This is a genomic window from Clostridium sp. Ade.TY, assembly GCF_000498355.1.
Lineage (GTDB): Bacteria > Bacillota > Clostridia > Clostridiales > Clostridiaceae > Clostridium.
In genome coordinates, this window is record NZ_AVSV01000029.1 from 57,672 (window position 1) to 245,097 (window position 187,426).

The following is a 187,426-nucleotide window of genomic DNA, read 5'->3' on the forward strand; positions in this document are numbered from 1 at the left end:
CAAGTGCTGGACCAACCATTATTCCAAGTGCAACTGCTGCTCCAGATATTCCAACTGCTCTTCCTCTTCCACCTTTTGAAAAAGCGTCTGTTATTATACCAAGACTATTTGCCATAGTTATTGATGCTCCAATACCTTGGAAAACTCTTGATGCAACAAGTAAAGGTAATGTATGTGATAATCCACAAAGTAATGATCCTAAAGTAAATAAAAATATTCCACCTTTAAAAGTATTACATTTACCTTTTACATCCCCAAATCTTCCTCCAAGTAATATTAAACATGAAATTGCTATAAGATAACTTGTAACAATCCATTGAACAGAAGCCATAGTTACACCTAAGTCTTCAGATATCATAGGAAGTGCCACGTTGACTATACTACTATCTAAACAGTTCATAAAAGTTACTGTTACTACGCATATAAGTATTTTCCATCTATTGTCATGTAGAGCATTGTACGTGTTATTTTCCATTTTAATTCATCCTTTCTCATCTTTTGTTTAATTATTTTAAAACCATGAGAATAATTATAATACAAATAATCAAGTAATTTCATAAGGCAAATTTTGCTTTAATACATAATTAAATCAAACTAAATTCTTTATACTTAAATATACTCTATATTACTAATTAAAAATACAAACATTATTTATACAGATATAAAAATAAAAATAGAGTACCTTTAAACTTTATTTAAAGGTACTCCATTTTTTATGTTAATATGATGTTCAACCAAAATTTAAAATTATGATTGATGTACTACTTCTAAAACTTCTTCCTCTTCTTCTACAATAACTTTTTCTTGTTTTCTTTTATTGTATACTAATTTGTAAAGTACTACACCACAAATTAATCCAGCAGCACATAATACTATCATTGATATAAATATTAACTTATATCCTGCAAGTCCTGGATGTTTATCAAGTAATCCACCATAATATGAATTTATAAACATATCTGGAACATATCCAATAAATGAAACTATCCCTGCTGCAATACCAGTATATTCTCTTGGTACTCTAACTTCATCAAGTGGTGCGAAGAATACCCCTTTCATTCCAAGTAAAACTATTGATAATACTAACATGTTTATTAATACTAATACTACAAATGAAGGTTTTCCTGGTATTATTACATAAATTCCTGTAAATATAATTGATAATACAAATCCTATTATCATAAACTTAATTGTTGATTTCATCTTATCTGCAATTACACCAGCAATTGGTGGTGCAAATGCCATTATTACATAACTTCTAATTATTCCAATAAATGCTCCAACTGCTACTGACATTTTAAATACATCTGTAACAAATGGTGTTAAGAATGCAAGTCCTGAAAATGCTGCATATGTTGTAAATACTAAAGCTGCTGCAAGCCATACTTCTGGCATTTTTATAACTTTTTTAATACCATGCATTATTGCGCCCCTAGCCTCTTTGTCTTTTTCTTGTTCTTCTTCTGAATCATCTAATAAGAAATAAGCTGCTATACCAATAACTATAAGAGTAACTGAGTAGAAAATTATTATTGATCTTATTCCAAATACACCTTCACCAAGTTTTGCAAGCATTCCAAGTGCTATGAAAGATACTACTGTAGAAGCAACTCCTCTACCACCTTCTAAAAATCCAAACAATTTACCTTGTTCTGAGCTATCTCCAAGCATTCTAACTGCTTTAACCATTGTTGGCCAAAATGTAAATACAGTTGTTATTGCCCATGCCCCGTTTATAATCAAGCATACAGTATAGGAAGGAATTGTTGCATACCAAAAACCTAATGCACCAGTTGCAATTAATGAAAATGGTACTAATATTTTATAAGAAAACTTATCTGCTATAATTCCGCCTGGTATGTATAATAAGAAATTAACTATTCCATACATACTTGTTAAGAAACCCATTTGAAAGTTTGTTAAATGAAAAGCTTGTTGCATTGGTATGTAAAAAACTTCTCTTAAATATGGTAGTCTATAAATTACTCCTCCACCAGCACATAGAACTAAAAGAGTAATCCACTTTTTCACATTATTATTTTTCATTTGTTCCTCATCCCCTTTTTTAGTCTGTCAAAATTATTACCACAGTTTTACAAACGTTTACTCTAAATACCAATTTAAAGTAAAGTGAATTTAAAACACACTATAATAACTCGTTTAATATGTTACAGTAATCTGTTATTATCATATCTACATTTAAATCAATCATTTTTTGCATATCTTCTTTTTTATCTACTGTATAAACATTAACTTGTAAAAGGTTATCATGTGCCTTTTCTACAATTTCTTTTGTTATACTGTTGAATTCTGGATGAAGTGCATTAGCTCCTACCATTTGACCATAGTTATATGGTTCGTATATACAATCCCAGTAAAGTAGTCCTGTTTTTATTTTTCTATTTAATCTTATACATTTTCTTATTGAATAGTGATCGAATGAAGAAACTATTATTCTATCTTCCATTCCATACTTTTCTATCATTTCATAAAGCTTTTCTTCAATACCTTCATAATGAATTATACTATTTTTAATTTCTATATTTATAAATTTATCATTAGTCTTCATGAAATCTAAAAATTCTTCAAGTGTTGGAATTTTAAGTCCTTTAAATTCTTCTCCAAATTTAATTCCTGCATCTAAAGTTCTTAATTCTTCAAGTGTAAAATCTTTTATAAATCCTGAACCATTAGTTGTTCTATCAACTTCTTCATCATGACATACAACTAACTTGTTATCTCTTGTTAAATGTACATCCATTTCAATTCCATCACATCCAGCTTCTATAGCTTTTTCAAAAGCTAACATTGTGTTCTCTGGATATAATCCACTTAATCCTCTGTGTGCTATATTTAATGTCTTTCCCATAAGTATTTCCTCCTATACTTTACCTTTATGCTTATATATTTGAAGTTTAATAGCTTCCATATCTGCTTTATATTTTAGGATATGTTAAATATAAATATTTAATTAAACCCAAAACTATATATTTTAAAAATTATACATTTTCTACATCGCAAGATATTATATTACCTATGCCACACAATTCCTTGCTTATATTTGATGTAGTATTATTAGTTTTCGTCTTTAATACAAATTCTAAAATATAAATACTTTTATCACTTTCCTTAATCTTATCTGTTTTCAATCTTGAAATTGTATAATCTTCTTTAGCTAATGTATCCATAAGCTTCTTATCTGGTGTACTTGATAACTTTAAAGTTATATCAAAAGCCTTACAGCAATGTAATCTGTTAATCTTCTGAAGTACTTGAAGAACTATAAGTACCATAATGCTTGAAAAAATTCCAACTAAGTACATTCCTGCACCAACTGAAAGTCCTATTGCCGCAGTTGTCCATATTCCTGCTGCTGTAGTTAATCCCTTAACTATTTTCTTTTCTAAAAATATGGTTCCAGCACCTAGAAAACTTACTCCACTAACTACTTGAGATGCTATTCTACTTGGATCTAATTTTACTGACTGCAAAGCAAGTAAATCATAAAATCCATATTTTGAAACTATCATGAATAAAGCACTTCCAATTCCAACTAAAAAGTGGGTTCTAAAACCTGCTTCTTTAGAATTCATTTCTCTTTCAAAACCAATAGCACCAGCTAAAATACCAGCTAATATTAGCCTTAAAAAAATTTTTAATACATCTTGAATTAACATTTTTCTCTCCTTAAATTATTGTTCCTAAAAATAAATAAAGTCCCACCTAAAATTATTTAAAAATTTTAAGTAGAACCTCTCTAAAACTCTCTCTGTCTAACTCACTCTTTTTAATGTACAAATTGGATAACTTCTTCACAATTCAAATTGTATCACCCATTGAAAACATTTTCAAAAATAAATTTTTATCTATTTATTTAAAATTTATCTTATATTATTTATTTTTATCATGATTTTTTAATTATTTTTAATAATTATTAAAAATATATTGGTATTTTATGTTTAATTTTGTATTTTAAATACATATTTTATAATTTTATTTAGTCTCATTTTATTTAGTTAATAAAATATTTGGATAATTTATGCAATATTACTTCATCTATCGTAGTAATTGTGGTATTATATAATTACTACGACAGATAAAGTAATTTTATTTTGCTAAAGAAGGAGGTTTTATTATTTGATTAGTAGCGATGTTATGCGTGGATATAATGACACTATTATTTTAAATATACTTTTAGATGGTGATTCATATGGTTATGAAATTTCAAAAAAAATCCGTGCTATAACAAATGATAAATACATTATAAAAGAAACAACTTTATACTCAGCCTTTACTAGACTTGAAAAAAAAGGACTAATTATTTCTTTTCAAGGTAATGAAACATTTGGTAAGAAACGAACTTATTATAAAATCACTGATAAAGGAATATCTTACTATAAAGAAAAATGTAAAGAATGGATTTTAACTAAAGAAGTTGTGAATAAATTTATAAGGGAGATTGATTAATTATGGAAACTATAAAAAATTATTTAGATAATATGTTTAAAGCATTACCTAAAACTTCTGAACTTTCAAAACTTAAAAGTGATCTTTTATGTAATATGGAAGATAAATATAATGATTTAAAAGCTTCAGGTAAATCTGAAAATGAAGCAATAGGAATTGTTATATCTGAATTTGGAAATATTGATGAAATTATTGAAGAACTTGATATAAAAATAAATTCTGATGATAATTTTAATAATACTAATAATATAAATAATGATTCTAAGTTTAATATTATTACATTAGAGGACTGTACTGAATTTTTAAAAGAAAAGAAAAAAGCTTCACGCCTTGTAGGTATAGGGGTTTTCCTTTGTATTATAAGTGGTGCATTTTCAGCATTAATTTCTGGGCTTTTTGAAAAAAATCTTAGTTTAGTCGGTACTATGTCAATAGCTCCAGTTTTTGTTTTAGTAGTTATTGCAATTGGTTTATTTATATATGCAAATAGTAGACTTCAAAAATATGATTTCATTAAAAATGGTAAATTTAATTTATCAAATGAAACAGAAAATTATATAGATTCAGAATATAAAACTTTAAAAAATAATTCTACTAGAGCAAAAATTATATCAATATCTTTATTTGTTATATCTCCTTTATGTGTTATTATTGCTGAAACAATAAGTGAAACTTTTGAAAATACTTTTGGACCTTTCTTTTTATTGCTTTTAGTTGCTATAGGTGTATTTATTTTAATTAATGTAAGTGGAACAATTGATGGATGTAAAATGCTTCTTAAAATTAATGATTATAGCATTAAATCTCGTAAAAAAAATAAAACTATTAGTGCTGTTTCATCAATAGTTTGGCCTATTGCAGTGTGTATCTTCTTATTTTCAGGCTTCGTTTTTGATCTTTGGCATATTGCTTGGATAGTATTCCCTATAACAGTTTTACTCTTTGCTGCATTTTCAGGCGCTTATAATATCATTAAAGATAAATAAAATTAAATATAAAAATAATGCATAATATTTTTACTATGCATTATTTTTTCTATTTTTAAATCTTTTAATGATTTTATCTTTACCCTTACCTTTATAAATCTTATATACATTAATTTTTATCATTTATTATATTAATTATAACATCAAAGGAAATAGTTTTTGAATATTTATTTATATATATTAATTTAGTTACATTAAGAATAATTTAATTACAAAAAGTAATAGTTAGTAGTTTAAAGCTTATCTACTAACTATTACTTTTAATTATATATATTTATTTTAAATCTATCCATCTTTACTGTATTTAAATTATTTTTATTAAATAAAACTTAGTTTTCGCACATTAAATTGCAATTGCTCCAATTAATCATCTTTTCCATAATAGGTAGTAATGCTAGTCCTGAATCGCTTAAATAATATGTAGATTCAACCGTATTATTAATTGTCTTTTTTTCATTAATTATAATATTATTATTAATTAATAAATCTAATTGTTGTATAAGCATCTTCTTACTGCAACCTTTAATATTTCTAAGTAGCTCTCCAAATCTTATTCTTTCTTCTTGCATACTCCAAATTATTTCTGCAACCCACTTTTTCCCTAATATATTTGATAAAGCTTCAACAGGACAATCATATATCATTTCATCTACACTATACATTAAACTACCTCCAATAGAAATATAATCTAGCTATTGTTTTTTATAATTATACTATAAAGATTAACTATATTAATATATTTACTTTATAAAATTCAAAATATATTTTCACTTTATATTAATGAAAATAAATCATTTAATGCTTCGCTCATAGTAGGATGAGTAAATATATTATCTCTTAAAAATGTGTAGTCTTCATCTGCTTTCATAACTGTACTTACTATATTTATTACTTCACTTGATTCTGGTGATAATAATGTAACTCCAAGTATTTTATTTGTTTTAGCATCAACAACAGCTTTCATCATTCCTTCAACTTCTTCTATAACTCTAGCTCTTGGAATATTTGCCACTTGAAGTTTAGCTACTTTAACTTCATACCCTTTCTCTATAGCTTCTTTTTCAGTTAATCCAACTCTTGATAAACTTGGATCTATAAATACTGAATATGGAACTTCTCCTCTATTATCAGTTGTTCTTTTACCTTCACCAAATAAATTATCTTTTATAATTCTAAAGTCATCTAATGAAATATAAGTAAATTGTAATCCACCAGTAACATCGCCAATAGCCCATATATTTTCTACATTTGTTTGTAATCTATTATTTACAGCTATTGCACCTCTCTCTGTAACATTTACTCCTGCATTTTCTAACTTTAATCCTTCTGTGTTAGGCTTTCTTCCAATTGCAACTAAAACTGCATCTCCATAAATACTTAGTTCCTCGTTACTTAATTTATTTACATAAGATACTTTAACATCTTCGCCCTGTTCCTCAAATGATCTTACACTTGAATTTAAAACAAATGAAACTCCCTTTTTCTCTAATATTTCTTTTACACTATTAGAAATCTCTTCATCTTCTCTGCCTGCAATTTTTGAAAAGGCTTCTATTACTGTTACCTTTGAACCAAAGCTTGCATATATTGATGCAAATTCAAGACCAATATACCCTCCACCTACTATTATTAAATGTTTAGGTAACTTTTCTAAATCCATTATTGTAGTACTTGTGTATATTTTATTAATATCATTTATTCCTTTAATATTAGGAATTACAGTAGTTGCACCTGTATTAATAAATATTTTTTCCCCTTCTAAAATAATACTCCCATCTTTTCCTTTAACTTCAACTTCTTTATTTGATACAAATGAAGCTACGCCATTATAAATATCAACATTTTTATTATCATTTAACATATTAAAATTTTTATTTCTTAACATAGCTGTTAACTCTTTTTTATAATTTATAGCCTTTTTATATTCCTCTGCCTTTTCTTCAAAAGTATTTAAATTTTTATATGAAGCAATTTTTGCTCTATTAACTAATGCCTTTGTTGGAATACATCCAATATTTATGCAAGTTCCTCCATACATTTTATCTGACTTTTCAATTAAAGCTACTTTCTTTCCTATCTTTCCTAAATATTCTGCAAGTGTTTTACCACCTTTTCCAAATCCAATTATTATAGCATCATATTTTTTCATAAGCTATTTAGTAAGAGAATATTATTTTTATTATTAAAAGTTATATCAAAGTTTTATAATTTTAAAAATAACTTTTAATATAATAAAAATATACTTTATATACTCTCTCACTAAAACCTCCTTTCTTAATTTATACTCTTAAGTCTCTAGTAGGTTATTATGTATTTTATTAATTACATTAAACTTAATATTTACTTTATAGTTTTTTCTATAAACTCTATTAATAATTCTTTTGGTAAAAAGCCTGTTCTTGTATCAACTTCTTCTCCATTTTTAAATACTTTTATTGTTGGTATATTTTTAACTCCATATTCTTCAGTAATATTTTTATTTTCATCTATATTTACTTTAACTATTTTTACATTTTCAAGTTCAACATCTACTTCATCTAATACTGGAGCTAACATTTTACATGGTCCACACCAATTTGCAAAAAAATCAACAACAACTATCCCATTGTCTTTTAATACTTCACTTTTAAATTCATTTTCATTTATATGTTTTACCATCTTTCATTCCTCCAATTTCTTAACTTGGCTTAATTCTATCAGGCATAATTTAATTGAACAATTAGGCACTTTTTAGTTACCAGTAAAAAAGACTTATTCCTGAATTATCTTTCAAGAATAAGTCTTTATTGTTTTTAATTTGAATCTATATTTATTTCAATATAACACTCTATAAATAAATTAATGTTCTTTATTTCTTCCTAATCATTAATTTATAATTATCATCTAAAGTTAAATTGAACTGCTACTATATATTTTATAAACAATCCTATATCAACTAAATATATTATAATTGATATAAAAACAGCTGGTATTACAGTTATTACACATAAAATATTAATTAAAAATAATATTATTTTATTAGTATTTATATATTGGCTTTTTATATTTCTAATACTCACTACTAAAGCCCAAATAAATATAATTATTCCTATAATCATTATTAAGTTAATTAAAAAAATTTCATTTTTATTATTGCTATTAAATAAAAGAGCAGAAGCCAAAATAAGAAAAGTTATAATATTAACTAAATACATTCCAGCTAAAAAATAATCTAGCTTAACTTTATAGCTTATACAAACTCTTATAGCAAATAAAAAAACTAAAACTACTAATATTAAAATTTTAATCATCCCCCACCATATATTTTTTATTAACCCCTTAAAATATTAAAACCCACATTTTATAATCCTATATAAATAAATTATAATAAAATTTCCAATATTTGTATATAAACTTTTTGAATTACGCCCTCAATCAATTTAAAACATATAATTCCTTTTATTGTTTTTTAATACAACTTTATACTATAATTATTTTGTATAGAGGTTTAAAATTTAAAAAGTTAGAGGGTATATGAGATGTTTGAAAAATTTTATGAAGATTTATTAGAAAAAGTTAATTGTGGAAACCAAGCTGTAATGCTTACATATTTAAATTCAAGTGATTCTACATATGGTTCCATAGAAAAAAAGTTAGTTTTAACTTATGATGATATAAATAAAAAATCTATAAGTTTAGATGATTCTATTTATGAAAAGATTAATGAAGCACTTTCAACTGGAAAAGTAACTTCTATTTCTCTTTCAGAAAACAAACTTTTATTAATTGAACCATTCTTCCCAAAACCAAGATTAATAGTTTTTGGTGGTGGTCATGTGGCCAAGCCTTTAGTGGAGTTTGCATCTAGGATAGGTTTTGCTATAACTGTTATAGATGACAGACCTTCCTTTGCCAATTCAGTTCGTTTTCCTAATGCTGAAAACGTTATTTGTGAAAGCTTTGAAAAATCATTTAACCTTATTGAATTTAGAAAATCTGATTTTGTAGTTATAATAACTAGAGGACATAAGCATGATGGATTAGTACTTAGAAAAGTATTAAATTATGATCTTAGTTATATTGGAATGATTGGCTCTAAACGTAGAGTAAAAGGTATGATGGATGAATTAATTGAAGAAGGTTTTTCAAAAGAAAAATTAGATAAAGTTAACTCTCCTATTGGTCTTGATATTGGCGCAATTACACCTGATGAAATAGCTATTTCAATTGTTTCTGAGCTTATTATGTTTAAAAATAAAAATATTTTAACTGTAAATTCTAAAAAATTCTCTTATCCTGATTTTGATAAAGAAGTCTTTTTAGAAATATGTAAAAATGAAAATAATCCAAAAGCTATTATAACTATTATATCTTCAAAAGGTTCAGTTCCAAGAAAAGCTGGTGCTAAAATGATATATAAATTTGATGGAAGCACTTTAGGAAGTATAGGTGGAGGTTGTAGTGAAGCTTCTGTATTATCTAAAGCTAGAAATATTATGTTAAATAAAGGCTTCTTAATTGAACGTGTTGATATGACAGGTGACGTAGCAGAATCAATGGGAATGGTCTGTGGCGGAATTATGGATGTTATTATTGAATCCTTTTAAAAAAGTGGACAGTATAATTTACTCTTGATAAATTATACTGTCATTTTTACTTTATATATAACAAATTTATATTCATTCATCTATAAGTATTTGTATCTGACAACTATAATAATCTGTATCAAAGAAATCATTAAATAAATCAATTTCTATATAACTTTTCATCTTTATATTATTTTCCTTAATATAATTATTCAGCTTAATTAAACATTCTTTTTCATTATCTTTACTATAAGCTAAAGTTAAGTATTTTCCCTCTTCCAAAACTTTAATATTATCATCTTTAAAAATCTCATTATTAAAAAATTCTAAATCATCATCAATTGTATTAAATACATATTTAGACTTTAAATTCTCATTTTCTAAAACTCCATCTTTTGAATTTAAACTATAAATTATTCCTCTCTCCATAGAAACTTTTAACCTTTTATTTTTAATAATTTTATCCAAATCAGAATAATAAATAAGCTCCTTTAGACTTCCTGCTTCCTTGCATGGAGTTATAACTACATAACGCTTTTTAAAATATTTTACTTTTATATCAGTATTATTTAATAATTGTTTTGAATAGCTTACAACCGAATCCAATCTATTTATATTATCAATTACTTCTTCCTTTTTCTTTATATTTTCTTCTGCTTCTAACTTCTTTTTATTTAAAAATAAAATTAACTCATCAGTATTACAATTTTCAAATATTTCTTGAAGTTCCTTTATACTTGTTCCTAAAGTTCTACACCCTTTTATAATATCAATATGAATAAATTGATCAATTGAATAATACCTATACCCTGAATCTTTATCTATATATTTTGGTATAAGTATTCCAATTTTATGATAATATCTTAATGCCTTTATTGTAATATCTTTAATTTTTGAAACTTCACCAATTGAAAATAGCTTTTCCATAAATCTCACCCCTTTATAAGTTTTATATTGTAATTTAGTTTAAGCTTATGTCAATTTTTAATATAGAATAAAACACTTTTAAAATTAAACAATATAAATACTATATTAAAACTCAATTAAAATATAAATTTATTTTAATTTACTTATTGACTCTCCCCTTAGAGTATACATTACTATCATTATAAAGTATTTAAAGTACTAAATATAATAATAATTTATAAAAAGGGGTTTGTTATTATGAGCAAAATAATTTATAGAAGTTTAGCTAAAGAAGATTATAATACTGTAGAAAAAATGATTTGTGATGCTTTTGGTTTTAGAAAATTTATTAAAGATGAAAAACTTTTAAATTCATTATTAACTCTTTATCTTCAAAGCTGTATATTAGAAAGTTCCTTTTGTAAGGTTGCTGTAAAAGATGGTACTGTTGTTGGGATTATTTTAGGAAATAGCAAGGCTGAGAAAAACGCTTTAAGAAAACCTCACAATAGTTTTAAATTTATTTCTAACGGACTTAAACTTGTTTTTACTAACAAGAAAAATAGAAAAGCACTTAAAGATTTTATGAAAATTCAAGATGCATATAATGAAATTATTAAAGGTAAAAAAGATAATTTTGAAGGTTCTATACAACTATTTATTGTCTCAAAAGAGTGCAGAGGATTTGGCGTTGGTAAAACTCTTTTGAATTATTTATTTGATTACATGAATACTGTAAATGTTAAGTCTTTGTATTTGTATACTGATGACAGATGTAATTATGGATTTTATGATAGTCAAAATTTTAAGCGTATAAATGAAAAATCTATTTCTTTTGATTCAGTAAATGCAAAGCTTGATGTATTTTTATATAGTTATAGTTTTTAACATTTTATAAATATCCTGTTTTTAAATATAATGTATAATAATTACATTAATTTTTAAAAGGGGGTTTTCTAATGAAAAATCAAAAAATGACAATAGTGTTAAGTTGTTGTCTGATAATTTTGACCCTTATGAGAATTTTTTTACCACCAAAGATTTTCTCTTTATCTTTTATATTTCTTCCTTTTGTTATAATAATATTAGGTTTAATATTTTGTAAAGATAAAAAATAAATTATATTTATAATACAAAAAGCTTAAGTATTTTAACTTAAGCTTTTTTATTCCAGTAATCTGCTTTGTTTTGTCCCAAATTTTCAATTTTATTTACTGACCTCTTTAATTTATTGAAGATAAATATAACATCTCTTTTCTATTTGTTGTTTATATTTAAATATATTCATGAAAATAAAGACAATAAACTAACTTACTGCCTTTATCTAATATTAATATATAACTCTATAAATTTTCTTTTATTTTAATTATTTCTTCTTCAGTAAGTCCTGTGGATTTAGATATTATTTCAATTTCTATATTTGAACATAATAAATTTTTAGCTATTTTACTTTTAGCTTTCAATTCTCCTTTTTCTTCTGCATTTTCTAATGCTGATATTTCATCATAAATAGCCTTTTCTCTCATGTTATATCTTTCTCTTTCTTTGCTATCCATACTTAGTCTATATAACTCTGTCTTTGCTTGTTTTATTGCTTCATCACTTAATTCTAACTGTCTTACTGTATTACTTTCAGGTTCTATTAAAAACTCTAACCATCTTTCTAATGCATCCATTTTTTCTATATCTTCTACTTCTTCTTTATTTCCTATTTCATTAAACTTAGGTAATTCTATAAAATGTATTTCTTGAAGATCTGTTAACTCTTCATTTGTTGTTACTTCTTTTAACCTATATGTATTATGATATTTTTCATTATCTAAATATTTAAAGTTTAATATATTTATACATACAGTTCTTTCTAATATTTTATAATTTTCTCTATTTTGTATTTGCTCTGAATACATCCTGCTCCAATAATATAAAGTTCTTTGAATCATATTATATTCATTTTTAACTTGAATTTCTATATTTATATGCTCTTTATTATTTGTTGTTGCTTTTATATATAATCTACTAAACTTACTTTCTATATATTCTTTATCTATATCATTATTTTTTATTTCAACTTCTTTTATAGGGCTTATTGGTTTTATTACTGCATTTAAAAAATTTATTAATATTAGTTTATTTTTTTCTTCCCCAAAAATCTTTTTAAAAATAAAATCAATTTGTGGATTTAATAAGGTTCTATATATCATTTGAATTATTCCTCTATTTTCTTTTGTTCTGAAATGTATTTTACTTCTACTATTGGTTCGTAACTCTTATTCATAATTAAATCAATTCTAATATTCTTATCCAGAATATCAATTTTAGTTATATATTTTCTTTTATCTATCTTATTAATATAATCACTTCTCATATATAAGGATTTAATATATTGCAACTTGGAAAAAATATCTGTAATCTAATAATAAAATTCATTATTACTTCTTACTCCAAATATATTAACACATATTAATATGTCATTTTCAATATTTCTTCTAAATTTCAAATTTCATCTGTATAACGCCGTTTCTATAATTCCTTTATAGAGACTATATTATTTTCTTCTGTATTTTTAATATACTATAATTAATACTTACTTGAAAATTTATCCTTAATTTGATTAATTATCTATAAATACGCTATAATTTATATATATAAATTTAATTAAGAGGTTAATAATATGAATGATACTAATTTAAGAAAAATATGGTTTATAACCAGACCCGAAAGAGATCCTTCATTTCATGAAGAAGCAATAAAAGCGTTATCTACAGCCACTAATAATTTTACTACTAAATGGTCAAGTAATAGACAACTTCATAAAAATTACGAACAAGCTTTAATAGATATTGGTATTAAAAGAAACTCTATTAGTAAAGATGGTTCTGGTGGAAGAACATGGGCTGCCTTATTAAAAACATTTGCTTATTGTTATACTTCCAATAACGGACTTTTAATTCCTACAAAAGTTACTATTGAAATATTAAAGGGTAATAATATATTTAAAAATATAAAAAAACAAATTCTAACTTTACAAATTCCTAATTCCTATTTTCTTGAGAGTGGATTTAAACCTAAATTTGATTCAAATTTTGCAATATTACCTGTAAGATTTTTAATAAAATTATGTGCTAGCTCTAAACTAGAATATCATCTAACAAAAGAAGAAATTACTTTTATTGTTATGACAGCTCAACGCGATAATGAATTAGAAAGCATAATATCAAAAGTACAAGCATTTCGAAATATGTCTTTAGAAGAAAAGAATACCTATAAAACTATGATTTCAAATAAATATGACCATAGAGAACGTTCGGATAGCGCAGCTAGAAATTTTTATACTGCTCATTCAGATGTAGCTCACACATTTATGCTTATAGCTGAATATACTGGATTGGTTCAATATAATAGAGGTATCAACGCTAAAATATATATACCCTTATGCAATATTTCAAATGTTATTTCTGATTTAGAATATTATGATACACGCTATCCATTTAATAATAGATACTTATTTTCATTAGAAAGAATGGCCGAAGTTAATGGATTAGATATTAATTCTTATAAAGCTAGCAGATATGGTAATATAAAGCCAGCTACAAACTCAGATAAAAAATTAAAAAAAGTAGAAAAGTTACTAAATAAATATCCAAATCCATCATCTTTGTCTAATAATAAAATTATAGAAATACTATCATCGTCTTTTTCTATTTGCGAATCAAAAAGGCTATCTGAATACATTATCTCTAATCCAATTATAGAAAACTTAGATGAAAACTTTATAAATGGCGTACTAAATGAACCAAATAATTTAGAGTTTGAAAAAAAGATTGGTAGAATATTAGATCAACTAGGCTTTGAAGTATCAATGCATCCTAAAGTTGATGGTGAAAGAACTGAGATAGATATATTATTAAAATACAATGGTAATCTTTGTGGTATAATTGATGCTAAAAATTATAAAGAAAAATTTACGCTATCATCATCACTATCATCTCACATGATATCTGAGTATATACCTAACTATATTAATTATGATAACCATAATTTAAAGTTTTTTGGCTATGTTACATGCAACGATATTGGTGGTATATCTAATCTTTCAAAAATATCTACTAAATCATCTAATGGGGAAATACTTGGCATAATGATTAATGCTAAAACTCTATTAGCACTTTTAGATTATTGTATAGATAATAATCTTCCACAGCAAAATAGAGTAAATTTATTTTTGAAATTAATTGATAATAGTGGCTATACTTCTTTTACTCAAATATCTGACAAATTATAAAGGACATTACTTATGTAATGTCCCTTATATCATCAATATTCCATTTAGCCGGTACTGAATCATATTCTATACCTGCAAAAGTATTCATAATTGCCCTAATAATAATACTTGCTCCCATTGGAGGAACTGCCATCCCTATTTGTTTTCTTATGTCTTCTTTACCACCTTCAAATACATAACTATCTGGAAATGTTTGAAGTCTTGCTCTTTCTCTGTTAGTTAATGCTCTTGGAACATCATAATGATACATATGTGTACCTCCACCTCCACTTCCTGTTACAGTGTAAGCTGGTAAATCTGGATGTAATCTCTTGTAAATATTACTTAATTTAGCACCATTTACATTTAGTCTTAACTCCTCTGGTATTCCTTCATACCATGCATTTTCACCTGGTGGAATAAACTCCAATCTTCTAACAGTACTTGCTGGATGTTTTGTAAATTCATTATTGTATAAGGCATCTTCAACATTACCTTCTAAATCATAATTCCCATACTCAAATACCTCCCTAGAAGTTTTATAATCCTCTCTTCTAGGAGTTGTTGGTGCTGGAACATTAAATGTTAATCCTAAATCCCTTCTTATTCCTACTATTATTATTCTATGTCTAGCCTGTGGAACACCATATTCTTCAAACTTATAGTAATGAGGAACTATGTTATATCCCCCATATTCATTAATATTCTCATCTGATAAGTCTCTTAATATTTTAATAAATGCATTTCCCTCATTAGCATTACTTAATCCGCCAACATTTTCTGCTAGAAACCATTGTGGACTATGATGCCTTAGAACACTCACCCCATAAGTATATAATGGACCAAATTCTCCATTAAATCCTTTTTTTTCACCTACATTACTAAAATCATTACAAGGAAATCCAAATGTAAATGCATCAATAGGAGGTAATAACTCTACATTTAATTCTCTTACATCCTTACATATTATTGAAGCATTGCCTTGTAATACATTATTTTCATCATCTGTTATTATTTCTTCTGTAGATTCACATATATTTCTTGCAAAAGTTCTACATGCTGAGTAATCATAATCATTTGCCCAAACATGCTGTACTCCATACTCTTCTCCATTTTCCATAAAAGAAGCCATTTTTGCACCTAATGCTAATCCTCCTGGACCACAGAACAATTCTCCTTTTCTAAAAATCATAATATTAATCACCTCCTTAAACGATTATATCACATGCGTCAAAATATTGCTGCAATTTTAACAATGTTTTTCGTATTATTTTATTTATATCTTACACATTGATTTTTAAAATTATTCCTTAAATTCATATATTTACTTTTTATGTTATTAGTTATATTATTTAATTATAATTAAATAAAGAAAGGATGATATTTATTATGGCAACTACTGGTGATTTTTTTACTGTTGACTTACATGATGTGCATTTAAATTGGGGAACTGTTAGTAGAGATGGTTCTAGAAATAGACATCCTGATGAAGTATATATACCCATAACAATGGATACAGCTATGCGTTTAAACTTACTTAATAATTGTACTGAATTTAATGTACATGGACAAGATTTTACTGTTAAAGCTACTGGTACTCAAGGTACTAATGGTATATACGGGAAAAATTTAACTAGTGCTAATGGATTAAGACATCTTGGTAGATATTTGAAAGGGCATTTAAATGCTATTCCTGGTAATACAGTTAGAGTTGAATGGCTATCAGATACAGAGGTTGAAATAACATTAGTTTAGGATATTGACGAGGTTATATGAACCTCGTCAACTTACAATTTTAATAATAACATCATTTACTTGTAATAGAATTCACTATTATTAATTCTATTAACTTCATTCCATTCTTCAAAAATATATCAAATGAGCAATTAATTATCAATTTAATATTCACGCTTAAAACTTTACCACTAGTTTAATATAATCAATACAAATAGAGTTCTATTACTATCTAATTCCTATAATTTAACACTAATCAAAAAACAAAAGTAACTACATAAAATTACTTCTTTTACAAAAAGCTTATATACCTAATCCTTAAAGTCCCAAACTATCTATTCCTAAATGATTTTTACAAAACTCCAAATTATCAAATTCCTTTTCCTTAATATACTTTAGCATATCTATTAAATAATCTTTATGGTGTCCAAGTCCCTTTGAAAACAGTTGAATAAACTTAACAACATTTTCTTTTGAATCAGTTCCATTTTTTAAATACATACCAACTAAATAAAATCTTATAAGTGAATATCTCATTAAAAGCATAATATATCCATCAAACATTGAATCATTTTCTGAAAATGGGAACATATAATTATAAATAAAATTAACTATATAATTTTCAAAAATATAGCTATTTTTATCTAAAAACTCTTTATTATAATCTTCAAAAACTTTTATATAATCTTTAGAATACTTACTTAAGTTATCTTCTTCATTAAGTTTAAAAGATTTAATTATATCTTCTGTATGCTCTTTAAATAACTTACTATCTACATCTCTAAAGTTCTTAAAAAACTTCATTACCTTTTGGAAAAAATCCAAAGATATAATATAGCTCATATTATCTTTTCCATAATAATCATTCATTTTATTTATATCATAATTATTTATAAATTGTTTTACACCTTTAAAATTATAAGAAACCTCTTCCTCTAATGAACTTATAAATTCACCTAATATGTAAAGTCTTTCATTTATATCAAATTTTCTATTTTGAATTATTTTTATGCTTAAATCTCTTATTTCTTTAAAATATTTTACTGGTGAATTATTAAATATTTTATCACCTGTATTAACTTCACTTGATATTATATGTTTGCCTAAAACCTCTTCTGACTCTGAAAACTTAATTCCATCTTCTCTTAATAAAAGTATTCTTGCAGCTTCTGGACAAGATACATCAAGTGACATTTCATAAATTCCATCTATTTTATTTAATATTCTTGGAAAAGATGTACAAACATTTGAAAGATATTCTTCTCCTAAATTTGATTGAATTACACAATAATTTTTTTCATCTAAAAATGGACATCTCTTATCTTTTTTTAATTTTACCTGTCCGTAGTCTACATCATCACTTGTTTTATATTCATTATTGTGTACATTTTTTTGGAACATTCTCTTCATTTCCTGATCTTTAACTTTATAATATTGTCTAAAAGTTATTTTATCTATATCTATATTCCATCCAATGCAACAACTATCTTCACATGCACCACCTATACATTTAAATTCTTCTAAATAGGTTGGATATCTCTTTTTTATATTTGTTCCCATCTTTTTACTTCCTCTACACTCTAAAATTTTTCTATTTATATTTTACATAAATTTTATAAAAATAAAAATAATACACGTTTAAAAATCATAAATTAATCTATCTTTCTCTCATAAACTTATTATTTAATTATACATCAACAATTTTATTTTCATAATAAAGTATTTTTTAAAACTAAAAGAGTTGTATCAAAATCGAAATTTTTAAGTAGAATTATATAAAAACTGAATAAAATAAATAATATAAGAAAAATATATTCTAACCTTCTTATTATTTTTTTGCACAATATTTGTAATATTTTTAAAGTATAAGTTAAATGAAAGAAGGCTGTCTATTTTGAGACAGCCCCTTAATTATTTAATATTAATATTTAAATCTAAAATTTTTTGTAATATAAATTAAAATATATTTATATACTTTATGTTCCACAATAAGTTTTATAATTACAATTTACCTTTTCTTGTAACTTAGCATAATATTCTTGTTCTTTAGTATGTGCATATGGATTTTTTAAAGCTTTCATTAAATTATCCATTACACTATAATCCCCATTTTCTGTTGCTGCCTTTAGTGCTTCTTCAACTCTATAATTACGTGGAATTACTGCTGGATTATTATTTTTCATAAGATTAATTACTTCTTCCTTAGAATTATCTTGTCTCTTTAATCTATCTTTCCACAATTTATAAAAGTTTTTAAACTCTTCTTTAGTAAAAATATCCTCTTCTACTTTATCAAATGTTAATGCTATAAAAGTGTTAGTATAATCAGCTTTGTATTTATACATTATACTTAAAAGATAATCTATTAAAGTTTCATCTTCCTCTTCTTTAGTAAAAAGTCCAAGTTTTTTTCTCATACCATCAAGCCAAAATTCCTTATAAATATTTGGATATTTTGAAATTACATCCTGAGCTATATTGATAGCTTCTTCTTTATTTGGATGAATAAGTGGTAGTAAGCTTTCAGCAAATCTTGCAAGATTCCATCCTCCAATGTTTGGTTGATTTCCATAAGCATATCTTCCAGATACATCTATTGAACTAAATACTGTCTCTGGATTATAAATATCCATAAAAGCACAAGGGCCATAATCTATTGTTTCTCCACTAATTGTCATATTATCAGTATTCATAACACCATGAATAAATCCAACTAACTGCCACTTAGAAATAAGTTTTGCTTGTTTTTTTATAACTTCTTCTAATAAATAAACATAAGAATTTTCTTTATTTAATCCTTCTTTAAAATGTCTATTTAAAGTATAATCTGCTAAATCTTTAAGCTCTTTAACTGTTCCAAAATTAGAAATATACTGAAATGTTCCAACACGAATATGACTTTTTGCTACTCTTGTTAAAATAGCCCCTTCTAAGTATTCTTCACGAACTATTTTTTCTCCAGTTGTAACTACTGCTAAGCTACGAGTTGTTTGGATGTTAAGCCCAGCCATTGCTTCACTTATAATATATTCTCTAAGCATTGGACCAAGAGTCGCCTTTCCATCTCCACCTCTTGAATAAGGTGTTCTTCCTGCTCCTTTAAGCTGAATATCAAACCTTTCACCATCAGGTGTTATATGCTCTCCAATTAAAACTGCTCTTCCATCCCCTAACATAGTAAAATGTCCAAATTGATGTCCAGCATAAGCTTGAGCAATAGGTGTTGACCCTTTTATATTTTCATTCCCTGACAATATATTTAATCCATAATCACTTTTTAAAATATCAGTATTTAATCCTAACTCCTCTGATATCTTATCATTAAATATAACTAACTTAGGCTTAGGTACATGACTTGGGTTTTGTATAGTAAAAAACTTATTTTTAAGTTTTAAATAACTATTTTCTATATTAAAACCTGTATTTTCTATATTCATAAATTATTTTTAGTCCCAAGTATTAGTATAACTAACTCGTTACTAAATCCTCCCTCCTTTCATATTATAAGATTTTAACCTTATAATATGTTTAATAAATTTATCATCAGTTCACCATATATGAATATTAATTTTCTTATATGATTAATGGACTGATTGTAATTTTTATCTTTTAATAATAATTATCTTTTATCTTTATACTTATAATACATTATTATGTGCAATAATCAATATAATCTTTCTATTTTATTAAAATTAAAGTGCATAATAATATTTAATAAATTTATGTTAAATATATTTTTTGATTTGAATCATATTAAATGTTTCATAAATTAATTATTATTAACTCATACAAAACAGACTTAACAAATTAGGAGTTGATTTTTTATGAAACAATTAAAATTAGAACAAAAATTAGGAGATATAGTTGCTGAATATCCAGGTGCTGCAAGAAAATTTAATGAATATGGAATAGATTACTGCTGCCATGGAAATAGAACTTTAGTTGAAGCTTTAAGCGATATAGATATAAATGATAATGAATTTATTAAATCACTAAACAATGATTATAATGAGTTTTTAAATTCTAATGAAATATATGTAGATTGGAGAAAAGAAGATCCAAGAGATTTAATAAATCATATAGTTGAAACACATCACAACTTTACATTTAATATTTTAAAAGAATTAGATGAATTAATATTAAAAATAACAAGAGTACATTATAATCATGCTCCTGAACAATTATTAGTTATTCATAAATTATTTGGAGAATTAAAATTAGAGCTTGAAGAACATTTAATTAAAGAGGAAAATGAATTGTTCCCAAGAATAGCTGAATATGTAGAAACTAAAGATTTAAAAACTAGAGATAAAATCTTTGAATACATTGGAATAATTGAAAGTGAACATAGAGGGGCAGGTCATATATTACAAGACCTTTATAGAGAAACTAACGGATACAAATTACCTGAATGGGCATGTACGACTTTCAAATTAGTTTATATGAAGCTTCAAGAACTTGAAAAAGATTTATATGTTCATATTCATAAGGAAAATAGTATTTTATTTAAAATGATTTAGTATATAAATAAAAAGTGATAGCTTTAAAACTATCACTTTTTTCCTTAATTAACTTCTTTTTTTATATATTTACTTATTTATATATTTTGTTTTACTCCAATTTAAAATAAATTCAGTTAACTCTTCCTTATTTTCTTCAAGTTGCTTTACTCTATTAACATTAGCCCCTGAAGGATGTGGAAATCCTTTAAGAATTTGATTTTTATTTATTATTCCATCATCTTCTAATTTAACTAAAACTTCTTCTACTGCTCTTCCAAGAGGTATTAATAATATATTTTCAAAATTATTTAAACTCTTTAATTCATTTATAAAGTTATCATAAACATATTTCATTAAAAACTCACTTTTAATTAATTTCGGAGTATGACCTGAATAATTTTGTTTTTTTACAAAAACAGAATAAGGAATCAAAGATACTGTATGTAATAAATAATCTTTTTCATAAAATAACTCTTCTGTACTATTTATATTTAAAGCTTTATTAAGTTCTATTTCATCTAACATTTTAATTATATTTTTTCTTAAAGAACCACTAAATCTGCCTGCTACTTTGCATTTATATTGAATTTCTTCTATATTATCTGTTATTTCTAGTTCTTTTCTAGCCTCAGCTATTGCTGTACTCATTTGTTGAAATCCTGGGGTTATCCCAATTATAAATACTTTTGCTTTTTCATTCATGTACTCATTATGTGGAGCGTAATATATTTCTATATTATCTTCTTTTTCTATTAAAAAATCCTTAGTTAAAAGTTTCTCTTTTGTATACTTATTTTTTAAAGGCAACTTTTTTATTATATCTATATAATCGTACAATGTTTTCTTCATAAAAATCATCTCCAAGTTAATTATTAAAATAAAACTTTATAATATATCTTCTAAAGTAAATTTACTCATTTCCTTAACAAATTCATTTAAAGATTTTGATATAATCCCTTTTAACTTACAATCCTCTTTCATTAGTGGACATATATCACTATTTCCCATACAAGCAACTAAATTCAAATTTTCTTCTGTTAAAATTAATATATTTCCTAAATTTATTTCTTTTGGCTCAAGACCTAACTTAAGTCCACCATTTCTTCCTTTTAGAGATATTATATATTCTGTCTTTGCAAGTTTATTAACTATTTTCTTTAAATGATGTTTTGGTATATTAAGTTCATTTGCCATTTCATCTACTACAGAATTTTTATCTTTATTTTTTGCTAAATATATTAACATTCTAAAAGCATAATCTGTAAACTTTGATAACTGCATTTTTTCTCTCCTTTAGTATTAAATCTAATTAAAATTATAACAAAATTAACATACAAAATAAAATATGCATTTTACTTGCACATTTTATTTTATTATGCTATATTTATTTCATAAAGTAATTGATAATAATTATCCTTGGATAATAGGTGTCGAAAGGGAGATTTTTATATGTTAGATCAACAAACAATAAATATAATTAAAAGTACAGTTCCTTCATTAAAGGAACATGGATTAGAAATTACTACAACTTTTTATAAAAATATGTTTGAAAATAATCCAGAAGTTAAACCATTATTTAATATGGATAGACAAAAATCAGGTAAACAACCAAAAGCTTTAGCTATGACTATTTTAGCTGCAGCTGAAAATATAGATAACTTAGAAGTTTTACTTCCAGTAGTACAAAAGATTGGAGAAAAACATTGTAATGCTAATATTAAAAAAGAACATTATCCAATAGTTGGAGAAAATCTTTTAAGGGCAATTAAAGATGTTTTAGGAGATACTGCAACAGCTGAAGTATTAGAAGCTTGGGGACAAGCCTATGGAGTTATTGCAAAAATATTTATAGATGTAGAAAAAGATATATACGCTAATAAAAATTAATCCAAATTTATAAATTTAAAAAGCATTTTTATAAACTAATAATACTAAAAAGCTAAGAGAGTATAAACCTATAAATTTACCTTTTACTATCATTTCTCTCTTAGCTTTTATTTTTTATAAAAAAGTAATATTACTTCTAAATTTAAATTCTTTTTATTTATAAAACTTCTAATATTTCTTTTAATTAAATTATTTTATTATTTAAAATAATTTATTCCTATAGCATCTCTAACTTCAGTTAATGTATTACTTGCTATACCTCTAGCCTTTTCACTACCATCTTTTAAAATGCTATAAACATAATCAATATTTTTTTCATACTCTCTTCTTCTCTCTCTTATTGGTCTTAACTTCTCTTGCATAACTTCATTTAAATATTTTTTTATTTTAACATCGCCAAGTCCACCTTTTTCATAATGGCTTTTCATATTTTCTAATGTTATTTTATCTTCACAAAAAGCATCTAAGTATGTAAATACTGGATTATCTTTAACATTACCTGGATCTTCTACTCTTATATGATTTGGGTCTGTATACATAGACATTATTTTTTTCTTTATAGTATCTTCATCATCAGATAAATATATTGCATTATTTAAAGATTTACCCATTTTAACATTTCCATCTATACCAGGTAATCTACCTAAGCCTTTCTTAGGAAGTACAGCCCTTGGTTCAAGTAAAATCTCCTTGTTATATGTCTGATTAAATGTTCTAACTATTTCTCTTGTCTGTTCAATCATAGGTAATTGATCTTCTCCAACTGGAACAACAGTTGCTTTAAATGCTGTTATATCTGCAGCTTGGCTTACTGGATAAATTAAAAATCCTGCTGGAATACTCATATTGAAATTTTTATCTTTTATTTCATTTTTAACTGTTGGATTTCTCTCAAGTCTTGAAACAGTAACTAAATTTAAATAATGCATAGTTAATTCATTTAATTCTGGTATTTGTGATTGTACAAATATAGTTGATTTTTTTGGATCTATTCCAACTGATAAATAATCAAGAGCTACTTCAATTAAACTATTTCTTATTTTTTCTGGATTTCTAGCATTATCTGTTAATGCTTGTTGGTCTGCAATCATTATATAAGTATCATATTTTCCGCATTCTTGTAATTGTACTCTGTTAGTTAAAGACCCAACATAATGTCCTATATGAAGTTTTCCTGTTGGTCTGTCCCCTGTTAATATTATTTCTTTACTCATTAATTCCATCTCCTTAAATATATTTTTTAAATTAAGCTATATTAGAAAAATCTTTACTTTAATATATAATTTTAATTTAAGCTATGTTTTAAGTTATTTTAAATTTTTATCTAGACTTTAAAATATAACTTTAAATTAAAAAAGTTTTATAAAATAAAAAAACTCCGTCCTAAAAAAATAGGACGAAGATAATATCCGTGTTGCCACCTAAATTGTATAGATTAAAATTCAAACTATACCACTCAATTTCAAGTACTAACATACTCTATCTGCTATAAGGTGCAGCCTACCACTCTGATACTTTTTTATTTTTAAAAATATATTAAAATAAAATTTCTCTTTGTTCCTCAAAGGTCCATTCACTAAATCTATTCTTGCTATGATTCCACCATCCAAAGCTCTCTTTATTGAACCTAAATTTAGTTACTACTCCTTATCAAAGGATTTTATTAAATTAAATTATATTTTTATTATAAATCAAAATTTTAAATTTTTCTTTATAAAATATAATATTTTACAATTTACTTAATAAAAAATTTGTAATTATATTATTTAATACACATCTTTACTTTAATTATATATTATCTCTAACAACCCTACATGGATTACCATATGCAATCTTATTTGATGGAATATCTTTTGTTACAACACTTCCAGCACCTATTACAACATTATCACCAATAGTTATTCCAGGCATAATAATTGTACCCCCACCAATCCATACATTATTTCCAATAACAACAGGAGCTGTAATAGTCTTGCAAAACTCAAAAGAACCATCAGCTTTTGTTTCTCCAAATCTATCCTTTGCATTTGTTGGATGAAAAGCAGTATATATTTGAACATTTGGAGCTATTAATGCATTATCACCTATTATGATTTTATTATCATCCAAAAAAGTGCAATTCATATTTACTTCGCAATTATCCCCAAAATATATATTATTACCATAATCAACATAAAAAGGTTGCGTAATCCAAAGATTTTCCCCTCTACCACCTAGTAAATTATTAAGTATACTATCTTTTTTATCTTTATCCTCTGATAAGAAATTATTATACTCTCTAATTAAGTTTTTTGCCTTATGCCATTGTGTAATTAACTCCTCATCTCCACAATCATAAAGCTGACCTGATAACATCTTTTCTCTTTCAGTCATAATATTTTCCCTCTCTAACTTTATATTTTTTCTAAAATTAATTCTGTAATCCCCAATAACCCATAATTACTTTCATTATGAACAAACATAATATTAGACTTAATATTAAACTGTTTTTCATATTCATTTATTATTTTATCTTTAAGGCTATACCTTAACTTTTCTCCACTTAATACAACTGTTTTAGGATTTAATAAACTAGATATTATTTTTAATACTTTTACTATAGCATCAATATATTTTTTATCGTTATAATTTCCAAGTACTATTTCATTTAAATAAGAATCATCAATAGGAATTACTCCAACTTCACCTGCAAACCCATTATATCCCTTATAAACTTTACCGTTTATTACAATTCCAGCACCTACTCCTAAGTCTGTAAAACTTAAATAAATCATATTTGCACTTTCTTTATTATTCTTATAGTATCCAATAGCAACAGCATTTAAGTCATTTTCTAATATACATGGAATATTATATTTTGTTTTTATCTGCTCTTTTAAACAAATCTCTCTCCAATCATTTACACATAATCCATTAATATATCCTTTATCCGTAACAATACCAGGTACATTAATTCCTATATATTTAATATTATTATAATTATTAAAAATTATATCAAATGTGTTAAATATTCCTTCGTTATCATCCTTTGATTTTATATCACTACTATTCTCTTCAAGAATTTCACCAATAATATTTACTACTCTATAATGTATCTTTTTATCCTCAATTGTAGCCGCAATTATACAATTTTTATTTGCATTTATCTTATACCTTTCAGCTCTTCGTCCACCACTTGAATTATCTAATCCAACACTAACTATTTCTTCATTCTCTATAAGTTCATTTAAAATATTCCTTACAGTTGTATGACTAATTTTAGTAGCTTCTACAATATCTGCTCTTGTAACTGATTCTTTTGATTTTATGCATTTAATTATTAGTGATTTATTAATTTCTTTTAATGTTGCTGGTTTTCCTAATATATTATTCATTTATATTCCAAGTACCTCCAATAAATCTTTTGGTTCATTTAAATCATAATCTGCTTGTATTCCATTAATATCAGTAGCTCCCCATAATGCAAAGGCAAAATCCATACCTGAAACTTTACTTGCTTTATAATCAGCAATAGTATCGCCAACATATATAGCTTCTTCAGGTTTTATATTTAATAATTCAATTGCTTTTAATAATGGCTCTGGATGTGGCTTATGCTTCTCTGTATCTTCTTCTAAAACAACACTTTTCATATATTTTTGTAATCCTGTTTTTAAAAAATCTATTTCATATTGATCCTTTGTTTTAGAGCTAGATATACCACATAAAACTCCATTTTCATATATACGTTTTATTACTTCTTCAAATCCATCATATAACTTTGCACCATTTTCATATTCATTAACATACTTAACCCACTTTGAATATGATTTTTCAATATCAGCAAATCCTAATAATTCTAATGTCTTTTTCCCAGGATAAGCTCTATAAACTAATAAATCATCATATGATATTTCTTTGTTTAGTTCTTCTTTAATTAATCTTTGCAAAGGGATAATATTCATTTCCTCTGTATCTAACATTGTCCCATCTAAATCAAAAATTATTCCTTTATACTTTTTCATTTTAATATTCTCCATCCTTCCCTATACTTTTGTTATAAACTTTTAAAAGTTTATAACAAAAGTATACCATGGAATAAAATCTCCCTAAAGCAAATATCCTTAAAATATTTTATAAAATTTAAAATTCATATTTTTAAATATATATTTTTATGAAATATATATTTTTTAAGTTATGCTATAATATTTATTATAGTTAACTACTAAATTAAACCAAGGAGGCAATTTACTTTGAGTACAGCTTTTGAAAAACAATATAAAATAAATGCTTTTGATGTTGATACTGAACATAATTGCAAATTTTCAACCTTAGTTGATTATTTATGGGATGTTGTTATAGCTCAATCTGACTATTTAGGAGAAACTAAAGAAGGCTTTGTACACAATCAATGTGTTTGGGTTCTTTTAAAGTATGATATGAAAATATACGAATATCCTAAATTTAGAGATATTATAACTGTTGATACTAAAGTTTTAGGAACAAAAAAATTCTATGGTTACAGAAAAAATACTATAAAAAATTCTGATGGAAAAATTATAGGAGAAGTTACTTCAACTGCTATATTAATAGATTTTGAAAAGAGACGTCCTATGAAAATATCAAAGGATCAATGTGAAGTTTATGGCATAGAAGGTGAATTAAAAGAAGTTCCACCTTTAGATGATATCAAAGAAGTTATAAATGAAGATTTTATAAAAGAATATCCAATTAGATATAGTGATATAGATTCTAATGGTCATGTAAATAATGTTAGATATATGGAAATGGCTATGGATACTTTACCAAGACATATTTTAAATGATTATAACTTATTTAATATCAAAGTTTTATTTAAAAAAGAAACAACTGATGGGGACACTTTACATATTTCATCCCAAATAATTAATGATGAAGATAGTGAAATTACAACTGTTCATACTATTACAAGCAATAATACAGGTAAGTTACTTACTAAAGTACAATTTGTATGGAAAAAGAAATAATATTTTAAATTTATAATTTAATAAGTTATATAAAAATATTTATTTATAAGGATATGATTTACTAAATTATATAAAAAAAATTAGTCCATTTTTAAAATATAATTATTTATATTTAAGCTTTTTTACATAAAATAACCAGTAGAATTCAATATTTCTACTGGTTTTATTGTTAAACTGTATTTTTCATAATTAGTCTACTATAAATTTTATAAACTAACTTTTATTGAGTTTTCCATTTATTCAACTCCTTAAAAATACTATGACTTTATTTTAGGGTGAAATAGTTAAAAAATTTATAAAAAACCCTTACGAAATCTCAAGTTTTTTATAGAAAAATACATAGAAAATATTCCTCTTATGTAAAGGCAATATAAACTATTTATTTAAAAATTTATTTTTTAGAAATATATTTATTTCCTTCAATATAAAATCTCCACGGAAAATCTATAGCTTCCTCTGCATAATCAATGCCTATTCTTTTAGTTTCTACTATATTAAAATCTTTAAATCCATCATCAATTAAATACAGACTTCCTTTTTCATAAAGCTTAGTTTCATTTAAATCTCTTTCTATAGATAAAGCTTTGCATAACTTCCCTGGACCATTTGTAAGAGCTAATTTTTGTGCCTTTGTAAGTTCTTCATAACTTTTATTAAATCTATTATTAGAAATATAGTCTATTTCACTTAAAGGCTCTAATGCCCTAATTAACACAGCCTCTGCTTCCTCTTTTATTCCTGTAACTACATTTAAGCAATTATACATACCATATATGAGATAAATATAAGCTACTCCACCTTCTAAATAAAGAGTTTCTGTTCTTTTAGTTCTTCTTCCATTGTAAGCATGGCAAGCTTTATCCCCTTTTCCAATATAAGCTTCTGTTTCAACAATTCTTGACTTTATTACTTTTCCATCAATTTCTCTAACTAAAACTTTTCCAAGTAAATCTTTTGCTAAATATAATGCGTCTTTTTGAAAATAATCTTTATCTAACAACATAATAATTCTCCTATTTAAATATATAAATTTATTATTGGATAATTTACTATACCTATACATACATATAACTTATGTTTATCTTTATTATAAAACTTTATTGTATTTATAATAATAAATTTAAAAAATTTTAAAATCCACTATTAAATTAATACTGAACTAATTAAAATGATAAACAAACTCTTTCAGAATAATATAAATGGTTTCTTTATCATAAATATTAATTTATTTTCCATAAACTATAATGTTTTGAAATGTACATTTCTCTTTTTCATTATTTCTATATGTATGATTTATATTTGCTGAAAATCTTATACTACTTCCTTTTTTAAGTTCTACTTTTTCACCTTCAAATTCCATCTCCAAAGTACCTTCTGTTACAATTATATATTCTTCCACAAAATCATCATGCTTAGGTGATGAATGTACACAATCTTCTTCTAAATCTATAGTTAATATTTCAAAATTATTTTTTGTGTCAAAAGGGAAAATAGTATATATCTTCATCTTATTATCTTCTTCCAAAATTGGTTGTATATCATAACAATTTATAACTTCATAATTTACAGACTTATTTTCCATAAAGAATGAAAATGGAATTTTTAATCCTGTTGCTATTTTCCATAAAGTTGATACTGTAGGGTTAGACTTTCCACGTTCAATTTGACCTATCATAGCTTTACTTACTCCAGTTAAGCTTGCTACATCATCAAGGCTTAAATTTCTTTTCTTTCTTATACTTTTTAAATTTTCTCCAATAATAAAGTTTAAATTTTCCATAGTTCCTCCTCGTGTAATATATTACACTTTTGTATCATTTATTGTCCAAAAACTTTTTATATTATATAATACTATTATACAATATATTGTACATATTAATCGTATTTTAAAAGGAGACTTTATAATGAAAAAGGCTTTAACCTATGGTATCTTAGCTTCTGTATTTTTTTCCTTTACCTTTGTTCTAAATAAAAGTATGAATATCTCAGGTGGAAATTGGATGTGGAGCGCATCGTTAAGATACATATTTATGTTACCAATTCTTTTATTAATTGTTCTTAAAAACAATAGACTTAATGTTATATTTAACTCAATAAAAAGGAATCCAAAGTATTGGATTTTATGGAGTACAGTTGGATTTGGTTTATTTTATGCTCCATTAACCTTCGCCTCTAACTATGGTGAATCATGGCTTGTTGCTGGTTGCTGGCAAATAACAATTGTTGCTGGAATACTTTTAACACCAATATTTAAAAGTAAATTACCACTTAAAAATTTATTTTTATCATTATTTATTCTTTTTGGTGTATTTTTAATTCAATATGAACATGCTAAAAATATAAATATTACTCAAGCACTTTTATCGATTATCCCTATTTTAATTGCAGCTTTTTCTTATCCTTTAGGAAACAGAAAAATGATGATGCTTTGCGAGGATGATTTAAGTACTACTGAAAGAGTTTTTGGAATGACTCTTTGTAGCCTTCCATTTTGGTTAATACTCTCTCTTGTCGCTTATAAAAATGTTGGACTTCCAAGTACTAATCAAATGTTCCAATCATTTTCTGTTGCTATTTTCTCTGGAGTTATTGCAACTATACTTTTCTTTAAAGCTACAAATATGGTTAAACATAATTTTAATCAGTTAGCTGTTATTGAAGCAACTCAATCCGCTGAAGTTTTATTTACTATAATAGGTGAAGTTATTATTTTAAATGGTGCTATTCCATCTTTTAATGGATTAATTGGACTAGCCTTAATAATTCTTGGAATGATTTTAAATAGTCTTATATCTTAAAATAAAATCTAAAATTTAAGGGAACTAAAAAAGTTCCCTTATTTTAACAAATAGTACTTTACATTATTAAGTACTATATCTTATAATATAATTATACTTAATAATATAAAGTACTTTATTAAATAAATTATTAAATATTTGTTTTACTATAAAACTAACTGATTATTTTAAATTAATATAAAAGTTTTATAAAATAAGCATTTACTTAAATTATATTTATTTTTAAAAGGTGGTGATATTATATGGAATTTGATAAGGAGGTATTAAAAGGATACATAGATTCAATTGTTTTATCAGTATTATATGATGAAGATATGTATGGATATTTAATACTTAAAAAGATTAAAGAAATATCAAAAGATGAATTTGAAATAAAAGAAGCCACTCTTTATGTTTCATTAAAAAGATTAGAAAAACGTGGGTATTTAAAGGGTTATTGGAATGATAATTCAGGTACTGGTGGTGGAAGACGTCGCTACTACTCTATAACTTCTGAAGGGAAAGAAGTATTCAATAAAAATTCAAGGGAGTGGAATGTTTTAAAAGAAGTTATAAGTAACTTTATGAGGGGGAAATAAGTATGGGAAGAATTGAAAAATATATTGATAAAATATATAGTGGGGTCAATGAAAGTGATGAAGAAACTAAGATTCTAAAAGAAGAAATGAAACTTCATTTATATGATAAAGTTAAAGATTTAATGGAGGAAGGCTTAACTGAAGAAGATAGTATAACTGTTGCACTTGAAACTTTTGGTGATGAAGTAAGTGTTTCTAAGGATGTTAAATCAATAGTTAAAAATCAAAAAAAGTATACAAATATTTTAATTAGAATAAGTATAATACTATTTATTGTTGGATCATTATTTAAAGTTTCTGCATTCTTTGCCGAAAATAAATTTATAGATGATTTTAATAAAACTAGAGAAACAACATCAAGCGATGTTTTAAATGGAATTTTAGATGTGTTAAATAAAGCTGAGATTACAGAACAAGACAAAAAAGGCTTTGATAGTATTTTAAATGACTATAATAATAAATATGAAAATGGACTTTATAGCATTACAATTTTAAAAGATAATATACCTTTATATGAATTTAATAGAGAAGTATCACCTGATCTTATAAAAAATGACTTATCAGGAATGACTAGTAAGGGACACAATTGGACTGTACACTACAAACAAACTGATTATGATTCATATAGAAACTCTATTATAACAAGTCAAATTTTTAGTATCTCTGATATATCAAATTCACTACACTTTATATTAAATAATATTGGATTTTTGTTTATATCACTATCATGGATACTTACTGTAATGTACTATACTCAAAAATCTATACTTAATAATTCACTGGATAAAAAGAAAATAATTTTATTATCAATTGAAACTATAATTATTTTTGCTACATTTGTTTCTGATAAAGATATAATGATGCCAACTGTTTTATTATTTATTATTTTAAATTATTTTGCACCTAAAGTACTAAGTAAATATTTCAATAAAAGTCTTTCTTTTGTTTAAGTAAATTTCTCTATGTTTTTGAATAGTATTTTTTGAATAAAAAACCAGTAGAATTTTTTCTACTGGTTTTATTACATATCTTATATTAATCTCTATTTTTATTGATTATTATACTTTTCATTTATTTCACTAAAAAATAAATTCATAAATTTATTTTTTAAATCAACCATTTCTTGAATTCTTTCATTAAATATATTTTCTGATTCCTCAAACGGTTCTATTAATCTTCCTAAATATTCTTCTACACTTTCACAGCTAGTTATTCTTATAAAATCATATACGCTCTCTATAAGCTCTGTAACATATTTAACTGCTGAACGTGAATAAAGATTATGAACTCTAAAATTCCCATTTTCTAAAACATAAAAGTTTTTCTTTTGCTTACTATAAATTATAAAATCACTTATATCAATTTCATCTAATAAGTTATCAAATTCTGATATAAAAATATCCAAATTATATTCTTCTAATGAATAATATTCTTCAGGTGTATCCCTCTCCACTTTTAAAATATTTTCTAAGCCTTTAAGAGTAGATTTTACTATTACTCCACCATCTTTTATAAATTTCATGTCAGAAGCATCATATTTTCTAACATTATCTTTAAATGTTTTATTTAGATATTCATCTACATCATCAACAACTTTAAACTCAATTTTATATTTTGGATATAAATTTAAGTCTATATTATTAGAGTTTGAAATAAGTTTTAATGTTACGTTACCATCTGTAGTTTTTATTATATTATAAACCTTTGCTTGACTCTTTAAATTATTGGAAAAATCATTATATATTTCATTTAAATCTTCTAATATTCTTATATATTCATCATATTTAAATGGTTCATTGGATAAATTTAAATAATATTTAATATCATTTTCTACCATCTATAATTCATCTCCTATATTAAAAATAACGTTTTCTTATCTATAATTATAATTAAACTTATCCTTTAAATATTGTTTTTTACCTAAATTTTATATATATTTCATAATTATATAACACTTAATAAGATGCGTTAATAAACTTAAAATTATTTACATCAAATAAACCTCTATCTGTTATTTTAAGTTCTGGAATTACTGGCAATGCTAAAAATGATAAAGTTAAAAATGGATTAAAATCAATTTCTGGAGCTATTTCTAAAACTGACTTATGAATATTATCAAGGTCTTCTAAAAGATAGTTTGTATCTCTTAATGTAATTATTCCACCAAACTCAAGCTGAACAGAATTTAAGACTTTATTATTTTTTGTAACAACAATTCCCCCACCAATTCTTTTAAGTTCATTAACAGCAAGAATCATATCATTATCATTAGTTCCTGTAACAATAATATTATGAGAATCATGTGCTACTGACGTTGCTATTGCACCCTCTTTAATTTTAAGTCCATTTATAATACCAAGACCTACTTCTCCACTCCCTTTATGTCTTTCAATAACTGCAACTTTTAACAAATCATCCTTTGTGCTACTTATAAATTCCTCTTTATTTTCTAAATCTTCCACTTTTATTTTTAAATGATTACTCTCTAATCTATTTTTTATAAGCCCTATAACATTTATATATTGTTTATTCTTTAAATCAATTTTCAAATTATCTAAAGTAATTTCTTTAAAATTAATACTATTTTTGATACTTATGGTTTTCTTAAGTTTATTCTCTTTATAGATAAGCTCATTATCTTTAACAACAAGCTTTCCATTTTTGTATACAGAATTTATAAGGAAACTCTCTAAATTATCTAATATTATAAAATCTGCAACATATCCTGGTGCTATTGCCCCTTTATTATTTAATCCATAACATTCAGCTGTATTTAATGTTGCCATTTGTATTGCTGTTTCTTTCTTAACTCCATAATCTATTGCCATTTTTATTGATTTATCTATACTTCCATTTTTGATTAAATCATCAATATGCTTATCATCTGTGCAGAAACATAATCTTCTTGTATTATATATATTAACTGAAGCTAGTAATTCTTTTAAATTTTTTGCTACAGTTCCTTCCCTCATAAGGACATACATTCCTCTTCTTAATCTATCTATAACTTCCTTTGTTGTATGACATTCGTGATCTGTTTTTATATTGCAAACTCTATAACTATTTATCATCTCCTCATTAAAACCTGCACAATGCCCGTCAATAATTAAATTTCTATTTTTAGTTTCTAAAACTTTGTTTAACATTTTATCATCACAATTAAAAACTGCAGGTCCATTCATAACTTCAGCAAGTCCAAGTACATATTTATTTTGATATAAATCTTTTAAATCTTCTGCTTCTATTCTTGCTCCTGAATCTTCAAAATCTGTTGATGGAACACAAGATGATATCATAAAATAAAAATCTAAAGGCAAACCAAAGCTTAAATCCATCATAACCTTTATGCCTTCTACTCCAAGTACATTTGCTATTTCATGAGGGTCTGTTACTATTGATGTTATTCCATGTTTTAAAGCTTCCTTATAATATTCATTTGGAGTAATTAAGGAAGATTCTATATGAGCATGTCCATCAATAAGTCCTGGAACTATATACTTTGAAGTTCCATCTATTTCTTCTTTTCCACTATACTCTCCAAGTCCAATAATATAACCATCTCTTATTGCAACATCACATGTAAATATATCACTTTGAAATACATCAATTACATTTACATTTTTAATTACTAAATCACTTAATTCTTTCTTGGTTGAGCTCCTAATTTGATTTTTTAAACTTTCCTTTTTCATCATTAACTCTCCCTTCAAAGGTAATAAATTTTAAGTTACGCCTATATTAGTAAAGATTAGTTTATATATTATTTTGCTATGCTTTAAGTAAATTTTTATTTTTAGATAAACATATATACTTATATTAATTTTACAAAATATTGCCGTAATAAGTCTTGAAATTTTACTTAACAAATTAAGTTTTAACAAAAACTTTCCAATCTTTACATAAATAAACTAAACGATAACTTAAATATAATAATTTCTATAAATACTTCTTATTACTATATATAAAAAGAAGCCTTGTAAATTATACAAAGCTTTTTTAAAATTGTTAAAGTTTTTAAATATTTATATTATATATTTCTATTTTATAAATATGTTTCTATAAAATTCCCAACATATTTTCTCATTTCTAAAGCTATCCGTCCACTCTGATTGTTTATCAATTTAATTTAAATATTTATCGATAAACGATAAATTTTTATTGATTTTATTTAATTCACATGATATTATACAAACATAATAAAAACAAAGGAGAATTTTATATGAAAAAAATTAATTACTTTTTACCATTTATTCTAAGTGCTTTTTGCTTTATTTCTTTCAATATTATAGGATCCACTGTAGATTCTAATGGATTTGTTCATGAACCATTTTTCTTAGTTCCTATTGGATTTGCTTTTTTCTTTATAGGATTAATTTCATTAATAGTAAAAGGCTCAATAACTTTTATAAAAAAATCTAAATATTAATATTAAAATAAAAAAGAATTGTAACTTTAAAACAAAGTTACAATTCTTCTTAATATTAAATATTATCTTTTACTATATTTTAAAATGGTGATTCCATCTTCTATAATACATTCTTTAAGATCAAGATCTATTTTAGGATTATCTTTCAAAAATAAAGGTCTACCTTTTCCAAGTATAGTTGGTATTATTCCTATTATATATTCATCTATAATATTAGCTTTAATAAAGTTATCTAAAAGAATACCTCCCCCAAATAAAAATATATCTTTACCTTCTTTTTCCCTTTCTTCTAAAACTGCCTTACATATATCTCCATTTATAAAATGTATATTATCATAGTTTTCTAACTTTTTTGATGTTGCTATAAAAACTTTTTTATTTTCATAGTCTTTATGAAAATTTTGATCATAACATTTCTTTCCCATAACTACAACACTTACATTATCTAAAAACTTATTAAAATCATATTTATTTTTTGTGTTTAACTTACTGTTACCATCTCCAACAATCCAGTCAAAACCACCATCTTCATCTGCAATATATCCATCAATACTCATTGCTAAATTAAAAATTATTTTTCTTTTCATTTATTTTCCCTCATAAAATTTATTTAATATATTTTATTTTTTAAATTTATTCATTCCTAAATATATTAATTCAGATAATAATTTACTTAAATCAAAGCTTTATATTTATCTTTAATCCTTCTTCTAACTTACTTTCAGCATTAATTTCCCCATTATGTGCTTTAATAATGTCATAAACTATTGCCATTCCAAGCCCTGAACCTTCTATCTTTTTATTTGTATTTGTTCCTCTATAATATCTTTTAAATATATTTATAAGATCATCTTCTGATACACCTCTACCATTATCTTCTACGAAAATTTCTACACAATCATTTACTTTTTTAATATTTATATTAACTTTTACATCACTATTATTATGAACAAAAGCATTTATTATAAGATTTACAAATACTCTCTTTATTAGATGTTCATCTAAGTTTAGTAATATTTTTTCCTCTGAATAAGTAAACTTTATATTTCTATAACTATATTTCTCATCATTTATAATGTCTATTATTACATGTCTAATTAAAGATACAATGTTTACTTTCTTCTTATTTAAAACTAAAGTATTATTTTTAAGTCTTGTTGATAAATTTAAATCTTCAACTAAAGTTTTTATATACTCACTTTTTCTTATTATAGTGTTACAACATTTTTTTCTAGTATTGTCATCAATATAATATTCAGTATCACCCATTATTTCTGCATTGCCAATAATTGAAGTAAGAGGTGTCTTTATATCATGAGAAATATTTGAAATCCATTCTTCTCTCATATTTTCAAGTTTTTCTCTTTCTTTCTCATTGCTTTGAAGCTTATATTCTAGTTGATTTAAGCAATTTTCAACTTCATAATACATTCCAAGCTTTATTTTATTTTTTGAATAAGTTCCATTAGATAAATCTACTATTTTACACACAATTCTACTTATAGGCTTTGTTATTTTTAAAGTATATAAGAAACTTATTACAATAAGTAAAATTACATTCATTATAATTAAACTTGGAAATTTATGAGCCTTTTCAATTAAGGCTACATCATAAGAATAATTTACCCTTTTTACTTTGTTAGTATCTAAAAATAAAAGATAAGTATAATTTTTATTATTTAAAATTTTATCATCCAAAAATAAAGTATTACTTTTATTATTAAAACTATCTATAAGTTGTTTATTAGAATAACTTTTTAATGTATTACTTGGTTTATTATAACTATAAACTTCATCATTATTTTCGTTTAAAATTTGAAGTCCTATATTATTTTCCTTTAACCAATTAATACCTTCTCTATTTACTTTTATATTTTTATCCTTTGATAAATACAAGTAATCTTTAAAGTTTGATATCATCTCTTCTGGATGATAGTTATATAATGCACCTTCTTTATAAATACTATTTCTAATAAAAATCATATTTATAAGTACAATAACAGAGCATGCAAGAAGAAAAGATATAAGATAATGAAAAATAAGTTTTTTCCTCATTTAATTATTCTCCATTCATTATAAACTTATATCCTAATCCAATTATCGTTGTTATATATTTGGGCTTTGATGGATTATCTTCAATTTTCATTCTAAGCTTTCTTATATGAACTGTAATTGTATTGTCAAACCCAAAAAAGTTTTCTCCCCAAACTTCATTACAAATCATTTCTTTACTTATTATTCTATTTGGATTATTAATTAAATATTTAAGTAACTTTAATTCTTTAGCTGTAAATTCTAAAACTTTTCCACCCTTATATACTTCACTAGTTTCTTCATTTATTTCAATATCACCAAATTTAATAATACTATTTTTATTTGGAATAATATTATTAAATGCTTTAAGTCTTACCTTTAACCTAAAAGCTACTTCTTTAGCACTAAAAGGTTTTGTAATATAATCATCTGCACCAATTGCAAATCCTAATAATCTATCTACTTCTTCTGATTTTGCAGATATAAATAATATTGGAACTTCACTTAACTTCCTAATGTTATTAAAAACATCATAACCACTTATATCTGGAAGCATAATATCTAAAAGAACTATATCTGGTTTAATATTTTTAAATAATTCTATTCCATCTATTCCACTATTAGCTATAAAAATATTATTAAAGCCCTCTCTCTTTAATACAGTGCATAAAATATCTACAATATCTTGTTCATCATCAATTATTAATACTTTATATTTTTCAAAAATATTATTCAATTTTCCCCACCCCTTTGTGGTTTAGATTATATCATAAGGAACAAGTTTTAAGTCAATGTTGATTTTAATATACAATTTAAATTTAAGATGGATTTAAGATAGATTTTATTCAAATTAAATATAGACATAATACACTTATATTAGACAGACAAGCTTTAATTTAGTAAATTTTTATTTACTAAAAAGCTTTTTAAATATAAATAAATAATTAAGGAGAATAATTTATGCAAGCAATTATGGAACCAATCTTTCATGTAATTTATTTAACTACAGTAATTACTTTAGGATTTATAATGATAACAAAATCAAAAGACAAATATTTTAAACTTTTTGGATTAATGTCTGTAATATTAGGCTTTGGTGATTCATTTCACTTAATCCCTAGAATATATTCACTATTAACTACAGGACTTGAGAATCATGCATCATCATTAGGTTTTGGTAAATTAATTACATCAATAACTATGACAATCTTTTATTTAATACTTTATAAAATTTTTAAGCTTAGATTTGATATTAAGAATTCAAAAGTATTGGATATAACAATGTATTTACTTGCAGGAATTAGAATTATTCTTTGCTTATTCCCTCAGAATGAATGGTTTATAAACAATCCACCAATAAGCTGGGGAATATATAGGAATATACCATTTGCACTTATGGGACTTATTATGATTTATCTTTTATATAGTTATGGAGTAGAGTATAAAGATAAAGATTATAAACATCTTGGAATAGCTGTATTTTTATCATTTGCCTTTTATATTCCAGTTGTACTTTGGGCATCAGAAAACTTTCTTGTTGGAATGCTTATGATTCCAAAAACTTTAGCTTATGTTTGGGTAGTTTTAATTGGATATAAAGAATTTAGAAAATCTTTAAAATAATTTTTAAAAAGCAGCAGACATTTAATAGTCTACTGCTTTTTTATAATAACTTAACTTTAAACCATAATATTACAATGATAAATCTCTTTTTGAAAAAATATATATTCCTGCTCCATAAAAGACTATAGATACAAATAAAAAAATTAATATTGGCATTGCTACGCTCTTTCCAGCAATAATATCTCCTGTATTAAAGAATGTAAAAAGTGTAAAATACTTAAAGTTTTCAAGCTTGCCTCCCATATTAGCTAAAGCCTGCAATAAATAAAATAATACTGGAACTCCAGCTCCAATTGTAAAATAAAGTTTAGTATCATTACTTATACATGATGCAAAGAAACATATACCACTTACTGCAACCTGAAGAAAATATAAAACAACATTCATAATAATAAAAATTTTAATATTTAATTCTCCACCATGAATAGTATTAGAAAAAAATATTATTAATAATGATGTATATATAAGTAAGACAGCACTGGCTATCCACATAAATACTGCTTGAGTTAAGGCAATCTTAACTCTTTTATTTGGTGTAGCTAATAAATATGCCATAGAACCTTTATCTATATATGATGCTATTAACTTATTTCCAAGTATTATAATACAAATTATCGGAAACATAAGAACTATTAATCCATATAAATAATTTGCAATATATTCAGTAAGATTTGCCCCTATTGATGCCATGCCAAATGCTTTCATAAGCTCTGGCATACTTTTTGCCATTTCTTCAAAGGCATTAGTAGTTTTGGGGTCATACATATAAACAATACTTACAGAATATAAAGTTAAAATTGCAAAAAATAAAAGTATTAATTTATAATTTGATTTTATATCCCTCTTGAATAAGCTTAAACTAATCATTACTCTCACCTCCATAGAAATGCATAAATAATTCTTCTAAGCTTTGAGTTTTAACATCAAGGCTTGTTACTGAATATTTACCTAAAGCTTTTATTAATGGATTTACATCCCCTTTTACTGCAACAGTTACAACATTTCCTGTAACTTCTTTTATTTTAAAATCTTCCTTAGAAAACTCCTTAGCCATTTCATCATTTAAAAATGTAATTACATAAGATTTATGTTTTGAGTTAGATAATGTCTTTATATTTTCTATTGAAACAACATGCCCATCTTTAATTATAGCTGTCCTATCGCAAGTCTTTTCTACCTCATCAAAAAGATGTGAAGACATAAATATTGTTTTTCCTTTTTCTTTTTCTGATAAAATAAGTTCTACAAATTTATTTTGCATAAGTGGATCTAATCCACTTGTTGGTTCATCTAAAATTAATATATCAGGATCATTCATAAAAGCACATACTATTCCTATTTTTTGCTTCATACCTTTAGACATCTTCTTAATTTTACTTTTTGGATCTAATTCAAACATTTTAATTAATTCCAAAGCTTTATTAAAATCCTTTAAACCTTTCATATCAGCTATAAAATGAATAAATTCAATTCCTGTCATATCATCCATAAAAGCAATTTCTCCTGGAAGATACCCTAATATTTCTTGAATTTTATAGCTATCCTTGCTGCAATCCATACCATTTATTAAGCAATTCCCTTTATTAGAATGAATGAATCCCATTAAATGTCTTATAGTTGTAGTCTTACCTGCACCATTTGGCCCTAAAAATCCAAAAACCTCTCCCCTTTTTACATTTAGATTAACACCAAAAATACCTTTTTTGTTTCCATAATCCTTCGTAAGGTCTTTAATCTCAATTACATTCACCTTAAATATACCTCCTTATAGCTATTTCTTTAAAAAATCTATCCCTTTCATCAATAACTTTTATTTTTCCTTTATTAAATTAAAATTTTTTTTATTAAATAACTTTTTATTTGCCTCATCGGTTAATATAATTGTATTCTCATTGCCCCTTTTAGAGAATAACTAATAATTAAAAACAAGTTCCGCAATTTATACAGAACTTGTTTAAATTTTCTTATATTTTATATTTATTAAATGCTTTTTCTGGATCAATGTGAACATCCTTTATAAAAAGAATTACCCAAATTATTATTGAAAAAATAGCAAAATATTTGTTTATAAAATAAGATGTTATAGCCCCTAATAATAAAATTATTGCCCAAAGAAAAAAAGAATTTCTCATATCTTTGCTCATTTTATTTCTATCATATGTTTCTTGTTTCTCTTTTGAAAAATAATTAAAGCCATTAATTAATACTGCTCCTCTTTCTTTTAATATAGCAAATATTATTGCTACTATTAAAAATACTATTGCAAGTACTAAACAAGTTGTTGACCAAATATTCATAAAGCATACTCCCATTATAAAAATTATATATTATTATTTTATCATTAATATTGTTAAGTTTGACAACTATTTTTTCATATGCTAGAATTGCATTGTTTATCGGAGGGTTAAAAGCAAGACCGGATAAGATATTTATCTTATCCGGTCTTTTTTGTTTTTATTCTATATTAAAATTGGAGGGATATTATATGAATAAAGCTTGGACTTACGTTGTCGTAGGTGGCCTTTTAGAAGTTTTTTGGGCTCTTTGCTTAAAAAAATCTAATGGATTTACAAACCTAGGCTATACAATAGTAACTATTATATTAGTTATAATCAGCTTCTGTCTTTTTTCCAAAGGTATGACTTTACTACCTTCTGGAATAGCCTATACAGTTTTCACTGGAATAGGAGCTATTGGAACTATTGTTTTTGGAATTTTAATTTTAGGTGAAAGTATTAGTCTTAAAAAGATTATTTTTAGCTGTTTATTACTAATTGGAATTATTGGTTTAAAAATAAATTCAAAAGAAGAGGTGTAATAATGGATTTGGTATTTTTAATTTCATCTGGCTTATGTGAGGTTCTTTTAGTTTATTGCATAAAAAAATCAGTTGGATTTACTAATAAACTATGGTCATTAATTACTCTTTTAGTTGCAGCTACTAGTTTAACTCTTTTATCAATGGCTATGAGAACAACTGAAGCTGGAACTGCTTATAGTATTTGGGTTGCCATAGGTTCAGTTGGATCACTATTATTAGGTGCTTTCTTATTTAAGGAACATCTATCTAAAAAACAAATTTTTTATTTAATCTTAATTATAATTTCAGTAATTGGATTAAAGATTTCATAAAATAAAAAGAAGCACTCTGTTTTAGTGCTTCTTAATTTTTCTATTAATCTATAACTTTAATTATTTATATATTACTTAATTAATATAATTTTTCATTTTCAATAAATTCATCAACAATGTTTCCACAATCAATATCAAATAAAATATTGAATACTTTTCATGTTTTGTATTACAAACAAAATTTCATCATACAATTCTTGATGATACACCTATTTATTAAGTTTTTATATTTATATCAATTTATTTACTTAACTATACTTTAAATATTTTTATCTACTTGCAGGAGCATAAATCTCTCCTGTATTTGCATCTGAAATTTCACCATTATATAAATTTACACCATATAAAGTTTTTGAAGATCTAAATAAAGCAAATATACCTTCAAGTTCTGATGCAGATATTCCTTCAAACTCATATTTCTTTTTTGTACCTAACTTCTCTTTAATTAACACAAGAGCTTCATCTTTTGTTAAAGTCTTTTTAAATCTTAAAGCATTGTTATTATTGTTATTTTCATTAGTATTTTTTTCTACTTTTTTATTTCTACTTTCTGAAACTGATTTTTCTTCTAAGTTTGCTTTTACTTTTTCATTATTTGTAGTAGTTTTATTTTTTAAATTTGAACTTTCCTCTTTTTTAGAATTTTCTTCTTTTGAAATTTTATCATTTTCTTTTTTAGCTTTTTCTTTTTCAACTAATTGTTTCTTTTCTAAATCTTTTTGTTTTTCTATTTCTATTTCTTTTTCCCTTTTTTCTTTTTCTATTTGTTCCTTACGTTTTTCAATAGATGTATTTATTTGATTTTTTAAACTGTCTACATCTTCTTTAAATCCATTAATATTATAATAATCACTTATTTCATTTGCTTTTAAATTTGCTTCATCAAGTTTATTATTACTATATAAGTTTTTAGCAATTAAATATTTATTTACTGAATCTTTTAATCCTTTAGCCTTTTCATCATCTGGCTTTGTACTTAAAGCTGAATCAATTCCTGATATTGCTTTATCATACTGCTTTTGATTTATACACTCTATACTTTCATTCATTATTTTATTTACCTTATAATCTTTATAACAAAAAAAGTATCCTATAACCCCTATTAATACTATTCCTGTTATAGCTGTATAAATTTTTATTCTTTTGTGTTTTTTCAATATTTTATCCCCCTATGTAAAGTTATATATGTTAAGTTACACAAATATTTTTTTAAACTTATTTATAATAATTTTGATTCAAGCTAAATACATAAATAAATTGCAAAGAAAATTATTATGTAATTTGCAAAACATTAATAATTTTAACATGATAATTGCATTTTTCCAAATTTTATGATTTATTGTTAAAGGAAAATAAAAAAGTTTCCTTAAAAACAAATTAAAATATATAAAATATTCTAATTAATAATATAAAAAAAAGTAGACACTCTGATAATATTCCTCATTATATTAGACAGTTAAAATAATAAAACTGTTCTATAATGGGATAATATTAATCTGTCCACTTTTAAACCTATATATATATCAAAATCTATTTAAATATATAATTTTATATTATAATACCTTCAAAATGATCTATTTCATGTTGAATAATTTGTGCAGTGAATCCTGTAAATACACCATTTTGCTTTTTAAAGTTTCTATCAAAATATTCTACTTCTATTTTTTCATATCTCTTTGTTTTTCTAAAACCTGTTAAAGATAAACAGCTTTCTTCTGTTTCATAACAATTTTCTTTTTTTAATATTTTTGGATTTACCATAGGAACTATAATGTTTCCTACGCTAAATACTAATATACTCTTTTTTACTCCTATCATGTTTGCAGCCATTCCAACACAACGATCTAAGTTTGCTCTTAATGTATCTACTAAATCATCAATAACTGATATATCACTTTTAGTTGCAGGTTCTGATTTCTGTCCTAAAAATAATACATCTTTTACTACTGGTTTTATCATATTTTTTCAGCCTCTCTCTACTTTTATTAATCATTATTTATATTAATTTAAGAATTTATATCATTAACTGGTTTTATAACTTTACATAACATCTTATAAATAATATTGCCATATAATTTTTTTATTAAATTAAGTTTTGAACCTTTAAAATATGCTTTATAAAGCCACTGTTTATCTTTCCAATATTTTTTATCTAACGGAAAAATATTTGTAGCTAAAGCTCTTTGTATATTGTAAGTATAAACTTCTTTAAAGCTAGGTGAATATAATTTTCCATTTGATTCTATCATGTTGATAAAATTTTCTAATTCTTTCTCTTCAATAGGTTTATTAAATGTTCTACCATTTCTATGTATAGTTCCACAAATACAAACACCCCATTGAATCATTACTTCTTTTATTGAATTTAATGTATTTTTTATTCCAGAACCTTGTGTATTTGCTAAAATTAAAGTTGGTTTTTGTGCAACTTCACTTCTATGAAACCAACTACAAGTCCTATCAATAAATGACTTTAATATACCACTCATATTATTTAAATATACAGGTGTTCCAATTATAAGCCCGTCACTTGCAATTATCTTTTTAATAATTAAATTCACATCATCTTTTATAAAACAATTTCCTTTTAATACACATACTTCACACCCTTTACAAAAATCTATTTTATAGTTGTAAAGATTTATAAGCTCTGTTTCATATCCTTTGCTCTTTAGTATATTTTCAATAGTTGATAAAAGACTATAAGTATTTTTCTTTCTGTTACTTGCATTTATTAATAATACTTTTTTCATTTATCCTCCACAAAGATTATATTTTTAATATTAAATTTATATTATATATTAATATTTTACTCTAACATAAGTAAATTAAAAATAGTTTATATTAAAATGAAGTATTATTAACTTAATAAAATCTTTAATTTCCACAAAAAAAACACTATACTTAAATAATGAAAGTATATATTGCTTTTTAGATAGCTTTTAGACTATTTAATTTACGAAAGTGTTTCTATCATATAATTAATGAAACACTAATACTCATTAAAATAGTCATGCAATGCTATATAAAAAAGTAATACTAATTAAATACCAACAAAATGTAAAATACCAAATTGAGGAGTTTATTATATATGAGAAAAAAAGATATATTAGAATTAAAAAAGCGTTTCAAAAAAGATTACTGCACCTTCAGCAAAATGTGTGGTTGCTATGTTAACGGAGAAAAAAATATAATTTTAAAATTCAGAGAAACATTTCTAAACCTAGATGAAGATGAATACTTCAAATACTTAGAAATTGCAAAGAAAGTGTTATCTGGAACTATAGGAAACAATATTTTAGAACTTAACTTTCCACTTAACGAAGATCTTATAAATGAAAAACAAATTTCACTTATGCAGCTTAAAAGCAGTCAATTAAATGATGATAAATTACTTGATGATTTTTATAAATCTATTATTGAAAACTATGATTATACAGGTAACTTCTTAATACTTATTTTTAATGACTCTTATGATGTTCTTACAAAAACTAAAGATAATCAAAAAATAGATGAATCTGAAGAAGTATATGAATATGTTTTATGTGCAATATGTCCCGTGGAGCTTTCAGAGCCTGGACTTAGATATTTTGAAGAAGACAATAGTATAAAAGCCCGTGTTAGAGATTGGGTAGTTAAGCCACCAATTAATGGTTTTGTATTCCCTGCATTTATTGACAGAAGCTCTGATGTTAACTCAATTATGTATTACACAAAAAATGCAAAAGATACTCACCCAGAACTTATGGAAACTGCCTTAGGTTGCTATTCAAAACAAACTGCAACTATTCAAAAAGAAGCATTTAAATCAATTATTAAAGACTCTTTTGCTGATGAAAATTTAGCTGATAAAGTTTTTATGGATGTTCAAGAAAATCTAAATAATATGATTGAAGAATACAATGAAATGTATGATGATACAGACGCTGAGCCTATAGCTTTAAAGGATAAAGATATTCAAAGCCTTTTAATTGAAAGTGGAGTTCCAGAAGAACTTACTTCTAAAATTGAAAAATCATTTGTAGAAAGTTTTGGTGATGATGTTCCTTTAGCAGAACACTTAATTGATTCAAAAATTCTTAAAGAAAATGAGCAAAGAAAAAAAGAAGAACACTTAAAAAATCAAGTTAAAGTTCTTAAAACTAGACTTGAAGAAGTTACTAAGGAAGTTTCTTTAAATAATGAAAATATAGAAGATAAAGATTTAAAATCTAATGCTGAAATGGATGAAGAAGTAGCTCTTGAAGAAAATATGGAAGCTATTTCTGAAATAGCTTTAGAGGAAACTTCTGAAAATAATGATGAGACTGATGTAGATTCAGAAGATTCTTTAGAAAACAATAATGAAAATATTGATGAAAACATAGAAGATAATGAAGATATTTCTGAATATGACGTTGTACTTAAGGTTAAGCCTGAAAAAGTACCACAAATAAAATCTCAAGTTATTGATGGTCAAAAGTGTATTGTTATTCCTATTAATGATGATGAACAAGCTAAAGTTAACGACTTAGATGATTTAATTTAAATTATTATTGAAAAATTTATATTCAATTAAAATATAAAATTCTACTTAACAAATTTATTAATTATATTGTACTTATGTGATTAATATTAAATATAAAATAATAAATCCCCATAGAATAGGTAGTTTAAAAACTTATTCTATGGGTATTTTATGATAATGAAAAGATTTTGTGTAATTTTTATTATGGTATTATTTTTTGTTTAGCTATTTTTTAAAATAACTTTAATCTTCTTATAGCACTTTATTATTTTATCTCTTTTAAAATTTATTGTATATCATTTGTATTATATTATTGTTGTTATACTTTTATATATTATTTGTATTATAATTTTTTATTTATATTATATTTTTTATTTGTATTATACTTTTTAGATTTTTATAAATTTTTTATTATATATTATTTTAAAGCTTGTAATACTTCTTCTGTAGTTAATGAACCACTTGATAACATTCCAAAATTAACTTCAGCTGCTTTATAAGCTTCCATACCTGGTGCTGCTGTTGCATCTTTTGCAATATAAACTTCAAATCCTTGCTCTACTAAATCTCTCATATGTGATTCAATACAAATATTTGAATTCATTCCAGCTAATATTACTGTGTCTATCCTTTGCTTTCTTAATTGTAATACTAAATCATTTGTTTGTGGTCCAAATATTTTATGTGGACTTGCAATTATAGTTTCTCCATCTTCAATATATGGTTTAAATTCATTAAGTATATCTGCTCTTGAATCTTTTTCAACTGCTGCTGAAGGGCTCTTTCTTTCAAACATTTTCATCTGATGCATCATATGCTCACCATTTGTCCCAAATTTCCAAGTATAATCATGTGGGTAATAATAATGTGGAGATACAAATACTTTATATCCATTTTCTTTTGATTTTTTAAGTAAAGATACAATATTTTCTATAGTATTATTAGCTTCAATAACATCTTTAGCTAACTTGTATCCTTCCCCCATTTCATGTAAAAATTCATTTTGTGGATCTACAAACACTAATGCAGTTTCTTTGTTATTAAATTCCATTTTAATTCCTCCTAAGTTTTTTAAAATTTATTTGTTCTTGCCTATGCACTTATATTAATTCATGAGAAAATATTGAACAATTAGGCACTTTTAAGTTCCCTGTAACCTTTGAGTTACCACTACAATTAAATTTTTAGATTTAAACTTCTTTAACAAATCTCATTTTTTGTAACTTTATAATTAGTATTTAAACATTAAAAACAAAAAAACTATTTAATCTATTTCTTATTGATAACTTTTACTTTATGCATATATATAGTAATATTTCTAATAATGTTTATTTTTCATAAATAACTTCTTCTAAAATTTTAACTTTTATTAAATTTAAATGTATTTTTTCTTATATACAATTTCATTCTTAAAACATATTAATTTTTGAAAATATTTTGTAATTAATAATTATATTATCCAACTTATAAATTTTTCACATATACTAAAATCAATAATTTTGTATCAATAGCTATGGGGAAATTTCATAACCAAAGTATATTGGTATTAAATGTAAAACTGAACAATATTATTTATTTTACTTATAATATTCGCTATTAATTCTTGTTTATTAACACAAAACTTGCATTCATTAAATAAAATGAAATATTTTCATCAATTTCCCCTTAACAATTTGCAATTTTTATAATTTTATTTTTTCAAATACATATATTAAATTAAATTTTTTTCAAAAAACATCACCATTTTTCATTTTTTATGATATACTATAGTCTGTAAAATGAAATTTACGTTATGTAAATCTTGCATATATTGGATTTTGCGAAATTTTATTTATATGACATTTAAGGTATAAACTACTTAAGGGGGCTATTAAACAAATGAAAAAATTCGGATTAGCATTTCAAATTATACTTGGGCTTGTACTAGGTATTATTGTAGGAGCTGTTTTTTATGGTAACCAAGCTGTTACTTCATATTTTCAGCCACTTGGAGATATTTTTATAAGATTAATTAAGATGATTGTTGTACCTATCGTCTTCTCATCACTTGTTGTTGGTGTTGCTGGCGTTGGGGATATTAAAAAATTAGGAAAAATAGGTGGTAAAACAATACTTTATTTTGAAATCATTACTACCTTTGCTATTATAATAGGTTTACTTATAGCTAATTTAGTTCATCCTGGAAACGGGGTAAACATAAGCAGTCTTGCATCTACTAATATTGATAAATATATGAGTACAGCAGAAGCTGCCTCAAACCATGGCTTCATGGATACATTTATAAATATTGTTCCAACTAACTTTTTTGAATCTCTTGCAAAAGGTGATTTACTTCCTATTATTTTCTTTTCAGTTATGTTTGGATTAGGCGTTGCTGCAATTGGAGAAAAAGGAAAACCTGTTCTTTCAATATGTCAAGGTATTGCTGATGCAATGTTTTGGGTAACTAATCAAATCATGAAACTTGCACCAATTGGTGTATTTGGATTAATAGGAGTAACTGTTTCTAAATTTGGTTTAACTTCATTAATTCCTTTAGGAAAATTAATCGTTACTGTTTATGGTGCTATGTTCTTATTTGTATTTTTTATTCTTGGTATTGTTGCAAAAATGGCTGGAACAAGCATTATAACTCTTGTAAAACTTTTAAAAGATGAACTTATTTTAGCTTATACTACAGCAAGTTCTGAAGCAGTTTTACCAAGACTTATGGAAAAGATGGAAGCATTCGGTTGTCCTAAAGCAATTACATCTTTTGTTATTCCAACTGGATATTCATTTAACTTAGATGGATCTACTTTATATCAATCTATTGCAGCACTTTTTATTGCTCAAATATATGGAATTCATCTTCCACTTTCTGCCCAAATTAATTTAGTGCTTGTATTAATGCTTACTTCAAAGGGTATGGCAGGAGTTCCTGGTGCATCTTTCGTAGTTCTTTTAGCAACTGTTGGTTCTTTAGGTATTCCAGTAGCAGGAGTTGCATTTATTGCTGGTATTGATCGTATTGTTGATATGGCAAGAACTGTTGTTAATGTAATTGGAAACTCATTAGCTGTTGTTGTTATTTCTAAATGGGAAAAGGAATTTAACCCTGAAGAAGGCGAAGAATATGTTAAGTCATTAAGTGAAATAGCATAATTTTATAAATTATAATTTTTACATAAAAAAGATAGAAGTGAACTTACTTCTATCTTTTTATTATTTTCTATTAACTATATTTTTTCTATAATCAATTTATTTTAATTTATTTATTTTTAATCTAATCTTAATTAATAAAAAAAGCTGATTTCTATATTTAAATTGAAATCAGCTTTTATTTTACTTACCTTTAATATTTAAAATCAAATTATTTCTTTATATATAATATCTTTAATTATTAATACTTATAATTAATTTTGATAATTAAAATCTTGTTTAATTACATATGGGAATTTTTTAATTTCATTTCCATCTAAATTTTCTTTATTCATATCAACAGCATTTATTCTATTATTATAATAATTTCTATAATAATAAATTCCTTTTTCTTGATTCATACAACATGTATATAGAGTTAAATCTTCTAATCCATCTTCTGTTATAACTCCACCTTTTACCATCTTTACATAGTCAAGCATATTAAAGAATTGAGTAATAGAAGCTTCATCATCTTTTATTTCAGGCATATTAGCTCTAATATATGCAATTCTTATAAATCTTGAAACAGAAGCAAAATCTCCTGGAATTCCTAATGTTCCAGCTCCAACTCCTAATGCTTTTAAATTTTTATCACTCCACTTAGTTTCTTTTGGATGATTTGGAGTAATATTTAAATATTCATTTAAATTTGTTAAATGCCAATCAAATTTTGGATTATTAGTCATAACTCCTACTGGATTATCATAAACTGCAATTCCATCAACAGCTCTTTCAACTACTATTGATTTTCCTGTTTTATCACAAAGCATCCAATGAAGCATTGCTACTGGTGTATTTTCATTTATAGGAACACTTACTAACTCTATACCTTTAATAGCATCTTTAACTTCATCAACTGTTTCAAAATTAGCTAATACCCAATATATAAAATCATATGCTGCAATATTATCTTTTCCTTCTGCTAATCCTTCTGGAAAGTAAGCATAACCTTCAAAGTTTAATCCTGCACAACATAACCCCTTCTCATTCATTCCATCAGCCATAGCAAGATGATTATCAATTAAAGTCCCCATACCAATAATTGCATAATTACCTTTTATAACTTTTCCAGTAACTTTACTTTCATTTTTATAATTTCTTGGCACAACTAAAACTGATTGATTAAAGTTATATGCCAAATCCATATTTCTACCAAAAAAATTATGTCCTTCACTTGATTTAATACTTAATGCTGTACACATATTATCACCTCATCATTTTATTATTTATTTTAATTAGAATAATATTTTAAATTATCTTTATTATTTTTGTATTTAATTATTTTTCCATCATAATGTCTTTTACATTCAAAAGCATTACATATCATATTTTCTAAAATTAATTTATAATCACCATCATAATAATATAAATATATCCCATCATTTTTTAAAATATATGAAATTGGAAATACTTCTATAATCTTTCTATCTATTTCTATCTTTACAAAAGTCTTATTATCCATACACTTATTAATTACTTCATGTATACTATTTTTATTATTATCTTTCTCTTCATCCAAATCTATTATGAATTTTTCTTCTAACTTTGATAATATTTCCTCACATTTTTTAGCATTAATAAATCTAAATTTATCAATAAGATTTGATTCCTTTAAATCACTCATTATATTTTCTGAAATATATAATGATAAAATTAAGTTTTTATAATCATCTCTTGTTAGTATATATTTGGCTATTATATAATTTGGATCTATTTCCACACCACCATTTTTACCTCTATATGATATTATAGGAATTCCTAAAATTGATAATTTATCCAAATCTCTTTGTATAGTCTTTTCTGATACATTAAAGTTCTTTGCCAATTCTTTAATTGTAATTTTAGAATTAAATTTTAATAAATAAAATAATATTTCTAACAATCTCATATTACTCTCCTAAAAATAACTATTATTTAATTATTACTTGATGATTTTGTAATTATTATAATACTTAAATAAGACATATAAAGTCCTATTTTAATTTTAAAATTTATTTTTTATAAAAATTTATTTTATTAAAAAACTCTTTAATTTTATAAATATATATTTAAATATTATCAAATCATAATTTTACATATTTAATAAAAAATAAAAGCAGTTTACTATTAATAAACTGCTCTTTTAAAATAATTTTATTTTGTTAAATATTTAAATTCAGTTACTCTTCCAAGATCAAATTGTACATAGTCATCTTTATCTAATAAATGATTTAAATCTATGCATTGTACTCTTTGATTTTCATAAGTTACCCAATAAAATTTTAATGATTCAGCACACATCATTGAAGTATATACTGTATAGTCAAATGGAACTACACCTGAAGCATGCTTTAAATCACCAGGTTGTGAAACTCTTACTATACCTAAAGGCATTGCTACATTATTTAATAAATGTATTCCATAAGTAACTCCTTCTTCTTCTGTCTTACCTTTAACTCCATATTTTTTTAAGAATGCAAGTCTTACAAATCTAGATTGAGATGTAAAATCTCCTGGAAGTCCTAAAGTACCATTTCCTGATGCGCATTGTTCTAAAGTAAATCCATCAATAGTTAAATTATCATAATCTAAATCTCTTATATTAAAGTAATTATATAGATTTAATTGATGCCATGAATAACTTGGGCTATTAGTTAAAACCCCCATTGAATTACGATATATTGTTATACCTGTTTTGTCTGGTTCTATTATTACTGTTTCTCCAGTTTTATCTGTAAATGACCAATGAATTGTTCCTATACTTCCAAACATTGGCACATTAACTAATGTTAATTTGTTTATTAATGCATCAATAACTTCTTCTATATTTGCACATTGTGTTAATAAATATGTTACAACATAAGGTGCTTGTATTCCTATAGTTCCTTCTTTAGCTTTATCTTCATAACGAGCATAATTACGATAATATAATTGTCCACCCATTAATCCTTTTTCATTAACACCTTCATATAAAACAGGTGTTGATTCCATTAAAAGTGATCCTGTTCCTACAGCTGCATATTTAGAAATTAATTTTGTAGATTCATCTATGTTCTTTTCTAATATGTTTCCACAACCATAATATTCTTTTCCTTTTGGAACATAAGTTATCATGCTTCCATTAGCTATATGATTAAAGTCAAAATTTCTTCCCCATAAATGTTTTCCATCTTCTGTAGACCAAGTTATTGAACTACATCCAGCATTCATGTCACTTATAAGTTCTTTTACATTTTCCATATTATTCATATATATAGCTTCCTTCCATTACATATAAATATACTTATATAATGGTATGTAAATACATTTATATATATATTATTATTTGTAATAAACTACCTTATATACATCTTATTACAAAATTGTACTTTTTCAAGCATCTTTATGAAAAAAATATTCATTATTAACATTGTTAAAAACTACTTAAAATATAAAACATGTTTTTGTAAAGTTTATAAATTAACTATGTCATTATTAATATTTAATAAAACAAATTTAATTGTTATAATATATAAATTGATCTTAAAATTTACAAAGCTATAATTAAAAAACTGAAAAATTCCCTAAATAAAATACAATTAATAATGTTTATTTTTCTAATGGTATTTTTATAACAACTAAAAAAGACTGTAGTTTAAACTACAGTCTCTAACAATCTAAAATTATCTTCTATTTTGTTCTTTTTTAGCTCTTCTACAAGATACACATCTTGTTGGCTCATTATCGAATCCTTTTTCTTTGTAGAATTCTTGCTCTCCTACTGAAAATACGAATTCACTTCCACAATCTCTACATTTTAATGTTTTATCTGTCATAAACATTCCTCCTAAATTTAAAGATTCTAAATCGATATAATAATCTCTAATTTTATGAGAAACTATTTACCTAATTAAAACTTTTTTTGTTAGCATCTTTGCCACTCTCTTATAATAACACACTATTTATTTAATTACAACCCTTTTAATAATTTTTTGTAAATTTTTTTAATTATTTTTATATTTTATATGTACTAATATTAAAATTTATCAATATGCGTTGTAATATTCTTTATTATACTTTTACCTGACAATGTAGTTTCTTGATTAAAAGATATACCTTCTAAAATATATTGTTTTATCAACTTAACAGCTTCTCTAGCACATTTAATTTGAAGATTACTATCTTTCCATGATCCAATTCTAGCTACCATCTCATCAGTATTTATTCTTTTCTCATCTTTATTTTCATTATAATATATAGATTTATATATTGAAGTTTTACCTTTTACAACAGTTTATAATCAATACTCATACTCTCACCAGTAATCATATTTTTTATATTTACCTCACCCTTTTTAACTTCATCTTCACCAATTAATATTACATTTTTAACTTCTATTTTATTTGCATAATTCATCTTTTTCTTCAATGAATCCTCTTCAAAATAAACAGTAACCTTCTTTCCATTATCCTGCATATATTTCATAACTTTAAGTGAGTATTCAATTGTATCTCCTATTGGAATGATTAAATAATCTAATCTTTCATCAATTTCATAGTTGTCAACAAATCCAATCTCCTTTAAAACAAAAAACAATCTTGTTATACCAATTGATATCCCAACTCCAGGTAATATATTGTTAGTATAATTTTCTGCTAAATTATCATATCTTCCACCTGAACAAATAGATCCATAACTTTCATTTCCAACTAATATTGTTTCAAATACTGTTCCCGTGTAATAATCTAATCCTCTTATTATTTTTAAATTTATTTCAAATTCACTATCACTTACCCCTAATATATTTAATATACTTAATACTTTCTTTAACTCTTTTATTCCTTCAATAAAATCTTCATTTTCTACATTTAATTTTAAAAGCTCTTCAATTATTTCTTTATTGCTCCCTTTTATATTTAGCATTTTATTTATATATTCACTTTTATAAATTCCTATAAGATTTTCTAATTCTTCTTTGAATTTTTCTCCTCCTATTTTGTCATATTTATCTATTAATATCATAACTTCATTTGAGTTATTTATTTCTAATTCATTTAATATTCCTTTTAATATTTTTCTATTACTTATTTGGAATTTAAAATTCTTTAATCCTATCTCTTTAAAAGCTTTTGATGCTAAACTTATAACCCATGCATCATTATTTATGCTTAACTTTTCTTTTCCTATAACATCAATATCGCATTGATAAAATTCTCTATATCTTCCTTTTTGATTTCTTTCTCCTCTATATACTTTTCCTATTTGATATCTTTTAAATGGAAAAACTAAATCATTATAATATTGAGCTACATATCTAGCAAACGGTACTGTTAAATCAAATCTTAAAGCTAAGTTATTTTTTCCTTTTTGAAAACTATATACTTGTTTTTCTGTTTCTCCACCTGACTTTGCAAGTAATACTTCTGCCTTTTCTATTATTGGTGTATCTATGCCAAGACATCCATTGTCTTCATAAACTTTTGTTATTTTTGATACTATATCATTAAATACTCTTTGCTCTTTTGGTAATAACTCCATAAATCCTGGTAATATACTTGGTTTTATAATATTTCTTTTCATTTTAAATCGCTCCTATATTTTTATTCAAAAATTTTTTCATACAAAAAAGCCATCTAGGCATATATCCTACATGGCTCTAAATAAATTATGATTTCACTTAATTTATCACTGCCAGAGAGATACAAGCCTAACCCTAATAGACTTGTATCTGTCTTTTACAGACCAAGTCTCTAGCAATGATGATGTAGCTTATTTTGTGTAAACTTATTAAGTGCTATCATAATATTCCTCCTAAAATAATCTTTCTAATATTATATATTTAAATTATTTATTGTTCAATTATATTTTTTAAATCTTAGCTTTTTGTTTTAATTTTATTTCATTAATAAACTTATAAATTTTGCTGCATATATAATCAAACTTTTCTGTTAATACTTCTGATAAGTCCAATGAATAATTTATTTCACTTATTTCTATTCCAATAAAGTATCCATCTATATTTCTTTTTTCAGTTCTTACTGCTCTTAAAAGACTTATTTCATGTTCTGTTATTATTTCTCCAATTAATTCATCACAATCTTTTAACCTTTTAAATGTAATATCCCCTGGGTTTAATCCTAAATAAGTTGAATCAATTATTATTATAAAATCATCATCATTTATATTTTCTAAGCAATAAAAGTAATTAGTTTCCCCTATAATTACTTCTATTTCTTTAATATTATTTTTATATAAATCTTTTTTAATTCTTTCTCCAACCTTCACTCCTATTCCATCATCTTTTAAAAGAATATTTCCTATTCCAAAAACTTTAATCATATTTCTCCTCATGAATTTATAATTATACTTATTGGTTTGTTTTTATCACTTGTAACATGAGCTGCACAATTTAAGCATGGATCAAAACTTCTAACTATTCTTCCTATTTCAACTGGTGCAGATACATCATTTATTTTAGTCCCTATCAAGGCTTGTTCAACAGTTCCTTTTACTCCTTTTCCATCAGTAGGTGAAAGATTCCATGCTGATGGTGGTATTAATGTATAATTTGATATTACTCCATTTTCAATAGAAAGCCAGTGAGCTAATGAACCTCTTTCTGCTTCACTTAAGCCAATACCTTTTGCACTTTTAGGAACTTTTAATACTTTTTGATTAGCCTTACCAAGCTTTAATATTCCTATAAGTTTTTCTATTATTTCACAAATAACTTTTGCTTCATAAGCCTTTGCAACAATTCTATCCATAACAGATATTCCATTATTATATTTTCCACTTAAAGTCATTCTTGCTAATGCTCCAACTTCCATAGCAAATCCATTATATCTTGGTGCATCTACCCAACTGTATCCATTTGGTTTTAATGGGTCTGGATCTGGTGGACTACTAACCCCTGGAGTTAAAATATTATCTTTAGCCCTCATCCAAGCATTATTAATATCTCTTGTTATATTTTTTATATCAAATTCATTATTATAGCCATTTATTCTTACACCAGAATCTACATATTTAATATTTTCACCATAATCATTATAAAGACCATAACTCATTAAATTTCCATAACCTGAACCTATTTTATAATAATCACTATATTTATTTGATATTATTTCTATATCTTCTATAAGATTATTATTTATAAATTCCTTAATAATTGAAATAGAATATTTTATAGACTCAATTTGTTGAATACCAATATCAGTTGTTATTCCACCTATCCATATACCATGTGCATGAGGTACTTTACCAGCCAAAACAGCTAAAGCCTTATGGCATTCTCTACTTAATTTAACAACTTCTAAATAATCTTCATTTATTTTTTTAGTATGATTTTCATCTAATCTATAATCTGCTTTCTTAGGGAGTTCTGTTTTAAAGAGTGGACTAATATTTATTATTTTCACATAATCAGGAAATACAAAGAAATATATATGCCTTAAATAATTTTGTAATAATTCAAATCCATTAGCAATATCTCTTGCTATTTTTCCATTTAAATCTGGAGTAATATTCATTGCATTTTCAAAAGCTCTAACTGATGTAATTGCATGGTGAGTTGAACATATACCGCATACCCTTGGCACTAACCTTATAATATCAAATGGATGTCTTCCCTCAAACATTTTTTCAAAGCCTCTAAATTGACTTCCACTTACTTTAGCTTCAGTAACTTTATTTTTTTCAACTTCAACTTCAATATTAAGTAACCCACTTATTCTAGTTATAGGATCTATTATTATCTTTGCCATAAATTATCTCCTTATATATTATCTGAATCATATTTAACAAAAGGCTCATATGCATCAGGAAACCCTGGAGCTGCACAACCTATACAAGTTGTATTATCTTCAATTGGCCAATTATATGTTCCATTCCATCTACTAACTGGACAATATGCATAAGTAACTGGCCCCTTACATCCAAGTTTAAACATACATTCACTATCACCAAATTTTTCTGCAAAAATTCCTTTATCAAAGAACTTCCTTCTTGGACATATATCATGTATTAAAGTACTATAATAAGCTAATGGTCTTCCATTACTATCAAGTTCCGGCATTCCTTCTGAAGTTATATATCCTAATATTCCTGCAACCCAAACTGGATTTGCTGGACATCCTGGAATTTTTATAATATCATTTCTATTTAAAAACTCACTTACACTTACTGCTCCAGATAAATTTGGTCTTGCAGCTGTAGGCCCTCCAAAGCATGCACATGTCCCAACATTAATTATATATTTAGCATTTTTTGAAATAACACTAACAGCTTCTTTAGCAGTTATTTTTCTTCCTTTATATGTGGCAATAGTTGCATAAAGTCCATCATCTTTAAGTGGAATAGCACCAGATACTATAAAAATATATTCTTTATCTAAATTTTCAACTATATTTTTATAAGCCTCTTCTCCTTCATTTCCTTGAATACTTCCAAAGTATTTCATATTAACAAACTTTTCTAACATATATATTAAATTAGGATTTTCTGAATTTAAAAGAGATATAAATTGACCAAAACAACCTGAAGCTTCTAGCCATATAGCATTAACTTTTCCTTTTCTTTTCTTCTGAACATTTTCAATTGCAACATTTATCATATCAATAGCCACCTTAGTTTTGTTTTCATAACAACTATTGCTCATATTATTATTCATATTTCCTTGTATTTTTTCTAAATTTTTATCATCTATTTTATCTCTAGTATTTTTTTCAAAAATATTAGCTTCCCAAAAATCAATTTCTTCTATCGGCACAATATATTTATCATTTCTTGATATAAACATATGTATCTCCTTAAAATTAATATAGATATATATATATTTGATTTTTTAAACTTTTATACTAATATAATAGAAATTATATTTATACTAAAATTTATATTTTTTTATTTTCTTTACATAAAAAAACTCCTATTATAGAACAGGTTTTATTATTTTAAATTTCTACTATAAAACTTTCTATTATAATAAAAGTATAATTAGGAGGAAATAATTTTTTTAAATACAAATATTAATTTTATTAGTTTTTCTTTTAAGTATTAGCTTTAAATAATTAAATATAAAAGTAAAAAGTGAACAAGTTAAATTGTTCACTTTTTTATGTTTAAAATCAATTTTATAAAATATAACTTATTCTGAATTTAATTATTAAGTCTCTCTAAACTTGCGGTAGCATCATAACTGAACATTTTGCTCTTTTTATTACTTTAGAAGTTACTGAACCAATAATCTGAACAAATTTCTTTTTAGTATTCTTTGCCATAATTATCATATCAACCTTAAGGGCGTTGGAGTAATTAATTATAACCTCATCTGCATATCCAAATTTAAATTCCTTAATACAATGAAAACCTTTTAAGTTTTCAGCTGCTCTTTCTAATATTTTAATTCCTAGTTCTTCTTCTGAAACTATCATATCTGCTACAATAGAACCTTCAACATAAACTATTTGTCCAACATTTAATAATATAACTTCTGTTTCTTTTGGACTGAAATTTTCTTTTAGGAAGTTTACTGCAATTAAATCTCTATAGCTTCCATCAAGTGGTAGTAGGATTTTCTTATTCACAAAAATCACCTCCCTTATGTAATTTTATACTTGTTACTTATATACTTCTATATTTGTTTAATATTTCCTTTTAAATTTCAAATAAAAGACCATTTTAAAATATTAAACAAACTATTATTAACCATTGCTTTACATAGCTTTGAAAGTTATATAACCCATAAGGATAATAAAATTTCTATATTTAATATATATTAGTATATATGTGAAATCTTTTGTAAATATATTCCAATAAATGTTATAATAATAAGAAAGAAGAAAATTTCAAAAATCTTTATTACACTATTAATAAGAGGGGGAAATTTAGTGAAAATTACTACGTTTAAGAAAATAGTAGTGTTGTCAATTTTCATATTATTATTAGGAATTATTGGATGCAGTAAATACTCTGAAGAAAAAGAAACTACTAATGAATCAAACGTAAATTTAAATACAGTTTTAAAATATAAAGATTCTTATGTTGGAGATAATTCTGCCATTTCAAATATTATTAATAACTTACCAGGCAATATATATAATGAAAGAATAGAACTACAAACAACATCAAAACCATATGAGATAACTATATACTATAAAAGTTTTAAAGATATCTCCATTAGATTTGAGGATAATTCATTACTGTCATCTTCTTTTCCTTATGTAATGAAAACTAACGCTTTAATAATATTTTCTCTTGTTCAAAATGCTGATATAGTAAATTTTAATATAGCTGATGGAAATATTATTACTTATGAAAGAACTTCTTTAGTAAATGAGCATAAAGATGATTTTGGAAATAACTTAGAGAAAATAACAAACGATAAATCATCATTAGAAAATTTTATTAAAACTAATAAAAAATAAATACAAAGATTAAAAGAACAGTAATTACTATTGCACTTTTTTCTATTTCTTTATAGTCTTATTTTCAATTTAAATTTATATAATCAACTATAGTATAAAAACTTTAAAATGGGAGGAATTTATGAAAAAGCTAATATTAGTATTTTTGCCCTTATTACTTTTTACTAATTTTATTGGATGTGAAACCAATGAAGGTAAACCTACTGAATTAATATATGATTCATTATCAGAAAAAGAGGAATTTTTATTTAATCTTACTGGAAACAAAATATTAATGTACAATCTTACTAATATTCCTGAAAATAAGGAAATTCAAATACTACTAACTTATGAAGTATATGAAAAGGATAAGAAAATAAAAGAAGAAATAATTACTGGAATGACTACTGAAATAGTTGAAGATAAACTTTTTGGAGAAGAACCACTTTTGGTTGAAACTGAAAATAATACAACAATAGGCTTAAATATTCAAAATGATAAAATAAGATATCTTTTATCTCGTAATGGAGGATATTCAAGTGGTAATTTTGAAATTAAGGAAGACTTAAGTCAATTTTCTCAAGGATTTCTTGTAAATAATACAAGTCTTGAACTTGGAAAAGAAATATATATTTACTTTGCTACTCCTAGTAGAAGCTTAAGTAGTATTCCACTTGGCACACCTATTGATTTAAATGAAACTAATGAAATATTAAAAAATAACGACTCTACAATTCTTATTAAATTATCATTTAAAGAAGCTTAAACTTAATTATTAAATTATATATTTATTGTACTTACAAAAATTATACTTAAGCTATTATAATTATAAAAATTATCATTAATTCTTTTTAAATATAATATAAAAAATGAGGTAGTTAAAAATTTTAACTACCTCTATTTATTTTTGTTATTTAATTATTTATTTTTCTAAATTTAGTTACTAAATTACTTTAAACTTGTGGAAGAACTATTACTGTATGTTTTGACCTTTTAATTACTCTAGCAGTTACTGATCCAACAAATGGGACAAAGTTCTTTTTAGTGTTCTTAGCCATGATTATCATATCAACATTAAAGGCATTAGCGTAATTAAGTATAACGTTATGTGCATATCCAAATTGGAATTCCTTAGTACACTTAAACTCTTTTAAATTATCAAAAGCTCTTTCTAATATCTCATTTCCATCTGCTTTTTCTGAACTTATTATTTCTGATACAACAATACCATGAACATAAACTATTTCTCCAGCATTTAGTAATATAACTTCTGTTTCTTGTGGATTAAAATTGTCTTTTAGGAAGTTTACCGCAATTAAATCTCTGTTGCTTCCATCAAGTGGTAGTAATATTTTCTTACTCATAAAAATCACCATCCTTTTATAATCCTATACTTAATATAATTCTATATTTGTTTAATATTTCCTTCTATTTTTTAAATAATTTTATACTAAATGCTATAATTTCTTATTATATTTTAATTTTTTATATAAATATATGTCGGAATTTAAAATATAAATGTAATTTTCTTTATAAATAAAAAAAGTGGCTTTTTAGCCACTCCATTTAATTTTATTTCTAATAGTTACATTTTACATATTTATTATTAATAACATCTACCACAAGGTACATATCCATTTGATTTTGCTTCACTTTCTGTCATTTTTATAGCACCTTCCATATTATGTGCATTTGGTGATTTATGATATTTATTACTTTTTGAATTGCCTCCATTTGCATATACATAATTACCGCTTGTACTACTTGAATTAGATGAACCACTTGAAGCATTTGAAGTACTTGAAGTATTCCCCTTATTTGATCCATTTCCATTACTTGAGCTATGTGAACCTCTTGAAACACTTGTATTATTTGAATTTGATGATGTATTAGAGCCAACATTATTTTTAGCACTAGCTTGTTTTTCTTTCTCTAAGTTTTCTTTTTTCTTTTCGTCTGCTAATCTCTTCTTTTCTTCCTCCTCCTTTTTCTTTAACTCTTCAGCTTTTTTCTTTTCTTCTTTAAGTTTTTCAACTTCCTTATTCTTATTAGTTAATTCATTATTTAATTTAGTATTATCATCCTCTAATTTTTTTATTTCTGAATTCATTTTATTTAAAGCATCATTTGATTTTATATCATTTATTTTATTACTTAAAACTTGTATTTCATTTATTTTAGACTCATAATCATTTTTATAATCATGAGGATTAAAATACATTATAATAGAAAAAATAAATGCAACTATTATAGCAATCTTATATTTAAATATAAATTTTATAAATTTATTATTTTTCATACTTCCCCCTATTTTACACTTAACTCTTTTATTTCTTTATTTAGGTCATCTATCTGTTGAGTTATTTTTTCGTTATCTGAAGATATTGCTTGTTTCTTTTCTATTAATTCAGATTTTTTCTTTTCAAATTCTGAGTTCAAGACATTATATTCATCAGATACTTTTACTTCTTGTTTTTCTATTTCACTATATTTAGAATAATTTACTTGTACAGGTTGTTCTGGCAATATACCTGAACAAATAGTAAATATAAACATAGCCAATAAAAATACGCCTAAATTCTTAAAAATATTAAATGTTTTTCTAAATATTTTGTTTTCAAATAATTTTATCTTCATACTTCCCCCTATAAAATGTTAATTATTTTCCATGTATATATTACAATATTTTCACATTTGTAACAATAATAAAATATTAAACCAAAAATCTCTTGTTATCTTTAATTTATAGTATTAATCTTAAAAATAGTTTTGTTTTAATTACTGATACGTCATAACAATTAAATAATCTGAATATGTTAAGTAATACATAATTCAACCCAAATAAACTTAAATTATTAAAATAAAAAGAACTATCATAAATGAATTTTATCCATTACCATGATAGTTCCCAATATAATTATTTTAATTAAATTTCTTATAAAAAATATATCATCTTCAAAATTTATCAAAACTTATATTCCATAAAATTATTATTTTTCTTAAATCCAAAATCAGTATACAGAAATACTCCCATATCAGAAGCAGTAATTTGAACTCCACCACATCCATATACTTTCGCTTCATTTACAACTTTATTTAATAATTTTCTTGCAATACCCATTCTTCTATATTCTTTTTTAACATACATACTAGATAATAATCCAATTTTTCCAGTTGGATTGCTATAATATGGTGGCTTTATAACAAATGAAATACCACTTGTACCTATAATTTCTCCATTCTCTATTGCTACCCATGAAATAAATGTTTTATCTTCCATATGTTTATTATAGTAACTATGTAACATAGGGCTTAAATCAAATGTTTCTTCTGCTCCTTCTTCCTTTAATTGGTTGATTCTTAATTTTATAAATGTATCTAAATCACTATTAATTAATCTTCTATATGTTATCTCTCTCATATTATTTACTCCTAAATTATTTTTATATTCCTCATTGTTAAGATAAAGCCCAGAAAAATATTAATATTTTCCAACCATTTCAAGCCATTTATAAGCATCATTTTAAATACTTTAATTATGAAAATGCAGTACACCTTCAATCTTATTTTTATTTCTTTATATACTTTTATAAGTCTAAATACCATATAAGTTGAACTTCATCTCTATCTTCAATATCTTCATAATAAGCATATTCATCTATTTTACTAAGTACAGCTCCTTGCTTATTATAAAATTTGCATGCATTAACATTATTATTTTGACATTCAATTTTCATTTGCTTTAATACTTTTGATTTGGACCACTCAAAATAATTTTGTACCTACTCCATGCTTTTTCTATCGTCCACTCTTATATCCCATAATACACTTATATCATCTCTACCATCAAGAAGATTAACATTTTCCTTTTTTGAAACAACAGTAACTGCTCCAATAGGAAGTTCATTATCAAATGCCATAAAAAATGCCCAGTTAGTTATATCAAATTTTTCTGAGTATTTTGCTACTTTCTCATATTTTCCCAAATCCTTTATGTACTCTTCAGTTAGAATCTCTTTTAATAAAATACCTCCAAAGCCATTTTTAATCTTTTCTAATTTCAGTATACTTTTAACATTAACAAGCATTGGATTTTTATCATACTTATCAAAGTATTTACTATCAATCTCTCTATATGTAATCATATTTTCTTCTCCCACTATAAATTTAATTTTTCATTTTAATAAAATACATTCTTATACAACTTTGTTTAATGCCAATAAGATTTTTCTTTATATTTTTAATAATTTTAAAGATTATTTATTTCCTTAACTGTTTAGGAAAACTTTAATAAATATCCATCAGGATCTTGTACTAATATTTCATACTCTAAATTAAAACCCAAAATATCAATATAAAAATTTTTTGATTCAATAATACTAGACACTGATAATTCAAGTATTAGTCTATTAAATTTCATTTATATTCTCTATTATTTATTGCTCTATTACTTTTCAATATTATAATCTAACTTTCCCACTCACATTTATTGTATACATACTCAAATGACTTAAAGGTTTCATTAAGTGATTCTGAATAAAATACACCTTCTTGTTCAAGAGTAAACCCACATTTTTCTATTAATTTTTTTGATGGTATGTTATTTTGAAAACAACAAGCATACACGTATTCTATATTATTTGAAAATAAATAATCTAAAATTTTATAAACTGCTTCTGTCATAATTCCTTTATTTTGATAATTACGATTTAGTACAAAGCCCAATTCCTTTGTATCTTCTCTTCCATTTTCAGAATCATCATTTATTGATATATGTCCAATTACTTTTCCATCTTCTTTATTTTCTATTGCAAAAATATTTTTATTTCTAATATTTCTATATAAGGCTTCTTTTGAAGTTAATAAATCACTATGGTGCTTCCAACCAGCCATTTCACCAACTCCATCTTGACTGCAATAATCATTTAAATCTTGTAAATCCTTATTTTCAAAATTTCGTAAAATTGTTCTTTTTGTTTCTAATCTCATATTCTTTCCCCCTAAATTATTCTTTATCATTAACTTTCATTGATCCAATAATATCTTTTCTTTATAAACCCTTATTAAATATTTATTTATAAAGTCCCTCTTTCTTTCTCATTTTTAAGTACTATACAATAAGATATACCTTATATTTATTATATCATTGCATATGTAAACCTTATCTTTTTTTGTGATTATTTGGATTTTTTCATAATTATTATAGAATATTCTATTTGCATTTCTTTATTTTCTTATAACAATCTATAAAAATAACCCCTTTAAGTAAACTTTAAATAGTGCTTTTCACTATATTTACTTAAAGGAGTTTTTTTAATTGCTCCAGTTTCCTATTTCTTTTTAATTATTAATAACTATTTATCTTAATTATTCTTTTCTAACCCCTACTTCTCCAGCTACTTGAGAGTACAATGTTCCATTATAGTCAATAAATACTCTCATTTCTCCTTCATGTCTTAAAGAATATTCCCATCCTTTTTTTCCTTCGCCTGGTATTTCAACAACTCCCATTGGTACAACATCTCTAAGATCAACCTTATCTGCATATGCTCTTGCTAATTTAAAGGCATCATTTTCATTAAAAGATTGTTTTTCTGTATTCTTTTTATTATTTGATTTCTCTTCATTACTTTTACTAGTTACTTTTTCTTTATTTTCTTTTTCCTTTTTTGCTTGTTTTGCTTTTTCTTCTTTTATTGCTTCTTCTTTTTGTTTTTGTAATTCAGAATTAATTGTATTTTTTAAATCTTCTATTTCTTTCTTCTGATTATCATTTAACTTATCTTTTTCTAACTTTTCAATTATATTTATAGCATCATTATATTTCTTTTCTTTAACTAACTCTTTTGCTTTATTTATATAATCATTTATTTCTTTAATTTTTTTCATGTAAGTAGTTATTTGCTCTTTTAAATTATTTACATCACTTTGAAATTTCTTATAATTTGAACCTTCTTCCCCAATTTCATTTATTAACTTATTGGCCTCTTCAATATTTCCATTATCAAAAAGTTTTTTTGCTTCTAAATATTTACCTATAATACCTTTTAACTGTAAAGCTTCTGTATCATTTGATTTTTCCTCTAATACAAAATCAAATGCAGTAATTGCTTTTTCATATTCTTTTTGATTTAAATACTCTACTCCTTTGTTTACCATGTTTTGAATTTTATTTTCTTTATACTTATAAAATCCAAAAATTCCACCAACAATAATTAATATTACTACAATACTAATTATTATAACTTTATTATTTTTCTTCATATGTATCCCCCTAATTTTTAATTTCTTAATAATTATATATCTATTTTCCTTAATTAGATATATTTTTATTTATTTCCTAATTTATACTATATTTTTAAATAAAAATAAGTCCTATTAAAATAATAGAACTTATTTCATATATTATTCTTTGTATTTATTATTTTATATTAATCTTTTAACTCATATGTTACTATTTTACGCTACTCTTTTAACTCATAAATTGCTCTTTTAATTAAAAAAGAAATTAATTTTTAACTATACATTATTTTTTTCCATTTTCTTATCTTTGTTCTAAAAGATTTAAATGGTGCAACAGTATTAATATGAATCCATTTCCATATTGGCCAATTGGAAGAGGTTTGAGATGCCCAGTTTCTTTTACCTTGAATAAATAACTCTTCATCTGTGTAATTATTTATAAGTTTAATAATTTGATTTTCTAAATTTATAAACATACTCTGAAGTTCTTTTAAAGTATATCCTTCATATTGTTTATAAAAACTCTCATATAAGCCACCAAGTTTATTCCACTTGTATTCTGGTGTTGGTGTTATAACTGTTTTGCCTTCTTGTTCTTCTTTTTCCCAATTAAGAAGTAAGTTCATCCATCCTAATTGATATGCAATCATTTGACTTGGAGTTCTATCCACTTCATCAATTAATTTATCCTTATCATTTTCATTAATATTATCAAACTCTTTTATAAATAATTTAGCCCTATTTGAAATTTCTAAAATTAACTCTTCTTTACTCTCATATTCTCTCACGCCTTCATTCCTCTCTAAATTAATAATTCTTTTTTCTACCTTTTATAATTTTTTTACCTTCTAAATATATATAACTAAATTTCTTTTTTGCAAACTATAATAAATCACTACATTTAAACCAGTATGTGATTTATATAATTCTATAAAATATTCAGGAGCTTTAACTTCAAAACATATTCTAATTCCTATATTATTAATTTATTTTTGCTCTTATCATCTTATTATTCCATATTTTATACATAATATATTTTTATGAAACTTATACTAATAAAAATAATTTTTATAATTATAATATTTAAAATTAATACTTATACAAATTATTTAAAACAAATAAAGCTTCTGCCCAAACTAAGTTGTCTTCAACTCTACAAACTAAGTAACCTAATAATTCCTTATTATTATTTTAATCTAATGAATTAAGCTAAGTAAAAAATACATTCCTAAACTTACAACTAATGCAATAAGGGCAGAACAAATTACTAAGAACCCTTTTTGATATGGACGTTTTCCAATCTCACAACTCTTTTCAATCTGATCAAGTTTTTTTCCTTCAGTAAAAGCTATAATTTCTCTGTATGTTTGAATGTCATGAGTTTTCTTTTGTTTTTCAATACGGTTTGCATAATACATTGTAACACCAAATAATACTACCCAAATTGCAATTCCAATAAAATCTAAGTAAAGAAATAATGGAACGCATAATATTACTGTTGCCATAAGAAGCACAGTAAAAATCATGCCGTCATGATTAAACCTTTTGATATCCTCTGCCTTAATTTCTTCTTTCATTTCCTCTAAATCTCCTTTAACTAGAGTATCAAGAGAAACACCAAATAGAGTACTTAATAGTACCAAACTATTTATATCAGGATAGTTCTTTCCATTTTCCCAGTTTGAAATTGTTTGCCGTGTTACAAATACTTTTTCAGCCAAAGCCTCCTGAGATAATTTTGAATCTAGTCTAAATTTTTTTATTTGTTTACTAATGTCCATTTTGATATTCCTCCTGCTTACATTCTATCTTTAGGAGCGTACTTATGCTATAAAACCTCTTTTACATCACTACTTTTTACTATGTAAAATCGATTTTACATACCATTTTACTGCATTATAAGCATATATTAAACTCTTCAACTATTTCTACAACTTCTATTTCTCCATCTATAATTGTTTCTATCAATTTATCTTCACAAGGCTCATTATTCCAATAATTTTTTGCAAATTCAAACTGTTCTTTAATTGAAACAGTTTCTGTTTTTATATTATAAGAATTTCCATCAAACGAATTTCCTGTTGCTCTTAATTTTACTATTTGAAATGTTGGTCTTCCAAAATAAATAAAACTTTCAGCCCAATTCTTAGCATCTTCTAAATTTCTTGATACATATAAACAAGCCATTCTTGATGGAACTTTTAAATTTTCTTTTCTTCTTTCTATTTCTAATATTAATTCTCTATAACCTTTTGTTGACCACTCTAAATATTTAGATAAAACATCAGTATCTTCTTCATTAAGCTTTAGTTTTCCATCCTTAATGTTTTCTCTTAATATTTCAAGTGCTGTTTTACCTTCTGAATTTCTAAAATCAAAATTTAAACTTCTTTCATATACTCCATTGTGATTATTTTCGTTAAAAATTATTACTTGTCCTAACTTCATAGGTTTTTCTGTAACAACATGATAAAAATATTGTTCCTCTTTTTTCTCCATCTCGCTCTCCTTTTATGCTTTAAATATTTTCCTTTATCTTATTTGCAATTATTTCATTTACATTATAATTTTTATCAGATACTATCCAAGAAAAATTATCTTTAATATACCTTGGAAACAAATGCATGTGATAATAACCTATATCATTAAACTTTCCACCATTTTGCATTATGCTGTATCAATTTGTCTATTTCGTTATAATAACTTATTTCTACATTTCTTATTACCATAAGTTTGCCACTTATCAATTATATTAACAGTCCTTATTACTTTTAAAATTAATTTTGCTTATAGTATATCCTATTTTTAGAAAAAAATCAGATATAATCCATCAATTTAAAAATAGCCTAACTATTTATCTCTTTTCTCATAAAATTAATTTATTAATTAAATTTCAACTAATAGGATATAACATCGAGGTAAAGAACCCTATAAGAGAAAATCAAATTATTTTTACTAAAATTATTATAAAGCATAATAATTATGCAAGAAATTAAACTTAATTTTTTCTCACTAAAATATCTGAAATGGTACCAGTTGGCATTTAAAATATAAGACTGGTTCCATAAAACATACTTTCAATTATAATAATTTGAAAAAAATTTATATAAATAATCTTATTTAATATTCTTTTTTAATTCATTTCACTACACTAAAATTTGATTATTTTTAAACATAAAAAATAGACCTAGTTATAAAAACTGGTCTAAACTGAATTACTCAGTAATGAAATATCTAAAAGCTCAAACTACATAAACATTCTAAAAATGGATACGACAACCCAATTTTAATTAAAATCATATACATCCATATTAGAACTGCTTGATAAAACTTGAATTCTTGCACTTTTTTCATTGTTCATCATATCCCTTTACCGCCTTAATATTTTATAAACTACAACTATATGTCGATCATTTAACAAGTAAATCAATCACATATTATAGATTTCACTCATTTCGCATTTTCTTCTTTATCATATTTGCTTTATATTATTTTTGATTACGCCATCTATAGAATTCTATTAGTTCTTCTTTCCTTAATATTTCTTTTATTTGAATATCTATTTCTTTTACTAGCTTTTCTATATTTCTTTTAGGTTTTATTTTTATAAATTTTAAATTATGATCATTTACATCATCAATATCTAAATTTTCATTTTTAGATTCAGGATATAATACTATTACTTTTTGAACCGGCATCTCAATTAATTCTATTGTTTTTGTTTCCTTATTATAATTATTTTTATTTTTTAACAAATATATACTCCTACAATTATTTCCATAAGCAACTAATTGTTTTATAACACTTTGTTCAAAATATCTATCATAATTTTTATTCCAAATTCGCTCCCTATACCTATATTTAAATTCAAATATTATACTTCCTAAATATACATCATTTTTATAAATGTCTAACCTAGCATCAGGTTTATTATTTAGAGCTGTTATATATAGTGGATTATTATAAAAATTAGTTTCTCTACTATACTTAGGAATTTCAGTATCATAACATAAATTAATTATTATATCATCTTTTTGAAATTTTACAGTTGTATTAGCCTCTAAATCTTGAATTATATATTCTTTATTAGTATTTTTTTTATTAAATATCCACCCATTAACATTTTTATAACCTAAATCATCTCTTATTATTTTGCATATTTTTACATAACACCACATTTCATATAATTTATCAGTCTTTTTCCACTGTATAGAATATTTATTATTTTTGCTCGTAAAATCATTATCATGTAATTTCTTATAAACTTTATATAAAATATTATACCTGGAATCTTGTATTAATACATGAGGAATATTACTACTAGTATTACCATCTAATATTCTACACCATTGACTTAAATGGGATATAGCTCCTTTCATCTTAAGAGATTTATTCTTTAATTTAGTTATATAATCTAAAGACTCTTTTTCCATAATAAACTCTATCTTATTATTTCTATACCTATAATACTTTTTAATTTCTATTATTTTATTTCTTTTATTAATTATTACTCTATTGATTTCTTTTAAAAATTCATTTAAATCAAATATTATTTCTTCTATTATTCTTTTCATCCATCTATTCTCTGGTAAATTATATTCTATAGTTTTTGTAGGAACTTTCATAAATCCTTGTTTCACAGAATTGCTTAGATAATTTTTTATGGTTATAGTATCTATTTTCTTAACTTTTTCTTGTTGAACTATCCTATATTTATTATCTATTTTATAATTTGCTCTATTTTTTAATTCTATCAATGAACTAATAATTTTAGGAAAATCATTTTCTATTACTGAAAATTTATAAAACATTGTAGGCATTTCATTTAATATTCCTTGATTTGCAACTGAAAAAGTTCTTTTTATAAATTCAAATGCAATACCATTTAATTCATCTTCTAATTCTCTCTTAATAATATTTGATTCATCCTCTGTTAATAATTTATTAATTACCTTAAATGAAGAATAGTATACAATCTCTTCAACAATAACTCTTATGCTATATTGTCCAGGTATAAGTGGATAAAATCCTTCTTCATATATTGGAATTTTTATATCAGATGGTTTTATAAAAACTTCATTATTTTCTAAATTAACTATATCATTAGGCAATAATTCTAATGGTAATGTATCTAGCCCATCCATGTATAATTTAGCTGATTTATTTTTACACTCAAATTTTATTGACACTATTCTATTTTCTTCTATACTAACTATTTCATCATCACATATTTCTTTATCATCTTTATAAAAATTCAATTCTTTTACTTTTGAGTCTTTTTTTTCATGAAAAGTAACTTTAAATATATTATAATGTGTATCCATAAATACTTAACTCTCTTGCCTTATCATTGATATACTTTTTTGAATTATTAAATTCAGATATATCACTATATCGATTTAATATTTCCATTATACTACTATCAATTAGCTCTTTCTTTTCAATATCATATGTTCCAATAAACTCATTCCATTGTTCTTGAGTTCCTCTTATTTTTGTTAAAACTCTTTGAACTAATTGTATATCTATTGCATCTTTTCTTGTTAATATAGAATTATCTGGTATATTCTTAATGTATTTATCAATTTGCTTTACAATTCTAAAACCAATTCCGATATTCTTATTTAAGAAATTCATACTTTTATGTATTTCTGATAACATATCTATTTCTCTTTCTAATAAATATATATTTCTTTTGTGTTTAATCATATTTTTATATTCTAAAAAAGAAATTTTCTCACAATATATTTCCTGTCCCATATATTTCTCAAGATTATACAACTCTTTGAAGTCACATTGATCTAGGGTTATAACATTAGCTCTATCTAAAACTTTATCTGAAAAATGATATGTTGATTCATCTAAATTTACTGTACCAACAAAAAATAAATTATCTCCTATAAGAATATTAGAAGGATATTTATCTGCATTGTATAAATTCTTTTCTAGTTCCGAATTATACAAATTTAATATTCTTTTATCTTCATCTAATTCTAATACAGAAAGAAATTGAGAAAAATAATGCTCAATTCTAGCTAAATTCATTTCATCTAAACAAACTATATATATATCATCTTTATTTTTAGAAGCAGAAATTATTGTATCTATAAACCTTGAATCAGATGGTTTATAAATATTATGCATTGTATCTACATATCCTAATAAATCACTGTCATCTGCCCAAGAAGGCCTTACAGGTATAAAATTTAAATTATCTTCATTTATTCCCAAAGCTTTTCCATAAGCCTGTACTATTTTAGATTTACCAGTTCCACTCATTCCTGCTAGTATAACCAAATTAGATGATTTCATTGCAATATGAAAGTTTATTAAATCTTTACTTTTATATGCCAAATTCATATTTTTAGTTATTTTTATAAATTTATCTATGAAATCATCTTCATTTATTTTCATTTCTTTATTCATATTATTATCCTCATTTTTTAATTTACTGAAATTCTTTTCTAATTGTTGATTATTATTACTAATAAACTCTGCTAATTTTTCTATTTTATAATACATATTAGTTTCCACAAATATTATTTCATCTAACTCTGGACTCTGTATAAAATAATCATCCCAACTTTTATCTTCTTCTACAAAATATAATTCATTAAATGAATACTTTACCATACCATATTTGTATTCATGATTATCAAATCCAACAATAGCTCTAATTGTTTTACCATCATCAAAAAATATCATTGATGGAACATCTTCTATATCTTTTGATATACCTTCTATACTCTTTAACCATTTGTTTGTTAATAATTTTTCTCTAAATTCCTCAAACCCTATATTTAATGATTCTTTTCTATACACTGGAACAGCCTTATAAGTAAATTCTTCACTAAATATTTTTGGTTTTTTAACTATTATTACATCATCAATACTATAGTTATCTTTTTCTTTATAATTATCTCTTTTTTTTATCGGTTTAAATATTAAAAGTCTATCTTCAAAAAAACAATCTATTTGAAACTCTCTTTCTTCTTTAATTAATATACTTTTATCATCTATAAAACCATCTTTCTCTATATGAGATGAATATCCTGTAAAAACTTTGTTTTCCGGAAAATCATAAGGTTCCTCAGATATTAATCTTACGTCAAATTGTAAAGATTCTACCTTATTTACAAATATATTATCTCCAAGCTTTCCTAACATATATGTATCCCACTTCATTTTTAAACTCCTCTATTTAAATAATTATTTAATTCTGTAAAATTCTTAAATTTATAAACTTTATTCTTTTTTATATTTCTAAACTCTCTCTGCTTAAATAATGAAAAATCATATAATAATATCCAAACCTCATCATATTCATTGACTATGTTATTTAAATTATCTACATTATCTACTGTAATTTTATCTATTTTATAATCTTTATTATTAAAATATTTTTTATTTATTTCACCAATAACACCTATTCTTTTTTCAATCTTCTCATTTAATTTAATATTTTCATACTTTAATTTATCACATATTTCCTCTAACTTTTTTTTTTCATTTTCCAGTAATATATTATAAGTTTTAATGTCATTTGCATTCTTTTTAGATTCATCATATTTAATCTTTAAATTTTTATAATCATGTTTATATTTTTCAATTTCTTTTTTGCTAGCTTCTATACAGTTCTTAAATTGTGTATTTTCTTTAGTTAATATCTCTTTTTCCTTATTTAAAATCCTAATTTTTTTTATTAGTTTAATGTTTTCTTCATTTAAATTATTGCTTATATCACTCATCTCTTCTTTTTTTTTCTCTAAATATATATCATTATATAACCTTAATTTTTTATTTTCTAATATGTCTTTATTAATTATATTTTTTATTTCTTTATAATCATCACTTGATGATATAATCAAAAATTCTATAATATATTTTTGTTCAATTCCTTTTTTAAATAAATCTATTAATTCTTCTTCTCCAATTTTAGAATAATCTCTTATATTTAATGAATCATTAAAAAAATATTCTTTTAATTCACTTATTTTATTAGTTTTTAAAATATTATTTATTAATATAACTTTAGGAATAACTATATTTTTATTTTTAATATTATTAAATCCATTAATTTTAATTTTTAATTCTCTAATTAAAATATTTAAATCCTTATCATTAAGATTATTTAGATAATATTCTAATAATTTTTTATCAATATTCACTATTTCCCTCCTTGTATATTCTAAAATTTCCATAACTATTATAATACTAATTGTATTTTTATTAAAGTTTTTCAAAAATTTATATATTTCTTATTTCTACTGAATATCATTTATATTATTCATAAATATACTTCGAAAATAAATACTTAACACTTAAATATCCGAATCTATTTTATATGATAATTTATATTAACGTATATAATATTCTATAAGTTAAATAATTTTATTTAAGATATTTCAATGCAAAAATAATATAATTTAATACTTAAATATAGATTTATAATTAAAAAACCTCACTTATTTGCTATACACTTCCCCATTAATAATCCAAAACAACCTATCTCTCATCCACCTTAAGTACAGTATTTAACATAACACTTGCACCATTTGTACATTCATCTACACTTGTAAACTCCTCTTCACAATGACTATGTCCATCCTTTGATGGAACAAAAATCATAGCAGTAGGAAGAATACTAGATACATACTGTGCATCATGTCCAGCTCCACTATTTATATATTGATTTTCTATATTAAGTTCATCTGCACTTTCCTTGATAAGCTTTACAAGTTCCTCATCAAAATAAACAGTATCACGCTCCCAAGCAAGTTCACATTCAACTCTACACTTACAAACTTCCTTTGGAATATTATTAATTACATTAACAACTTCCTTAATAACTTCTGGATTTTCATGTCTTACATCCAATGAAAAAGATACAAAGTCTGGGATTACTGTATGAACACAAGGATGACATGTAATTTCACCAGTTGTGTATACAAGATCTTTATCAAACTTATCAAGTTCATTATGAATATGAATAAGAACTTCAGCCCCTGCATATAGTGCATCTTTTCTAAATTTCATTGGTGTTGTTCCTGCATGATCTGCTTGTCCATAAGTTTTTATTCTGTAATTAACCATTCCAAGAACACAAGTAACAACTCCAACTTCCTTTTTATTTGCTTCAAGTATTGGCCCTTGCTCTATATGAAACTCAATCATACATTTATAATCATTAGAATTTAATCTATTTTTTTCATCTCCAATATAACCACTCTTTTTAAGTGCTTCTCCAAAAGTAGTTTTTCCATCAACTATACTTTTTGAATTAAGCATTTTTTCTTTATCAAACTTTCCACACAATACTCCTGATGACATCATTGCTGGTGGATATAATGAACCTTCTTCATTAGTCCATACCATAGCTGTTATTGGATGTTTATGTTTTATCCCTTCTGATACTATAGTTTCTAAGACTTCCATAGCACCAATAACCCCTAGTATTCCATCATAATTTCCACCATTTTTTACTGAATCTAAATGAGATGCCATAACAATTCTCTTTGCATTTTTGTCTGTACCTTCTATTGTTGCATATATGTTTGCCATATCATCAAATTGTATTTTTGCTCCAATAGCTTTCATTCTCTTTATAAATTCTTCTCTTGCAAGTATTGCTTCATTTGATAAAGAGTACCTCGTTATTCCACCTTTCGCTGTATGTCCATACTTTGAAAAGGTTTTTATTTTATCTTCCATTCTTCTTTTGTTACAATAATATTTTCTCACTCTCAAACACTCCTCTTATTTTAACTTTTGTTAATATTTATACATCTCTATATTAATTCTAGTATTCTTCCATTTATTGTTCAAGTTTATTAAAATTTAGAAAATTTATTTTTTTATCTTTTATAACAAAAAAGAACCTCATCTTTATAGATTTGGTTCTCCTTTATTTTTTCATTAATTTCTTAAATAGCTTTATCTTAATTTAAATAATAAAAATAATACACTTATAATAATTCCTTAAGTTTAACACCTAAATCAGTTTTCCAATCTACTGTTCCATTCGATGAACTTCCAACTATAACAGAAGATGCTGCAGATGGAGAATTAAATTCATAATCCTTTTCAAATACACCATCAACTATTGTTCCATCTGATTCTAATTTTTTTCTAAGTTTAAAATAACCTTTATTGCTGTTTTCATATGCAGGAGTAATATTGTTAGATATACTAGCTCCTTTTAAAACAGTAAATCCTCCATTACTCACAAACCCCTTTGCATAAGTTCCATTTCTTTTACAATATAAATATATAGTTGAATCAGTAGCCTTTGGAGTAGGCTCTAATACTTTATATCCAAGAGTATTAATAAGAATTTTAACATTATCAATAAACTCCTCCATTGTAGCTATTTGTGATTCTTTCATAACAGTATTTTTATATGTATTCTTTGTTAAAACAGTATATCTATTACATTCTCTCGCAATTTCTACAAATCGATTCTCTAAATAACGAATTAATGCTTTGTTTAAATCTCTCCCAACAAAAATAATACATGTATTCCAATAATACTTTTCTTTTCCAGAACGATAATCATTCATATGTTGTTTTAATCTATTTAATACATTTTCTGCTTCACCAATATATACCGAATCAACTCCATCATCTTCTTTACAAAATAAAAAGTATACTCCTGCTGCTGTTACATCTTCTCTATCACAAGATTCAACCTCTGTTCTTGGAATTTTAATAGCTTTACCATTCCAATTAGATAATTCTGCTGTTGTTAAACTATCAACTGTTCCATTTACTAAAAATAGTTCAATTGATTTTCCATACATAATATATATAATAACTCTCCTTTTTAACCATATCTTTATTATATTTTATCTATTACTGAAAGATATAAATTTGCAAAATCTTCTTGTCCTATTAATTTATATTTTATTTCAGTATTTAATTCATTAGATAACTTTTCTTCACTTAAAGATAATTTTTCTAAAAATTCATCTGTTAAATCACCTAATATAACTAAATAAGCTGAATTACTTCCATATCCTTTTATACATCTTTCTAAATCTTCAATAGCTCTTACTGCACTTACTTCGCCTCTATAATTTTTGCATTGAACTGGTAACTCTAAAGGATCATCTTTCATTAACGGATTATCTATTTTTACAATTATGTCCCATCCTTTTCCTGAATCCCTATTTTCAGCACTTACTCCATCTATTGCATTAAAAACAGTAGTTACAATTTTCTCAAAGTCTTTACTTTTCCATTCCTTTTGCAAATGTTCTATAACATCCTTAACTAACCTATCTTTAGTTCTTTCAATCTCGTCTTTTAATTTTGATGGAGTATTAAAATCTTCTTTTTCCCATAATCTATTTTCTATTATATTATCTATTTCATTTATAGTATTTTCTTCATAAATTTTATAGTAATTACCTCTTTTAGTTACATCATGTACTAATGCTTTACTTATATATTTTGAATCCATTTTTACAGGATTTTCTGTTATAAGTTCACAATGTATTATATGGTTGAAATCTTCTTCTTTTCCATCAAATTCATATATATTAGAATTATTTTTAACGATTTTAGCTATAAGAAATTCTCTCATAGGTCTTTCTAACTGAATTATAACTATATCATTTTCTTCTAACCTATTTAAAATAAATTGACAATGCCTCCAAATATTTTTTTCATTTTCGTTTTTATTATCTTTTTTACTTATATCAATTAGATTGCTATTTTTATCACTCCATCCAAACCTTAATCTTCCATTTCTTAATTCTTCAATCATCCATTCTTTATTTCTATGTACATTTAAGGATACTATTTTAAAATAATTTTTCACTCTCAAACACTCCTCTTATTTTAACTTTTGTTAATATTTATACATCTCTATATTAATTCTAGTATTCTTCCATTTATTGTTCAAGTTTATTGCATTTCAAAAAATTTCCTATTTAAAAATTATTTTTGTAAAAAGAATAAAAACAATAAAATTTCTTCATAATTCTTAATAAGTTTCCTTATAAAATCTTAGAACTATTATTTTAAAATTTCCTTATCAAAAGTTAAAGGAGAGATTTATTTTGAAAAGAAAGCAAAAGAAAATAATTTTTATTGTAATTTCATGGTTAATTATTATAACAATTTTATATAGCACTGGAATATTAACAACAGATGTAAATAAGATTAATGATTTTATTATTGGTAGCCCCTTAAGGATGCAATTAATTTTTGTATTTTTATCTACTATTAGAATAGTATTTTTTATACCACAAACAGTTTTTATAATTATCGGTAGTATTTTATTTGGTCCATATGTAGGATTTATATTATCCCTTTTATCTCTAGCATTATCTCAAAGTATTATGTATTTTGTGGGCAGGTATTTTAACAGAGAAATTCTTGGAGAAGATTTTTTAAATAATAATAGTAATATTGTTGATATAATACGTAAATATGGCTACAAAATTTTAGCACTTGGAATTGTCTGTCCAATAACACCATCAGACTTAATAACAGCTTCAGCTGCTTGTATTAAACTAAATTATAAAAAATGTATTTCCGTTATTGTAATATCTGATGCTCCAATGATATTTTTATACGGCTTTTTAGGTTCTACAATTGAAGAAACTTATATTTTTAATGTTTTAGCAATTTTGGCTATTGTTTTTATATCTTATTACTCATTTATTATTTGGAATAGAATCGTTAAAACTTCTTAATATAAATAATACCACTAGATATCTAGTGGTATTATTTTGCATTATAATTATTATTCTTATATATTTTCTAAATTAATTTAATTTTATAAACTTCTATTTTATAGGTAAATATATTTTAAATGTAATAATATTATCATCTAAATTTGCTTTAACAACTCCATTATGAAGTTCTACAATCCTTTTGACTATAGATAATCCAAGTCCTGTACTATCTAAATCTTCTCTTGATTTATCTACTTTATAAAATCTCTCAAATATATTTTCCAAATCATAAATTGATATATTTTCTGACTTATTTGATATAGAAATAACTACATAATTATTTTCTTCAAAAACTTTTATTAATACTTTAGAATTTTTCAAACTGTACTTTTTAGCATTAGTTAAAATATTTTCTAAAGCTCTAACTATCTTTTCTATATCAATATTTATGAATATATCTTTATAAATTATATCTTTTTCAATTTCTAATCCTTCTTTATTAAATATAGGTATATATTCTCCAACTATTTGCTCTATCAATGATACTATTTCTACTTCACTATAATTTAACTTAATATCATGACTATTTAGTTTTGTATATTCAAACAGTTCATTAATTAATTTATTAAGCATTTTTGTTCTTTCATCTATAACTTCTAAATAATTATCAAACTTTTCTTTATCATGAAATCCATTCTTTTTAAGCAAATCTATATATCCAATAATAGATGTAAGTGGTGTTCTTAAATCATGAGATACACTTGTTATAAGTTCATTTTTACCCTTTTCAATAATTTTTTCATTATCTATTTTTTGGCGTAATTCTACTGACATATCATTTATGCCCATACAAAGCTCTGCTAATTCATCTCTACCTTTAACTTCAATAGTCTTTCCAAAGCCTTCATCTTTAATTACTTTAACTTCTTTAGTTATAAATTTTATATATTTTACTTTTCTATTTACTAAAATTACAAAGACAGCTAAAAATATAGAAACTCCAAGAAAAATAACTAGATAAGCTAAATTTATTGATAGAAAATAATCTGTTCCTATATGATCTTTAATATTTGGATAAACATTAAAAGCAATTGTACTTATAATTAATATAGATTCAATGGCTACAACAACAGATACAATAATAACTAAAATTAAATATATACTAATTTTATTAAAATTCATTTTTTTAAATCTTTTTGTATTAAATATTACTATAGTTAATATAAAAATAATTCCTGATAAAATTCTAAAGAAATTAATTTTCTCATAAGGTATTGCAACATTAATATTATTATATTGATACTTTTTAACTAATATTGCATAACCTTCAGCCATTACCATTTGTCCTAACAAAAATCCAATAAGAATACCTAAAATTAAATTATATTTAATCTTTATATTTTTTATTTTCTTTATCATATTTTATAACCAGTTCCCCATATAGTTTTTATATATACAGGATTTCTTGGATCTGCCTCAATCTTTTCTCTTAAATTTGTTATATGAACTGTAACTGTATTATCTGATTTAAAAAATTCTTCCTTCCAAACTTCCTCATATATTTTTCTTATACTTAATACAATTCCTTTATTTCTAGCTAATAATTCTAAAATATCAAACTCTTTTGGAGTTAATCTAACTTCATCATCTCCAACCCAAACCTGTCTAGTATCTGTATTGATTATTAAATCACCAATTTCTATTAATACCTTTAAATTATTTGAAGAAGTATTATACTTTTGATATCTTCTAAGTTGTGATTTTACCCTTGCTATTAGTTCTAATGGATTAAATGGTTTTGTAATATAATCATCTGCTCCTGCTGTTAATCCATGAATTTTATCCATGTCCTCTGACTTTGCAGATACCATAATTATTGGCATATTTTTATCTTGCCTTATTCTCATACATGCCTCTATTCCATCTATTTGAGGCATCATTACATCTAAAAGAACTAACTCTATATTCTTTTCATCTATAATTTTAATTGCATCTTTTGCATTATTAACTTTAATAGTTTTAAAACCTTCATTTTCTAAATATATACTTAATAAATTTCTTATACTTGCGTCATCATCTACTATAAGAATATACCCTCTCATATTACTTTCTCCTTAAAATTTATTTGTACAATTAAAAACATAAGCTGGAGGAATATTTAAAAATTCCTTCTTTGACTTAATATTTTTAAAGTAATTATTTATTAATGCTATTTTAAATTTTGTATATTGAAATGTAATGAAAATTCCTTCATTACCTAAAATACTTTTGCTCTTATTTAATATAGTTTCAGACATTTCCTTTGGAAGACTTGCAAAAGGTAATCCTGAAACAATATAATCTATCTTATTTATATCATATTTATTTACATAATGGTCAATATTTTCTGCTGAATCATTTATTATATATACATTTTTAATATATCCATATCTTTCTTTTAATATATTATAAAAATTTTCATTATACTCAATTAATATAACCTTTGTATCTCCTCTTTTTCTTTTTAAAATTTCTTCTGTAAAAACTCCTGTTCCAGGTCCAAGTTCAACTATACAATTACAATTATTGAAATTAATATTCTCAACCATTTTATTTGATAATTTTTTTGAGCTTGGCATAAGAGCTCCTGTTGTTCTTGGATGTGTTATATATTGCATTAAAAATTTAATCAAAATTAATCCCCTCCACAATTAACTTAATAAGCTAATTATAGAAAGAATATATTAAAAATTAACCCTAAGAATTATTAAGGATTATTAAGATTTCTTAGTTAATTTATAAACGTATCTCTATTGCTTTTATTATTTTTCTATTGGTTATTCAAGTTTATTAAAATTTAGAATTTAAGGTTTTTATCTTTTATAACAAAAAGAACCTCATCTTTAAAGATGAGGCTCTATGAAATATTAACCCGAAGTTTCTTTTTTAAAAAATCTTATTACCTTATTTAATTTATAAAAATTCACTTTTGAAAATTTCTATTTAAAAGAAAAATATTTTCTATTTCTTTTCCTTCTTCATCATAATAATTAACCTCTGCACCAGTTATATATCCTTTTGTATTTCTATCAAGTACACTACCTTGGATTTTTAATAGCTCTTTTTCATCTATTGGTAAGTTTACTTCTTTTGTTTCCTTATCCTCCTCACATACTATCTTTACTTTCATAAATATCAACTCCTTATAAATCCAATATGAAGTAATATACAATAAAATTTTTAATTATTTACTATTTTAAAAAGCTAATCTTCAATAAGGCTCTTAACTGCTGGCCCTCCAATTAATCTTCCTTTATAATCAAATCTTGATCCATGACATGGACAATCCCATGTTAACTCATCTGCATTCCAAGCTAACTGGCAGCCTAAGTGAGCACACTTTGTTGATACAATATATTCTTTTCCATCTTTGTCTTTATAAACACCAACCTTATCTCCATTGTATTCAACAATTCCTCCATGACCATTTTGAATATGTTCTATCTCACTACTTGGAAGATATATTTTTTGTGCAATAAAGTTTTTGGCTGTTTCACTTATATCTTTTGCAACATTATTTATTGATAATGATAAATCAAATCTTTTTGGAGAAAATATTTCTTTAAAGTCATTTTCTCTTTTGAGTATCATATCTGATATTATCATTGCTGATACCATAGAACTTGTCATGCCCCATTTATTAAATCCAGTAGCAACATATATATTTGGTGTATCATCTGAATATCTTCCTATGTAAGGTATTCCATCTAAAGTCATGCAATCTTGAGCTGACCAATAATACTTCTCTTTTGAGTTTGGGTATAATTCTTTAGAAACTCTTCTTAACTCATCATAACTTCCTCCAGTTTCATTATCTCCTGTTCTTTGCTTTATTCCACCAAGTAACAATAAATCTTTATAAGTTCTAAATGAATATCCACTTTCGTCAGCATCTATATACATTCCTTCAATATTATCTGCATTTTCTAAAGCTACAACATAAGATCTTTCTTGATGCATTTTTAAGAAATAATATCCTGGTGCATTCATTATTGGATAATGAGTTGCTATAACTATATAGTTTGCAGTTATTTTACCTTTATTAGTTACTACTTCATTTCTTCTAATTTCTATTGCTCTAGTATTTTCATAAATAATTAAATCTTTTGAAATATTCTCTAAAAACTTAAGGGGATTAAATTGTGCTTGATTATTAAATTTAACCGCTCCATTAATTTCAAATGGAAGCTCAGTTTCACTTACAAATTCAGCATTAATTCCAAGCTTATTTGCAGATTCAACCTCATCTTTAAGAAAATATGTTTCATTTAAAGAATAAATATATGCAGGTCTTTCTTCAAAATCACAATCTATTTTTCTCTCATAAATAATTTCTTTATACTTTTTTATAGCAAGTTCATTTGCTTTTGCATATTGTCTAGCCTTTTCTTCTCCAAACTCTGATATTAACTTATGATAAATTAAATTATGCTGAGATGTTATCTTAGCAGTAGTATTTTTAGTATTTCCACTTGCTATTCTGTCTCCATCAATTAATATTACATCTTTTCCATTTTGTTTTAACATATACGCTGTTAATATTCCTGATATTCCAGCTCCAATAACTAAAATATCCGTTTCTATATCTTTATTTAAGCTTTCTCTTTTTCTAAATTTACAACTTTCACTCCATACTGATTCCATAAACTCACCTCATATTTTTTCTTATATACAAAGTATTTTTTCTTATGTTCAGCTAATATATACAAAAATACTTAAATACTATTTATTACCTTAACTATTTTTAATAAAAAACACTTAATATAGTTAAGCTTTTATATATACTTTCCATATCCTTTGGAGTTATTGGAATTAAATTAACCTCATCTAAATAAATTTTTCTACTTTAAATTATTTAGAAAAAAAGCTCTGCATTTAACAGAGCTTTTTATATACAATATATTAATTTCTCTTCATCAAGGACAATAATAATATTTATTTTAGATATTTTTTAATTTCCTCTGCACTTAAAACTCTTCCGTAAAATTTAACTTTTCCATCTACAACTAAAGCTGGTGTTTTCATTACACCATACTTCATAAATTCTTTTATATCAGTTACTTTTATAATCTGTGCATCAATTCCTAATTCTTCTACAGCCTTTCTTGTATTAGCCTCTAGCTTTTTACAATTCATACATCCTGGTCCTAAAACTTTAATTATCATAATATAAAACAACTCCTTTAATTTAAATTATTTATACAAACAAATATCCAAATGAGTTAAATAAATATCCTATTATCAATATTCCAACTGATATAATTCCTATAAATATAGCCAATAACTTTGGTTTTACTACTTTGCTTAGCATTATCATAGAAGGTAGAGAAAGTGCTGTAACTGCCATCATAAATGATAAAATAGTTCCAACTCCTACCCCTTTTAAAAATAATGCTTCTGCAATTGGTAATGTTCCAAATATATCTGCATACATTGGTATTCCAACTCCTGTTGCCATAAGTACTGCAAATTTATTATTATCACCTAAAATACTTTCTATTATATTTTGTGGTATAAAGTTGTGTATAGCTGCTCCAATTCCAACTCCTACTAATATATAAATCCATACTTTTTTTACTATATTTAAAACTTGTCCTTTAGAATAAATTATTCTATCTCTCTTACTCATTTCTTCTGGATCTATATCTACATCTTCTATTTCTCTTACATAATCTTGAATCTGACTTTCTAATCCTAATTTATCTATAATTGTACCTCCAAGTACAGCTAAAACTAATCCTACAACAACATATGCTGTTGCTATCTTCCATCCAAAGAATGACATAAGCATTAAAAATGATGCTAAATCCACCATTGGTGAAGATATTAAAAAGGAAAATGTAACTCCAAGTGGTAAACCTGCTGTTGTAAATCCAATAAATATTGGTATACTAGAACAGCTACAAAATGGTGTTATTGTTCCTAATAAAGCTCCTAGTATATTCCCCTTTATTCCTTTTGCTCTTCCAAGTATTCTTTTAGTCCTCTCTGGTGGAAAATAACTTTGAATATATGAAATTATAAAAATAAGCATAGATAACAATATAAATATTTTTATACTATCATATATAAAAAAATGAATGCTTCCCCCTAATCTTTCATCTACTGATAAACCAAATATATTTTTAACAGCGTATCCTATAATATCTGATAACCAATTCATCTTCAGTATTTGATTATTTAAAAAGCTAAAAAAAGCTACAATAATATCCATATAACCCTCCCTTTATTCCCATTTAATCACAATATAATCTAATAAACTAATACTCCTACAACTATTTAAAGGTCTGAACTTTACTGTAAAGCAAAAAATTAAATTACTACTTTTAAATTCCTATTTGAATTGATATTATTCACATTTACAATTTAATTTATTTTTACATATACATTCATCTGTTTCTGTTATTAAAGTCATTATAAATAAAATTAACTTATTGCAATTAGTATTATTTAAAGAATAATATATCCACAGTCCATCCTTTCTAAAGTTAACTAATCCACAATCAATAAGAACTTTCATATGATGAGATAATGTTGGTTGTTTAAATTCAAAATGTTCTAATATATTACATGCACACTTTTCTCCACATGATAAAATATCTATTATTTTTAATCTATTTTCATCAGAAAGTGCTTTTATTATTTTTGCATTTACTTCATAATCTAGCTCCATGTAATACCTCCTATCTTGTAAATATTTATCTATAGCTAATATAGACAATTATTTATATATAGATAATATATAGTTGTATTTTAAAGATTTATAAAAATAAACATTTATATTTATCTATACACTATACTATTCACTGTAAATTCTTATGTGCATAAAAATTTTTCATTTATAATTTAAAAATTACATATTAAAGCTTAAAACTATTAGTTCAAATTTTATTAATTTCTAACCTATATATACTTTTATAAATTATAAAATCAAAAAAGAACCAAGCCTCTATACAATTACTTATGTATATAGACTTGGTTCTCTTTATTAATAAATTTATTTTATTTATAAAAATTCACTTTAAATATTTTCTATTTTATTTCCTTCTTCATAATAATTTTTCTCTGCATCAGTTATATATAATCTCTTAATCCATCTTCATCAAGAACAATTATTTTCTTTATTTTTGGTATACTTATTAGGTTTTCATCTTCAAATTTTTTAAGTTTTCTACTCATAGTTTCCCTAGTTACTCCAACACAATTTGCCATATCTTCTCTTGACATTGGAACTTGTATTTCTTTTTTCTCACCAATTACTTTGCCATACTTTTCAAGTAAATCTATAAGTAAATATGCAACTCTTGAATCAGCATCATTTGTAGCTAAATTTTGTGCTAAGTTTTCAGTATTTGCTAATCTTTCACCAACACTTTCCAATAACTTTATTCCTATTTGTGGCTTTTTCATTATTATATTTTTCATTTCTTCATTACTTAAGCTACATATTTTACTATTCTTTATTGCTTTTGCACTAAAGTTATGAATTGAACTATTTAATAAATTTAATTCTCCAAAGAAATCTCCTTCAGATAATATATGAAGTATTTGCTCTTTTCCATCTTTAGTGTATTTATATAATTTTACTTTCCCTTCATTAACAAAAAACATATTGTTTGCAGTTGTTCCTTCATCAAACAATATTTCACCTTTTGAGTAAACATTATGATTAATACTTTTTACAATCTCTGAAAGTTCATCACAATTAAGGTTTTCAAATATTGGAACTTTACTTGCACAATATTGTCCTCTGCATCCATTACAACAATTCACACAATTATTATTCATATTAATCACCCTTTTCATAAATTATTTTAACCTTTATTTTCATTATATACTTTATTTTTAATTATTTAAGTAACATATATTACAATTATTAAATAAAAAAATATAGGCAAGTTAATATACCCCTGCCTATATTCTATTAATAGTTTTATATTTTAAAAATTCTTATTTCTTATATTCAATAAATTTAACTTATATTAATATTTTTCAATTCATTTATTGGTACTGGTTTACTATAATAATATCCTTGAATATAACATTTATTATTTAATTTATATTTTACAAACTCCATTTGTTCCTTAGTTTCTATACCCTCAAAAACAACCTTTTTATTGTTTTTAATTGAACTAATATTAACCATTTCTATAATACTCATATTAATATTATCAGCACCAAAGCTATCAACAAATACTTTATCCATTTTTAATATATCAAACTTAAAGTCATCCAATCTTGATATGTTAGAATAATCAATTCCAAAGTCATCAATAGCAATAATAAATCCTAATTCTCTAAGCTTATTTATATTGTTTCTTAATTTTTCTTTATATTTATAATTATTATTTTCTAATATTTCTATACATATTGGAGTTTCTTTTAAATTAAAATCATAAATAACTTTAATTATTTTATCAATAAATTTATTATTTTCTATTAAGTCAACATTAACATTTAATGATATATAAAATCTATTTTTAACTGTATCTAATTTTTTTATTTCATTATATTCATTAAGAACTTTTTGTAAAATCCAAATACTTATTTCATCTAACATTTTTGCTTTATAAATTTCTTTTAAAAGTATATATGGTGGAATAATTTTCTTTCTTAATTGTAATCTAATTAATGACTCAAATCCAACTATACACTTTTCTTTTGGATCTACTATAGGTTGGTAATATAATTTATACTTATTATTTTTCAAATTATTATTTACTTTTAAAACAAAATACTCCTTTTTAATTTTAGGAAATAAATATATAATTACTATAATTATTAATATAAAAATTACTACCATTTCTAATACATGATTTATAATTTTTCTTCTTTTATTTTGTTTATATATATTTTCAAACTCTTCTTTTTCATTAAGATATTCAAAATATTCTGTTGAAACATTATCTTGAACCTCTTTTAAGCTTAAATAATGCATGTCCGCATATTTATTTACCTTTTCTGGTCTATTAAGTTTTGCATTTATATCTATTAAATTTCTTAATGTAAATTGCATATAATTTCTGTCTTTTGCATCTTTAAATATGTTATAAGCTTTATATAATAAGTAATCAGCTTGTTTTAAATTTCCTTCTGCTTCATTTAATATACCCTTTGAAAGTATATACATAGAATTGTTTGTTATATATTTCTCTTTTAAATCTTTTGGAACATATTCTTCATAAGACTCTATTGCTTTTTTAGCTTTATTTAATTTATTTAACTTTGAATAATTAACTACTTGAATAAATGTTATAATATTTTCTCTCTCTACTTTTTCTATTATATCCCCAGAATCTAAATAATTTAATTTTTTCTCGTATACTACTGCATCATCACCATAAATTTGTGATTTTTTATAATTTTGATTTAATATTTCTAGTTCAGCCAAATTTATTGATTTACAAAATTCAAACTTAATCTTTTCTGTTCCATCAGGTATTTCCATATTTAATTTTTTCAAAATATCTCTTCCTGTTTTATATCCACCTATTTCATTTGAAATATTAGCTAAATCTATGTAACACATACCTTCTGCATAAGAATCTTTATTTTTAGTTGCTATTTTTATAGCTTCATAAAGATCCTTTATGGAATCACCATAATTAAAAAGAGAAAAATTAATTCTTGATTTATATCTATAAATTTCGATTTTATCTGCATAATCTAAAAAAGAAATTTTTTCAGATATTTTATTTAAAGTGTCTAAAACATATTTATATTCACTTTCATCATACATTAAATTATCTAAATTTTTACTTTCATCTTTAAAAACATATCTTATATTCCACCATTTAATATTATCAACGGCTTTACTATTATAATATATGTATTTTTTATAATCATTTTCTTCTAATGCCATCTCTGCTAATAATAGATTTCCATATACAATTACATTTTGATCTATTATTTTATAACTATCCTTTATTGCATTATTTATTTTTTCCTTAGCTAAATTTTTATTAAATTCTTTTTCATTATACCCTTCAAGTAATTCTTTAGATGCCTTTGTTAAAAAGCTATTTTCTAGAAATTTTGTTGTTTTTGCTTTATCTATGTATTTATTATTTCTATTAGCTTCAATAATGCTTCTCTGAACATTTAAATTTACAAAAACAGTATAACTAATTGTTCCCATTCCAATTATTACTACAAAAGCAATTAAGTATTTATACTTTTTCTTCAAATTTTATCTCCTTTATAAAATAAATTTAATATATGATTTTTAATATTAGTAACTGAATCAATAATTTTTAATATTATAAAATTTTAAAAATAATTTATATTTTATCATAAAATATTAGAATTATATAAAAATTTTTAAATATTTCCAATTAATTTTATTTTAATTTAATGAACAATAAAATATTATATATTTTAATTTTATTACGTATAAAAACTCAATTTGATAATAACTATAACTTTTGTTAATGTATAATAAAAATATAACTTAAATATTATTCATAATTACTTTTAAATACGAAATTTTTTAAATAGAAATTTAACAGGAGATATATTTATGGAACTTTTAGATTTATATACAAAAGATAGAATTAAAACTGAAAAAACAATGGTTAGAGGTGAAAAAACTGAAAAAGGATTTTATAAATTAATAGTTCATGTATGTATTTTCAATTCTAAAGGTGAAATGTTAATTCAACAAAGACAACCATTTAAAAATGGCTGGCCAAACATGTGGGATGTTACTGCTGGAGGTTGTGCTACATCTGGTGATACAAGTCAATCAGCAGCTGAACGTGAAGTTTATGAAGAAATTGGATATAAAATATCCTTAGATGATATAAGACCAGCCCTTACAATAAACTTTGATGAAGGCTTTGATGATATGTATTTAGTTAATCAAGATATAGATATATCAAAATTAAACCTTCAATATGAAGAAGTTAAATCAGTTAAATGGGCTTCAAAAGAAGAAATATTATCTATGATTGATGAAGAAATATTTATACCTTATAGTAAAAATCTAATAAATTTATTATTTTTTATGATAAATAATAAAAGTATATATACAAATTAAAATGTAAAATAATTGTATTTTGCCTTCACTTAACTCTATTGAGATAACAAAATTAATAATAAAAAATATATAGGCAGGAGTAATTTACTCTTGCCTATACTTTTTAAATCATTATATAAATTTTTAATTATCTTACTTTATTCTTTATTAATTCCTTAAAGTTATTGAATTCATCAGTTGATTTAAATATATTTTTAGGAATTATAATAATAGAATAAATATCTTTCTTAATATTTAATCTACTATTTTTCTTCTTTCCAATTACAATTCCAATACTATCTTTAAAAACAAATACATCTTTTAAAATTTCACTATTTAATTCAATTTCCTTATCACTAAAAATAGGCAAATTTATTTTTTTATTTTTCAAACCAAAATAATATATTTTATCCTCTTTAATATTTAATATGTGAATATCTTCTTTATTTAAAGATTTTAAAAATTTTTTATTTCCTCTTTTTAAATAGATAAAGTAACCTGTTAAAACAAAAATTGCTGAAGCAATTACTATTATAACCATTTCCAAAAATATATAAATAAAATCCCTATCATATTTATTGGTAATTACATTTGATATAAGAAAAAGAACAAATGCTATTGCATCAACAATAAAAACAACTTTTATTGGCCTTTTTATTATTTTATTTATAAAAGGACTATTTTTAATTATATAACTTATTTCATCCTCATGTACTTTACCATCCATTGAATATTTATATTCCATATACCATACCTCCCACATTTGTTGGTATATTTTAACATCTAAAAATTATTTGTACAAGTCACCCTTGATAACACTATTTTTAATTAGATTTTTATAATATAAATATTTTTCCTAAATGTTAACCTTAAACTGAATAATAAAGCACATTATTAATAAAAAAGACTATAATAAATAAATTTTAAAAAATGTTTTAAAAATTACTATGTTAATCCCATGATAATCATAAAAGTCATAAAATCAAAAATTGTATGTACTGCCCAAGATGTCCATATAGAATTACCCTTTAATGCTGCAAAATTAAATATAATACGTGAAATTCCTTGAACTGCTAGAATTTGTACAATTGTTGTAATTCCATCAGCACCATATGCAGTATAATGCATAATCCCAAATAAAAATCCACTGACTAAGTTACCAATTATTAAGTTACCATTAAATAAGTTAGCAACTACTATAAGAATAAAAAGTCCTAAAAATTCCTCTCCAAACATTTGAAATGGCAAAATCACAAAAAATTCTGGTGTTAATCCTCCATTTAAAACAACATTTCCATGAGTTTTAAGTCCTATAACTTGAAGAAAAATTGCAGAAGATATTGATACAACTATAACAAGAAGTAAAAATTTAATAATATTACTTATAGGTTTAACTGGTTTTGAAAATAGTTCTTTTACCCCACTTGCTCCAAATGTTATTAAGAAAGCCACTAATCCACCTATAAATAATGAAAGAGTATAACCATAGCCTCCAAGTCCCCATATAGTTAAATTGCAAAATCCAATTAAAATAAAAATAAAACCTATAAGTGCATTAATTATTTTAATTGGCTTATTTATTAATTCTTTCATTCTTTATTGATCCCCTTTAAATTTATTTACATTAAGTATTTTGTATTAAGAATATCAATAAAAATAATCATGTACAATAATATCCCATACTTGTTTAAAATTTCTTAAACTTCAATTTATACTTTTTTTATCTTATTTAAATTTTAAATTTAATAATAGTATTTTAACTCTCTTCATTAGTTTCAAAGTTTGTAGCGCCATAAATATAAAAAATAGTTAAAGAAAATAATTTTTTAATATACTTTCTTTAACTATTACTTAGAAAACTTTTATAAATCAACCAAATTAAAAACTATATAAAATCAATATTCCTAAAAACATAACCCATTATATATAAATTAAATATTCAAAACGAAATTAATTTTTATTCTCATTAAAAACTTTTAAAATAAAATATCCTACAAATAAAACTGTATATGTAATTATTTTAATCCAGTCTAGCTTGTGATTAAATAAAGCTATCATTATATGTACATAAATTAAGAAATAAAATGGATAAGCAAATCTTTGAACCTTTTTCCATTTTTTAAATTCCATCTTACTTCTAATCTTTTTAAATGAAGTTATAAATAATGGAATCATTATAAAAAATGCTATAAGTCCTATAATTAAATATATTACGTAAAGAATTGTTATTGGCTTTCCTGCCATAAGCTTATTTATAAATCTTACTAAATACATAATGCAATGTGGCATTATAAGTATTGAACCTAAAATAGCAAGTTCTGCTCTAATACTTAATAATTTTTTAGTTACACCATACTTTTTATTTAAAGCTCCTGCAAACATAACAAGTACAAAAAATGCAATTGCAACGTTTCCTTTCATAAATGCCTTTTCTAATGCTCCAATAAACCCTTCTAATTTATACCCATTTGTTAATCTTAGTATTTCATAAATTGTAACTAAAATACTAATTATAGTCGCTAGTCCATAAAATAATTTTGAATAATTTCTTATAGCTTTTGGTAAAATTAATGATAATGCCAAAACTATAATTAATGAATAAATTAAATACATAACATTCCTCTCTTTCTTATTGATATTTATTATCATTATCATATTGATAATAATATAATAACTTTATGAAGTCAATGTTTTATTTTTAAACAATTCGTTAACAAGCTATCCCTTTATATTGTCTTATCTTAATAATTTATTTACCATATTATATATATATTTTTATAATTCTTATTTATATAGATATTTCTGTAAATTAATTTATTTCTATAATTATAAAAGTTATAAATTTTAGTTATGTTTTAATTTAAAAATTTAAATAATATAAAAGTTATCTAAAAAATAAATATTTACTAAAACATAGTCTAAAAAATACTATCTTAAATTAATAATGCCTTAAAATTTCTACATTACAAAAATAAAGTAAGCTATAATTTTTAGCTTAACCTAGGGGGAACAACATGAAAAAAACAAACAAAAGAAATAGTAGCTCTTTAAAAAATTACTTTACAATTGTTTCTGTTATTTTAATAGTTATGATTAGTGGATTTACACTTACATCATGCACTTCTAAAAATAACAACAATGATACTACTAAAAAAAATTCAGTAGATAATTCTAATAAAGCTTCTGAAAAAACATACACAATTGTTTCTGTTGGAAATATGATGACTCATGATGCTCAAATAGCTGGTGCTAAACAGTCTGATGGAACATATAATTTTGACAAAAGTTTTGAATATGTAAAACCTTATATAAAAGATGCTAATTTAAGTATTGGAATTTTTGAAGGTAATGTTACAGGTGGAAAACCTCAAGGATACCCTACTTTTAATTCTCCAGAAGGATTTTTAAAATCCCTTAAAAGCACTGGTTTTGATGTAATAAACTATGCATCAAATCACGTTATTGACGAAGGATTAACTGGTATTAAAAGTACTATGGAGAAAAGCACTAAAGATGGTCTTTTAAACTTAGGAGTTAAAGAAAAGCCATCTGATAAAAATTACTTAGTATACAATATTGATGGACATAAGCTTGGATTATTTGCTTATACATATAAAACATCAGAAAACTCAATAAATAGTATCCCTATACCATCTGCTGTTAAGCCACTTGTTAATGCTTTTAGTTATGATGATTTAGGTACTCTTTATAAAAATATTGAAACTTCTATAAAAGAAATGAAAAAAGAAGGAGTTGAATTTATAGTAGGTTCATTCCACTTTGGAGATGAATATAGTACTAAACCAAATAAATACCAAAAAGAAATTGCAGAGAAAATGAATGATTTAGGTGTTGATATAGTACTTGGTGGACACCCTCATGTAATTGAACCTTATGAAGTCTTAAGTAATAAACATGGTTTTAAAACTTTTGTTACATATTCTCAAGGTAATTTCTTATCTAACCAATGTTATGAAAGACTTCATAATTATTTACCTGAAGATGGATTATTATTTAAATTTACTTTAGGACTTACAAATAATAAATTAAAGCTTAACTCTTATGAAGTAGTTCCAACTTGGGTTTATAGAAGACCTAAAGGAAAAGATTTATATACACATACAATTATCCCAGTTATACCTGCAAGCAAGGATCCAAAGAAATTTGACCTTAATGATGCTGCATATAATGGTGATTTAAGATCATTGCATGATACTGAAAAAATATTAGGTGTAACTTCATTTGAAAACACACCTATAAATTAAACAGAAATAAATATATGTAAATAAAAAAGACTTAGGGTACTACTTCTAAGTCTTTTTGCTGCCACCAACTTTATATTTATTTATGTAACTAAGTTTCAATTGATAGTTAATATAGGGTTTATTTTTAGTGAAATCATTCTAGGGTACTTTTTCACAATAATTTAATATAAACAAATATAAAGTTTTATAAAGTTTTTTTATTTATCATATAAGGCATCTTATAATTTTGATTAATATTCTAATTTAATGTCTTGAGAAAACATTAATATCCAAAGTGAGGTAAGTGTCATAAGATGCCTCACAGTAAAATAAATATATGAAAAAATAAACAAGCTCTTTATGTATTTAATATACATCTTCCTCAGTTATAATACAAATATTTATTTTTTATTTTTATAATAAGTAAATACCTATTTATAAATTTTCTATTTTTTGATATTCTTCTAAATATCTAAGTTCTACTGTACCAGTTTTTCCATTTCTCTGTTAAGTAAAATTTCTGATTTAATACACTAAAATCTTTCTCCATCAATTTATCCTAATTTTATAAAGTCATAAATGTATCTTAAAATTTGTAAATCTTTAAGATCTAAGCCTAAATTTAATGTTGCTTCTTGTGAATACCCTAAAATTATTTTTTTCATTAATCTAAACTCCCCCTATAAAAAATTTTTATCTACTTTACATATATGCATTTATTAAAAAACGCAAAAAAAAATTTTTGATTTAATTTTAAAATATTTTTAGGCTTTAATTTGATTCAGTGTATAATATTAATATATTTATAAAGTAAGCTTAGATTTTTTTAATAAAGTTATGTTTTTTAATAATATTATCTTTCATATAGTACTAAATTATTATTCTAATGATTATTAAAAATTAAATATTTTAAATAGTAATTTTCATATAACTTAACAGAACGTATTTAAATTAAAGGGGGATTTATGAGTTTTATTTTAGATTTAATTATATTTTTAATTTCTTATTCTGTACTTAGTATAGTTTTTGCATTAATTCTAATTGGTCTTATTATGGGAACATTTCTTTTTATGAAAATAGGTTTTAAAATGAATGAAGAAAGATGGGATAACCTTTTTAGATACAAAAATAATTTTGTTTTAATATTAATTATTGTTATTTGTTTAATGATAGCTCTTGTAATTACATTTTTTATTAGCAATTTATTTTTTGAATTTATCTCATATAAATATAGAAATATTTCATCAACTCTTATTATATTATTTTTAGTTTTACCTATAATATTTAAATTCTTTAAGCTTAAGGATTACTTAAAAGGAAGACTAACTAAAGATGTTAAAGATAAAGATTTATTTGATTAAATAAAAAAGATGGATTGTATAAAAATATATGCACCCCATCTTTTTATATATTAAATCAATATACAATTATAATTAATTTTCTTTTTTATCTTTAATGTTTAAAGCATTTTCAACAATATTTATTGCAGTTTCATCTGAAATTCCTTTTATATCATTATAATTTTTATCATCAATTTCATAAATTAAGCTACTTAAAAAGTCTATTGCATTTTCCTTTGCTTTTAAAATATCTTCATGAAGTAAATCACTTTCCTTTTCCTTAAAAACCTTTTTTAAATTCTCATCATATAAAACTTCATCAAGCTTTAATAAAATATCTTCTATTGCTAATTTTATTGAATTTGTACCTGTCATATCTTTAAGCTTATTTATTTCCATTTGCAAAATATATATTGCATTTTCTTTATTAATGTTTAATTTTATATCCTTTGTTTTCATTTTTATACCACCTCTATAATTCAAATAAAAATATCTCTAAAAATTAAAAATTATTTACTATATTACCACATAAATAAATGCTTTTTTTATTATGTTTAAAATTAAATATATTTGTTCAAACTCTATTTTAAATTTTATTATTTGAGTCATAAATGAACAAATATTACCAATTTTGAATATTCAACTATAAAGCTATTAATCTTGATTTACACATGTTTATTTTCTAAATTTACTTGTTATAATGTACTTGTAGATAAGAAAAGTTAAGTAGATTAATATTCTTTTAAAAGTAAAACATTAATGCTTATCCTTAATATAATATTAATCTACTTAACTCCCCATCCCCCCTTTATAACCATAAAATTTAATATTCTAAAGCTCAAATAATTTTGAGCTTTAGAATATGGAATTATAACTTATATAAATATTTTTTAAATTGAGGTGATTTATTATGAGTAATGACGTTAAAGATGTTAAAACAAATGAAAAAAATGAAATTAAAGAAACAAAAGAATTTTTTAAAGGTGTAAAAGAAGACATTAAAACTGAAAGAGCAAATGATCTTGATGAACTTGGAAAAATGAAACAAGATATTAAGACAACTAAAAACTCTGATGAACCTTCAAGTATTGCAAGAGCTGAAAAGAAATTAGACTTAGATACTATAAAAGATTTAAAACATGAAACTAAACTTGAAGCCCATGAAAAAATTAAATTCTTAAAAGATTGCGAAAGAATTCTTATTAAGATTGAAAAAGAAGAAGGCAAATCAAGTGCTGAAATTATAAAAGAATTTAACAAAATGTTTGATGACGGAATGAAACAATTTGCTAAAGATAATAACATTAGTAAGTCAGATGAAAGAAAATTAGTTGATGAATTTAAAAAAGATTTTGAGTAAACCCCTATTTTAGTTTATATACTTTCTATAAAAATTTAATTAACACTTAGAAAATGTAAATTAAAAGGCTAAGTAGGCTGTCTTATATAGACATTCTACCTAGCCTTTTATCATTTTAAGGAGGACTTTTTGATATGAAATTTTTAACAGCAATTTTATTTGGTGTTTCCGCTAATTTAGATAACTTAGTAATTGGAACATCATATGAAATTAGCAATAAAAGAATAACTCTACTTGATAACTTTTTAATTGCCATAATTGGTACTATAGGTACATTTTTATCTATGTCTGTTGGTACATTTTTATCCAAACTATTACCTAATGAAATGGCTAACCTTTTAGGTGCTTTTGTTTTAATACTTATGGGAGTATATTTTACCTTTCAAAGTATATTAAGTAAAAATAATGACACTAAATCTCTTAATAATTCATATAAAAATATTAGCTTTAAAGCAACTATTGTATTGGCTATTGGACTTACTTTAAATAATCTTGGAGTTGGTGTTGCTTCAAGTGTTACAGGATTAAGTATTCCTCTTGTATGTATATTTAATTTTATATTTAGTATAGGAACAATAATTTTGGGACAATCACTTGGAGATCATGTTGTTGGAAAATTACTTGGGAAATATTCTGGTATTATCTCCGGTGTTATACTTATTATTCTTGGAATAGTAGAATGTTTTTAATTAAAATTTAAATTGATATTGTATTTTCTTATTAAACTATTTACTTAATACATAAAAATAAAATTAACCAAACTTAATTCCTAGTTGCAATTTTATAGCTTTAACTATTTAAAATCATTTATATTAATAACTTTAATATTTCAAAAATTTTATACTCTTTTATAAATTAAAAATAAGACTGTCCAAAATGAACAGTCTTATCATTTTTTTCTACAAGTCCAAAAGAAGTGATAGAATGAAATCATTAAGCCTATTAATAATATAGCTACTTGAGTCATCATCATAGCATAATGATACTTATCACTTAAAAATATACTAATTATTGCAATAAAAATTATACATAAACCAGTATAAAACATATCCCCTCCCACTAACTTTGATACCTTATCTTTATTATGCTTTTTTTCATCATAAAAATTAAGAATATCTCCTGCATTAAAGAATTTTATTATTGCTCCAATGAATGTTACTATTCCCCCTGCTAAAAAAGCAAAAATCAAAATTCCTATTAAATCTGGCTCCATAATACCTCTCCACCTCATACAAGAATAATAAATATTATTATTTATTATATAAAATATTAATCACAATATAAAATCATTTTTAAACACAAATCTCTTTAAATTAATAAAATTATAAAGTGATAATATCTTTTCTTAATATTATTCTGTTGATATTATTTGATACAATTTAATTGCCATAATTGGTACAATAGTTATATTTTCATATTATTTGTTACTTAAATTAAATGGTTAACTATTTATATGCTTTTCTTTCAATACTTATAGACCTTAAAAATACTGAATAAAATTCCACTTTTTTGCAAGATAAATTATTACAATTATTACAATTATCATTTCAATAACAGCTACTACATTTACAGATTCAATATACCTTTTATTTATAATATTAACATTACAATCATCAAAAAATTCATCTACCCTATCTTTATTCTCTTTATAAAATGTAAGTACCTTATACCCACTATCTTCATTTTCTTCCACACATTTTAATTTTACATATATATTCTTTTTATTTTTAGTATATCTATCAAAATTATTTATAACTTCAATCTTCTTTATAAATTTATTAAACATATCAAGATTTACTATATAAATCTTTTTATTTGTTTTAACTAATATAGAATATTCAGTCCAATCAAAAAACATTGGATTTGAAATCCAAGGCACTATTAATGATGTATATGACCTTGTTGCGTTATCAGTATAATTAAATCCAACAATATAATTTTCTATATATTCCCCTTTGTCTAATACGTCTTTAAATTTATTTAGTGATTCTTTAAACATTTTTTTATAAAAGGAGTCCTTACTATTTTCTTTAATTTTTTCAACCAATTCATCACTTACTTTTATATTTTCATATTTTTTAAATTCCTCTTCAGTCATGATTTCTTCTTTACTCATATACATTTCCCTCCTTTTCCATGTTATTTTTAATTTTTATACATTTCTTTTTTAATCTGCTTATTCTTTTGTAGATTATATTTTCACTTAAAAAATATTTTTTACAAATCTCATCTGTACTTAATCCAAATATAAATTTATCTAAAAATAACCTTTTATCTTTATCATTTAATTTATTTATTATTTTATTTTCTAAATTATTATTTTCTATAATAAAATACTCTTCTTCAGCACTCTTTGTTTTTATGTGATTTTCTTTTAATTCTTCCTCTTCATAATATTTGTTTAACTTTCTTTTATAATCTAATGCTGTATTTCTAGCAATTGTAAAAATCCAATATTTAAATTCACTATCACCTTTATATGAATCTATTTTTCTCCAAATTTTTATAATAGTATCATCAAAGCATTGCTCTATAAAATCTCCTTCATGAGATTTATTTAATATTCCTTTTATAATTTTTAAAAGAGGTACCGTGTAATTATTTATTAATTCATTAAAAGCATTTTTATTATTATGTGTAAGCCCTAATACAATTTCATTATCAGTCATATAATCCCCCTCCTTATTTACCTATTTATATTATAGACGAACTAAACTCCTAATTTCTGACCATATATTTATAATTAGTTTATTTAAAGTTATAACCTCCATTTATATAAATAGTTTTATTCCATATTATGGTATAATTTGTTTATATAATTTATTTTATATTTGAAAGGGGTAATGTTATGAGAAAGTGTTTAAGATGTAATGAAATTATGGCTGAAGGTTATATGCTAAAAACTGAAAATTTTACTGCTCAAGCATCTGTTGTACTAGGAAAAGGAAGTGGAATTCTTTCAGACAATAAAGGAAAGATAAAAGCAGCTGTATGCCCAAAGTGTGGAGAAATTTCTGTATTCTTTGATAACCTCCATAAAATCAAATAATCAAATAAAAAAATCTTTTTATAAATAATAATATTAAATTACAAATATTGTTTTGTATGGGGGTACAATATGAAAAATAATTTAAAAATCAATAATATTTTAATGATTACTATTATTACTTTATTTATTTTTGTTGGTTGCTCAAATAATATCAATAAAGAAAAGGATTCTACAAATGACTCTGCTAAAGTTGTAGTAGAAAATTATTTTAAATATCAAAATGAAAAAGATAAAGACAAGATGTTAACTACTTTAACCCAAAGATATAATGCTCCAAATGTAGTTTGGGGATTTGAGAATTTAAAAAATGTAAAACTACTAAATATTGAAGAAGAAACGGATGAAAATGTTAGAGGAGGTTATTTAACTAATGGAATGGGGTCAATAAATAAGACAACAAAAGATAACCTTAAAGTTTTTAAAGTTAAATATGAAATAAATTACAAAAAAGATGGCATAGGTCCTCAAGATAGTGGAACATATGACTGTTGGTACTTTGTTATAAGAAAGGATTCAAATTCTCCATGGCTAATTGATGACATGGGAGTATAAATTTATAAAAAGGGGTTTATTTATATGGATAAAAATAATATAAAATTACTTTACTGTATTTTAGGAAGTATTCTTCTTGTATTACTTAACTCGTCTATATTTAACTCAGCATTATTTGCTATATTTGATAATAGTATCGGATTTAATTCTCTTTCCATGAGTGTTGATTTTATTAGAAGTTTATTATCATTTATTGGTGTTGTACTAACAGCAATATTTTCTATTATTTTAATAGTAATAAATTCTATTCCTATATTTAAACAATTATTATCTAAATTATTTGATTAATTTTTAAACTTATTAGGGGGACAAACAAAGATGTTTAAGTTTGGTAAAAAAGATTCTAATAAAATAGTTCGTGGAATATTTATAAGCGGAACGCTATACTGTTTATCTTCAATATTTATTCTTCTATCTAAGGGTGTAACATTCCCTACTCCATTTCTTGATTCATTTTCATTAATTTTTCTAGTAATATTAACATTTATAAAACCAATACTCGCAATAATATTTTTAAAATACTTATGTGATGCTTTGTTTAAAATACTTAATTTAGTTGATATATTAAAAGAGAAAAGTTAAATTCCAATTTGTATATTTCAATAAACTAATTTTTAATACACAACTTTAATATATTAAAAGTATAAATAATATTATTCGATTTTATATTTTTAAATACAATAAGTAGAGTACTAATATTTTTAAAGTACTCTACTTTATTATTGTTCTTTCTTGAAATTGTAAAATATAAAGGCTATAATATAATAATTTAATAAATTTAGAGAGGGAGTTACACATATATGGGAAAAACATTAAATCTTACTGAAGGTCCTATTATAAAAAAACTTATTGCACTTTCACTTCCAATAATGGGAACTTCATTTATTCAGATGGCTTATAACATGATTGATATGATATGGGTTGGAAGAGTTGGTAGTTCTGCTGTTGCTGCTGTTGGTACTGCTGGATTCTTTACTTGGCTTGCAATGGCATTTGTTATAGTTTCAAAAATGGGAGCTGAAGTTAAGGTATCCCAAAGTGTTGGAAGAGGCGATTTTGACGGAGCCAAAAATTATATTAGAACTGCTCTTCAAATAAATATTATATTAGCAATTTTATATTCATTAGTTTTAATATTATTTAAAGGACCTTTAATTGGTTTCTTTAATTTAGGTGATAAAGAAGTTATACATATGGCAGAAACTTATTTAGTTGCTATTGTCTTTGGATTACCTTTTTATTTTATTAATCCAGTATTTACTTCAATATTCAATGCTATTGGTAATAGTAGAATGCCATTTTTCGTAAATACATGTGGTCTTATAGTAAATATTATTTTAGATCCAATTCTTATACTTGGCTTTGGAAACTTTGAAGGACTCGGAGTTTTAGGAGCTGCTATTGCAACTGTTATAGCTCAAATATTTGTATCTTTATTATTTTTATATAATATATTTAAAAGCAATTATTCTTATTTAAAGGTTAATTTACTTAAGAATTTTAACTTTAAATGTGCAAAAACAATATGTAAAATTGGTACTCCTGTTGCTATCCAAAGTGGATTATTCACTGTATTTGCAATGATACTTGGAAGAATTATTGCAGTTTGGGGACCTGTCCCTATTGCTGTTCAAAAGGTTGGTTCTCAAATAGAATCTATTTCTTGGATGACTACAGAAGGACTTGCTGTTGCTCTTGGAGCATTTGTTGGACAAAACTTTGGAGCTAAAAAGTTCGATAGAATACTTAAAGGATATAAAGCAATTTTATTAATTGCACTTGGTGTTGGATTATTTGCTTCTATACTTCTTATATTCTTTGGAAACTATGTATTCTCAATATTTATTCCAGAACAAGATGCAATTATTCAAGGTACATCTTACCTTAAAATACTTGGTTATTCACAAATATTTATGTGTATAGAAATTACTACATCAGGAATATTTAATGGTGTTTCAAAAACTCATATTCCATCAATAATTAGTATTGTTTTAACTGGAGCTAGAGTTCCTTTAGCTTATATTTTATCAAGTCCTAATCTTTTAGGAATAGATGGTGTTTGGTGGGCTGTAAGTTTAACAAGTATATTAAAAGGTATTGTAATTATTATTGTATTAATTAGATATTATAAAAAAGATAAATTGTTTAAATAAATTTAAAGGGAAATAGCATAAAAGCTACTTCCCTTTTCTTTTTATTAAATAAAATTTTTGAGTTTTAATAAATTATAAAAAATAAATCTTTATAATATCTTTTTCTATTTAATAAAATTTAAAATTATTTCTTACAAAGTAAATCTAAAGCTTCATTTGCCATAATTAAAATATTACTTTGAATATTATCTGCCCTTTTTAAATCTTCCTTGCTATACCATTTAAGGACTTTAGATTCTAAAACCCCTGGCACACAATCAAAAGATTCAGAAATTCCATAATAAACAAAATCCATATGATAATGATCTTTACCTACTTTACCAAAAACTGAATGGATAGGATTTATTAAAAGTTTTTCTCCAGATAAATCACATGCCTCTTTTAAATTTTTATCTATTTTATTATACAAACTAATATTTAAACCTGCTTCTTCCTTTACTTCACGAATACACGCTTCCTCTGGTGATTCATTTACTTCAATATGTCCACCTAAAGGAAGTATTTTTTTAGCTTTTTTATGTAAATGTAGTAAAACTTTATCTTCACATACTACAAATACAGAAACAGTAAAGTGCTTATCCATATATTTTCCCCTTAAAAATAATTTATCTTATAAAGTTAGTCCATACTCTATCTTCTAACTCTGGTTTATTAATATTATTTTCTTTTCCAAGTTCTATACATTTTAAAAGCCAAGCCATGTTTCTACCTAAAGTTCTCATAGTTTGCATACCTTCTAAATCATTTTTTACATCTTCTGCATTAGAACCATGTACCATATTCCAATATTGTGAGCTTACAACAGGCATATTTGATATTGTAAAATATTTATTTATTTCATCTAAAGTTGATGTTGTTCCAGCACGTCTTGCACTACAAACAGAAGCACCTACTTTAAATGCTAAATGTTTTCCTCCACTAACAAATACTCTATTTAAAAATGAACTTAAAGAACCACTTGCTGATGCATAATAAACTGGTGAACCAAATACAAATCCATCTGCACTTTTTGCCTTTTCTACAAATTCATTTACTTTATCTCCTCTAAAACATTCACCTGTCTTTTTGCATGCTCCACAACCAATACAATCAGCCATAGGCTTGTTTCCTAATTGAAATATTTCAGTTTCAACTCCATTTTCTTCTAAAGTTTTTGCTACTTCACTTAAAGCTGTATAAGTACATTTCTTTTCATTTGGACTTCCATTAACTAATATTACTTTCATATTTTTTACCTCCCTAAATTAAATCCCTTATAAGTTATATGAGTTAAATGTTCTTTTTAAAACACACATATATTTTTAACTCTAATTATAAGTATAACCCTTTACTTTAATTTAAAGGAAATTATTACTTAATAATTTAAATATTTTTAAAAATTTATACTATATTCTAAATTATTATTAAGTTTAATACTATACTACCCCTTCAGCCCTAACTTAATTTTTATTCTTTTTATTGTATAAAAAAGTAGTTTTCGTTATTCTATTTAATTTTCTTTTTTTAATTTTAAAACTTTATAAATTATTCTATATATGATTTTATAACATTTAAAATTTTATACTTTCCTATAAAAAAGGAGAGAATATTAAAAATTCCCTCTCTAATGTTTCTCTATATTAATTCCAAATTTTAAAACTTACAATGATAAATCCTAATGTAATAATAGTACAAATTATTTTTGATAATATTTTCTCATCTTTTTCTTTCCATGTTTCAAATATATCCACAATATAAAATATTAAATCTATAATAAAGTTAATTATCCCCATACTTATCCCCTTTATTTTAATAATTCTTATTTCTTCTATAAGTTCTTCAAGTGTTATGTTTCTTTTTATTCAATCTTCCTTAAATCCATAACTTTTCTAAACCTTTATAACCTTATAATTTTCACTTAAATCCCAAACAACTATACGTTTATAACTAATCATCTTATTAAAACAATAATCTAAAAGTAACATTCCAATTCCTCTTCTTTGACATTCTTTTAAAATAAAAAATACAATTTTTGTAAATCATGTTATAATTATAATATTAATAATTAACGGAGATATTTTATGAATAATTATATATTTTCTAAAAAATACAATAAATCTGATATTGCATTTTCTTTAATTTATTATATCTATATATTCCTAATAACTATAATTTATTTTAATATAGTAAAATCTAACTTATTAATTTTAAGTAATATTCCATTACTTAAATTATTAATTAATTTTTTATTAGTTATATTACAACTATACCCTATATTTATATTTTTAGCTTATAAAAAACAATCTTTATCAACTATAGGTATTAATATCAATAGATTTTTCTTATCTATCTTTAAAGGTATTTTTTATTTTATTCCTATATTAGTGATAAGATTTATCTTTTTAAATTACATTTTTAAAGATATAATATTTGATTTTAATTTTATAATATATTCATTTATACAACTCATACAAATTGCTTTAGTTGAAGAGATTATATTTAGAGGATTTCTTCAAAGTAGATTTTCAGGATTTATGAAAAATAAATTTCTTTCTATAATAATTGTTGCTATTTTATTTGCTTTTATTCATATAGGAAGAAATCTTGTATTTGACTTTTATAAATTTAATATAATATTATTCTTATTAGGATTTTTAAAATTATTTATTAAACACATATATTACACTTATATATCATTAAAAACAAACTCAATATTTGCTTCTACAATAACTCATTTCTTAAATAATATTTTATCCATTTAATGAAGCTATCCAAAAATAAATTTTTAGCTTCTTTTATATAAACTAGATTTTACTATCCTATTATTTATAAATAATATAATCTTATAATATTAAGTATAATAATTTTTCTTTAGTCTGTATACCATATTTTTCTAAAAATAAAATGTTTATTTTAAATAAAAATTTGATATAATAAATAATTAAAACATACACCTAAAGTATTATTTAATATATGTATATATAACATTATTTTAAAATTAGATAACTTTTTAGATTTATAAAATAAATATGAATATATTAATATAAAGCAAGATGGTAAAATTATAATTATATATAATAAACTATAACTATGTGTTAATGAAAAAATAATTGTTGTTATTATTAATAAATATACTTTATTTTTTATATGAATTGATTTTAAAATAAAAATTATAAATATAATTAATCCAGATTCGATAATAGGCCCAACTATACACATAAATATAATTTTAAATCCAATTGATTCACTTAATAAAGAATTAATTCCTAAATTAAATTTAATATTTGAAAATATTGTATATACTAAAACTTGTATTAATACTCCTGATAAAATTGATAATATAACTGCTAATATTATGTATTGACTATCTGTTAATTTATCTTCAATTTTTTTATCATAATTTTTCTCCTTAAATTAAATCTCTTATAAGTTATATTAGTTAAATTTTATTTTTAAAACACACATAATCTTAACTATAATTATAAGTATAAACCTGTACTTAACCTTAAAGAAAATTATTATTTAATACCATATTTTATTTTCTAACTTAAACTTAATGTTTTTCAATATATATCAATCTAATATTTTAATATAAACACCCTTACTAGCTTTCTTTAATGCCTTTTCATTTATATCTTTTATAGATTCTATTTTCTCTGATGCTTTAAACAGCTTTCCATCTATTAAAATACTTGGATCAATTATTCTTAATTTATTTTTTCTAAAAATATCATATCTCTTTTCATCTTCAATTATATTTGCATCTTTATTAATTGAATTTATAAGACTTCTTACCTCTTCTGAATTACAATTTTTAAGTAAATTTAAAATATACTCATCATCTTCTAACAAGTCTTCTTCTTTGATATAATTTAAATTTAATGCTAACTTTATCCCTCTTGCAAGTGTATCATTTGCATATATGTGCATAGGATTCATAAAATAATCTATAACTTCCTTGTAATATGTATTTACAAACCATTTTGTACTTTCTATTGATGTTATTACTACTTCCCCATTAAATACAGTTACATCCTTTAAAAAATTATTTATTTCTTCTTTTGAAATAGTTCCATAATGATACATATCTCTTAAAGTGTAATCAACTCTATCTGCACATAATTTAGGTAAAGATTTCTCTAAAATTGTCCACTTCTCCTCATTAAAAACTATATCTTTAAAATCATATCCATTCTCCTCTAATATTTTAGGAATATTAGAGGATTCAATAATCTTCTCATATATTTTCTCATGATAATCTTCATTTTTATTATCAAAAACAAAATCTATTACATGTGAAAAAGCTGTATGAGATATATCATGTAAAAGCCCAGCAATTTGTTCTTCAACTGTTCCCCCCATAATTTTTATAAATAACATAACTCCAATTGAATGTTCATACCTGCTTCCATTACACTTATTATTAACAAGAAAAACTCCACCACCTTGATGAATATTTTTTAATCTTTGCATTGTTTTTGTATTAATAAGCTTTTCAATAATTGGTTCAACTTCATGCTCACCATATATACAATCTATAATCTTCATAACTTCCCTCCTTATTTAAATTACTAATTTATCTTTAATGTTAATTTTTATATAGCTTAAAATTTATAAAAATATATTTAATTATCAAACCTCTCTGTACAAGTTCCTTGATGAAAAAACATTTTCCACTTTCCATTAATAAGTTTCCATATTGAGCTACGAAGTAAATATTTTTTACTTTCATTTATCTCATCATGTTTTATTAATTTATACATTGCCAATATACAATCATCTGATAACATTTTAATTTCAAAGTCTGTAATCTCCCAATCTAATTCATTATTATCATCACTTTCTTGAAATACATCTCCATTTTGATAATAGTACTCTCCTCCTGAACTACAAAACTCAATAAATTCATTTGATAATAATTCATTTATTTTTTCCGCTCTTTTTCTTACCTCTGATTTTAATAAATCATTTTCTAAATTTAATATATGTTCCTTTAAATTATCCATTTTAAAAATTCCCTTAGTACTATAGTTTATTTGTATAATTGTACCATATATAATTTATATTAAAATAGGACAAGCATTAGCCTGTCCTTTATCTTTAATTAAGTTTATCACCAAAACACAACTTATCATATTCGCTTTTTTATTGTATTTAACTTTATCTTTAATTAAATTTATACCAATCCCAAACTTTTATTGAAATACTTAAAATGTAATATTGTATATATAACAACACATGCCGAATAAATAAAATTACCTATAAATGGTTGAGCATTATATTGATTCATCTGAAATATACTAATACAACAAAATAAAATAGAATAAATAAGCATACTGAAATATCCCCACTTAGTTCTCTTTAAATATCCATAACCAATTATTAAAGATAATATTATTACAAATATTTTCACTAATACTTCTGGAAGAAATGGTACAGCAAATCTAACATTAAATGCTGGAGTTTGCTTAACATTTAATGTTAAAAGTACAATTAATGCACCAAGTATTTGAAACCAACCAATAAACTTAATTCCTATTAAACTTTTTTCTTTCATATACTGTCCCCACTCTTTATTTATTATATTCCTCCCTTAACATTCCATAGTTTAGCTTATCCCACCTTTTCCCTGCAAAATAAAATGCCTTTCTCTCTACACCTTCTTGAACAAACCCTGTTTTAATTAAAAGTTTTTTTGATAAAATATTTTGTTCTAAAGTAGTTGCACTTATTCTTTCAAGTCCAAGATTATTAAATCCATATTCAAGTAAAAGCTTTAAAGCCTCTCCCCCATAACCTTTAGATCTATTTTCTATTTTTGCAATTCCAGCTCCAACATCACATGAGCGATGTTGCCAATTTATATTTTGAAGTGCAATATCTCCTATAATAGTTCCATCATTTAAAAATATTCCAAGCCTTATATGAGTATTTCCTTGTAATTCCTGTATTTCATTAAACCATAAATCAGACTTAACTATAGAATGACCAATATTTAAAGGCTCTGTCATAAGATTAAAATCATACTCATTTTCTGCCCATAAAATCATACAATGCTCCCTTTCAATAGCTGAAAGATAAATATTTTTCCCACATAATTTAAGCATATAAAATTCCCCTTCTTTTATTATTCTAAAATTTTTATAATCTATTTCATTTAAAATAAACTTTAAGCTATGCCTTAAAATAGTTTTGATTTTTATATATAGTTACTATTTAAATTTATTATTAAAATTTAAATACTCAAAGTAATTTATAAAAATCAATATTTACTTAAAACATAGCTTTTTTTAATCATTATTCCAAATTATTATTATATAAATAATCAGCTTACTTACTAAACCTATTCCCCGTATTCATATATATAATTCCTCCAATTACAACAAAAATAAATATTATGTTTTCCAAAATCAAAATAGAATCAAAATAACTAATATTAAAAATTTTAGCAACTGGTAAAATCAATTGAATAAACCCTAATACAAAAAGAAACTTAGCCATAAATTTACTTAATGCTTTTTCATCTATTTTCCCCTTTTTTGCTCTTGATGCTGTGTTGTATCCAGCAATTAAAAAGTTTGCCTTTCCACTTCCTATTATTAAAGCAATTCCCCAAAGAAGTACTGGTGTTATAAAATAAACTAACTCCATACTTTCCTCCCTATCCCATAGTCTTTATTATTATTATACCATATTTTGTAAGTTGATATTTCTTAATTATTCTTTTGCTTTTATGTAACTAGAATAAAATTTTTATATACTTAAATCCAAAAGGACAAGTTTAATACTAAATATGATTAACATAAAAGTTTATTCTTATATTAATCATATTAAGTGCAATACTTGTCCCTTTTATTATATATTTAATAATCAATTATTCTCTAAATAATTAAGCAAACTCTTTAAACCTTCTAATTATAAAAAAACTAATTACTAAAGTAATTCTCCCCTATAATTAAAATACATATCTTTTTGTTAAAATCCATAAATTTAAAAATTAATTTTATTTAATCAGTTACTAAACAATAAAATTAATCCCAATACATATGATTCCTGCAACAATAAAAGAAACCATACTTAAACTTGTACTAACTGTAATCTTAACATTATTTTTAAACTTTTCTTTTTCCATCTTTGATATAGAAAGATTTGAACTTCCAATATACTGAGCATTATTTTGTCCAAGTCCTTGAATAGAAAGACCAATAGAATTTCCTCCAACACATGAAAAAAGTCCAAACATTATACTTATAACCCCTTCTATAAATAAAACATCAGCTAATTTTTCATTACTATTTTGAACTATAAGTATTGCACATCCATATAATATAGCTCCCCATACAATTCCCCAAATAACACACATAACAAATGACTTAATGCTCTTACTATCCACAATAAATCCCCCTATAAACTTATATCACTATTATTATTTTATGCTAATTTTACATTTATTACCATATTAATTAAGTATTTTTATTAATTTGTAGTAAAATATTTAATTAATAATAAAAAGATAAAATTTTATACTTCCATTAAAAATTTCTTTAAATTTCTATTTTTTCTAATGTTTTGATATAATTTATGTAGGAGGCGTATAGTATGAATATTTTTATTTTAATTTGTAACATATGTATTCCCTTACTAATGATTATCATAGGTTTAATGCAAAAACATAATCTATATAAAAGTACAAATAAACTATTAAATTTAATTATTCCAATATCTATGTTATTTTCAGGTTTATCAGATGATAAAAATACTACTCTACCTGAAAATTTAAATTCTTATAAAAAATATGGTCAAGTATGGACTATATGTGGTCTATTAATGTTAATTTCCAGCATAATAATTTTATTATTCAATAAATCAGATATTCATAGTACAAGTATTTCTATATTTGAGGCTGAATGTTTAATATTAGTTATTATTTTTATAACAATAAAATTTTCCATGAAGAATAATAAAAAAAATACTTAAGTAATATACTTTAAATTACTAATATATTTTTAAAATAAATTACTGATTTAGGTTATAAAAAACAATTTAATTATTTAAAATATTCTATTAATCCATTATAAAGAAACAATTAAAAAGGGGGCTATTATGAATCATTTAGGAACAAAATATATTGAAACAGAAAGATTAATTTTAAGACAATTTAAATTAGAAGATGCAGAAGCTATGTTTAGAAACTGGTCAAATAGTTCTAATGTAACTAAGTTTTTGACTTGGAAACCTCATGAAAATATAGAAGTTACAAAAGAAATTTTAAATTCTTGGATCTCTGAGTATAAAAACAAAAACTATTATCAATGGGCAATTGTTTTTAAAGAAACATGTGATGAACCTATTGGAAGTATTAGTATTGTTGACCAGAATGAAAAACTAGGAATAGTTCATATAGGCTATTGTATCGGAGAAAAATGGTGGCATAAAGGGGTTACTTCTGAAGCATTAAATGCTTTAATTGATTATTTTATGACTGAAGTTAAAGCAAATCGCGTTGAAGCAAGACATGACCCTAATAATCCAAATTCAGGCAAAGTAATGTTAAAATGTAATATGAAATATGAAGGAACTCTTAGACAAGCTGATATGAATAATCAAGGAATATGCGATTACTCAATGTATTCAATTCTTTCATATGAATACAAACAGCTTTTTGAATAAATTTATGTTTTAATATTAGTTTATGTATTAACTTTATTACTATTAATTCACTAATTAATCTTATTAAATATATTTTCAAGTATTGATAAATTAATTTTTAACTTAGTATAAAGCTTTTTAAATAATTCAACATAGACTAATATTTTTTAAGGAGAACTTTATGAGAAAGAAATTAATAATAATAAATGGAGTTATGGGAGTTGGTAAAACAACTATAAGCAAGCTTCTTTATAAAGAACTTGAAAACTCTTTTTGGTTAGATGGTGATAATTGCTGGATGATGAATCCTTTTATAGTAAATGAAGAAAATAAAAGTATGGTTTTAAATAATATAACTTATATATTAAATAATTTTATTAAAAACTCATCTAGTCAATATATTATATTCAATTGGGTTATACATACAGATGAAATAATGGAGACTATTTTAAATAAACTAATACTTTGTAATGTAGATGTATATAAAATATCATTATTATGTAAAAAAGATGTATTAATTTCTAGAATAGAAAAAGATATAAAAAATGGATTAAGAGATTCTAGTAATATCCAAAGAAGCTTAGAAAGATTATCTTTATATAATAAAATGGACACTATTAAAATAGATACAACTTCTAAATATTTACATGAAGTAGTATCAGAAATAAAGAACATAATATTTAAATAAACTTAAGCCCTAACATTATATAAATTACTTATATGTTAGGGCTATGTCATTTAATTAACCTTTAAAATTAGTCATTATATTTTTAACTTCTTCAATATTCTCTTCTTTTATTAATCCCATCATCTTCGGAATAAATTCTACTAAATATGCTCTATTAAAAGTACCATCATTTTGTTTTTCAAAACTTTCACTTAATAATTCTTTTGCTTTATTTTTATTTTCATCAGATACTCTTTCCATTATAAAGTTTAAAAATTTTTCTTGTCCTGGATTCATTTTAAATCCTCCTTATTAAAATATTTTATCCATTATACTATAATTATAAATTTCAAAATTATATTTTAAACACATTATCTATTTTTTTAAACTAATACTAGAAAGGTACAAATTTAAACAACCCTAAGTTTAAATACATAGCTAACAAAATGAGTTGATTGAGGTGTAGAATCCCATGTTACTTTTATTGAGTAAATATAATCACCTTTTTCATTTGGAACTTTAATAGAATTCTCCGTAATATCTATTGGAATTTCTTTTCTATCAAGCCCTGTTCCTTCTACTGAAACTGCAAATATTTCAGAAATATCTTTATCATATTCAAGTTTAAAGTTTATTGTACCTTTTGGATTAACATTTATAAAATCCATTTCTTTTGCAATGTCTACCTCTGGCATACTTATTAAGCTACTTCCTATTGATTCTCCCTTAGTATAAGTTTCTGCCCATGTTACCTCATTTGCTTTGGTTTCAAAATTTTCACCATTATATTCTATAGTCATTTTAGGATAAGTTTTAGGAAATTTAGAATTAGAACATCCAACCAAAAAAAATAAACAAATTAATATACTTATAATTATTTTTCTCAAAAACCCCATTCCTTTTATATTAAAATAATTTTTATCTTACTAATTATTCTTCATTTGTTTATTTATGTATTATAATAATAGATTTGTTCAATACTATATACATTTATTATACATCAACAATTAATTACAATTCTATAAATATTAAGTAAAATTTGTATTTTTTAAAAATACTTTGCTATTCGTATGATTATGTGAAATATTAACGTGTACTAATAAATTTTTTATTCTAATTATATCTTTATCTTAATTAAAAGTACCATCAATTTATGGTAATTACTTAGATAATTTGTTGTAACTCCATTGTTTTATTTATCAAGTCCTATTGCTGTATCAAGTTCTTATTCTAAAATCTTACTTATACCTTCTGCAACTTCATATAATTTTTTATATTTTTATATAAATAAAAAAGAGATAAGCATTATCTAGTTTATCTCTTAGTTTAATCTTTAATTAATTATTTAAACTTTTTCTTTGAAAATATTTTAAATAAAGCTGTTCCTGCTGCTAATGCTACTGCTCCTGCTGCAATCTTACCTTTATGTTTTCCTATAACATTTTGCTTTGGTTCATTATCAATAGTCATAGTAACAACAACTTCATTGCTATCACCTTTGCTATTATAAATTTCTGCTAAGCCTTTTAACTTTAAATATTTTTCTTTTGAAAAGTTTTTAAGTATTTCAATTGAATATCTGTCTATGTAACTTCCAAGGCTTTCATTTTTTTTACGTGTAATTTCTTTACCGTTATCTACATCAAATATGTCTTCACTTAGAGCCTTATCTTCTAATTGTTTAATCTCATCTTTATTACCATTTAATATAATTAAATCTATTAATTTTTCTTTTACGTCCATACCTTAAGCCTCCCTTTTATTTTATAAATTAAATAAATTTTATTATAACTAAAGGTTATTTACAATATGTTAAATATTAATTTTGTATTAATAAAACATAAGATTTATTTAAGTACTTAAACCCCTTATAAAACAAGGCTTTTCAAAGATTTCAACTTTCCATAAATAACATGTTTTACCTCCACTTATATTATTAAAAAATACTTAAATTTATATGTTTTTTCAATAATATAATAAGATTATATTGTATAATACTTACATTATATATTTGTTTCAATAAGGGGGCTTTAAAATGAAACATTTAGAAAAATTAAAACATGGAGATACAATAGGCATATTCTCGCCATCATCACCTATAACTTATCTCTGTCCTAATAGGTTTGAAAGAGGAAAAAAATATTTAGAAAATCATGGATTTAAAATACTTTCAGGAAATCTTACTTTTAAACATGATTTTTACAGATCTGGTTCTATTAAAGATAGAGCTTCTGAATTAAATGAATTAATACGAAATCCTGAAGTAAAATGCATTATGGCTACTATAGGTGGAATGAATTCAAATTCAATTTTACCTTATATTGATTATGAAGCATTTAAGAAAAATCCTAAAATAATAATTGGTTATTCAGATGTTACAGCAATTTTACTTGCAATTTATGCTAAAACTTCAATAAACACATATTATGGACCTGCATTAGTAGCTTCATTTGGAGAATTTCCTCCATTTGTTGATTCTACTTATAAATATTTTCATGATATAACAATGATGGATTTAGAATTTCCTCATAACTTAGAAATTCCAAAATACTGGACAGATGAGTTTATAAACTGGGAAACTCAAAATATAGGCAAAGAAAAAAATAAAAATAATTGGATTACAGTTTATGATGGTGTTGCTAGAGGAAGGTTAATTGGAGGAAACTTAAATACTATGCAAGGAATATGGGGCAGCGAATATATGCCTGAAATTAAATATGGAGATATACTTTTTATAGAAGACTCATTAAAAGATGCTGCAACTATAGAAAGAAGTTTTTCTCTCTTAAAATTAAATGGTATATTTGATAAAGTTTCTGGAATTATTCTTGGTAAACATGAATTATTTAACGATTCAAATACTGGTAAAAAACCATATGAAATATTATTAGAAGTTCTTGGTGATAAAAAATTACCTTTTTTAGCTGACTTTGATTGCTGTCATACTCATCCAATGATGACACTACCAATAGGTGCTGAAATTGAACTTGATGCTACAAATAAAAAAATATCAATAATAAATGATTGGTTAAAATAATTATAAAAGGGCTGTCTTAAAACCATAATTCACAAATAGAATTATAGAGAAATATAGATAAAATAAGCAGGATAAGAAAAATGTATTATAACCTGCTTATTATTTTTTCATAATATATTTTTTTGCATAATATTTATAATATTAGTAAAGTATAAGTTAAATAAAAGAAGACTGTCTATTTTTAGACAGTCCCTTTCTTAAAACATTTCTTCAAGCAAAAAACTTTATAACAAAAACTTTATAACTAACAATTTCAATATTAAACTTCAAAAGTATCATTTTTATCTAATGATTTATCAACATATAATCTATACCATAATATATAAACTATAATGCTCCAAACCTTTCTTGAATAATCCCCTTTACCTTCCTTATGTTTTTTAAGCATAACTAAAACTTCATCTTTATTTATTTCTGGTACAGGATTATTATTTATAATATCATATGCAAAATCATACATTTCATTTTTAAGCCATACTCTAAGTGGAACTGGATATCCAAGCTTTTTCTTTTCATATAAATAATCTGGAAGTTCATCTCTAAAAGCTTCCCTAAGCATTACTTTTGTTGTAAATCCTCTAACTTTTTCACTCTTTGTTAAGCTTGACCCTAACTTAAATACTTCCTTATCAACAAAAGGCACTCTAACTTCTAATGAATTTGCCATAGACATTCTATCTGCTTTAGTTAATATATCACCAATAAGCCATGTATTTATATCAATATATTGTCTCTTAGTGACATTATCATATCCCTTAACTTTATCAAAAAGTGGCTTTGTTATTTTTAAATAACTATCACATTTATCATAGTTATAAAATATTTTTCTCTTTTCTTCTTCAGTAAATATATTTGCATTACCTACGTATCTATCTTCTAAAGGAGTTGTTCCTCTTAAAATAAAACTTTTACCTTTCATATTATCTGGCATTATTTTTGCAATATTTTTAAGAATTCCCTTTAGAAATTTAGGCATCTTTTCAAATACTTTTAATGACTCATCTTCTGTATATATATTATATCCACCAAAGAATTCATCTGAACCTTCACCTGATAATACTACTTTATAATCTTTACTTACTTCTTTGCAAATATAGTATAAAGGTATTATTGATGGATCTCCTATTGGGCTATCCATATGATAAACTATCTTTGGAAGCTCTCTTATATAATCTTTATAGTTAAGTTTTATACTTACATTTTTAATTCCAATATCATCAGCAAATTTTTTTGCAAGTTCTGTTTCATCATATCCTTCAATATCAAATCCAATAGTATAAGAAACAATATTTGGATTTATATCACTAGCTATTTTTGTAATTATTGAAGAATCTATACCACTTGATAAAAATGTAGCAACTGGTACATCACTTTCTAAATGCATTTTTACTGACTCTTTTATAGTACTTTTTATTTCTTTTTTAAGTTCTTCCTCATTATGTTCTTCTTCTTTAAATACTACATCAAAATACTTATGTATATTTAAATTAGAATTAAGATTTTTTTCTAATACTGATCCTGGAGGTAATATTTTTATCTCCTTAAATAAAGTATCACTATTAGAAGGAATATATTGAAAGCTTGCATACTGACAAAGAGCTGTATTTGTATAAGTGAAATTATGGAACATTTCTCTAAGACCTTTAAGCTCAGATGAAAAATATAATCCACCATCTTTTTCTATATAATATAATGGTTTTATTCCAAAATAATCTCTAAAAGCAACTACTTTCTCACATTCTTTATCATATATTACTATTGCAAACATTCCTCTAAGTTTGCTTACTAATTTTTCTTTAAAAGTTTCGTATAAAGCCCCTATTACTTCTACTTCTGAATTTGTTTTAAATTCATATTTTCTAAGTTTAAGTTCTTCCCTTAAGCTTTTATAATTATATATTTCACCATTAAATACTATAGTATATTTATCGTTATAGTTATAAGGTTGAGCTCCATGTTCTAAATCTATAATACTAAGTCTATTAAATATAAAAGCTGTATTTTTATCTATAACTTCTCTTGTGTCATTTGGTCCTCTATGAAAAATTACTTGTCCCCCGACTTTAAGTAATTCAACATCCGAGATTTCAATGTCTTTTTTAAATAATTGTAAAAAGCCGCACATTTTAATTTCTCCTTTGTTAACTAAATTAACTATATATTAAACCTTTTGGTTAAATTATACTTTATAAAAAACTATTTTACTTTACATAAATATTACAAAATAGTAATTTTTTTATTTTAATTGTACTTTTAAAATCATTTATTTAATATTTTCCTATTAAATAAATGTTTATTATAAAAAAGTACTATTAGCAAAATAGTACTTTTAACAATTAAAAATATTTAATTAATGTATCATCATTAATGTCATAATTTTATTTGAAACTTTACTAAATAAATTAAAATTGTGTTTATTATCTTCTTCTATTACTCCAAAATCATTTATATCTCCATTATTCTTGTAAATATTATTTAATGACTTAAACCTTTCATATTTTTCTTTTGAAAAATTTTTCATAATATCAATTGAATATCTGTCTAAATAATTCCCAAGGCTTTCATTATGTTTCTTCTTAATTTCTCTACCGTTATCAACTTCAAAAATTCCTTTTTCATATGCTTTAACTTCCAAATTTTCAAGTGATTCATTATCCCCATTCCATAAAACATTATTAATTAATTGTTCCTTAATTCTCATAAAAACCATCCTCCCCTTTTTCATAAGTTATTATACTTTTATTATATTTCTTTTCTTTCTTAAGCTATATACAAAGCAATTTAATTTCGATTACAAATAAGTTACTAATACTAAAGAATTTCTTAAATCCTTAATTAATTCTTATTTAAATCTTTATATAAATTAATTCATAAATTTTTCTCAAATTATTTCTTGATAATTATTATTACTTAATATATAATATAAACATAAAGCGATTGAGAAATTTAGATTGGAGATGTTAATTATGAGCGATAAAGAAAACTTAAATAAATACGAACAAATTTTAGAAGAAGAAAAAGAAGTTAATCCACAAGATCCATGTGATCCATCACATCCAGATTACCCTTGGGTACCATGTGGATTAGATAGTAAAAATAAAAAAGCTAATAAGTAATTAAAATTAAATAGATTAGTTTAATCAAAAAAATATCCCATAATAAATAAAAGATAGTACTTTTAAAGTACTATCTTTTATTTTTTTATATTAATATTTTATATGGTTAGGCTTTTTATTTGACTATATATTTTTAAACATTCGCATAAACAATAGTATTAAATTATATTATAAATTATCCATAAGCTTTAAATATATATTAAATTTTTAGGGAGAATATAATAATATTTATCGCTAAATCAAGCTTTTTTGCTTATGGATATTTATTTGTTAGTTAATTAAATTTTTATCTTTTAACTTTTTCCTCTATAAGTTTTTTATCTTTAATCCTATATGTCTTATCAGAATTTTTTGCAATTTCATTATTATGCGTTACCATTATAAGACACTTATTTTCTTCTTTAACTATCTTCTTAAAAAGATTAATTATATCATCTGATGTTTTTTCATCTAAATTACCTGTTGGCTCATCTGCTATTATAAGTTCCGATTCACAGGCAAGTGCTCTTGCAATTGCAACTCTTTGCTGTTGTCCTCCACTTAATGTAAGCACTTTTTGATCCGCTTGACTTTCTGTAAGTCCAACCTTTCTTAGCATATTTAATGCTACTTCTTTTTTATTTTTTACTTTTACACCTTTTATTGACATAGCTGAAATAACATTTTGAAGTGCTGTCATATAATTTATAAGATTATATCCTTGAAATATTATTGATATACACTTATTTCTATAACTTGAAAGTCCTATTTTTTCAAGTTCTTCTCCTTTATATAAAACTTCACCACTTTTTGCTTTATCAAGTCCAGATATTATAGATAAAAACGTAGTCTTTCCGCTTCCTGAAGGTCCAATTATAGTATAAAATTTTTCTCTTTCAAAACTTACATTTAAATTGTCTAATATGTTATTATCACTATTATAATAATAATTTACATCCTTTAAATTCAATACACATTCTGACATATAGTAAATCTCCTTTTTAATTAATCATGTTTACTTAAAATTTCTTTTGGTTGTAGCCTCATAATTGCACCTGAAGGAATAAGTACTGCTATTACTGATATCAAAGCAGCAAGACCACACATTTTTCCATAATCTTCTCCTGATACTGATACATCTAAATTATCTATAGCTTCAACATTTTTATTTCTTGATTTTTCCCCCTTTTCCATAATGCTACCTGGTCCACCTTGTCCTCCAAAGCCGTCAGGACCAATATTACCTGAACTTTCAGTAACTTTTGTTTCATTAGACATTAGTATATTTCCTATTGTTTTACTTACAGTATTTCCAAGTACTGATGATAGGGCTAATGCCAAAAGTAATACTATAAGCGTTTCTGTAATAAATTGACCTATAATTTTTATTTTACTTTCACCTATAGATAATAATATTCCAATTTCATTTCTTCTCTCTCTTATTGAAAGCATTATAATAAGTCCTAATATAACGGCTCCTGCTATTGATACGACTATTACTGTCATCTTTGCAAATGATGCTACATTTTCAATTGATCCCATCATAGTTTCATAAGCTCTGCTATTTGCATCAAGTATATATGTGTCATAGTCTATATCAAGCTTTTTACCATTTTCAACAAAAGAATCTACATTTACTGGATCATCTAAATAAAATTCCGCACTATCTATAGTATTTTTATAATCATATCCCTTTAAAGTGTTTGCCACAGTATATGGAACATAAATTTTATTATATGGATTGATAGCTGTATTTCTTGCTGCAAAATCTGTAACCTCTTCTCCACTTTTATATATTCCAATTATTTTTAATGTTAATGTATTATCTTGATCTCTTGCTGATTTAACTTTTATTTTATCTCCAACTTTTAAATTATTTTGACTAGCTAAAGTTTCTTCAATTACACAAACCTTATCATCCTTTGAGCTATCATCTATTGTTTTTCCGCTAGCTAATTTACTTTCTCCATTTGAAAATGTACTTAATGCACTTAAATTTGAAACTCCATAAATAGTGATATCTCCATTGTTTATAGGTCCTTTAAATCCTCCAACCATTTGCATATTTCCATTTGTATTTTCTGACTCACTACTTGTTATAGGTTCAAAGCTATCTGCAACTCCTTCAGATTTTGATATTAGGTTATAAGATTTTATATGATTCAACGTTAAAATCTTATTTACATCATCAATTGAAACTTTAGGCATTTCCATCTTTTTATGTTCTCCACTCTCTTCCATACCTTGTTTCATACTTTCTCTAATCCTTTCCATATTAGCTGAAAAAGTAACTGTTGCACCAAGCTTTTGTCTTGCCAAAACCCCAGCTTTTTCTGTTGCACTTCTTATAGAAAATCCAGCCAATACAAAGACACAAATAGCTGTCATTACTAAAAATAGTATAAAGGATTTTGAAAGTCTCTCTTTTACGCTTAAAAATCCTCTAAATAAAAAATCCATTTTATCCCCTCTCTCTTTACATATGTTACAGCTATAATATTAATGGACTAAACTGTAATAAATATGAAAGGGACATGAATTTCAAGTGAAATTTATAATATTTTAATTTTTATAATTTTCTATATAAAAAAAGTAGAAATAACTTTTCTTTATCTCTACTTTTAAATACTTTTATCTTTAATTAATTACCTTAAATTTTAGTGTAAATATAAATTTACCATCATAAATATCAACTTTATAATCTATATTTTTATGAGCCTCTAAAAGTGTTTTAACTATATAAAGTCCAAGTCCACTTCCACCAGTCTCTTTATTTCTAGATTCTTCACCTCTATAAAAGGCTGTAAATAAAGATTCTTTATCTATATTTTCTATTCCTTCTGAATAATTTATTATTTTTAAAGTTCCATCAGAACTTAAAATTACATTTACATCTTTATTATTATCTGAATATTTTATACTATTATTTATAAGATTTGATATAACTTTTTTAATTATATTACTATCTGCAAGAATATTAACAACGCCTTTTTCTTCTATATTTACTTCAATGTTTTTTTCATTTTTCAAGTAATCATATCCAAATATAACATCATAAACTAAATCATTCAAATTAATTTTTTCATAGTTTAAAGACATGCTTTCCTCGTATTTTGCAAGATTTATTATTTCTTGAACTAAATCTTTAAGATCATTTACACTATCTAAACTTTCTTTTAAATATTTATCTCTATCTTTATAAGGGCCTATGTTATAAATCATTCCTTCTATTTGCCCATTTATAACAGTAATAGGTGTTTTAAGTTCATGAGATATAGCTTTTATAAAATCTCTTCTTCTCTTATCTTGAAGTTTTTCTCTTTCAATATCACTTAAAAGTCTTTTATTTGCTTCTTTTAAATCATTTATAGTTTTTTCCAAATTTTCACTTATTGAATTTATACTTCCTGATAATTCTGCTATTTCATCATTTCCTTTATAATCTAATTTCTCATCAAAATCCATTTTTGAAATTTTTCTTGATACATAATTTATTTTAAGAAGTGGTCTGCTTATTACTAATGAATAAATATATTGAGATAAAACTCCTATAACTATTGTTATTAAAACTATTATTGGTAATATTGCAAGCATTACACCTTGTATTTCTTGACCAAGCTTATTAGGTAATATTATAACTAAAACGCAATGCTCATTTAAAGATTTTACTTTTACTTGCTTAATAATTTTTATATCTTCTTTTTTATCCATTTCACTTTTATTTGTTTCACCCATTGGTGCATTCATATATCTTTGTCTTGGAAATTGTGACTTACTAATTAAAAAATCATTAGAAGAATATAAAACATTTCCTTCTAAAGTTCTAAGTAAAACAAAACCTTTATTTTCATAAGAAAATTTATTAAGTGCTTCCGTATAATTTACTTCACTATTATTTTCTAAAGATTTTATTAAAGTATCTGCTGAATTTTTTATTGATTTTTCTCTAGAGTTTGAATATATAGTTGGGGCTAGGAAAAATAAAATTGTATATGTTATTATTGATGTAATTAATATTACAGCTGTAGATATAATAAATAACTTTTTCTTTATTCCAATCTTCTCCCATTTACTCTTTAAGTACATAACCAACACCCTTTACAGTTCCTATATAATCATAAATTATTTTCTTTCTTATATTTTTTATATGAGCATCAATTACTCTCATATCTCCATAGTAATCATATCCCCATATTTTATCCATAATAACTTCTCTTGAAACTACATTTGGATAATATTCTATTAATAATTTTAATATATTAAATTCTTTTAATGTAAATTCAACATCTTCTCCATTTATATAAACTTTATATGTATTTGGATTTATAATTATTTCATTAAATTTTATTTTTTCTTCTTTAATATTTTCTTTATCTTCTTTAAGCCTTTTACTTCTCCTTAAAATTGCTTCAACTCTCTTTATAAGTACATTAAAAGAAAAAGGTTTGGTTACATAATCATCTGCCATTACATCAAACCCTTTAATTTCGTCACTTGTTTCACTAAGTGCTGTTAAAAATATTATTGGAACATTACTTATTTCTCTTATTAATTTGCATACTTCATATCCATCAAGTTTTGGCATCATAACATCTAATATAACTAAATCAAATTCATCTTCTTTAAATTTGCTAAATCCATCAATTCCATCATAACTTCCTACAACACTATACCCTTCACTTTTTAAAAACTCCACAATGAGTTCATTTATTTTTTTATCATCTTCAACTACTAATATTTTCTCCATAATGAAATCAATATACCTCCTAAAATTTCCCCTTATATTAATATTTCTATATCCTATTTAAATTATTAATAATTATTATTTTAACATTATATAAGTTTTTATTTCAAAATTTCACGTAGATTTCACATAAAAAGTTTAAATATAAATTTACTCTATTAAATTTTTCTAAATATTAAAAAGCATAATTTTACTTAAAAATAAAAAACCTATCTAAAAAAGATAGGTTTAATTTATAATCTATTTTAATTTAATATTATATTTTTATAGTAACTGCTTATTAAAACATATTTTTTAAAATGCTTTAAATCTATCTGGTATTTCACCAATAAATTGTTTACTACTTAATGCAAGATACCAGAAACCTATAAATGAAAATATAACTCCAAGTATACTTCCAAATATTCCAACATCAAAGTTTCTAAATACTTTGTATAAAACTATTATCGGTATAATCCATCCTATAAATGGTATAAGTGTTAGTAATATATACCAATAAGAAAGTCCAGCTAAATGATAAAGCTTAAACATATTAAATACTGGAATAAACATAACCCATGGATTATTTAAGTCCGCTTTCTTAGCCATTACATAAAGTGGATATACCTCAATTAAATATATAACAGCATATACAATAATACCAAATGTAATTGAACCTGTTGCATAAAGTGTATCATAAATAGTTGTATACATATAAACACACTCCTTTCATTATAGGCTTAGTTTACTTCTAATGAATATATTTTATACAAACAAATTTTTCTATTAATTTTGATCATCATGTTTGCTTATTTCTGTCATTAGATTATTTATTTCCTCTTTTTGTGCTTTATTTGGTGAATTTACATCTATCATCTCAATAACTTTTTCTGCTTCATCATATTTGTTTTTCTTAATTAAATCTTTTGCTTTTTTTATATAACTAGTAACATCTTTTGCTTTGTCCATTTGAAAAGCTATTTCATGCTTTAAATTATCTATATCATCTTTAATTTTATAATCTTTGTATTCTGCTGGAATTTCATTTAATTCCTTTAAAGCATCTTTATATTCTCCAGCTGTATAATGAAGTACTGCACCTTCGTAATTTGATACTATATTCATTAATTCTTTTGCTTCTCTATTTGAACTATCTTGGTCTATTACATTTTGAAGTGCACTTTCGGCTTTGTTATATTCTTTATTATTTATTGCTTGTTTTGCAGCATCAATATTTTTTTCTACAGAATTATTGTTACATCCTACAAGAGCAATTGCCAATACGCACATAAATGCTGATCCTAATAATATTCTTATTATCTTTTTCATATTTTTTGCCCCCTTTTGCTTTTATTTTATTTAGCTAAATAACTCGTCATTAAATTCTCTTATCATTTTTCTATTTCCATAGTCAATTTTTACTTTATCTATACTTATTTCATCATTTGCTATATTATAATCACTATCTTCTAATGGCTTTGATGCTAAAACATATCCTTCTATAATATCATTTACTGCTGATGCTTCTGCCATTGTATCTCTTTCATAAAATCCACCAGTAATTTCATCAATATTAATTGTAATCATAGAATCTAAAGCTTCATTTAAGCTTTCTATGTCCATAACTTCAAAACATTTAAGTATTAAATAAAGTGAAGTATTTAATTTTTTACAATCAACATAAGGAATTGCCTTCATTTGTTCTTTATTCAAAAGAATTCCATAATTTAATAATCCTTCGATTATTTTATCTCCTTGAAGACTAGTTACTTCTTCATAATTTACTTCTTTTATTAAAGCATCTTTTTCATTTGGTTCAATATTATCATTTTTTATAATTATTTTTTTTAATAAGTCATTTATTTTAAATTTTTTCATATTAATTCCCCATTTCTTTTTTGATTTATTTTTTAATTTAACATTAATTTCAAAGCATAACTTCTATTTTATAAAAAAATTTTATCAATAATTTGTATCATAGCAATTAATCAGTAATTATTTTTTTGTGAACCAAAATAAAACTAATTGTTAAATATTTTTCTAAGATTTTTATAATTAAAAACATAAACATTTAAATTTAACAAGATTCATATACAAGCATTAGATAAACTTTCATTAAAATAAAAAACATACATATTAAGGTTTAAACCTAAAATATGCATGTTTAATATTTATCTTCAATATAAACAATAAATGCTGTTATTTCATTAGTTTTATAATTAAAAACTAAAAGTACTTTGTAATTATTTCTTTATATTTTTCCTATACGTCCTTCAATTATTTCTTGTATAATTTGAACTTCTTTAGTTGTTATATACAAATTATATTCTTTTCCTGTTTCATAGAAACTATCTTCTATAATTTTTATAATCTTTTTATTATTTTTAACATATTCCTTAAGTTCATCACCTTCTGCAACAATACCTTTATTAAGCATAAGTCTTTCTATCATTATGCTCATATGTATATAAAGAAGCATTCTAAGTTCTGGTGTAAAACTTTTCTTTAATTTTTTTTCCATAATTGTTACTATAGATTCAACTTCATTTAAAGTTTTTTGTGGATTTAAAATTGTAAGCTTACTTATTATATTTTCAAAAGAAAAATGTTTTGCTAAGTCTTTTCTTATTATTTGAACTTTATCTTTATCAATACTTTCACTAAGTGCTTTATTTAACTTTTCATAACTTTTCATTTTCATTAAATCATTTAATAAAATACATTCAATACCATCAATTTTTAAATCAGTTGTACTTATTATAAGTTTAACATCATAATCATTAAAAATTTCATCATCTAAGCCTTTATTAGCAAGTCTTCCATACTCATATGGTATTATATTTACTTCCTTATCATCAATACATCTTAATAAAAGCTCTTTTATTTTTACAGAAGTTCCAATACCAGATACACATGTTGTAAGTATTGCTCTCTCCTTCTTTTTACCTTCCACAAGCTTGTATTTAAAAATATTTTCATCTTCAATCATATTAATAATTGATGGTAAATGGGCTCTTTCATTAACCTTTTTAGCTATATTTATAATAAAATCAGTAGTTATATTTTTTATAATTAAAGTATCTCCCTTTACTTCACTTTCAATTTCTTCATTAATCCCAAGTAATTCTTCAGTATCAACTAATATAATATTATCGTAAGATGTATTTGCTGAATTTAAATAAGACTTTATAGCATGAATCTTTTCTTCCCTTGGTGTTCCTAAAGAAAAATCAAATGGTGTTATTAAAAACTCTCCAAAATATTTATTTATAGCACTTGATAAACTACTTGCTGTAGACGTCCCATGTGCCATAAGTATAATATTTGTCTTTAAATCTTTATTATCAGTTATTGTAAAAATATACATAGTTAAGAAAAAATCTATAACAAAACTACTTTTATAATTTAATAAAATTTCTAATTCCCTTATTATATAACCTGAAATTATATTTTCTTTCCAGAAAATTTTATTTTTTATCTCTCTTATTCTTTTTTTATTGTAATCATCAAAAAGCAAATTAATCTCTTTATACTTTTTAAAGAAAAGTAATATTTTACTTACTGCATTTACTGCATTTTTATAATATTTAAATCCATATAACTTGCTACTTTTATCAAGTGCAATCTTTACGTTTTCATTATAAATATCAATAGACTTTTCATTACTAAGATTAAATTCTTTATAAACTACAATACTTAATATTTTATTTACACATAATCTTACTTCTTTTTTTAAATAATCTATAGTTATATTTCTTTTATCATATTCAACTAAAAAGCTTTTTAACTTTAAAATTTCCTCTTCTATAGTATCTTTACAAGTATAATATGATTTTTCTTTTTTACCTTCAATAATAGCCTTTTCTTCTTTATACTTATCCATAACTTCTTTATGAATAAAATAAACAGGTCTACTTTTTCTCTTTATAACTTTACCTTCATCTACTAAAACGTTTAAATAATGACTAACAGAATTTCTCTTTAAATCAAGTTTCTCTGCAATTTCTGTTGTTTCTATCCCTAAAAAATCTTCTCTATCTATTAATCTTGAAGTTAGTTCCTCCAAGCATTTTTCTACTCTATCTTTATTTTTCAAAAAATTTCTCTCCCCTATGTCTATTTAATCCTTTTCATTAGGATTATATCATCACTTTCAGTGGTTTTTCAAATCATAAAATCAATATGCTATAAAATATACATACTAAATATTAAAAACATATAAATAAAGCTTATAGAATAAAACAAAATTTATTCAATAAGCTTTATTTATAATTTCTTCTATATAAAATTAATAATTCTTTAAATATTTCCTAGAGCCTCTTTTCTATTTTTCCAATCAGGCATAATATCTTCTAAAACTTTATAAAAATCTTTACTATGATTTGCATGGACTAAATGTGCAATTTCATGTGCCATAACAAATTCAATACATTTAATGTCTCTTGTAATAAGTTCGCTATTTAAAGTAATTACTCTTTTATATGGATTACAAGATCCCCATCTTCTTTTCATTTTTCTTGCTCTTATCTCAACATGTTTTATATTATATCTCTTAAACTTTTTAAATGTTTCTCTATAAACTTTTAAAAATACTTCGTTTATCTTTTCCTTATACCACTTTTTTAAAGCTAAATTTATTTCATCTAAGTTATCTTTCTCTTCCAAAAATACATAAATTTCATCTTTTCCAAGCTTTACATATTCTTTATTACTTTTAACCCCTTTTATTTTATAAACATTTCCTAGATATATAATATTATTTTCTTTAATTATATTTTCTCTTTTTTCTTTAATCTTTTTTCTCTCATTAAAGTTATCTCTATGTTTTATTATCCAACCCATTTTTCTTTTAAGAAAATCTATAATATATTCTTCATCAACTGTTTTATTTGCTGTTACAACTATTTCACCAGTTTCTTTAACCCTTAAATTTACGTTCTTAACATTTTTTCTTATAAGGGTGACATAAATCTCCTTACCATTATTATTTATTTTTAGTGTTTTCATAGCTTTCGCTCCCAATTTTTTTGTCTATACTTTAAAATATTTTTCTTTTCATATAATACTTCACAACTATTTTTTAATATTTATAAGTCATAGCCTTATTTTAATTTATATTTTTATAATATAATTTTTAATAATAATTATCAAACGAAAGTGAATATTAAAAAAGAGGTTAGCTTTGTATAACTCTAAAAGCTCCCCCTCTTTCTTCTTTTTCCTTTATAATACTATAATTATAAAATTTTCATTTATAAATTAATTTACTTAACACATAATATTCAATTATAAAAACTTTGAGAGTTTTTGTAATATTTTATATTATACTTATTATAAATTTCTAAAAAGTAAAAAGCACTTAACAAGATTTCTCTTATTAAGCACTTTTATACTTGAAAATTTTGGTCATATTTTAACTAATATTATTTTTATTTATTAGCATTTTCATAATCTTTTATAAACTTTTCAATTCCTGCATCTGTTAAAGGATGTTTCGTCATACTTACTATAACATTATAAGGTATTGTTGCTATATGTGAACCTGCCATAGCTGCATCTAAAACATGCATTGGATTTCTTATACTAGCTGATATAATCTCTGTTTCTATACCATGAATATCAAACATTTCTGATATTTCTCTTACAATTTCAATTCCTGGGTTTCCAATATCATCAAGTCTTCCAATGAATGGACTTACAAAACTAGCTCCAGCTCTTGCTGCAAGTAATGCTTGAAGTGGTGAAAATATTAAAGTTACATTTGTTTTTATTCCTTCTTTTGAAAGAATCGAAACAGCCTTAAGTCCTTCTTCACACATAGGAATTTTAATTACTATGTTTTTATGAATTTTAGAAAGCTCTCTAGCTTCCTTTACCATTTCATCACCATTAAGACTCATAACTTCGGCACTTATAGGCCCATCTACAATGCTACAAATTTCTTCTACAACTTCTTTAATATCTCTTCCTTCTTTCGCTATTAAAGATGGATTTGTAGTTACTCCAGATAAAACTCCAAGCTTACTAGCCTTTCTTATTTCCTCTACATTTGCAGTATCTATAAATATCTTCAAAAAACTCACTCCCTTTTATATATTCATAATTCTATTTTACTTTATTAATTTTCCATTATAAGGTTTTATTATTAAAATTAACAAAAACTTACTATAGTTTATTTATATTTTATATTTTTAAATTATAGAATTTATTTACATGCATTAACTATATTTTCTGCCTTTAATCCATACTTTTTCATAAGTTCATCTTATATTAAAAATTCTCCAAAAGTATCCTATATTTTAATTTATTAAGTACTATTTAAAACAAAAAATACTAATGCACTTTAAAATGCATTAGTATTTTTTTTTAATAACAACATTCTTCGATTTTTTTTGATGCTACGATTTTAAATTTATCATTTTTATCATTTTTATCAATTTCGAATTTATATCTTCCACATTTATCTGATACTGTTTTGCAAATTTCAATATATTCTTCACCATAACAATCATCTATAACTTTTAAAAGTTTTACAACTGCTCCAACAACAGGCTTACAATTATCAAATTTTATTTCTCCCCATATATTTAAAGTATCTATACAGTTTAAAATAACATCTGCTCTTATTTCAAAATCTTCTTCTGAAACTTCTATATCTCTTGTACTTCCTTGAAATAATTTAATCACTTTTTTCTCATTAGCACCTTTTTTTTCATATTCAAAACATTTATCAAATTCTTTATCAAATTCATCTTCATAATCAAAATAATCTTTCATATAATTCTCCCATACAAATTATTATAATACATTAACTTTTATCTAAATAAACTCTTTCTGTTTTTAATTTAAAAACCTCATCATTTATTTTATTATTTTTTATAAATTTATACTTCAATAAACCTTGAACCCATAATTTTGTATCTTTTTCATTATAATATTTACCTTTATTCCTTATAGTTACACCACAATTAGGCTCTAGCTTAAAAGTAACATAGTCTTTGCATGCTTTATTTTTATCTACAATATATTTATTTAATAAATTTATTGAACTGCAACTAGTTAATTTATACATAAAAATTAAAGTTTTTTTGCTTCCATTTATTATTACTGTTTTATAAATTATAGACTCACCAATTTTAACTTTTTCTTTATTACTTTGAATAAATACCTTTAATTTATTTTCATTATTTTCATCATTACAATTTAAATAAGCATTTTCTTTAAATTTAATATAATTAGTTTTTTCAATTAACCTTTCATTTAAATTAATACAATCTAAATTTATATTAAATTCCTTTTTATAATTACTATCTTCAAAAAAGCCTAAACATTTTGGAGTTATATTATTTATATCTTTTAAATTTATATTATCCAAATTAAACTTTAAATTTACAATTTTGCCTTCTCCACCTTTTAAGTCTCCAATATATATGCTATTACTTTTTATTATTTGATTACATTCAATAAATTTAACCCCTTCATACACTATATTTATAATCTTAAGATTAACAATATTTCTATAAGTTTTATTTTTTATCAAAAATTCTAGCGAAACTTCATTATTATTTATATCAACATCAAAATAATACGCTTTTATAATAGGTTTAATGTCATAAGAAACTTCTTCATTAAAATTATTAGTTATATTTTCACTTTCATAAAATTCTTTAACATTTCCATTTTTAATATAACCTATCATATCTTTAACTATCATTATTCCTTTAAAATTAAATCCCATTATTTGAAGCCTAACATCCAAATTCTTCTCTTTAAATTCTTTTTTAATTCCTATCTCAAATTCCAATATAAAACTACTCTTCATCTTCATTTCTTTTATTTCAAAAGTAAGATTTTTATTAAAACTTAAGAGCTTCTTATTTATAAAAATATTTTTATCTTTTATATACAAACCTTCATTTAAATATATAGAAAGTGTCAAATTCTTATATATTTCCAGATCTGTATTTTCAATTTTAAATATTGCCTTAGAAAATTTAGTTGAATCTATTTCTTTATTTTTTATCACTCCATTTATTTCTAACATAATAAACTCCCATATTTTAAATTTAGCTATACTTTAGCTAATATTTCCTCTAATTATTATTATGCTAAGAAAATTTTAAATATTAAGGCTAGAAATGCTTAATTGCATTCCTAGCCAAATTTTATTTAACAGTTCCAACTAATAGCAACATAATATTAGTTATTATACTTCTATTATCTATCATGTCACGTTCTAATGATTCAACAACAGCTTTAACTTCAACTTGTGTTCCTTGGCTATAATCTATTGGCAATATTAAAAATGTGCTAAATGGCATTTTAAAATGTGCTGAATGTACAGGTTGAGTTTCTAAAAGAGCAGTATATTCAACACTTATATTTACATATCCATGAATTATAAGTTTATATCCACTTAATATTTGTCCTTCATTTGATGAACTAATCATTGTTTTTACTGTATAACTATCTTCTATTACAACATCAGCTACAACAAAATCAAGTTCTTCAATATTCGGTTTTTCACTAGGAATTTCAAACTCTTTGTTTAATGAAATCTGCTTAAATGTTGATATATTAATATCAATATCAACAAATGCTATATTAGATATTCCACTACCTTCTCTTCCATCATCTAATATATAATCATAAATTGCATAAGCTTTATTCTCACTTATACCACTACAAGTTCCACTAATTACTTTAACACTATATTCTATAGTCGCACCTTGTCCTATTTCTAAAGTTCCAATATTAACTCCAGCTTTTAAATCAACATCGTTTATTAAAGTATTATTTAATTTAAATGATTCTTCTACAAGTTTTAAGTTTGATGGAAGCTCATCTTTAAATATTACATTAAATAATTTAAGATCACCTGTATTTAAAATAGTAACCCTATAATTGATAATATCATTAAGGCTCGCTTCTATTTTATCAGCTATCTTAGTTACTTGAAGCTCATTTGCTTTAACTATTATTTCATTTTCATTACTTTCCGTATCTTTAATACGAGTTTGATCTTCAGGTGTTAACTTATAAGTGAATACTCCTGTTGACTTATTCAATATAATATCGCTTTCACCTTTACTTATAACTTTTGCCTTAAATGTAATTGTTTTTGAAGCGCCAATAGCTAAAGGTCCAACGTTTACTCCAAGCAATATACTAGATGTTAATTCAGCTATTCCATTAACTTTAACGCTATCTTCAACAAAATCTAAGTTAGGCTCAAGTAAATCTTTTACTATTACACTTATCAAATCAATTTCTCCAGTGTTTGTTGCAACTATGCTATATACTATGTCATCCCCTACAGTTGCAAAATGAACATTAGAGTCTTTAACAAGTGATAATCCTGCTTTAATATTATTAACTTTAACTTCATCAGAAATTGAACTATCTTCTCTTGTTGGCTCTTCTGGATCAACAATATAACTATAATCTACTGTAGCAGTATTTACTATTTGACTTGGTGCATCTTCTCTTACTCTTACTTTAAATATTATTACGACAGTTGCACCAGCATTTATTGTTCCAATTTCAATACCATCATTTAGATTTATAGAAGGTTTGCTTACTCCGCCGACAATTAGACTGCCTTGTATAAAGTTTACTCCAACAGGAAGAACATCATTAACCACAACATCATTAACCGGAACATTACCAGAGTTAGTTACCTCTATTGTATAGGTTATAATATCATTTTCTGTAGTTACAGCTCTATCTGCTAATTTTACTATATCTGAATTTGATATTTCACCATGCCTTACATGTATGTCTGTTATATTTGATCTTGAGCTTCCATCTACAGCTTCCCCTTGAGGATCAACTAAATAAGTGTAAGTGCTACTTGCAAAATTATTTATTTGATTTGATGGAGGTATACTTACGATTTCTACATCAAAATCTATTATTACTTCTGCCCCTGGAGCTATATTTCCTATTAAAAATCCAGAATTAGGATTTAAACCTGGTACTAATGAACCATTTATATAAACACTATTTAAGACAAAAGTATGATAAATCTCCAATACATCAACAAAATAAACTCCTGTTGCTTCTACATTACCTGTATTTTTAAGGACAAAGCTATAAGTTGCTATATCCCCTAAATCCTTATACATATTATCTACTGACTTTTGAATATTAACAAATGCATTATTAACTTGTGTTTCAACATTATTAGTAGCTGATGGAATACCATTTACAGGAACTCCATTTGGATTTACCAAGAAATCAAATGTTGTAATTGCTGTATTATTAATAGGATTTGGAACAGGGAATCTATCTAAAACAACAACTTTAAAAGTAATTACAGTAGGTGTTGTTGTTCCTAAACTTCCTATATTAATTCCATTACCTGGCGATACACCTGGAATTAAAACTCCATTTACAATTACACTATTTGGAACAAAATTAGTTCCTTCAGGTATAACATCAGTAAAAACAATATTATTCGCGCTAACATTACCTGTATTTCTTAATGTAATTGTATAAGTTAACGTTTCACCAAAATCAGCAAATTCTTTATCCACATCTTTAGTTGATATTATAGCTGCATCATTTACTGTAGTTATTGCTCCATTTGAAGGTAAATTTTCTACTATGACTGGTGGATTACCCTCATCAACAACATAGTTGTAACTTGTATTACTTATATTTACTATAGGGTTTGGACTTGGAACTGCTCCATTTACTCTTACAGTAAAAGTAATAGGAACTGTATTTCCTGGAATTATTGTTCCTATATTTATTCCTAAAACTGGGTTTTCACCTGGTCTTGGAACACCAGAAACAATTACGCTATTTGCAACAAAAACTGTACCATTAGGTGGAACATCAACAAATAAAACATTATTAACATCAACATTCCCAGTATTAGTTAATAAAGCAGTATAAGTTATATTTCCATTTATTCCAACAAATTGCCTATCAACTAATTTACTTGAAGATATTTCCCCATGATTTACTTTAACTTCAACCTCTCCTGATTCAGTAGACCCTTTAACAGGGTCACCATTTGGATCAACTAAATATTCATAATCAACTACTGCAATATTTACAGTAGGATTTGGAACAGGTATATTATTATCATTAACTACAACTTTAAAAGTAATTTCAACAGTTGTGTTAGATAAAACTCCTATATCTATACCATCTTTTGGATCCACATTTGGACGTGGTATACCATCTACTTCTACACTATCTTCTACAAATATTAATCCTTCTGCTACAACATCTGTAACAATAGTTGATATGGTATCAACATTACCATCATTAACTACAGTTATAGTGTAAGTTAACTCCTCACCTAAATCTACAAAGTTCTTATCAACTGTTTTTGTAGCTGTTACTATAGCAGAATTAACTTGTGTCTCAACGGGATCTGAAGGTTCAGCTACCGCATTTACTGGTGCCGCATTTGGATTAACTCTATATTCATACTCCGCTATTGATTGGTTTACTATAGGATTTGGTATTGGAAGTTCTGTAGTAATTACTTTAACTTTAAAACTTATAACCGCGTCACTACCAGCAATTATTAATGCTACAGGTACACCAGTCACAGGACTTACACCAGGTGATTGTACTCCATTTATAACAACGCTATCATCCACAAACGTTGTTCCTTGTGGTATATCATCAAGTAATAAAACATCAGTTGCAGAAACATTTCCTGAATTAGTTAAAGTAAGTGTATAAGTTAACTCTTCCCCTAAGTCTGCAAAAGCTTTATCAACCTCTTTAACTACTGTAACTATAGCTCTATTAACTCTAGTGCTTACTTCATTAGTTTCAAAAGCTTCTCCAGTAATTGCAGGATCTACCGGATCTATAATATATTCATACTCAATATTTCCTCTATTTAAAATAGGGTTTGGATTTGGGAATCCATTATTTACAGTTACTCTAAATGTTACAAGAACTATTTGCCCAGCTGAAATTGAAGCTATATTTATTCCACTTGCTGGATCTTCCGCAGGCTGTGATACTCCTCCAACAGTTACACTTCCTGTTACAAAAGTTGTTCCACTAGGTGCTGAATCAGTAACTACTATATTAACAGATTCTGCTGTACCTAAATTAGCAACTCCTATAGAGTAAGTTAATTCAGTTCCAAAATCAGCAAAATTATCACTTACATTTTTCCTTGCGTCTACATTTACTTCTTTTGCTAAAGTACTTACTTGATTTGATGTAGCTTTCGGACCATCTATAGGATCTAATCCAGGATTAGTTCTAAACTTATAAGTTACATCACCTGTATTTATGATTGGATTTGGTGTTGGAAGCTCATTATCAACTATTACTTCAAATGTAACTTCAACGCTTCCATTAATAGCTATAGAACCCGGTATATTTATACCAACGTTTGGATTTTCATCTACATAAGGAGTACCATCAATCTCAACAGTTCCAAGTACAAATGTTGTTCCATTTGGAACTACATCAGTTAATACAACATTTAAAGCATCTGTTGTAGAAGTATTTTTATTAGTTATTGTAAATGTATATAATAATGAATCTCCAAGTTCTACAAATGCTTTATCAACATTTTTAACAACATTAAGATCTGCAAAATTACCTGCATCTAAAACTAAAACTTCTATTTCATTTGATGTCTGTGTTGGTGCAGTAACAGCAGGATTTGCTGGATTAACTAAATATTCATAATCAGACTCTGCAAAATTAATCATAGGATTAATAGTAGGAAGGGTTGCATCTACATCTACATCAAAAGTTACTATTACACTTCCCCCAGCTGCTATTGTACCAATATTTATACCATTATTTGGATTTTCTCCAAGTTGTACTACACCATCAATTGTAACTGAATCTGTTACAAATGTTGTTCCATCTGGCACTATATCAGTTAACTCAACAGCTGACGCCGTAGCATTTCCTATATTTTCAAGAGTAATTGTATACGTAAATGTATCTCCAAGTAATACAACATTATCACTTGATGATTTAGTAAGTGTAATTTGAGCATGATTTACTGTTGTATCAACTACATTTGATTGGCTTGGTACTGCGTTTACTGGTAATCCAGTAGGATTTACAAGATAACTGTAAGTTGTCGTACTTTGATTTAAAATAGGATTAATAGTTGGATTTGCATTGTTTACAGTTACTATAAAGGTTACTGTTACACTACCTCCAGCTGCTATACTAGCTATTGGTACTCCAACACCTGGATTAGCTCCAATTTGGGTAGTTCCATTAATCTTAACACTATTTGGTACAAATGTTGTTCCTGGTGGTATTGTATCAACAAAGTTTAAGTTATTAGCTGAAACATTACCACTATTGTTTATTACAACTGTATACTCTATTGCACCGCCCCAATCTACAAACTCAGTATCTACAGATTTTGTTTGATTTAATATAGCTCTATTTACTCTAGTTGATACTTCATTTGAAGTAGCAGTTGGAGCTGTAATTAATGGATCTCCTGCATTTACTTCATATTTATAATCTACATCTGAAGTATTCACTATAGGATTAGGTGTTGGAAATCCATTATTCACCGTAACATCAAAAGATACAATAACTGCTGTTCCTATTGGTATATTATTTAAACTTACTCCACTTGCTGGATTAGCTCCAGGTATACTAACATTATTTACTTTAACACTATTTGCTACAAATGTTGTTCCAATTGGGATATCATCTGTAAAAATTACTTGCTCAGCTAAGGTTGTTCCAAAATTTGTTATAGTAACTGTATAAGTTATAACCTCACTAAAATCTGCAAATTCTTTATTTACTTGTTTATTTACTTGAAGCTTTGCGCTTTTAACAGTTGTTGATACAGTATTTGAATTAACTGGTGTCTTTCCCGGTGGAGTTATTAAGGCAAAATTATTAATTGTATTAGGAAGTGGTAATACATTATTTACATTAACTTTAAACGTTATAGTTACTGAACCACCAACAGATATATTCGGTAATGTAAAGCCTGTATTTGGATTAGCTCCTGGTTGATTAATCCCATTTATTGAAACACTATTTAGTACAAATGTTGTTCCAACTGGAGTAGTATCTACAAATTGGACGCCTGTTGCAACTATATTACCATTATTACTTACTACTACCGTATAAGTTATATCTTCTAAAGCATCTACAACTTGCTTATCTGCACTTTTAACAGCACTTATTACTACATCATTTATTTGGGTTGTAACTTCATTTGATATTGCAGCTACACCATCTACAGGAGATTCCGCTGGATTAACTAAATATTGATATGCTGCACCACTAATATTCGGAATAGGATTAACTGCTGGTAAACTATTATTAACAGTTACATTAAATAAAACAGTAACACTTCCTCCAACAGCTATTGTTCCAACATTAATAGGTACAGTTGGATCAAGTCCTGGCTGATTAACACCATTTATCGAAACACTATTTGCTACAAATGTAGTTCCACTTGGTATTGAATCTAAAAACCTTACATTTGTTGCACTTACATTACCAGTATTTCTTATAACACTAGTATAAGTCAAAACTCCCCCAAAACTTGATACTGCTTTGTCTACTGATTTAACTACTGAAACAATAGCAGAATTAACTTGAGTTGAAGTATTATTTGAAACAGTTGGAGGTGCAACTACTACTGGTTTAGTCGGATCTACTATATATTCATAAGTTGTTGTATTGTTATTAATTATTGGATTTATTGCTGGTATTGAATTTATAATTTTAGCTTTAAACGTTACTATTACACTTCCACCAGGAGGTATTATTCCAATATTAACTCCTGAAGCTGGATTAACACCAACTTGTTGAACTCCATTTATAGTTAAACTATTTGCTACAAATGTTGTTCCTGCTGGAACACTATCTGTAAATACTACATTTTGTGCATTAGTTGTACCTATATTAGTTAAAACTGTACTATAAGTTAATTCATCATTAGGCTGTCCAAAATTTTTATCAACACTTTTTACAGCTTGTATAATTGCTGTGTTTACTGTTGTTGTTGCTATATTAGTGGCTTTTGTCCCAGGTCCCACTCCTCCATATTCAAAGTTAACATTCCCAATATTTCCTATAGGATTTGGATTTGGTATACTAGTTACATTAACCTTAAATGTAACTGTTGTACTAGAACCTATAATTAAATTACTAAGCGGCACACCTGTTTGTGGATTTGCTCCAATTTGTGCTATTCCATCTATAGTTACACTATCTTGAACAAAAGTTGTTCCATTTGGTATAACATCTACAAAAGAAACATTAGTTATTGGAACATTACTATCATTTCTTATAACTATTGTATAAGTTAATTGATCACCTATATTAGCTAAAGTTTTATCAACAGTTTTATTTGCAAAAATATCAAGATTTAATATATCCGTATAAAGACCAACCATATTTACCATATAAGCATCTTGAGATGTTTCAAGCCTTATTATTGCACTTGTTTGAGAATTCAACATATATGGAGCTACATCAATATTTGTTATATCCCATCCTTGTCTTCCTCCAGATATATTTGTATTAGTTGCTAAACTTTGATTTCTAGTACCAAAAGTTCCAGTTGTATTTAAAGTTCCAATATCATTGTTAATTTGTGATCCAAAAAAGTTATTTGAAAAATTATTAGGTCCAGATAATAAATTAGTTGCAAGGCTTGCAATAGTTGGCCCAAACCTTACTCTATCATTTTGTATATCGGCATCCCCTTCTTGTGTACTTAATAAAAGTCTAGCATTTATACTACCACCTGGAAGTGTTTCAAATCCAGAAACATTTATATCAACATTAGGATTTGACGTTGCTACTATTTCAGCACCAGTCCACAAATATAATCCTCTCTCAGGTAATGTAGGATTTGTATATATTACAGCTAAAGTCCAACCAGCATGATTTGTTGCAGAAGTATAATTAGTAATCGGTTCTACAAGACCTGGTACTCTCTGAACTGAATATATTCCCGAACCTGCCGCTTGTACATATTGAGTTACATCAGTACTTCTCTCATAAAAACTTCTTGTTCCTGATAAAGTTCCACTTGCAAAACTAAAACTTTTTTCTTGCCCTATTTCTGGTGATATACTAATATTATTAGCTAAAGGCGTTGTAAATAATATAGAATTATTTAAAAGGCCAATTATACTATCACTAATATCTGTTATAGGAGTTGTTGATGTATCTTGATAAGTGTATGCATAATTTCCTCCCCAAAGTAATTCTGCACGCAATACTGTGCTTCCAGGAGGTAAAACAAGGTTTGCTGCTGATCCATTCTCTTGAATATTTAATGTAGTCCCTGGTGGAAATGTACCAACTTGAAGATTTGTATTTAATGATGTAAATGCTCCTATACTACCAACAACTCCAGGTAAATTTGCATTTGCTAATTGACTAAGTCCTATAGTATTACCTATAAAAGTAATCGCACCTTTTGCCTGTGTATTGTATCTTAAATCAATGGACATATGAACCCTCCTTTCTTTATTTCAGTTAAATATGAAATATTTTATCTTGTATAAGATGCATAATTTGTATATCTATTATCTTTACCATGTGTATTTCTAAATCTATCCTCAACATATTCTTCATTGCATCCACAATTATTACCATGGTTGTGTTCATGATGATGCTGTCCTCCACAACCTTGATTATTACAATCACAATCAGTTGAATTATAATTAGTAACTACTGGCTCATACCTTCTGCAAGGATCATATTGTCCATGTCCATTCGGATATCCATTATCAGGCACACAGGCATTACAATTTCCACCATTAGTCTTTACTACTTTTTCAGGACCTGTAACTGCTTTATTTATTATTATCTTATAACATTCATTATCTAAATTTTCGCATACATCAAATTGATAAAATCCTTCACAGTCTGTTATTGTATGAGCTATTCCTTCATAATATTTTCTATTTCCTTGACAAACTACTCTAACTAGTTTAACTAAACTATTTGGAACTGGTTCTCCATTACAATTTAAAACTTGCCCCCAAATTCTTTTAGAATTAAACTCATCAACCTTTATATCCGCTCTTATTTCAGCACTATTATCACATCTATCAACATGAATATCTATTGAATTACCTAGAACTCCATTTGTATAATTATTTTTCATAAAATAACCCCTCTCTTTAATTTGTTTTTGCTATTATTAAAAATACTATATTAACCGTTGCTACTCTCTCATTTATAGCATCTGCATCTAAATTCTCTATGACACTTTTAATTTCAACATATTGATTATCTATATAATCTTCTGGAAGTATTAAAAATGTACTAAAAGGAATTGTACAATGTGCAGAATGTATAGGCTGAGTTTTTAATGCAGCAGTATACTCAATAATTACATTTAAATGCCCATGAATTATTAATTTTTTACCACTTAATTTTTGTCCTTCATTTGATTGAGCCTTAATTGTATTTATCACATAACTATTATCAATAACCACATCCACTTCAACATCATTTATTTCTTCAATATCTGGCTTTTCACAAGGTATTATACAATTTTTACTTAAACAAAGTTGTTTAAATGAAACTATTTGAACTGATACCATTACTTGTGCTATATTACTAGATCTTTTACCAGTTACTCCATCTGGAAGTACATAATCATATTCTGCATATGCATTATTTACTATAAACCCTGAACAAGTTCCACCTTTAACTTTAACCTTATAATCTACCGTTATACTTTTTCCTTCAAGTAATCCGCCTATATTTACACCGTTTTCAGTATTTACATCATTTACTATAACTCCATTTACTTTAAAAGAGCCTGATACTAGTTCAGTTGGAGCATTTATAATATCCTTTAATACTATATTTAAAACATCTATTGTTCCTTTATTTTCTATAACTAGTCTGTAGCTTATTACATCATTTAGCATAACTTCTTCTTTATCCGTTGTCTTAGTTATATAAAGATCTGCAATTTCAACTAATATTTGATTTTCATTACTATCTTGAACTGCTATTTTATTAATACCCTCATCTGGATCTATATAATTAAAAGTAACTGTTGATTTATTAGTTATTAACTTTCCACTTTTACTAACTATTTCAGCTTTAAAAGTTACTATAATTTCAGAACCAACACCTAAGTTACCAACATTAACTCCAGATAAAATATTTCCATTAGGAATATTTATGTTTCCTGCATATACGCTTCCTTCTATAAAATTTAAATCTGGGCTCAATAAATCTTTTATATTGATTTGATTTATTATTACTCCAGTTGTATTTGTTATTTTTATGGAATAAGTAACTATATCTGAAACTACAGCTTCACTAATATTGCTTAGTTTTTCAACCGTCAATGGATTTATCATTTTCATCCCCCAATTCTTTATTAACTAAATCTTTTTAACATCAACTAAAAGCATTACGCATTTATGAATACTTCTATTATCTAACATCCTTGCTTCCACACACTCTACATAAGGAGTAATACTTAATTTTGATTTTTTAAATAAATCACAAACAAGCTCACCGTCTATTTTTTCAGGTAATATGATAAATAAATTTTGAATTGTTTCATAATGAGCTGCATGAACTGATTGAGTACATCTATCTGCCACATAAGTTATTTTTTCTTTTATTCTAAGCTTTACAACTAATTTCCAACCAGTTAAATTTTGACCTTCATTTGATAATCCTTTTTCTGTTTTTATAAGCTTTTTATCTTCTACTGATATACTTACAAGAGGCTTTAACATTCTTTCCATATTAGGTTTTTTATCAGGAAGTGTTAATACCTCATTAATTATTTCTTCTTTAAAATATTTAACTTCTTCTGGTAAAGATTGATTTGGTGAATAATCACTTCTAAATGTCATAAAAATACCTCCTTTAACATAAGTCTGCTACAGTAAGTAGTGTTACATTTCCAAAAAGGCACCTACAATCTTGTTCTCTTACATAAACATCTTCTACATATATCTCTGGTGATACTACGCTAAATCCCTTAAATTTAGATGGAAGTACTATATATTCGCAAAATGGTATTACTACATGAAAACTATGCATGCTTTGCTCTGGTTCATCAGCAACATAAAATATCTTTAGAATAATATCTCCCATGACTAAAAGTTTATTTCCTGTAATTTCCTGACCTTCTTCTGATATTCCAACAGGTGTTTTTACAACTTTGTATTTTACTACCTCTTTTTTTATAGAAACTTTTACTACTTGTTCAATATCTGGCTTCTCTTTTGGTACACATAAATTTACATCAATAGTAGTTTGCTTAAAACTTGTAGTTTCTTTTATAGGACATACTTCATCTTCATAAGCATCTATTCCTTGATATTCAATTAAATTTCTAACAAAATTTTTCATAACTTTCCTCCTTATTAAAAATTCTCCTTCCATTTAAACTATGAAAACTTAAATAAATTGTTATGATTTTTTTATTTATCACCCATATATAGTTAATTAAATAAAATAATAGGAGAAATTATAAAATATAATTTCTCCTATTATTTATATTTTTTAAAGTCTATATTATGACTTTTATATACAGCTAATTAAATACATACGAATATTTTATATTAAATCTATATTCTAAAATACTACTATTTAACTTAAATCTATATTAAAACAAACATCAACAAAACTTAAATAAATTACTATAATTTTTTAAATTATAAATCTTTTTTCATAATTACAATTAATAAAAACCCTATTATTATCATCTATTACAAAAGGTATAACTTCACTTTAAAAGTTATATTCATAAATTTACATTAATGACTTGTTACTTATATATACATATTTTTATTAATATCATAAGATATATTATGAGTCTTTTAAAAGGAGGATTTAAATGTTTAATAAAAATATATTAAATTCAGTAACTGACTTAAGCGTAATTGAAAGTACTTCTATTTTATCAAACAGAGTATTTGATTATATAGATTTAGAAAGTTCCAATGTAACAATAAAAAATGATGCAAACTTTAATATTATAAGCTCACCTCCACAAAATACTAATTATAAAATTGGAGAAAGTTTATGTATAAATAATTTTAAATTAGAATATGATTCAATAGCTGCTTTATTTACACCTGAAAGTAAAATTTTATTAGGTTATTTTGTATTATCTAAAAAAAGAGTTTATCCAATAGCAGTTCCAGAATTAATAGTGTCTAAATCAACTGATTTTATTCTAAATCCTGATGAAAGTTGTACTGGAATAGGATCAATACCATTTGGTATTTCAAATAATTTTGAATTTAATGTTGATTGTGACCATTTAAGTGAAATTTCTTCATTAATTGAACAAAATATTATTTTTGGAATTACAGGATTAAAAATAACTGTTTCTGGAACAACAAATTTATTGCCATTTACTGCAACATATGAACCTGGTACAAGATTTATATGTTATGCTTTAAATCAACCTTATACATTTGATTTTTTTTGCAATATAAAAATTCCAAATTATAAAAATGTAACTTTAAGACAAACTTTTAATCCATCTCTTTATATAAGAGGGATAAATACAGATAATTCAAAAATTAAATTAAATAAATCTATTTATAGTTTTAAAGCAGATATAGAATCACTATTTATTTTCAAAAAAACTATAACTACTTTAATTGAAGAACCTATATCATTACTAAATATTTTATATTAAATATACATTAAACATTCAATAAAAACACGATTGATCGTATAAATTCAATCGTGTTTTTATTTTAATTTTTCTGTAAACATATAAATAGTTTTTCATAATATATAAGTAAGTAAATTATTTTTTATTATAAACTTTAATTCAAATTATAGTTTTAATATTTTTATTTTATAGATTAAAAATATCTAATAATGTTTAATTACCATATATTGTATAAAATGATAAACTTAAGCTAAGCTTTATAAGGAGGATTTTTATATGTCCAATTATAAATATTGTAAAGATAAAGATTTATATTTTGAAACTAAAGAAACCCATGATGAACACTTTCACAAGCCTATACCATGTTGTACTTCTTCAACATGTGACCCATTTAAACAAAATTGCAAAACAGAATGTTGTACAGGTTTACCAAAAACCATTCCTAATCTAAATTCAATTTATAGTGTTCCAATTTTAACTAATAGAATATTTGACTGTATGACATTAGAAAATTCATTATTTGGAGTATTAGAAAATTTACAATTTGCCTTAATTTCAAATCCGCTTCAATCTCCAGGTTATACAAATGAATCTAATGTCTGTGTTGATAGAGTATCATTTAAATACGATGCTATAGGCGCTACTATTACTAACAATATTTTAGATGGTAAAATTACAGTATGTTCAAAAGAAGTTAATCCAATTGCTATTGATCCAATAATAGTAAACGGAACACCTATTGCAAATAATTTCTCCTTCACAATAAATAATATTCCTTGCTGCAACAATTATGATAATCATAAAACTGGAGTTAATTGTAAAGTTTTAGAAAGAAATTTAAACTTTTATATTAGTAATTTAGTTATAACTGTAACTGGTAGAGCTGGTTGCTTACCTTTTACAGCTCAATCCGATACTATAAGTGGAAATTTAGTAACTGTTTTAGGTTTCCCTTCAAACTTTAACTTCTTCGGAAAAATATGTTTACCTCACTTAAATTCTGGAATCTTATTAAAAGAAAACTTTAAAGAATATTTATCTATAGAATGTATAGAACCTACAACCCCATTACAACAAGATGGAGAAGATTTTTTCTTTGAAGCCAATGTAGAATCATCTCTTTCAATAATAAAATCTTTATATGCTCTGGTTGAAGATAAAATATCAGTATTAGTTGCTAGAACACCTAAAGAACAGTACTGTAATAATTCTGAAAAAAAATAAATTTAAATAAACGTAGGAAAATTTCCTACGTTTGTTTATTCTTATAATTCGTCAGATTTTTCATATTAAATTAAATTATTCGTAAACATATTTGAATCATTCTCATAATATATAAGTAAGAAATTCAATTTATAAATTTATTTTTAAGGAGGAAATTTTTATGTCCGATTGTAATAATATTCCTTTCTTCGAAGATGATCTACATTGTTACGAAGATTTTAAACACAATCACGAAGACCATAAACCTTGTGATGATCATGTTAAATGCTGCCCAGATGCAGATTGTGCTCCACTTAAGCCAAATTGCAAACCTGAGTGTTGTGAAGGATTACCTCCTGTAATCCCAGATTTAAGTAAAGCTTATGCTGTGCCAACGTTAGTAAATAGAATATTTGATTGCATAAAATTAGAAAATGCTAACTTTATGATAAAAAAAGCTGCCACATTTACTGTTACAAGCACACCATTACCTCCATCTACTGCATATACTGGTAAAGTATGTATAGATAAAGTTTGTGTTAAATATGATGCTATTGGTCCTGTATTCCAAACATCAAATGGACAACTTTTTCCAGCTTCTAATCCTGTAATAAATGTATGTTCTAACAGCGTTGCTCCTCAAGCTGTTCCTGGATCAGCTATACCTTATCCTGAATCAAGACCTTATTTTATTTCAAATAATTTAGTATTTAATGTTAATAATACTACTTGTTGTTATGAACATCACCATATAAAAGAAGGAAGACAATGTAAAGTTGTTGAGCAAAATATACCTTTTAGAATTTTAGGATTTAAGGTTGTTGTAACTGGTAGAATTGGTTGCTTACCTTTTACTGCTGAATATGTTCCAACAGCTGGTGATGGAACTGATTTCCAACTTAGCACATTATTAGGGTTACCAGACAATTATAATTTCTTTGGTAAACTATGTATTCCTCAATCAAACTCTGGAATAACAATTCGTGAAAACTTTGAATCTTGTCTTTCAATAGATTGTGTTGATTCTCCAAGTGAGTTGTCAAAAGAGTCAGAGACATATAGTTTTACTGCTGATGTAGAATCTTCATTATTAATAAAGAAAACTGTATTTGCTTTATCAGAAGAAAAATTATCAGTTTTAGCTATTCCAACTCCAAGAAAACAATATTGTCATAAACCAGAACATGACAACCCATGTCATCCTTGTTCTTATGATATGGAATAAGCTTTGTTAATCACAAATTAGTTTGTCGACAATCTAAACGTAGGTATAATTTATACCTACGTTTATTTTATTTATAACAATAATTTAATTTTCTTCATACAATATAAGTAAAGTTAAATTTATATTTTAAAATCAATTAAGGAGGATTTTTTATGTCCACTTATAATAATAAAGATAAATGCTGCTCTAATACAGAATGTTCTCCACTAAAACTAAATTGTAAATCTAAGTGTTGTGAAGAACTTCCTAATATCATTCCTGACTTAAATACAGTTAAAAGTATCCCTATTTTATCTAATAAAATATTTGATTGTTCCACATCATCTTATTCATATAAAGGTCTTTCAAATTCATACTATTATCAACCTAAATTCAAAATAATAAGCAAACCACCGAATAATGAAAATTATAATACTTCTTATAAAATTTGTATTGATAAAATTTGTATTCAATATGATGGAATATATCCTTTTACTTTCAATTTCGATGAAAATCCATACGAAAAAACTATTACTGTATGTTTAAAAGATGTAAATCCAGAACCATTACCTGGAACAATATTTAATGGAATATCAGAATATAACGAAGAGATTATTAAAGTAAATTTATCAAATAATTTAATCTTTAACTTAGATAATAAATTTAATTCTATAAAATGCTGTAATAATTTATGTAAAATATTCGAAAATTATATTTCTTTTATTTTTTACAATCTTAAAATAACTGCATATGGAAAAATAGGCTGTTTACCTTTTACAGCAATATGTGATTTATCTGGAAGTGCTCTAGATTCTGAAGACAATAATACTGATACTTTGTTTATGGTTGGAATTTTATTAGGTTTACCTTTTGTATATAATTTCTACAATGAATTATGTATACCAAAAGCTATTGAAAAAGTAACCATTAGAGATAACTTTAATCCAAAACTTTCTGTAGATTGTATTGAAGCAACTAGTAACCTTTATGAAGAAGATGACTCATTAGTATTTGATGCTAAAATATTATCAACTTTTATAGTAGAAAAAAGTTTATATTCAATAATTGAAGAAAAAAATTCTATATTAACTGTAGATATTCCAGATGAGCAATATTGCAACAAAGTAGATAAAGCCTCACAATGTAATGATTGTGATAATGATTTATTTTAAATAAGACTTAAACTGATTGAATATTAAATTAAAATAAATACTAATAATGTATTTATATAATAAACGTAGGTATTATTTTAATATACCTACGTTTATTTATTTTAGCTTATAATTTTATCTCTAATATAATCTACATCAAATACATCAGAGAATCTTTTAACTTCAAAAAGAACATCATATCCACTATAATTACACCTATTTGGTGCATTTAAAAATACTTCAGTAATTTCATTTTGATATTCATAAGCAATATTTTTATCTTCTTTTATAATACTTATTATTTTTTCATATATTTCTTTAAAGTCACGTCCTTCCAAATCAAAAAAATGATTATTAAAGCAATTAATTAAATATTTAAAATACTCTTCTCTTGCTTTTTCATAAATATCTTCATATATAATTATACTTTTTGCTTTTTTTCTTATATCAGAACGCTTTAATATAAGCTCTATTACCTTATCCTTAAAATTATCTTGAAGAATTGAATAGTCATCTAAATATTTATTATATTTATATTCTTTAAATCCATCATCTTCTCCCTTTAAAATTTCATCAATAGCTTCTTTAAGTTCCCCATAAGTTTTTATTTTATCTCTATAAATAATATTTTTTGTAATTGTATTTTTAATTAACTCTGCCTTATCCTTATCTTCTAAACTTAAAGTTTTAATATTTTTATTTATAAAATATTTTAAACTATTAACAGAAGATTTCTCTATATTAAAGTCTTTATTATTTTTACCATCAACCTCATATTTAAATATTGATATATTTTGAAGATTATTTAAAAATATATTTTCTTTAAAATAAATAAAGCTATCTTCTAAAAAATCTACAATTATATATCCACTACTTATAAGATTTTGCTGAATCAATATAATTTTCATCATATTTTTCAAAAATAAATTTATATTATTATCTTTAATACTATTACTAGGCTTTTCCTTAATTACTATAACTTCTCCTTCTATTTCATCAAAGGATATATAATTTTTCTTTAAATATTTCTTTATTAAACTTTTTATATTTTCATCTTTAAATATATATCCACTTTCAGTTTCTAAAGTAAATATATTAGAAATCTCTACTTTATCACATACTTCTCCAAAGGTTTTATTAGTTATTCTAAATTCTTCAAATACATATTTATTAACTTTATTATTTTTAAATTTTAAATAATCTCTTGCATAAGTTTCTATATTTTTAAGTTTTATATTTTTATTTTTTATATTAGAACATAAATTTACTACATATTGTTTATCACTTTTAAACTTATTTGATATTTTCTCTAAAACAATATTTATTGTAAAGTCATCTTCATAACCTTTTTTTAATCCCTTTAAGAAAATATCATCTTCATTAAAATATTCTTTAAGAGTTAAATTTTTAGAAAATACACTTTCATTATTTCCATTTAAAAAACTATCAATTATAATTTTTTTATCTTTATTAATATTAAATAATTTATAATTTTCTTCTCTAAAATAATAAGGTAAATCTTCTCTATTTAATAAATATTTATAAAGCTTTTCCTTGTCCTCAAAGGATAATTTATAATAAATTGGAAATATAGTTTTTTGGTATACTGCTTCATTTATTCCGTTAAAGTTGGATATAAAACTTTTAACTACTTTAAATAGGTTATCATCATAATTTTCTATATTTTTATATTCTTCTAAAATATAAAACAATAATTCAAACCTTTTATTTTTTATAATACATGATGAAAATTCACTTAATAACTCATTATTAAACTCTATTTCTTTTCTTAAATCACTAAATAAAATTTCTTCTATAAAATTAATATTTTTTATATTGCTATATATTATAGATTTTAAAATTTCTTTATTTTCTTTTATAACCTTTATATATTTCTCTTTATTTCCTGATTGTATATAAAAAGTTATTATTTTTTTTATTATATTATTTTTATCCTCTTTTGATAGAGAATCTCTAAAGTTATTTAAATAATTTTCAAGGGTAATAGTTTTAAAAGTATCTGTTCTATTATGAAGATTTAAAATAAAATCAATATAATCTCTATATATAATTTTGTTATACTTGCTTAAATCTTTTACTATATGACTATACTTTGAATATATAAATCTTTTATCTTTTTCTTTACCTCTTAAAAGTTTATCTTCAAAAAGCTTAATTAAAGTATCTCTTATATAAATACTTTTACTATAATATCCATCTGAATAAACTAAAAGCTCTTTCCAATCTATAATATCTTTTCTATAAGCTTTAACCAAAAGATTTCTATCTTTAATTCCTATTCCATAAATCTCTAACGAAACCTTATTTTTAGTAAGCCATCTGCATACAGTTGTTAAAGATTTTACATCATTATTTCTTCTATAAAATCCAAATACTATTTTTATAAGCTCTTTATTGTACTTAATCTTATCTGAATATAATATTAAGTTTAATATTTTATCCAAAGCCTTAACATCTGGAGCTTCTTTATATAACTTTACAAATTCTTTTGCAAAGTCATCATCAATATAATTAAGCTTTGCTTTTATTCCAAGAAGTATAAAACTTAGTTCTCTATTATTGGAACAAGTCATACTTAAATATTTTATAGCTCCTATAGTATTTCTAGTAACCAGTCCTCTTCTATACATATTTTTTACAGACTCTACAATATCATTAGTTATAATAGCTTTATTTTTTATAAGCTCTTCACAAAACAATGCAATCTTTATATCATTTTTTGAAATATCCTTACAGTTTTTTATAACCTTTAAATAAGTATCTATAGAAAGGTCCATATCTATAATGTATGGAGCCTTTCTTGTAATATCCAATATATCATCTATTTCATTCATATTGTCTACTATACTTAAAAGTACAGTTTCACTTTTTTTGTACTTTAAAACATCAGTAAGTTTTACAATATTTTTTTCTATTCTTGCTCCTTCACATTGAACATAAAAGGAAAATTCCCTAACATCATAACCTGTATATATAACTAAAGTTTCTTTAAAATTATATTCACGTCTTAATTGCCTTGGAATATTTATAGATACTTTTATTCTTTTTTCATAAAGAGAATTTTCAATTATAACATCTATTATCTCACTATGCTTTACAGAAACTTTATTTATATTATAAAGAAGTCCATCACTTTCATATTTAATCCAAAACTCTTTATGAAGGCCATTTTCCTTTTTGTAAGTTAACATTTTATCTGTAAGAGATGTTCTTTCTCTATATCTTAATGCATCCTCTACACTAAACCCATACAATTTATTATCTAATTCCATATAAAGTCCTCCTAGTTACTTACTCTAGACTTTATAGCCTCTTCTAAATCTTTATTAGAAAATACCATATTAATTTCAATTTTTCTCTGATCCTTAGTATTTTCTATATCTTCTTTAGTGTATTCTTTCTTATCTCTATCTTCTTTATTAGGATTAGTTTCAAACTCTGACATTCCAGAAGCCTTAAACTTTCCTCCAAATTCATTTTCAAGAGGACTATTAATTGGTACCATAGCATTTAAAAAACTCATTGCACGTTCTGTTGAAAGTTTTCTGTTTTCTATAGTACTTCCTGCATAATCTGTATGCCCAACAACTTCTATATATTCAATTTCATCTTTTATATTTTCTGAAGCTAAAATATCATAAAAAATACTATTAAGCTTATTTGCTAAATCTTTACCATCTTTTTTTAATACCCATTTATCTGTTTCAAAAAATGTTTCTGTATTTAAAACCATCTTTCCTTCATTTCTATCAAAATACATAATATTTTCATCAACATTATTTTTATCTAAATTAGCTTGTATAGAATTATATATTTCTTCTCTCTTTTTCGATATATTATCAACAAATAGTGATGATATAGCCATTGAAATCATCATAAGAAAGAAAAATACAAGAGCAAAAACACTCATAACATCAACAAAAGATGGCCAATAGGACTGTCCTTCTTCCCTGCTTCTATATTTTCTTGTTCTTATTTTCATAAAGAGGCCCTCCTTTAATCATCATTTGCCACAGCAACCCATTCATTAGTTGCACGTACAAGCTCTCCAATAGTTCTAGTATTATAACTTAAACTATCTGTTGCTTCCTCTATACCTCTAATTGAAACTTGAAGTTTTTCTGCAATTTCATCTGATATATTTAAAAGCTCCTCTTTTATTATTCTTGAAACAACTTCGCCAATGCCCTCTTTTAATGAATCTACATTAGCTGCAAAATCTCCTATCGTTTCATTTACCCCTTCATAAACATCCTTTAATTCATCAATATGTTCTTTTGAAAGCTCATTATTTTGATCTATTGATTTAGAAATATTGTAAATTCCTTCTGAAAGTTCTCTATAACTTCTACTTACTATTTCTTTATAAGACCTTATCTCATCATTAACAACTTCAATAACTTCCTTTTGTCCATCCATTGACATATCTAATTTATTAAGCACTTCAGCTAAAACATCCATTTTATCTGAAAGCTTGTTTATTGAAGTATTCATTATAAATTCTAACTTTTCTGTTGTTATATTAAAGTCATCAATTGAACCTTTAAACTTATCAATAGGTGCTTTAAAGTTATCCACAGAATTATTAAGAGAACTTATTACAAGTTCTAAATCTTTAGTATAAATGGCAAGAACCTTTGCAGACTCAGTCATATCAACTGTATTTTTATTAATGTTATTTACAAGTTCATCAATTCCCTCTTTAAATAAAACTCTAATCTCTTTAGTTAAATCAATCATTGAACCTTTAATAACATCATTAAATCTTTCAAATTGAGTAACAAAACTAAAAGCATGCTCGCTATATAAAATATTATCTAAATAATCTTCAAACAAGTCATAAAAGTTTTCCTTTTCCTTTTTTGTAAGCTGTATTATATAATTTAAAATTAAAGACATAATAACACCAAAAATACTAGTCCAAAACGCACTTGCCATGCCTTGAAGTGGTATTTCCATACGACTTAGAAATGTTTCCATTGAATTAACACCAGATTCTAAAACAGTATTTGTTGAATTAATTGAAACTGTAAGTCCTAAAAAAGTTCCAAGAAGACCTAATGCTATAGATGAAGCTGGAAATAAATGAAGTGCCTTTTCATTTACATTTAATCTGTTTCTTAAATGTTTTGCCATAAGCACTTCTGTATTTATGTTCTCAGTTCCCTTACTAGCACTTCTTTTAAACTCTTCTGAAATATTGTAAAGAGTACTATCTTCTATATTTCTCTCTCCTGTTTCATTGTTAATTATAGGGGAACTTTCAAAGTCATTTTTTAATTCAATATAATCTTTTTTAAGTTTTAAACTTAAGACTATACCAGTTCCACCTAATGCTAAAATAATAAAAATAAATAGAAATCCTACAATTCCTTGACCAGTAAAAGAATTTAGTAATTCTCCTAAAACTCCCAAGTTAAACCCTCCACAAAACTTAATATTACTGTATTTTTATTATTTTTCACCTTAAAATATGCTATTTTAAAATATTAAAATTTTCTATAACAAAAAAGGTAAAAGCATATTATTCTATACTTTTACCTTTTTATTAATTTATTTTATTCTTATTAATTTACTTGGTTTACACCTGTTTCCTATAGTTATAGGAGCCTTTTCAACTTCTACTATACTTGTATCTATACCAAACCATTTTGCAGGTGATACAGTAAGTTTTTTAATTGCTAACTTAAAACTTATTACAAAACTATCCCAAGTTGAAAGTCTACTTTCATTAGAAAGTGATTCTTCTAAAATTACAAATTTAAAATCACCAACTGTTGGTCTATCATCATCACTTATCATATATTCTTTTGGAACAAATTCTAATTCTCCTGTTGCTACAAGCTCTTGTATAACTTGTCTTAATAAAACATTTATTCCTTGATCAACACGAAAACCAAGCTTAAATCTCACACTAAATATTTGATTTTCAACTATTGTTTTAACTTGATACTTTTCAGTATAAGGTTCATCAGTAACTGAAATATTTACAAACCAATAGTATTTAGAACGCTTTGGCAACTTATTAAATATTGAATATAATATTTTATTTTCAACTTCATTCCATTTATATGATTTTGTTAAATAAACTAAGTTTGTAGAATATAAAGGTATTTCTTTATCTTCCTTTATTGCCTTAAACTTATCTTTATATTTTAAGATATCATTAAATTCACTATATCTTTTCTTTATTCTACTTCCATATATCCATATATACATTATAAAGATTAATAAACCAGCAATAATTATTGTTATATAACCACCACTAAATATTTTAAATATATTAGCATATAAAAAGCTTCCTTCTATAATTCCAAACACTACAAAAACAATAATGCCAAGTATAGGCTTTTTCTTATTAAATCTAATATATTGTGATAATAGTATTGTTGTCATAAGCATAGTGACTGTAATAGCTAGTCCATATGCTGATTCCATATTTTCTGATTTCTTAAAATATAATACAAGTAATGCACAACCAATATATAATATATAATTAACTGCTGGAATATATAATTGTCCTTTTTCATCATTTGGGTATCTTACATGAAGCCTTGGGAAAAGATTTAACTTTATAGCTTCTGAAATTAATGTAAATGACCCTGATATTAAAGCTTGACTTGCAATTATAGCTGCTAAAGTTGCTATAACAACACCAATTATTACAAACCAATCTGGCATTACTAAGAAAAATGGATTTTCACTAATTAGTTTTCCTGCATTTTTCATAAGGTAAGCACCTTGTCCTAAATAATTTAATATAAGGCAAGTTTTTACTAAAACCCAAGTGTAATAAATGTTATATCTACCACAATGTCCAAGATCTGAGTAAAGTGCTTCTGCTCCTGTTGTGCAAAGGAATACTGCTCCTAGCACATATGTACTTTCAGGACTTGTTATAAGTAAATGTATTGCATAATATGGATTTAATGCTTTTATAATTTCTGGGAAACTTGTTATTTGTATTATTCCTAATATTGCAAGCATTGAAAACCATATAAACATTACAGGTCCAAAAACTTTTCCTATTTTTGCTGAACCAAACCTTTGAAGAAAAAATAATACTGTTAGTATTAATATTACAATTAATATTATACTATCTGTTGAAAGTGGCAAAACAATATTAAGTCCTTCAATAGCTGACGTAACAGTAACTGGCGGTGTAATCATACCATCTGCAAGAAGTGCAGCTCCTCCTATAACCGCTGGTATAAGAAGCCATCTTGCTTTTTTTCTAACTAACGTATATAAAGAGAATATTCCACCCTCGCCTTTATTATCAGCTTTTAGAGTTAATATTACATACTTTATAGTAGTTTGAAGAGTTAATGTCCAAAATACTAAAGACACTCCTCCAAGAACAACATCTGATGTTGGATATCCATTATTTGTTGCAAGTATTGCCTTCATAACATAAAGTGGTGATGTTCCAATATCACCATAAACAATACCTAATGCCACTAATAGCGATCCTACTGTAACTACTTTTTTCTTCATATCACTATTTCTGTTTCCTCCTTAAATTAGCATAATATCAGAATTTTATTTTCTTTGAAACAAAATGTCAACCTTCAAAAAATATGTAATTATTTAAAATAAATACCTTTTCTCTCCGTTTTTATTAAATTTAATTATAAAAAGCTAGTAAATCATTAATTTACTAGCTTTTTTACCTTAATTATTTTGATTGGTCATAAACTTCATATCCACAATCTTTTAATGCATCTTCTATTCCTTCTACATTTTTATTTTGTGTTCTTATTTTTTTGATACTATTGTCATTAAAAACTAATGTAAACTCAGCATAATCAATAGTACGAGCTATTTCTATGTATTCAACACCTTCCGTATCTTGAAGTTTAAGCATTTTTCCTATCTTTTTATCACTTACATAAAATCCTCTATCATTAATTATCATAAGTGATATATATATTATAAGTACGAAGTATAAATTTGTTTCTTTAAAATATGCTATAAGAAATAATCCAACTTGTACTACTAAAAGTAACATTATAAAATTAAAATTAATTCTTTTAATTTTTAATCCTTTTTTTAAAAGATCAACAAACTCTGCACTATTTTTCTTTAAGTATATTCCATTTCTCATAAAAGCAATAAAAAGAAAACAATTAAATATTGTAAGTACTGTAATTAAGCATATATTAAAAATTTCCAAATTTACTTCCTCCCTTATTAAATCATTTTATAAATTTATAATCCCCTAAACTTTATGTTTTAGCCTTAATTTATATGTATTTTCTTTTATTATTAATCTACTTGTAAACAATTATAACAACTATTTCTAAAGATATTCTTAAGTTTTACTATATAAAAACTTATTTTGTATACAAAAATTTAGTAGCACTACTTTTTAATATAATGCCACCTTTTTATTATATATTTTTGATAATTATTATTTAAATTTCTATATTTTAAAATAGTATTTAATATATGAACCTTAATATACTTTTATTAAAAAAATTTTATATTACTTTTAAATTTAAGGATTTAAAATTTAACTTGGCGTACAATATACTTCATAATTATAATCTCTTAAACTTTGTATTAATCTCTTTGTATTACGACTTCTTAAATTTATCTTCTTTTCTTTTTTATCTTTATAATAAATTCGAATTTCACAATAATATTTATTTGATTTAATCTCAATAAAATCAATATTTTCTCCATTAATTAATTTATATAAAGTTCCAATTTTATTTTTGCTTATATAAAAATATTGATTATTAAAACCAATTATAATTGCATAAAATGAGCCTATAAACATAATAAATTGAATCTCATCTATAATTAATGACCCTATAACTAATAACTGCATTAAAACTAATATAATTAATATACAATAATATGAGCAAATATAGCTAAAGTTATTTTTTTCTCTTCCTTTTTTTAAATTTAAATCTACAATTCTATAATCATTTTTTGTTATAATTCTTTTACTCTTTATTATTCTTATAATAAGTATCATATTTATTACAAATAAAATAGAAAATATAAAAATCTCAAAGTATTTCAAATTTATCCCTCTTTTTCTTCTGTTAGTTAAAGCTTTTTTATTATTTGTGTAAAATTTTAATATTAAAATTATATAAATTATACCATTTTTTCTAATTTATTATCAATAACGCTATATTAATGAAATTTTTATAATAATATTTAAAATAAAATACTACTATTTTTATAAATTTTATTTATAAATATTTACTTTACATAAATTTTTTTCAATTAAAACTTAAACTAAAATACCATTATAATTATTTTTTATTTAATCTTCTTTTTTTACAATAGTAAATATATGTAACACATTTTGCTATTTTCTCATAATATAAATTAAGTATAGTTAATAATAACTTACAATAAAAATTAGGAGATGTTTTATATGAGAGATTATAGATATAGATCTTGTGGAGGATATAAACGTTATAAAAGAAGATACAGTGATATGAGTATTTCAGATAGTAGTTCATCAGATAGCGATTCATCATATAGTTCTCATAGCAGATCATACAGCAGAGAATATAGTAAATCATATAGTAGAGAATACAGCAAATCATATAGTAGAGACTATAGTAAATCATACAGTAGATAATAATATAATGAGTAAAGATATCAGTTATGGACAGATATTATAAAAGTGGAGAAATAATAAATGATTACTCTATTATTGAAAAAATAGGTGAAGGTCGTTACGGGATTATATATTTGGCTATAAATGAAAAAAATGAAAAATCTATAGTAAAACAACTAAAATCAGATATGTTAAAAGTAACTAAAAGAACTTTATTTTACGAGGAAAAACTTTTAAATGATTTAAGTGAATTAAATGACTCTAGATTCCCTAAGTTTATATCAAAATTTAAAGATGAGGATAGACAAGGCTATATATTAGAATATATCCAAGGAATAGTATTCGAAGATTTGTTATTGGATGGATATGAATTTAGTAAACAGGAAATTTATCAAGTAGCAATCAAACTTTTAAATTTAGTAAAAACTTTGCATAATAAAAATATAGTACACCGTGATATTAGACTACCAAATATCATAATAAAAGAAAATAATGAATTGGCTTTAATTGATTTTGGTTTAGCTCGAAATATTGATGAAAATCATGAAAAAGAAATTGATTATTGGTATATTGGTGATTTCCTATTACACTTATATTATTCATCATATATTGCAACAGATTCTAATGAAAAACCTTGGTATGAAGAGCTTGACTTAATTCCAGAAGAAAAAACTTTTTTAAAGAAACTTATGGGAATTGAAGAAAGTTACAAAAATACTGAAGAAATCAAAAAACAGCTTATTAAAATTATGAATTTAATTAATTAATATTACACCATGTGATATAATGCAAAATTTTTAATATCACATGGTGTTTTATAATTAAATTAGGAGGCATATATTATGGAAAATGCTATAAGGATTTTATCAATATACCCTAAAAGTTTTAGGGCAAACATTTATACTATTGATCCTTTTAGAATGATTGGTTTAATTGATGTAAATATTAAATTTAGTTATGGAGTTGAAAGGGTAACACTAGCTTATTTTAGATCATCAGGCACAAATAGTGGAAAGATTAAAGGCTTATGGTATCCAATACTCGGTATAAAAACTCGCACTGGTAATTTCACTGAGTTTACAGAATATATAAATTTTGTTTTAAGTAATTGTACTAAAAAAAGTACAGCAAGAAAAGGTTGGCTAGCTAAATCTTTATTCTTTTATAAAAAAGATACTAATAATATTAAAATTCCTGGATTCTCAAATGGCATTCATTATAATATGCTTTTAAAAATAGGAGAACTTTTAAGAGATTTATATGAAAAAAAGAACTTCACTCAAATATATTCTTTAGATGCTGAAATGTTAAATAAAACACTAATATCAAATGAAGTTTACTCCGGAAATAGCCATATGCAAAAAGAAAACTTTGAAAGATTTATAATGAATATTTATGATGAAATTTAAGTAAAAGCTTAAACTCTAAAGCTTACAAATAAAGTTTAAATTAATTTGTAATTTATTGTAATTATTTATTGATCCTTTAAATAAAATCATCCCTTAACTTAATTGGTTATATAAGGTAAAATATTATTATGTATAATTTTTTATACAAAAGGGGGACTATTTATGGGGAATAGTTTTATATCATTTGTTTTTAATAAAGACTTATTATTTTTATTTTTTCTTTTATTAACTTTTATAATTTTATTAATATATTTAAAATGGTTTAGGAAAAAATAATAAAAGGCATATAACTTTAGATTAAAAGTTATATGCCTTTATTTTATTTATAATCTACTATAATTGCATATCCTCTGGACTCTTATACCAAACTGGAATATAAGTATTAAATTTATCATACCACTTTACAATATTATTAGCGTTTTCAACCATAAAACTAATTTCTTTATCTCCAAAAGGAATAGCCCATGGAATTGAAGATAAGGAATTTGTGCAAACATATAGGGCTAAAAGTTTAAAAAATTTATCTGGAACATCATTATTAAAATATCCATGAATTTGCCCAATTGCAAAAGGAACACTTACACTCCATGAAAAAAATATTCTATTAAATTCTTCCCATGGATCGCCATAATCCAATCTATTAAAATCAATTACTCCAATATTATTATCATCAGTAATAATTAAATTTCCAATGTGATAATCTCCATGATGAAAACTTTGCTTTCTTCCATTTATATAAGGCTTTAATCTATTTATAAATTCAATCATTTTTAAATCTTCATCTATTTTAATGCCACAATCTTTATATCCATTAATCTTTCTATTTATCTTTTCTCCATATCGCTCTTCCCAACTATCTTTAAATTCAAATGGCTCTATTGTATGTATCTTTTTTAAAATTTTTCCTGATTTAACTCCAAGATTATATTGCTCCATTTCATCAAAATCTTTTATTCTTTCTAACGCATCATATCCTTCAACCCATTTAAGTAATATATAAACATACTTTGAATCTTTAGAAACTCCAGATTCAATAGCCTTTGAAGTTTCTATATTTAAGCCTTCACATAACTTAATACTTTTAAATTCTTTTAATTTATTTTCTTTTTGTGAAATATCATTAACTCTAAGTAAATACTTATTACCCCCATCATCTTCAATATAAAACTTCTTATCGTTTGACCATCCTTTTAATAAATAATCTATCTTTACAGCATTTATTTTTAAAGGAATATTATCTAAAATATGAATCATCACTTCACCACCTAACATAAAATATTCCACTATTTTCTATTTAATTATAAATTAAAAATCTTATCTATTTATATATTTTATATTATTATTTTTTTAATAAATTAATTTCAATATTCTTATTATATAGTCAATAAAAATAAAAAAGTATGGCAATATTACCATACTTTTTAGTTAGTTATATAATTTATCTCTTAAATAATATTTTAGAAAATTTTAAATCAATCTATATAATTGTTTTTCAAGTAAAACCCCTTCAATAGCTGGATAATCAAATTGCATACTGTACTCAATACAATCTTTAACAAATTCACCTGATATTTTTGAAGCTAAAGCTAAATCTGTTCCTCTTAAAACTTCTGTGCATAAAACACCTGCAAAAATATCTCCTGTACCTGTATATGATTTTTCCATCTTTTCATGAGTTACAAAGCTTAATTTTTCTCCATCAAATACGGCTATTTTTAATTCATTTTCCTTATCTGATGGTACAGAAGTTATAATTACCTTCTTAGCTCCAAGTTCTCTTAAATCATCAATTATCTTCTTAATATTATCTTCATTATAATTTTCTCCATTTTCCTTTTCTCTTCCTGTTAAAAATAAAGCTTCAGTAAAGTTTGGAGTAATTATATCACTATACTTTAAAAGTTCTCTAATTTTATAAACATAATTCATATCAAATCCACTATATAATTTAAAATTATCAGCAAATATCGGATCAATTATATTTATACAATTATCTACATCCTTTAAATAATTTTCAGTTTGATTTATGTTTTCTATATTTCCTAAATATCCAATATAATTTAAATCAAAATTAATATTATTTTCTTTCATACTTCTAGTTGCATCTTCTATAAAAGTTTTAGAAGTAAATGTAGCAATATCTTTAAATCCTTCTGTATGACTTGATAATACTATTGATGGCATTGGACATGCTTCTATGCCACGAACACTCATAATAGGCATCATATTTGTAATAGATACTTTCCCTACCGTACAAAAACTATTTATCATTAACACTCTATCTATTGGCTTTTTCATAATGTATATCTCCTAAATCAAAATTTTTATTTATGTCTCTCATCTATGCTTTAATTCATTATTAAATTTTTAATTAACTACTTTCTAAAATTAAATATTCTAAATAATATATTAAAAATTAATTATCCATTAAATACATAGAACCTTTTTAAATCTCTATTAAATATTGTTCCAAACTTTAATATTTAATAATCTCTTCTTTAATGTTATTACCTTAAGTACAAGCAGTCAAATGTACCGATACATAAAATATTAATTAATCCATATAAAAAAATTTACCTGTTATAAATATAAACTTTAATCATTGCTCTAAATTAAAAAAGCTATTATAGAAATAACTATAATAGCTTAAAAACTCTATGTTGTTATAGATTTTTTTGCATTTACATTTTCTTTTTTCTCTATCTTTTCACCTTTAATCTTATTACCATTATATTCATATATAACTTCAATAAGTTTTCCACTTATAACAACAGCTAATATAGAATAAATAACTTGATCAAATCTTAAATATACTAATGAAAGTAATAATACTATAGCATCAGTTAACATATAAACATGGTTAACTTTAAGAGGAGTAAATTTACTACCTAAAAGAGCAATAACATCATCTCCACCTGATGCTCCCCCTCCACGAAGTACTAATCCTACACCAACTCCAACAAAAAGTCCTGCAAAAATACTTCCAAAAATCATATATTCAGTAAGACTTGGTACAATAAAACCTATACTTTCAAATATCTTATATGATACTGAAAAACATGCTGTTGCAAACATTGAGAAAAATAAGAATCTCTTTCCAAAAAATCTTGCTCCAAGAGCAAATAATGAAAAGTCTATTATAAGATTTGTTATTGATGGTGAAATATCGAAAACATTTTTTATAAGAAGAAGTAATCCTAAAACTCCTCCTTCTGTAACTCCGTTTTGGTAATTAAAATTATAAGTACCAAAAGCTAATATACCTGAACCTAGTATTACTAAAAGAATACTTCTCAAGGCTTTTGACCTGGAATACAAAATATCACGCTCCAAATTATAATTTTTTTCTTTAGGTCTAATACTACGTATTATATTACAAATATTGTATTTTGTGAAATCTACCTATCTATCTCTATCTTTACCTATTAATTGCTATAACAAATAGCATCATTCTTCCTTTAATCTCTTATTATTTCCTCTATTTATCTATATAACTTAAAATATCATTGACTTAATTAACTTTTCTAATATATAATTAGAAAAAGTGTTATAATAATATTTATAACACTAATTTTTTAAATTTAATTATGATATTGCTTTGAATAGGAGTAGTACTATAATATTGTGTTTTTAGAGAGCTATTGTTTGGTGGAAAATAGTATCACAAATATAGGAACTTGCCTAGGAGCTTACTTGTGTTGAAGCAAGTACGGGTAACCGTTAAATTATTGAGCGAGGAATTATTAAAATTCCTAAAAAGAGTGGTAACGCGGAAGTATCCTTTCGTCTCTTAATTTTTTAAGAGACAAAAGGATTTTTTTATTTTATTTTAATTATTTTTTAAACTAATTTTTATTTAGAAATTAAAAAATATTATTAAACTTTTATATTTTTATTCTATAAAAGTTTACTTAAATACCCACTATTTTTAAATTTGCAAATTATAAAGCATATTATGTGCTACATATAAAGATATATTTAAGGAGGAATTTTTAATGGGAAACTATGGAACTGCTATCGATAAGAAATGGCAAGAAAAATGGGAAAATGAACAATTATATAAATTTGACCCAAACAATTTAGATAAGAAACTTTATGTTCTTGAAATGTTCTCTTACCCATCAGGAAGCCAGCTTCACGCTGGACACTGGTTTAACTATGGACCAGTTGATACATGGGCAAGATTTAAAAGAATGAATGGATACAACGTATTCCAACCAATGGGATTTGATGCTTTTGGTCTTCCAGCAGAAAACTTTGCAATAAAGACAGGTATTCATCCACAAGACTCAACTGAACAAAACATCAAAAACATGGAAGCTCAACTTAAAGCTATGGGAGCTATGTTTAATTGGGAAAATGAACTTGTAACTTGTAGACCAGATTACTATAAATGGACTCAATGGTTATTCTTAAAACTTTACGAAAAAGGATTAGCTTACAGAAAGAAAGCTCCTGTAAACTGGTGTCCATCATGTAACACTGTTTTAGCTAATGAACAAGTTGTTGATGGTGCATGTGAAAGATGTGGAACTGAAGTCACTAAAAAGGATTTAACTCAATGGTTCTTAAAAATTACTGATTACGCTGATGAATTACTTGAAAAACTTGATGGACTTAACTGGCCAGAAAAAACTGTAGCAATGCAAAAACACTGGATTGGTAAATCAACTGGTGCTGAAGTTACATTTAAAGTTAAAGATAGTGATTTATCATTTAACGTATTCACAACAAGAGTTGATACATTAAATGGAGTTTCATATGTTGTTTTAGCTCCTGAAAATGAATTAGTTAACAAGTTAGTTACTGATGAAAATAAAGAAGCTGTTGAAAAATATAAAGAAGAAGCTATAAAGCAATCAGATATAGAAAGACAATCAAGTACAAAAGAAAAATCTGGAGTATTTACTGGAGCCTATGCTATAAACCCTATAAACGGAAAAGAAGTTCCTATATGGGTAGCAGACTATGTACTTGCAAGCTATGGTACAGGTGCTGTTATGGCAGTTCCAGCTCATGATGAAAGAGATTTTGCTTTTGCAACTAAGTTTAATCTTCCAATAAATAGAGTTATAGCTCCAAAAGACGGTTCAGAAACAGAACTTCCATACTGTGAGCATGGAGTATTAGTTAATTCAGGAGAATTTGATGGATTAACTACAAAAGAAGCTAAAGTTAAAATTGTTGAAAAATTAGCTCAGTCTAATGAAGGAAGCCAAAAAGTTAACTTTAGATTAAGAGACTGGCTTGTATCAAGACAAAGATACTGGGGAGCTCCAATTCCAATGATTTATTGTGAAAAATGTGGAACTGTTCCTGTACCTGAAAAAGATCTTCCAGTTAAACTACCATATGATGTTGAATTTGCACCAGATGGTAAATCACCACTTGCTAAGTCAGAAGAGTTTGTTAACACAACTTGTCCTTGCTGTGGTGGAAAAGCAAAAAGAGAAGTTGATACTTTAGATACATTTGTTTGTTCATCATGGTATTACTTAAGATACCCAGACAACAAAAATGAAAAAGAACCTTTCAATAAGGAACTTATAGATAAAATGCTTCCTGTTGATATGTATGTTGGAGGACCTGAGCATGCTTGTATGCACCTTCTATATGCAAGATTTATAACAAAAGCATTAAGAGATATGGGATACTTAAACTTTGATGAACCATTTACTTCATTAGTTCACCAAGGATTAATTTTAGGACCAGATGGCCTTAAGATGAGTAAATCAAAAGGAAATACAATTTCACCAGATGATTATATTAAAGAATACGGTGCTGATGTATTTAGAATGTATTTAATGTTTGGCTTTGCTTATACTGAAGGTGGAGCTTGGAGCGATGACGGAATTAAGTCTGTTGCAAGATTCGTAGATAGAATAGAAAGAAACTTAGAAGCTGCTCTAGAAGCTATACATGGAGACAAAACTAAAGATACAATTGATAAGGCTGAAAAAGAACTTAACTTCTGGTTAAACACTGCAATTAAAGGTGTTACTGAAGATGGAGATAAAATGCAATTTAATACTGCAATTGCAAGAATGATGGAATTTATAAATGCTTTATCAAAATATAATAAAGAACAAGTTAAAAATACTAAGTTCTTAAAAGAAGTTTGTGAAAGCTTTATAAAAATCATAGCACCATTTGCACCTCATTTTGCAGAAGAACAATGGAGCAAATTCGGTAATACTAATTCAGTATTTAACGAAGCTTGGCCAGAATTTGATCCAAGTGCATTAGTTAAAGATGAAGTTGAAATAGCTGTTCAAATTAACGGAAAAGTAAGAGCTAAAGTTGTTATTCCAAATGGAGCAGATGATGAAACTATAAAAAGTGCTGTATTAGCTGATGAAAATGTAATTAAAAATACAGAAGGCAAAAATATAGTTAAAATTATAGTTATAAAAGGAAAATTAGTTAATATAGTTGTTAAATAATTTAATAATAAAAAAACGGATTCTTTATTTAAGAATCCGTTTTTTTAATTATAAACTATTTTAAACCTGTAGATTCACCCCAATTTATTTTACAGTTAAGAACTAATGAGGATTTCTCTGTTTTATTATGCTCTATATCATCTATTAATATTCTAGCTGCTTTTTTTCCTTCTTCATAGGTTGGCTGTGCAATATTAGTAACTGTTGGACTTGCGTATCTTGCCCAATCCCAGTCATCAAATCCTATAAGCCCTACATTATTTGGAATATCTAAATTTTTATATTTTATATAATCATATGTTTTTTGAAGCATAATACCATTTACAGCAAATATTAAATTCTTTTTATCTTTTTTAATTTCTTTATTTATTACTTTTTCTAATTCATTGTTATTTATTTCTTCACTTATTACCTTTACTGAATAATCTGCTCCTAAATTTTCTAATGTTTTTTCAAAAGCCTTCATTCTTTCTACTCTAACCATTAAAAGGTTAGGATCTTGGGTTAGGAATATAAAATTATTATAGCCCTTATTAACTAATGTTTCTAACGCTTCTTTTGTTATCTCATAGTTATTAGTTTTAACCCACTTCCCTTTAAACTCTTCATCCACTGAATCTAATAGGACTAATTTTTTTCCACGTTCTTTAATTTTTTCTATAAGACTTGTAAACTTAATTGTAGATTGTACTATAAATCCATCTACACCCATATCAAGCATCTTATTTATATATTTTTCTTCATAATTAAAATCGTAGTTACTACTTCCAACTATTATTTGATAATCTTCTCTTCTTGCTACATCATCAATTCCTTTAACTATATTACTACTAAATGGATTTGATATATCTGCAACTACTACTCCAATTAAATTTGTTTTTTTGATTGTTAAGCTTCTTGCCACTATACTTGGACTATAGTTTGTTTCTTTTATTACTTCCTTTATTCTTTCTTTTGTATCTGCTGACATTTTTTCATACTTTCCATTTAAATAGAAAGATACTGTTGTCTTTGACGTCCCTGCCATATCCGCTATATCTTTTATTGTTACTTTATTCATTCTTATATTCCACCCCTAAATCGGTTTACTATATATTTCCTTACAATTTAAACTTTTAGTCTTATTTTATTGTAACTTTCACCTTTTTGATGAATTACAACTACTTTTCCATAAAAAGGTATATCATTATAATAATACATTTTGCCGCCCTTAAATGTTTCTTTATTAAATATTATTATAATATAACTTTCATCTTCAGATAAAATAAATTTTTTGCAAATTATTTTATCTTCTTCTATTGACTTATTATTATTAAATTGTTTTATTTGAACATCCTCTAACTTTATATTATTACTTAATATAATATCATAATTTACATTATTATTTTTAAATTCTATATTTTTAATTAGCCTTTTATTATTATTTATCTCATTATAGCTTTTTGATATTAGCCCATTTTTCATTTCAAAGCTATCTTTGCTGTATAAATTTAATGAATCTCCATCATTGTCTATTTCTATATTATTATTGTTATTTGTTACTTTAACATTATTATCTAAATTATATATAGATTGAGCAACATGTTCTCCACTACATTTTATATCATTAACTACTACCCACATACCACCTTGTATATAAAGAACTTTTCTATTTATTAAGTAAGGTGTTCCATCTTTTAATGTTCCTGTAAAAGGCATTTCAGCATAACTTATTCCTGACTTACTATTAAAATAATTTTTTAAACAATCTCCATATTTATGATAACTCCAAGATTTATTTGGCACCCCATGTGGATCATTATCAATAAGACATACATTATGTGCTTTATGTGATTTTAAATATTCTCTTATAGGATCTTCCTCAACATAAGTATATCTTCCACAATCAACGAAATAAGGTTTTCCTTTATGATAAATAGATATATGACCTAAATCAGTGTGTCCATGTCCACTTCCAAGAGTACCATTTTGCATATAAGTATAATTTGAATCTTCCAAAAAGCTATCTCTTAAATATATATTTCCAGAATCTATAAAACTTTTATTTATTTCTTCTGGTGCCTTTCCCTTTAAGCTATTAAACTTTTTATATCCATCTTCTCCAAGACTCCATATACTCATAAGATCCATTTTATCAAATGAAGCCCATTTTAATAAAGAGTTATTAAATAATACAGAAGATTTAACTAAACAATCTCTAACATCAGTTATATCACTATCTCCTTGAGCTTCTTGAGTTGACTTTGGAGATTTAGCATATACTAAATATTCTGCCATACTTTCAATTTTCTTTTTAAATTTTGAATTTAAATGTCTATTTAATTTACTTGAATAATTTATAAGTTTCATTGATGAATTTAAAACTTCTATATGATACATTAATGATTGTTCCCAATGAGATCCATCATCAAAAACCTGCATATCTATTTGCTCATATAATTCTTCTTCAGCCCACTTATAAAGCTTTTTATCATCTAAAAAGTCTCCAAGCCATAAGTACATTGAACATATTGAAGTAGTTTGAAGTACTCCCCAGTTACTTAATGTATACTTTCCTATATAAGCCTTTTTCAAATACTCTATTTGCTCTTTTATACTTAAAACTATTTTTGTAATTTCTTCATCAAGTAATTTATCTTCATTTATAAGGTGAATTAATATTTCTATCCATGCCAGACATCTTATTCCTGTATCAATAGTTCTAATTGTATTTCCACCTTTTATATTTATTTCATTATTATCTATCCAATCAAATATAAACCATTTTAACTTGTCTATATACTTATTATCATCTTCAATATAATAAGCCATTAAAAGCTTATTTAAAAATTCATGTCTATTTAACATGAATATCCATTCTTCATCACCATTTGGTGTATAATCCCAATTAAAAGGATTTATTTTATATGGAATTTTACATTGTTCCATATCCCAAGTGTTATCAAATATAAATGAATTATTTAATAAAAGCTCTGCACCAATAAGTTTTCTTTTGTATTCTTCTTTATTATTGTTTTTAATATAATCTATTACAAAGTCTTTATTGTATTTATTAAAATAATTATTTACTTTTAGCTTTAAATTTTTAATTTCTTCATTATACATTTCTAAACCACTCCTACCTTAAGCAATAAAATTTTTAATAATTTTATTTTAAAAAATCAACCCCTATTTAAAGCATTCCTATAATAAAAGCTGTAAACAAATATATATTTTGCTTACAGCTTTTAAATTTATCTATTTACACTTCCCAATGTTTTATTGTTAATTAAATTCAGTATTTCTTCTTCTCTAGCTAAACTAACATCACCAATTTGTGCATGCTTTAAAACGGCAGCTGCAACTCCAAATTCAACAATATCACATTTATCCTTGATGCCTTTTTCTAGCATTTTTGCAATAACACCTGATGCAAACGCATCTCCACCACCAATTCTTGAAAGCATTTGGAATTCATATTTAGGAGATTTATAAATTACTCCATCTGAATATAAAACGCCTGTTAATGAATGCATATTTGATGTGTCAGCTATTCTTAGTGTAGTTGCTAAATTTTTTACTCCTAATTCGTTAATCATATAGCTAAACTTATCTTTTAAAATTTCATCCGTAATTTTTTCTTTTGCAGGATCTAAAAATTTAAATTCATTTGGATTTTTTGTAAGCCATCCAAAACATAAGTAACTATCTTTAACTATTGGAGTTAATATATCTAAAAATTCTTTATAATCTTTAAATAATTTTGCTCTATAATTTAAATCTACACTTATTTTTATTCCTCTTTTTTTTGCTTCATCAACAACTGCTTTTCCTAAAACTCTTGTCTTTTCACCAAGCCCAAAAGTTATTCCTGAAACATGTAATAATTCTACATCTTCAAATATTTTTTCAAAATCTAAATCTTCAACCTCAAGTTCAGTAATTGATGAATTAGCCCTATCATATATTACATTGGCACTTCTTGCTCCATACCCTTCTTCGTAGTAATATATTCCAAGTCTATCCCCCTTGAATATAATATTATCACAATTAACCCCATGAGACATAAGAAAGGCTTTGGCTGAGATTCCGATAGTATTATTCGGTACTGCTGATATTATATTTGTATTTACTCCTAAGCTTTCAAGACCTACCGCTACGTTAGCTTCTGCTCCTCCAAAACATATATCAAAACTATTTGTTTGATCTAATCTTAAGTTGTTTGGAGGCGTTAATCTCATTAATAATTCTCCTAACACTAAAACCTTTCCCATTTTTTTATACCTCACACTTCCTTATATCTTTAACTAATTTAATATACTTCTCTGTTTCTTTTTTAACTTTTTCTGGATCACTTAATTTTGTTATAGCACTACCTATACTAACAATTTCAGCTCCATTTTTAAACCATTCCCCAATATTATCGTAAGATACTCCACCAGATACCATTACTCCTATATCTTTTATAGGGCCTTTAATATCTTTTATTATTGAAGGTTTATAAGCTGATCCTGGGAATAATTTTATAACATCTACTCCACATTCTCTAGCTTCAACAATTTCTCTTATTGTAAAACAGCCTGGTATATATGGAACCCCATATCTATTACACATTATAGCTGTTTCTTTATTAAAACTAGGACTTACAATAAACTCTGCACCTTTTAATATTGCAAATCTTGCTGTTTCAGCATCTAATACTGTACCTGCTCCAATTAAAACATCATCACTTTTATTAGCTGTTAATTCCTTTAGTACTTCATCAGCATCTTTTATAGTAAAAGTTACTTCTATAATTTTGCATCCACCTTCTATAGATGCTTTCGCTACTTCAATTCCTTCTTTTGCTGTATCAGTTCTTAAAACTAATACAAAAGCTTCTTTTCCTATAGTAGCTAATTTATTAATTTTTTTAATCATACTATCTTACAAGCCATCCGCCATCTACTGCGATAACGTGTCCATTTATGTAGTCTGATGCCTTACTTGATAAGAATACTACAGTTCCCATAAGGTCTGAAACTTCTCCCCATCTTTCAGCTGGAATTCTTCCTAATATTTCAGCATTTCTCTTTTCATCAGCTCTGATTGGTGCAGTGTTTGCAGTTTTAATATATCCAGGTGCAATAGCATTAATTTGTACATTGTGAGGTGCTAATTCATTAGCAAAAGCACGAGTTATTCCAACTACTCCATGTTTAGAAGCTGTATATGGTGGTACAAACTTACCGCCTTGGAATGATAACATTGAAGCTATGTTTATTATTTTTCCATGAGCTTGTTCTACCATTACTTCAGCTACTCTTCTTGAAAGATAATATACAGCATTTAAGTTAATATTCATAACTGCTTCAAAATCTTCATCTTTGTACTCAAGAAGTGGTGCTCTTCTGATAGTTCCTGCATTATTAACTAATATATCAATTTTTCCATATACATCTAAACAAGTTTTAACAACTTCTTCTCTAGTATCCTTTTTAGTTAAGTCACCTTTAACGAAGATTATCTTTCTTCCTGCTGCTTCAACTAATTCTTTTACTTCTTCTACATTATCATCAAATGTAGTTACTAATAAGTCTGCTCCTGCTTTTGCTAATGCTTCAGCATAAGCCATTCCTAGTCCTGTATTTCCTCCAGTAACTATTGCTACCTTACCATTTAAATTGAAAAAATCTAATGAAAAATCTTGTAAATTACTCATATATGTTCCCCTCCACTATTCTTTTAAAGATCCAATAATGCTTGCTTTATCAATTTCAATTATTACATCTTTTGCTATTTCTAGCTTTATTATGTTTTTATTCATTCCTTTTATTCTTCCATAAATGCCTGATATAGTTACAACTTTATCATTTATTTTTAAAGAAGAGAGAGACTTTTCTCTCTCTTCCTCATTTTTAGCCATTTTCTTTTTATTAAGTATAGGGCTTATTAAAAGCACTACTACAGGATAAAGTCCAAGAAGTATTATTAATATCCAAATTGCCTTATCCATAATAATTAAGCAATATCCTTTCTGCACATAACAGTTGCCATGTCTTTAAGGCCTTCTAATGAAGAGTCTATTACTGCTTTAATATCTTCATCTGATTCTATAACTAATGTTTTCATTACAATATCAAGGATACATCCAACTGATACTCCACCAATAACATATTGATCTTCGCTTCCTTCATTTAAAAGAACTTCTCTTGATGTTATTTGGAAAGGTGCACCTCCAGTTATATCTGCAAAAATTATTAACTTTTCATGCTCTTTAACATATGAATTAACTATTTCAGTGAATCTTTCATGAGCTAATTCTTCATTTAAATTGATTGCATCAATTCCTTCATCAACTCCAGTTAATAACTTTATAGTTGATTTTATTCCTGATCCATATTCTCCGTGTCCTACAATTAAAATCTTCATTTTACATAACCTCACTAAACTTTATCCTAATTTTTATTTTTATTTTTTATCCAATTATTCCAAGTACTGATCCAACTACACCAATAACTATTGTTAAAGCTACTACGTGGTAAGTTGTCCATTTACGTTTCTTGATTAAGTAGAATACTAACATTGTAAATAATGCTGGTAATAATGCTGGTGCTATTTTGTCTATCATTTCTTGAATAGCAACTATTTTTTCTTTTCCATCTGGCATTGCTGCTGCATACTTAATTGGTACACCTATTTTTACGAATGAAACTGCAAGTCCTGAGATAACAGTTACACCAATCATACTAGCGATTTTTGAGATTTCTCCCATTTTTTCACTTAATGTTTCTATAACGCTTGTACCTAATTTGTATCCCCATAAACCGGTTAACAACTTAATAGTTAATAGTATTCCGTTCATTGCTAAGAAGAATAGTATTGGTCCTGCAACTAATCCATCTTGAGCAAGTGATGCTGCAATTGTTGAGAATAATGGTGCTAAACAGAATTGTGATAATGAATCACCTATACCTGATAATGGTCCCATTAAGGCCATTTTTATACCTCTTATTTCATCACTTGGTGTACCTGCTTCAAGCATAACTAAGTGTAAACTTGTGATGAATGGTAAAAAGTGTGGATTTGAATTAAAGAATTCTATATTTTCATCTAATGTATTTTTTAATCCATCCTCATTATTTTTATATATTTTCTTTAAGGCTGGATACATAACGTTTGCATATCCAAGTCCTTGATAGTTACCATAGTTAAATCCGTTTTGTAAAAAGTATGATCTTAAAGATACTTTTACATAATCACTCTTTTTTAATACCCCTTTAGATGCCATCTTCAAACACAACCTCCTCATCATCATTTCCATCGTTTGAGTTTCCGTTGCCTTTAGTTCTATAGAACTCCATTAAAGCAAACATTGTTCCAACGAATGCAACTCCCATTACTGGTAATTGTAAGTAAGCTACTGCTATATATCCTAGTAATACAAATGGTATAAGTTCTTTCTTTGCCATAACTGTTAAAATCATTGCAAAACCTACTGCTGGTAACATTTTACCTGCAACTGATAATCCTGTAATAAGCCATGCTGGTATAAGCTCGATAACCATCTTTAATCCTTCTGCGCTATAAGCTCCAGCGAATCCAATAATAAATCCAACTACTGCAAATACTACTACTGTTGCGTTTGCAGCTACTCTAAATTGACCAAATTTCTTTTTATCTAATCCTTTTTTTGCATATGAAGTTAATCCTGTTGCAAAAGTATAAGTTGCTGTAATTAAGAATTGGAATGCTACTGCGAATGGGAATGATAATGCAAGTGCAGTTGCTGTATCCATTCCAGCTCCTTTCATTGTGATAGCCATAATTGTACCAACAATTCCAGGTCCCATTGGGTTTGGTGGCACTGTTCCACCTGCTCCAACTCCGAATCCCATAAATGCAAGTTCACCAACAGCTCCCATTGCAAGTCCAGTTGGTATGTCACCTAAAATAATACCTACTCCAAATGATAAAATGATACAACGATTTGTATAAATACCTAATAGCATACCTGATAGACAAAATGCTGTCCATAATCCTATCAACGTACATTGAATAATTGATATTTCCATTATATATACCCTCCTATTTAATTTATATATAACCTCCTAAAATCTCTTTTAGGAGGATTTTTACTTAAAAATTAATCTAAATATTTTGTTATATCAACTTGAACAGCTCCGTCATTACCTGAAGGTGTAGTTTTTGTATTAAACTTAATTCCATATTTTTCTGATAATTCTTTAATTGCAGCTTTATCTTCTTTACCTAAGTATATAGAACGAGTTACTTGCTCTTTTCCTTCTCCGTTATGTATGTTTCCTAAGTTTATTTCTTTAACTGGAACTCCTCCAGCAATTAATTTTAATGCATCACTTGGTGTTTTACATACTATAAATATTTTTTGTTTAGGTGATGCTTTAAATATAATTTCACATGTATGCTCTATTGAGAAAAATCTCATAGCTACTGATTTAGGTACAACTGTTTTCATTAGTGTTTGTTGAATTTTATCTTGACTAGCTTCATCGTTTGCAACTATTACAGTATTAACTCCTAAAGCGTTTAACCACATTTGACCTTGTCCGTGGATTAATCTCTCGTCAACTCTCATCATTTCAATATTAGGTGTATTCATATTAACCTCTCCTTTTACCAATATAATTCCCAATCTTTATAAAATCTCATTAATGCTTCTAAGTAATAATAGTCTCCCCATATATTACCTTCGTCTACACCTTTACCTGAATGCCATGAGTAAACTCCGTGTAATAAGACCGGTTTTCCTTCTCCAACTTCTTTATTTGTATATTTATCCATTAGAGTTCTTAGTATATTGTGCATTGCATATTTATATACTTCTTTATCTTCATCTACTTCTGGAAGATATTTATTCATTTCATGCATACCACATACTGCAATTGCTGCTGCTGATGAATCTCTTGATTGATCATCTCCATCACCAAAAATTAAATCCCAGTAACAAATATTATCTTGTGGTAATCTATTTAAGAAATAGTTTGTCATTCCTTTGTATAAATTAAATGCATGAGTATTTTTTGTACTTCTATAATTTAGTGGTATTCCATATATACCCCAAGCTTGTCCTCTAGCCCAAGCTGAACTATCATTATAACCTTGTCTAGTTACTCCTTTTACTGGTTCTCCAGTTTCTGGATTCATATAGAAAGTGTGGAATGCTGAAGCATCATCTCTTATAACATAGTTACATGAAGTTTCAAAATGAGTTTCTGCAATATTTCTATATTTACTATCCTTAGTTACATCTGTCGCCCAATATAATAATGGAATATTTAGTAAACAATCTATTATAAATCTATAATGATCTTTGTTTCCAAGTTCTCCCCAAGCTTGAATAAATCCACCTGGTTCTTGATATCTTCCAATTAATTTATTTGCAGCTTTTATTGATGCTTCTTTTGCAACTTCTGAACCTGTTAATTTATATGCACTAACACATGATAGTGAATAAAGGAATCCTAAATCATGGTGATCTATTTCTATATCTTTATCTACCCTATTTTTAAATGATAAAACATTTTTTTCTGCTAACTCTCTATATTTATTATCTCCTGTATACTCATAAGCAAGCCATAATAATCCTGTCCAGAAACCATCTGTCCATTCTATATTCTCAATTATTGGATATATGTTATTTTTAGTTGCTGAGTATGGAAACTTATCTTTAAAATAATTCATATTAGCATCAATTTGTTTAATAACGTTTTCTATAGCAGTTTTAACCTCTTCTTTAGTTAAAAGTTTTGTATTTAAAAACTCTTCTCTTTTTTTAATTCTCTCTACATTTATACTTTTAATCATATATATCTCCTAAAGTTTACTTACTATCTAAGTACGTCCATTTTTACTTCGTCCATATCTGTGAATGTTTGGTTTTCTCCACACATTCCCCATATGAATGTATAATCACTTGTTCCAACTCCTGAATGAATTGACCAACTTGGTGATATTATAGCTTGTTCACCTTTTACTACTAAGTGTCTAGTTTCTGTTGGTTCTCCCATGAAGTGGAATACTCTTGTATCATCTTCCATATCAAAGTAGAAGTAAACTTCCATTCTTCTTTCATGAGTGTGACATGGCATTGTGTTCCAAGCACTTCCTTCTTCAAGTACTGTCATTCCCATTAATAATTGACAGCTTTCACATACATTTGGATGAACATATTGATATATTGTTCTCTTATTAAGTGTTTTACTATCTCCAAGTTTAACTGGATTTGCTTTTTCTATTTCTATTTTTACTGTTTTGTACTCTTTGTGAGCTGGTACTGAGTTTAAGTAAAGTTTTGCTGGATCTTCTGGATTAACTGATTTGAATTTTACTTCTTTATTTCCTTTTCCAACATATAATCCATCTCTTCTATTTAATGTGTATTCAACACCATCAATTGTTACTATTGCAGGTCCGCCTATATTTATTAGTCCAAGTTCTCTTCTTTCTAAGAAATAGTCAACTCCCATTCCTTTACCAGCTTCTAATGTAAGCTCTTTGAAAACCGGTTTAATACCTCCAAATATAATTCTATCTACATGGCTATAAGTTAATTTTATTTCATCATCTACGAAAATTTCTTCTACTAAGTAATGTTTTCTTAACTCCTCTGTAGTATATTTTTTTGAATCCTCTGGATGATTTGCATATCTATATTCCATAATACCCTCCTACAAACTACTTATTGGTAAACCGATTTTTGAAAACCGATTTACTTATCTTATGAGTTTATTATATTTATTATTGAAAAGGTTGTCAATATGTTTCTCGCATTTATTTTTAAGATTTCGTCATTATTTTTATTAAGTATATTGTATATATTTCAATAATCTAGTATTTACATATCAAATCTTTAATTAGAGCCTATATTTTATTAAAATTTATTTAAATATTTATATTTATGATATTAATTTTTATATCAACAAATTACTAAAAAGATTATAAAAAACTACATAAAGGAAGAAATTATATATCATTTATATATCTTTATAGAATATTTTAAAGTTCTATTTTAACTTTATTAAATACATCTTTATTTTTTCTTTATATTCTTCACTTTCTTTAAAGTAGACTCTACTTTCTCCAATAAGAAATCTATACCTTATACATTATATATAAAAATGAAACTTCATTTAAAACATCTATTTAATTACAATAAAAAAGAGATTACTTAAAATTAATTAGTAATCTCTTTTTTTAAATTATTTATGTATTTTTAAATTAAACTTCTGTCATATCTTTTTTTGCTGGTTTTGTATCTTTTTTTCCTTCATATGCATTTATGTACATTTGTTTTATTTCACTCATAAGAGGATATCTTGGATTTGCTCCAGTACATTGGTCATCAAATGCCTGCTCAACCATTTCATCTAAAGTTGCATAGAACTTATCTTCTGAAACTCCAGCCTCTTTTATTGATTTTGGCATTCCAACAGTATTATTTAAATCATCAATAGCTTTTAATAAGCTATCAACTTTTTCATCATCATTATTTCCTGGAAGTCCAAGATAAGCTGCTACTCTTGCATATCTCCACTTAGCATTTGGATATTTATATTGTGGGAATGCTGCTTGTTTTCTTGGCGCATCTTCTGCATTAAATTTAATTACTTCTTTTATTAATAAAGCATTTGCCATTCCATGTGGTATATGATGGAATGCTCCAAGTTTATGAGCCATTGAGTGACAAACTCCTAAGAAAGCATTAGCAAATGCCATACCAGCCATTGATGCTGCATGAGCCATTTTTTCTCTTGCTTTTACATTTTCTGCTCCATTTAAATATGAAACTGGAAGATATTTAAATACTAATCTTATTGATTCAAGCGCTAATCCATTTGTATATTCAGAAGCTAATACTGAAACATAAGCTTCTAAAGCATGAACTAAAACATCAATTCCTGATGCTGCTGTAAGTCCTTTTGGCATACTCATCATAAGTGCTGCATCAACAATAGCCATATTTGGAGTTAATTCATAATCAGCAAGTGGATATTTCACACCTGTTTCTTCATCTGTTATAACAGCAAATGGAGTAACTTCTGATCCTGTTCCTGCTGATGTTGGAATTGAAACCATCATAGCTTTCTTTCCAAGCTCTGGGAACTTAAATACTCTCTTTCTTATATCCATAAATCTCATAGCAAGTTCATCAAATTTAACATCTGGATGTTCATAAAGAACCCACATTATTTTTGCTGCATCCATTGGTGATCCGCCACCAACTGCAATTATTACATCTGGATTAAATGAAAGCATTTCTTTAGCACCATTTTTTGCAGCACCAAGGGTAGGATCTGGTTCAACACCTGTAAATACTTTAAATTCAATATCACAATCTTCTAATATCTCTCTAATTTCATCTGTATATCCAAGATCAAATAAAACTTTATCAGTTACGATGAATGCTTTTTTCTTGCCCATTTCACATAGCTCTTTAAGAGCAATTGGAAGACATCCATATTTAAAGTAAGTTTTTTCAGGAACTCTAAACCAAAGCATATTTTCTCTCCTCTCAGCCACACTCTTAACGTTTAATAAATGCTTAGGACCTACGTTCTCTGAAACTGAGTTTCCTCCCCATGATCCACAACCAAGAGTTAAAGAAGGTGCTAATTTAAAGTTAAATATATCACCTATCGCTCCTTGTGATGAAGGCATATTTACTAAAGTTCTTGCTGTTTTCATTGTTGCACCAAATTTATCAATTCTATCTCTTGATTTAATTTGGTCTGTATAAAGTACTGATGTATGACCAAAGCCACCAAGTTCTATAAGTCTTGCTCCCATCTTTAATGCTTCATCAAAAGTTTTAGCTCTATACATTCCAAGTATTGGTGATAGTTTTTCATGTGAAAATGGTTCTTCAAGTTCAACTGATTTTACTTCTCCAATTAAAACTTTTGCATCTTTTGGAACTTTAACTCCAGCCATTTGAGCAATTTTATATGCTGATTGACCAACAATAGCTGCATTTAATCCACCTTTTTCATTTAATATAACTTTTCTTACTTGATCACATTCTCTATCATTTAAAAGATAAGCTCCTCTATCCATAAGCTCACTTCTAACTTCGTCATAAACTTCATCTAAAACTATAATACTTTGTTCTGATGCACATATAACACCATTATCAAATGTTTTTGAAAGTAAAATAGAGTTAACAGCCATTTTAATATGTGCTGTTTCATCAATAATTGCTGGAGTATTTCCAGCACCAACACCTATAGCTGGTTTTCCTGATGAATAAGCTGCTTTAACCATTGCAGGTCCACCAGTTGCTAATATAATATCAGCTTCTTGCATAACTTTTTGAGATAGTTCTACTGACGGCTCATCAATCCAACCAATTATGCCCTCTGGAGCCCCTGCTTTAACTGCTGCATCTAAAATTATTTGAGCAGCTTTAATTGTAGCATTTTTAGCCCTTGGGTGAGGTGAGATAATTATTGCATTCCTTGTTTTTAAAGATATTAAAGCTTTAAAAATTGCAGTTGATGTTGGATTTGTAGTTGGAACTATAGCTGCAACTACTCCAATTGGTTCTGCAACCTTTGTAATTCCAAAAGTTTTATCTCTCTCTATTATTCCACAAGTCTTCATATCTTTATATTGATTATAAATATATTCAGCTGCAAAATGATTTTTTATTACTTTATCTTCTACAATTCCCATCCCACTCTCTTTAACAGCTATTCTTGAAAGTTCAATTCTAGCATTATTAGCAGCCATTGCTGCAGCTCTAAAAATATCATCTACTTGTTCTTGAGTGTATGTTTGAAACTTTTTTTGAGCAGATCTTAGCTGTTCCATTCTTTTCGCTAGTTCTTCTGAATTAGTGACCTTCATAATAATTCCTCCTTAGCTTTATTTCTTAAGCCTTATTACACTTTAATAGTTTTAGAATTATTATGATAATTTATTCATTTTTACTTATTAAGTTCTTCTTTAAAATCCTCTAAAATTTTAGATACAACATTACCATTTAATTGTTTATACCATTTTAAGTATCCTGATTCTTGAAGTGCAACAAATATGTGCTTACTTAAATCCATCCAAATTTCCGGAATATAAACCCATACAATTTCTTCGTATCTACAACTTAATAAAAAATGTTCTACTCCCCAAAATACATAATCAGTTATTTTATGTGCTTTCATAAAATGTTTATAATCTGAAACAACTTTATCTGTTAATTTATATTCGTATATATCAACATAAAAATAATCAAATGTTTCTCCTTTTGCTTTAAAAGCATCCTCGTTGATTATTTTTATTTTTTCATTTTCTCCAAAATTATTTTTATAAAGATCTATAATATCTTTTTCAAACTCATATACTATTATCTCTTTAACTTCATCTCTCTTTGCCATCTCTTGAACAGTAAATCCAAGTCCAAGTCCAACAACTCCAACTCTTCCATAAGCATTTTTTATAATTCCATAAGTACTTTCAACTTCCCTAAAATCCAATCTCATCCAATACTTATCTCTGCCTATAAGTTCAAAAAAATCTAACTCTATACCTTGTTCATTATCATAAAGATATCCTTCTGTATTTTCAAAAGGCCCCTTTCTCTTAACTATCTTATGATCATTTATTTGCCCTTCTTTTAATACTTTGTTATATTCTTTAATTTTCTCTACTACAAATTTTTTTACATATGGTTTCACTAAAAACCATCCTTTCTACATTTATTACTCTTTCCTTACTTAATAATAAATTCGCCTTAAAACTTAGTATACCTTTATTTTTTAAAATTTACATAAATTTTTTAATTCTGACTGGTTTACTTTGAATTAAATTGTGTTATAATATATTATAAGTTTAAAACTAAAATTAATTATAAGGATAGGTGAAATAAATGAAAAACATAACAATAAGCGAAGCAGCTTACAATGAATTCAAAGAATTTTTAGATGAAAATAAAGTTGAAAGTTATAATATAAGAATAAACTTAGCAGGAATGGCTTGTAGTGGTCCAGTATTCAATATCACTGTTGAGGAAGCTAATGATAATGATGTTGTTGAAACAATAAATGAAGTAAACTTCATTATGGAAAAATCATTAATAGATGAATTTGGTGGATTTATATTACTTTCATCAGAAGAAAACAACGGAAACGGATTAAGCTTAAAACCAGTAATCGCTCCAGAAGGTGGTTGTGGTTCATGTGGTGGTGGATGTCACTAATCCATCAAAAAAGGATGTCTTAAATAATTTAAGACATCCTTTTTATTTTAAATTTAAAAATATTCAAAACTAAACTTACTATTTAAAATTAAGTTATTATTTTATTATTTTTGTAATAGCAACATCCTTAGTAAAGTCATAATCTGTATAAGCTTCATTTATTTGATTAATTTTATTTAACATATCAATCCAATATTTATTTTTTACAGCTTTTCCTTCCTTGTCTTTACCTTCTAAACCACTTAATTTTTTATCATTAAACTCTTTATAAAAATTCTTAGTTTTCTCTGATAAATTTTTCATAACTTTAAAATCTTGCAAATCTTTTCCTGAAAGACTTAATTCATTAGCTTCAGTATTCATTATATTATTTAAACTGTTTTCTAAATAATTTTCTATTCTTGAATAAACTTCATTTTGTAATATTGAACTTGTATCTATTTTTTTCTTAAAAAATAAATTTGAGTAATTTGAATTATAATAATTATAATCATCCCAAAGTTCAATTAAGCATTCGGAAATATCACCATAATTTTTATATAAAGTTAATACCTCTTCATTACTAATCTTTTTTATTTCAATTGATTTGTTTAATATATCATATATTTTATCATTACTAATTTTTATACTTTCAATATTTTTGTATGAATTAATACCTACTCTATGTTCATATCTACTATTATTTAAATACATTATTATATTAAATATAAAACTTACAAAAATTATTAATACAAGTAACGTTAAATACTTATTATGTTTTTTTAATTTATGCATATTAACACCCCTTATAATTTATATATTAACATAAAGGACATATTTTTTCTATTAACTTAACAATTTTAAACATTTATTTATTTTTATTACAATTTTTTATATATAAAAACTACCTTGCCCAATCATGTATTACTCCTCTAATCATTTGAAGAGCAGCATCCCCACTTTCAGATTTCTTTATAGTTTTATTTATATGCTTTATTGTTCCAAAAGGTTTTTTAAGTGAAAGGTTACAATCTCCTGTTATTACCCATATAACATTTTTTATATTTGGTTTTATAGTAAGCTCTTCTTCTCCTTCTCCGTCAGTAAAATAAATTAAAATTCTATCTTGAAGCCTATTATCTTTAATATATTCAAACACCTTAGAAAATTTAGTTGCACCATTTTTCTTACTTCTATCTTTAATATCTCTTGGTGTTTTTATATCATATACCCTTCTTATTTCATCATCACATTCTATAACTTTTATTTTATTTACTCTACTTCTTGTTATAGAAAGTATTTCAATCATTATTTTATGTACTTCCTCATCACTCATACTAGCACTTATATCTATTGCAACAATAACTTCCGGAATGGAATCACGTAAAACTCCTCTAAGGTCTACTCTATTAGGTTGTCTTCTATCTCTCCTAACAGTAGTTTTTTTATATCCACTCTTTACAATTGGAAGAAGTCTTTTTAAAGTATTTTTCCAATCAATTTCTTCTTTTTCTTTATATCCTTTAATAATATCTAATATACTTTTTGGAGTATCTCCTTTTGCTGAACTTATAGCAGTCTTTTTTGTAAGTTCTTTTACTCTTTCATTATCTATCTCAATATTTTCCCAAATATCATGAGCTGTTTCACTGTCATATTCTCTTTTTACTTTATCACTATCTTTTTTTGATTTATTTTTTGATATTCTCTTTTTAATAGCCTTATCTATTTCTTTTGTATAATATTCAATAGACTTATCTTCTTTAAGTTCAATATTATATTCCATAGATACAGCTTGAAGCCTCTTACAATCCATTGGAAGATGTTTTATAAACTGATTTACTGATATATCCATAGCAACACTTACAGCTTCTTTACTATAAGTATTTTTAAGTTCCTTTTCTCTTTCATAATGATTAAACATTATATGATATATTTCATGTTTAAAAAGGGCCCCCATTTCTCTTTTTGTATTATTTAAAAATAATATTGGATTAAAAAACATTTTAAATCCATTTAAAGTAGGAGTTGTTGCAAGCGGCCAAGATATATCAAGTTTTATATCTCTATCAACTTTAAGCATAAAATTACCAAAAAAACTATCTTCCTCTTCAATTTCATTTATTACTATTTTTTCTATCAAGCCAAAAAATTCTCTTTTAAATTTACTTGAAACATCATTTATATTTTGAAATTCAAGAGCCTCTTTTAAAAGCAAATTTCTTTTATCATCAAAACTTGTATCCATACCTTTCCTCCTACTTAAGTTTATGGTGTTATATTAAAAATTTATACTTCTAAAAAGTCATTTAAATAAAAATTTAGAATTTAATTAATAACAAAATAAACTTAAACATAAATATCAAAAAATGCATCTAAAAACTCATCTGTATCAAGAAGAGCTTCATAGACTTTTTTATTTCCTTCCTGCTTAACTTCCTTCATTATTCCAAGTCTTAAATCTCTTGGATAACATTTTAAAACTTCTCCAAATATAGAAAGTTCACTGTTAAATGAATTTAAAGCTTCTAAATATAACAAGCTACTCTTAGCTAATATATAAAGTCTTGAACTATTTTCGCTATATAATCTCTCTTTAATATTTTCAGGTAATATATCAAACCTAAAAATTTCTTCTGGCTTAATCATAGGTTTCTTTTTATTATTTATAAAACTTGCAAAATCAGTTGATATATTAACTCCTAAATTTCCTTTAACTGTACTTAAAAATACATCAAATGAATATCTTTCTTTATTATTTTTATAAACTTTATAAGCTTTAGATACTCTTTCATAACTTCTAGGGGTAGCTTTAATACTTTCATTTGAATTTGGAGTATTTAAATATTCTGGAAATGTACTTATAAATTCAATAACATCTTCATCAATATTCCCCTCTTTGCTCATTGCCCACTTAATCCATTCTTTAACATCTACTTCCATATCAAGCCAAACAAATCTATCTTCTTGTGCTGGATCCATATCAACAACTGCATATTCACTATCTCTATAATTATCATATTTATTTGATGGATTCATAGCTGCAAGTATTTTAACTTCACTATTAAGGCTATATCCATTTATTTCTCTATTCAAAATTAAATTCATAAGCTCCTGTTGAACAGCATGCTCACATCTATTAAGCTCGTCAATAAATAACAATACATTTCGTCCATTTTCTATAAGGTCTGAAATTTTAGAAAGTTTATCATGTGTTGCATAAACAGTTCTTCCTCTTACCACTGTTGGAAGTCCACCTATTTCCCCTTCCTTTAAAAGATTTGCATCTATTGTAACAAGAAAATAATTATTTTTCTTTGCTATTTCTCTTGCAAGTGCAGTTTTTCCTATACCACTTTCTCCAATAATAAGTGGTACATCATTTGAAGCCATAACTAACTCTGCTGCACTTAAAACATCTGAATATCTCATTTTGTCTACCTCCCTAAAGCTTACAATCCACTAAAAGTTTTTTTGTTTCTTTATCACCATATTTCCTTATAAAAGAAACTTTATCCATTTCTAATATTTCTAAATCCAAAAAGTTTTTCATATACTCTCTTGTCATTTCACCTTTATCTAACTTTTCAATTAATACATCAACAACAAGTTCTGGATCTATACTTTCATAAAGATACTTAACAACATTTATATTATCTTCTATAAAAAGCTTCATCTCATCATAAGAATATCCTGCTATATAATTAATAGCTTCCTCATCTTTAATTACAGAAAGTCTCTTTACTTTAAGGGTTGGCTTTTCTATAAATCTTATAGCTCCCCAATAGTTTAATACAGCTGCTTCTTGTACTTCTTCTGAAGGATTTTCAATATACTTTATTGCATCATAATCTTTATTTACAGCCAACAATTTAAGTTCTTCTGAAGGATTTTCTACATATTGAATTGCCCATCCTTTTGATTTAACAGCTTCCTTTATAATTTTTTCATTTGGATTTTTTATATATTTTAAAGAATTCCATAAAGCCCTTACAGATGAAATTGCAACTTCTTCATCTAAGTTATCAATATACTCTATTGCTAGCGGATCACTTTTTACAGCAAGTCTTTGAAGCTCAACTTCTGGATTTTCTATAAATTTAATCATCATACCATTTCCTCTAAGAGCTACCTTTTTCATATCTTCTGTAGGATTTTCTATTTCAGCAATTCTCATAGGATTTTGTTCAATCATTTTTATTAATTCTTTTTCATTTAAATCAACGTCTTTCACTATAACACCTCTTAATCACTAATACGTATCTCTATAACAACTTAAAAATCTAATGTTTATTTTAAATTAATTTATAATATATACTATTTTCTAAAGATAAATTATTTAATCTAAATATTATAAATTTAAAAATACACTTAAAATAAATTTATTTTAAACTAATTAAAAATCAAAACTCATCTAAAAAACAATTATTCAAATTAATTATTTATTAATAATTATTATTTATAAATTATATCATTTCTTACCATTATACTCAACATTATCTTTTTAAAAAAATCTATTAATTTAAAATATAATTTTATACTTATTATAATTTTATATTAATATGTAAATACTTATCAAATTTTATTAATTTTCCTTTTTAAATAATAAAAAAACTAGATACCTTTTTAAAAAGTATCTAGACTATTTTTAAATATTAATCTTTGTATTTATCTATTTCTTTTTTTATTAAATATAGAAGATTATTAAGTTCCCAAACATCTCCGTCTTCTATTAATTTATTTAATGATTTCTCATATCTGCTTGCCTCAGGTATTTTTCCTAAAGATATAAGAACTAATATACTATTCATTATATCTGAGATTATTCCTGATTTAACTTCAAATAACTTTTGAGCATCTTTAATTTCATCTTTTATCTCAAGCATTTCTTCATCAAGTTTAAATGCAGCATCTGCAGCACTTTTAAGTTTTTTCTTAAGTTCAACAGGAATTTGCTGCTTATACTTATAGTTTAATGAATGCTCTATAGTTGCCCAGAAATTCATAGCAAGAGTTCTTATTTGAAATTCAGCTAATATATCAACTGGCCCCTCTGCCATATTTACTGTATACTTAATTATCATATGGTAGCTTCTATATCCACTTGATTTTACACCTCTTACATAATCCTTCTCATAAAGGACTTGCATATCACGTCTTCCCCTTAAAAGCTCAACAACCCTGTCTATATCATCAACAAATTGGCACATAACTCTTATCCCTGCTATGTCTTCCATTTCATATCTTATTCTATCAACAGGAATCCCAAATTTATTGGCTTTTTCTAATATACTTGCAACTTCTTTAACTCTTCCAGTTACAAATTCAATTGGAGAATATTCTTTTTTCTTTCTGTATTCTTTTCTTATACTTTTTAGTTTAACTTTTAGTTCATCTACTGCCTGATCATAAGGCACTAAAAAACTCTTCCAATCATTAATAGCCATTAAAATAACCCACCTATTCCTTATTACTACACTATATTATACCAAAAACTAAACTTTATGTGATATACCATTTATAATTAAAATTATGTTAACTGATTAAAACTATTAAACAGTATAAATTACTTATTTTATTTTTAGCATAATAAAGAGCTAAAAATAAAATTTTAGCTCTTTATCAATATAATATATTCATTAATATTTTTATTCTGTAGTTACGTTTTAAACTATTATAAAATTTTATATAAAACTGTATTACTAATTTATCAAATATTAGAATTTAAATAATTAAAAACTATATTACAATGAAAATTCACTTAAAATATAAACTATTCCTTTATAAACTTAGGATTAAAACATATAAAGTCAGCTGCTGTCATTATATATTCTACCCCATCAAATTCACCTTCTAGTACTCTATTTAAACATTTTCCATGAAGATGTCCATATATAACCTTCTCAACACCATACTCTTTACATATTTCAGTAAATTGTGATGATTCAAACTTTTCATTTGTTGGAGGATAATGAAGCATAACAATAAATTTATTAAAACCTTTTTTCTTTGCTTCATCAAGTGAAAGTTTAAGTCTTATTCCTTCTCTTGCATATATTTTTTCATCATGAGCTGTAAATCTTTCAGTACCTGGACATATCCATCCTCTTGTACCACAAATTGCATAATCTCCATACTCATAAAAATTATTTTGCAAAAATTTAGTGTTCTCAAACATTTTATTTAGTTTGCTAATACTTCCCCACCAATAGTCATGATTACCTTTTGATATAATTTTTCTTCCTGGAAGCTTGTTTATCCAATGAAGGTCTTCTTCACTTTCATCTGATTTCATTGCCCAAGATATATCTCCAGCAATTAAAACAGTATCTTCTTCTTTTATTTTTGATAACCAATTTTCTCTTATTTTTTCATGGTGATCCTTCCAATGTTCTCCAAAAATATCCATTGGTTTATCACCACTTAACGCCAAATGTAAATCTGATATAGCATATAAAGCCATGTCTTAAAATCACCTTTCTATATATCTATATTTATCTATAAATAATGCATTTTATTAACTTATTCTATAAAAAATCAATAAAAAATTATTAATTCATACAAAAAATCACTCTATATAGTATACACTATATTAATATTTTCCTATCATTTTATAAGTTACTAAATATTATATCATTATATACTTATCTTTTTCCAATGAGTTTGTAAATATGTTAAAAAATAAAGTCTTCATACACTTTGAAGACCTTATTTATATAAACTTATTTTATTCTTATTAAGTATTAAAATTTATATTATTTTAACCTAAAAGTTTTTGATAAAACTTTTTATTCTTAAACTTAAATATAAAAAAACCTTGATAGGTAAAATACCAAGGTTTTTTATAAATAAAATTTA

Annotated in this window: 182 protein-coding genes, 1 pseudogene and 1 other annotated feature (1 of these 184 running past the window's edge); of the genes and pseudogenes, 45 read left to right on the forward strand and 138 right to left on the reverse strand. The window is 24.8% G+C overall.

Annotated elements, in window-relative coordinates; genetic code table 11:
- From O212_RS0111825 to O212_RS0111840, 4 genes are all read right to left on the reverse strand, one after another.
- Positions 1–475: the 5' end (the start) of an MFS transporter gene (locus O212_RS0111825; RefSeq protein WP_024615314.1), read on the reverse strand. Its footprint begins 953 nt before the window's first position; only the first 475 of its 1,428 coding nucleotides appear in the window; the start codon lies at positions 473–475; its stop codon lies off the left edge, out of view.
- Between the two features lie 272 nt (positions 476–747).
- On the reverse strand, positions 748–2,046 hold the full coding sequence (locus O212_RS0111830) for an MFS transporter (RefSeq protein WP_024615315.1): 1,299 nt from the start codon (positions 2,044–2,046) through the stop codon (positions 748–750).
- 100 nt (positions 2,047–2,146) lie between these two features.
- Positions 2,147–2,869, reverse strand: a complete 723-nt coding sequence (locus tag O212_RS0111835) for a glycerophosphodiester phosphodiesterase (protein ID WP_029699360.1) — start codon at positions 2,867–2,869, stop codon at positions 2,147–2,149.
- A gap of 130 nt (positions 2,870–2,999) precedes the next feature.
- The gene (locus tag O212_RS0111840) at positions 3,000–3,677 is read right to left on the reverse strand and encodes an MgtC/SapB family protein (protein WP_024615316.1); all 678 of its coding nucleotides are present in this window, start codon (positions 3,675–3,677) and stop codon (positions 3,000–3,002) included.
- A gap of 460 nt (positions 3,678–4,137) precedes the next feature.
- Here O212_RS0111840 and O212_RS0111845 point away from each other — a divergent pair, with 460 nt between their 5' ends.
- Both O212_RS0111845 and O212_RS0111850 read left to right on the forward strand, forming a co-directional pair.
- Complete coding sequence (locus O212_RS0111845) at positions 4,138–4,467, forward strand: PadR family transcriptional regulator (RefSeq protein ID WP_024615317.1); 330 nt, start codon at positions 4,138–4,140, stop codon at positions 4,465–4,467.
- A 2-nt stretch (positions 4,468–4,469) separates the two neighbouring features.
- Complete coding sequence (locus O212_RS0111850; protein WP_024615318.1) at positions 4,470–5,453, forward strand: permease prefix domain 1-containing protein; 984 nt, start codon at positions 4,470–4,472, stop codon at positions 5,451–5,453.
- Between the two features lie 329 nt (positions 5,454–5,782).
- On the opposite strand, the gene O212_RS0111855 is transcribed toward O212_RS0111850, so the two are convergent.
- The 4 genes from O212_RS0111855 to O212_RS0111870 all read right to left on the reverse strand — a co-directional run bounded on the left by O212_RS0111855 (position 5,783) and on the right by O212_RS0111870 (position 8,743).
- Positions 5,783–6,115: a helix-turn-helix domain-containing protein gene (locus tag O212_RS0111855; RefSeq protein WP_024615319.1), complete on the reverse strand. Its 333-nt coding sequence runs from the start codon at positions 6,113–6,115 to the stop codon at positions 5,783–5,785.
- Positions 6,116–6,225: 110 nt separating this feature from the next.
- On the reverse strand, positions 6,226–7,602 hold the full coding sequence (locus tag O212_RS0111860; protein ID WP_024615320.1) for an FAD-dependent oxidoreductase: 1,377 nt from the start codon (positions 7,600–7,602) through the stop codon (positions 6,226–6,228).
- Positions 7,603–7,793: 191 nt separating this feature from the next.
- Entirely contained in the window at positions 7,794–8,111 is a 318-nt protein-coding gene (gene trxA / locus O212_RS0111865; RefSeq protein ID WP_024615321.1) for a thioredoxin, read from the reverse strand.
- Between the two features lie 221 nt (positions 8,112–8,332).
- Positions 8,333–8,743, reverse strand: coding sequence for a hypothetical protein (locus tag O212_RS0111870; protein ID WP_024615322.1), 411 nt, complete (start codon positions 8,741–8,743; stop codon positions 8,333–8,335).
- A gap of 228 nt (positions 8,744–8,971) precedes the next feature.
- On the opposite strand from O212_RS0111870, the gene O212_RS0111875 reads away from it, so the two are divergent.
- Positions 8,972–10,039 (forward strand): XdhC/CoxI family protein, encoded by a 1,068-nt coding sequence (locus O212_RS0111875; RefSeq protein ID WP_024615323.1) that lies wholly within the window; start codon positions 8,972–8,974, stop codon positions 10,037–10,039.
- Between the two features lie 72 nt (positions 10,040–10,111).
- Here the strand turns inward: O212_RS0111875 and O212_RS0111880 are convergent, their stop codons facing one another.
- Positions 10,112–10,945 carry a helix-turn-helix domain-containing protein gene (locus O212_RS0111880; protein ID WP_024615324.1) on the reverse strand — a complete coding sequence of 278 codons (834 nt, stop codon included), beginning with the start codon at positions 10,943–10,945 and terminating at the stop codon, positions 10,112–10,114.
- A gap of 237 nt (positions 10,946–11,182) precedes the next feature.
- Between O212_RS0111880 and O212_RS0111885 the strand changes: the two genes are divergently transcribed.
- Entirely contained in the window at positions 11,183–11,812 is a 630-nt protein-coding gene (locus O212_RS0111885) for a GNAT family N-acetyltransferase (protein ID WP_024615325.1), read from the forward strand.
- 455 nt (positions 11,813–12,267) lie between these two features.
- On the opposite strand, the gene O212_RS0111895 is transcribed toward O212_RS0111885, so the two are convergent.
- The gene (locus O212_RS0111895) at positions 12,268–13,125 is read right to left on the reverse strand and encodes an Rpn family recombination-promoting nuclease/putative transposase (RefSeq protein ID WP_024615326.1); all 858 of its coding nucleotides are present in this window, start codon (positions 13,123–13,125) and stop codon (positions 12,268–12,270) included.
- A gap of 470 nt (positions 13,126–13,595) precedes the next feature.
- Between O212_RS0111895 and O212_RS0111900 the strand changes: the two genes are divergently transcribed.
- Complete coding sequence (locus tag O212_RS0111900) at positions 13,596–15,206, forward strand: AlwI family type II restriction endonuclease (RefSeq protein WP_024615327.1); 1,611 nt, start codon at positions 13,596–13,598, stop codon at positions 15,204–15,206.
- Between the two features lie 10 nt (positions 15,207–15,216).
- Here the strand turns inward: O212_RS0111900 and O212_RS0111905 are convergent, their stop codons facing one another.
- Positions 15,217–16,377, reverse strand: a complete 1,161-nt coding sequence (locus O212_RS0111905) for a DNA cytosine methyltransferase (protein WP_024615328.1) — start codon at positions 16,375–16,377, stop codon at positions 15,217–15,219.
- A gap of 197 nt (positions 16,378–16,574) precedes the next feature.
- Here O212_RS0111905 and O212_RS0111910 point away from each other — a divergent pair, with 197 nt between their 5' ends.
- Positions 16,575–16,940, forward strand: coding sequence for a hypothetical protein (locus tag O212_RS0111910; protein ID WP_024615329.1), 366 nt, complete (start codon positions 16,575–16,577; stop codon positions 16,938–16,940).
- 297 nt (positions 16,941–17,237) lie between these two features.
- On the opposite strand, the gene fliB is transcribed toward O212_RS0111910, so the two are convergent.
- Both fliB and O212_RS0111920 read right to left on the reverse strand, forming a co-directional pair.
- Complete coding sequence (gene fliB, locus O212_RS0111915; RefSeq protein WP_024615330.1) at positions 17,238–18,479, reverse strand: flagellin lysine-N-methylase; 1,242 nt, start codon at positions 18,477–18,479, stop codon at positions 17,238–17,240.
- Between the two features lie 416 nt (positions 18,480–18,895).
- A complete protein-coding gene (locus O212_RS0111920) occupies positions 18,896–20,356 on the reverse strand; it encodes a protein adenylyltransferase SelO (protein WP_024615331.1) in 1,461 nt (486 codons plus the stop codon).
- Positions 20,357–20,743: 387 nt separating this feature from the next.
- Between O212_RS0111920 and ric the strand changes: the two genes are divergently transcribed.
- A complete protein-coding gene (gene ric / locus O212_RS0111925; RefSeq protein WP_024615332.1) occupies positions 20,744–21,439 on the forward strand; it encodes an iron-sulfur cluster repair di-iron protein in 696 nt (231 codons plus the stop codon).
- Between the two features lie 69 nt (positions 21,440–21,508).
- On the opposite strand, the gene O212_RS0111930 is transcribed toward ric, so the two are convergent.
- On the reverse strand, positions 21,509–22,270 hold the full coding sequence (locus O212_RS0111930; RefSeq protein ID WP_024615333.1) for a hypothetical protein: 762 nt from the start codon (positions 22,268–22,270) through the stop codon (positions 21,509–21,511).
- Between the two features lie 36 nt (positions 22,271–22,306).
- On the reverse strand, positions 22,307–22,702 hold the full coding sequence (locus O212_RS0111935; RefSeq protein ID WP_024615334.1) for an Rrf2 family transcriptional regulator: 396 nt from the start codon (positions 22,700–22,702) through the stop codon (positions 22,307–22,309).
- Between the two features lie 168 nt (positions 22,703–22,870).
- Between O212_RS0111935 and O212_RS0111940 the strand changes: the two genes are divergently transcribed.
- Positions 22,871–23,308: a globin domain-containing protein gene (locus tag O212_RS0111940; protein ID WP_024615335.1), complete on the forward strand. Its 438-nt coding sequence runs from the start codon at positions 22,871–22,873 to the stop codon at positions 23,306–23,308.
- A 197-nt stretch (positions 23,309–23,505) separates the two neighbouring features.
- Here O212_RS0111940 and trpS read toward each other — a convergent pair whose 3' ends face one another.
- The 4 genes from trpS to O212_RS0111960 all read right to left on the reverse strand — a co-directional run bounded on the left by trpS (position 23,506) and on the right by O212_RS0111960 (position 27,312).
- Entirely contained in the window at positions 23,506–24,522 is a 1,017-nt protein-coding gene (gene trpS / locus O212_RS0111945; protein ID WP_024615336.1) for a tryptophan--tRNA ligase, read from the reverse strand.
- Positions 24,523–25,096: 574 nt separating this feature from the next.
- A complete protein-coding gene (locus O212_RS0111950) occupies positions 25,097–25,681 on the reverse strand; it encodes a sugar O-acetyltransferase (protein WP_024615337.1) in 585 nt (194 codons plus the stop codon).
- A 20-nt stretch (positions 25,682–25,701) separates the two neighbouring features.
- Positions 25,702–26,682 (reverse strand): ROK family protein, encoded by a 981-nt coding sequence (locus tag O212_RS0111955; protein ID WP_024615338.1) that lies wholly within the window; start codon positions 26,680–26,682, stop codon positions 25,702–25,704.
- Entirely contained in the window at positions 26,683–27,312 is a 630-nt protein-coding gene (locus tag O212_RS0111960) for an HAD family hydrolase (protein ID WP_024615339.1), read from the reverse strand.
- A gap of 228 nt (positions 27,313–27,540) precedes the next feature.
- Between O212_RS0111960 and O212_RS0111965 the strand changes: the two genes are divergently transcribed.
- Positions 27,541–28,293 carry an acyl-ACP thioesterase domain-containing protein gene (locus O212_RS0111965; RefSeq protein WP_024615340.1) on the forward strand — a complete coding sequence of 251 codons (753 nt, stop codon included), beginning with the start codon at positions 27,541–27,543 and terminating at the stop codon, positions 28,291–28,293.
- Positions 28,294–28,684: 391 nt separating this feature from the next.
- Here O212_RS0111965 and O212_RS0111970 read toward each other — a convergent pair whose 3' ends face one another.
- Both O212_RS0111970 and O212_RS0111975 read right to left on the reverse strand, forming a co-directional pair.
- Positions 28,685–29,296: a DNA-3-methyladenine glycosylase gene (locus O212_RS0111970; RefSeq protein WP_024615341.1), complete on the reverse strand. Its 612-nt coding sequence runs from the start codon at positions 29,294–29,296 to the stop codon at positions 28,685–28,687.
- 222 nt (positions 29,297–29,518) lie between these two features.
- On the reverse strand, positions 29,519–30,073 hold the full coding sequence (locus O212_RS0111975) for an XRE family transcriptional regulator (protein ID WP_024615342.1): 555 nt from the start codon (positions 30,071–30,073) through the stop codon (positions 29,519–29,521).
- A 124-nt stretch (positions 30,074–30,197) separates the two neighbouring features.
- Between O212_RS0111975 and O212_RS0111980 the strand changes: the two genes are divergently transcribed.
- The 3 genes from O212_RS0111980 (at position 30,198) to O212_RS16265 (ending at position 32,619) form a co-directional block, all read left to right on the forward strand.
- Positions 30,198–31,091: a multidrug resistance efflux transporter family protein gene (locus O212_RS0111980; protein WP_024615343.1), complete on the forward strand. Its 894-nt coding sequence runs from the start codon at positions 30,198–30,200 to the stop codon at positions 31,089–31,091.
- Positions 31,092–31,333: 242 nt separating this feature from the next.
- Entirely contained in the window at positions 31,334–31,669 is a 336-nt protein-coding gene (locus O212_RS0111985) for a PadR family transcriptional regulator (RefSeq protein ID WP_024615344.1), read from the forward strand.
- Positions 31,670–31,671: 2 nt separating this feature from the next.
- A complete protein-coding gene (locus tag O212_RS16265; RefSeq protein WP_024615345.1) occupies positions 31,672–32,619 on the forward strand; it encodes a permease prefix domain 1-containing protein in 948 nt (315 codons plus the stop codon).
- Between the two features lie 98 nt (positions 32,620–32,717).
- Here the strand turns inward: O212_RS16265 and O212_RS0111995 are convergent, their stop codons facing one another.
- Both O212_RS0111995 and ade read right to left on the reverse strand, forming a co-directional pair.
- Positions 32,718–33,506 carry a hypothetical protein gene (locus O212_RS0111995; RefSeq protein WP_024615346.1) on the reverse strand — a complete coding sequence of 263 codons (789 nt, stop codon included), beginning with the start codon at positions 33,504–33,506 and terminating at the stop codon, positions 32,718–32,720.
- A 118-nt stretch (positions 33,507–33,624) separates the two neighbouring features.
- Positions 33,625–35,361: an adenine deaminase gene (gene ade, locus O212_RS0112000; protein WP_024615347.1), complete on the reverse strand. Its 1,737-nt coding sequence runs from the start codon at positions 35,359–35,361 to the stop codon at positions 33,625–33,627.
- Between the two features lie 527 nt (positions 35,362–35,888).
- On the opposite strand from ade, the gene O212_RS0112005 reads away from it, so the two are divergent.
- The gene (locus O212_RS0112005) at positions 35,889–36,095 is read left to right on the forward strand and encodes a DUF3955 domain-containing protein (RefSeq protein ID WP_024615348.1); all 207 of its coding nucleotides are present in this window, start codon (positions 35,889–35,891) and stop codon (positions 36,093–36,095) included.
- A gap of 62 nt (positions 36,096–36,157) precedes the next feature.
- Here the strand turns inward: O212_RS0112005 and O212_RS0112010 are convergent, their stop codons facing one another.
- From O212_RS0112010 to O212_RS0112020, 3 genes are all read right to left on the reverse strand, one after another.
- Positions 36,158–36,682 carry a dihydrofolate reductase family protein gene (locus O212_RS0112010; RefSeq protein ID WP_024615349.1) on the reverse strand — a complete coding sequence of 175 codons (525 nt, stop codon included), beginning with the start codon at positions 36,680–36,682 and terminating at the stop codon, positions 36,158–36,160.
- A gap of 91 nt (positions 36,683–36,773) precedes the next feature.
- The gene (locus O212_RS0112015) at positions 36,774–38,150 is read right to left on the reverse strand and encodes a HAMP domain-containing sensor histidine kinase (RefSeq protein ID WP_024615350.1); all 1,377 of its coding nucleotides are present in this window, start codon (positions 38,148–38,150) and stop codon (positions 36,774–36,776) included.
- Between the two features lie 4 nt (positions 38,151–38,154).
- Positions 38,155–38,865 carry a response regulator transcription factor gene (locus O212_RS0112020; RefSeq protein WP_024615351.1) on the reverse strand — a complete coding sequence of 237 codons (711 nt, stop codon included), beginning with the start codon at positions 38,863–38,865 and terminating at the stop codon, positions 38,155–38,157.
- Positions 38,866–39,089: 224 nt separating this feature from the next.
- Here O212_RS0112020 and O212_RS0112025 point away from each other — a divergent pair, with 224 nt between their 5' ends.
- A complete protein-coding gene (locus O212_RS0112025; RefSeq protein ID WP_024615352.1) occupies positions 39,090–39,752 on the forward strand; it encodes a hypothetical protein in 663 nt (220 codons plus the stop codon).
- 69 nt (positions 39,753–39,821) lie between these two features.
- Here the strand turns inward: O212_RS0112025 and O212_RS0112030 are convergent, their stop codons facing one another.
- The 3 genes from O212_RS0112030 to O212_RS0112040 all read right to left on the reverse strand — a co-directional run bounded on the left by O212_RS0112030 (position 39,822) and on the right by O212_RS0112040 (position 42,049).
- Positions 39,822–40,619, reverse strand: coding sequence for an ABC transporter permease subunit (locus O212_RS0112030; RefSeq protein ID WP_024615353.1), 798 nt, complete (start codon positions 40,617–40,619; stop codon positions 39,822–39,824).
- A complete protein-coding gene (locus O212_RS0112035) occupies positions 40,612–41,502 on the reverse strand; it encodes an ABC transporter ATP-binding protein (protein ID WP_024615354.1) in 891 nt (296 codons plus the stop codon). Before O212_RS0112035 ends, O212_RS0112030 begins: the two co-directional genes overlap by 8 nt.
- Before the next feature lie 214 nt (positions 41,503–41,716).
- Positions 41,717–42,049 carry a DUF3784 domain-containing protein gene (locus O212_RS0112040; protein WP_024615355.1) on the reverse strand — a complete coding sequence of 111 codons (333 nt, stop codon included), beginning with the start codon at positions 42,047–42,049 and terminating at the stop codon, positions 41,717–41,719.
- A gap of 188 nt (positions 42,050–42,237) precedes the next feature.
- Here O212_RS0112040 and O212_RS0112045 point away from each other — a divergent pair, with 188 nt between their 5' ends.
- Together O212_RS0112045 and O212_RS0112050 are read left to right on the forward strand one after the other, a co-directional pair.
- On the forward strand, positions 42,238–42,570 hold the full coding sequence (locus tag O212_RS0112045) for a multidrug efflux SMR transporter (protein ID WP_024615356.1): 333 nt from the start codon (positions 42,238–42,240) through the stop codon (positions 42,568–42,570).
- Positions 42,571–42,572: 2 nt separating this feature from the next.
- Positions 42,573–42,884 (forward strand): multidrug efflux SMR transporter, encoded by a 312-nt coding sequence (locus tag O212_RS0112050; protein WP_024615357.1) that lies wholly within the window; start codon positions 42,573–42,575, stop codon positions 42,882–42,884.
- A 269-nt stretch (positions 42,885–43,153) separates the two neighbouring features.
- Here O212_RS0112050 and O212_RS16590 read toward each other — a convergent pair whose 3' ends face one another.
- The 3 genes from O212_RS16590 to O212_RS16270 form a co-directional block, all read right to left on the reverse strand.
- Complete coding sequence (locus O212_RS16590) at positions 43,154–44,041, reverse strand: hypothetical protein (RefSeq protein ID WP_024615358.1); 888 nt, start codon at positions 44,039–44,041, stop codon at positions 43,154–43,156.
- Positions 44,042–44,432: 391 nt separating this feature from the next.
- Positions 44,433–44,843, reverse strand: a complete 411-nt coding sequence (locus O212_RS0112060; RefSeq protein ID WP_024615359.1) for a peptide deformylase — start codon at positions 44,841–44,843, stop codon at positions 44,433–44,435.
- A gap of 47 nt (positions 44,844–44,890) precedes the next feature.
- On the reverse strand, positions 44,891–45,637 hold the full coding sequence (locus O212_RS16270; RefSeq protein WP_024615360.1) for a flavodoxin family protein: 747 nt from the start codon (positions 45,635–45,637) through the stop codon (positions 44,891–44,893).
- A 338-nt stretch (positions 45,638–45,975) separates the two neighbouring features.
- On the opposite strand from O212_RS16270, the gene O212_RS0112070 reads away from it, so the two are divergent.
- Positions 45,976–47,412 carry a DUF4317 domain-containing protein gene (locus O212_RS0112070; protein WP_024615361.1) on the forward strand — a complete coding sequence of 479 codons (1,437 nt, stop codon included), beginning with the start codon at positions 45,976–45,978 and terminating at the stop codon, positions 47,410–47,412.
- Between the two features lie 397 nt (positions 47,413–47,809).
- Here the strand turns inward: O212_RS0112070 and O212_RS0112075 are convergent, their stop codons facing one another.
- Entirely contained in the window at positions 47,810–48,442 is a 633-nt protein-coding gene (locus O212_RS0112075) for a cysteine hydrolase (protein ID WP_024615362.1), read from the reverse strand.
- An 827-nt stretch (positions 48,443–49,269) separates the two neighbouring features.
- On the opposite strand from O212_RS0112075, the gene O212_RS0112080 reads away from it, so the two are divergent.
- Positions 49,270–50,535 (forward strand): cation:dicarboxylase symporter family transporter, encoded by a 1,266-nt coding sequence (locus O212_RS0112080; protein WP_024615363.1) that lies wholly within the window; start codon positions 49,270–49,272, stop codon positions 50,533–50,535.
- A 251-nt stretch (positions 50,536–50,786) separates the two neighbouring features.
- On the opposite strand, the gene bsh is transcribed toward O212_RS0112080, so the two are convergent.
- The 10 genes and pseudogenes from bsh to O212_RS0112130 form a co-directional block, all read right to left on the reverse strand.
- A complete protein-coding gene (gene bsh, locus O212_RS0112085) occupies positions 50,787–51,776 on the reverse strand; it encodes a choloylglycine hydrolase (RefSeq protein ID WP_024615364.1) in 990 nt (329 codons plus the stop codon).
- 29 nt (positions 51,777–51,805) lie between these two features.
- Positions 51,806–52,462, reverse strand: a complete 657-nt coding sequence (locus tag O212_RS0112090; protein ID WP_024615365.1) for an HTH domain-containing protein — start codon at positions 52,460–52,462, stop codon at positions 51,806–51,808.
- Between the two features lie 245 nt (positions 52,463–52,707).
- Positions 52,708–53,802, reverse strand: a complete 1,095-nt coding sequence (locus tag O212_RS0112095) for a choloylglycine hydrolase family protein (RefSeq protein WP_024615366.1) — start codon at positions 53,800–53,802, stop codon at positions 52,708–52,710.
- Positions 53,803–54,215: 413 nt separating this feature from the next.
- Positions 54,216–54,368, reverse strand: a complete 153-nt coding sequence (locus tag O212_RS0112100; protein WP_024615367.1) for a zinc-ribbon domain-containing protein — start codon at positions 54,366–54,368, stop codon at positions 54,216–54,218.
- A 224-nt stretch (positions 54,369–54,592) separates the two neighbouring features.
- A pseudogene (locus tag O212_RS16080) lies at positions 54,593–54,802 on the reverse strand (ATPase); the annotation flags it as partial.
- Positions 54,803–54,816: 14 nt separating this feature from the next.
- Positions 54,817–56,112 (reverse strand): histidine--tRNA ligase, encoded by a 1,296-nt coding sequence (hisS, locus tag O212_RS0112110; RefSeq protein WP_024615368.1) that lies wholly within the window; start codon positions 56,110–56,112, stop codon positions 54,817–54,819.
- Between the two features lie 288 nt (positions 56,113–56,400).
- Positions 56,401–56,871, reverse strand: coding sequence for a hydrogenase maturation protease (locus O212_RS0112115; RefSeq protein WP_024615369.1), 471 nt, complete (start codon positions 56,869–56,871; stop codon positions 56,401–56,403).
- 8 nt (positions 56,872–56,879) lie between these two features.
- Positions 56,880–58,298: a nickel-dependent hydrogenase large subunit gene (locus O212_RS0112120; protein ID WP_024615370.1), complete on the reverse strand. Its 1,419-nt coding sequence runs from the start codon at positions 58,296–58,298 to the stop codon at positions 56,880–56,882.
- A gap of 11 nt (positions 58,299–58,309) precedes the next feature.
- The gene (locus tag O212_RS0112125; RefSeq protein WP_242829574.1) at positions 58,310–59,332 is read right to left on the reverse strand and encodes a hydrogenase small subunit; all 1,023 of its coding nucleotides are present in this window, start codon (positions 59,330–59,332) and stop codon (positions 58,310–58,312) included.
- Between the two features lie 373 nt (positions 59,333–59,705).
- Entirely contained in the window at positions 59,706–60,116 is a 411-nt protein-coding gene (locus O212_RS0112130; RefSeq protein WP_024615372.1) for a universal stress protein, read from the reverse strand.
- A 303-nt stretch (positions 60,117–60,419) separates the two neighbouring features.
- On the opposite strand from O212_RS0112130, the gene O212_RS0112135 reads away from it, so the two are divergent.
- Positions 60,420–60,956 (forward strand): DUF4825 domain-containing protein, encoded by a 537-nt coding sequence (locus tag O212_RS0112135; RefSeq protein ID WP_024615373.1) that lies wholly within the window; start codon positions 60,420–60,422, stop codon positions 60,954–60,956.
- Positions 60,957–61,077: 121 nt separating this feature from the next.
- Positions 61,078–61,701 (forward strand): hypothetical protein, encoded by a 624-nt coding sequence (locus tag O212_RS0112140; protein ID WP_024615374.1) that lies wholly within the window; start codon positions 61,078–61,080, stop codon positions 61,699–61,701.
- Between the two features lie 187 nt (positions 61,702–61,888).
- On the opposite strand, the gene O212_RS0112145 is transcribed toward O212_RS0112140, so the two are convergent.
- The 18 genes from O212_RS0112145 to O212_RS0112235 form a co-directional block, all read right to left on the reverse strand.
- A complete protein-coding gene (locus tag O212_RS0112145) occupies positions 61,889–62,299 on the reverse strand; it encodes a universal stress protein (protein WP_024615375.1) in 411 nt (136 codons plus the stop codon).
- Between the two features lie 242 nt (positions 62,300–62,541).
- A complete protein-coding gene (locus O212_RS16085; RefSeq protein WP_024615376.1) occupies positions 62,542–63,234 on the reverse strand; it encodes a hypothetical protein in 693 nt (230 codons plus the stop codon).
- Between the two features lie 8 nt (positions 63,235–63,242).
- Complete coding sequence (locus O212_RS0112155; RefSeq protein ID WP_024615377.1) at positions 63,243–63,572, reverse strand: hypothetical protein; 330 nt, start codon at positions 63,570–63,572, stop codon at positions 63,243–63,245.
- A 328-nt stretch (positions 63,573–63,900) separates the two neighbouring features.
- Positions 63,901–64,356, reverse strand: coding sequence for a GNAT family N-acetyltransferase (locus O212_RS0112160; RefSeq protein WP_029699365.1), 456 nt, complete (start codon positions 64,354–64,356; stop codon positions 63,901–63,903).
- 166 nt (positions 64,357–64,522) lie between these two features.
- On the reverse strand, positions 64,523–64,672 hold the full coding sequence (locus tag O212_RS16700; protein WP_160166418.1) for a hypothetical protein: 150 nt from the start codon (positions 64,670–64,672) through the stop codon (positions 64,523–64,525).
- A gap of 45 nt (positions 64,673–64,717) precedes the next feature.
- Complete coding sequence (locus O212_RS0112170) at positions 64,718–65,080, reverse strand: hypothetical protein (RefSeq protein WP_024615379.1); 363 nt, start codon at positions 65,078–65,080, stop codon at positions 64,718–64,720.
- A 131-nt stretch (positions 65,081–65,211) separates the two neighbouring features.
- Positions 65,212–65,355, reverse strand: a complete 144-nt coding sequence (locus O212_RS16870) for a hypothetical protein (RefSeq protein WP_173391490.1) — start codon at positions 65,353–65,355, stop codon at positions 65,212–65,214.
- 47 nt (positions 65,356–65,402) lie between these two features.
- Positions 65,403–65,924 (reverse strand): GNAT family protein, encoded by a 522-nt coding sequence (locus tag O212_RS0112180; RefSeq protein ID WP_024615380.1) that lies wholly within the window; start codon positions 65,922–65,924, stop codon positions 65,403–65,405.
- Positions 65,925–66,302: 378 nt separating this feature from the next.
- On the reverse strand, positions 66,303–67,199 hold the full coding sequence (locus O212_RS0112185; protein ID WP_024615381.1) for a hypothetical protein: 897 nt from the start codon (positions 67,197–67,199) through the stop codon (positions 66,303–66,305).
- A gap of 251 nt (positions 67,200–67,450) precedes the next feature.
- Entirely contained in the window at positions 67,451–67,966 is a 516-nt protein-coding gene (locus O212_RS0112190) for a ClbS/DfsB family four-helix bundle protein (RefSeq protein WP_024615382.1), read from the reverse strand.
- Positions 67,967–68,374: 408 nt separating this feature from the next.
- Entirely contained in the window at positions 68,375–68,959 is a 585-nt protein-coding gene (locus tag O212_RS0112195; RefSeq protein WP_024615383.1) for a helix-turn-helix transcriptional regulator, read from the reverse strand.
- Between the two features lie 115 nt (positions 68,960–69,074).
- A complete protein-coding gene (locus tag O212_RS0112200; RefSeq protein ID WP_024615384.1) occupies positions 69,075–69,677 on the reverse strand; it encodes a DUF2441 domain-containing protein in 603 nt (200 codons plus the stop codon).
- A gap of 989 nt (positions 69,678–70,666) precedes the next feature.
- Positions 70,667–72,502: a DUF2357 domain-containing protein gene (locus O212_RS0112210; RefSeq protein ID WP_024615385.1), complete on the reverse strand. Its 1,836-nt coding sequence runs from the start codon at positions 72,500–72,502 to the stop codon at positions 70,667–70,669.
- Positions 72,486–74,363, reverse strand: a complete 1,878-nt coding sequence (locus O212_RS0112215) for an AAA family ATPase (RefSeq protein WP_024615386.1) — start codon at positions 74,361–74,363, stop codon at positions 72,486–72,488. The genes O212_RS0112210 and O212_RS0112215 overlap by 17 nt, the downstream gene beginning before the upstream one ends.
- 2 nt (positions 74,364–74,365) lie before the next feature.
- Entirely contained in the window at positions 74,366–75,346 is a 981-nt protein-coding gene (locus O212_RS0112220; protein ID WP_024615387.1) for a hypothetical protein, read from the reverse strand.
- A 337-nt stretch (positions 75,347–75,683) separates the two neighbouring features.
- On the reverse strand, positions 75,684–76,919 hold the full coding sequence (locus O212_RS0112225) for a Zn-dependent hydrolase (RefSeq protein ID WP_278244713.1): 1,236 nt from the start codon (positions 76,917–76,919) through the stop codon (positions 75,684–75,686).
- A 224-nt stretch (positions 76,920–77,143) separates the two neighbouring features.
- A complete protein-coding gene (locus tag O212_RS0112230; protein WP_201767159.1) occupies positions 77,144–77,977 on the reverse strand; it encodes a GIY-YIG nuclease family protein in 834 nt (277 codons plus the stop codon).
- A gap of 38 nt (positions 77,978–78,015) precedes the next feature.
- A complete protein-coding gene (locus O212_RS0112235; protein ID WP_024615390.1) occupies positions 78,016–78,999 on the reverse strand; it encodes a restriction endonuclease in 984 nt (327 codons plus the stop codon).
- A 241-nt stretch (positions 79,000–79,240) separates the two neighbouring features.
- On the opposite strand from O212_RS0112235, the gene O212_RS0112240 reads away from it, so the two are divergent.
- Positions 79,241–79,879, forward strand: a complete 639-nt coding sequence (locus tag O212_RS0112240; protein ID WP_024615391.1) for a VTT domain-containing protein — start codon at positions 79,241–79,243, stop codon at positions 79,877–79,879.
- A gap of 93 nt (positions 79,880–79,972) precedes the next feature.
- Here O212_RS0112240 and O212_RS0112245 read toward each other — a convergent pair whose 3' ends face one another.
- The 10 genes from O212_RS0112245 to O212_RS16275 all read right to left on the reverse strand — a co-directional run bounded on the left by O212_RS0112245 (position 79,973) and on the right by O212_RS16275 (position 90,086).
- Positions 79,973–81,280, reverse strand: a complete 1,308-nt coding sequence (locus O212_RS0112245; protein ID WP_024615392.1) for a HAMP domain-containing sensor histidine kinase — start codon at positions 81,278–81,280, stop codon at positions 79,973–79,975.
- Positions 81,277–81,963: a response regulator transcription factor gene (locus O212_RS0112250; RefSeq protein WP_024615393.1), complete on the reverse strand. Its 687-nt coding sequence runs from the start codon at positions 81,961–81,963 to the stop codon at positions 81,277–81,279. Before O212_RS0112250 ends, O212_RS0112245 begins: the two co-directional genes overlap by 4 nt.
- A gap of 12 nt (positions 81,964–81,975) precedes the next feature.
- Positions 81,976–82,536 (reverse strand): rRNA adenine N-6-methyltransferase family protein, encoded by a 561-nt coding sequence (locus O212_RS0112255; RefSeq protein ID WP_024615394.1) that lies wholly within the window; start codon positions 82,534–82,536, stop codon positions 81,976–81,978.
- Positions 82,537–82,823: 287 nt separating this feature from the next.
- Positions 82,824–83,030, reverse strand: coding sequence for a hypothetical protein (locus O212_RS0112260; RefSeq protein WP_024615395.1), 207 nt, complete (start codon positions 83,028–83,030; stop codon positions 82,824–82,826).
- A gap of 74 nt (positions 83,031–83,104) precedes the next feature.
- The gene (locus O212_RS0112265) at positions 83,105–84,544 is read right to left on the reverse strand and encodes an FAD-dependent oxidoreductase (RefSeq protein WP_024615396.1); all 1,440 of its coding nucleotides are present in this window, start codon (positions 84,542–84,544) and stop codon (positions 83,105–83,107) included.
- Positions 84,545–84,835: 291 nt separating this feature from the next.
- Positions 84,836–85,066, reverse strand: a complete 231-nt coding sequence (locus tag O212_RS0112270; RefSeq protein ID WP_024615397.1) for a thioredoxin family protein — start codon at positions 85,064–85,066, stop codon at positions 84,836–84,838.
- A 31-nt stretch (positions 85,067–85,097) separates the two neighbouring features.
- Positions 85,098–86,114 carry a permease gene (locus O212_RS0112275; protein WP_024615398.1) on the reverse strand — a complete coding sequence of 339 codons (1,017 nt, stop codon included), beginning with the start codon at positions 86,112–86,114 and terminating at the stop codon, positions 85,098–85,100.
- Between the two features lie 135 nt (positions 86,115–86,249).
- On the reverse strand, positions 86,250–86,573 hold the full coding sequence (locus tag O212_RS0112280; protein WP_024615399.1) for a metalloregulator ArsR/SmtB family transcription factor: 324 nt from the start codon (positions 86,571–86,573) through the stop codon (positions 86,250–86,252).
- Positions 86,574–86,974: 401 nt separating this feature from the next.
- Positions 86,975–87,688 (reverse strand): Crp/Fnr family transcriptional regulator, encoded by a 714-nt coding sequence (locus O212_RS0112285; protein WP_024615400.1) that lies wholly within the window; start codon positions 87,686–87,688, stop codon positions 86,975–86,977.
- Between the two features lie 184 nt (positions 87,689–87,872).
- On the reverse strand, positions 87,873–90,086 hold the full coding sequence (locus O212_RS16275) for an EAL domain-containing protein (RefSeq protein ID WP_024615401.1): 2,214 nt from the start codon (positions 90,084–90,086) through the stop codon (positions 87,873–87,875).
- Between the two features lie 333 nt (positions 90,087–90,419).
- On the opposite strand from O212_RS16275, the gene O212_RS0112295 reads away from it, so the two are divergent.
- Complete coding sequence (locus O212_RS0112295) at positions 90,420–90,938, forward strand: NUDIX domain-containing protein (protein ID WP_024615402.1); 519 nt, start codon at positions 90,420–90,422, stop codon at positions 90,936–90,938.
- A gap of 127 nt (positions 90,939–91,065) precedes the next feature.
- Here O212_RS0112295 and O212_RS0112300 read toward each other — a convergent pair whose 3' ends face one another.
- From O212_RS0112300 to O212_RS0112310, 3 genes are all read right to left on the reverse strand, one after another.
- Positions 91,066–91,662 carry a hypothetical protein gene (locus O212_RS0112300; RefSeq protein ID WP_024615403.1) on the reverse strand — a complete coding sequence of 199 codons (597 nt, stop codon included), beginning with the start codon at positions 91,660–91,662 and terminating at the stop codon, positions 91,066–91,068.
- Positions 91,663–91,862: 200 nt separating this feature from the next.
- A complete protein-coding gene (locus O212_RS16280) occupies positions 91,863–92,510 on the reverse strand; it encodes a CPBP family glutamic-type intramembrane protease (protein ID WP_024615404.1) in 648 nt (215 codons plus the stop codon).
- A gap of 357 nt (positions 92,511–92,867) precedes the next feature.
- Complete coding sequence (locus O212_RS0112310) at positions 92,868–93,530, reverse strand: ferric reductase-like transmembrane domain-containing protein (RefSeq protein ID WP_029699370.1); 663 nt, start codon at positions 93,528–93,530, stop codon at positions 92,868–92,870.
- A 401-nt stretch (positions 93,531–93,931) separates the two neighbouring features.
- On the opposite strand from O212_RS0112310, the gene O212_RS0112315 reads away from it, so the two are divergent.
- On the forward strand, positions 93,932–95,182 hold the full coding sequence (locus O212_RS0112315) for a CapA family protein (protein WP_024615405.1): 1,251 nt from the start codon (positions 93,932–93,934) through the stop codon (positions 95,180–95,182).
- 944 nt (positions 95,183–96,126) lie between these two features.
- Positions 96,127–96,522 (forward strand): hypothetical protein, encoded by a 396-nt coding sequence (locus tag O212_RS0112325; RefSeq protein ID WP_024615406.1) that lies wholly within the window; start codon positions 96,127–96,129, stop codon positions 96,520–96,522.
- Positions 96,523–96,594: 72 nt separating this feature from the next.
- Here O212_RS0112325 and O212_RS0112330 read toward each other — a convergent pair whose 3' ends face one another.
- A complete protein-coding gene (locus tag O212_RS0112330) occupies positions 96,595–96,960 on the reverse strand; it encodes a hypothetical protein (RefSeq protein WP_024615407.1) in 366 nt (121 codons plus the stop codon).
- A gap of 451 nt (positions 96,961–97,411) precedes the next feature.
- Here O212_RS0112330 and O212_RS0112335 point away from each other — a divergent pair, with 451 nt between their 5' ends.
- Positions 97,412–97,861: a hypothetical protein gene (locus tag O212_RS0112335; RefSeq protein ID WP_024615408.1), complete on the forward strand. Its 450-nt coding sequence runs from the start codon at positions 97,412–97,414 to the stop codon at positions 97,859–97,861.
- Between the two features lie 134 nt (positions 97,862–97,995).
- The gene (locus O212_RS0112340) at positions 97,996–98,550 is read left to right on the forward strand and encodes a manganese efflux pump (RefSeq protein ID WP_024615409.1); all 555 of its coding nucleotides are present in this window, start codon (positions 97,996–97,998) and stop codon (positions 98,548–98,550) included.
- A gap of 200 nt (positions 98,551–98,750) precedes the next feature.
- Here O212_RS0112340 and O212_RS0112345 read toward each other — a convergent pair whose 3' ends face one another.
- From O212_RS0112345 to O212_RS0112355, 3 genes are all read right to left on the reverse strand, one after another.
- Positions 98,751–99,074: a hypothetical protein gene (locus O212_RS0112345; protein ID WP_024615410.1), complete on the reverse strand. Its 324-nt coding sequence runs from the start codon at positions 99,072–99,074 to the stop codon at positions 98,751–98,753.
- Positions 99,075–99,341: 267 nt separating this feature from the next.
- Positions 99,342–99,977, reverse strand: a complete 636-nt coding sequence (locus O212_RS0112350; RefSeq protein ID WP_024615411.1) for a hypothetical protein — start codon at positions 99,975–99,977, stop codon at positions 99,342–99,344.
- Entirely contained in the window at positions 99,970–100,530 is a 561-nt protein-coding gene (locus tag O212_RS0112355; protein ID WP_024615412.1) for a sigma-70 family RNA polymerase sigma factor, read from the reverse strand. Before O212_RS0112355 ends, O212_RS0112350 begins: the two co-directional genes overlap by 8 nt.
- A gap of 179 nt (positions 100,531–100,709) precedes the next feature.
- Here O212_RS0112355 and O212_RS0112360 point away from each other — a divergent pair, with 179 nt between their 5' ends.
- The 5 genes from O212_RS0112360 to O212_RS0112380 all read left to right on the forward strand — a co-directional run bounded on the left by O212_RS0112360 (position 100,710) and on the right by O212_RS0112380 (position 103,615).
- Positions 100,710–100,910, forward strand: coding sequence for a hypothetical protein (locus O212_RS0112360; protein ID WP_024615413.1), 201 nt, complete (start codon positions 100,710–100,712; stop codon positions 100,908–100,910).
- A gap of 69 nt (positions 100,911–100,979) precedes the next feature.
- Positions 100,980–101,462: a DUF4829 domain-containing protein gene (locus O212_RS0112365; protein WP_024615414.1), complete on the forward strand. Its 483-nt coding sequence runs from the start codon at positions 100,980–100,982 to the stop codon at positions 101,460–101,462.
- 24 nt (positions 101,463–101,486) lie between these two features.
- Positions 101,487–101,750 carry a hypothetical protein gene (locus O212_RS0112370; protein WP_024615415.1) on the forward strand — a complete coding sequence of 88 codons (264 nt, stop codon included), beginning with the start codon at positions 101,487–101,489 and terminating at the stop codon, positions 101,748–101,750.
- Between the two features lie 30 nt (positions 101,751–101,780).
- A complete protein-coding gene (locus O212_RS0112375; protein WP_024615416.1) occupies positions 101,781–102,044 on the forward strand; it encodes a hypothetical protein in 264 nt (87 codons plus the stop codon).
- Positions 102,045–102,262: 218 nt separating this feature from the next.
- On the forward strand, positions 102,263–103,615 hold the full coding sequence (locus O212_RS0112380) for an MATE family efflux transporter (protein ID WP_024615417.1): 1,353 nt from the start codon (positions 102,263–102,265) through the stop codon (positions 103,613–103,615).
- A gap of 124 nt (positions 103,616–103,739) precedes the next feature.
- On the opposite strand, the gene O212_RS0112385 is transcribed toward O212_RS0112380, so the two are convergent.
- The 9 genes from O212_RS0112385 to O212_RS0112440 form a co-directional block, all read right to left on the reverse strand.
- Positions 103,740–104,198: an NUDIX domain-containing protein gene (locus O212_RS0112385; protein ID WP_024615418.1), complete on the reverse strand. Its 459-nt coding sequence runs from the start codon at positions 104,196–104,198 to the stop codon at positions 103,740–103,742.
- Between the two features lie 22 nt (positions 104,199–104,220).
- The gene (locus tag O212_RS0112390) at positions 104,221–104,841 is read right to left on the reverse strand and encodes a flavodoxin family protein (protein ID WP_024615419.1); all 621 of its coding nucleotides are present in this window, start codon (positions 104,839–104,841) and stop codon (positions 104,221–104,223) included.
- 393 nt (positions 104,842–105,234) lie between these two features.
- Positions 105,235–105,387 (reverse strand): hypothetical protein, encoded by a 153-nt coding sequence (locus O212_RS16705; protein WP_160166419.1) that lies wholly within the window; start codon positions 105,385–105,387, stop codon positions 105,235–105,237.
- Between the two features lie 1,780 nt (positions 105,388–107,167).
- Entirely contained in the window at positions 107,168–108,142 is a 975-nt protein-coding gene (locus O212_RS0112415; RefSeq protein WP_024615422.1) for an HD domain-containing protein, read from the reverse strand.
- A gap of 77 nt (positions 108,143–108,219) precedes the next feature.
- The gene (locus O212_RS0112420) at positions 108,220–108,600 is read right to left on the reverse strand and encodes a DUF4440 domain-containing protein (RefSeq protein ID WP_024615423.1); all 381 of its coding nucleotides are present in this window, start codon (positions 108,598–108,600) and stop codon (positions 108,220–108,222) included.
- A gap of 170 nt (positions 108,601–108,770) precedes the next feature.
- Positions 108,771–109,151: a hypothetical protein gene (locus O212_RS0112425; RefSeq protein ID WP_024615424.1), complete on the reverse strand. Its 381-nt coding sequence runs from the start codon at positions 109,149–109,151 to the stop codon at positions 108,771–108,773.
- A 16-nt stretch (positions 109,152–109,167) separates the two neighbouring features.
- Positions 109,168–109,701, reverse strand: coding sequence for a GNAT family protein (locus O212_RS0112430; protein WP_024615425.1), 534 nt, complete (start codon positions 109,699–109,701; stop codon positions 109,168–109,170).
- Positions 109,702–109,924: 223 nt separating this feature from the next.
- Entirely contained in the window at positions 109,925–110,245 is a 321-nt protein-coding gene (locus O212_RS0112435; protein WP_024615426.1) for a DUF3784 domain-containing protein, read from the reverse strand.
- A 367-nt stretch (positions 110,246–110,612) separates the two neighbouring features.
- Positions 110,613–110,987, reverse strand: a complete 375-nt coding sequence (locus O212_RS0112440) for a hypothetical protein (protein ID WP_024615427.1) — start codon at positions 110,985–110,987, stop codon at positions 110,613–110,615.
- Positions 110,988–111,193: 206 nt separating this feature from the next.
- Between O212_RS0112440 and O212_RS0112445 the strand changes: the two genes are divergently transcribed.
- The 3 genes from O212_RS0112445 (at position 111,194) to O212_RS0112455 (ending at position 112,931) form a co-directional block, all read left to right on the forward strand.
- Positions 111,194–111,571 (forward strand): hypothetical protein, encoded by a 378-nt coding sequence (locus O212_RS0112445; protein WP_024615428.1) that lies wholly within the window; start codon positions 111,194–111,196, stop codon positions 111,569–111,571.
- Between the two features lie 126 nt (positions 111,572–111,697).
- Positions 111,698–112,264, forward strand: a complete 567-nt coding sequence (locus tag O212_RS0112450) for a GNAT family N-acetyltransferase (protein ID WP_024615429.1) — start codon at positions 111,698–111,700, stop codon at positions 112,262–112,264.
- A gap of 160 nt (positions 112,265–112,424) precedes the next feature.
- Positions 112,425–112,931, forward strand: coding sequence for an AAA family ATPase (locus O212_RS0112455; protein ID WP_024615430.1), 507 nt, complete (start codon positions 112,425–112,427; stop codon positions 112,929–112,931).
- Positions 112,932–112,985: 54 nt separating this feature from the next.
- Here O212_RS0112455 and O212_RS0112460 read toward each other — a convergent pair whose 3' ends face one another.
- The 3 genes from O212_RS0112460 to O212_RS0112470 form a co-directional block, all read right to left on the reverse strand.
- Positions 112,986–113,207, reverse strand: a complete 222-nt coding sequence (locus O212_RS0112460) for a hypothetical protein (RefSeq protein ID WP_024615431.1) — start codon at positions 113,205–113,207, stop codon at positions 112,986–112,988.
- 113 nt (positions 113,208–113,320) lie between these two features.
- Entirely contained in the window at positions 113,321–113,797 is a 477-nt protein-coding gene (locus O212_RS0112465) for a hypothetical protein (RefSeq protein WP_024615432.1), read from the reverse strand.
- 454 nt (positions 113,798–114,251) lie between these two features.
- A complete protein-coding gene (locus O212_RS0112470; RefSeq protein ID WP_024615433.1) occupies positions 114,252–114,653 on the reverse strand; it encodes a hypothetical protein in 402 nt (133 codons plus the stop codon).
- 292 nt (positions 114,654–114,945) lie between these two features.
- Between O212_RS0112470 and O212_RS0112475 the strand changes: the two genes are divergently transcribed.
- Complete coding sequence (locus O212_RS0112475) at positions 114,946–115,947, forward strand: S66 peptidase family protein (RefSeq protein ID WP_024615434.1); 1,002 nt, start codon at positions 114,946–114,948, stop codon at positions 115,945–115,947.
- 259 nt (positions 115,948–116,206) lie between these two features.
- On the opposite strand, the gene asnB is transcribed toward O212_RS0112475, so the two are convergent.
- Positions 116,207–118,072 carry an asparagine synthase (glutamine-hydrolyzing) gene (asnB, locus tag O212_RS0112480; protein ID WP_024615435.1) on the reverse strand — a complete coding sequence of 622 codons (1,866 nt, stop codon included), beginning with the start codon at positions 118,070–118,072 and terminating at the stop codon, positions 116,207–116,209.
- A gap of 225 nt (positions 118,073–118,297) precedes the next feature.
- Entirely contained in the window at positions 118,298–118,648 is a 351-nt protein-coding gene (locus O212_RS0112485; protein WP_024615436.1) for a hypothetical protein, read from the reverse strand.
- A gap of 265 nt (positions 118,649–118,913) precedes the next feature.
- On the opposite strand from O212_RS0112485, the gene O212_RS16875 reads away from it, so the two are divergent.
- Positions 118,914–119,063 (forward strand): hypothetical protein, encoded by a 150-nt coding sequence (locus O212_RS16875; protein ID WP_173391491.1) that lies wholly within the window; start codon positions 118,914–118,916, stop codon positions 119,061–119,063.
- A 286-nt stretch (positions 119,064–119,349) separates the two neighbouring features.
- Here the strand turns inward: O212_RS16875 and O212_RS0112495 are convergent, their stop codons facing one another.
- The 17 genes from O212_RS0112495 to O212_RS0112575 form a co-directional block, all read right to left on the reverse strand.
- Positions 119,350–120,027, reverse strand: a complete 678-nt coding sequence (locus O212_RS0112495) for an ABC transporter ATP-binding protein (RefSeq protein WP_024615437.1) — start codon at positions 120,025–120,027, stop codon at positions 119,350–119,352.
- 20 nt (positions 120,028–120,047) lie between these two features.
- Positions 120,048–121,502: an FtsX-like permease family protein gene (locus O212_RS0112500; protein WP_024615438.1), complete on the reverse strand. Its 1,455-nt coding sequence runs from the start codon at positions 121,500–121,502 to the stop codon at positions 120,048–120,050.
- Positions 121,503–121,679: 177 nt separating this feature from the next.
- Positions 121,680–123,128, reverse strand: a complete 1,449-nt coding sequence (locus tag O212_RS0112505; RefSeq protein WP_024615439.1) for a HAMP domain-containing sensor histidine kinase — start codon at positions 123,126–123,128, stop codon at positions 121,680–121,682.
- On the reverse strand, positions 123,112–123,792 hold the full coding sequence (locus tag O212_RS0112510) for a response regulator transcription factor (RefSeq protein WP_152524870.1): 681 nt from the start codon (positions 123,790–123,792) through the stop codon (positions 123,112–123,114). Before O212_RS0112510 ends, O212_RS0112505 begins: the two co-directional genes overlap by 17 nt.
- Before the next feature lie 288 nt (positions 123,793–124,080).
- Positions 124,081–124,479: a DUF5684 domain-containing protein gene (locus O212_RS0112515; protein WP_024615441.1), complete on the reverse strand. Its 399-nt coding sequence runs from the start codon at positions 124,477–124,479 to the stop codon at positions 124,081–124,083.
- A 72-nt stretch (positions 124,480–124,551) separates the two neighbouring features.
- Positions 124,552–125,094, reverse strand: coding sequence for a hypothetical protein (locus O212_RS0112520; protein WP_024615442.1), 543 nt, complete (start codon positions 125,092–125,094; stop codon positions 124,552–124,554).
- Between the two features lie 30 nt (positions 125,095–125,124).
- Positions 125,125–125,643: a hypothetical protein gene (locus O212_RS0112525; RefSeq protein ID WP_024615443.1), complete on the reverse strand. Its 519-nt coding sequence runs from the start codon at positions 125,641–125,643 to the stop codon at positions 125,125–125,127.
- A 373-nt stretch (positions 125,644–126,016) separates the two neighbouring features.
- Complete coding sequence (locus tag O212_RS0112530; protein ID WP_024615444.1) at positions 126,017–127,861, reverse strand: hypothetical protein; 1,845 nt, start codon at positions 127,859–127,861, stop codon at positions 126,017–126,019.
- A 203-nt stretch (positions 127,862–128,064) separates the two neighbouring features.
- Positions 128,065–128,772, reverse strand: a complete 708-nt coding sequence (locus O212_RS0112535; RefSeq protein ID WP_024615445.1) for a SprT family zinc-dependent metalloprotease — start codon at positions 128,770–128,772, stop codon at positions 128,065–128,067.
- A 422-nt stretch (positions 128,773–129,194) separates the two neighbouring features.
- Complete coding sequence (gene fsa, locus O212_RS0112540; protein WP_024615446.1) at positions 129,195–129,839, reverse strand: fructose-6-phosphate aldolase; 645 nt, start codon at positions 129,837–129,839, stop codon at positions 129,195–129,197.
- A gap of 292 nt (positions 129,840–130,131) precedes the next feature.
- Entirely contained in the window at positions 130,132–130,542 is a 411-nt protein-coding gene (locus O212_RS0112545; RefSeq protein WP_024615447.1) for a hypothetical protein, read from the reverse strand.
- Between the two features lie 31 nt (positions 130,543–130,573).
- Positions 130,574–131,809, reverse strand: coding sequence for a hypothetical protein (locus tag O212_RS0112550; RefSeq protein ID WP_024615448.1), 1,236 nt, complete (start codon positions 131,807–131,809; stop codon positions 130,574–130,576).
- 121 nt (positions 131,810–131,930) lie between these two features.
- Entirely contained in the window at positions 131,931–140,219 is an 8,289-nt protein-coding gene (locus O212_RS16600) for an SPOCS domain-containing protein (protein WP_024615449.1), read from the reverse strand.
- Between the two features lie 41 nt (positions 140,220–140,260).
- Positions 140,261–140,878: a hypothetical protein gene (locus tag O212_RS0112560; protein WP_024615450.1), complete on the reverse strand. Its 618-nt coding sequence runs from the start codon at positions 140,876–140,878 to the stop codon at positions 140,261–140,263.
- Positions 140,879–140,894: 16 nt separating this feature from the next.
- Positions 140,895–142,100: an SPOCS domain-containing protein gene (locus O212_RS0112565; RefSeq protein ID WP_081705857.1), complete on the reverse strand. Its 1,206-nt coding sequence runs from the start codon at positions 142,098–142,100 to the stop codon at positions 140,895–140,897.
- An 18-nt stretch (positions 142,101–142,118) separates the two neighbouring features.
- Positions 142,119–142,601, reverse strand: a complete 483-nt coding sequence (locus O212_RS0112570; protein ID WP_024615452.1) for a hypothetical protein — start codon at positions 142,599–142,601, stop codon at positions 142,119–142,121.
- A 13-nt stretch (positions 142,602–142,614) separates the two neighbouring features.
- Positions 142,615–143,103 carry a DUF3794 domain-containing protein gene (locus O212_RS0112575; RefSeq protein ID WP_024615453.1) on the reverse strand — a complete coding sequence of 163 codons (489 nt, stop codon included), beginning with the start codon at positions 143,101–143,103 and terminating at the stop codon, positions 142,615–142,617.
- Between the two features lie 487 nt (positions 143,104–143,590).
- Between O212_RS0112575 and O212_RS0112580 the strand changes: the two genes are divergently transcribed.
- The 4 genes from O212_RS0112580 (at position 143,591) to O212_RS0112595 (ending at position 147,961) form a co-directional block, all read left to right on the forward strand.
- Complete coding sequence (locus O212_RS0112580; protein ID WP_024615454.1) at positions 143,591–144,403, forward strand: hypothetical protein; 813 nt, start codon at positions 143,591–143,593, stop codon at positions 144,401–144,403.
- Positions 144,404–144,658: 255 nt separating this feature from the next.
- A complete protein-coding gene (locus tag O212_RS0112585) occupies positions 144,659–145,606 on the forward strand; it encodes a hypothetical protein (RefSeq protein ID WP_024615455.1) in 948 nt (315 codons plus the stop codon).
- A 160-nt stretch (positions 145,607–145,766) separates the two neighbouring features.
- Positions 145,767–146,810 (forward strand): hypothetical protein, encoded by a 1,044-nt coding sequence (locus O212_RS0112590; protein WP_024615456.1) that lies wholly within the window; start codon positions 145,767–145,769, stop codon positions 146,808–146,810.
- Between the two features lie 152 nt (positions 146,811–146,962).
- Complete coding sequence (locus tag O212_RS0112595) at positions 146,963–147,961, forward strand: hypothetical protein (RefSeq protein WP_024615457.1); 999 nt, start codon at positions 146,963–146,965, stop codon at positions 147,959–147,961.
- Positions 147,962–148,062: 101 nt separating this feature from the next.
- Here the strand turns inward: O212_RS0112595 and O212_RS0112600 are convergent, their stop codons facing one another.
- From O212_RS0112600 to O212_RS0112625, 6 genes are all read right to left on the reverse strand, one after another.
- Positions 148,063–151,233 (reverse strand): hypothetical protein, encoded by a 3,171-nt coding sequence (locus tag O212_RS0112600; protein WP_024615458.1) that lies wholly within the window; start codon positions 151,231–151,233, stop codon positions 148,063–148,065.
- Between the two features lie 11 nt (positions 151,234–151,244).
- On the reverse strand, positions 151,245–151,943 hold the full coding sequence (locus O212_RS0112605; protein WP_024615459.1) for an OmpA family protein: 699 nt from the start codon (positions 151,941–151,943) through the stop codon (positions 151,245–151,247).
- Positions 151,944–151,957: 14 nt separating this feature from the next.
- Positions 151,958–153,376 (reverse strand): hypothetical protein, encoded by a 1,419-nt coding sequence (locus O212_RS0112610; protein ID WP_024615460.1) that lies wholly within the window; start codon positions 153,374–153,376, stop codon positions 151,958–151,960.
- A 138-nt stretch (positions 153,377–153,514) separates the two neighbouring features.
- Positions 153,515–155,458 (reverse strand): KUP/HAK/KT family potassium transporter, encoded by a 1,944-nt coding sequence (locus O212_RS0112615; RefSeq protein WP_024615461.1) that lies wholly within the window; start codon positions 155,456–155,458, stop codon positions 153,515–153,517.
- Between the two features lie 181 nt (positions 155,459–155,639).
- Entirely contained in the window at positions 155,640–156,137 is a 498-nt protein-coding gene (locus O212_RS0112620) for a hypothetical protein (RefSeq protein ID WP_024615462.1), read from the reverse strand.
- Between the two features lie 339 nt (positions 156,138–156,476).
- Complete coding sequence (locus O212_RS0112625) at positions 156,477–156,995, reverse strand: hypothetical protein (RefSeq protein ID WP_024615463.1); 519 nt, start codon at positions 156,993–156,995, stop codon at positions 156,477–156,479.
- Positions 156,996–157,358: 363 nt separating this feature from the next.
- On the opposite strand from O212_RS0112625, the gene O212_RS0112630 reads away from it, so the two are divergent.
- The 3 genes from O212_RS0112630 (at position 157,359) to O212_RS0112640 (ending at position 158,956) form a co-directional block, all read left to right on the forward strand.
- Positions 157,359–157,568 carry a hypothetical protein gene (locus O212_RS0112630; protein WP_024615464.1) on the forward strand — a complete coding sequence of 70 codons (210 nt, stop codon included), beginning with the start codon at positions 157,359–157,361 and terminating at the stop codon, positions 157,566–157,568.
- 26 nt (positions 157,569–157,594) lie between these two features.
- Positions 157,595–158,314, forward strand: coding sequence for a protein kinase (locus tag O212_RS0112635; protein ID WP_024615465.1), 720 nt, complete (start codon positions 157,595–157,597; stop codon positions 158,312–158,314).
- Between the two features lie 75 nt (positions 158,315–158,389).
- The gene (locus O212_RS0112640) at positions 158,390–158,956 is read left to right on the forward strand and encodes a hypothetical protein (RefSeq protein ID WP_024615466.1); all 567 of its coding nucleotides are present in this window, start codon (positions 158,390–158,392) and stop codon (positions 158,954–158,956) included.
- Between the two features lie 333 nt (positions 158,957–159,289).
- Here the strand turns inward: O212_RS0112640 and O212_RS0112650 are convergent, their stop codons facing one another.
- The 3 genes from O212_RS0112650 to O212_RS0112660 all read right to left on the reverse strand — a co-directional run bounded on the left by O212_RS0112650 (position 159,290) and on the right by O212_RS0112660 (position 162,253).
- Positions 159,290–160,210: a phosphotransferase gene (locus O212_RS0112650; protein WP_024615467.1), complete on the reverse strand. Its 921-nt coding sequence runs from the start codon at positions 160,208–160,210 to the stop codon at positions 159,290–159,292.
- A 213-nt stretch (positions 160,211–160,423) separates the two neighbouring features.
- A complete protein-coding gene (locus O212_RS0112655) occupies positions 160,424–161,254 on the reverse strand; it encodes a pyridoxamine kinase (RefSeq protein ID WP_024615468.1) in 831 nt (276 codons plus the stop codon).
- A 357-nt stretch (positions 161,255–161,611) separates the two neighbouring features.
- Positions 161,612–162,253, reverse strand: a complete 642-nt coding sequence (locus O212_RS0112660) for a YitT family protein (protein ID WP_242829575.1) — start codon at positions 162,251–162,253, stop codon at positions 161,612–161,614.
- A 292-nt stretch (positions 162,254–162,545) separates the two neighbouring features.
- Positions 162,546–162,750: a binding site (T-box leader), on the forward strand.
- 201 nt (positions 162,751–162,951) lie between these two features.
- Here O212_RS0112660 and leuS point away from each other — a divergent pair.
- On the forward strand, positions 162,952–165,399 hold the full coding sequence (leuS, locus tag O212_RS0112665) for a leucine--tRNA ligase (RefSeq protein ID WP_024615470.1): 2,448 nt from the start codon (positions 162,952–162,954) through the stop codon (positions 165,397–165,399).
- Between the two features lie 55 nt (positions 165,400–165,454).
- Here the strand turns inward: leuS and O212_RS0112670 are convergent, their stop codons facing one another.
- From O212_RS0112670 to O212_RS0112735, 14 genes are all read right to left on the reverse strand, one after another.
- Positions 165,455–166,459 (reverse strand): LacI family DNA-binding transcriptional regulator, encoded by a 1,005-nt coding sequence (locus tag O212_RS0112670; RefSeq protein ID WP_024615471.1) that lies wholly within the window; start codon positions 166,457–166,459, stop codon positions 165,455–165,457.
- Positions 166,460–166,506: 47 nt separating this feature from the next.
- Positions 166,507–168,504, reverse strand: coding sequence for a heparinase II/III family protein (locus O212_RS0112675; RefSeq protein WP_024615472.1), 1,998 nt, complete (start codon positions 168,502–168,504; stop codon positions 166,507–166,509).
- A 128-nt stretch (positions 168,505–168,632) separates the two neighbouring features.
- On the reverse strand, positions 168,633–169,652 hold the full coding sequence (locus tag O212_RS0112680; RefSeq protein WP_024615473.1) for a sugar kinase: 1,020 nt from the start codon (positions 169,650–169,652) through the stop codon (positions 168,633–168,635).
- Between the two features lie 4 nt (positions 169,653–169,656).
- The gene (locus O212_RS0112685) at positions 169,657–170,298 is read right to left on the reverse strand and encodes a bifunctional 2-keto-4-hydroxyglutarate aldolase/2-keto-3-deoxy-6-phosphogluconate aldolase (RefSeq protein WP_024615474.1); all 642 of its coding nucleotides are present in this window, start codon (positions 170,296–170,298) and stop codon (positions 169,657–169,659) included.
- Between the two features lies 1 nt (position 170,299).
- Positions 170,300–171,079, reverse strand: coding sequence for a 2-dehydro-3-deoxy-D-gluconate 5-dehydrogenase KduD (gene kduD / locus O212_RS0112690; protein WP_024615475.1), 780 nt, complete (start codon positions 171,077–171,079; stop codon positions 170,300–170,302).
- 15 nt (positions 171,080–171,094) lie between these two features.
- Positions 171,095–171,373 (reverse strand): preprotein translocase subunit YajC, encoded by a 279-nt coding sequence (locus O212_RS0112695; RefSeq protein ID WP_024615476.1) that lies wholly within the window; start codon positions 171,371–171,373, stop codon positions 171,095–171,097.
- Positions 171,374–171,378: 5 nt separating this feature from the next.
- The gene (locus O212_RS0112700; RefSeq protein ID WP_024615477.1) at positions 171,379–171,789 is read right to left on the reverse strand and encodes a PTS mannose transporter subunit IID; all 411 of its coding nucleotides are present in this window, start codon (positions 171,787–171,789) and stop codon (positions 171,379–171,381) included.
- 46 nt (positions 171,790–171,835) lie between these two features.
- Complete coding sequence (locus O212_RS0112705; protein WP_024615478.1) at positions 171,836–172,648, reverse strand: PTS system mannose/fructose/sorbose family transporter subunit IID; 813 nt, start codon at positions 172,646–172,648, stop codon at positions 171,836–171,838.
- Positions 172,638–173,432, reverse strand: a complete 795-nt coding sequence (locus O212_RS0112710; RefSeq protein WP_024615479.1) for a PTS mannose/fructose/sorbose/N-acetylgalactosamine transporter subunit IIC — start codon at positions 173,430–173,432, stop codon at positions 172,638–172,640. The genes O212_RS0112705 and O212_RS0112710 overlap by 11 nt, the downstream gene beginning before the upstream one ends.
- 71 nt (positions 173,433–173,503) lie before the next feature.
- Positions 173,504–173,998, reverse strand: a complete 495-nt coding sequence (locus O212_RS0112715; RefSeq protein ID WP_024615480.1) for a PTS sugar transporter subunit IIB — start codon at positions 173,996–173,998, stop codon at positions 173,504–173,506.
- 14 nt (positions 173,999–174,012) lie between these two features.
- Positions 174,013–175,203, reverse strand: a complete 1,191-nt coding sequence (locus tag O212_RS0112720) for a glycoside hydrolase family 88 protein (protein WP_024615481.1) — start codon at positions 175,201–175,203, stop codon at positions 174,013–174,015.
- Positions 175,204–175,226: 23 nt separating this feature from the next.
- On the reverse strand, positions 175,227–176,057 hold the full coding sequence (kduI, locus tag O212_RS0112725) for a 5-dehydro-4-deoxy-D-glucuronate isomerase (protein ID WP_024615482.1): 831 nt from the start codon (positions 176,055–176,057) through the stop codon (positions 175,227–175,229).
- Positions 176,058–176,616: 559 nt separating this feature from the next.
- Entirely contained in the window at positions 176,617–179,244 is a 2,628-nt protein-coding gene (adhE, locus tag O212_RS0112730) for a bifunctional acetaldehyde-CoA/alcohol dehydrogenase (RefSeq protein WP_024615483.1), read from the reverse strand.
- Positions 179,245–179,324: 80 nt separating this feature from the next.
- On the reverse strand, positions 179,325–180,068 hold the full coding sequence (locus tag O212_RS0112735; protein WP_024615484.1) for a hypothetical protein: 744 nt from the start codon (positions 180,066–180,068) through the stop codon (positions 179,325–179,327).
- A 191-nt stretch (positions 180,069–180,259) separates the two neighbouring features.
- On the opposite strand from O212_RS0112735, the gene O212_RS0112740 reads away from it, so the two are divergent.
- Positions 180,260–180,589 carry a HesB-like protein gene (locus O212_RS0112740; protein WP_024615485.1) on the forward strand — a complete coding sequence of 110 codons (330 nt, stop codon included), beginning with the start codon at positions 180,260–180,262 and terminating at the stop codon, positions 180,587–180,589.
- A gap of 96 nt (positions 180,590–180,685) precedes the next feature.
- On the opposite strand, the gene O212_RS0112745 is transcribed toward O212_RS0112740, so the two are convergent.
- From O212_RS0112745 to O212_RS0112770, 6 genes are all read right to left on the reverse strand, one after another.
- Entirely contained in the window at positions 180,686–181,363 is a 678-nt protein-coding gene (locus O212_RS0112745) for a hypothetical protein (RefSeq protein WP_024615486.1), read from the reverse strand.
- Positions 181,364–181,472: 109 nt separating this feature from the next.
- A complete protein-coding gene (locus O212_RS0112750; protein ID WP_024615487.1) occupies positions 181,473–182,816 on the reverse strand; it encodes a VWA-like domain-containing protein in 1,344 nt (447 codons plus the stop codon).
- A 101-nt stretch (positions 182,817–182,917) separates the two neighbouring features.
- Positions 182,918–184,000: an AAA family ATPase gene (locus tag O212_RS0112755; RefSeq protein ID WP_024615488.1), complete on the reverse strand. Its 1,083-nt coding sequence runs from the start codon at positions 183,998–184,000 to the stop codon at positions 182,918–182,920.
- A 13-nt stretch (positions 184,001–184,013) separates the two neighbouring features.
- Positions 184,014–184,763 carry a hypothetical protein gene (locus O212_RS0112760; protein WP_029699378.1) on the reverse strand — a complete coding sequence of 250 codons (750 nt, stop codon included), beginning with the start codon at positions 184,761–184,763 and terminating at the stop codon, positions 184,014–184,016.
- Positions 184,764–185,223: 460 nt separating this feature from the next.
- Complete coding sequence (locus tag O212_RS0112765) at positions 185,224–186,015, reverse strand: GTP pyrophosphokinase family protein (protein ID WP_024615490.1); 792 nt, start codon at positions 186,013–186,015, stop codon at positions 185,224–185,226.
- A 326-nt stretch (positions 186,016–186,341) separates the two neighbouring features.
- On the reverse strand, positions 186,342–187,031 hold the full coding sequence (locus tag O212_RS0112770) for a metallophosphoesterase (RefSeq protein WP_024615491.1): 690 nt from the start codon (positions 187,029–187,031) through the stop codon (positions 186,342–186,344).
- Positions 187,032–187,426 lie beyond the last annotated feature (395 nt).

What these genes read in the sequence shown, in the direction of transcription:
- O212_RS0111830 (WP_024615315.1), bottom strand. Translation starts at nt 2,046, where the DNA reads ATGAAAAATAATAATGTGAAAAAGTGGATTACTCTTTTAGTTCTATGT.
- O212_RS0111835 (WP_029699360.1), bottom strand. Translation starts at nt 2,869, where the DNA reads ATGGGAAAGACATTAAATATAGCACACAGAGGATTAAGTGGATTATAT.
- O212_RS0111840 (WP_024615316.1), bottom strand. Translation starts at nt 3,677, where the DNA reads ATGTTAATTCAAGATGTATTAAAAATTTTTTTAAGGCTAATATTAGCT.
- O212_RS0111850 (WP_024615318.1), top strand. Translation starts at nt 4,470, where the DNA reads ATGGAAACTATAAAAAATTATTTAGATAATATGTTTAAAGCATTACCT.
- O212_RS0111855 (WP_024615319.1), bottom strand. Translation starts at nt 6,115, where the DNA reads ATGTATAGTGTAGATGAAATGATATATGATTGTCCTGTTGAAGCTTTA.
- O212_RS0111860 (WP_024615320.1), bottom strand. Translation starts at nt 7,602, where the DNA reads ATGAAAAAATATGATGCTATAATAATTGGATTTGGAAAAGGTGGTAAA.
- trxA (WP_024615321.1), bottom strand. Translation starts at nt 8,111, where the DNA reads ATGGTAAAACATATAAATGAAAATGAATTTAAAAGTGAAGTATTAAAA.
- O212_RS0111870 (WP_024615322.1), bottom strand. Translation starts at nt 8,743, where the DNA reads ATGATTAAAATTTTAATATTAGTAGTTTTAGTTTTTTTATTTGCTATA.
- O212_RS0111875 (WP_024615323.1), top strand. Translation starts at nt 8,972, where the DNA reads ATGTTTGAAAAATTTTATGAAGATTTATTAGAAAAAGTTAATTGTGGA.
- O212_RS0111880 (WP_024615324.1), bottom strand. Translation starts at nt 10,945, where the DNA reads ATGGAAAAGCTATTTTCAATTGGTGAAGTTTCAAAAATTAAAGATATT.
- O212_RS0111885 (WP_024615325.1), top strand. Translation starts at nt 11,183, where the DNA reads ATGAGCAAAATAATTTATAGAAGTTTAGCTAAAGAAGATTATAATACT.
- O212_RS0111895 (WP_024615326.1), bottom strand. Translation starts at nt 13,125, where the DNA reads ATGATATATAGAACCTTATTAAATCCACAAATTGATTTTATTTTTAAA.
- O212_RS0111900 (WP_024615327.1), top strand. Translation starts at nt 13,596, where the DNA reads ATGAATGATACTAATTTAAGAAAAATATGGTTTATAACCAGACCCGAA.
- O212_RS0111905 (WP_024615328.1), bottom strand. Translation starts at nt 16,377, where the DNA reads ATGATTTTTAGAAAAGGAGAATTGTTCTGTGGTCCAGGAGGATTAGCA.
- O212_RS0111910 (WP_024615329.1), top strand. Translation starts at nt 16,575, where the DNA reads ATGGCAACTACTGGTGATTTTTTTACTGTTGACTTACATGATGTGCAT.
- fliB (WP_024615330.1), bottom strand. Translation starts at nt 18,479, where the DNA reads ATGGGAACAAATATAAAAAAGAGATATCCAACCTATTTAGAAGAATTT.
- O212_RS0111920 (WP_024615331.1), bottom strand. Translation starts at nt 20,356, where the DNA reads ATGAATATAGAAAATACAGGTTTTAATATAGAAAATAGTTATTTAAAA.
- ric (WP_024615332.1), top strand. Translation starts at nt 20,744, where the DNA reads ATGAAACAATTAAAATTAGAACAAAAATTAGGAGATATAGTTGCTGAA.
- O212_RS0111930 (WP_024615333.1), bottom strand. Translation starts at nt 22,270, where the DNA reads ATGAAGAAAACATTGTACGATTATATAGATATAATAAAAAAGTTGCCT.
- O212_RS0111935 (WP_024615334.1), bottom strand. Translation starts at nt 22,702, where the DNA reads ATGCAGTTATCAAAGTTTACAGATTATGCTTTTAGAATGTTAATATAT.
- O212_RS0111940 (WP_024615335.1), top strand. Translation starts at nt 22,871, where the DNA reads ATGTTAGATCAACAAACAATAAATATAATTAAAAGTACAGTTCCTTCA.
- trpS (WP_024615336.1), bottom strand. Translation starts at nt 24,522, where the DNA reads ATGAGTAAAGAAATAATATTAACAGGGGACAGACCAACAGGAAAACTT.
- O212_RS0111950 (WP_024615337.1), bottom strand. Translation starts at nt 25,681, where the DNA reads ATGACTGAAAGAGAAAAGATGTTATCAGGTCAGCTTTATGATTGTGGA.
- O212_RS0111955 (WP_024615338.1), bottom strand. Translation starts at nt 26,682, where the DNA reads ATGAATAATATATTAGGAAAACCAGCAACATTAAAAGAAATTAATAAA.
- O212_RS0111960 (WP_024615339.1), bottom strand. Translation starts at nt 27,312, where the DNA reads ATGAAAAAGTATAAAGGAATAATTTTTGATTTAGATGGGACAATGTTA.
- O212_RS0111970 (WP_024615341.1), bottom strand. Translation starts at nt 29,296, where the DNA reads ATGTTGTTAGATAAAGATTATTTTCAAAAAGACGCATTATATTTAGCA.
- O212_RS0111975 (WP_024615342.1), bottom strand. Translation starts at nt 30,073, where the DNA reads ATGGAAAATTTAAACTTTATTATTGGAGAAAATTTAAAAAGTATAAGA.
- O212_RS0111980 (WP_024615343.1), top strand. Translation starts at nt 30,198, where the DNA reads ATGAAAAAGGCTTTAACCTATGGTATCTTAGCTTCTGTATTTTTTTCC.
- O212_RS0111985 (WP_024615344.1), top strand. Translation starts at nt 31,334, where the DNA reads ATGGAATTTGATAAGGAGGTATTAAAAGGATACATAGATTCAATTGTT.
- O212_RS16265 (WP_024615345.1), top strand. Translation starts at nt 31,672, where the DNA reads ATGGGAAGAATTGAAAAATATATTGATAAAATATATAGTGGGGTCAAT.
- O212_RS0111995 (WP_024615346.1), bottom strand. Translation starts at nt 33,506, where the DNA reads ATGGTAGAAAATGATATTAAATATTATTTAAATTTATCCAATGAACCA.
- ade (WP_024615347.1), bottom strand. Translation starts at nt 35,361, where the DNA reads ATGAAAAAGGAAAGTTTAAAAAATCAAATTAGGAGCTCAACCAAGAAA.
- O212_RS0112005 (WP_024615348.1), top strand. Translation starts at nt 35,889, where the DNA reads ATGAAAAAAATTAATTACTTTTTACCATTTATTCTAAGTGCTTTTTGC.
- O212_RS0112010 (WP_024615349.1), bottom strand. Translation starts at nt 36,682, where the DNA reads ATGAAAAGAAAAATAATTTTTAATTTAGCAATGAGTATTGATGGATAT.
- O212_RS0112015 (WP_024615350.1), bottom strand. Translation starts at nt 38,150, where the DNA reads ATGAGGAAAAAACTTATTTTTCATTATCTTATATCTTTTCTTCTTGCA.
- O212_RS0112025 (WP_024615352.1), top strand. Translation starts at nt 39,090, where the DNA reads ATGCAAGCAATTATGGAACCAATCTTTCATGTAATTTATTTAACTACA.
- O212_RS0112030 (WP_024615353.1), bottom strand. Translation starts at nt 40,619, where the DNA reads ATGATTAGTTTAAGCTTATTCAAGAGGGATATAAAATCAAATTATAAA.
- O212_RS0112040 (WP_024615355.1), bottom strand. Translation starts at nt 42,049, where the DNA reads ATGAATATTTGGTCAACAACTTGTTTAGTACTTGCAATAGTATTTTTA.
- O212_RS0112045 (WP_024615356.1), top strand. Translation starts at nt 42,238, where the DNA reads ATGAATAAAGCTTGGACTTACGTTGTCGTAGGTGGCCTTTTAGAAGTT.
- O212_RS0112050 (WP_024615357.1), top strand. Translation starts at nt 42,573, where the DNA reads ATGGATTTGGTATTTTTAATTTCATCTGGCTTATGTGAGGTTCTTTTA.
- O212_RS0112060 (WP_024615359.1), bottom strand. Translation starts at nt 44,843, where the DNA reads ATGATAAAACCAGTAGTAAAAGATGTATTATTTTTAGGACAGAAATCA.
- O212_RS16270 (WP_024615360.1), bottom strand. Translation starts at nt 45,637, where the DNA reads ATGAAAAAAGTATTATTAATAAATGCAAGTAACAGAAAGAAAAATACT.
- O212_RS0112070 (WP_024615361.1), top strand. Translation starts at nt 45,976, where the DNA reads ATGAGAAAAAAAGATATATTAGAATTAAAAAAGCGTTTCAAAAAAGAT.
- O212_RS0112075 (WP_024615362.1), bottom strand. Translation starts at nt 48,442, where the DNA reads ATGGAATTTAATAACAAAGAAACTGCATTAGTGTTTGTAGATCCACAA.
- O212_RS0112080 (WP_024615363.1), top strand. Translation starts at nt 49,270, where the DNA reads ATGAAAAAATTCGGATTAGCATTTCAAATTATACTTGGGCTTGTACTA.
- bsh (WP_024615364.1), bottom strand. Translation starts at nt 51,776, where the DNA reads ATGTGTACAGCATTAAGTATTAAATCAAGTGAAGGACATAATTTTTTT.
- O212_RS0112090 (WP_024615365.1), bottom strand. Translation starts at nt 52,462, where the DNA reads ATGAGATTGTTAGAAATATTATTTTATTTATTAAAATTTAATTCTAAA.
- O212_RS0112095 (WP_024615366.1), bottom strand. Translation starts at nt 53,802, where the DNA reads ATGAATAATATGGAAAATGTAAAAGAACTTATAAGTGACATGAATGCT.
- O212_RS0112100 (WP_024615367.1), bottom strand. Translation starts at nt 54,368, where the DNA reads ATGACAGATAAAACATTAAAATGTAGAGATTGTGGAAGTGAATTCGTA.
- hisS (WP_024615368.1), bottom strand. Translation starts at nt 56,112, where the DNA reads ATGAAAAGAAATATTATAAAACCAAGTATATTACCAGGATTTATGGAG.
- O212_RS0112115 (WP_024615369.1), bottom strand. Translation starts at nt 56,871, where the DNA reads ATGATTAAAGTTTTTGGAATAGGAAATATTCTTTTAAAAGATGATGGA.
- O212_RS0112120 (WP_024615370.1), bottom strand. Translation starts at nt 58,298, where the DNA reads ATGGCAAAGATAATAATAGATCCTATAACTAGAATAAGTGGGTTACTT.
- O212_RS0112125 (WP_242829574.1), bottom strand. Translation starts at nt 59,332, where the DNA reads ATGTTTATATCAAGAAATGATAAATATATTGTGCCGATAGAAGAAATT.
- O212_RS0112140 (WP_024615374.1), top strand. Translation starts at nt 61,078, where the DNA reads ATGAAAAAGCTAATATTAGTATTTTTGCCCTTATTACTTTTTACTAAT.
- O212_RS0112145 (WP_024615375.1), bottom strand. Translation starts at nt 62,299, where the DNA reads ATGAGTAAGAAAATATTACTACCACTTGATGGAAGCAACAGAGATTTA.
- O212_RS16085 (WP_024615376.1), bottom strand. Translation starts at nt 63,234, where the DNA reads ATGAAAAATAATAAATTTATAAAATTTATATTTAAATATAAGATTGCT.
- O212_RS0112155 (WP_024615377.1), bottom strand. Translation starts at nt 63,572, where the DNA reads ATGAAGATAAAATTATTTGAAAACAAAATATTTAGAAAAACATTTAAT.
- O212_RS0112160 (WP_029699365.1), bottom strand. Translation starts at nt 64,356, where the DNA reads ATGAGAGAGATAACATATAGAAGATTAATTAATAGTGATTTAGATACA.
- O212_RS16700 (WP_160166418.1), bottom strand. Translation starts at nt 64,672, where the DNA reads ATGAAAATTGAATGTCAAAATAATAATGTTAATGCATGCAAATTTTAT.
- O212_RS0112170 (WP_024615379.1), bottom strand. Translation starts at nt 65,080, where the DNA reads ATGATTACATATAGAGAGATTGATAGTAAATACTTTGATAAGTATGAT.
- O212_RS16870 (WP_173391490.1), bottom strand. Translation starts at nt 65,355, where the DNA reads ATGAAATTTAATAGACTAATACTTGAATTATCAGTGTCTAGTATTATT.
- O212_RS0112180 (WP_024615380.1), bottom strand. Translation starts at nt 65,924, where the DNA reads ATGAGATTAGAAACAAAAAGAACAATTTTACGAAATTTTGAAAATAAG.
- O212_RS0112185 (WP_024615381.1), bottom strand. Translation starts at nt 67,199, where the DNA reads ATGAAGAAAAATAATAAAGTTATAATAATTAGTATTGTAGTAATATTA.
- O212_RS0112195 (WP_024615383.1), bottom strand. Translation starts at nt 68,959, where the DNA reads ATGGACATTAGTAAACAAATAAAAAAATTTAGACTAGATTCAAAATTA.
- O212_RS0112200 (WP_024615384.1), bottom strand. Translation starts at nt 69,677, where the DNA reads ATGGAGAAAAAAGAGGAACAATATTTTTATCATGTTGTTACAGAAAAA.
- O212_RS0112210 (WP_024615385.1), bottom strand. Translation starts at nt 72,502, where the DNA reads ATGGATACACATTATAATATATTTAAAGTTACTTTTCATGAAAAAAAA.
- O212_RS0112215 (WP_024615386.1), bottom strand. Translation starts at nt 74,363, where the DNA reads ATGAAGTGGGATACATATATGTTAGGAAAGCTTGGAGATAATATATTT.
- O212_RS0112230 (WP_201767159.1), bottom strand. Translation starts at nt 77,977, where the DNA reads ATGTATGGAAAATCAATTGAACTATTTTTAGTAAATGGAACAGTTGAT.
- O212_RS0112245 (WP_024615392.1), bottom strand. Translation starts at nt 81,280, where the DNA reads ATGATAAAGAAAATAAAAAATATAAAGATTAAATATAATTTAATTTTA.
- O212_RS0112250 (WP_024615393.1), bottom strand. Translation starts at nt 81,963, where the DNA reads ATGAGAGGGTATATTCTTATAGTAGATGATGACGCAAGTATAAGAAAT.
- O212_RS0112260 (WP_024615395.1), bottom strand. Translation starts at nt 83,030, where the DNA reads ATGAAAGTAAAGATAGTATGTGAGGAGGATAAGGAAACAAAAGAAGTA.
- O212_RS0112265 (WP_024615396.1), bottom strand. Translation starts at nt 84,544, where the DNA reads ATGGAATCAGTATGGAGTGAAAGTTGTAAATTTAGAAAAAGAGAAAGC.
- O212_RS0112270 (WP_024615397.1), bottom strand. Translation starts at nt 85,066, where the DNA reads ATGATAATTAAAGTTTTAGGACCAGGATGTATGAATTGTAAAAAGCTA.
- O212_RS0112275 (WP_024615398.1), bottom strand. Translation starts at nt 86,114, where the DNA reads ATGGATATTATTGTAGCTTTTTTTAGCTTTTTAAATAATCAAATACTG.
- O212_RS0112280 (WP_024615399.1), bottom strand. Translation starts at nt 86,573, where the DNA reads ATGGAGCTAGATTATGAAGTAAATGCAAAAATAATAAAAGCACTTTCT.
- O212_RS0112285 (WP_024615400.1), bottom strand. Translation starts at nt 87,688, where the DNA reads ATGAATAATAATTGTGTGAATTGTTGTAATGGATGCAGAGGACAATAT.
- O212_RS0112295 (WP_024615402.1), top strand. Translation starts at nt 90,420, where the DNA reads ATGGAACTTTTAGATTTATATACAAAAGATAGAATTAAAACTGAAAAA.
- O212_RS0112300 (WP_024615403.1), bottom strand. Translation starts at nt 91,662, where the DNA reads ATGGAATATAAATATTCAATGGATGGTAAAGTACATGAGGATGAAATA.
- O212_RS16280 (WP_024615404.1), bottom strand. Translation starts at nt 92,510, where the DNA reads ATGAAAGAATTAATAAATAAGCCAATTAAAATAATTAATGCACTTATA.
- O212_RS0112310 (WP_029699370.1), bottom strand. Translation starts at nt 93,530, where the DNA reads ATGTATTTAATTTATTCATTAATTATAGTTTTGGCATTATCATTAATT.
- O212_RS0112315 (WP_024615405.1), top strand. Translation starts at nt 93,932, where the DNA reads ATGAAAAAAACAAACAAAAGAAATAGTAGCTCTTTAAAAAATTACTTT.
- O212_RS0112325 (WP_024615406.1), top strand. Translation starts at nt 96,127, where the DNA reads ATGAGTTTTATTTTAGATTTAATTATATTTTTAATTTCTTATTCTGTA.
- O212_RS0112330 (WP_024615407.1), bottom strand. Translation starts at nt 96,960, where the DNA reads ATGAAAACAAAGGATATAAAATTAAACATTAATAAAGAAAATGCAATA.
- O212_RS0112335 (WP_024615408.1), top strand. Translation starts at nt 97,412, where the DNA reads ATGAGTAATGACGTTAAAGATGTTAAAACAAATGAAAAAAATGAAATT.
- O212_RS0112340 (WP_024615409.1), top strand. Translation starts at nt 97,996, where the DNA reads ATGAAATTTTTAACAGCAATTTTATTTGGTGTTTCCGCTAATTTAGAT.
- O212_RS0112345 (WP_024615410.1), bottom strand. Translation starts at nt 99,074, where the DNA reads ATGGAGCCAGATTTAATAGGAATTTTGATTTTTGCTTTTTTAGCAGGG.
- O212_RS0112350 (WP_024615411.1), bottom strand. Translation starts at nt 99,977, where the DNA reads ATGAGTAAAGAAGAAATCATGACTGAAGAGGAATTTAAAAAATATGAA.
- O212_RS0112355 (WP_024615412.1), bottom strand. Translation starts at nt 100,530, where the DNA reads ATGACTGATAATGAAATTGTATTAGGGCTTACACATAATAATAAAAAT.
- O212_RS0112360 (WP_024615413.1), top strand. Translation starts at nt 100,710, where the DNA reads ATGAGAAAGTGTTTAAGATGTAATGAAATTATGGCTGAAGGTTATATG.
- O212_RS0112365 (WP_024615414.1), top strand. Translation starts at nt 100,980, where the DNA reads ATGAAAAATAATTTAAAAATCAATAATATTTTAATGATTACTATTATT.
- O212_RS0112370 (WP_024615415.1), top strand. Translation starts at nt 101,487, where the DNA reads ATGGATAAAAATAATATAAAATTACTTTACTGTATTTTAGGAAGTATT.
- O212_RS0112375 (WP_024615416.1), top strand. Translation starts at nt 101,781, where the DNA reads ATGTTTAAGTTTGGTAAAAAAGATTCTAATAAAATAGTTCGTGGAATA.
- O212_RS0112380 (WP_024615417.1), top strand. Translation starts at nt 102,263, where the DNA reads ATGGGAAAAACATTAAATCTTACTGAAGGTCCTATTATAAAAAAACTT.
- O212_RS0112385 (WP_024615418.1), bottom strand. Translation starts at nt 104,198, where the DNA reads ATGGATAAGCACTTTACTGTTTCTGTATTTGTAGTATGTGAAGATAAA.
- O212_RS0112390 (WP_024615419.1), bottom strand. Translation starts at nt 104,841, where the DNA reads ATGAAAGTAATATTAGTTAATGGAAGTCCAAATGAAAAGAAATGTACT.
- O212_RS16705 (WP_160166419.1), bottom strand. Translation starts at nt 105,387, where the DNA reads ATGGGGATAATTAACTTTATTATAGATTTAATATTTTATATTGTGGAT.
- O212_RS0112415 (WP_024615422.1), bottom strand. Translation starts at nt 108,142, where the DNA reads ATGAAGATTATAGATTGTATATATGGTGAGCATGAAGTTGAACCAATT.
- O212_RS0112420 (WP_024615423.1), bottom strand. Translation starts at nt 108,600, where the DNA reads ATGGATAATTTAAAGGAACATATATTAAATTTAGAAAATGATTTATTA.
- O212_RS0112425 (WP_024615424.1), bottom strand. Translation starts at nt 109,151, where the DNA reads ATGAAAGAAAAAAGTTTAATAGGAATTAAGTTTATTGGTTGGTTTCAA.
- O212_RS0112430 (WP_024615425.1), bottom strand. Translation starts at nt 109,701, where the DNA reads ATGCTTAAATTATGTGGGAAAAATATTTATCTTTCAGCTATTGAAAGG.
- O212_RS0112435 (WP_024615426.1), bottom strand. Translation starts at nt 110,245, where the DNA reads ATGGAGTTAGTTTATTTTATAACACCAGTACTTCTTTGGGGAATTGCT.
- O212_RS0112445 (WP_024615428.1), top strand. Translation starts at nt 111,194, where the DNA reads ATGAATATTTTTATTTTAATTTGTAACATATGTATTCCCTTACTAATG.
- O212_RS0112450 (WP_024615429.1), top strand. Translation starts at nt 111,698, where the DNA reads ATGAATCATTTAGGAACAAAATATATTGAAACAGAAAGATTAATTTTA.
- O212_RS0112455 (WP_024615430.1), top strand. Translation starts at nt 112,425, where the DNA reads ATGAGAAAGAAATTAATAATAATAAATGGAGTTATGGGAGTTGGTAAA.
- O212_RS0112460 (WP_024615431.1), bottom strand. Translation starts at nt 113,207, where the DNA reads ATGAATCCAGGACAAGAAAAATTTTTAAACTTTATAATGGAAAGAGTA.
- O212_RS0112470 (WP_024615433.1), bottom strand. Translation starts at nt 114,653, where the DNA reads ATGGACGTAAAAGAAAAATTAATAGATTTAATTATATTAAATGGTAAT.
- O212_RS0112475 (WP_024615434.1), top strand. Translation starts at nt 114,946, where the DNA reads ATGAAACATTTAGAAAAATTAAAACATGGAGATACAATAGGCATATTC.
- asnB (WP_024615435.1), bottom strand. Translation starts at nt 118,072, where the DNA reads ATGTGCGGCTTTTTACAATTATTTAAAAAAGACATTGAAATCTCGGAT.
- O212_RS0112485 (WP_024615436.1), bottom strand. Translation starts at nt 118,648, where the DNA reads ATGAGAATTAAGGAACAATTAATTAATAATGTTTTATGGAATGGGGAT.
- O212_RS16875 (WP_173391491.1), top strand. Translation starts at nt 118,914, where the DNA reads ATGAGCGATAAAGAAAACTTAAATAAATACGAACAAATTTTAGAAGAA.
- O212_RS0112495 (WP_024615437.1), bottom strand. Translation starts at nt 120,027, where the DNA reads ATGTCAGAATGTGTATTGAATTTAAAGGATGTAAATTATTATTATAAT.
- O212_RS0112500 (WP_024615438.1), bottom strand. Translation starts at nt 121,502, where the DNA reads ATGGATTTTTTATTTAGAGGATTTTTAAGCGTAAAAGAGAGACTTTCA.
- O212_RS0112505 (WP_024615439.1), bottom strand. Translation starts at nt 123,128, where the DNA reads ATGTACTTAAAGAGTAAATGGGAGAAGATTGGAATAAAGAAAAAGTTA.
- O212_RS0112515 (WP_024615441.1), bottom strand. Translation starts at nt 124,479, where the DNA reads ATGTATACAACTATTTATGATACACTTTATGCAACAGGTTCAATTACA.
- O212_RS0112520 (WP_024615442.1), bottom strand. Translation starts at nt 125,094, where the DNA reads ATGAAAAAGATAATAAGAATATTATTAGGATCAGCATTTATGTGCGTA.
- O212_RS0112525 (WP_024615443.1), bottom strand. Translation starts at nt 125,643, where the DNA reads ATGAAAAAATTTAAAATAAATGACTTATTAAAAAAAATAATTATAAAA.
- O212_RS0112535 (WP_024615445.1), bottom strand. Translation starts at nt 128,772, where the DNA reads ATGAAAACACTAAAAATAAATAATAATGGTAAGGAGATTTATGTCACC.
- O212_RS0112545 (WP_024615447.1), bottom strand. Translation starts at nt 130,542, where the DNA reads ATGAAAGATTATTTTGATTATGAAGATGAATTTGATAAAGAATTTGAT.
- O212_RS0112550 (WP_024615448.1), bottom strand. Translation starts at nt 131,809, where the DNA reads ATGTTAGAAATAAATGGAGTGATAAAAAATAAAGAAATAGATTCAACT.
- O212_RS16600 (WP_024615449.1), bottom strand. Translation starts at nt 140,219, where the DNA reads ATGTCCATTGATTTAAGATACAATACACAGGCAAAAGGTGCGATTACT.
- O212_RS0112560 (WP_024615450.1), bottom strand. Translation starts at nt 140,878, where the DNA reads ATGAAAAATAATTATACAAATGGAGTTCTAGGTAATTCAATAGATATT.
- O212_RS0112565 (WP_081705857.1), bottom strand. Translation starts at nt 142,100, where the DNA reads ATGAAAATGATAAATCCATTGACGGTTGAAAAACTAAGCAATATTAGT.
- O212_RS0112570 (WP_024615452.1), bottom strand. Translation starts at nt 142,601, where the DNA reads ATGACATTTAGAAGTGATTATTCACCAAATCAATCTTTACCAGAAGAA.
- O212_RS0112575 (WP_024615453.1), bottom strand. Translation starts at nt 143,103, where the DNA reads ATGAAAAATTTTGTTAGAAATTTAATTGAATATCAAGGAATAGATGCT.
- O212_RS0112580 (WP_024615454.1), top strand. Translation starts at nt 143,591, where the DNA reads ATGTTTAATAAAAATATATTAAATTCAGTAACTGACTTAAGCGTAATT.
- O212_RS0112585 (WP_024615455.1), top strand. Translation starts at nt 144,659, where the DNA reads ATGTCCAATTATAAATATTGTAAAGATAAAGATTTATATTTTGAAACT.
- O212_RS0112590 (WP_024615456.1), top strand. Translation starts at nt 145,767, where the DNA reads ATGTCCGATTGTAATAATATTCCTTTCTTCGAAGATGATCTACATTGT.
- O212_RS0112595 (WP_024615457.1), top strand. Translation starts at nt 146,963, where the DNA reads ATGTCCACTTATAATAATAAAGATAAATGCTGCTCTAATACAGAATGT.
- O212_RS0112600 (WP_024615458.1), bottom strand. Translation starts at nt 151,233, where the DNA reads ATGGAATTAGATAATAAATTGTATGGGTTTAGTGTAGAGGATGCATTA.
- O212_RS0112605 (WP_024615459.1), bottom strand. Translation starts at nt 151,943, where the DNA reads ATGAAAATAAGAACAAGAAAATATAGAAGCAGGGAAGAAGGACAGTCC.
- O212_RS0112615 (WP_024615461.1), bottom strand. Translation starts at nt 155,458, where the DNA reads ATGAAGAAAAAAGTAGTTACAGTAGGATCGCTATTAGTGGCATTAGGT.
- O212_RS0112630 (WP_024615464.1), top strand. Translation starts at nt 157,359, where the DNA reads ATGAGAGATTATAGATATAGATCTTGTGGAGGATATAAACGTTATAAA.
- O212_RS0112635 (WP_024615465.1), top strand. Translation starts at nt 157,595, where the DNA reads ATGGACAGATATTATAAAAGTGGAGAAATAATAAATGATTACTCTATT.
- O212_RS0112640 (WP_024615466.1), top strand. Translation starts at nt 158,390, where the DNA reads ATGGAAAATGCTATAAGGATTTTATCAATATACCCTAAAAGTTTTAGG.
- O212_RS0112650 (WP_024615467.1), bottom strand. Translation starts at nt 160,210, where the DNA reads ATGATTCATATTTTAGATAATATTCCTTTAAAAATAAATGCTGTAAAG.
- O212_RS0112655 (WP_024615468.1), bottom strand. Translation starts at nt 161,254, where the DNA reads ATGAAAAAGCCAATAGATAGAGTGTTAATGATAAATAGTTTTTGTACG.
- leuS (WP_024615470.1), top strand. Translation starts at nt 162,952, where the DNA reads ATGGGAAACTATGGAACTGCTATCGATAAGAAATGGCAAGAAAAATGG.
- O212_RS0112670 (WP_024615471.1), bottom strand. Translation starts at nt 166,459, where the DNA reads ATGAATAAAGTAACAATAAAAGATATAGCGGATATGGCAGGGACGTCA.
- O212_RS0112675 (WP_024615472.1), bottom strand. Translation starts at nt 168,504, where the DNA reads ATGTATAATGAAGAAATTAAAAATTTAAAGCTAAAAGTAAATAATTAT.
- O212_RS0112680 (WP_024615473.1), bottom strand. Translation starts at nt 169,652, where the DNA reads ATGGGAAAGGTTTTAGTGTTAGGAGAATTATTAATGAGATTAACGCCT.
- O212_RS0112685 (WP_024615474.1), bottom strand. Translation starts at nt 170,298, where the DNA reads ATGATTAAAAAAATTAATAAATTAGCTACTATAGGAAAAGAAGCTTTT.
- kduD (WP_024615475.1), bottom strand. Translation starts at nt 171,079, where the DNA reads ATGAGTAATTTACAAGATTTTTCATTAGATTTTTTCAATTTAAATGGT.
- O212_RS0112695 (WP_024615476.1), bottom strand. Translation starts at nt 171,373, where the DNA reads ATGGATAAGGCAATTTGGATATTAATAATACTTCTTGGACTTTATCCT.
- O212_RS0112700 (WP_024615477.1), bottom strand. Translation starts at nt 171,789, where the DNA reads ATGAAGATTTTAATTGTAGGACACGGAGAATATGGATCAGGAATAAAA.
- O212_RS0112705 (WP_024615478.1), bottom strand. Translation starts at nt 172,648, where the DNA reads ATGGCATCTAAAGGGGTATTAAAAAAGAGTGATTATGTAAAAGTATCT.
- O212_RS0112710 (WP_024615479.1), bottom strand. Translation starts at nt 173,432, where the DNA reads ATGGAAATATCAATTATTCAATGTACGTTGATAGGATTATGGACAGCA.
- O212_RS0112715 (WP_024615480.1), bottom strand. Translation starts at nt 173,998, where the DNA reads ATGAATACACCTAATATTGAAATGATGAGAGTTGACGAGAGATTAATC.
- O212_RS0112720 (WP_024615481.1), bottom strand. Translation starts at nt 175,203, where the DNA reads ATGATTAAAAGTATAAATGTAGAGAGAATTAAAAAAAGAGAAGAGTTT.
- kduI (WP_024615482.1), bottom strand. Translation starts at nt 176,057, where the DNA reads ATGGAATATAGATATGCAAATCATCCAGAGGATTCAAAAAAATATACT.
- adhE (WP_024615483.1), bottom strand. Translation starts at nt 179,244, where the DNA reads ATGAAGGTCACTAATTCAGAAGAACTAGCGAAAAGAATGGAACAGCTA.
- O212_RS0112740 (WP_024615485.1), top strand. Translation starts at nt 180,260, where the DNA reads ATGAAAAACATAACAATAAGCGAAGCAGCTTACAATGAATTCAAAGAA.
- O212_RS0112745 (WP_024615486.1), bottom strand. Translation starts at nt 181,363, where the DNA reads ATGCATAAATTAAAAAAACATAATAAGTATTTAACGTTACTTGTATTA.
- O212_RS0112750 (WP_024615487.1), bottom strand. Translation starts at nt 182,816, where the DNA reads ATGGATACAAGTTTTGATGATAAAAGAAATTTGCTTTTAAAAGAGGCT.
- O212_RS0112755 (WP_024615488.1), bottom strand. Translation starts at nt 184,000, where the DNA reads ATGAGATATTCAGATGTTTTAAGTGCAGCAGAGTTAGTTATGGCTTCA.
- O212_RS0112760 (WP_029699378.1), bottom strand. Translation starts at nt 184,763, where the DNA reads ATGATTGAACAAAATCCTATGAGAATTGCTGAAATAGAAAATCCTACA.
- O212_RS0112765 (WP_024615490.1), bottom strand. Translation starts at nt 186,015, where the DNA reads ATGGCTATTAATGATTGGAAGAGTTTTTTAGTGCCTTATGATCAGGCA.
- O212_RS0112770 (WP_024615491.1), bottom strand. Translation starts at nt 187,031, where the DNA reads ATGGCTTTATATGCTATATCAGATTTACATTTGGCGTTAAGTGGTGAT.